The organism is Pedobacter sp. PF22-3 (assembly GCF_026239555.1).
Taxonomy (GTDB): Bacteria; Bacteroidota; Bacteroidia; order Sphingobacteriales; family Sphingobacteriaceae; genus Pedobacter.
Window position 1 is genome coordinate 1 of record NZ_JAPIVP010000011.1, and the last position, 181,822, is coordinate 181,822.

Consider the following 181,822-nt stretch of genomic DNA (forward strand, 5'->3'; position numbering starts at 1 on the left):
GACGTAAGTAAACGCCAATGAACTAAAAATGAACTCTTCCAGCAGTAGTAGGCAGGGCAGACAGCAGGCATAGGCAAGCTGCCTGCTTTATGGCAACATAACCATAAATACCCTAAATGTTTACCTTAAAACAACCCATTGTTTACCTTTTAGGTAACCAATAGGTAACTAATGGGTAAAGAATAGGTAACCAATAGGTAAAGAATAGGTAACCAAAGGGTAACCCAGGGGTAAGCTTGGTACCAGCAAAGGGTAAACAACAGGTAAAGCGGGGGTAAACAAAACCGGCCTTTTTATTCACAAAATCTGGTTACCCATCAGGGTTGCTGATCCGGCAAGTTGAAAACTTAACGGGTACATCGAAGATACCTGTAGCAGCAATGCCATCGATGTAACGAATGTTGCCCCGACCCAATGCGCACTTTAAGTGATCAAAGACTGTATCAAAAGTACAATCTACCAGTTAGGGCGGCATTTTATTCCGTTTTTCCGTCATCCGATGGCTATCGAATCCCGCGCAGGCGCTATCGTGTGGACACATCGCTGTTAGCCTTAATTATGAACCAGCATAGAAATGCCTTCCATATTCATTGGCGTTTTGAACGCATAGCAAATCATATTTTAATTTCCTACGGTAATAATGGTTCCGGAACTAGTGATGACCAAACCGTATTTGATAGTCTAGATACTACCAAAAAGAGGCTTGAGTCAATCAATGGAAAGATGGATTATAGCCCGGTTTTCAATGAGATCAGAATCCAGTTACCAGCCAAAACGGATTATCAGCGACAAAATACCAGTAAAGTCCCAGATTATGGCTCTGAGTTCAGCGTATTCGATATTACCATAGTAGAACTTCTATCACAGGGGGTTCCACAAAAACATATTCCCGAAATTTTGCACTCCAAAAATTTACGCCCGTCAGGTTTAAGCAGCGTTGAAAAAAGACTGAATTTCATCAGAGAAAAATATTCGTTGAATAGCACTTCAGAAATTGTGGCCTTTTTTAAAGACCATCGGTTAATCTAACAAGCCTAATTAGCATGCCGTATCATGGTCATTTAGAGATCGCCGCACCAGCATCTTAAAGTAGAGAAACTCCAAACCTTCAGGACTGGTCACCGTGATCATCATCCATCCGATCTTGTTCAACCAAAGATCTGATCACCATTTTATCCCATGCCAAGTCATACAGCCAGAAAACTAACTCTTTTTTACTTTCAGTAAAACACACCTGAACAAAATATCCTCCGTAAATGCCAATTTGAACAGCAGACAGTTCATAATGTTCCCTCCAGTACAACGCCTTTGGATCATAATCCAGTTTTCCACGCCGGTGTTCCAGTAGTGTAGGCCGCTTTGCTCCCTGCCTGATCTCTTCAATTGCAATCATGACCAAAGGGGTACAGGCCAATATCGAATGCTCGGCAGCCACACCGATCGACATTACAGTTCCTTGTTTGATCTCCATCGGCGCATGGTTAGGCACGGCCCTCCAGATCGGAATTGTAAGGTAAACGCCATCTATAAGGTATAATGCCATGGATAGATGCTCATCGGGAATGCCCCAGTTCAAGGGCTTTCCCAGACGGGATTTAACCTGGGCAAAGGTATCTCCGATTTTAACCCCGTAAATTTCATCCTCATACTGCACTCCCGCATTGCTATGATTGGCCAATACTCCATCAACCCTGTTCCAGTGCCTGTTATAATAAACCTCCAGCCCATGGCTCCAATATTGTTCCTGAATACCAACTGAGCTTTGGGACGGCCCCAGAACCTTCTTTACCTTTTGTCTCGACCAACCCAGCGAAAAGATATCGGCAACAACATCTGCTGTCTTTGAAGGTTTAGGCACCATGAAATCAGGCTTTTTTCCCAGTATAGGCTTTATAATTTCTGGTTCATCAAAAACCGTCCTCAAAAGTGCTATATACCGCTCCTCAAAAGTGGTATCATCAGAAAAATCAATGTATAGATAGGAACTCAGCAGCATCGGGATACAATCCTGATACCTGTCTCCGCGTAAAATCGGTATAAATTTAGTATCTGTTAACGACCGTGAGAGAATAGAGGCCAAAATCTGGTACTCATAGCCTATTCCCCCGCGGCGATCCTCAGCCTTACTTTTATATCCCTCTGACATCACCAGGATAACTTTATCGGCGTGTTCAATCTGTTCCATAAAATGCAGATTATTTGCGCCCGGTTTGAGGTCATACCTGTCAAAATACAAATCTACACCGTCCGCAACCAAACGGTTTGCCAGTCGCAAAACCCAATCCTTATGCGGTTCATTGTCCCAGCTATAATGCAAAAATATCTTCAAATGGTCTTTATTTAAAGTGTTTTAAATAGTATCTAATTTAAATTTAATAAAGCAAGGTAATCAAAACTTATAAGTTCGAAGCTCGTTTATTAGTTTGTGAAAATTGAAACCTTCGGCAATGGTAAAATGCGAAAAGTGATCTTGTATTACAGTGTTATGATACATTTTATTGCCTGTTTCTTCCCCACTAAATACCTCTTACTGCCGATATCTACAACAATATCCTACACCAAATCCGCTGACTGCCGCATTATTTGCTTCAACCGAAATTAAATCGTGGCTCATAATATAAAACACCCACTGTAGAAGATAATAAATTTTTGATCTCGTCTTTAGTTATGAGTCCTACCCAGAAATCTAGGTATATGTTAAGTAAGTCCAGAGTGAGCATCAGGCAATGGTCTCTTTTGGTACTGAAGCTTAACAGGTCCGCTGGAAATGCTTTTTCCTTTCTATCTTTTGGTGCGAGATCTTTATAGGCATTTACAATCAAAATTCCTTTGGCAACTATATTGTTATCTATTCCATAATTGCTCACCCATTTTTCAAGCTGCATGCCATTAGCCGTTGAAGCAGACTTGGTTAATCCCTTAATCTCTACTACCGCTGTAAAGTCATCTTCAAGGATATTAAGGTCATCGTTATTACCATCGGGTACAACAACCTTAAATCCGAAATTCCGAAATACGTCTTCTACAACCTGCTCCAAGGCATTATCACCTGCGAATAACAAGCGCTTGATTTCTGAAAATTTCTCTAGCTGCTTTTCGTTTTCAATAATTTTTGATTCAAGTTCCGCTTTCTCTTTTTCAAGCTCTTTCTTAATAACCACATACTGTTGCTCATTACCGATAAGATACTTTTCTGCCCAGGCAGGTACTTTTAAAGCTGAGCTGTCCTTACTGGCTTTATCATACAACTGCTGAATATCACTTAAGAAATCACGTGTCGTAATATGGTCAAAAGACGGCTGATACATTGCTTCCGGTAATCCGTATATCCATCCCTTCCCAACTTTGAACTTAAAACCTGCATACCCATTCCCTCTTTTAGGTTTAAAGATCGGTGTACCAGCAACTTTGTTCCACAAAAACTGGTATTTAAACCAGAAATGACTATGAAGCGCTTCAAACTCATGGAGCGGGGCAAATTCTTTCCCGACCTTGTGCTGGAGATCAAAATCATTCGCATCCAACATCATGAGCGAAAACTCATTTTCATTGCTCATCTGGAAACCTTCCATTGGTTCTACCAGATTAATTGATGGTATCTCGTCCACAAATAGTAGCACCAAACCGCCGTGGTTGAAGAACATGCTCAACTCTGCTTTGGTCCATTCCAGCAAAGCGTCGAGTTCCAGCTGTCTCGGGCGATGTACCAATTTTAGCAGATCACCCAGTTCTCGGCTCAACTTGGATACCTTCACCAGCAGAACCTCGAAATCCGAAAAATTCTGGTTACTGAAATAATCGATTTTTTCTACCTGAAAAGTATCGACAACATCTCCTATCTGACCTATTTTAATTTTTATATCCGACATGCCTAATGAGCTATTAATTAGATCTGTCAATCTAGCAAATTTTACCCAACCTAGCAATATTACCCATTTGAAATAAAAATCTGGTTAACATGGGTAATTCTAAATTATAATCGATTCTCGGATCGCCAATATACAATATTTCATACTGGGCATACTGACATTATTCTTTATCACCATCCTCCTTTTTGAGCTCCGATTGGAACTCCATTTCTACATACTCCTTATAATCAACCGCACTCAGTTTACCCAAAAGTTCGAGATATTCCTGTTTGATCTTCGCATCAAGAAAAGGATTTCCTGCAACTATCGCGGCCAATTCTAATGGATTTTCAAACATATCCAATACCTGGGTATAGATAGAAACCATGCCCTTTTCACGGATATCTCGATGGATACTAAACTTTAAAAATTCCTTAGAATCTTTACTGGTAATATATTCTTTCATTTTTTCCACCAGAGCAGGCTCGAATCTCCATCCTTTAGTGCGCCCTACCAGCGAATCATAATTGAAATATTCCCTTGCCCCATAAAAAATCCATAATACATCGTCATTAAGTCCATGACTGCTTTCTGCATAATTTCTAAAATAGGATAGCTGATGGGTAGCCAGTTCATCAGCCGAAAGTACAAAGCCCCCCTTTTCTTTTAAATGAAAGATCAATTCATTCTCAAATAGGTAAGGCGCTATAGCGGCAGAAAATAAACTATTAATAAATTCTTTATAACGGGTTGGATGCTCCTTATAAAATTTATCAATGATTGAATTATTGTAATTAAATATCTTACTAATCAATGATTCATAGTTGAACCTAAACATACCTTCCTTTTCGACAAAAGTCCGTCCAAAGACAAATATCCAGCGGATCACCTGTTCAAACTCCATTCTATTTTTAAAACTCTCCTCCTGCAGCAACCTTGTCATCAACTGCTTATGCAGATTATGGCTCGCGCAGTACTGCATAAAAGCAACCATATCCCCGGGGCTTTTGGCCGCCTGATATTCATTATCCGAAAGATCAGTTTGCGAGAGGCGGTAGCGGAAGTAAATCTCAAAATAAAGTGGATAAGCAATCGAATTTTTCGCCTCTGGCCGGTTGTATCTATTTCCATTGAACAGGGCTTGAAAAAGCGCATCCACCAGCTCAATATCGTCAGCGGAAAACTTACCCATTCCCTGCAGATATTCCCGGAATACTGTTATTCCTTCTGTACGATCTTTAAAACTTTTCTCCTTCGCCATACGTGGCGAGAAATGTTGCTGATGGCTGGCCATAAGGGGCTGCTCATATAAAAACCGGTCATGATGGGTATAGATCAAATCATATATGTCTGTGAAACGGAACTTGATCAGTTCCAAAAGCAAAAGGCATTGAAAATCGACCTCTTTTCCTATTAATTGGTAGGCAATTTTAAAGGTATTCAGGAATCTGACCACATCCCTGCCCTGGCGAAGTACTTGGCCATAAGCACGGCCATAGATATCTTTAAAACCGAAGGGGATCATCTCTTTTTCAAACACAGCATAATGTTCTTCACTAAGTATCACTTTAAGTTCGTTGCTGAGTGATGAAAGAAGATTATCAGCTTCACGTTTTGGAAGCAGGATTTCCAGCTGGAAAATCTTATCCAGGTAATCCCCTGCCGAATTATTAAGCGAATCAATAGCACCCTGAACATATCCCTTATCATAGCCAACCAAATACACCACATTAGAAAAACTGGCAGTATTGCGGATCAACCTGAGCACCTCAATAATTTCTGCGGGATAAAGCCTGTCCAGATCATCAATAGTTACCACCACTTTTCTACCTGTTGCGCCCAGCATTTTATTGATCTGCTGGTATTCACCGGAACTCTGAACCCCTCCTTGTTTCCTAAAAAATCCCAGCCAGTTCAGCAGTGAAAGTGATCTGGTATCAAAACCGGCAAGCCTGCGTCCGTAACTGTAGATCAGCGAGGATATTTTCAGGTCCACCTCAGCTATCCTTGAAGCAAGCAGATCAAATAACTCCTTACGGATCATCTGGGGGTCTGAAGCACGCCATGGATCAAAAACCACTTGAATCACATCCTTCCTTTTAAGTTCGAGGTTAATAAGGTTCAAAAAAGAAGTTTTCCCACTACCATAGGCACCTAAAATCCCAATAGCAAAAGATTTTGTGTTTTTGGTCTCTAAAACCAGTTTTGCAATCGCAGCAGCTGCCTCCTTACGATGAAAATGATCCTGCTCTGCAGTAACGACGGCATTATCCTCAATAAAACCTGTTGATAAAGACTCACCTTCCAACTTACTCGACTCCTTAAAAAACAGAGAATTCATTAAAACCGTAAGGATGACAAAGCCGAATAGCAAATCAAAATAACCCAATTCCTGCAAAATCACTAACGACTTGAATTTCCAGAAAGAATTATACTTTTCCAGTAGATAAAATACGACGATAAATAGGAAAGCCTGGAGTAGAAATTCACTGCTTACCCGCTTCGCAGTCCAAAACCCTGCTATAGCTAATACCCCGATCAATAAAAGATCCTGATAAAAATTACTTTCAAAATGAGAAAATATAGGAGTTACCAATATCGCATCTAGCAGATTGGATACCGGAAGCCTAAAAAAAAGTAGAATCAGGAGAAAAATGGCCACTGCAAGTGACGGAAAAGCATTGAATTTTAATTTAAGCATTGAGCGTTTTATCAGGTAAATAATTTTATAAATAAGCTGGGTATAGAAAAGAAAATAGAAGATAAAAATATTCTATAAAAACCACTATACAAAATAACCAGCAATGACATATCAATCAATATCCCTTCGGATAAAGGTCCTTTCAAAAGAAAGCCATAACGCACTAATTACGTTTAACAATTTCAATAAAAACAATCACAACTAAATAATTAAAGAATACTCAAAATGAGTACGGAATAAACAATAGGTTCACTGTTACTCAAAAGATATACTTATCCCGAATTTCGCTACCTGATATACAATTAGCCAAAGACATGTCCCCCCGTAAAACAGGCAAAGCTGTAACGCCTGTCAAAGTTCGGCTATTTGATTCGTCTTGAATTACGGTTTTCCATACTTATAGTTGGCCAACAAAAAAGCACAGTTACAACACACCGTTTCCGACCCTACACAATGAATAATCTTTCTAGAAAAATTGTAAAAGTAGATTAAATGTGGGCTAACTTTATCTTGTACCAAATAATTCTAAAATTAATCACATTTAACAGATTGGGAAAAATCAAATTAAGAACCTAGAAAGTTACCTGATAAGTTTTTGGAAACTATACAGACCTGCAATAAATTAAACTTTGCTAATCTAACATTCGAGCGGTGTTTTTCAATACATTCAATTACAGAAAAATTATATTAGTTATCATAAGTATCCGTGAATCAGCAGACACAAACCTGAGAAAAGATCTCTATCAACTTTTTGGAGGTATTTGCTTGTCATCCGCTTATGCGTTAGATTATCCAAAAGAATCTTAACATTCCGCAACGCTATTAGTCATTGCAATTTTATATCTTTATTTCCATATATAACGCTCATGTTGACTAATGAAAATTACGATCTTGCTGCCGACCTGGCAACTGAAAACAAGGAAATACGGCTTAGCGGAAAGACGATAGGCGCTATACACTTGAATAGTAATCATTATAAGGCTACATCGCTCTACCTTCAAGATTCTCATTTTATAAAACCCTTTTACTTAAAAAACGTAGACTTAAAAAAGGGGATGTTCTTTGAGGGCTGCACCTTTCAATACGAAATCGCACTCGAAAATTTAACGTCTTCAGCTACTGAAAGCTCACCAGGTATTGAGACCAAAAACATTCACTTCAAAAACTGTACTTTCGAAGACAGTTTTATAGTAAAAAAATTTGAGGTATCACATAATATCGAATTTGACCATTGCCAGTTCAATGCTATTGCGGCATTGGAGGGAATTGTATCTGAAAACGGCGGTCTCCAGATTTCATCATCGAATTACAGCGCCGGTCTTTACATTGAGAACTGTATATTAAAAAATGACATCAAAGTTCATAAATCTACAGTATTTGAGATAATCGCGATCAGGTCCTGCAAAATGAGGAGTCTTGACCTGAATAAAAAAAATACATTTTCTGGCGGATGTCAGATCTACCATTGCGATTTTGAAGAACATATCATGTTACAAGATTCCATTTTCCAGGGAATGGTCAATTTAGTACGATGCAAAACGGTCTCTCAAGGGCTCTACCTGTTCTCCTCTAACTTTGAAAAAGGCATTTGGGTAGATTATAGGAAAAGGGAAAGTGATAGATCGAAATTGATTACAGAATACCACATCCAGGGATGTAAGTTTGCTTCAGGCTTTTTCGCCATGGGCAGCCCAGGTGATTATACCGAAAGGTCGATCATTGATAGAATATCATTACACCTAAGCGCGAATCTTTCTGGCAACATAAACTTCAACGACCTTGACGTTAATACAATTGACATTCAAGGTTTTAACAACGGCACAAATATTAGCTTTAACAATTTGGCCATAGGAGAATTGATTATTCGGGATACGATAAACCAGGGCGGACTGATTTTTTCAGGACTTCGCGCAACGAAACGCCAACGGTCAGATCAAAACGATCCCTTACTTCTTCGAAGCAACTATATTCAAATTGCCAACTCTAATCTTGGCAAAGCACTTTTTTTTCAAGCTGATTTAAGTTCATTTGACATGATTAGGATGCATAATGTTCTGCTAACTGAAATCTCATCTTCCAGCGTAGTTTGGTTCCATCCGCATACATTAGAAACCGAGCACATTGCGGAGTTAAAAAATCAGTTGAGGACAACGAAACGAAAAGGCGACATCGCGGAAGTTAGTAAAGCCAGACAAATCCTATTTCAAAAACTAGCTGAGATAAGGGAAATATATAGGCAATTAAAATTCTCAGCCCAAAAACAGGGTGATGTCCCACTGTCGCTTGAATTTCAACGTCATGAAATGCACTATTATAAAAAGTCGGTCGCAGTAAACCGCCCCATAAAATGGAGTGAGTATCTGATCCTGATTAGTAGTATGAGCAACGATTTCGGGCAAAGCTGGTTAAGGGCATTATTGGGGCTGTTCATATTTTCGATTATAAGTTTTTTACCAGTAGCATTTTTCAGCACCAAATATCTGGACTATAACCATTTTTTAAATTCTATTGATGATATCCCAGCCAATATACATGCTATCCGCGATAATCTAAAAATGTGGGCAATACTGGTAAATCCTGCTCACAGAACCAAGGACTTAAGTGAAAACATAGATAAATTTCCTTCAGTATTATATCTTTTTGATCTTTTCAGCAGGATTGGTATCTCTTATTTCTTATTCCAAATGATCAGCGCATTTCGAAAATTCAGTAAATAATAATCGACATTTTACCAGTGCCAAAACAAAAACTCTTTTTGCGAAACTGAATTCCAACCGTAACCAAAGATTAATGCTGACTAATTTGTGAATTCGCACCTATACTTTATTTTTACAGTATCAACGACTTTTAACGCTCAAATATGTTTTGGAATAAATTTTTAGAGGTTTCTGATCCTATCAAAAAATGGACAAGTTTTGTTCAGTTATTTATCGCACTTGGCGCAGCGCTGTTTACAATTTCAAATTTTTTCGGTTCTTTTGTATTAACTTTTATTCCTTCGGAATACATTCCATTTACAAGAGGTTTTATACTTTACCTTTGTATCCTGTTTTTAGTTTTCCGTGTAACAGGCTTAGTGCTACACGAAAAAACAAATGGTGATAACCGTAGGGAAAGGTCTTCCTATAAATACTCAAAATCCCTTCGTCGCCTGGCTAAGATGATAAGAGCGATATCATTGCTAGGCATATTAGTTGCCATGTACTTTTTCTTTCAACTTCATTCAAGAATTAGCAAAAGTTGTCAGGAAGATGAAAAAAAACTGGCAATAATGGTTGCTAAATTCTCCGATAAACAAGACTTAGGTTTTGTTGGCCAGATGATGAACGACTTGCATTCAAAAATCTCCGATACGAGCGTAGTCATTGATAAATTAGACAAACACTTAGCGGCTATTTCAGAATCAGAATTAAAGGATTCGATTATTACCTTTTCAAAATGTTATAAAAAATCAATGCTTATCTTTGGCTCAAGAGATATTTCTGACGGCGTTTTCTTCTGTAATATTTATTTACACAACATCATGAATAATTGCAGTTCCTTCAAGTCAGGAGATACATTGATTAGAGTTGAAGATCCAAAAATTATTGAATTCAAGACCGCACTGAAACAAGTGGATGTTGTCAGTGATTTGGTCAAGTCTTTACTTTATTCAAGCCGCTGTGAGCATCAAGCAGCAATTAAAATTATAAATATCATTCGCACAAAAAATTTGACGATAAATAATTCAAAAATTCTCGCTTACTGCAATTTACTTAAGGGCAATAGCTTTGTTAGATTAGGTCAGATCGATAGTGCCAGGAAAAGCTATCTGGAAGGATTAAAATCCCAACCTCAAAATAGTTTAATTATTACAAATTTATCCAGAATAAGCAAAATAAAGGTTCAAACCCAAGATAACGAACGGGTCAAAAATTCACCTGAGTTAAGCAAAAAAGAAATTGGTACTCTTCTACAACCAATAAAAAGTCCTTCGCAGGAAACAGTGCAATTTAAGAAAGCAGTTATGTCATTCACATTTCCGATGGATAAGGTATTTAAAGATAATGTTGATTTTGAGCGCACTTTTTCGGTTGGAGAGGACGCCTATATTTTCAAAGGCGGTGAAAAAATCGATTCCATAAAAATGAAAGATGGCAATTTTGTATATTTCTACACCTTATTGCCAAACCCTAGCATGAATTATATAAAAATGGATTTGAAAAGCTGTAGGAATGGTATTTTTTCATTTTTAGTAACTGACAAATTCGCCAAGGTTGACGTCACGAAGATGCGTGCAACACTCACGTTTATTTTTCCAGATAAAAGCAAATACCGTTTAAAACCCTATCAAGTTAAATTTCTTAAATAAAAAATCTAATCTTCGCAACCCTTGATATTGCTGTTTCTAATGTCGGGAAAGAATCGTGGTAAGCACCTCAGGTTTGGTATTTTAAACCTTCAAGTGGCTCATCTTAAAGGAGCGGATTTCTTTGCTATTTCTGCCATGTTACGGTGACAATTTCACATGAAATGTTGTTTTATCTTATACCTGGAAAAAATATTTCTTGAATCTTTACGTAAACAATATCTTGCACCTGAATGATACCATTACACGAACGCTTACCTGTAAACCTTTTAGCAGCAAGTTTCAACAATACTTCAGCTACCTACAAATATTACTTGCTCTTATCCATTCTATCAGAATTAGAAGGAGAAAATACTGTAATACCCAAACACTGGATTTTTGCAGGTATGGTTTCACTAGCCTGGTATACCGTAAATTATTTCCATGTTTCATTCGGCAAGCAGGACCAGCTACAACGGGCCATTAGCCAGATACAAGAACTGGAAGGTATCACCATTGATGAAAAACAGGAATTGGTTAAACAGAAAATTATTAACAGCCTGAACCCATCAACTGCCAGAGCTATACAATATTTTGATCAAGAGGTACCGCACCGCTACCTGAGCCCATGGTTTGCGGAATTGAAAGGAAACCGTGCTGAGATATACCGCTGTTCAGCAAATTTTGAAAACGATTGCCCCTATGCCCTTAATGAGCAAAACCTTACCATCAACCCGCGGTGGCATGGTTACCTGGTTGAGCATGCCGGTATTTTAAAGGCATTTTGTTACTGGCACCTGAGCCTTTACCTGCAGAAACACAACCCCAACGTTCCTGATATCCCATATAAACTGATTAAACCTGCGCGCAGGAACAAACCTCTTAAAACAGCGTAAATTCTGGAACAGGTTTTTAGACCATACCGGCCCGCTGGATTGTATATACACACATAAAAAACTAACACATGGCAGCTTCGCCGTTGAACATTTTATCCCCTACTGCTTTGTATCGCATGATCTGATCTGGAACCTCATCCCGGCCGATCCATCATTTAACAGCCGGAAGAATAACAAACTGCCCAGGATGGAAGATTACTTTGAAGGGTATTACCGGCTGCAAAAAACAGCTATCGAAGTAATGACTGGAAATTACCCTAACGAACCCATGCTGGAAGATTACCTGAGCCTGTTTCCGAACGCTGATCCGCAGAAATTGCCTGAAAAAGACTTTAAGAAAAGGTTTTCAGAGAATATACAGCCTTTGCTTACCATTGCAAACAATAATGGTTTTGAATATACGCGCAAGTATACCTTCTAAATGAAGGATAATAATTTCGATAGGATATTAGTAAAAAGGAAATTAATTATTGTTTGTCATTTCTCCTAGCTATAATGTTGATGGGGTACTTTAGGTTTTTGAAGATTATACAACAGACCTAAAGCATTTCAAGGGCCTTGAAGAAAGGAAAGTGCAGTGGGTACATATCAAAGGTATAGGGACTACGGCCAACATCGCTCGCGAAGAATTTATCAAAGTCGATAATACGGGATTCTTGAAACAAAATATTACAAGAGGTGATGAATATTTAACAAGCTTTATTTCCGGTAAGAAAGAGCGCGGGGAATCTCGGGCAGTTTCCAATACAAACTTGCGGATAAGGAAAAGTGATCAGTCTTTTATCTATGCAAAGCGATGATCATATCTATGGTCGGTTACTTTGTATTTATGGTGATTGCAGGAAATAATATTTCCAGAAAATTAAATTTATATATTTGTTTCAAAAATATATATGAGAACAAAATTTACGCTTGACCAACTTTCCAACGATTTAGAAACGATTTCAACAAATGAACTTTTTAGGACTTTGGGGGGGCTTCAAGATGGCCAACCAACCTACCAGTACGCTATTGATCCCAATGGAAATCTTTATTGGCGTATTGAAGGAAATGATACGTGGACGGCTTGGAGCAACTTAGGAATTACAGTAACTCCAAATGGAGAATCTCAACCAGCACCTCCAGCATTTGATTTCACAAATTATGGCTTAATCGGAGGTTTTTGGCCATCTCAAGGGGGCGACTCAGGCGGTGGATCAGGTGGCGGATCAACAGGAATTGGAGGAACATCTCCAGGTGGGGAAACTACACCTGTAGGTCAGCTGAAACCAACAGCGATGATTCAGGGACATAGTGGGATGACTGCGGTTGATGTTGTTGGCATGATTAATACTGCTTATGGATTGGCTGCAACATTTGCCGCGACAGCTTCGGTAGCAGCTAGTCTTGAATCAAAAACTGCTTTTGCAACGGTTTCGCGGGTTTTTGGTGTGGTAGATGTGGCTCTTAATGTAATTGAGCTTTTTGATGCAGAAGCAGACGCCAAACATCGTTTGGAAGATTTAGGTCAGATAGGAATAGGAATTGCATTATTGTTCGCGGGTCCGGCTGTAGCTGTGGCTGGAGGTATAGGTTTAGCAGCATGGGAACTCTATGAATACCAAAGGGATCACAGTCAACCTAATTACTGATCTTTCAACGATGATTATTCAACTCTATAAGGTAATTTATAATTATTTTTTAAATAAGGATGGCTATAGTAGATTGCTGCCATTTCTAGCCTCGACAATTATTGCTGCCCTAATTATGGTTACCCTGATCGGTCTTTTATCACTGGCGGGTTTAATTTTAAACTCTTCATTCTTATACATCAGGAATTTTAGTAAAGGAATTTCTTTAATTTTATTATTGACCTATATACTTTGCTTTAATTTTTTCTTCTTTTATATATTGAACATACCATTAAGGGGGGAAAACATGGATTTTACATTTAATATATCTACCGAAGTGGTAAAAATTGTGAAAAGCACGATTATTTGCATATCAATTTTAGCCTTTTTGTCAATAGCATTTTATATAATAAAGGTCAAGGCTCTCAATTAAGAACTATAATATAGTTAATTAATAAATTACAATTGTCAAATTTTCGTTATGGTAAATTCTCACATATATTTATGGGAATTTACCATACTATGTCGCTTACGCCATAGTATTTCGAATTAACTTGATATTCTATCAAATATTTCAGTCTATATTTATCATTAAGATATTCCTTTATCAAATTACCTTTGTATGTTTTTTAAAAAATTCCCCATTGATCGCCAACTTGATATGATGGACTGTGGACCTTCATGTTTGAAAATGATTTCACAGTACTGGGGGAAGTTTTATTCGTTGCAGTATTTAAGAGATATGTGCGGTTTGACTAAAGATGGTGTTTCGTTTGGAGATATTAGTCATGCAGCTGAAAATATTGGGCTTCGATCTATCGCATTCAAGTGTACATGGGATGACCTGATTACTAAAGTTCCACTACCTGCAATTGTTCATTGGAAGGATAGTCATTTTGTTGTAGTACATAATGTTAAGCGAAATTCCTTTCATTTCGCTATTTCGAACTTTTTCAAAAAGAGACTTTTGAGATTAACAAATACTGATGATGATATCATCATCAGCGTTGCCGATCCAGCGATGGGTAAAGTTAACTATGATAAAAAGACTTTCACATCTAAATGGATCGCTGCTAATAGTAATAAAGGCAAAATTATGGTTTTCGAACCGCAAGCTGATTTTTATGAAAGACAAGCAGGTGAAAAGATAGAAAGGCTAAAAACTTTTGAAAATTTTTTCGGATACTTCAAGCCATATAGTAAAAGTTTTTCGAATTTATTGATCGTCATGCTTCTTGTAACTATACTTCAGGGTATTTTACCTTTCATAAGTAAAGCAGTCATCGATGTGGGAATTCGTACACAAGATACAACATTCGTTAATATTCTTTTATTTGGGAACATTATGATTGTGATAAGTATCTTATTTAGCAACATTGTAAGAGACTGGATCTTGGTGCATGTAACTTCGAGGGTTAATATCGCTCTGATTTCAGATTATCTTATAAAACTCATGCGTCTGCCAATTACATTTTTTGAAAACAAACAGCCGGGAGATATTTTACAAAGAGCGCAGGACCACGAAAGGATCCGCTCTTTTTTAATGGGAAATTCAATAAGTATGATTTTTTCAAGTCTTACATTTACAGTCTTTTCAATCATTTTATTTTTTTACAACACTACAATTTTTTATATTTTCATTTTAGGAACATTGCTTTACATTTTTTGGATCATTTGGTTTTTAAATATTCGCAAAAAATTAGACTGGGAATTATTTGAGTTGACGAGTAAAAACCAGACTTATTGGGTTGAAGTTATATCCGCTATTCAGGATATAAAACTAAACAACTATGAGAAGAAGAAACGTTGGAAGTGGGAAGAACTGCAAGCGAGACTTTATAAAATAAATCTTCGGCTTGTAAGTATAACAAATACGCAAAATTTAGGGGCTCAATTTATTGATCAAGCTAAAAATCTTTTTATTACCTTTTACTGTGCTAAATCTGTTATTGCGGGTGAATTAACTTTTGGCACAATGATCTCAGTACAATTTATTATAGGTATGTTAAGCTCGCCGATAGGGCAATTTTTGCAATTTGTTGTCGCCTATCAAACTGCAAAATTAAGCTTCATGAGAATTAATGAGATACAACAACTAGCTGATGAGCATGATGATGTTGGTAAAAACAACATCGTCTTACCGGAAAATAAAAGTCTCATTGTTAACAATCTTGCCTTTCAATATACACCTGCAGGAAAGTATATTCTTCAGGGTATTCGAATTTTGATTCCAGAAAAAAAAATAACTGCTATAGTTGGGGATAGCGGTAGTGGAAAATCCACGCTACTCAAGCTTCTGTTAAGATTATATAAACCCACATTTGGAGAAATCCGTATAGGTGATATGAATATCAATAATATAAATTTACGAGAATGGAGGGATAGCTGTGGAGCCGTCATGCAGGACGGGAAAGTTTTCAACGATACCATTTTAAATAACATTATTCTTGACGATGAAAAAATTAACTACGAAAGACTAAAGATTGCCGTACATACCGCTAATATAGCGCAAGAAATCGAATCGATGCCATTGGGTTATGAAACGCTTATTGGAGAAGCAGGAAAGGGATTAAGCGGTGGGCAAAAGCAGAGGTTATTAATTGCCAGAGCTTTATATAAAGATCCTGAATATCTATTTTTTGATGAAGCTACGAACTCACTTGATGTAATCAACGAACAGAAAATAACTACCGCCTTAGACGCAGTTTTTAAGAACAAAACGGTAATAGTTGTAGCTCATCGACTTTCAACAATACGTAAAGCAGATCAAATCATAGTTATGCGAGGTGGAATGGTCGTCGAAGTAGGGAATCATGAGTCTCTTATAACAAGGAAAGGACGCTATTGGGAACTGGTAGATTCACAATTAAACTCGCTCAATAATTAACAATTTCCACAATTTCCTATATGGTGAATCATAATATATGACTTACAAAGAAACTGATGAACAATCATCGAATAAATTTAAAGAAACTCGATCTGATGAGGTTTCGTACATAATCGAACGCATGCCTATCAATTTCGGTTGGGCAATATCTTCGATTATATTATTGCTCCTAATTATTCTGGCATATTTTGGGTTTGCAGGAAGATATCCAGATGTTGTAAGTGGAAGAATTACGATAAATAGCGATGTAACTAATGTGAAATTAGTTGCTCATGCAAATGGCAACTTAAAATTTATAAAACCTTATTCTTCCAAAGAAATTAAAAAAGGAGAAGCTATTGCTTATATAGAAAATTCTACGACACCAGAAAAGGTGGATATGGTAATGACTGCGTTACTAGGAATAGATCCACTTGTAACAGACATTAAAAGAATAAAAAATCAATTTCCTCAAAATTATTCTTTAGGAGAACTAAATTCTAAATATTATTCTTTTATAAATGCATTGAACCAATTTTCAAATCACATAACAGATGGAGCTTATAACCAAAACAAGAAAAACACAGAGATCATTTTAAATGAACAAAAAAAAGCAGTAAATAATGCTGAAGATCAAATATCGATCGCTAAAAAAAATTTAGCATACGCTTTAAAATTCTACAAAAGAGATTCAATGCTTTATGCAAAAAGAGTTATCAGCGAATCTGAGTTTGACCAAACTCAGATAAATTTTTTAGCTGCAAAAGATAGGTTAAGTCAAGCATCAGCAAGCCTCTTGCAGGTTAAACAAATGTCACAAAAAAGTATTCAGCAATTAGACCAAACAGAAATTGAAGATCCAGAGAAAGAGAGAGAATTACGGATTAATTTGTTAGGAGAATATAATAACCTAATTGACAATATTAAAGTATGGACTCAAAAATATGTTTTTGTAGCACCCTTCAGCGGAAAACTTCAACCACTTCTTTTTTTAAATGAAGATCAATTCATTGAATCTGGTATTGAGGTATTTAGTGTTATTCCTAAAGCAAATCTACCATATGGACAATTATCACTTCCTGCTGCCGGCGTGGGTAAAGTCGCACTTGGGCAAGTTGTTGTCTTGAAACTAGATAACTATCCGTATTTGGAGTATGGTATTATTCATGGTAAAGTCACCAACATTTCGCAAGTTTCTAAAACTCAAAAAACTGAAGATGGAGAAATAGAAGTATATCTAGTTCGGGTTGACTTTCCCCTTGGATTAAAGACAAAATATGGAGACAAGCTGGATTTCAAATTTGGCATGAAGGGGGTCGCCGAGATCATTACTAATGACAGAAGTATCTTTGCAAGAATTTTTGAAAACATCAAATATACCCTAAAATAATCACCTTGTTAGTTATATTTTACTATTAAAGTATCCTGCAATTTAATACTTGGGACTAGTTAAGCTGAAAATCAGTATATGGCTGAAATTCATGAATAGTAGTATAAGAGATTCATCCAGGTGAATTTTTAATCTGTTTAAACAAATAGGTTTGGCTACTGAGTTATTTTGCACTAATTAACATGGATATTTACAATCTAATTATTGCTTATGCTGAGTCGAAGGGTGTAACCAGTCCAGATCCTAACTTGAGTCTTATGGAGTACTGTCGTGATCTAGACTAAGGAGGCTTGAAAGGCTTTAAAGGCTATAGGTCTCTAAAAAACAAAAACCGTGTTGAAGCGAATATGTTAAAAGAACAGAATAATACATCTGCCACAACTTAAGTCAAATCCTGCTTATAATGAAAAAAATCATACTCATAGTATCCATTTTACTGCTAGGTATTTTTTACAAAATTAAATGCCCAAAACCGTTTAGATACCCTCAGCTTGTATAAAGCGGCTTTAAAACAGATGCATTTAGATCAGTCGGTTAAATCAGTGAGACCAACAACCAGCAAGCAGCTTTTTTGAACATATCAATTTGCCTAACCCATCTTACGATACCCTGGATACTTCGGGTACTAAATTTTGGCATACTAAAGGTTGGGCTGGTTATCTTACTAAAATTGATACTTCAAAGATTAACGATTATACGCTTAAAACAAATTATGATTTAAAACTTTTAAACCGAATGATACAAGGAATGTTGCCATAACTTTCTCTCCGGTTATTTTTAACAGCGCCAATGATAAAGCATTATTTCTGATAAGATATACTCGTGCGGGGGCCGGCGGTGCAGTTGTTTCCGCATTATTTGAAAAATTAAATGATGTATGGACGGTAAAAGATGTATCACAGTTAATTTTAATAGACTGATTTGTTAATTCTTAACCCGGAAGTTTGGAAAGAGATTTTGGAATATCATTTTCGGCACGGGTACACCAATCAATAAGCTTTCATATTTTTAGTTTAAATGTTTTTCCTGATCAGGAGGTTTAGAAGCGAATGAGCCGGATACTAGCCATCGTGGCGGAAGATTCCATTAATGCTCCTATCCAGGATGTATTTTTCATGGAAAGATGCAGCTAAAGCTCAAAACTTTGTGGGTGTATCACCTTTTAACCTGGCACCGCTAATGTTTGTCTGCTATTAAACATCCTGAAGGCAACACGATATTTTTTTTATATTCCCTATTTCCAACATGACCGTAACGCTTAAATGCGGATATGAGCTGGACGGTTAAGCCCAGCTAAGAGGCTGTACTGTTTCTACCTTGCCGATAATGAAAAGCTGATAACTCTATTTTATATACAACTATTACTAAACCGGCTCACTACTGGTGTACTATTGAAAAATAGGCGATAATGATTTAAGCCGCGTAACGGCTTCAACAAGGGTAATTGCCATTAATACCCCTAACGTGAATACTATTGGTGCCAACTGGAAAGATTATATTGTAACGGTAAGGGATATTGAAAGCGCAACCGGATATAACCTGCTTGCTAACCTGCCACAAAATATACAGGATGTAGTGGAGAAAGCTAAAGACCCTGGTAACTAATTTAAGCCAAATAGGCACCCAGGCATAAGCCCATTTAATACTATAACAGCCGTATCACAAAAAATGATTCGGCTGTTATTATTTTTGGTAGCTTAAAAGTGTGGGATTTAGAAAATGTTTACCGTTAAAACTCAAAACCATTGGTATTTCTCTGGTTAATTTCCCCTTGCGTAGCTGGTAGCAACTTACCCAACATCAATACTGCAGTTTGCTGCACTTCTTCAATAAATGGGCTCAGATCTTTGTTATACATTTTGAAAGCCTGCTGGAAATCATCACGGTTTTTTCTGATAGCATCCGCCAATGCAGTGGCCCCGATAATAGCCAGCGAGCCGCCCATTCCTGCAGCCGGCGAAGCACAATATCCGGCATCACCCGCCAGGGCTACCCTGCCTTTGGTCCAGGATGGCATTTTAATCTGGCAGAACTGATCAAAGTAGAATGAACCGGAATTTAACAGTTCTTCTTTCAATTCGGCAGCCCTCCATCCTACCCCCTGAATTTGGGTACGCACAATTTCCTTTATCTGCTCCTGGTTACGAAAATCATATAAAATATCCTCTTGTTGCCGGAACATAAAAATGATGTCGGTTTTATTATGGTATGCATACATAGAAAGGCTTTTATTTGGCTCGGCATATAAATGATAGGCCCCCTCCTCAATTAATAACCTGTTGGCAGTGGCAATGCAAAAATAAGACCCTAAATGATAGGCAAATTCAGCTTCCTTTCCAAACCATATTTTGCGTACCACGGAGTGAACCCCATCGCAACCGAATACAAATTGATACTTACTTTCGTTGCCGTCGTTGAAGCAGACTTTCATGCCATCTTCTTCATCCACCAAGGCCAGAATTGTACTGTTAAATATAAAATTTACGGCATCTTTTACAAGATCAAACAGCATATGGAGTAAAACATCTCTTTCTATCTCAAACTCGTTTTCCGGAAGTTCGTCCAACGAAACGGTGTGTTCACTTTCATCAGCAGCATTTTTAAACTCCCATTTTTGAGGTCCGATCCTGTGGGCCTTCAGTTGATCAAGAAGCCCCATCCTTTCCATAATCCCTACCGTTTCATCTTTGATATCAACTGGTGTACCACCGGTTTTAAGATGGCTGCCCAGTTCTACTACCGTCACTTCGTATCCCATTTCTCTCATCCAATACGCCATAGTAAGGCCGGCAAAGCTTGCGCCGCATACCAGTACCTTGTTATTACATTCCATTTTGTCTTATTTAAATTAAGATGTAAAATTCTTTAATAAGACAAAAAACGAAAAGCATTAAAAGAGGTAAACATTGGACTAACCGTGGTTTTTGTTCCGGAATGTAAGGGCCGAAACCCCGGCTGCCCTTTTGAACAACCTTACAAAATAAAGATAGTCATCAAAGCCCAGTTGATGAGCAATTTCTTTCACTGATTGATCTGTATGGTACAAGCATCGTTTAGCTTCGAGAATGATACGGTCCTGAATATTTTGGGAAACTGATAAACCTGTAGTATGCTTTACACACTCGTTTAGGTAAGCAGTAGAAATATTTAACTGAAGGGCGTAGTCACCCGGCCTTTTGGCCACGCGGTATCGTTTCTCCAAAAGCTTTCTGAATGCCCTCGTCACAGTTTCAGCTCTTGACAACGATGTTTCAACGCCATGCCGATCTAAAAATTGTGAAATGACAAAAGTGATCAGGGTATTGCAACTGTGCTTTAATAAAAGATAATGAAGCTTATTGCCTTTTTGAAGGGAAAACCCCAGGCAGAGTTGAAAAATAGTGGAGAGCGTATGTTCTTTTTCTGCAGTAAGCGATAAAGGCACTGCAGGCACAATGCCCTCAAGCAATTTGATTGAATCAGCATCCATCACTTCGTCCTTAACCGATAAAGAGGAGATAGTAATATCTTCGAAATGAATGATGCGGTGAACCTGGGCAGGGTGCATGTATACTACGGCAGGCGCACAAACCCGATACTGTTTAAAATCGATTTCTATATCAACGGTTCCTTTCTCCAGGATATGAAAAGTATGTCCTTCATCTCTATGCGAACTTCGGAAATCGTTTTTTTGGAAACTCATTCTATCAATGGATACCCCGTGTACATTATTGTGATCCATCGTATTAAAATATATATAATTCTCTTTTATCCTGTCTGATAAATCAGTAATCAAATTTTCATCATCCATTTCTTAATTTATAAATATTAACTATGTGAGCATATCCTATAATTGCGGAGCATAAAATTGCAGTTAAAAATCTAAAGGCCATGTACAAAACTATTTATTTCGATTCTTATTTAATTTCAAATGCGCTTTTAAAAAAGTAGAAAAGCTTGTTTACACTAACTAATTGTGGCTCGGTGGTACCCTCATGTCTACAGGAGGAATTGCCTGCTGCAAAAAACAGCTATCGAAATAATGACAGAGCATTACCTAAACGAACCCATTATGGAAGATTACCTGAGCATGTCCCGAATGCAGATGAACAGCTATTGCCTGAAACGGATTTAAGGGGAAGGTTTTTGGAAAATATACAGCCCTTGCTTACCATTGCGAATAATAATGGGTTTGAATATATGAGGAAATTATAATTAATTCGAAGTGTTAGGTTTTAGTCTGCCATTTAGGGTTGCACCATTTACATTTCAAAGTTGAATTTGATTGGCTGGCCTCAAAAAGTAGCAAACTCAAATACAATGCTTATCAAGATGGTTTCCGCGGTGATGAAATCGTTAATATCCTCAATAAAACTAATTGTTGCCTTATTGAGCAATTAAATTTGCCTATCTGTAAAGGAATTTAACCGAAGTATGTAACAAGACATTGCATCTTTCTACGCTACCAACTTAAAATTGGCAAATATTTGTCAAAAAAATGGCCTGAAAGGTCAATTCACCCCTTTCGTGATTATTCCTTATCTGTTTTTCAATTTGATTAGAGTGTTATACCGACTTTTGATGATAATTATTTTAATGATTATAATTGTATTAATCAATCTATTATTAACCTCTATTTATTTGAAGAGTGAAAACCCTTAAATTTAAAATAATTTGGCGGAAAGCTATTTTAAGTCTGTTTGTGTTATTGTTTGTCATTTCTTGTAAAAAAGATGGTAGAGATGAACTCCCTGGTCTCACCATTAGTGAGTTGAAGAAAAATTATGAAAAACAGATTATGGGATATAAAGCCAGTATGTTCGCGGAGTATAACCCGGCATGGGACAAGAGCTATACTACAACAAAGGATGGCTATAATGTTACAGAAGTCCCATTTACTAATTCAAACAAGGTTGTTCCATTGTTAATTAATGAAAAACTCAGTGATGTGGAAATGTCACATGCGGCTGCATCAGCTCAGGTGAAACTGATTTTGCTCAATCGGGCGGGCACTACTGACGTGACTATAGCATATATGATGCTTCGTAGCAAAGAATCAATCAACACATCAAATTTCCACTATAAAGATTTTGGCCAGTTTAGCGGGAAGGTCGATTATTTTAATATAGATGGCTCATACCAGAACGGCTATCTATTCCAGTCTGGAAAGATCGATAAAATAATAAGCAAATCGGTACTAACTGCTCAACAGGTACTAAATCTAAAAGAAAGAAAAACCCCAATAGGTAATGGTCCCCGTGATAAGGTAATGCTTTACGACAGTAATTCGAACTGCGATGTAACAGTTTATGATTATTACTATGAAACATGTGTTTACATCGAAGGGCATCCCGAATATGGAACTTACTGCTCTTATCAGTTTGCCTATTCAGTACCGGTTATTACCTGCTATGGATCAGGCGGTGGCGGTGGCGGCAGTGGCGGAGGAGGTGACGGAGGTTACTCTGGCGGAGGCGGCGGCAGCGGAGGTACGCCTCCAGTACCCGCGGCACCAGACCCCGACCCTTACAATATTTGTGACCGCACAGCTAAAGTTAACTCGAGCGTCTCTAATGCTAATTTCGCAGCAAAGAATAAGGAGGTTAACAATGCAACCCTCGCAACTGGTAATGAATATGGTTATGAACAACGCCTGGCTTCATTATCTGGTACAACCTATAAAGATATTCCTGTTCGAACCGATGGAACTACAGGCCAATTCACTTCATACTTTACCTGGAGTTCAACAAGCGGCTATACAATCGGAGATGTACACTCCCATCCTTTAGGATATAATCCTTCTCCTGCGGATGTATTTGGGATGGCAAAGAACTTAAATAGTACAGATTTGCAGGCCGCTGGTTCATCTGATATTGATTTTTATAAGAAAAATGTTTCTATTACTGTAATAACCGCTAATTATATCTATGTAGTTACAGTAAAAGATTGGACGGCCTTGAATGCTGCCTATACTACCTACAAAAACGACCCTTCAGCTTATACGCTGAGTTATCAAACGCTATCAACCCAATCTGGTGGTCAGGAAAAAGCACTGTTAAGCCTCTTAGGAAATGCAGTTAACTATTATAAAGTGGCTAAAGGCACTAGCACTGCCGTGCCTTATGTAATAGGATCAGACGGAACTGTAGTGCCTCTTAACTGCCCGGGAGCAGCGATAGAATAATGAAAACTAAAATATACAACGATGAAAATAATCTTTTTTACAATAGTGATAAATTGCTTCACATTTTTTAAACAGGAAGAACCACTGAGTAGGGTGGCAAATATTGAACTTCCTCAAAAATCAGCACGTTTATCAAAAAATGAATTGGCAGCAATTAGCAAACGTAGGTTCAAAACCTCTCTGGCGATGTCGCAGTATACCCGGACCTTTGATATTGGCGGGGTACTCTTAGGCTTTGAAGATTATACAACAGACCTAAAGGATTTTAAGGGCCTTGAAGACAAAAAAGAAGAGTGGGTAAATATGATGAAAGGTACTGGTGGAACGCCAAACATCGACCGCGCAGAAATCATCAAAGTAAATAATACCAGATTTTTGATCCAAAGTATCAAAAGTGGCGATGAATATTTCACAAGCTTTATTTCGGATAAAAAGGGCCGGAAGGGCATTTCGGGCAGTCTCCAGTACAAACTTGCTGATAAAGAAAAAGCGGATAAAATTTTAAATGAATTTCTTAAGAAAATCAGTTTCAAAGCGCCTTCATTGTCAGGAGATAATTGACCATTCTTTAATCTTTTGCAGAGCGATGATTGAACAATAAAAACGAGTCGATTCAAGGTACTTCCTGAATGCTTATGTTTGTTCTGTGGAAGGTTGGTGGTTTACCGTAAATTCATGGTTAAAGGAAATAGTACCTATCTATGTTTTTATGATGTTATGGATATTTGTTTAATTATCACTGTTAAAAGCAGGTTAATCTATTTTGTTCAGTTAACCTAAGCTTGCCAATAACAATCAAAACTAAACCATGCTTTCACAGGCAGACTATCATAACTTTTACGCAAGCTGTACCACCGGTTATATGATCCTGAACAGAATGGCTTCTGGTAATTGTATTAAGTATTAATGATGGCTGTATAATTTTTTTGTTCGCTGTTTATGATTAGAGTTTATATTAAATTAGTGATAACAGATATTAATTAATGAAGCAAACGCATCGGCCTTAAAACTTCCAGAAACTTATTTTCTTTCTTGTCACAAAACCTAATTTCTCATATAGCCTGATAGCATTAAAATCGGTATCGGCGACGTGAAGTTAAGGAATTTTAGATTATTCGAATATCTTATTGCTTACGTGGACAATCAGCTGTTTCGCATAACCTTTTTCTGTATATTCAGGATGGGTAACTATCGCGCTTAATTCAGTATAGCCATCCATTTTCATTCTCTCCCCGGTAACAGCAATCAGCTGATCATTTTTGTAAATCCCGTAATAACTCCCCAAGTCAGCTGTTTTATTTTTGAAGTAGCAAGGTTGTACCAGATTGACGAGCTTTAGCAGATCATCTCTTTGGTCCTCAGTATCTAGTTCTGTGATCACCTTTAGATTAATACCAAGGTAACTATATCGGTAAATAACCCTACCCGGACCTTTAGGGTGTTACCGATGTACCAAACTGATTGCTGGCATAACAAATGGCTTGAGTGATTATTCATAAATGGCCCGATCTGCAAAATTATAGCCTGGTGATCATGGCAAAAGTAATCAGGAGACGATACCTCAGTTAGCTTAATAGCCATACCGATTCGGCCCTCCCGGCAGTGTTGCTTTACAGAACTTAACAGCAATTATTTTTGCGCATCAACGGCTAAAATTTTGCGGACAGCCACTAAACTTTTGCTATCGTATGCCCTGTGCTGTGAATATCCGTTCAATGATGGGAAGATCCTTTTTATAGCTTTCCACACTCCAATCCTTAAGGTAGGTTTGCATTGGAGGCATTCCCATAGCTTTGCGGCGTTTATCCAGATTATCTACGTCAGCAATTGGGTAAGGATATTGCTTTCCGGATGTTTTATCTGTAAATAACTGGCTACCATAACTTTGTGTTTTCCCCTGTCGGATATTGATCCGGTCTTCCAGAATAGCCAGGTTGCTGGATAATATTTTACCTTTTTTTTCAACATCCCGTATCAGCGGTAAGTATTCAAGTTGTGTTTGCAAGTCAGCATGTTGTATAACCAAAAACAAACCCTGGGCTGCAATCATACCAACCTGCTGAGGGCTTTGCCAACCTTTTTCTTTAATGATATTTTTTACGCGTATTAAATTCATGTTATCCGTCTGACGCATCACCCCCCTCAGACTGTCTACATATTCCTTTGGTTTTTTGGCTTTAAGGGCTTCTGAAACCGCATTTCTAACAGACTGGTCTGATTTATATATGGATTCCAATGAATCTTTTAAAGGTTTGTTCAATTCATCGTCATTAATGATGAAGGACGTCACCTGACTGTAAGCACACAGTGAGATCAGGCAAAAGAAAGTTAATAAAGAAATTTGCATAATGGAAATTTACAAAAATTATAAATAACGTCGACATTAATTAAAATTGGGGCGGTTATCCGCTCGTTTTGTGAGGCTGTCTTTAAAAGGCTCCAGAAATCCAAACTCAATTAAAAATGTAATTCCCGGATCACCATCCGCTGCGCTAACCGTGCTGCAACAATAGCTGAGCCCTTGGTTTCCGCAATTAAAAGGAAACAGTGCTGAAATATACCGCCGTTCGGCAAATGTTGAAAATGATTGCCCATATGCACTTGATGAGCAAAACCTTACCATTAACCCGCTATGGCATGGTTACCTGGTTGAACATGCCGGTATTTTAAAGGCATTTTGTTACTGGCACCTGAGCCTTTACCTGCAGAAACACAACCCCAACGTTCCCCATATCCCGAATAAACTGATTAAACCTGCACGCAGGAACAACCTCTTAAACCAGCGTAAATTCTGGAACAGGGTTTTAGACCATACCGGCCCGCTGGAATGTATATACACATAAAAAACTAACACATGGCAGCTTCGCCGTTGAACATTTTATTCCCTACGCTTTTGTATCGCACGATCTGATCTGGAACCTGATTCCTGCCGATCCATCATTTAACAGCCGTAAGAATGACAAGCTGCCCAGGATGGAGGATTACTTTGACGGGTACTACCTGCTGCAAAAAACAGCTATAGAAGTGATGACGGAGAACTATCCAAATGAACCCATGATGGAAGATTACCTGAGCCTGTTCCCGAATGCCGATGCGCAGCAATTGCCTGAAACGGATTTAAGGGAAAGGTTTTTAGAGAATATACAGCCCTTGCTTACCATTGCGAATAATAACGGCTTTGAATATATGAGGAAGTTTTTGTAACTGTAGCGTGGATAAAATACAGTTCTATTTCTTCCAGAAAAACGTTAACCTTTTCCAATAGGCACTGGCTCCTAATATTAAATTCAGATCAGCATGTAGTGCATCAGCGTTAATGTTATGAAAGGTATATGCAGGCTATACGTCAAGATTTTATGAATTTCTATTTTCAATATTCTCCTTACATATTTTAATCTGCTTTTTCATGGCATTCAGTTCTGCAATTTTCTCATCAATTTGCAACAACCTTTTGTCCAGCACTTCAAATTGTGCCTTTTGGGTGATCTCCTTTTTGTACCATAGATCAACAACCTCCTTAATTTCATTTAATGTAAAACCCACTGCTTTGGCCATCTGTACAAAATTAAGTTTATCAATGGCCCCCTGCTCGTAAAACTGGTAGTTATTGGTACTTACTCCGGTTTTCCGCCGCCCGCTGATCAGCCCGCTCTTTTCGTAGAACCTCAATGTCGGGATCGGAATACCGGTTTCTTTAGATAGCTGGTGAATAAGTTTCATGATGTGGAAAAATAAAGTTGAACTATGAAGTATACTGCATACTTGTGCCCTACAAATTTAGTGTCTAAGTTCGCATTTGAAAATAAAGAAGCTTTAAATTATAACAGAAAACTATCATGCACAATCCCTTTAGCAGCACCGCACTCCTGAAAAGCCTTCCTGGCTTTGAAAGCCACTTTGTACAAGTGAACGGCACCCGGTTACATTATATTGAAGGCGGGCATGGACAGGCTTTGATCCTTCTTCCCGGTTATCCTGAAACCTGGTGGAGTTGCCATCAGATTATGCCGCTACTCGCATCAGAATTCCGGCTTTTCGTGGTTGAAATGCGGGGAATGGGCGATTCCGATAAGCCAGCGGATGGCTATGATAAACGGAATATGGCAAAAGACCTTTACGAACTGACCAGACTGCTTAATCTTGAAAAAGTATTTATTGCCGGACAGGATATCGGGGCACACGTAGCCTACAGTTTTGCAGCGAATTTTCCTGGTGCAACCGAAAAAGTAATCTTGATTGATACACCGCATCCCGAAGAGGGAATGTACCAGCTCCCGATGCTGCCTATCCCAGGTGCAAAACACATCTATCCCTGGTGGCTGGCCTTCAACCAGATAAAAGAGTTGCCTGAAGAAACTATGGAAGGAAGGATGAATATCGTTATTGACTGGATGTTTGATCAACTATTGGTAAATCTACAGGCGGTAACGGGGTTTGACCGGTCAGTTTATGCATTTTTCTATAACAGTAAGGACGCCATACGGGCTTCAAACGGCTGGTATCAGGCATTTAACAAAGATATCGCGGACTTTAAAGCATACAGAAAAATTGAACTTCCGCTACTGGCTATCGGTGGCAGTGGCTACGAAATACTGGAGAATGGAATAAAAGAAAATGCCACAGCTGTTAAACTGGTGAAAATCGAAGACTGCGGACATTTCCTGCTTTCAGAGAAGCCACAAGAATGTGCGGTCCATATGATCAGTTTCTTAAACGCTCCTTAACACTGGCTTGGATTAAGCCTGGTGATCATCGGAATTTCAAAGCCGAAGTGCTATCCAAAGAACATCACAATACCATCTGTTTTGCAGCGTGCTATACCAAGCGGCTGCAAAACAACAAACTGCATGGATCAGCCACCAGTTAATACCAGGATTGATTTCACTCCCTTTTTTTCCTATAAAAACCGCCACCCAAAGCGCTTGAGCGGTTGCAGTGGCATCCTACCGCAGGGAGATACAGCGGAAGACGAAAGCCTTCAGGAGAGGCCAGAAGGAAGATAAAAAAAATATTTTAAAAGCACGGGCAAATAAAAAAAACAGACCTGGTATGGAATTCCCCACTCTACCGCATCTTCTATAAAAACCAAGCCCATGAAAAACCTGCAATTGATTCTCACCAAGCCATGCTTACAGCAATGGGGCGACATTGAGCAGCCAGACGGCAGACATCACTGCAGCAAATGCGAAAAAAACATCGTAGACCTCACTACCAAATCAGATACAGAACTGGTAGACTTTTTTAAACACAAAAGCGATAACATATGCGGACGCCTGCTGGCCAGCCAAATGAACCGCGACCTGTTAAGCCCCCCGGCAACACCAGGCTGGCAATGGCTCATGCCGCTTGCCCTGGCCGCACTGGCCGTTAGCCCGGCACAGGCACAAAAGACAAAACCATTGATGGTACAAACGGAAGGGCAGCACAAAGAAGCCAATGAAACCAAACCATCACCGGCCAGCCTCCCCACCTTACCAATTAGCATAAAAGGAACCGTAGTTGACCAGGCGAATGGCAAAGCACTTGCCGGCGTTAAAGTAAGGCGGATGGGAGAAGACGATGCATTGGCGATAACCGATTCCCTTGGCAGATTTGAGCTAAACCTGGCTGATCGCGACAAGCTATCCAAATTCATCATCAACCTGCCAGGCTACACGCCCATGGAGACCGATCTGAATGATAACATGGTTATTAAATTAATCGCCGAGAAAAGGATCATGCTCGGCGGTATATCGACAATCTCGCTGAACAGATCGCCGCTTTATCTGATCAGGGCAGGTAATAAAAGCTGTACAATTGAAGCCTCGAAAATTGGTGAGCTATCACCAGACTGGATTGAAAAGATAGAAATACTTAAAGATGCAAAGGCTACGGCAATTTATGGCGCAAAAGGTGCTAACGGTGTGATATTGATCGAAATTAAAAAAGCCTACAGGAAAAAGATCAGGTTTTCGAAATAACCATCACCTCAGAGACATTCACAGGCATGCTTTCAAGATATTGATATTGGACGATAAGCGCCAAAATTGCGGGTGGAAAAACATTTCAAAATCCCAGCCTTATTCCATTGCTGTATTGCCTGCGCCATCACCTAAATGATCAAAAGCTATTAATAAAATGATATGGATAGGCTTAAAACCCGTCAGTTATTTTAACTTGAGAACGGTTCCATATTCCTTCTCTCTAATTTCGGTTGTTGAAATAATCTCAAAAGTATAAGTTTTAGATTCTTCTTCTATTCTAACCTTTATTTTGGAACCATTAATTTTGTAAGTCCCCCGTTAGCGGATGTCGCCAAATGGAAGAACTTCTGCGTAGCCATCTGGCTGTAAAGTTAAAGCGAAACCACCATCGTAAGCATTAGCCGGGGTATGGTTAACCTGAAAATACGCTTTTACTTCATTTACAACGAGTTGATCTTTTTTGCACCCCCCTGCAATGATCAGTATGGAAACAATAAATAAAACAATTAAGGTAGTGGAATTAGAATAGATGTTTTTCATGCGCAGGTTTATGGTTTTAAATGATTTATCTGGCCAGGTATTTCAGGTTAAACGAGTGGATTAGCGCAAATGCTACAGTTAGCAGCAAATTGTTATTACTAATTGATTGTTAACTACGCTATTTTGTGGTGACGACACATCGCGTAAGCCGGAATTTAAGGAAAATGCATGAACCACCCGACAAGGTGGTTGAGGGGTACGGACATCTCTTTTAAATTGAAACGTTTTTACGCCATGATTGCTATATTTACAGACTGATCAGGCTTGCCGAGAGATTTAATAAGCCGCTCCCTGATGAGCATATCTCCACCCACATACATTCCGAAATAAGTTGAAAGCGAAAACGGGATTAAATTTTAAAAAGCATCCTTTTATCCCCCTATTTCTTAACTTTATGTTGAAACTAAAAACAACATCATGAATCAGGCAGAAAACCAACCAGCAGCAGAAACCCGATCAGCATCCATCAATGAGCAAGTTACAGACGCTGTTACACAGTCTAATGTAAAAGTTGTAGCGGAAGCACCGGCAATAGCATTGGGAAATGTTTACCAGAAGGCGGCACATGCTACCGCGATTATGTTTGAAAATGCCGTAAACGCCCGGCAACAGCAGGATATTCTGGGGCAGGCTGCAACAAATCAGGGCGTTACACAGGTTTACAATATTGATACCGATGGTGATGCAAAAATTTTAAAACCGTAAACCCGAGCCAAACAGCTATTTAAGCCTCGTGCAGAGAAAACTTTAAACCTGAAATCCGGGGTTAGTCCTTATTTTATATCATTTTGGCCAGTGCTTTCGCATCAGCAGATTAAACTGGTGAACGTTTCTCCCCCACAATGGCAGCAGCTAATCTCTTTTTCATTATCCGGCAACTCGCCACAATTGGTGCAAACCTTTTGCTTTTGCCTGGATTGGCGGCTCAGAAATACGCCATCCCGTACCGGCATAATTGGTTCGCCCATATATAGTTTTTCAAAAGTGGCACTCTTGTACCCAAACCAACTCATTCCCCGTTGAAAATTTAAAGTACATACGAGAAGCAGCATACCCTGTGCCAGTCCGCTTCCAGGCAACTGCATCGGCACGGAAACGATTGGTCCCAAAACAAGCATCACAACCATCTCGTTTATAGAAAGCTAACCGCTCATCCTTTTTCCAGGCCACCTGATGATCAATAATAAAAATAAATACATGAGCAGCGTCCTAACCAGCGTCTCAACTAAAAATATCTCCGGAGCTTCTCCGAGTAAAATTCTTTGATAATCATTTTAACTTAACTTCTTCAGGATTCATATCAGATTTTGATTTTACGTTGATACAGCCTTCATATTAACTTAATGATTGGGTAAAGGATTGAAGGAGAAGGTTATAGTTGGTATTATTTTTTCTCAATTTTTGATATTTATTAATCAATCAGCTTCACTGCCTTTAGTTTTACAGGTAGAATTTCATAAATACGCAGTAATTTTAAGTTTTTGCCTATTCTCTGTATACATTTAATTTAATTGATATATGAGGCTACCATCCCTGGGGCGAAACTCCGTGTATCTATCAGCGTACTTTGTAAGCGATTACCTGGCTCACCTACTATTGAAACTTTCGTTTCCCGGGACATATTATAGTTAAGGCTTACCATCTGTTCCACATTAGCGTAAAAGCGCTGATCAGATCTGTCTCAATTTTAATTGTGCAATCGAGGTAACCTAAGCGATGCGTTGCAAACCCTTTTATTTTTTGTAATTTTTTAAACCTTTCTGCTCGCATTCTTTCTTTCCAAAAAATGTATCTTCTTACCTTTAATCCAATAGTGGTGTATTTCTATTTTTTATTGACGGTACATCTTTTATTTTGCCTTAACCTAAAATTTGATGTTTCATCGTCATTCCTAAATCGTTTTTGTAAAATATTCGTTGCGCCTGCCATTATTGTATTTTGTTCATTACAAGTATGTATATTCAGATAATCTAAAATTTATCATCAAACTGCTAACCAAAAACATCACATCTATAAACATTAGTTTTAACTATGAAAAAGAGAATTACCATTGAGCCAGTGGAATTACATTCCTATGGACTAAAATTGAGCAACAAAAAAAGACTCTTAGCAAGCATTTTCGCTTTCAGCTGTTTGCTTACTGCCTGTAAAAAAGATCAATCAGACATCGCATTGTTATCACCTGAAAAAAGTGCTTCCAATGCAAAATCCAATACGGTGGCAGCCCTTTCAATACCTACTAAAAGTAAGGCCTTATTGGCCATGCAGGTTTATAACAATCATTTTTATAATCAGTACGGCACATATGGTTCTTCATATAAGGCATATTACTGGAAAGATGATAACCATACCGGCAGAATGGATTTCTGGACCCAGCAGGAAGCGATTGAAATGCTGATAGATGCCTATAATATAAATCCCGGCACTGATTTAAAAAATAAGATTTCTTATTTATACAATGGCGTAAGGGATGGTTATGGTTTACTGTGGACCGACAATAAATTTAATGATGATATTGTTTGGGGAGCACTAATGTGTGTAAGGGCTTTTAAAATAACCAATGACGGCGGCATGTTGGATATGGCAAAAAATAATTTTAACATGATGTGGAACCGCGCCTGGGATACGCAATCGTTAGGTGGTGGCTTATGGTGGACTACCGATAATCAAACTAAAAATACCTGTGTAAATGCGCCGGCAGTTATATGTGCGATGCTGTTATACCAGGCAACAGGCGATGTAAGTTATAAAAACAAGGCTAAGCTCATTATGGATTGGATGGTAAACAGACTTTACGATTCATCAAGCGGTGAAGTTAAAGGGGCAATTAACAAGGCCGGTACCATTACCGAGGGGGCGCTTTCTTATACGCAGGGAACTTTTATTGGCGCATGTGATTTATTACGTGCTGATTTTCCGGCAATAAACTACCTGTTAATGGGTACCAAAGCGATGGATTATGCACGCAATAGCCTTTGTAATTCGCCTGGAGGAATTTTAAAAGATGAGAATGGCATTGCTGATACACAGGGCATGAAAAGTATTTTTGCACGCTGGGCCTGCCTTTTTGTAAAAAATACGGGTACAGCAAGTAATTACGGGCCCTGGCTTGATGCCAATGCAGCACAGGCATGGTCTATTCGCAATAACCAGGGCCTGATGTGGAATATATGGGGAACCCGCACGCCAGAAAGCACGCGTAATGCTTTTGAAACTACCTGCGGCGTTGCTATGGTTAACGGTATTTACTATTATCGTTAATTATAAGGCGGAATAAATAAAGGTAACGATATGATTTATCTACCCGGCATCAACCATCCTTGCTCCATTGTCTGGCCAATTGCTGCTGCTGTTTTATGCCAGCTATTTTTACGAAAACAGATTACCGGTAAGTAAAGAAGATTATTATATTTGAAACCATATCTAAAACCCCAAACTACGCCTCATGAAAAAAACACTTCTGGTTATACTGGCAACCGCTTTAAGCCTTCCCGGTTTTACCCAGTTTAAAAATGAAAGCTTCGAAACCAAAAAAGATCAGTCCCCGGCCCCTTCGGATTGGAATTTTACTGCCGTTGCTGGCTATACCGGCCAGATAGATGATTCCATCTCACATTCGGGAAAGTCTTCATTCAAATTAACAGGTAGCGACCAGATTAAAGCGAATACTTTCCAGAACGTTTCACAGCTCATTGCTTATGAAACCAAGGGCTTTGAGCAGATCCAGCTTTCGGGATACGTAAAACTGAAAGAGGTTGAACAGAGCCTGGCATTCTGGTGCCAGATTTGGGATAAGGACAATAAAATGATCGGGTTTGAAAACATCCAGTCACAGCAGCCGATACTAAAGGGAAACAGTGACTGGAAGCAATATTCCCTTAAACTCAGCCTGCCTAAAGAAACCAAAAAACTTTATTTCGGGATCTACCTGATGGGAAAAGGAACAGCCTGGATAGACGATTTTACTATAGAAAAACTCGACACCCCCTACTCCCCACCCAGCGAAGAAATTACCCGCTACATCAATGAAGTGCGCAAAATAATAAAAGAAAATTCCATTTACAGGGATTCCCTTAACTGGGCAGATATCGACGAGGGCATTAAATTCTTTTCTTCGGGCCTGAAAACCGTGACCGATGCAGCCAAAATTAACAGCTACATCCTTAGCGCCTTAAAAAAGGCAGGTGATAACCACTCCTTCTTCCAGTCACGGGTAAATGCCCGGAAATATGCTTCGGAGAATACCAACCCCGAAAAAACTACTGCAGCACTGCTCGAAGAGAATATAGGCTATATCCAGGTACCTGGTTTTGGTTCACTGGATAAGAAAACAATGGATGAGTTTGCGAACGATATCCAGCAGCAGATTTGCCGGCTTGACACAGCAAACCAAATTAAGGGATGGGTAGTTGACCTGAGGAAAAATACAGGTGGCAACATGTACCCGATGATTGCAGGGCTCGGTCCGCTGATCAGCACCGGAGAACTGGGTTACTTCGTCTACCCCGACGCAAAAAAAACAAAATATTACCCATGGACCTACACCTCTTCAGCTAAACCAACCTCAACCATGGGTATCTCCATCAGCAAACCTTACCAGATTAAAAACAAAGACAGTAAAGTTGCCGTATTGATTGGTCCGCGTACTTCAAGCAGTGGCGAGATGACCACCATATCCTTTATCGGCAAAGCGCACACAAAATTGTTCGGAGAACCGACAGGTGGCTACACGACTGCAAATAAGGGGTTCAAATTAGCGGACGGCTCTTATCTTTATCTGGCCTCGAGCTATACTGCAGACCGCAATAAGAAAGAATACCGCGGAAAAATACAGCCCGATATCCTAATCAAGCCTTCAGGTGATGGGGATGAGGTATTAAAAGCTGCTGTAAAATGGCTGAACGAAAAGTAAATTATGCACAAATAGCGGTATCGATCGTATCTTATCGATCCCAGCACCAGCAACCCTAAATTAACGCAAGTTTAAACCTTAACAATCTCATGAAATTACAGCACACCTTCCGCTATTTATTTTTTCTTTTTCTCCTTATTTACGGCGGCCTTTGCCAGGCACAAACTTTTGAACGTGGCGAAACCATTAACGGACCTGGTTTCGGATACGGCGGCGTTAAGACTTTTGATGCCGACGGTGATGGTGACCTGGATGTATTGTACTTCCCCAACTTATATCTGAATGACGGCCATGGCAGAAAACAAAAAACGATCCTCATAGGAGATGCCAAAGAATATGAAGATTACAGCCTCGAAGACCTTGACGGGGATAAAGACACCGATATTGTTGTATTATATAAAAACGGGGAAATAGCGGTTTTCATCAACGGCCCGAAGGGTTTTAACAGGATAGCACAAAAAAGCAAGTTGCGCTACCTTCCGGCCGAGTATGCCAAATTGTATTTATATGATGCCAATTCTGACGGAATACGCGATATCATTATATCCGGGCTCAGAGGAGTTCCAATAGCATACACAGGCGCTGTAAACCACCAATACAGCTATTTTAAAGCCTTTAATGATAATTTTCAAAGGCTGAGTGATGTAATTGGGATTGACATCGATAAAAACGGCATCCAGGAACTACTGGTTCCTGTTTACCCGCAAAAAAGGGGTGAAAACCCTGTGCTCCAGGCTTATGCTTTCAAAGGCAATAAATACGTTGTTGCCCAAACCATCCCCCTTGCTACCGGGATAAGCAGCTTCAGGTTAATGGATATGGATAAGGACGGCGACCAGGACCTGGTATACTCTTATACAGACCAGAATGGCGGTATATACTGGATAGAACGTAACAGCAAAGGCGCATTGGGTAAAACCCATACACTTATAAACCATCTTGAACTGGAAAACTTCAGGCTTGAAGACTTTGATTCAGACGGCGATCTCGATCTGGCTTATTTTACCCAACGCAATCAATATACTTTTATCAATTGGGCCGAGAATAAGGGGAATAATGTTTTTGTTAAAACCCAGAAAAGTTTACTCCCCAATATCAAAGAATCTCAATTATTTGTTTTAGCGGATTTCGATGGCGACAAGGTTAAAGACGTGCTCTTTTATGATGATGAAAAAGAACAGATAAGGCCGCAGTATACCATGCTCTTACAGCAAAAGAACGGGCAGGTAAAACAAAAGAATACCTGGCTTGTAAAATCTGAATGTTCCGGCTTTGCTTTTACCGACCTGGATAACAACGGCACCAAAGATATTGTAGGATATTATAACCATGAGTTGTTTTATATGCTATCAGACGGCAAAGGAAAATATGCCAGGTCTGCGCAACTGCTAAAAAGCCCGTTTAAAATCGAAGAACTTAAATCAGCCGATCTTGATCATGACGGGAAAGAAGATCTGGTGGTATGCTCCGGCGAGCGGGATAACGGCATCCTGGGTTGGTATAAAAACCTGGGGGGCTTCAAATTCGGCCCGATTTCGATATTGCTCCAGGAAAAAGGAAGACTGATCAGCTTCGAGCTTATCGATTATGATCGCGACGGCAATAAAGATGTGGCCGTGAACTACTGGACAGACAACATTCGCGGTCTATACGTTTATAAAAACACGGGTAAGGGCATTTTCAGCAAAAGCCGTACAGCAGTTAGCGAAACCAGTAAATTATTCCCGTCTATTGCCGTATGGGATATTAACGGAGACAAGGCCGATGACCTGATCGATTACGGTTCCCAAACCTGGTTCAACTACAAAGGGAATGAAAAATGGGAAGAGCAACCAAGTCATTTTCAGCAGCAATTTATCAGCAGCATTTATAAAGCCAAAGTGGACAATGATAGCTCAGCAGACTATCTGGTCCTTGCAGGCAGCCAGCTTAAATGGTTTGAAGAAAATAACGGAAAATGGGAAAGCAAAGTTATTCCCGAAAACTTTGGTATCGAGATGTTCAGTGTCGGGGATATCAACAATGATGGCTACAGCGATATTGTCTGCCTGGCAGAGCAATATGGTCTGGCAGAAGGGTTTAACGAGGAAATTGCCATCAGCTCCAAATATTCCATCATCTGCCTTATAAACGATAAGTCAGGAAACTTTACGCCCAAACCACTATCACGGGTTTCAAGCTTAAGCAGCCTTCAACTCCAGGACATTGATAACGATGGTGACCTTGACATCATTGCCTCCTGCAGCCAATGGCCCGGTTCAGGTATCACCGTATGGAAAAATTCAGGCACTAAGTAACTACAAGCTTTCCCCGATGCCATTCACAGACCTGATATAACTGAAGATGAATGTATTATAGACAGGCTTTAAATGTTCGGGATAGTTAATTCAGAAAAATGAAAAATGTATATAGGATGCTCATCGCCTGAGAACCCATAATTGCTTTTGCCGAGCATTACGCACAGACCGGCGTTCAGCAGGTTTTTCAGTGATAGAATGTGTTCCATGAATGAAGTCAGTCTACCAGAAAGCAACTCAATCCTGAAAGTGCTGGTTTAGATAAAAAGTGCAGACCCTATAGGTCTTTAGCTCGAAAACAGAAAATAGCGCCATGATAGAGGAAGCTTAGGCCAAAAATTAATTATAAATATAAACTCTTATAACCATCTGCATGATATTATTAATATAATAGCCATAAGGTAATTAGGTTTTTATCCCCTACAAGTTCGTATCGCATGATCTGATCTGGAACCTGATCCCGGCCGATCCATCTTTTAACAGCCGCAAGAATGATAAACTACCCAGGATGGAAGATTACTTTGAGGGATATTACCTGCTGCAAAAAACAGCTATCGAAGTGATGACGGTAAACCACCCCAACGAACCCATGAGGGAAGATTACCTGAGCCTGTTCCCGAATGCCGATGCGAAGCATTTGCCTGAAAAAGATTTAAGAGGAAGATTTTTAGAAAAACACTCAGCCGTTGCTTACCATTGCGAACAATAATGGTTTTGAATATATGAGGAGGTTTATATCGCATTATCCTGGTTAAAATACAAGACTATTGGTATTTGAGGGTGTAGTTTTATTTCACCAGTGCAGGAAAGTATTGCAGCAGTAGCAATGTAGCAGAAAATAGATGGTTCAATTTTTTGATTTGCCAGGTTTATCCGGCGCGGATGTTCTTAATGTAATGTAATCTGTGCGTTTCTTCTGCCGCTTAATCTGCCGGTTGATACCACTTACCGGAAACAATCAACGCTCGCACAGGCAGTGCGATAGCCTGCCTTCCTTACTATGCTACCTTTTGGGCCAGGCCTGAATGGTATAAAAAGTCCTGTTAAATTAAGAAGTATCCGTTTTTTATAGCCATTTATTTTATCTTGAGCATATTGCGTAAAAAATGAATTTCTTTTTTAAGTTCTGCTATGTTCTTGTCTTTATCCTCCAGCCTTTTTTCGTATTGCTCCTTCAGTTCTTCAGAAAAATTTTTATTGTTAATTGCGGCATGCTCTCTTTTCTCGTTCTGGTGATTAAAAAAAATACCGTTTTCTGCTAACCACGATAGAATATCTACTTCCAAAACATGTTCTATTTTGGCTAAATAATCCAATGAGGGAAGACCCTTGTCACTTTCCCAGTTGGAAACTGTTTTCTGCGTAGTTTTTAAAATGAGCGCCAGCTCTTCCTGGCTCACCCGCTTATTTTCTCTTGCTTGTTTAAGCTTTGCACCTATTACCATATTTGAAAGAAGAATAATTTAGAATTTTTTTTCTGAAAATTAGAAAAATGAGTTATAAAAATATAGAATATAATTGTATATACTTGTATATATCCGCTTGATATAACGTAAATTAAAAATTACAAATAGTTTTATAATTGTAGATAAACAAATTTGTGCAAGCGATTTTAGATAATGAAAAAGCACCGTTTTATTGGAATTATTTAATTCAAATTTTATATTTTTTAATACCTAACTTAAATCAATTATGAAAAATTTAAATTCTTTTAGGAAGACGATTTCTTCTCTTGAAAACAAAAAATTAAAAGATCTTCAATCTATTCAGGGTGGTAGATCTTCAGTCAGATCTAATGTTGATTGTGGCGATGGATGTGCAGAGTGGGATGTATATTCAGGGCCTAATGGAACCGGACAATATTTAGGAAGAAGAATATTATCGGTAGGCGTTCCTGAAGGTAGCTTCGATGTAAATTAAATCGATTATTTTTTAAAAATTTAAGCCGTTTTCATCTTTTTGAAACGGTTTTTTTATTTCTCGTATTGCCTATATGATATTGATATTATCTGCAAATAACGATTTTACAACAAATGAAGTGATTAAATGGCTTCATATTTTTGATAAAAAGTATATCAGGGTTCATGAATTTGAATTATTTGAAATTAAAGTAATTGATAAAAAAATTTTACTTAAAAGCCAAAGGAACTCATTTTACATTGATGATATCAATAGCGTATGGTTTAGAAGAGGAGGGATAAAATTTAACCGGTTACAGTTTCAGAATGAATCTGTTAATAAGATTATGAATGAAACGCAGTTTTGCCTGGAAGATTATGTTATAAAAAAATTAGAATCAAAAAGACATATCAATAAACAAAGTAATAACCGCACGAATAAACTATTAATTTTAGAAAAGGCTGTAGCGGTAGGATTAGATGTACCATCTTATTTTCTGGCTGACAATACCGATCATATAAACCTGGGGAAAACAATCACCAAATCTATTTCTGAAAATATAATTGTTAAGTCTGCATTTGATGATTTTGATGGGATCTTATATACTTCCATAGTAGATAAGCAAGAAGATGAAGTATTTTTTCCAACATTTTTTCAGGAAAAAATTGAGAAAGAATTTGAAATCAGGTGTTTCTATTTGAATGGGAAAGTTTGGTCGTGTGCAATATTTTCTCAAAATGATGAACAGACCAAAATAGATAACAGAATCTATAATTATGGAAAGCCCAATAGAAATGTTAGGTATACGCTACCCCCCGAAATACACCATAAAATTTGTATTTTAATGACTGAGCTGGATTATAATTGTGGTTCAATTGACTTTATAAAGTCAGTTGATGGAAAATTTTATTTCTTAGAAGTCAATCCTGTAGGACAATTCTTAGGAATATCCGATATATGTAATTATACACTGGAAAAAGAAATAGCTGATTATCTGTAATAATATATGGAAAATAAAATACGCTCTGAAGAAAGGAATAAGCTTCCCCTTAATTTTAAATATCTCAATAAATTAGGCTCAAAAAAATCAAAAGAGTTGAATAAAAAAATATGCTATGTAAAATGCGAGAAATTCCAAACTGATTTTATGACCAGGGTAACCCCTTTCAAGGCTTTTACCAGAATGTTATGAAATATTTTAATTTATTCAGCAGCGTATTAATAACAAAGGGAGCCAGCAGAGTATTAATTTCTGATTTAGAAAGAAATGTATCAGAATTACAGTCGCTTGATCTCTACAACTTAACTGAGGACCTTAAATTAAACTCCATTGAAGATGTTATTAAAGAATACGATCGTGATTCTAAAGAAATTATTAACGAATATATTGACTTTTTATTAGAGAATGAATACGGATTTATATCCCACAACGATTGGGACAATAGCTTTAATCCGCTTTCTTTTGACTATGACAGTGCTGATGTAATCAATAATCTGTTTTTAGAACTGGATAATTTTTCCGTATTGCATAAAATCAGATGCGCAATGGATACTATAGATATTCGGTATTTAGTTATATACAGCATTCGGCAGTTATCAAAAGAAGAGTTGGAAGAGATTGATTTTATTTTCGAAAACACCTCTTTAGAAGGCATTGAAATATATTGCCCTTACCATGATCAGATGAATGACTCTTTTATTTCTGGCCTGAGTGATCAGAGCCAGCGGATTTATAAATTGGTGCTTTATAACTGTGATAATATCACATTTTCTACAAATGAAAACCTCAAATTTAGTTTAGAATATACGAAAGATCATATAACCATAAAAAACTGTGGAATTGTTGATTTAAAATACTTTAATACAAACAACACCAAAATATTTGAGAGTAAAAATTATAATTCCTGCTTATTTAAAAAAATTGGTATTGATATAGAGGGAAACATAAAGAATTGCCCGCTAATGCCAGATCATTTTGGGAACATCGGTAACACCAGCCTAGAAAAAGTATTGGAAATGGCTGGATTTAAAAAATATTGGAATCTCACCAAAGATCATATAGCGATATGCAAAGACTGCGAATTTCGTTATATATGCACAGACTGCCGGGCCTTTACCGAAAAAACGCATCAAAACAAAGATGGTTTAGATACCTCTAAACCTTTGAAATGTGGATATGATCCTTATACCGGGGAATGGAGTGAATGGAGTACAAATCCACTAAAAGAAAAAGCAATGAAATACTATGATTTCAAAATCGATAAATAGATTGTATATTATTAATTAGTTATAAACGCTACTTTATCATTCAGCGCTACCGCTATATCCAGTGCTACCATCCTTTAAAACCGTCCAAAAAAAAAATCAGTTGATGATGTTATTTTTTAAAAACAGAATTGAGTAGTGGTAATCCAGCAAATTCCGGCAAATCGTTTACCTGGCTGATATTTAGAAAAAGATGTCTATGTAGTCCGTTGTCATGCCATCACAATTCAGCATTTGTTGTAAGCGCCAGTATCTTCGCTTTCCGGAAGCTTTAAATACAGCTAAACCATTGCTTTCACAAGGTTTTCCACTATTGATATCCGCTATCCTTGATACGATTTTACCATTGAATTTAAGCAGCCGCCCCACTACAATAAAAGTGCCTTTGATGGTGACATATTCATTTTTGGTTTTATCCCTTTGCTCGCCTTCAATACTGTACTCATTCTCGCCAATCGATTTAACTATTACTTTTCCGGGCTTATTATTCTTATCAAAAGCAATCCATTGAATGGTAAATGCATGAGATCCAGTCCGTACTTTACCCGTACTTTCCTGATAGGCAGAACCGAATAGCGGTACTATCAGTAAAATAACATATGCTAAATTTCTCATCCTGTGTGATATTGATCTTTTAATTTTATTTAATCTATTACAAATACAAAAATAAACCGCTTTAGATTTATTTTTGTATACATTCTTTTAGGTATATCTTTTTTGAAGCCAAAGAAATTTCAAAAACTGAGGTAACTCAGCTCAAAATGTAAATGCTACATTTTTTCCACTGTGACATCAGGTATATGATACTAAGTAAAGAACAAAAATGATGCGAATGAATGATGTTGATGATAACATTGGCTGATGTATCAGCTGCAAGCGTATGCTATTCACAAGTGACTTTGTGATCAGCTCTTAGTTTATTTACCGTGGTCTCCGCTTATTTAGACCAAAACATAATGGTATCATATACAAACTGAACTTTCCCCCTGTCTTCGAATTTTGAAAATAAACCATCAATCCTGGACATCAGCTCTTCCAATGCAACTCCCGCTTTTGGACAATATGAGGAAGATTTTAATCTGCCCTTTAGTCCATCCAGGTCGAACACCTGGCTGTTCTCTATAGTTGCTGATTCCATTTCCTGCGGTAAAAAAAAATCGGATATTATTTTTTCGTCAACATTCCGATGGTTAACAGTTTTGTATTCCTCAATAGTATCATACAATATTTTTTCGTACGCTACCTGAAAAGCCGATCGGGTACTTCTTGAATTCCAAACTAAAACTATTGTGCCATTAGGTTTCAATATACGCCTGAACTCTTCTTTGCTGGCGATCTTATCAAACCAGTGGAAAGCTTGCCCACTAAATATAATATCCACACTATGATCAGCTAAAGTGGTACTTTCGGCAGTGCCATCAATGCTTGTGAATTGATTAAACTGTGCAAGCATGCGCTCTTGAGCGGCTCTCATTTCCTCATTAGGCTCAACCGCAAAAACTTTATTGCCATTTTCTAAGAACGGTATAGAGGATAAACCTGTCCCCGATCCGATATCTGCTACAATTTTCCCTTTATTAAAAGAAATGCGCTGTTCTAACACCTTAAGCATTTCCTGCGGATAGCTTGGCCGGTACTTAATATAATCATTTACATGATCTGCAAATCTTTTTGTATTGTCTGTCATGGCTTGAAATCTTATTATTGCTGTAAAATTATCAAATATAATAAAGTAAACCTTAGTGATAGCCACTTGTGGAAAACCTAAAAACCTTGTCCACAAGCCAACAAGCATAATCATACTGCACTTAACCGATCACTTTCACGCTACCCAATAACTATAGCTAAGATTTAAAAGAGACTTTTCTGGTAAACATCTTAAAGGCAAGACAATATTTTTTTATATTCGCTATTCCCAATTCATCACCCGATAGGAAATTTATAATATAATATACCTTAAAACGATCCAACCCTATTTTATGAACCATCCCTATACAATAACAATCATCAACAACTCCGCTGCAAATGATGAATTCTGCATTTTCCAGCAGGTTCCCGACAACCAGGATGGCATGACCATGCCACTGGCCTGGTTTGCCAGGCGAATTTACGCCGGCTCCCGTGTAACCTTTCAATGGCAAAATGATTATGACTTCGTTTGGTCTGAAACAGGTATTAGCCCGGGTAATGTATTTGATGCAAAGCAGATTTTAAGCGCAAATCCGCCGTATCAAAATACGGTTACCTTTAGCCGGATTAACTCCGGTTATGACTTTACCCAAGCGGTAGGCGGCCAGTTTAACAACCTGCTGACGATAAAAACGGAGGACGTTCTTTTTGAGGAAGGCGCGGGCTCGCCCAGTATTGGCATTGCTAATTCTGGCGCGCCGTTATTTGTCCGTCCGGCCAGGCCGCATACAGTTAACAACTTTCTTACCCCGCCACAACAACAATACCGTATTGCCCATGGTAGTTATGAGCAAGGGCAGGTTTTAGACATTGATTCAATCACGGATTTTGTGGAGCTGATATTTTTAAGGGATCAGTTTAACATGACCGTAACGCTAAATGCGGATATGAGCTGGACGGTTAAGCCCGGCTAAGAGGCTGTCTGCGCTTACCTTACCGATAATGAAAAGCTGACAAACGCTATTTAATATAGATGCTAAATTAATTTATTCTTACAAAAATGCTTGCCGGAGCGTCATAAGCATCTACGGAGATGATGAGGGTATCGCGGTCAATAGTAAAATAATTTCTAACTACACTTGCTATCCCTTCATAAGTGATTTCCTTTTCTTCTTTCTTTGTGATAAGTGATTGAAAGCTTTTAATCGTGTAGGCCCCTTTGCTTACGATCTGTCCATCATGCATCCTTTCGTAGGTAGTTTGGGTATATTTGGTGATATTTCCTTTACCCCTTTCATAGTTGGTCCTGATCCCCGTTAATCCATTTATTCCCGCTGTTAATTCCCATTCACCTACAAGCGTGTTAGCTGTTACCGGTCTATCCTTTTTACAGGCTAAAATGACAGTGCAAAAGGTAATAACCGATAGTAATTTTAAATTTTTCATTCTTTTTAGGTTTAGATCTGGCTTAAAACAGCTGCTCAGTATTGGGATAACCGGATAATTCAATTCATAGCTATCCCCAATAAAAAATAATTACTAGCTAAACAACTTCACTTCCTAAACGGAAGATCATTTTAAAACGCTACATACGTACGATGAACTATTAATTTTGAGTATCCAATTTATATACATATTATCTATCATAATCGAATTGAGAATGATGTTGTGTTGCAGACCCTATGGCTGAAATACCACGTAGCTTTTATACAGGAGAAACCGATATTACCTTCATTTGAAGTACAGGACTCAGTGAATGGACCATTGAGCTACCAGAAAAAAAGGAAGTAAACATTACTATTTTATTAATATAGCAGACGAATAATTATGGGATGAAATAACATTACCGTATCTGAACCGCCACCTTTAAAGTAAAAGTTTGTAATATATTTTGTCAGGTATTTAAATCAGTAAAAACAATTGAAATAAAAAAAGGAGCTGCAAAAATTGCAGCTCCTTTAATAAAATAAAGCTACATTAATGCTTTATTACAACCTGTTGCTTAAGCTTATCTTTCCCCTGTATAATATGAAGGAAATAATTACCATCCATTATTTTATCAGTAGGGATCACAATATCATTTCCATCTCTACTTTCTGCTGACCGTAAAACCTGGCCCCGCACATTAAGCAATTGTATGGAGAAGGGCACTTTACTCTTTGCCTCCACGCCAGTCCTGCTGGCTTCCTGGTTGCTTTGCGTTACAGTCATAGTATTACTGGCCGGATTTGGATAGGTAACAAATCTATTGCTTCCCTGGCAATCTACAGCTTCTGTTGAGATCTCGTAAACCTCTTCAATTGCAGCTGGATAATCTTCACAATTTTGATTACTAATCCATACACTTATAGAACAATCTCCCACTGGCAGATCAGTTGTAAAATAAAAATATCCACTGCTTGAAATTGCATTAACATGATAAGTCTGACTAACATAGCCAAGACCATATATCTTATAATTTAATCTTACAGGGTAAGATGTTACGTTTGATAGCTGATAAACCAGAGTATTTTTCATTTCACTGTAACGCCCGGGATTGGTACAAAGTTTACCCATAACGCATCCTTCCTCACAATATGCTTCGGCGTAAACGGTTCCTTGTGGAACAGTGTTATCCATTTCGGCAGTTTGTAAATTTAAAGAACCACATGGCGTCTGAATAGTTGCAACTATTCTGAATTTTCCGCCATTTCCATCAATATTGACGGTAGCAGAATTTGCTGTGCTGCTCAAAATTGCAGCGCCATTGCCAACTATGCTCCAATTAACCGTCATGCCCGCAGTTAAGTTGCTTACTTCATAAACACCATTATTGCATAAATAAGCTGGGCCGGTGATCTGTAAACCACTACACATTATTGTACAATCAGTTGCCACAGGGTAATTGCCTGTAGCATTCCTTGCCGCAGTAAGCTCGGCTGCTAACCAATTTCCATTGCGTACACTAACAGAAGTATGAAGTTCATTGCCTGTAGGAGGTTGCAGATTACCATTGTATGCCGTAATAAAGTTGGCAAAAGGCGTGCTTTTAGAACCCGTTGGTGGAGTAGCACCGCGATATTTGGCAATAAAATCTGTATTTGATAAGCTAACTGCCCCACTACCGATATCAAGGGAACTTGTTACAGGAATGAAATTAAAAGATCCCACATTCGAAGCAGTGATATTATATTTAAAAAACCAGTTTTGATGATAACTATCTTTTAGGTTTATAGGAAGCTTGAAAGCTCCGCCAGGGTAGGAATCATAAGGAAACATACCACCGGGAGCATAAAAACTTTTGTTGGTGATATTAACCGTTATGGGGATCAACCACAAAAACTTCTTTGTAAATGAAATTTTATTATAGTAAACCCTGTTCCCTCCGGAGCTTGCTGTCTGATTAACTTTTAAATCAATATTTAAATCCGACCGACCAGGAAGTACACCAAGTAAAAGCGGAAGTTGTTGAGTTAGAACTGCAGCTAAAGGAAACGCTGCTGGAAAAACCAAGGAAGTCACCAGGTCTCCGGCGAAGCGTGAGTTAAATTTGCCGTCGTAACTCAAAATCAGGGCGCCTTCACCTGCCTCTTGCGGAGCTGCGCACTCCGAACCATTGCTTACCGCCACAATGCGTAATGGGTTGCCAGCAAAACCCTGCGGATAACCCAGGTTGCGTAAATCTGTTTGCCACTGGTTATGTACAGAATTATCTATTGCATTATTATTATCCACAAAATTAATTAGCATCTGTCTTGCCGCAGGGGTATTGGCCAAATTCAATGCTTTATACGGGCTTACGCCATTGCTCCAAACTTGTATTAATTCATAAGCTGCAGCAGTTATGCCTGTTTTAACATATAAATTGAGCATATGCTTGGCCAGGTGCTGATAGCCCAGTGGTACGTTGGCACCCTGATGAGGACTATCATAGCTAACGAAAAGTTTTGTATCGTGGTTTTCATTACTGTTTTCCATTTCTTTTAGCGCCCAGCGTGTAACCAATCCGCCCATGCTTAACCCTACAATCATATTTTTAGCTGTACTGCCATTGTCAGCTTTCATTGAATTTACCTGGCGGATGACTTGTTTAAGTAACTGAGCGTTCTTCTTGATATTATCAGTGCCAATTTTATAATCCACATACACAATATCATATTGAGGAAAATCAATTAATAAATTTTTAAAATCCGAATTGGCAGCATTGACATTTCTTAAGAATGAATTAATAGTATTTTCTCCAAATTCTTCTTCTGGGCTGGTAATATGACCATTGTCAAATCCTTCAGCAATGATTAATGGATTACGAAGGCCTAAAGCCGGATTCGAATAACGGATTGTCATATAACCTTCTGCATATTCACCGGTAAAAGCATTAGTGGCGGTTACTGGTATTACTTCTTGGTTTGGTCTGGGGCCTCCCCGTGTAGCCATCGATCCGTCAACTATTGATGGCAATATGTATATTTTAGAATGGCTGTACAATTGCCCGCCACCAGCAAGATTCAGGCGATACTGAATCTCCTTAAAGCCCGTATCCGGGTAATTTGCATACAAAGGGGTACCTATAGTAATCGTTCTAAAACCCAAACCATCTCCGGCATCAATCTGCAGGCTGCTAATTTCACCTGGTTGATTTCCGAAAAAAAGATTAGCCGGAAGTACAATCTGCTGATTCAGACCTTCATAATTTTGAACAAAAGGGCTTATTGCAAATGCCGATGAAATTTGATAGGGATTTTGCCAGGTACCGTTCACGTAGCGATCATACAATACATTATTGCTCACCGTGATCAGGTTATTATTTAATGCATCTTCTCTCAATTTGGCATAACGATAAAACATGCCCGTCAGAAGGATTTTACCAGGCGCTCTTGCTGGGAAGGCGAGGCTATCTATATCCCTTTCTTTTAAAAATGTTGGCGGTGAGTTGCCAAAGCGCATTGAACGTAATGTTTGGTTAATGGCGTAAAACTCTTTAATATCAACAAAGGTACTGTCTGCAATAAAACTACCATTGTAATTGCTGAGATTTACCTGTTCAAAGGCCATATCGTACAGTAAGCCATGCGGCGTACGGTTAATTTCCAACTGGCCGAATACCTGTGCCATTGCGTCTGAAAAGGATGTGTTGGTTTCTGGTGCCTGCGCATTTGCAAATAATGATGCAAGCGAAAATAGGGAAATGAGTATTCCCTTAAGAGCGTTTTTTATCATAGGTTAAAAATTTTTACAGTTTAATATCGAATCTACCCTCCCTTATTTCTACTTTTTCTCCGGCATCACTCACAGCATTAAACCAAAAAGTTCCAGCAACAATATATTTATCAAAATAGGTGATTTTTATATTTCCCGTTAATTGGTCATTTGTATTATAGTCGGTGCCATAAGACTCTTTAGGACCTCTATAATTGTATACTCCATACGATTTTTCGTTATCTTGATTACGCTTTGTCAATGAGTAGTTTTCACCTTGCTTGATACTTGATGCGTTAATAAAAAGTAAAATATCACTTGAGCCAGGATTCTGATTATTTCGAGCGCTGATACTTAAAAATGGCCTTGAATTATATACATCATAATTGGCCTTAAGTGCTCCCAACGGCCCTGATTTAACCTTAGGAATAAATAGTTCCCCGTTAACAAGACATCCAAAAGTGTTAGCCCCAGTGGTGGTAGCGGACGGTAAATCATCAATAGGATTATTACTTTTTTTCTTGCAAGCCAGTCCGGTAGCTACAAGGCTTATGATTAAAATAGTTGCGTAGAATTGGATTTTCATTATATGATTAGTTTATTAGGATTAATTAAAGTTGGTCTTTTCTCTCTGTTTGGTTTTTAAAATTTAAACTTTTAATTTTTAGAATCTTACATCAAATCTCCCTTCTCTGATTTCGACTTTTTCTCCGGCATCACTTACGGCATCGAACCAAAAGGTTCCAGAAGCAATTTTCTTATCAAAGCATTTTATATATACTTTTCCAATTACTTTATCATTAGTGTGATATTCCTTTGGAGTGGTTTCTATAAAATAATAGCTAGCTGATGAATTTCCTTGCTTAGATGACGTTAGATTATACTCTTGTCCTTCTTTAAGATCATCAGCCGTAACAATCAATGCCATACTGCTTGAAGATTTTTTTTGGCGGTTATCTCTAGCGCTAATACTGAAAAATAGTTTGCCATTGCCAAAATCAAAATTACTCTCAAGCGCTCCACGTGGTCCAAAATTAACTTTTGGAATAAACGATGCGCCATTCACAAGACAGCCAAAAGTATTGGCTCCGGTAGTTGTTAGTGGCGGTAAATTATCGATAGGATTTTCGTTTTTTTTCTTGCACGATAGGCCCATTATGATAAGGCAGACCAGTAGAATTACATTGGAGCGTTTTAATTTCATGATGTGATCCGGTTTGAGCACTAAAATAATACATATCGGGGATTAGTGTATATTAATCTTTTGTTAACTGGTGGTCCGGATGAGGTATTGTATAATCGATATATTATAAAAAACACCTCATTTTGCCTATCAAAAAACTTGTTCATATTAATTTAACATTACAGCTATTTTTTATGGATACCTTCGCCCCGCATTTTAAAATGATCTGATTAGCGACACTCGTTAGACATTTAAAAAACAATGAAATTTAAAAACATCCTTATCTATTCAGGATTTATCGGAGTCCTGTCCCTGTCTGCCTGTTCAAAAAAAATTGCTGTTGAGGAAGAAACTCCTGTGGCCCCACCAAAAGCGGCAACGGCTTACAACATTTGCTGAACACCTCCCCAAACCATCGTATCACATTTACAAATTCATTTAACGCTTAAACAAAAATTAAACAATGCTGCAACCATGATTGGGTAAGAACCTTTCATATCTGTTTATAGCTGATCTCATGCCAGTTTGCGAAAAAGATTTCCGAAAAAACCAAAATAGTCACTCAGGCAGGTTTTGGCTACAAACAGATCGGTTATGGCTACATTCCCGTTTGATTGACCACATACCTTTGCTTCATATTAATTAAAAAAACAGAAGTATGTTAGCTCAAAACAAAATTGCGGTTGTTACTGGTGGCAGCCGCGGTATCGGGAAAGATATAGTCCTCAATCTGGCTAAAAATGGATTGGATATCGTTTTCACCTACAACAATCAGGAAGAAGCTGCAGCAGCAGTGGTAAAACAAATTGAAAAGCTGGGACAAAAGGGAATTGCATTGAAGCTTGATGTTTCCGATTCTTCAGGTTTCGATGATTTTACAAAAACTTTGATATCAGCATTACAGTCTCAACTGAACACCGACGGGTTTGATTTTCTAATCAACAATGCTGGTTTTATACACTATGCAGCATTTGAAAATTTAAGCGAAGAGCAGTTTACCGAAATGGAAAATGTACATTTTAGAGGGCCATTTTTCCTGACGCAAAAGCTATTGCCAAAAATGAAACCCTTTGGTGGCATCGTAAATGTTTCTTCGGGCCTTACACGTTTTGCTACACCTGGTTTTGCAGCTTATGCCGCATTAAAAGGTGCTATGGAAACATTAACAAAGTATCAGGCCCAGGAATTGGGTAAGAGAAATATCAGGGTAAATGTAATCGCCCCGGGCGCGATTGAAACCGACATTATGGGCGGTGCTGTTCGGGACAATGAACAAATGAACAGATACCTGGCATCACAAACTGCTCTGGGAAGGGTCGGTCTTCCTGAAGATATTGGCGGCGTAGTTGCTTTTTTATGCAGTGATGCCGCAGGCTGGATCAACGCCCAGAGAATAGAAATTTCAGGAGGATCCAATCTTTAAGACCGATATGAAAATGGAAAATAAGGAAAGAGATTTGGTAAAAGCATTAACGAAAACGGAGCTGGATACCATCAGGAAATTTTACGGTGCTTTTAACAGGAAAAATACGGCCATACTCGATGAAATCTGTATGCCTGACTGGAAAGATATTCCCTTGGCTCCCGGACAGGCCGATGGACCGAAAGGTCTTCAGGATATCATGAGCTATCTTTTTGAAGCCTGCCCTGATATCGAGGTGGAGATCCACGAAATTTTGGGAACTCATGAACGGGCAGCCGTAAGGGCTTCAATGAAATTTACCCATGTGAATGAAATCATGGGGATTCCGCCCACTCATCAACAAGTATCTGTTTCGTTGCACGAGTTTCATCATTTAAAGGATGGCAAGCTTACCCATACCTGGCATCTGGAAGATTGGTTCGGACTTTTAACCAGCGGCAAACCTAAGGACATTACTTAATAACCTGAGTTCGATGATTCATATGGCCTATAGTAGCTTATACTGTTTTTTGATCAAATAGGCCGTCAGCCTGATCCGATAGCTAGCGGATTCAATTCAGCGTATTTCCTGGTAAAAAGATGCTGAAACAAGTTCAGCCTGAAGAATCGGTTAGGATAGCCCCTCTATCAGGCAGTATTTTAATTGAATTATTATCGGGTTCAGGTTAAAAGTTGTTAAGAATCATGTTAGATTTTCATCCTGTATGTTATACAACAGGTAAATAAAGCTTTAAATTTGCATCTATGGAAATTGTTACCATCAAGTCGATTACAGCATACCACCGTTTCAGAGGACTTCCTAAACCTGAGCACCCATTAATAAGTCTCGTTGATTATGCCCTGTTGCAATTTCCGGATGATGCAAAAGCGGTAAATATGGTAATGGATTTTTATTCGATTGCTTTAAAGCGTGATATTGGGGCAAAGCTGCATTACGGACAACAAATTTATGATTTTGATGAAGGGCTGATGTCTTTCGTTGCGCCAGGCCAGGTTTTGCGGATAGAGCGAGATCAGGGTTCGCCAACAGGCGGATCCGGTTTTCTGTTGCAGATTCACCCTGATTTTTTATGGGGATCTGCTTTAGCCCAGCAGATCAAAAATTATTCTTTTTTTGATTATTCCATTCATGAAGCACTTTTTCTTTCCAGTAAGGAGGAAACCAGCATACTTCATATTTTCGAAAGTATAAAGCAGGAATATCATGATAATATCGATGGCTTCTCGCAAGGTCTCATTGTATCTCAAATTGAACTGTTGCTCAAATACTGTGAACGATTTTACAACCGGCAGTTCATCACCAGAAAAATCAGCAGCCACCAAATGCTGGTTAAAGTGGAGAATTTTCTTAACAACCATTTCTCTGCTGAAAAACATCAGGAAGCTGGTTTACTATCGGTAAAAACTGTTGCAGATGCCATGAATGTTTCATCCGACTATTTAAGCAGTCTGTTAAAACAGCTCACCGGTAAAAATGTTCAGGAACACATCCATCATAAACTTATTGAGAAGGCAAAGGCCAAATTATCTGTCACCAGTCTTTCGGTGAGTGAGATCGCCTATGCGCTCGGTTTTGAACATCCCCAATCTTTCAGTAAATTTTTTAAAATGAAGACAAACTTCTCGCCACTGGAGTTTCGGAAATCATTTAATTAAAAAACGGTTAGCCAACTTCATTCTACTGGTTGTGATGTATCGATGAAAGCACTCCATTCTTGATTTCAATTATGCTAAAAAATCGGCCATCAAGTGAGCAATCGTTTAAAATTAATTGAAGGACGCACGGAACTCAACGGGAGTAAGATCGGTTTTGCTTTTAAATAGTTTGCTAAACGACTGGGGGTAATCGAATCCCAGCGCGAAAGCAATTTCCCCGACGGTAAGTGTGGTGGTGGAAAGTTTTTCTTTTGCTTTTTCAATGATCTTTTCGTGAATGTGCTGCTGGGTATTCTGACCGGTAAGGGCCTTCAAAATCCCACTCAGATAGTTGGGAGAACAATGCAGAAGTGCCGCAATATAGGGTACGGTAGGCAATCCTTTATTGATCATGTTTTCATCATTAAAATAGTCATCGAGAATTTTTTCCAGTTTATCCAGGATTTGACTTCCGGATATTTTACGGGTAAGAAACTGACGCATATAAAAGCGGTTTGAATAATTGAGGAATGATTCAATCTGGGAGATGATGATCGACTCACTAAATTTATCGATGTGTGAATGGTATTCCTGTTCGATATTTTTGATAAAACTTCGCAATACCATTTCTTCTTTCTCAGAAACAAACAGCGCTTCATTTATTGCATAGTTGAAAAACTCATATTTTTTGATGGCTTTGGCCAATGGATTTCCCCAAAGGAAGTCAGGATGGATGAGCAGCATACTTCCTGCACTCCTGAAATCATCATCTGCTTTGAATGAAAATACCTGATTAGGGGATATAAAGAACAATATCCCCTCATCAAAATCATATTTTTGCTGCCCGTAGCCATACTGTACATCTCCAGCCTCCACTTTTTTGAGTGAGATCAAATAAAAGTCGAATACCACCCTGATGGTTTCTTCACTCCTGTAAGGTGTTATTTCGGCTAGATCTATAACACTAATCATAGGATGTTCAGGATGGCCTATACCTAGTATTTTATGATATTCCTTGATTGTTTTTATTCTGTAGGGCTGCTGCAAAATCATTCCGGTTAGCGTAAAAGTTCTAAATATAAGATTATTCCACATCAACTCTTTCCAAAGTCAGCCCGCGATTTAACCCGAAGAAAGAAAGTCCCCAAAAACCTTTGATATTGAGGCTGCCGTTTTTGGTCATGGTCAGATATGAATCATAGGTATTTCCTTTTTCCCCATCGTAATCATAGAGCTTTCCCTTCCACTTGTTCTTCTTATTATCGAAAGTAATTTCTTTTAACAATAAAATTCCTACCAAAGGCCGTTTCCGTTTTTCCTTATCAGGATTATTGACATCTAAAACGGGGTTTCCATCATGATCAACAGCATGTTTTAAATAGGTTAGCTTACCATAATAATTGTTACCGTTTTTAAATATCTGTACATTGCCCTCTTTTACCGGACTGTACCATACACCAACAATATCATCGGCTTTTGACTGTGAAAATAACATGGTAGAAAAATTTAGAAAGAGGATGGTTAGAAATAGCTGTCTCATTGCTCGTTATATTTTAAGGCGAATGCTTTCGCAAAATCATTCATTTTTGTTTTACCCAAAATGGCTGGCCTGTTTTTGAAATAATCCTCAAACAGACTACCATGATGCATCGCCGCATTCATTTCCGTAAATGCTGTGGCGATTTCGGACGATGCCCCTATTTGCGTAAACGCGTCAGTCATTTGCTTGTCACTGATCAGTACCCATTTTAAGTAGGGCTTTCCGATGGCCTTTCCCAAAACAGTGGCTATTTCCTGGCAGGTAAGTTCTTCACTGGCAACATATCTCACTTTCTTTCCTCCTTGCTGAGCGTTAACTTCCTCGGCGATAGCGGATGCGATATCTATGGGCGATACCCAGGCGATTTTGTCAGTTCCACCATAGTTCGACAATATAATGCCTGAATATCCTTTGAAAAGACCTTTCAGACCATAATGCCTGAAGTAGAGTAATTTACCGATAAAACCTTCCAAAAAGCCTTTGCCCTTAACCATGTCCATAAAGGCGTACAAATTATAATCGAAAGAGCCCGGGCGAAGATGGGTAACAACTACATCCTGAGGAAGTTGTTTAAAAACGTTTTCTGCAATATGGTGAAAAACCAGTACCCCTGCCCCGGTGGGCTTTTCGGCACCAACACTGCTCAGCTGTATTACTTTTTTTATTCCCGAGTTTTGAATCGCCTGAACATAATTTTTGCTGATGTTTAATGCCTGTTTCTGATAATCAAGTGTCTGATCTCCGAAAAAGTTAAAGGGCGGAAGCATACAATAAGCAGCATCATGACCCTCAAAAGTTTTAGTTAAAAAAACGATGTCCTCTACTTGTCCGATCGCAGCCTTTGCACCCAACTGCTCGATTGCTGCTTTCCTTGCGCCCGAGCTGCTGATTACGGTAACCTGATGTCCTTGTTCAATCAATAGCAACACCAGCGGCTTACTGACATTTCCTAATGAACCTGTCACAACTATTTTCATATTAATTTAATATTTATTTCTGATGCAAAGCTCAGTCAATTGAATTCCGCCCACGTGTTCAAATCCGCTTTTCTTGTGTTCAAAAACACGCTATTAAACTTTGTAGAGAAATATTTCTTGCATTAGCCCGGGTAACAGTACTGCATCTTATTCTTTAGCGGGTATTCATCGGCCATGAATTGGCGTAAGCGAAGTGGTAAAATTTTAAGAAAGCTTATCGCTTTGGCCCATATTTTGTAAAAATAAATGCATGAAAGTACAGATAGATGCCAGTAAACATGATTTAATTGCGCTGATAACGTTTCTCAAAAGTGACGCTAGATTTACCAAAATTTCAGCGCAGTTGGAAGCAGCAATAGCATTGGAAGCGCATAATCATGAAGATGATATCCCAAAGGCGGGAGACAACCCAATTATACTACGTTCGGAGTAGTGCCCCTGAATGGTTTGTGGTATGTGGTGTTGATAGTAGAATTAGTTTTATATGACTTCATCCAGTCCTGCGACTTTCAGCAAATTTGCGTAAGCGAATAAAAACCTCGTATAGCGCCAATTGCATGGGCGTCATTCCTACGAAATTTTAACTTGCCATACTGATCGTATTATTATCAAACCTTCGGTCGCATTCCAAATGCATACTCAAATTTGGCCTTGGGTAAGTGATTTCAGATTTCACCAAACCTAGTCCGCTAATATCTGTTGCTAGTTGTATACAATTGTTAAGTGATGGAGAAAAAGAACAAGGCCAATGTGATCAGCGTGAAGGGTGCGAGGGAACATAATCTGAAAGATATTTCCCTTGAGATTCCCAGGGATAAAATAGTCGTATTTACCGGTGTTTCAGGATCAGGAAAATCATCTCTTGCATTCGGTACACTCTATGCTGAAGCACAACGGCGCTATCTGGAATCCGTTTCGCCTTATGCCCGCAGGCTTTTTAACCAGATGGATGTTCCTGAAGTAGACTCCATCGAGGGATTGCCCCCGGCAGTTGCCCTGCAACAGCAGCGTTCAGGTGCTTCCACCAGATCGTCAGTTGGCAGCGTAACCACGCTATCTAACTTGCTTAGAATGCTTTTCTCCCGGGCCGGAGACTATCCACCCGGTCAATCCATCATCTATGCCGAAGGTTTCTCTCCCAATACACCCGAAGGTGCCTGCGAGGCGTGTCACGGTATGGGCAGTGTCTTCGAAGTTACCGAGGAAACAATGGTACCTGACGATACGCTCAGCATCAGAGCGGGTGCAATTGCATCCTGGCCCCGGGCATGGCAGGGTCAAAACCAGCGGGACATCTTGGTATCGCTGGGCTTCGATGTTGATACTGCATGGAAAAAATTACCAAAAAAGCAAAGGGATTGGATACTGTTCACTGAAGAGACGCCTACAGCGCCAGTTTATCCAGGACTTTCACCGGAGGAAACCGCTTTAGCCGTTGCAAAAAAGCTACCGCCGGATTATATGGGTACCTTTATTGGTGCCCGGGCTTACGTATTGAAAACCTTTGCCGCAAGCCAGTCTGAACTGATGAAAAAAAGGGTCTCGAAATATATGATCAGCCAGAAATGTCCGGTTTGTGCGGGGAAGCGGCTGAAAAAAGAAGCACTGTCTGTGAAATTCAAAGGCAAGGATATTGCAGAAACTTCCGGAATGACATTAGCTGAACTTTCGAAACTTTTCGGTGAACCTGCCAGGACTGAAAAGGAAGTAAAACCCGAAGAAAAGCAGCTGGTAATACAACGAATTTCTACCGACATACGCGCCAGAATCAGTGTGATGCTGGAGCTCGGTTTAGGCTACCTTACCCTAAATAGAAGTACCCCAACCCTTTCACCAGGGGAGTTACAGCGACTACGTTTGTCCACCCAGGTACACTCCAATCTTTTCGGTGTGGTTTATGTTCTTGATGAGCCCTCGGCGGGATTACATCCTGCAGATACTGAAGCCTTACTGCGTATACTGGAGAAGTTAAAAAATGCCGGCAACAGCATTTTTGTGGTGGAACATGAAATAGAGGTGATTAAACGCGCAGACTGGGTTATTGACGTAGGACCGGGTGCAGGAGAGCAGGGCGGGCAGATTATCTACAGTGGCACGGTTGCCGGGCTGAAAAAGAATACGGACTCCGTAACCGGGAGATTTCTCTCAGGCACCGCCAATCTGACTGAACACCAACCCCGAATATCCAAGGGGTATCTCTGCGTGCGAGGGGCTAAAAGACACAATTTGAAGGATGTGGACATCGATTTCCCGCTTGGTGTAATGACCAGCGTAACGGGAATTTCGGGTTCGGGAAAAAGCAGTTTGGTTAGCCAGGTACTTGTGGAGTTACTTTCAAAGCAATTGGGAATCAAAAATGAAATTGTCAGCGAATCCACAGCGGATGATCCTTTAGCTGACAGTTCAGCGCCGGCCGGTGGGAAAATCACTGGTGGAGCAGCGGAAATAGCCAGATTGGTTGTAGTAGATCAGCGTCCCATCGGCAGAACACCACGATCAAACCTTGCTACCTATACCGGACTTTTTGACCACATACGCAAACGATTTGCCGACACACCTGCAGCCAAAAAAAAACGGTATGATGCCGGACGATTTTCCTTTAACCTGGCCAAGGGCCGATGTGCCAATTGCCAGGGTGAAGGATTTGTGATGGTGGAACTACTGTTTCTACCGAGTGTGTATACCCCTTGTCCGGCCTGCAGCGGTACCCGGTACAATCCGGAAACTTTACAGGTAACTTATAGAAATAAAAATATCGCGCAGGTTTTGGAAATGACGGTTGAGGAAGCATGCAATTTTTTCGATGAAGACCTCCAGATTTACCAGGGGCTAAATGTTGTACGGGAGGTGGGCCTTGGTTACCTCAGGCTCGGACAGTCTGCAACAGAACTATCTGGAGGAGAGGCGCAGCGCATTAAATTGGCAACGGAGCTGCAAAAAAGCAATAAAGGCGCTTCACTGTATATTCTTGATGAACCTACGACCGGACTCCATCCTGCTGACGTTGAGCGGCTGCTCTTGCAGCTAAACAGACTGGTAGACAGCGGAAACACCGTAATTGTTGTGGAGCATGATATGCAGGTGATTGCACAAAGCGACTGGGTAATTGATATTGGACCAGGCGCCGGGGACCTTGGCGGAAAGGTTGTGTTTTCGGGCCTCCCTGAAGCGCTATGCCAAAACGCGGACAGTAAAACCGCCAGGTACCTGAAAGCGTATAAAAACCAATAATCAGCTTTAGGGATACGCTACTGAGAAAAAATCAGCAAATCTGCGGCTAGGTATGAATGCTACGTATCAAAATAGATTAACCTGAATCTAATTATAACTTTATGCAGAAACGTTACCTTGAACCACATACGCGCGATTAGTTATGCTTTCCAATTAAGCGGGAACGAAAAATTAAGTACTAAAAATAATTCAATGCACTTAAAATTCCCTCTACCGAAAACTTTGCCCCGCACACAAACTCATCGGCCGCTCCGTAGTAAATGGTTAATTCATCACCTTTAACGATGTGACCGTTGGTAAATACCACCTCGCCAAAAAAACCGTGTAATTCATAATCTTCCTGAGGTACCATTATCGGCGCTTCTGTTCTGGCCAGTACTTTAGCGGGATCATTTAAATCCATTAAAAAAGCACCTAAAGCATACTGGTGTTTCTCATTAGCACCGTGGTAAATTTCGAGCCAGCCGGCTGCCGTTTTAATGGGTGCTGCACCGGCGCCTACACGGGCACTATCCCAAAGGTTGGCCCTGGTTTTGATGAGGCACTGGTGTTTGCCCCAGTGGATGCCATCAGGAGATTCGGCCAGCCAGATGTAATTACCACCCAAAGCTACACTGCTGGGGCGGTGCAGGGCATAAAACTTGCCGTTAATACGTTCTTCGAACAGGGCGCAATCTTTATTGTGCGGAGGGATGATCATGCCATGGTGCTCAAAGTTTTTCCAATCTGTGGTGGTCCGCAGCCCTACCCCCACACCATGGGCCGAAACGGCCGTATAGCTTAGATAATAGGTATGGCCAATTAAGGCTACGCGGCAATCTTCAATGCCAAAGGTTTCATCTTTGCCTTCGCCCTGTAATAAAGGGTAACCTTCCGGTTCATAAAAATGAATACCATCATCACTGCAAACCAATCGTAAATGCGATAGTGTGGTTAAATAATCGGCCCCTTTATAGTGAATTATCCTCGGGTCGGTAGCATTTACATGCGGGTCGTTTTCTTCAACGGCCAGGATCTCGATGCCATCCTGGGTTAAAATGGGGAAAGAGATAATACCCGCTGTTTGTTTAGGCCTTTCGGCTACCCGGATCAATAACCATATTTTCCCCTCAAAGTTAAAAACACCGGGATTAAGCAGGCAGGCAATTTCCAGCCCATCTCTACTGGGTGACAGATTTTTGGGTGCGAGTATGTGGTTTTGCGGAAACCGTTGGGCAATATCGGCCATAAAAATGTTTTTAAAACAAACAGGCGACCATTTTTTTTGGTCGCCTGTTTTATTATTGAATGGATATTATAAAGAGTTGATCCACTTTACCAGTTCATCTCTTCCTTTACCTGTTTTTTGTTGCAGTCTGCCCAACAACTCATCATCCTGTCCTTCTTCGTGTTTTAAATCGTCGTCGGTTAAATCAGCATAAGCCTGTTTAACTTTTCCTTTTATTTCGTTCCACTTTCCTTTTAATTCTAACTTATCCATAGGGGTTATTTTTTGGTGGTGAATAATATGTTTTACACAGAATAAACAACCTTAAGCCCCGTTTTGTTTCGCCTTTTTGGTCTATTACCTCAATAAGCAGCTAATTTTATGTTATTCCTTCAGGTTTTATATAGGTTTTGGGTATATTAAGGCTATTATTCTTATCCATTTACTAAACATTACTAACTAAACTTACAATTTGATGAAAAAACTACTCTTCAGTATGATTTTATCTCTCAGTGTAATTTCGTTTGCTTTCGCGCAGGGCAAAGTGATTACCGGGAAGGTGACGTCGGCCTCGGGACCAATTCCGGGTGTTAGCGTATTTGTAAAAGGCTCGCCGGCCAACGGCACACAGAGCGATGCCACTGGGGCTTTTAAATTAACGGTTGCAGATGATGCTAAAACGCTTGTTTTTAGTTTTATCGGTTATAAAGCCAAAGAAGTACCCATTACGGGGCCAACCCTAAATGTAAAGCTCGAGGAGGAAAACAATGCCTTAGCCGATGTGGTTGTGGTGGGTTACGGTACGCAGAACAAACGGGATGTAACGGGATCGGTAGCTTCGGTTAAAGCTAAAGATCTGGAGAACCTACCAGTTACGAGTTTTGAGCAAGCCTTACAAGGAAAGGCAGCAGGCGTGCAAATTGCAGCACAAAATGGAAAATTAGGTCAGGGGATTACCGTTAGGGTGAGGGGCGCTGCATCAGTAACTGCAGGTAGTGAACCGCTTTACATTGTTGATGGAATCCCGATTACTTCTGGTGATTTTTCCAGTACTACTGCACCAACGAGTGCTTTGGCAGATATAAATACCAACGACATCGAATCAATTGAAGTTTTAAAAGATGCATCGGCATCAGCAATTTATGGTGCAAGGGCTTCAAATGGCGTAGTATTGATTACTACAAAACAAGGTAAGGCAGGCAAAACACTTGTCCAGTTTAACGCATTAGGCGGAGTAAGCTCCCCTTCTAACCATAGGGATTTTTTAAACGCAGAGCAATATGTTCAGCTAGAGCGTAGAGCCGGGCAAGGCGCTGCCAACCAGGATTTCCTTAACGGAGATTATGCAACTTTGCAAGAAGCATTAGATGATTACAGGGAAAGTGTAGAAGCCCGTTTGAACCGATATTCGGCTGGCAACAATGATTATCAAACTTATAAGGTAAACACAAACTGGGAAGCTGCTTCTTTTCAAGACAAACCGGTTACCCAACAGTATGATCTGAATTTGACCGGAGGGAATGAAAAAACGAAATTTTATATTGGTGGTCAGGCGTTAGATCAACAAGGAATTGTGATTGGAAACAGTTATAAACGCTACAGCGGCCGATTAAACCTGACCAATAAAGTAACCGACTTTTTAGAAGTAGGTATTAACCTTAATTTCTCGAATAGTATTAATAACAGGATATCAAATGATAATGCCTTTTCAAGTCCACTACAATCAGTAGCACTTTCGCCCATTACACCGTTTATCGATCCAAGGTCGGGTTTAATCAGCGGTACTTTGCCTGGGGCAGCCTCAAACTACCCTGTATACTATAACCCCTTTATCAGTGTAGACAATGCTTTTTACAAAGCAACAGTCTACCGAACAATTGGCAAAGCTTTTGCGAATATAAACCTTGCTAAGGGATTAAAATTCAGTACTGATTTTTCTATTGACAACTTAAATCAAAACGAAGAAAGTTATTATGGTTCATTAACTTTTAGAAATACAGGCACATCAAATGGATACGGTCAAAATATTTCAACTTTTATAATTAATGCCAATACTAATAATTTCTTCAGTTATAATACAACTATTGGAAAAAGTGCTTTTGATGTTATTTTGGGTACAAGTTATCAAAAATCGACCACCAAATACAGCACCATTGAAGGACAGGATTTCCCAAGTGATTCTTACATTAAACTAGGTTCTGCTGCAACAAAAGTAATTGCAACCAGTAATGAAGGTGCTTTTAGCTTTCTGTCTTATTTCTTTAGGGCAAATTATAAATACAACGATCGTTATTTGGTGGGCTTTAGTGTAAGGGCCGATGGTTCATCACGTTTTGGAGCCAACAATAGATATGGGTATTTCCCGGCAGGTTCATTGGCCTGGATTGCATCAGAAGAAGATTTCTTAAAACAAAGTGAAACCATCAGTTTATTAAAATTTAGGGTAAGTTATGGTTTAACCGGTAATGCCGAAATTGGCAATTATTCTGCCCGTGGTTTATTCGCTGGAACAGGGGCATATGGCGGTTTGCCTGGGCAAACTCCTTCGCGAATAGCCAATCCTGATTTAACATGGGAAAAAACCAAACAACTCGATATCGGCTTTGATTTTGGTATTTTAAAGAATAGAATTACCGGAATTTTCGATTTCTATCAAAAAAACACAACAGACCTGCTATTGGATGTGCCGATTCCTCAAACTACAGGGTTTTCTACCAAAACGCAAAACTTAGGATCGTTAAAAAACACCGGGTTTGAATTGGGTATTAATACAGAAAATTTTGTGGGTGCCTTCAAATGGTCAACTGCAATAACGGGGGCAATTAACAACAATAAGATTACCAACCTGGGTGGGCAGGTTTTAAACAGTAACGAAATAAATGCAGCTATTTCCGGTCAACCAATCGGTGTATTTTACCTGCCTGAATATGCCGGGGTAAATCCGGCCAATGGTGATGCTTTGTATTACAAAAACACAGTAGTTGATGGCAATATAGACAGAAGTACGACAAATAACATTAACGATGCACAACGGATTTTTGCAGGCAACCCAAATCCAAAATATACGTTCGGTTTAAACAACACTTTTTCATACAAAAATTTCGATTTAGGTATATTTTTTCAAGGTGTAAAAGGCAATAAAATCTTTAATGCAGGTGGCCAGTACATGAGCGCTAATGGCTCAAACGGCTATGATAATCAAACCACAGATCAAATGAGCTATTGGGACAAACCAGGTGATATTACATCTGTTCCAGAGCCACGTTTGTTTGCTGGTAATGGCATTGGAAACTCGACCAGGTATTTATCTGATGGCTCTTATGTCAGGCTAAAAACGTTAACAATTGGTTATAATTTCCCTACTTCAATATTAACTAAAATTAAATTAAGCAAATTAAGGTTATATGCTACGGCTCAAAATCTGCTTACCATAACAGGATATAAAGGCTGGGACCCGGAGGTTAATGCAGATTATCAATCGACAAACATTAATCAAGGTGTAGATTTTTACTCAGCACCACAGCCACGTGTAATTTCATTTGGTATTAACATTGGCCTATAATTAAAAAAGAATCAAAATGAAAAAGACATATATAAATAATATCATATTTGCTTGCATGTTTTTGATGGCTTTATCTTCGTGCAAAAAACCGCTTGATATAAATCCTATTGATACCGTTGATCAAAAAAATGCTTTGATCACTTCAAAAGATGTTGAGGGTGCACTGGTTGGTGCATATGCTGATCTTGGCAGCCGTAATTTTTTTGGTGGACGTCCACTCTTGATGACTGATTTCTTAGCAAATACTGACGCTATTGAATGGTTTGGGACCTACGAGGAACTGACCCAGGCCATCAATAAAAAGCTTTTAAAAACAAATAGTTATGTTGATAACGTATGGGCTGCAGGATATACCGCAATTAATGATGCCAATAATGTAATTGCTGCCCTTGATAAAGTAGAGCCTGCAAAAAAGAGCAGAGTAGAAGGAGAAGCTAAATTTATCCGGGGGTCGGCATATTTCGAACTCGTTAGGGTATTTGCAAAAGCCTACAATGATGGTTCTCCAGGCACGAATTTGGGAGTACCCATCGTGTTAACTCCAACTAACCTCATAAGCGAAGCGAATTATGTAAGTAGGGCTACTGTAGCTGCCGTTTACAATCAGGCTATAACTGATTTAACAGATGCAGAAGCTAAACTTCCGGCTACTAATGGTTTTTTCGCAACTAAGTCTGCAGCAGCTGCAATGCTAGCGAGACTTTATTTACAAATGGGTAATTATAGCGCGGCCGGGGCAGCTGCAAACCGGGTGATTGCTTCCGGAAATTATCAACTAACAGGTACATACCTTGCTGCTTTCCCTAAAATGCCAGAAAGTGGAAGGCCCGCAAGACCTGGAGACAATTCTACTGAAGATGTTTTTGCTGTGCAAGTAACAACGCTTACCGGATTTAATGGTTTTAATGAGTTTTATGGTTCATCAACTTTTGGTGGCCGCGGAGATGCGGTAATTTCACAAGATTGGATTGATGAGACTTATGCTCCTGATGATGACAGGATTAATGCTTTTTATGACGATGACGACATGTTTACGGCAAAATTCGGCAATCAATTCGGGAATGTTCCGGTTATTAGGCTGGCAGAAATGTATTTAATCAGGGCAGAATCTAATGCACGCTTAGCTCCTGCAGCGCCAATTGGCAGTATAACACCACTACAAGATCTCACTACAGTTAGAGATAGAGTTGGCTTAACCACAACTACTGCTACTTTAGCAGATATCCTTAATGAAAGGAAACTTGAATTTGCTTTTGAGGGATTTTCACTACACGATGCTAAAAGAACGCAAACAAATATTGGAAACATACCATGGAATTCTACCAGCTTAGTTTTCCCAATTCCACAAAGGGAGATTGATGCAAATAAAAACCTGGTTCAAAACCCTGGATACTAATACTAGATTACAATAAACAACAAAGCCTCCGATTTACATCCGGAGGCTTTGTTGTTAAATATATTTATCTTACAGTTTCTTAGCAGCTTCAATAATCTCTTCTACCACACCCGGATCAAGCAAGGTAGAGGTATCGCCTAAATTGGAGGTATCGCCTTCGGCAATTTTGCGTAAAATACGGCGCATAATTTTGCCTGAACGTGTTTTGGGCAAACCAGACACAAACAATATTTTATCAGGCTTGGCTATGGCGCCGATTACGCGGGTAACTGTTTGCAAAATATCTTTTTTAGATAATTCTGCCTCACCATGCATATCAGGATAAATCACAAAAGCATAAATACCCTGCCCTTTTACATCATGCGGATAACCCACCACCGCGCTTTCTACAACACCGGCGTGCATGTTAATGGCATTTTCTACCTCTGCTGTTCCTATTCTATGTCCAGAAACGTTTAATACATCATCAACCCGGCCCGTAATCCGGTAATAACCATCCTCATCGCGTAAACAGCCATCGCCGGTAAAATATAAATTCTCGTAAGTAGAGAAATAAGTTTGTTTGCAACGCTCGTGGTCGCCATAAGTGGTACGCAGCATCCCTGGCCAGGGGAATTTAATGCAAAGATTTCCCATCACCCCGTTTCCTTCAATTTCATTACCATTTTCATCTACCAAGATCGGCTGGATCCCTGGTAAGGGCAAGGTAGCAAAGCTGGGTTTGGTTGGGGTTACCGTTGCAATAGGCGAAATCATGATTCCTCCTGTTTCGGTTTGCCACCAGGTATCAACAATAGGCGCTTTGCCATGACCTATCTTCTCATCAAACCAATGCCAGGCTTCTTCGTTGATTGGCTCTCCTACTGAGCCTAAAACACGGATGGAGCTTAAATCTTTGCCATTAAGCGGATCATCCCCATAACTCATTAAAGAACGGATGGCTGTAGGTGCGGTATATAAGGTATTTACTTTGTGTTTTTCTACAATATCCCAAAAACGAGATGGGCTCGGATAAGTTGGAATGCCTTCAAACAATACGGATGTTGCACCTTGCGAAAGCGGTCCGTATACAATATAGGAGTGCCCGGTAATCCAGCCAATATCAGCCGTGCAGAAATAAACCTCGCCAGGTTGGTAATTAAACACATTTGAAAAGGTATAACCGGCATAAACCATATAACCGCCACAGGTATGTACCACACCTTTAGGTTTGCCCGTAGAGCCAGAAGTATATAAAATGAAGAGCATATCCTCTGCATCCATTTCTTCTGCTTCGCATACATCGTTTACGTGTTTAACTTCATCTTCCCACCATACATCACGCCCCTTTAACATCGATACAGGCGTACGCACATGGGTTAACACGATACATTTCTCTACAGTTGGGCAACCGATCAGTGCATCGTCAATTACATCTTTTAAAGGAATCTGTTTGTTGCCACGATAAGCACCATCAGCCGTAATCACCACTTTACACTGCGAATCGTTAATCCGATCGGCGATTGATTTGGCAGAAAAGCCACCAAAAATAACCGAATGTACGGCACCGATGCGCGCGCAGGCTAAAACCGCTATCGCAAGTTCTGGCACCATGGGCATATAGATGCAGATCCGGTCGCCTTTTTTGGCGCCATTGCGTTTTAAAACATTGGCAAAGCGGCAAACACGCTCGTGCAACATTTTGTAGGTATAAGTCACACTTTCTTCCTCGGGGTTATTCGGTTCCCAAACAATAGCGGGTTTATCGCCATTGGTAGCGAGGTGGCGATCTAAACAATTTTCGGTGATGTTAAGTTTTGCTCCCTCAAACCACTTGATATTAGGCTCGTTAAAGTTCCAGGATAGTACCTTAAACCAAGGTTTGCGCCATTGAAAGTTTTGCGCCACTTCGCCCCAAAACTGCTCAGGGTTTTCTACACTTTTCTTATAATCTTCTTCGTATTGCTTAAAAGATGTAATTTGCATCGCTTGTTTTTATATTTTGGATTCGTGGCTGCTAATTTAAATAAATAATACCAAGGAAAAATAGTGTTATCGTATCAAAATGAAGACAAACTGTTAAGGAGAAACATTTATTTTTAAGTTCTGGAGATTTAAACATTGCGAATAACAAAATTGCAAAGGCGCTTACCGCATATTAAATATTAATTGTAAAAAATAATTAACTAGGCTATTGCCGTTTACAATTATTATTCAGATATTTGCACACTCTTAAAAAAATTAAGCGGACGATATTAACAACTATATTTACAAGTCATGTCAAGAGTTTGTGATTTAACAGGAAAAAAAGCAATGGTAGGTAACAACGTTTCTCACTCGAACGTTAAAACCAAACGCAAATTTTACCCAAACCTACAACTTCAGAAATTTTATATTCCTGAAGAAAACCGTTGGATTACGTTGAAAGTTTCTACTTCAGCGATTAAAACCATCAATAAAGTGGGCATTAGCGAAGCAATTAACCGTTTCGTAAAAAAAGGATTTTTGTAAAAAACATTAACTGTTGAGATTAACAGTTTTCAATTTATAATAAAATGGCAAAAAAAGGTAACAGAGTTCAAGTTATTTTAGAATGTACTGAACATAAAGAAAGTGGCATGCCAGGTATGTCTAGATATATTTCTACCAAAAACCGTAAAAATACTACTGAAAGATTAGAATTGAAAAAATTCAATCCAGTATTGAGAAAAGTAACCGTACACAAAGAGATTAAATAAGATTGATGGTGTAAGGGTAGCAGGTTAGGGTATATATTCCCTCCATTCTATCCATCTATCATTCAATCATTAAATTTTATAAGAACATGGCAAAGAAAGTAGTTGCAACCCTTAAAACAGGTACAGGTAAAGAATATTCGAAAGTAATTACAATGGTAAAATCACCAAAAACCGGTGCTTACTCATTCAAAGAACTTATCGTACACAACGACCACGTAAAAGATGCTATTGCATCTAAATAAGGTTAATATTTTTTAACATAAAATATTACAGGCCGTTCCGTTTTAACCGGAAGGGCTTTTTTTGTTATTGAAAATTACGTCAGGAAATAATTGATTATCTTTGAAAAAACATCACTATGGAAGCATATAAGTTTAAAACAAAGGTTTCTGAAAATGGAGAACTATTTCTGCCCCCGAGGGATTTGATGTAAAAAACAAAGCGGTTGAAGTTATTATTTTAAACGAGGTTCGCAATCCATTCTAAACTTTCAGATTTCGAAGATGCAGTACAAAATGCTGCAGCAGAACTGAACCAGATTGATCTTATCGTGACAAGAAATATAAAAGGCTTTATTGGAAGCAAAATAGCTATACAAACACCTACCGATTTTTTAAAAAACACAATTAATAACTAATGGGTTTATTCGATTTTTTCAAAAAGAAAGAAACTGCGCCTGAAGCTCAGGAAGCACTGGATAAAGGTTTAGAGAAAACCAAAGACGGTTTCTTTAATAAAATTACCAAAGCCGTAGCAGGAAAATCTTCCGTTGATGATGAGGTACTCGATAACCTTGAAGAGGTTTTGGTTACTTCTGATGTGGGCGTAAGTACCACCTTAAAAATCATCAAACGCATTGAAGAGCGCGTGGCCAAAGATAAATATCTGAACACCAATGAGCTTAATTTTATCCTGCGTGATGAGATCCAATTGTTGCTGTCAGAGAACAACAGCAATGATTTCCGTCAGTTCGAATATGGCGATCATAAACCCTATGTAATTATGGTGGTTGGTGTAAATGGCGTGGGTAAAACCACCACCATTGGTAAGCTGGCACATAAACTTAAAGAATCGGGTTTAAAGGTTGTTTTAGGTGCCGCCGATACCTTTAGGGCTGCAGCGGTTGACCAGATTAAACTTTGGGGCGAACGTGTAGGCGTTAGGGTGGTGGCACAGGCCATGGGTTCTGATCCTGCTTCAGTTGCTTTTGATACCTTACAATCGGCCGTGGCCAATAATGAGGACGTGGTGATTATTGATACCGCAGGACGTTTGCACAACAAAATTGGTTTGATGAACGAGCTGGGTAAAATTAAACAGGTCATGCAAAAGGTAGTACCAGGTGCACCGCACGAAATTTTATTGGTATTAGATGCCTCTACCGGGCAAAATGCCTTTGAGCAGTGCAAACAGTTTACAGAAGCTACGGATGTAAATGCATTGGCCATTACCAAATTAGATGGAACAGCGAAAGGCGGTGTGGTCATTGGCATCTCCGATCAGTTTAAAATTCCGGTTAAATATATTGGCGTGGGTGAGAAAATAAACGACTTGCAACTCTTTGATAAAAAAGATTTTGTGAATAGTTTGTTTAAGTAACACTTCGTGGTTGATTCCACTAAAGATTTAGCTGCAGGTTCACTTCGTGGGTGATTACACTGATTAGTGGATCACACAGATTTTTATTAATTTCAATAATGGAAGAATATGAAAATCATGAGCTTACAGGGATTATAATTGGTTGCTGCTATGATGTACATAATCAGTTAGGGCCAGGCTTTTTGGAGAAGATATATGTCAATGCACTCAAAATTAAACTTCTGCAGGCAAAGCTAAATTTTGAGACTGAAAAAGAGTTTATTGTAATATTTGAAGGCCAGACTATTGGCAAATTTAGATGTGACCTTGTAGTAGAACAAAAAGTAATTGTTGAGTTAAAGTCTATAACTGGTTATCAGCCCAAATTATTCCAAAATCAGCTTATCTCTTATTTGAAAGCCAGCAAAATTAAAACAGGATTATTGATTAACTTTGGCAACACAAGTTGCGAGGTCAGGAGAATATCCGTTTGATCTATTAAAATTTCCACATTTAATCTGTGGAATCGCCAAATCTGTGGAATCAAACCGCAAGGAAGGCGTAAATCAATATAATATGAATACCAAAATAGTAAGAAGTAAAAGCGCAATTAAACAGCCTAAAATCAATGTGATTACTTTAGGTTGCTCTAAAAACATATACGATTCGGAAGTATTGATGGGCCAGTTGCGCGGCAACAACCTCAATGTTACCCACGAATCGGACAAAATGGGTAAAGATGATATCGTGGTGATTAATACCTGCGGTTTTATCGACAATGCTAAACAGGAATCAATTGATACCATTCTTCAGTTCAGCGAGTTAAAAGAAGCTGGTAAAATTGGTAAAGTAGTGGTTACGGGCTGCCTTTCTGAGCGTTATAAACCAGAACTGGAATCGGAAATTACCAACGTAGATGCCTTTTTTGGCACCAACGATTTACAGAATATTCTGCACGAGCTGGGTGCTAACTACAAGCACGAGCTGATTGGCGAACGTTTGCTCACTACCCCGTCTCACTTTGCTTACTTCAAAATCGCTGAGGGCTGCAACCGTCCTTGCTCGTTCTGTGCCATTCCTTTAATGCGTGGTAAGCACATGAGCAAGCCCATGGAAGAATTGGTTAACGAAGCTAAAATACTGGCCAAAAATGGCACAAAAGAGTTGATTTTAATCGCTCAAGACCTTACCTACTATGGTTTAGATCTTTATGGTGTGCGCAAATTAGACGAGCTGATGCGTCGCTTATCGGATGTACCAGGTATTGAATGGATCCGACTGCAATACGCCTACCCTTCTGGTTTCCCGATGGAAATTTTAGATGCCATGAACGAGCGTGAGAACATCTGTAAATACCTGGATATGCCATTACAGCACATTACTGATAATATGCTGAAATCGATGCGCCGTGGTACCACCAAGCAGAAAACCATTGATCTGGTTAACCAAATTAGAGATAAAGTTCCGAATATTGCCATGCGTACCACTTTGATCTGTGGTTATCCGGGCGAAACAGAACGGGACTTTGAAGAAATGAAGGAATGGGTTGCCGACACCAAATTTGATCGTTTAGGCTGCTTTACCTACTCGCACGAAGAAAAAACACATGCCCATACATTGGTAGATGATGTGCCCGAAGATGTAAAACAAGAGCGGGTGGATGAAATCATGGAAATACAGCAAGGTATTTCATTTGATATTAACCAGGAGAAAGTGGGCAAAACCTTTAAAGTACTGATTGATAAAAAAGAAGGTGATTTTTTTGTAGGCAGAACTGAATTTGATTCGCCTGAAGTTGACAATGAAGTTTTAATCGATGCTGCAACAGGTTATGCCGCTAATGGAAGTTTTGTTCATGTGAAGGTTGACAGAGCAGAAGATTTCGATTTATACGGAACAATTGTTTAATAAAAAATAATTAACAAAAAATCCCAAAAGCATACTTTTGGGATTTTTTGTTTTTAAGGCTATCGTAAGATAGCAATTCATATATTTTATGAAACCGCTTGTTTAATACGATTAGTTTTTAGAAGCTGGCTTGGTTTTAATCTGACTAGGTTTTAACCAGATTTTAGCTCCTTTTGAGTTTACATAGTATTTCTCATTTTTTGAATTGATATAAACATCAGAACCATCTGGTGCCATTTTACCTTTCCAGGTTTTATCAGCAACTTTCGAACTACCTTTTACCGCTACTTCAGCCGTTTTATTACCTACCGATTTAGCACCTTTTCCAATTGCTTTTCCGGTTTTGTCTAATGCTTTACCTACTTCAGTTTTTTTCTCTTGCGCGCTTACGCTAAGGGTTACACCGCCAATTAAGGCCATTGTTAATAAACCCATTACTAGTTTCTTTTTCATGACAGCTATATTTTTATTTACAGGATAACAGTTGATGATAACATTTGTTTTATTTCTGTTACACGAATAAAGATAAAGTTTTAAAATATTATTTTTTAAGCAAGTAAACCGAAGTACAATATGATAAAGAAGGACTGCACTAACCCAAAAGCAAAGAAACCTGCTTTACAAATCATTTTTATTCTTGTTTGGAGCGCATGTGCGGTGACAACGATTAAAGTCAGTTCCCGTGCTCTGCTTTATCCCTCCGCTGCGCTTCAGGGATACCACTCCGCCCGCGGCTAAAAACACAGTTACTGCAAAAAACAAAGTATTAACGTACCATACTGGGCAAAACACTGGCCTGTTTCTTACACTCCCCCCTGTTTAATAAACCTTATTGAAGCGGCTATCCTTTTTGACCCTCAGACTTAAAATGTTTCTACTAAACCCTCACAAAAAGATAATAGCGGAAAGAAGGACTGTACTAGCCGAAAAGTAACAAACCTTGATTTACAAATTACTTTTAGTCCTTTTTTTGGAGCGCAAGGGCTGTAGCAAACGATTAAAGTCAGTTCCCGTGCTCTGCTATATCCCTCCGCTGCGCTTCAGGGATGCCGCTCCGCCCGCGGCTAAAAACACAGTTAACTGCAAAAAACAAAGTATTAACCTACCATACTGGGCAAAACGCTGGCCTGTTTCTTACACTCCCCCCTGTTCAATAAACCTTATTGAAGCGGCTATCCTTTTTGACCCTCAAACTTAAAATGCTTCTACTAGACCCTCACAAAAAGATAATAGCGGAAAGAAGGACTGCACTAACCCAAAAACAAAGAAACCTGCTTTACAAATCATTTTTATTCTTGTTTGGAGCGCATGTGCGGTGACAACGATTAAAGTCAGTTCCCGTGCTCTGCTATATCCCTCCGCTGCGCTTCGGGGATGCCGTTACGCCCGGGGCTAAAAACACAGTACAGCAAAAAAAAAGTCTTAACGTACCATACTGGGCAAAACGCTGGCCCGTTTCTTACACTCCCCCCTGTTCAATAAACCTTATTGAAGCGGCTATCCTTTTTGACCCTCAAACTTAAAATGCTTCTACTAAACCCTCACAAAAAGATAATAGCGGAAAGAAGGCCTGCACTAACCGAAAAGCAAAGAAACCTGCTTTATAAATCATTTTTATTCTTTTTTGGAGCACTAGGCCAAAATAATGATTTAAACCTACTTGCAACTTGAATCTAAATCGTACAGCAGATACCTACTTAACTCAACTTTTCGGCTAATAGCTTCATTTCGATCTGTGGCGACCTCTTCTCGTAAATGATGCTGTGAACGGCCTTACAAATTGGCATGTCTACATTGTACTCCTGATTTTTGATGTGCATACATTTTGCAGCGTAATAACCTTCGGCTACCATATTCATTTCTAATTGCGCCGATTTTACCGTATAACCTTTGCCCACCATGTTGCCAAAGGTACGGTTGCGGCTAAACTGCGAGTAAGCAGTAACCAGCAAATCGCCCAGATAAGCTGATTCTTTAATGTCGCGATCTATTGGATGAACTACATCTACAAAGCGTTTCATTTCACTTATCGCATTGCTAATGAGCACCGCCTGAAAATTATCGCCATAACCTAAGCCATGGCAAATGCCACTGGCTACCGCGTAAATATTTTTTAAAACCGCAGCGTATTCGGTGCCAAAAATATCGTCAGAAACATTGGTTTTAATATAGCGTGTACTTAAAAAAGAGGCAAATACCGCTGCTTTATCTACATCGGTACAAGCTATGGTGAGGTAAGATAGTTTTTCAAATGCAACTTCTTCGGCATGGCAAGGACCACTTACCACCAGAATATCATGATATGGGATGTTGTATTTTTCGTGCATAAACTCTCCGATAATCAGGTTATCTTCAGGCACGATTCCCTTAATGGCCGATACTATTTTCTTGCCTTTTAAATCATCGGGGGTAATGGTGGAGAGGGTTTCTTTTAAAAATGCAGCCGGTACATTTAAAATAACAAAATCAGCTGATTCTATAATCGAATGGATATCGGACGAGATGTTGTCGCCGGCAAGCTTTAGCTCTACAGAACTAAGGTAATGCGGATTATGTTTAAATTTTTTAATGTGCTCAATGGCTGTTTCATTACGCATCCACCAAAAAATTTCTTTCTCAGACAAATTATCTGCAAGCATTTTAACGATGGCAGTAGCCCAGCTCCCGCCCCCTATCATTGCTATTTTAGGTACCATATTTTAAAAGGGTATAAGGCTTAAGGTGAAAGGCAAAAGGTTATTATGTACCATGTACTAAAGTTTAAGGTAAAAGGTGTAAGGCAAAAGGTGTAAAATTTAAGGTTTAAACTCAATGCTTTAAATCCTAAACCTTACACCCTAATCATAGGAATACACCTTAAAGATGGCAATTTACTATTTCTTATAGATATTTACGATAAAAGTGTGAGGCGAACAGGCAAAACCCTACACCTCACACTTTTAACCTTACAGCCCAAAAGGCTACTTCTTACCGTCTTTATTAAACAATTGGTCTTTAGCTGTTTTTTCTACCACCATACCATCTTTTAACTTGTTCTGAATAGCAGAATACGGACCGGTTACCACTTCATCGCCGGCTTTAACACCCGATTTTACAATAATAAACTGATCATTCTGAATACCGGTAGTTACCTCAGTTTTTTTAACTTTTTTGCTTTTAGCATCGTAAGTGTAAATATATTGCTTCACCTTTTTATCGGTCAGTTTCGATTTCTGTTTATCGGTATCTTCCTGGTTACCCTGGTTATTTTTATTGTCGCCTGATTTTACGTTATCGGTAAAAACCGCCTGGATTGGAATGGCCAGTCCCGTTAACGACTCTGCTTCAATATCAACTGTTGCCGACATCCCAGGACGGAAAATAGATTGTTGCTTACCTTCCATTTCTTCAGTGATGCGGATTTTTACCGAAAAGTTCGTCACCTGATCAACAGAAGTAGAGACTGCGGTTCCAACTGCAGTTGATGAACTTGCTATTTCAGTAACCACGCCTCTGAATTTTTTATCTGAAAATGCATCTACTTCGATAGAAGCTTTATCACCAACTTTAACACGGGTAATGTCGTTCTCGTTTACATCAACATTCACCTCCATTGATGAGAGGTTAGAAATACGCATTATTTCAGTACCTGCCATTTGCGAAGTTCCCAAAATACGGTCGCCAAGCTCTATTGATAGTTTAGAAACTACACCATCTACTGGTGCGTAAATAGTGGTTTTAGCCAAGTTTGCACCCGCTTCTTTAACATTCGCACCCGTTTGCTCCAAGGTAAATTTGGCACCGGTTACATTTTCTTTAGCACTGGCTAAATTTGCTTTAGCCGTTAAAAATGCCGCTTTAGCTGCATCAAATTCTGAAGCTGAAATTACTTTTTTATTAAAAAGTTCAACATTACGTTTATAAGTAGCTTCTGCGTTTATAAAATTAGCCTGGTTTTGAGCAAGTTGTTGTTGCGCTGCAGCTACACTGGCTTTTTGTGCATTAAAACTTGCTACGGTTCTTTCATAACCCGATTGTAATACATCCGGACGTACTTTACAAAGCAATTGGCCTGCTTTAACAATATCGCCTTCTTTTACTTTTAACTCTACTACCTCTCCAGATACTTCCGAACTCAATTTAACCTCAGTTTCTGGCTGGATTTTTCCACTTGCCGTTACTGTTTCCACAACAGTTTTATCTGACGCTTTTTCTGTAGTTACTTTTTCGGTTTTGTTTCCACCGATCACTCCTGTCAGTTTTAGCACAACCAGAAGGGCTACGATAGCAACTACGGTAATAATAATATGCTTCAGTTTCATAATTTGTATTGTATTTCGTTTATTAAATTAATGTTGAAAGGTTATGAGTTGTAAGGTTGAAAAGTTTAATATTAAATTTGCCTCACTTTCAGTTTAGTTTCTGGTCTTAAAAAACAATCTGTTTGCCCAAATAATAATCAATTACTTTAGCACGGAACAGTAAATCGTATTTCGCCAGGATAAAATCTATTTCTGCTTTATTTCTATTGGTTTGTGCCGTACTATAATCTAATGAGTTGACTAAACCTACGGCATAACGTTGCTCGATAACATAAAAAGCATCTTTCTGTGCCTGAAAAGCATTTTGGGTAGAAGAGTACCTACTTTGTGCAGCGTTTAAATCGGCAACAGCCTGATTAATTACCTTGATCAGGTTGTTTTTGGCAATCTGCTCATCTGTTTTGCGTTGCTGGAATACAATTTTAGCTTTTCTAACGGTTGATCGGGTGGCAAAACCATTAAAAATTGGAATCGAAATACCCATATTGATAGATTTACCAAAGTTATCTGATAATTGATTAAAAAACGGACTGTTTCCAGGGAAAGCAAACTGGTATTGATAGAACGACCCTAAGCCTCCTCCAAAGCTAACCTTCGGGTAATAACTACCTTTGGCCACATCAATGGCTTTTTCTGCTGCTTTCGTATTTAAATTTGCCAATTTAATATCCGGGAAGCTATTTAAAGCCTGGTTATAAATATCATTTGGTACGTAAGTGTTCTGGATGTTATTCATTTCGCTAACCAATGGCGGCTGTACTTTAAATGTCATTGGTGGCTGAATCTCCATTAACTGACCCAAAGTTAAATAGGATATGGTTAACTGGTTCTGCGCATTGGTTAGATTAAGCTCTGCAGTTGCCGCCTGCGATTTGGCCTGCGAAATATCAGCTAAAGTTTTATTACCAACATCTAAAAGGGCCTGTTCTCTTTTTAAAGTAGCATTTGCTACTTCTAACTGTTGCTGCGTAGCTTTAACCTGATCCTGGTTATTTAAAACCTGCAGGTAAGCTGTTACCACCTGCAGAATAAGATCGTTTTTTACCTTTTCTACATTGGTTTGATCTACAGCCAACAATAACTTATTCTGTCTGATCTGATTAATTAGCGCACCACCTCCAAACAATTGCATATTAGCAGAAACACTTGGACTTAAGCTATAATTTTGGGTATTTAGAAACAAACCCGATGTTACCTGGCTTCTTCCCCACTGCATAGATTGGTTAGCGGAACCATTTACAGTAGGCAATAAAGCATTTTTTGACTGGCGCACATTTTCATCGCTGATTGCAGCGTTAAATGCGGCTTGTTTGATGTTTAAATTATTTTTTAACGTGTTTTCGACCGCTTTTTCAATGCTGATCACTTCCTGAGCCCTAATTTGCTGACTAAAACTTAATGCCACTAGTAATGCAGATCCGGTAATTAACTTTTTATTGGTAAACATCTTCATAATTTGTTTCAAATCTATATAAACAACTTTAATAATTTCAATCTGTTCAGGCATTTACTAACTTTGAAGTTAAATGTACCTGATCAAATCACCGCTTCTGCTAAAATGGTATTATCCATCACTGTTATGGAATAAATCCCGCACCGAAAAAGTTATTTATCTGACCTTTGACGATGGACCTATACCCAATGTTACAGATTTTGTATTAAAAACTTTGAAAGTCTTTAATGCTAAAGCTACATTTTTTTGCATTGGCGATAATATTGTTAAACATCCCGATGTTTTTAAACGTGTAAAAGCCGACGGGCATGCCATTGGCAACCACACCTTCAACCATTTAAAAGGATGGAAAACTGATGATGAAACCTATCTCGAAAACACGCTAAAATGCCAGGAACTTACGCAGTCTAACCTCTTCCGCCCACCTTACGGCAGAATCAAGAAAAGTCAGATTCTAAGTCTGAAGTCCGAAGTCCGGAGTCCGAAGTCAGACTCCCAACTGCAAACTGAAAACTCCCAACTGCAAATCGTCATGTGGGATGTACTTAGCGGCGATTTTGACATTGATCTTTCGCCCGAAAAATGCTATCAAAATGTGATCAAACATACCGAAAACGGTTCGATCATCGTTTTTCACGATAGTTTAAAAGCATTTGATCGTTTAGCATATGCATTACCCAGGGTTTTAGCCTATTTTACCGAAAAGGGTTTCACTTTCGCTACCCTTTAGCTATTGTTATGCCAGAGCTGCCCATGCTTACGCCATGAAGCTAAAACAGGTTTTTAGCCAGATCATTAATTCCCAGCTGTTCAAAAACGGACAAAACTGTACGAAACTGAACGGTAAATTAGAATAATCATTTGATCATTTTTATGATGAATATTACCTGCCTGACTAAACTAAATTCAACTGTTTAGAACAATTCTAAATTACGCAATCAATTGCTTAAATTCCATTAAAAGCTTGCTTTTTGTTATTTTTGTTTTATCAAAAAAATCCATTTTTTTTGTCGATAACCACAAATTAATCACAATTAACAGCATTCTTTGGAGAAAGTGTATTTACTGCACAAAACCTCACGAAAAAAGAATAAAATAGCTAAGATGAGTATTTATAACGATTATATCCAGGAGATTGAAGAGCGAAAAACCCAAGGTCTTCACCCTAAACCTATTGATGGCGCCGAATTATTGAGCGAAATCATCGAACAGATTAAAAATGTAAACAATTTTAACAGAGCAGATGCTGTTAATTTTTTCATATACAATACCCTACCGGGTACCACAGCTGCCGCTGGTATTAAAGCCCAGTTCTTAAAAGAAATTATTGCAGGTGAAGTTGTTGTTCCAGAAATTACACCTGATTTTGCTTTCGAACTCCTATCGCACATGAAGGGCGGTCCTTCTATTAAAGTTTTATTGGATATTGCTTTGGCTGATAATGGCGATAAGGCAAAAAAAGCAGCAGATGTACTTAAAACACAGGTTTTCTTGTATGATGCTGATACCGATCGTTTAAAAGAGGCTTACAACAATGGCAATGCCATTGCCAGAGAAATATTAGAAAGTTACGCCAAAGCTGAATTTTTTACCGAATTGCCTCCTGTTGCTGAAGAAATTAAAGTGGTAACCTTTATTGCCGGTATTGGCGATATTTCTACAGATTTACTATCTCCGGGTAACCAGGCGCACTCGCGTTCTGACCGTGAATTGCATGGTAAATGCATGATTACACCAGAGGCACAACAGGCCATTAAAGATCTTCAGGCGCAACATCCTGATAAAAGTGTGATGCTTGTGGCCGAAAAAGGCACCATGGGCGTAGGTTCTTCGCGTATGTCGGGCGTAAACAATGTGGCCCTTTGGACCGGTAAAAGATCAAGTCCATATGTTCCGTTTGTAAACATTGCGCCAATTGTTGGTGGCACCAATGGCATTTCGCCAATTTTCTTAACCACGGTTGATGTAACAGGCGGTATTGGTATCGACCTTAAAAACTGGGTAAAGAAAACCGACGAGAACGGTAATGTTGTCCGTAACGAAAACGATGAACCGGTTTTAGAAGAAGTATATTCAATAGCAACCGGAACGGTGCTTACCATTAATACCAGAACTAAAAAATTATATAACGGAGACCAGGAGCTGATTGATATTTCAAAAGCTTTAACGCCTCAAAAAATGGAATTTATCAAAGCGGGTGGCTCTTACGCTATCGTTTTCGGTAAAAAGATCCAAACCTTTGCAGCTAAAACTTTAGGTACCGAAGCTCCTGTTGTATTTGCTCCGGCCAAAGAAGTTTCTATTGAAGGCCAGGGCTTAACAGCGGTAGAAAAAATATTCAACAGAAATGCCGTAGGTTTAGCGCCAGGAAAAGTTTTACATGCAGGCTCTGATGTGCGTGTAGAAGTAAACATTGTAGGTTCGCAAGATACTACCGGTTTAATGACCGCTCAGGAATTAGAAGCTATGGCTGCTACAGTAATTTCGCCGATTGTTGATGGGGCTTACCAATCAGGCTGCCATACGGCATCTGTTTGGGACAAAAAAGCGCAAGCCAATATCCCTAAACTGATGAAATTCATGAATGATTTTGGGGTAATTACTGCCCGTGACCCTAAAGGTACTTATCATTCAATGACCGATGTAATCCACAAAGTATTGAATGATATCACGATTGATGAGTGGGCAATCATCATCGGGGGCGACTCACATACCCGCATGTCTAAAGGTGTGGCTTTTGGTGCCGATTCTGGTACAGTAGCCTTAGCTTTGGCAACCGGCGAGGCTTCTATGCCTATTCCTGAATCAGTAAAGGTAACTTTCAAAGGCGCAATGAAAGAACACATGGATTTCCGTGATGTGGTTCATGCTACGCAATTGCAGATGTTGCAACAGTTTGATGGCGAAAACGTATTCCAGGGCCGTATTATCGAGGTACACATCGGTACTTTGCTGGCTGACCAGGCCTTTACCTTTACCGACTGGACTGCTGAGATGAAAGCAAAAGCTTCTATCTGTATTTCGCAGGACGATACTTTAATCCAATCGCTTGAAATCGCCAAAAACCGCATTCAGATCATGATCGACAAAGGTATGGACAACCATAACCAGGTGCTTCAGGGATTGATTAACAAAGCAAACAAACGCATTGAGGAAATTAAAACCGGTATTAAGCCTGCTTTAATGCCAGATACAAATGCCAAATATTATGCGGAAGTAGTTATTGACTTAGACATTATTAACGAGCCAATGATTGCCGATCCGGATGTGAACAATGCCGATGTTTCTAAACGTTACACGCACGATACCATCAGAGATTTAACTTTTTACGGTGGTGATAAAAAAGTAGACCTTGGTTTCGTAGGTTCTTGCATGGTACATAAAGACGATTTAAAAATCGTATCACAATTATTGAAAAATATAGAGAACCAAACCGGCAAAGTAGAGTTTAAAGCTCCGTTGGTAGTGGCTGCACCTACTTATAATATTATTGATGAATTGAAAGCTGAAGGCGACTGGGAATATTTACAGAAATACTCGGGATTTGAATTTAGCGATGCGCTGCCTAAAAGTGTAGCCCGTACCGAGTACGAAAACATCATGTATTTAGAGCGCCCAGGTTGTAACTTATGCATGGGTAACCAGGAGAAAGCGGCCAAAGGCGATACTGTAATGGCTACTTCTACCCGTTTATTCCAGGGCCGCGTGGTAGAAGACAAAGATGGCAAAAAAGGTGAATCTTTACTGGCTTCAACCCCTGTTGTTGTTCTTTCAGCTATCTTGGGTCGCATTCCAAGCTTTGAAGAATATAAATCAGCGGTAGACGGCATTAACTTAACCAAGTTTACCCCTATTTCTACAAAACAATAATAAACAAAAAATCATATTATTTGTTACTATTAGAAAAGGCTATCCGAGAAATCTGGTAGCCTTTTTCTTTGCATAAATAATTGCATAGAATGGTTTTAAATAAGATATTATGACAAATCTCAAAAATAAATCTGTTTAAAATTGTTTACTTTAGATAGTACCTTATTGATAATAATTATAAAAATTTAAGTATGGCTTTTGATATAGAAATGATTAAAAAGGTGTATGCAAACTTCGGTAGCCGGGTAGAGGCTGCGCGTAAAGTTGTGGGCAGACCTTTAACGTTATCTGAAAAAATATTATACGCACACCTTTGGGATGGAGATCCAAAAAAGGCGTTTAAGCGTGGTTCTGATTATGTAGACTTTGCGCCAGACCGCGTAGCGATGCAGGATGCTACGGCGCAAATGGCTTTATTGCAGTTTATGCAGGCGGGCCGTCCACAAGTCGCAGTTCCTTCAACAGTTCACTGCGATCACCTGATTACGGCTAAAGAAGGCGCTGCTATAGATTTACCCCATGCCAAAACAGAAAGTGCCGAAGTTTTTGATTTCTTATCTTCTGTATCCAATAAATACGGTATCGGTTTCTGGAAACCAGGCGCTGGTATTATCCACCAGGTTGTTCTGGAAAACTATGCTTTCCCAGGTGGAATGATGATTGGTACCGACTCCCATACTGTAAATGCTGGTGGTTTAGGTATGGTAGCTATTGGTGTTGGTGGCGCTGATGCCTGCGATGTAATGGCGGGTTTACCATGGGAACTAAAATTTCCTAAATTGATTGGCGTAAAACTAACTGGTAAATTGAACGGCTGGACGGCTGCCAAAGATGTGATTTTAAAAGTAGCTGGTATTTTAACTGTAAAAGGTGGTACCGGTGCCATTGTAGAATATTTTGGTGATGGTGCTACTTCAATGAGCTGTACAGGTAAAGGTACCATCTGTAACATGGGTGCAGAAATAGGTGCAACCACTTCTACTTTCGGTTACGATGAAAGCATGGAGCGTTATTTACGTGCTACCGGCAGAAATGAAGTTGCTGATGAAGCAAACAAAATTGCAGCTTATCTAACCGGTGATGCTGAAGTATATGCTGATCCTGAAAACTACTTCGATCAGGTAATTGAGATCGATTTAGATACTTTAGAACCTTACTTAAATGGTCCTTTTACACCAGATTTAGCCACTCCGGTTTCGCAGATGAAAGTTGAGGCAGAGAAAAATGGCTGGCCGTTAAAAGTAGAATGGGGCTTAATTGGTTCTTGTACCAACTCTTCATACGAAGATTTATCAAGAGCAGCTTCAATCGCCAACCAGGCTATTGCAAAAGGTTTGGTAACCAAATCCGCTTTCGGTATCAACCCGGGATCTGAGCAGGTACGTTACACGGCAGATCGTGATGGTTTCTTAAAAACTTTCGAAGATTTAGATGCAACAATCTTTACCAATGCCTGCGGACCATGTATTGGTATGTGGGATCGTACAGGTGCAGAGAAAGCAGAAAAAAACACCATTGTACACTCGTTTAACAGAAACTTTGCTAAACGTGCTGATGGCAACCCTAATACTTTCGCTTTTGTAGCTTCACCAGAAATGGTTGCTGCAATTGCCATTTCAGGTAATTTAGGATTTAACCCATTAACGGATACTTTAACAAACGATAAAGGCGAACAGGTTAAATTAGACCCTCCTACCGGTTACGAATTGCCAACAAAAGGTTTCGCTGTAGAAGATGCAGGTTTCCAGGCTCCGGCAGCTGATGGTTCATCAGTTCAGGTTCTGGTTTCTCCAACTTCACACCGTTTACAATTGTTAGATCCGTTTACCCCATGGGAAGGCACCGATTTAAAAGGTCTAAAACTTTTAATCAAAGCCAAAGGTAAATGTACAACAGATCATATCTCGATGGCTGGTCCGTGGTTAAAATTCCGTGGTCACCTGGATAACATCTCTAACAACATGTTAATTGGTGCGGTTAACTACTTCAACGATAAAACTGATAACGTTAAAAACGAATTAACTGGCGAATATGGCCCTGTTCCGGCTACCCAACGTGATTATAAAGCGGCTGGTTTAGGTTCAATTGTAGTGGGCGACGAAAACTATGGCGAAGGCTCATCCCGTGAGCATGCGGCCATGGAGCCACGTCACCTGGGTGTTCGTGCGGTATTGGTAAAATCTTTTGCCCGTATCCATGAAACCAACCTTAAAAAACAAGGTATGCTGGCTTTAACTTTTACGGATAAAGATGATTACGATAAAATTTTGGAAGATGATACGATCGACATTTTAGGCTTAACCGAGTTTGCCCCTGATCAACCATTGATACTGGCATTACACCATGCTGATGGCACTACAGAGGAGTTTGCGGTTAATCACAGCTACAATGCGCAACAAATCGATTGGTTTAAAGCTGGTGGTGCCTTAAACATCATCAGGGCTGAAGCAGCGGCTAAGGCAGCGCTTTAATAGTCCGAAGTCTAGAGTCGGAAGTCCGAGGTCTGGATGAAAATAAAAAAATCCCGTTTTGTTAAATCAGAACGGGATTTTTCGTTACAATTACCCATTGCACAAATTACATGAGAGGCGTCACCCTGAATTTATTTCAGGGTCTATATGGCAGAACATTAACCTTCTAGCCCCGGGCGTAGCGGCATCCCTAAAGCGTAGCGTAAGGATACAGCGAAGAACGGGAGAACAAGCCTTAATAGTTGCCTTTGGCCTTGCGCTTCAAAAAAACGAAAATCAATCTACTCAAATTCATAACCACAATCGTAACAATGATGGCACTTATTGGCTTTAATCGGAGTGGTAAGCGTTAAGAAAGCAAGTATAGTAGCCCAGATGCTATATTTTTTATTCGTAGCCATCCCATAGCCCACATTAGTAGATCCACATTTCTCACAAACTGTTTTACCTTCTTCTGATTCTTGTTCATCAGTAATTTCATCGGATGATTCAAAAGTCAAACTATTGTCTTCAGCCAGTAAAGCATTGATGGCCTCTATATCTCTTTCAAAAACAATAAGTTTAACACCGCCAATAGCTTGATTGTAAAGTGGATTTAATGTTGCAAAATTTTCATCCGCCAGGTAACAGGCAAACCCGCTATCTTCCAATTTAGCTTTAATGATATTGGCCTCCATCGGGTTATAATAGGTGCTGTAAACTATGGTTCTATCATTCATATTTCAAACATAATAATTTATTTATTATGAAATGGAAAACGGCTGATCATCAACTATATTTCAGAAATTCCTTCCACCAATAACCGGAATCTTTAATGGTACGTTCCTGGGTTTTAAAATCGTTATAAATCAGCCCAAACCTTGCTGTAAAACCCTCTGCCCATTCAAAATTATCCATTAATGTCCAGGCCATATAACCGGTAACATTTATACCTTCATTTTTAAGTTTGAGCAGTGCGCTCAGGTAAAGTTTAAAATATTCGATCCGTTCGGGGTCTTCCACCCTTTTATCACTCAATTTATCGTGATAAGCTGCACCGTTTTCGGTGATGATGATATTTTTAATGGCAGGATAGGCGGCAAACTTTTTTACAATATTGTAAAAGCTATCGGCATTAATTTCCCAACCCATAGTTGTATGTGGTTTTTTCCTGCTTTTGGCCTTCACTTCCCAAGCCTGGATTACCGGGATAAAGGCATTGTATTTCACCGTTAACGGAAAATAGTTTTGAAGACCGATAAAATCAAAGTCGAATTTCATCCTTTCCTGCAATCGCCAGGTACCATATTCTATCTGAAATTTTTCCAACACGTCCCAATCTGCCGTAGGAAAGCCCATACCTAGTGTTGGCTCTACAAACAGACGGTTCATTAAACAATCTATCCGCTTTGCTGCCAACACATCATTATCGCTGTCGGTATAAGGAATTATTTCAGAGCAGGAATAAGTAGTCCCGATATTCGCATTGGCTACCTGGGCACGTAAAATTTTACCACCCTCTGCCTGTGCCAAAGCCGTATGTAAAATTGCCGGAAAAAAATTGCTCAAACCTGTTTTCCCCGGGGCATGTATTCCAAGCATATAACCTAAAGAAGTATAACCAAAAGGCTCATTCAGTACGATCCAGTTTTTTACTTTATCGCCATATTCTAATGCACAGATGCTAACAAAAGCATTAAAGGCAGCATTAATACTAAAGCTTGTCCAGCCGCCCTCATCCTCCAATGCCTGTGGTAAATCCCAGTGATATAACGTAACATAAGGTGTAATTCCATGCGTTAAACATTCATCAATAAGATTATGGTAAAAACGGATACCTTCCTGATTTACTTCTCCCCTTCCGCTGGGCAAAATCCTCGACCAGGCGATAGAAAACCTGAATACCTTAAACCCCAAGTATTTGACAAGTGCAACATCTTCAGCATACCGATGATAAAAATCGCAGGCAGGATCTAATTTATGATTCTTCTTTATTTTGCCGCTTTTTGCCGTAAAAGTGTCCCAAATGGAAGGGCCCTTCCCGTACTGAGTTGCCGTTCCTTCTATCTGCGCTGCAGCAGTAGCTATACCCCACAAAAAATCCGGACCGAAATCGCTTGCCTTAATCATTGTTATCGATTATTTGCCATAAGTTGCGAGTTTAATATTAACAAATCATTAACAATCAAAATGATTCGAAATAAAAACAATTTTTGATATTTTTACCTATGCGCTACTCATTAATTGGTTTCCTATTGGTATTACTAAATCTTACTGCCTTAGGAAAATTTGCACCGCCTGTTAATGATGAACTGATAAATGCCATAAATATTACCAATACCAGCGCATATTGTAGTGCAGATGCCGAATTTAACAATTTAGAAGCTACACCGAGTAATTATAACAAATCTTTAAACTGGCCGGCTGTCGGAAAAGATGTGTGGTACAAGTTTACTGCATCTAAGTTTGATGTTAACATTTCTGTTAGTGGAAAAATTGATGCCAATAGTACAAATACCCTGATTGGCCCATTGGTGGCCTTATATTCTTTTGATGCGACAACTGGTTTTATTACAGAGCAACCGGGCATGCAGGCCACATCAAATAATGTTGTTTCTTTATACAAGGGCGCTTTAACAGTAGGGCAAGTTTACTATATTAGGGTAAGTGCAACAAATAATGTTACTGGCACCTTTAAACTTTGTATCGATAATTATTTCCCACCAATACAGCCAGGACAGGATTGTGGAACCTTTTCGGTACTCTGCACAAAAGAGACTTTTACCCAATTGAATGTAACCGGAGCAGGGGCAAACAATCATGAATCAGCCGGAACCTGCCTGGGTACAGAATCTAACTCCGCCTGGTATATGTTTAAGGCTTCCAAGCCTGGCGATTTTACTTTTGTTATCACACCCACGGTAACCTCAAACGATATTGACTGGATTTTTTATGATTTGGGCGTGAATGGAGATTGTAGTAAGGTAAGTAGTGCAACTGCCATACGTTGTGCAGCTGGCAGTGGTGTAGAATGTACTCCTTCTTATTATAAAACCGGCTTGAGTATGACCGAAACAGATTTAACCGAAGCCTCGGGCTGCCCTGCGGGTCAAAATGGCTTTGTTAAATATGTAGATCTCGAACAGGATCATGTTTATGCGCTACTCATCGATAATTTCTCAGGAGGGAATAATGGCTTTACTTTAGAATTCGGTGGCACTGCAGATTTTGCTGGTCCAACTGCAGAAATAGATTTTCAGAAACTAAATCCATGTACGAATAACCAGGCGTATATTTTTGAAAGCAAAGCATCGAACTTTGCCACCTTAAAATGGTCTTTTGGTGAAGGGGCAAGCCTGGCTTCGGCCACCACTGCTGGACCATTTACAGTAACATACAGTACTCCCGGAGAGAAAATTGTGGTTTTAGAAGCCAAAGGCACAAACGGCTGTAATGTAGTTACTACGCAAACTTTTATTGTAGCTAACACACCAGAGAAACCTGCAATAAGCGCTTCGAAGGTTAATTTATGCCAAGGAGATGTATTAAAATTAAGTACGCCATTTTTAAATTTAGCCAGCTACCATTGGTCGGGTCCAAATGATTTTAATTCGACGAGCCAAAACCCCGAAATCCTGGCAAGCGGACCTGAAATAGTTGGTACATACAAGCTTTATGTTCAGGTTGGAGATTGTGTAAGTGAAATAAATTCCGTAGAAATTTTATCGGTTGATTTAAAACCTGAAGCAATGTTTTCGATTGAGGTGAATAATAAGTGCGAAACCGATCAATCATTTTCATTTATCAATGCTTCTAAAAATTACACAAAACTCACCTGGGATTTTGGTCCTGGAATAAAAAGTCAGATTGCCACTAGTAACGACAGTAAAATATTGACCTTTACTGAGCCAGGACTTAAAACAATTACACTAACAGTTGAAACCAATAATGGCTGCCTATCAACTTTTAGAAAAGACATTTTAGTTGAATTGAAGCCAGAAAAACCAGAAATAAGTATCAATCAACCCTCTTTTTGTTTAAAAGATATTATAAAACTATCTGTACCCGCGCAGGAAGGAATTATTTATACCTGGAGTGGGCCAAACAATTACGCTGCCACTACAAATGCCATTGAAATTCCGGTAACGGATTTTAATCTGGCAGGAGAATATCAGGTTGTATTAACAGCAGGATCTTGTAGCTCCGCCCCAGCAACTATCGTCATCCCTGACATTGCCAGAATTCCAGTGGCCAACTTTTATACAGAACCTTCTTTTAACGTAAAGTTTTCCGCTCCCGTACCCATAACATTTACCAATACATCACTTAATGGGGACTTTTATGAATGGAGTTTCGGAGACGGTTTTACCTCTTCAGCGCAAAACCCTACCCATATTTATCAAACAGATGGAGTGTTCCGAATTACTTTAGTGGCATTTTCTAAAAACGGCTGCTCAAATGCAATCACCCAAGGCGACCTTATGATCAAAAAGAATACATCTACATTTGTTCCAAATGCATTTTCGCCAAATGGCGATGGGATTAATGATGAACTGGTTATTGGCGTAACTAACCTCAAAAAATACAGCATACAGATTTACAACCGTTTAGGCACTCAGGTTTTCTTTACCAATAATATATTTGAAAACTGGAAAGGCACTTTTAAGGGTAATGAACTGCCTGTTGGGGTGTACTATTACATCATTTCTGGCATTGACTTATCAAATAAAAATATTAAATATTCAGGTCCAATAACGTTAATGAGGTAACTTATTAATATAGCTTAATATGCTATTCTATAATTTAAATGAGTTGGGCTTTTAGGATGGGCTTTTAGTGCATTCTGATGTTACTACCCGACTGGTTTAAGTATTTCTTTAGTGCCAGATGGAAACATCTGGCACCACAATTATTTTAACTAAGATACAAATTCTTTTGATTTTTAGTCGGCGTTTCAGTGCAGTCTGGTATTACCACCCGACTGGTTTAAGTATTTCTTTAGTTCCAGATGGCAATATCTGGCACCACATTATTATGACCTATTAATCTAAAGTCAGTCCGATCTCTTTCAATAATATAGCTGCATTAAAAGTTTTACATGGACCATGTTTTAGCAAATAATCAAATCTCATTTCTCCATCGGTAATCTGGATATCAAAATGAAAATTACGGAGCGCTTCAGGATAATCAGCAATCAGATCTGCCAATAGCAGATCATGGGTAGCAAAAAGAGCAGGTGTTTTTTCGGCAATCAGCTTTTGGATAAAAACCTTTGATCCTAAATATTTATCACGGCTGTTGGTACCCCGAAGCATTTCATCAATCAATACAAAAGTATCTTTATCCTTCACTACATTATCCAGAATCATCTTCAACCGGTTGAGCTCTGCCTTAAAGGTCGAAGTACTTTCGTTAAGTGAATCTTTAATCCGCATATAGGTATTGATCGAAAAAACCGATAATTGCATATCACGTGCACAAACCGGCGCACCTGCATAACCCAATACCATATTAATACCCAAAGTACGCAGAAAAGTACTTTTACCGGCCATATTAGAGCCTGTTACAATATCTACAGTTGGTTTTGCCTCCACCTGAAAATCGTTATTAATCCTTACCTGCTCAAGAATAAGTGGATGACCGATGTGAGTTGTAGCCAGTTCAAATTGATTGGTAATTGTCGGAAATACCCAATCTGGTTGGTTATAAGCTGTTGTAGCCAGCGAAATCAGTTCTTCAAAATCACCCAGGTGATCGAGCGCAACTATTACATGTTTTGAAGATGATTTATACCAATTGTCCAGATTGATGCAGCATTTTAAATCCCAAAGTAAAAGGGCATTTAGTATGCCACCTACGATAATATTCAGTCTGGCATCAAAATTTTCGATAATCTTCGTTAAACCTTTAATTTCCTTACTCACGGGAATTTTGGAATCGAATAAACTTAATGTATAACTGCTTTTCCAATTTTGGTTTTCGGTCCACAAAATAGCACTTGCATACCCATTTAACAGGTTCGAGCTTCCGCCAAAGCTGTAAAACACCTTATTGATTTTTGAGCCCAGCAGTACATTCCACCCGATATGGATTATTACTAAAAGGGTTAACACTTTCCAGAAAACACTACTAACCAAAAGTGCGGCCAACACTACGGAGATAGAAATATAAGGTACCATTTTAACATAAAAACGCATAAAAGATCCTTTAACAAAACCCAACTGTTCGCCCAATTGACTTTTTAACTGTACTTTGATCTGTTCTATTTTATCAGGATCGTAACCATGAAGGTTAGCCCTAAAACTATAGGTTTCTGCTATTTTATCCGTAAGTTCTTTTATAGCTTCCTGGCGGTGTAATATCCTCTGCCTGGTTGATTTTTCTGCGAAAGTTTTAGCCAGCAGCCTGTTTCCGTTTTGGGTACTACAACGGTTAGTGAGGGCAAACAGTGATGCGGAACCGAAAATATCAAGATCTGAAGTGTAGGGATGCTGTTCAGATTCGAAAGCCTTACCATGGTCGTATCCGTTAATCGTACCATTTAAAATATTCCATTCGTTTTGATAAACCCATAAAAGCTGTTTTTTATAGTCGATTTCACGATCAAGCCGGCTTTGTCTGCGCACAACAACAGCGAAAGCAATTACGGGCAGCGATAAGCAAATCTGGATTAATATCCTCAGGCTGTCATCTGCCGAGCGCAGCAGCAAAACGAAAAATAAAATTTCGCCCAGAAACAAACCTATGCGTAAGAAAGAAAGCTGATCGATCAGTTTTTTTGTTTGATCTATATCTGCAGTAACCTCATTTATTTTATCCTGGTAACCGGCTATTATTTCTTGTTGTTGTTGCTGCATGATTTTATTCTGTATATATTTCCGAAGGTATCAGACCTATAGATTGTCTTTTTTGTTACAATTTCTCTAAGTTTGAATCTCGAAATCCTAAAGATAGGCAAATATTAAATGAAGATTACCCTGATCGCCATTGGCAAAACCGAAGATAAATATTTAATTGATGGAATTGATAAATACATCAACCGCCTGAAACATTATATTAATTTTATTTTTTTGGCCATACCTGATGTAAAAAACGTTAAAAACCTGAGTGAGGCGCAACAAAAAGCAAAGGAGGCAGAACTCTTACACAAACAGATCAGCAATGGTGATATGGTGATTTTACTGGATGAAAAAGGCAAAAAATATTCATCGGTTGAGTTTTCCAATTATTTAAACAAACAGATGATTGGCAGTGTTCAACATTTAATCTTTATTATTGGCGGCCCCTACGGATTTGACGAAAGTATTTACAAAAGGGCAAATGGCTTAATTTCCCTTTCGGATATGACTTTTTCGCACCAGATGATCAGGTTATTTTTTGTGGAGCAGCTTTACCGCGGGTTTAGTATTTTAAAGGGGGAGCCTTATCACCACGCTTAGAGATGAAAAATGTTTGAGGTAAGATGGATTATATGGATAAGATATGGAAAAACGGAATTAAAATCATCATTAAATAAAACAAACCATGATACTAGATAAATATAAAAGGGAATACAGATACAAGAGCAACCAGCGGGGCAGCAACAAATACTTATGGGTTAGTATTATCATTTCACTGATTATTGGTGGCCTGATCTGGTATTTTGGCTAAACAAAAAAACACCAGACAAATTGCCTGGTGTTTTTTATACTTTCACGACTAAAGCTTAAACGCCTTTTTTACTGGTCATATTTGCTTTTTTAGCCGGAGCCGAGGTTTTAGTAGTTGCTTTTGCACTGGCAGATGCCTTAGCGCCTGAAGCTTTTACTTTTTTATCAGCTGCTTTTTCTTCAGCTAATTTAACTTCTGCAGCTGTTCCTGGTGTTTCAGGAGTTTCTTCTGTAAACAAAGGCAAATCTTTTAGTAAGTTATACCAGGTAATGATTTTTTTCATATCCGAAGCATAAACTTTTTCCTGATCGTGGCCCGGAGCAACCTCCAGAAAGAAAGGGCGTAAATCGCCTTTAAGATCCGGAGTGTTTCCTTTAGCTGCAATTTGAGCAAAAATATCAGCTAATTTAATTTCCTCATCTTCACCATACACGGTAATATCTTCTAACGAAGCTAATTTCGTGTTGGTGATGTTGGCTACAATTTTAGTTTTTTGCTCATCTAAGCTCTCTAAAATGTAACCTACTTTATTTTGTCCAACCAATTTAAATAAACCTGGTCTGCCAGATACGGCAACAATTCCTCTTAAATTCATATCATGTGTGTTTAGCGGTTAGCGGTTGGGGTATGGCGCATTAAATCGCCTACCGCCAAACGCATAACGTATTTCTATTGTTTTAAAATCTAAATGTGAGCTACTAGCGCCTTAAACGTTTATCGCCAAATGCATTGCGCACTAATCTTCTAAAACTTCAATATTTACAATCTTATCGCCCTGACGGATATCATCAACAAGATCTACATTTTCGACAACTTTACCAAAGCAAGTATGGTTACGATCTAAATGAGCAGTATTTGCTCTGCTATGGCAGATAAAAAACTGTGAACCACCAGTGTTACGGCCAGCATGAGCCATAGATAAAACACCACGATCGTGATATTGATTTTCTCCGTCCAGTTCGCAATCAATTTTATAACCCGGACCTCCAGTACCTGCTAGATGTGCCTTAGCCGGATCTTTTGAATTTGGACATCCGCCCTGAACCATAAAGTTAGGAATTACACGGTGAAAAGTTACACCATCATAAAAGCCTTCTTTAGCTAATTTTTTAAAGTTTGCAACGGCTTTCGGCGCATCATTCTCGTAGAATTCTACGGTCATATCACCTTTTTCTGTTTTTATTATTGCTTTACTCATATCAATATCGGTACTAATTTTAAATTTTGTTCGACTAAAAATTTTTCATATTTTTTTAGTAGAGGGCAAAAATAACAAAATTGTATAACTTATAACATCATTAAATTTTTCTATCCAGTTTAAATGCGGTATTTTAGTGTTTTAAGCATAACGATTTGATAAAAAAATATTATATCCTACTCATCTGCCTGCTTTGCTCTCTTGGGCTTAGGGCTTCTTCCTTATTAATTTATATGGATGAAGAACAAAAAAACCATCTTAAAGCATATGGTATTGCCTATTGGACCATAAGTAAACAATTGGAGGTTGACTGGCTCTTAAATTATCGTGGTGGAAGTTTCTTAATTAAATATAATAAAACGGTTGAAGATGAACTTAAAATCCGCGGTGTATCTTATGAAGTGATGGCCGATGGAAAGGTAAGCAGCCTTTTAAACGAAATCAGCGATCCTGCTGTGAATATGGAAATGGTTAAACTGGAGAAAACGCCTAAAATTGCCGTTTACTCCCCAAAAAGCAAACTGCCATGGGATGATGCCGTTACACTTGTTTTAACCTATGCAGAGATTCCATATGATGTAATTTATGATGACGATATCCTTCAGGATAAATTGAATAAATACGATTGGCTGCACCTGCACCATGAGGATTTTACTGGTCAGTACGGCCGTTTTTGGGCTAATTTCAGGTACGCAACCTGGTACCAGGAAGACGTTAAAAACCAGGAAGCACTCGCTAAAAGAATGGGTTATAAAAAGGTTTCGGAAATGAAATTAGCCGTAGCCAAACACATTAAGGAATATTGTGCTGGTGGAGGTTTCCTGTTTGCCATGTGTTCTGGCACCGATAGTTTTGACATTGCCCTTGCTGCCGATGGTGTAGATATTTGCGCGCAGATGTTTGACGGCGATCCTGCAGACCCGAATGCGCAATCGAAACTTGATTTTAACAAAACCCTCGCTTTTCAGGGTTTCAAGCTTGATAACAATCCTATGAATTATGAATTTTCGGATATTGACGTTACGCAAACCCGCACATTGAACCAGGCTAATGATTACTTTACTTTATTCGATTTTTCGGCCAAGTGGGACTTGGTTCCAACGATGCTTACCCAAGATCACGATAAGGTTATTAAAGGTTTTATGGGACAAACCACTGCCTTTAAAAAAAGCCTGGTAAAAACGAGTGTAACTGTTCTGGGCGAAAATAAAGGCGCAGCAGAGGTAAGATATTTACACGGCGAAATTGGCAAAGGTCAGTTTACTTTTTATGGCGGGCACGATCCGGAAGATTATCAACACGCTGTGGGCGACCCTCCAACAGATTTAAGTTTGCATCCAAATTCACCCGGGTACCGCCTTATTTTAAACAATGTACTTTTTCCTGCGGCCAAAAAGAAACCTCAAAAAACGTAAACTTTCCAAAATTTAACGCTTGGCATATTGCCCTTGAGCGTAAAAATTAATTCATTCTCTACTGTATTCCTATTATGTATACAGTAAATGGCTGCTTATGCCCTTTACGAATTGGATCACCACCAGACCCGATCTTTATAAAAATTATACTGATAACCAACAATTTAGCTTCCGAATTGTAACACCATTGATACTTTGGCACAGCTTTTGGATAAGCACTGGCAATTAACAAACAGGGTAACACCTAAAATTTAAACAAGAATTTTTATAAAGAAAAATATCATGAAAAAGTTATTATTAAGTGCTTCAGTCGTTTTATTAGCAACAGGTGCTTTCGCACAGAACAACATGACCGGTAGTGACGCGAGATTTGGAATAAAAGCCGGGGTAAATTTGGCAAGATTTCACGCAAGCGGTACTGATGGTAGTACATCATTCAATGACAACGCAAAAGACAATGTTGGTTTTAATGTTACTGCATTCGCTGATTTCGGTGTAGGAAACAATTTCTTCATTCAACCAGGTGTGTCGTTACAGAATAAAGGTAATAAGTTCGAATCTACAAGCTCAGTTACAGCTTTGGGTAGCACTGTTACCACTACATCATCTGTAAAAACAAATTTAATGGCTATTGAAGTTCCGGTTAATGCAGTATTCAGAATTCCTACAGGTACTGCTGGTGCAGTTCAGATTAGTGCGGGTCCTTATATCGGCTTTAACGTCTCAGGTAAAGATAAAGGACAAACCACTACTACAACAGTAAACAACAGCAATAATGCCAGTTCAACGGTAACTACTTCTAATGATAGAGACCTTTCATTCGGTAGTGCTAATGACAAGAATTATGGAAGTACAGACTTTGGTGCAAACTTTGGTTTAGCATACCGTACAAACTCTGGATTTTTAGTAGGTGCGAACTACGGTTTAGGACTTTCGAATTTAATTCCTAAAGATAGCCGCGGTAATTCTGATGCAAAATTAACTAACCGTGTGTTAGGATTCTCAGTAGGTTATTCATTCTAGTCTAGAAAGACACATAAAAAACAAAAACCTTCCCAGTTAGATACCGGGAAGGTTTTTTTATGCCCCCTAATCATAGAAGTTCCAGCTTACGCCAAATTTTAATAAGGCATCTTGCATAGGGTAGCGGTTTACCGTATAATAACCTTGTTGGAATAGACCCTGATTTATAAAATCATATTTAACAAAAATATTGGCCCTTTTTAAATTTGCTTTAAAAAAGACATCAGCTATTGGTCTTGATTGTAGTTTTATTGGATTACGCTCATCAATATAAAATTGGGCCGTAGCTGGTGAATATAAGTAATTCGCATATTCAGAATTGTACCTCACATCTAATCCAACATTGGCTTTTAATACCTTGAAAAAGGTATTATCAAAATAAATACTGTTATAAGTGTAAAGATCAGGTGTTCTTAATACCGCATTTTTATCTGTTTTTTGATAAGCGATATAGTTTTCCATTACAAATTTCCCAAACCTGGTTTTCTTAGATACATCCAACCTGATTAAGCTAATATCTGCAGTAGCCTGTTTCGGTAAAATAGCAGTTGTATTATTGGTTAAATCTGCAGTAAAATAAACATAATTACTGGTTAAATAATATTTGGCTCCAGCAGTAAAACCATACTTATCATTAATGTAATCAAAGGATAAATTTGCAATTTTAGTATTCTTAAAATCGTTGTTTTCCCATCGATAATGATTGCCATGGTAATAATTAAAAATGGTTGCGGGTGTTTGGTTCTGTGCATAGGCGCCCAGCTCAATCCTACCTATGGTTTTACCTAAAAGAATTTTACTTTTTGCCTCGTACAAATAATCACCTGCATTTTCGCCCTGCAAAATTTGCTGAACATCTAAATTGAAATCGATGTTGTTCGAAAACCGATAGCCAGCCGCGCCTAAAATGGTAATGTTCTGATAAGTAAATTTACTGTTTTCGTAACTGGTTCCATCCTGTTTTAAACCCAGATATTCATGTTTGTAGTAATCGTGCCTTACCCCCGCATCAACCTTTAATTCATTTTTAATAACCGAGCTGTTTTTTGGCCTTAAGAAAAAACTGTAAATAAATTCATTTTTGATGTGTTTTACGTGGGTAGAGTCGTTGGTATATGTTGTACTCGCAATTCCCGGAGGCAGCACATTGTTCACATCAGTTCCATTTTTGTAAAAATCATAACTGTCATTATTGTACTCAAACGTATACGAAACCTTATTGGTGGGTAAAACCGCATTGTTAACATTAGCAGAGGTGTCTATTCTACCTACATAATAGGTCTGCTTTAAGAAAATAGTATTCTTTCGGTATAAATTTCTGGAGTCTGATAAATTAATAGGCTCTGCATCTCTTGAAATTTTAGTATAATTTGGATTAAATAATCCTGTGGCCACTGTAGAACCATTCTCGTAGGCACGCATGGTATTAAAAATGGCCGATGCCCACATATTATAACGTTTGCTGGGCGATTGGTACCATGAAAATACAGCAACGTTCAAATTATCACCACGTTGCCTCGCATAAAAACCTTTAGAATCGCCACGATTAAAATTAACCCCAACGTTCCAGTTTTTTTTAATATTCTGTGTGTGTGTAGCCCTAAAAAGCTGTTCCTTTTGGCCCGCACTCACGAAATAGAGACTGGTAAAAGGTGTTCTGGCCTGATAGAAAATAATATCATCAGGAGTTAAAGCATAATAATCGAGTGAATGGAAGCCCACATCGAAACCAATGCGCTTACTGGGTTCGTACAGTAAGGGTCTGGCCGAAAGCCCCATGTTACCATTACTAATGGTTGGATGGGTAGGCTGTAAAAGCGGGCTATAATTCTGAATATTAACGGTTGATGTATCCAGTGGCAACAGTACGATACTATCTTTCGTTAAAGACAGCTTGGTAAAACGAATATATTTGGCTGTAAAAACTACGGAATCTTTAGCGCCATCTAGCTTTTTCCTAACCGAATCGAGTTCTTTATTGGTACCAACACTTGTTTTTAAATCTTGTGCAAAGGCTTTGTTAATGCTAAACAGCAGCAGGAGAAAAAAACAGATTTTAATGGCTTTATGCATCTTAAAGTTCAGAAATTAAGCGGGTTAAAATCTCAGTCATCTTTGGTTCGGCTTTAGCTGCCGCAGCTAAAATTTCGTCTAAATCAAAAGGCTGCAGATCTTCAGGAAAACCTTCGTCTGTTAATACCGAAATAGCAAAAACAGGCAAACCTGCATGGTTAGCCACAATAACTTCCGGCACAGTACTCATACCCACTGCATCAGCGCCAATTAAGCGTAGGTATTTATATTCGGCTTTGGTTTCCAGATTTGGTCCGGAAACTGCAACATATACCCCTTTATGGCACTTAATATCAACGCTTTTAGCTATTTCTAACGCTTTCGTTATAATATCGCGTTTATAGGGCTGGCTCATATCCGGGAAACGTGGGCCTAATTCACTTTCGATTAAACCACGCAATGGATTATCCGGCTGCAAGTTGATATGATCGTCGATAATCATCAAATCACCTTTTTTAAATTCGGGATTTAAGGAGCCCGCAGCATTAGATACAATTAAGTTTTCGATACCTAAACCTTTCATTACCCTAACCGGAAAGGTAATTTGCTGCATACTATAACCTTCGTAATAATGTAAGCGGCCTTGCATGGCTATAATTTTCTTCCCGTTTAATGTCCCAAAAATCAGTTTCCCGCTGTGGAACTCTAATGTGGAAATCGGAAAATTGGGAATATTAGAATACATCAGTTGATGTTCAATTTCGATTTCTTTTACCAGGCCACCTAAGCCGGTACCTAAAATAATACCGATTTCTGGCTTAAAGTTTTCTGTTTTACGTTTTATATACTCAACGGTTTCTTCTATTGCTCTTAACATAATTTAAAATGAGTTCGTCAAAGGTAATCTTATCTTCTTCAAATAATTCAACCTCAATGGGTAAATAATATATAGGTAAATCTACCAGTAAATCTTTAAATCCGGTAGCTCTTAAACGTTTGCTATCCTTTTCTGTTGTGATAATGATTTTATCTTTTTTACCACTGGCCATAAAAGCCGATTTAAACTTCCTGAGATCATCATTTTTAAATGCATAATGATCAGGAAACTGTTCATGTTTAATGCTTGCGGTGTATTTTTGAAGCTCTTCGATTAATGGATCTGGATTTGCAATTCCGGTAAGCAGAAAAATTTCGAAATCTTTAACCGACTCGAGTATTTGACGCTCGTTATGGTATAAATGGATGAGATCGCCATATTTTAAGTAAGAATGTAATACAGGCTGACCTGCATTTGGCTGCAATTCATTTACCGAGGCTTGTTGGGCCACATGCAATAAAGGTACGGGAGATTTGGTAACCAAAAACACATCGGCTCTTTTGCGCGAGGAAAAGACATCCCTTAAATTGCCTGCAGGCAGTAAAAACTGTAAGGTGCCCAGTTTCCTGAACTCGAAAAGCAAAATATTAAATCCGGCTTTAATGGCGCGGTGCTGAAAAGCATCATCCAGGATAATGATATCATGGTTGTTTTGCAACTGCTTTACCCCTGCCACACGGTCTTCGCATACGGCTACGGTAACCTGCTTAAACTTCTGGTAATATTGTAAAGGTTCATCACCAATGGTTTCGGCTGTAGCATTGTCATCTGCCGTAATAAATCCTTTGGTTTTACGCCCATAACCCCTGCTTAGTATGGCTATTTTATAATCGGCCAGCAACCTCACTAAATATTCTGTTGTTGGTGTTTTGCCAGATCCGCCAACGGCTAAGTTGCCTACACAGATTACCGGCAAATCGAAAGATACGCTGCGCATAATTCCCCAATCGTAAAGCTTTTTCCGAAGTGTAACGGCCATAGCATAAACCAATGAAAAAGGGAGCAGCAAAAGACGTAAATAATTAACTAGCATAGTGTCGTGGTTTCAAAATTACTGATTATTTAAAAAAGAAAGGCATTGCTTTTGGCCATGCCCCTTAAATGAACCTTTGCCATTTAAAAATGTTTGCCTAATCTTATGGATCTTAAATACAGTTGTGATTTAAATTGATAAGGCTAAATTTTATTTTTATACTTGCTATTTCTATCAAAAACATAAATAAATGTCTCCAAATAAGCGATTAGTAATTGGCCAGGGTCAGATTAGTGGATATATATCTATCTTTTTAGCCACACTGGCTTTGTTAGGCATTCTTTGTTTTCACTATCCGGAGAAACTGACTACGCCAGAATTTCGTGAGATTTATACCAAAGAAAGTGTAGAAGTTTTAATGTTGGGCGGTGTTATTGCGGCCCTTTTCTTTTCGGCACTGAGTATTGTTTTAAGCAAAAAATTAAAATGGGCCTGGCCAGGATTTTTACTTACTGCTTTAGCCGTTTTATTGGGTGCTGTAACTGTCGAAGGCAGGGATGTTGCTAAATCGAGCTGGCATTTTGGCTTAGACTGGATGATTTTGGATTTACTCCTGATGGTGGCCATTTTTGTTCCGCTAGAATTATTTTTCCCTAAAAACAACAACCAAACCAAGTTTCACGAAGAGTGGCGTACTGATTTAACCTATTTTGTGGTAAGCCATTTGTTTATTCAGTTTTTTGGCATTATAACCCAAAAACCCGCAGTACTCTTTTTTGGCTGGATGGGTTTGGATAAACTGCATACCTGGGTACAAAGTCTGCCTTTTGCGGTAGCACTATTTTTAGCTTTTTTCAGTACCGATCTATTTCAATATTGGGCACACCGTTTTTTCCATACCAGAGTAGCCTTATGGCGTTTTCATTCCATCCACCACTCCACACAAAATATGGATTGGCTGGCCGGAAGCCGTACCCATTTCATTGATATCTTTTTTACCAGGGCCATGACATTTATCCCACTGTATATTTTGGGTTTTTCATCTACCGTTTTCAATGTATACATTATTTTTATAGCCATCCATGCGGTGCTCATCCATGCCAATACCAGGATTAACTTTGGCCCGTTAAAATATATATTCACCACGCCACAATACCACCATTGGCACCATTGCGAAGACCCTAAATATTATGGCCATAATTTCGCTTCCATATTTCCTTTTATTGATATGATGTTCGGCACCTATTATTTGCCAGGCAACAAATGGCCTGCCGGAACCGGTGTGCATGAAGCTTCTTATCCGAAAGGTTTTGTTAAACAATCCATTTATCCCTTTACCAAAAGCCCGTTTGATACCGATTTAAATATGGAAGAAAGAAGCGATAGATAAGCTGGGGATAATATTTTAGAAGATTATTAGGAAAGCAGTGCCTGCAGGCAAGATTAACGTTAGCCGGGCTTTCCGCTAAATCTTTTGTTTTTGAAGGAAAACAAAAGTAAACCGCTGCATCCGATTGTTATCGGATCCCGTTTAATCCAAACTGGATGTGCTATTATTGAAGGTTTTTGAACCCAAACTGGTAACATTCCTATCGGAAGGTGACATCTGACAGCACGCTATCTATACGCCCAACTCCGTGAGCTCGGTGTATCTCTCAGTAACCTCTGTGGTTAAAACTATGGCGCAATCATTAAACTTTCTGTACTCGTTTGGAAACGAACACAGGCAGATTTTTTGTGGTTAAAAAATGTAAGGTGGAACAAAGCCCTTATTAAAACGTTATATTAGCATTCCATCTTATTTTATGCAGGCCGAAACAGAAATTTTAATTATTGGGGGTGGATTGGCAGGTTTAACAGCTGCACTTCATCTAAATAAGTTGGGTTTAGTGGTTACATTGATCGAGAAAGATACTTATCCCCACCATAAAGTGTGTGGTGAATATATTTCGAACGAGGTAAATCCCTATTTAGAATGGCTGGATCTGGATATTGAAAGCCTGGCGCCAACGTCTATCAATGAACTGCTTTTTACTTCAAATCTTGGCGAAAGGATGCAGACTAAATTGCCACTGGGTGGTTTTGGTTTAAGCAGATATACGCTAGATCATTATTTGTACAATGAACTAATCAGGAGAAAGGTAAACATTGTTCATGATCGCGTTGTAGACATAAATTTTGCCGACAACCAATTTACAGTAGCCACTACAAACCATAATTTTAATGCTGCTTACGTGATTGGCGCATATGGGAAAAGATCGTCAATTGATATGAAATTAAACCGGGGTTTTATGGGCACGCAATCGCCTTATCTAGCCGTTAAAGCACATTACCAGACTACCTTTCCGAATAATCTCGTTAGCCTGCACAACTTTGAAGGCGGTTATTGTGGCATTTCAAAAGTTGAAGACGATCGGGTGAACATCTGTTATCTAGCGAATTATGAGCGGTTCAAAAAACATAAAAACTTAGTCGCCTTCCAGGAAAACGTGCTGTATAAAAACAGGTATCTAAAGGATATTTTCGAAAATGCCACCAGTTTATTTGATGCTCCGTTAACCATCAGTCAGGTTTCTTTTGAACGTAAAGAACCTGTTTATAATCATGTTTTAATGGTTGGCGATACTGCCGGCCTAATTCATCCGCTTTGCGGTAATGGTATGGCCATGGCCATTCATGCTGCCAAAATTGCTTCAGAACTTTTGCATCAAAGAATTAATGGCAAAATCAGTGCTCGTGAGGCACTGGAAGAAAGTTATACGGCAAACTGGAACAGAGAATTTAGAAGCCGATTAAAAATGGGAAGAATGTTAGCCGCTTTGCTGAGGAACACCAAATTTGAAAGTTTAGCGATAAATACATTGATAAAAATGCCGTTTCTCTTAAACACAATAATTAAACAAACACATGGCAATCCCATCAAAATTTCATCATAAATGCCAGTAGATACCACATTTAGAAGCACAGCCCCAGAAATTATGGATGATTTCGCCATGGAAGGTGAAATATTGCGCGATGCACTTGATAAAATAGCCAGTATTAACCAACTCCTTGGCGGCAACAAGGTTACACTCGCAGGAGTTAAAAATTTAATAGGCAGCAAACCATCTGATCAGATTATACGTATTACCGATATTGGTTGTGGAAACGGAGATATGTTACGCACCCTGGCCAATTATGCAGAAAAACAAGGTTTGCATTTTATTTTAAAAGGAATAGATGCAAATAAATTTACCATAAACCATGCGCAAAGTTTATCAACCAATTACCCTAATATCACTTATGCCTGTACTGACATTTTTGATGATTTAAGTAAAAAAGAACCTTGCGACATTATGCTGTGCACGTTAACGCTCCATCATTTTAAAGATGAAGAAATTATTGATCTGTTAAACAATTTTAAAAGATCGGCAACAATGGGCATTGTAATAAACGACCTGCAACGAAGTGCAATAGCGTATTACCTGTTTAAAGCGCTGTGTTATGCTTTTAGGTTAAATGATATGTCGAGAGAAGATGGATTAATCTCCATTTTACGTGGATTTAAAAGGGCAGACTTACTTAAATACACCAAACAATTAGGCGTAAAATCAAGTTCAATAAAATGGAAATGGGCTTTCCGCTACCAATGGATAATTAAAACAACATGAGCGTAACCATAAAAGCAGTAAGTAAAGCCTTACCAGAGTTTTGGCGGTCAACTGAAGACATTTTGCCATTTTTAGATATTTGGCTAAAAGACCAGGATGATCGTTTTATCAGAAAGGTAAAAAAGATTTTTGAGGGTGCCGCGGTAGATAAAAGATACTCGATCATGTCGCCAGAAGATGTCTTTAGTGATTTAAACTTTGAGGAACGAAACAATATTTATGTGCGCGAAGGCATAAGACTGGGTGCCAAATGTTTGGAAACAGCACTCGAAAAAGCCAACTGGCAGGCGCAGGATTTAGATTACATTATTACCGTAAGCTGCACGGGAATTATGATCCCTTCTTTGGATGCCTATCTGATCAATCTGCTCAAACTCCGTCAGGATATTATTCGTTTACCCGTAACCGAAATGGGTTGCGCGGCTGGTGTATCGGGTATGATTTACGCCAAGAATTTTCTGAAAGCTAACCCAGGCAAACGCGCAGCAGTTATTGCGGTAGAATCGCCCACAGCAACCTTTCAATTAAACGACTTTTCTATGGCCAATATCGTGAGCGCGGCCATATTTGGCGATGGTGCTGCTTGTGTATTATTAAGCTCGGATAGCGCAGATACCGGACCTGAGATTTTGGCCGAAGAAATGTACCATTTTTATGATGCAGAAGAGATGATGGGGTTTAAACTTACCAACACGGGACTGCAAATGGTATTGGATGTGGCCGTTCCGGAAACCATTGCCAATCATTTTCCTGATATCATCCATCCATTTCTGAAGAAAAACGGACTCGAAATTAACGATATAGATCATTTGATCTTCCATCCGGGAGGAAAAAAAATCATCCAAACTGTTGAGGAATTGTTTGGGCAGCTCGGCAAAAACATAAACGATACCAAAGAAGTATTAAGACTTTATGGGAATATGAGCAGTGCAACGGTTCTTTATGTTTTGGAGCGGATGATGGATAAGAAACCCATGCCTGGAGAAAAAGGACTAATGTTAAGCTTCGGACCAGGGTTTTCAGCACAACGCATACTTTTACAATGGTAACACTTATTCATTAGATAATCCACTCATGACCACACAAGAAATATTAGATCAATTGCCTTATGGCAAATCTTTTCTTTTTGTTGATGAGTTACTCCACGTTGATGAAAATGGAGCAAAGGGTACTTATACCTATCTTAAAGATTTACCTTTTTACGAAGGACATTTTAAAAACTATCCACTTACCCCAGCAGTAATCCTTACTGAAACCATGGCGCAGATCGGATTGGTTTGTTTGGGCATCTACCTGCTAAGAAATATTAAAACTGATCAAAATATATCCCTGGCCATGACTTCAAACACAGTTGATTTTTTAAAACCAGTTGGTCCAGGGGAGCAAGTAACAGTTACCAGCGAGAAAGTGTATTTTAGGTTTAATAAACTCAGTTGCAAAGTGAAAATGGAAAATGCAGCTGGAGAAGTGGTTTGCAAAGGAAATATTTCTGGCATGTTAATTTCAAAAGAAAATGGAGAATAGAGTGGTCATTACAGGCTTGGGTATTTGTGCACCCAATGGCACTACCATTAATGAGTTTTCGGATGCCATAAAAAAAGGAATTTCGGGCATCCGCCATCAGCCCGATCTGGAAGCCTTAAATTTCTCCTGCCAGATAGCAGGCAAGCCACTGCTCAGCGAAGAGCGGATCAGCCAATATTTTACACCACTTGAATTACGGAATCTAAACAGTACAGGAATTTTATATGGTGTTATTGCGGGTTTAGATGCCTGGCAGGATGCAGGTTTAAACGTAGATAATAATGACGAACCCGACTGGGATAGTGGCACCATTTTCGGAACGGGCACTTCTGGTATTGATAAATTTAGATGGGCAATTAACAAAATAGATGCGCTCGAAATTAAAAAACTGGGCAGTTCAGTTGTGATACAAACCATGGCCAGTGGCGTAAGCGCCTTCATTAGTGGTAAACTTGGCTTAGGCAACCAGGTAAGCACCAATTCTTCTGCCTGCGCAACAGGAGCTGAAAGTATATTACTGGCATACGAAAGAATTAAAACTGGGCAGGCTACCAGAATGTTGGCCGGGAGTACCAGCGATAGTGGTCCTTATATCTGGGGAGGCTTTGATGCCATGAAGGTTTGCACTTTTAAGCACAACCATGCCCCTGAAAAAGGTAGCCGGCCAATGAGTGCCACCGCTAGTGGTTTCGTACCCGGAAGTGGCGCAGGTGCTTTGGTATTAGAATCGCTTGAAAGCGCATTGGCTAGAAAAGCTAAAATTTATGCTGAAGTATGTGGCGGTCATGTCAATTCTGGTGGTCAACGGGGTTTAGGTACGATGACTGCACCAAACCCTACTGCCGTACAACGCTGTATCCAGGCTGCACTAAAAAACGCGGGTATTCAACCACATGAAATCGATGTGATTAACGGCCACCTTACCGCAACGACCAAAGATGCACTCGAAATAGAAAATTGGAAAACAGCCTTAGAATTATCTAATGATAATTTCCCCTATATCAACTCTGTAAAAGGCATGATTGGTCATTGTATCGCAGCTTCAGGGAGTATAGAATGCGTGGCTTCGGTATTGGAGCTTTCGGAGGGTTTTATATTTCCCAATATTAATTGCGAAGACTTAAATCCTGAGATTACCGCTTTAATTGATTCGAAATGCATTCCGCAAACAGTAATTCATCAACCAGTCAATATTTTAGCAAAAGCCAGTTTTGGTTTTGGCGATATTAATGCCTGTATTATTTTTAAAAAGTATCCCCATGAATAAAGAAGAGATTATCGAAGTCCTGAAAACAATTATTGAACCTTATAGTGAAGAGGTAACTGCCTTGGCGCATATAGATGAAAACACCGATTTTATAAATGATTTAAAAATAAATTCGGCCAACCTGGTTGATATTGTCCTGGATGTTGAAGAAAAATTCAATATCGAAATAGACAACGATTCAATGGCTAAAATGCTCACGGTAAAAGCTACAACCGAAATTATAGCTCAAAAACTGGAAGCGCATGCTGGGTAACGACATCGTTGACCTAAATCTGGCCAAAATCCAAAGTAACTGGAGACGCAAAAATTACCTTGATAAGATTTTTACCGTTGAAGAACAATTGCTTATTACCTCAGCAAAAAAACCTGATGAAATGGTATGGCTGTTATGGAGCATGAAAGAATCGGCCTATAAAATCCATAATCGTAAAACGGGCCTCCGGGATTTTGCACCAAAAAGTTTAAAATGTTCGATCCATTCAAATAACAAGCAAACCTATGGTGAGGTGAATATTCAGGATGTTATATATTTTACGAAAAGCAATTTGCAAACAGCTTTTATACATACCATAGCTGCGCCTGTATACGGCAAATTGGAAGAAATTAAAGTAGCTATTTACGAATTACCAGATCACCCCGATGATTACAAAAGCACTAAACCAGGTTGTGTGAGTCATCATGGGCAGTATCTGGCTTTGGTGTATTAAACAGTTTAACCCAAGTTAGATCATTAATCTTCTTATGGGCGTTATGACAGCTCTGGATTAAGCTAGTTGTCATCCTGAATTTTTAGGGTCTTTCATGCTAAAAATACTGATCCTGAAGTTTCGGGACAGCATGACGAATCGATTAACTAAAACTACTTAATAGCTGTAACCAATTCGAAACGATGATTAATTTGTCAAACTAAAAGAAACTACGTGCCGATATCTGATGTTTGCTTTTAAAATCTTTCAACTCATCACAGTTCCCCTTCTGCACTACATATTTTTCCAATCCGCATTTATTCGCATCAAAATTCCACTTATCTGTATGGTTACCTAATTGCTTAAAAATAAAAATTTCATCATTAGTTGAGTAGGAATTCCTGCCAATAACCTGTTTGGCACTTGTTAATGCAGAATAAAGTTCATGATCCTGGTAACGATAATCATAATAGAAAAAAAACTTTTTCTTTACATATTGCTCATAATACTGACTTTGTTTTAAATCGTTCGTTTCTTTATCCAAAATCCATACGTATGACACTTCAACTATTTCGTTAAGAGCCAGATTTCCCTTAACCTGAATAATTGTATTCACACTATCCGACCTAATACTTTCTTCAGTAATATTAAGTTTTACAAGCTCATAGAAATGTTCCGGCAATAGCCCTAAACGTAATTTAATCTGAGGGTTACTACCGTACGTTATCCTCGGACCAATGTTGTCATGAATCAGATTACAACTATATTCAACATTTAATTTTACTTTTTTACTGCTGCCTGTCGCAACAAGCTCTTTTAAATCAGGACAAGCAAAACTTAACAGACCCTCATTTAACAACCGAATTTTTTCATTGTTTTGTAACACAGATTGCCTTAAAAATACTTTTGCTTCAATTGCATTTGAACTTAATCGAGAGAAGGCCCCATTTAAAAGAGAATCAATGGTTTTTCTTTTGTTAAAATTGACCTGAACATCATCCAACTGAAACGTCTTTGCAGCTAAATTTATCTTTTGCTCTAGCGTATCAGTTAAAATAACCGTTGCAACTTGATAAAAAGGAAAGCTAATTTTCAGTGTATCGCCCAATTTAGCACTGGCCTCAAAATAACCTGATGCATCACTATTACCTACGTGTTTATTAGAAATTAAAATGGAAGCACCGATTAAAGGATCTTTACCATCAAAAACATGGCCTTTAAGGAAAAAGGACTGAGCATTTATCCGTGTCCCGGACAGAAAAAGCAAAATCGCTAAAAAGATATTCTTAGCGTTACAAATATTTTTAAACATAAGGTTTTTGTCAAAGCAAAATAGGAAGAGCAGGATAAATAACCTGCTCTTCCGGTTTAATTATTTCCCGTGTGCTCCATCCGAACCCAAGGTAATGCCGAGATTATCTTGTACCCAATGATAAGCATCATCTAAAGCATCGCCAATAGCCTCAAATGCCCTGCTGAACCAGCTTCCACCTTCAATAGATTTCATTTCTGTTAAAGATAATTCCTCAACTTCGTATTTTTTTAAATTTTTCATAATATAACTTTAATTGGTTTAGGCCTGTTTTTAGACCGTAAGGTTTAATATTTTTTAAATGGTTTATAAGTTTGAAGTGGGGTCGGCTCCTACCAGATCAGTAACAACATCGTGTACAACATCTAAAACAAACTCTTTTATCGAATTCCAGGCCCTACCGATCCAGCTTCCACCATCAACCAGCGACATTTCGGTGCTATCCATCTCCTGCACATTGAAATTTTCCAATTTTAATTTCTGCATAACTTAGATTTTTTATTTAAAATTTACCTACTCGTTAAAGGCTTTTCGGTATCACGCCTTTTTGTTGCAACACCTCTAAATTACTTTTGTTCACTCTACAAAAAAAAGAGTGAACACTATTTATTAAATAATTTATTTTAGTAATCAGGATGTTTTGCGAATTAGCCTTCTGCGGAATAGTTCTATTTCTTAAAATCAGCAGCTTGTCCAAACTGAGGGTCAAGTTCTCCGATTTTTGAAAAGGCCTGAAGAACATCAGCTGGAAAATGAGCCCCGAACAAAGTATAATATTCCTTCCAAAAATGAATATTATAAGCTTTTACATGATTGGACAAATCCTGACTCTCCTTATCATCGCTAAAGACATCAATAGGTTTAACATCTGGAACTGATTTAAATTGAATACTTAATCCTCCCATTGGCTTCCTTTTCGCATTCGAACCGGTAATGATCTCACTAGTAAGTTCGATATAGTTTAAATGCGATTTTACTTTTCCAACCTCATAAAGTTCTTTTGTAAACCAGCGTTTTTTTAAATCTGGCGAAATTAAATTTCTGTCCAACGATTTTAACAGGTGTGAATCGCATGTAATATACATGGTCCCCCCTCCTATAAAAAACCTGGTATTTTTAGGCACGTCGACCTTTTTATCAAAACTGAAAATAATTTTATAACAGTTTACTCCATCAATTTTACTCTTGCCAATCAGGTTAAAATGATATACCTTATCCATTATGTTTCGCCTAAATAATAAAAAAGGTTGTTGTATGGCGACCCTGATATTTATACCGTATTTCATTTTCCCTAAACCTTGATTTTTAACCTCAAGGTTATCCAGTGTTCGGGCATTTAAAAGATCAAGAATTACTTTTTTAGTCGGTTTACCATCAATATGGTAATTGAATACTCCTTCTGAAAAACGCTTATAAAGACCATCTAACTTTAAATATTGCCTGCATAAAAGTGTGCCTGATACTGCCGTAGTATCGATACCATTATTCAAACAATCCTGCAGTAACTGATCGGTAAAATTTAATGCTTTTACCGAAACTTCTTCCAATATCTGATCGCTTTCTTTTAAGGTAATTTGTTGTAAATTTTTGGTTAATGGAACAGAAGTTGAGACATAACCTATAGAGCTGATATAAAGTGTATCGATAAGTTCATTTTTAGCTATGCTGATGATAAATTTACCATCGGGTTCTGAAATGGCAAGGAGGTTATGATTACCATAAATTGATGCATAAGGAATCCCTTTTCCTTTCGAATCGCTTACAATTGCTGCAATGCGCTGTTCCTGAGCTTTAACGTTAATAAACAAGAAAAGAAAAAATATGATAATGTTATACTTTCGATCGTACATTTTACACAATTAAATAAAGGATAAGTTAGATGACTTATCCTTTATCATTTTATTAATTAATTTTGCGGAAAAATCGGTCCCGAACCACCTGGACCAGACACCGTTCCACCTGCAATTCCTTCCAGAATTTCTTCTCCAAGATCAGATAAAAAGGCTTTAATTTCATCCCATCTTCTTGATAACCAACTACCACCTTCGATGGTTACCATTTCATTTTTATTAAGTTCGGTTACTGAATAATCAATTAGTTTCATAATATAGTTTATTAAGATAATATTTAAGTTTTTAATCTTTTTTTGTTTAGTTGATGGGTTAATCAACCCAAACATCTTTTGAAGCCACAAGCGCAGCTAAAGCAATTATACCTGCAATAATCAGGGGCCAAAAACCTCCTTTTACATCAGTCATTTCTTTTGCATCCATTTCCTGAACACCAATACTTTCTAAATTTAAATTTTTCATAATTTTAATTCGTTTTAAAAATTACCTACTCTTTAAGGCTTTTCGGTTTACGCCTTTTGTTGCAACAGCTCTAAATTACGCTCGCCCGCTCTACAAAAAAAGTAGCGGACAATGATGCTGAAAATAAAATCCGGCATTTATGGCCATCAGTTCCTGCGGTTTTAAAACCGTAAAATCGGCCCTGATATTTACATCAAATGCCTGAGTATAATAATAGGTCTGCAATTGCCGCGAATATTCTATAGGTGCCCCCATCAGCTTTAACTCATCCAGTACCACATATAATCTCGAAGTGGATATTGATAATCTCCGTGCTAAATTTTCGGGCGTTCCGGTACGGCTCTCCCTTATCAGTTTGTGTATGATCCTGATCCGGTCAATGTATTCTAATAATTTCATAGTGAGATTGCGATGATTTAAAATATTATTTTATGTATAAGATAAATTATTGAGGCACTATATTGCTATTAATTGATGATATTGAAGGGTTTATGAAATCCAGCAGATCGTCTTCTCCAAACTGCTGTTTCCATAAATTCGCGTAGTGCCCATTTACAATCATCATTTCAGTATGGCTTCCTTCTTCAACAACTTTACCTTTATCTAATACGATAATCTGATCTGCTTTTCTAATTGTAGGCAAGCGATGGGCAATGATGATAATTGTTTTCTTTTGTGCACGCAACAAATCTATCGTGCGTTGTACATACTGTTCAGAAGCTGAATCCAAAGAAGAAGTAGCTTCATCAAGGATCAAGATTTCAGGATTACGATATAAAGCGCGGGCAATGGCAATCCGCTGTTTTTGTCCGCCCGATAAAGAGGCTCCGTTTTCGCCTAAATAAGTCTGAAATCCTTCTGGCAAAGCTTCAATAAAATCTATAATGCCCAATTGTGTGCAAATGCTTATAATCTGTTGCATATTTGGTTCATAATCACCAATAGCAATATTTTCGATTACATTTCCTGCAAACAGATCTATTTTTTGCGGCACAACGCTCAACAAATTTCTTAAAGAGGCATTGTTCAAATACTTCAGCGCATGATTACCGATAAAAATATTCCCTGATTGTATAGGATAAATATTTTGAAGCAAAGACATTAAAGTAGACTTGCCAGATCCGCTTTCCCCTACAATGGCAGTAAAACTCCCTGACTTAATATTTAGGTTTAAATCTTCAAACACATTTACGCGACTGCCGTACCTAAAAGCTACGTGTTCAAATCTGATATCGCCCATTAGTTCTTTTGTAAGGTAAACGCTCGACGAATTTTGTTCAATTTCCAGATCCATAATTTCGAACAAACGATCGGAGGCGATCATGGCATCCTGGATAGATTTATTAGCCCCGATTAATGAAGTAGCGGGACCGGTAAAATAGCCGATTAGTGTATAGAAAGAGAACAATTCGCCTGGGGTAATTTCTCCGTCTAAAACATACCCTGCACCTACCCAAAGCAAAATAATGGTAAGCATACGGGCTATAACCTCGGTTGATGTTCCGGAGAAAACAGCGTTTAACCCTGATTTATAGATTGTTCTGAGTAGACCAATAAAATGAGTTTCAGTTTTTTCATTGGTAAATCTTTCCAGTCCAAATCTTTTAATTGTGGCTACATTATTTAAACTCTCTACCAATTGCGATTCGAGTTCTGCAGACTCTTCCATCAGTTTACGCTGCATCTTTTTATTCAATTTATTGCTGATGTAATAAACTAAAAGATAAAGCGGAATAACGGCGAGCATCATTAAAGCGAGTTTCCAGTAATAACTGAACATCAAAACAAACGAAAATACCACGATAAAACCGTTTACCACCAGGTTAATGGAAACATCATTTATAAAAGCCCTTATTTTTACCGCATCATTTACCCTCGAAATAATTTCGCCTACCCGCATGGTATCAAAAAACTGTTGAGGTAATTTTAAGAGGTGTTTGTAGTAACCTAATATTAACCGGGCATCTATCTGCTGGCCTGTACGGATGGTAAAAATAGTTTTAACAGTACCGATAAACAGCTGCAATGCTAAAATGACAACCATCATCAAACTCATTAAATTAAGCAGGTTCCGATTGCCTTCTACCAAAACATGGTCAGTTATTTTTTGAACAAAGACCGAGGTAGATAGTCCCAGTATGGTATAAATTAAGGCACCAAAAAGTGCCTGTATTACAATACTTTTATGCGGCTTAATCAGGTGCCAGAAACGGCTTTTTACATCAACCTTTTCATTACCCTGGCTAAAATCTTCATCGGGCAATAATAAAACCAGTACACCTGTCCATTCTGCTATAAATTCGGCAATGGTTTTACGGTGCATTTTTCCATCACCCGGATCCATTACCTCAATATATTTATCGGTTACTTTATAAATAACTACATAATGTTGCAATTGCTTCTTTACCACCACATGCGCAATGGCTGGCAATGGAATTTTAGAAAGACTATCTAAATTGCCCTTTACTCCTTTTGCTTCAAAACCCAATTTATTTGCGGCTTCTATCAAACCTAAAACATTGGTTCCTTTTTGGTCGGTGCTGGCCAATTGACGGATGCGCGCAACAGGCATCTTTAACTTATAAAATGCAGCTATAGAAGCCAAACAGGCAGCGCCACAATCGGTAATATCGCGTTGTTTAATTAGTTTAGACATTAGGAGGGAGATGTGAGATATGAAACTGGAGATATGAGTTTAAAAATTTTCTGCTTTGGCCTTTAGGCTACAGCCCTAAACTTTTTACCCTACACCATTTGACGGGTTTAACCAATCATCAACTTTATCATAAAGCAATTGATACAGGTTCCGTTTTGCAATGGTAAAATGCGCATTAAAGGTCATCCCCTTTTTCACCTGCCCTTTATAACCATTTTTTAACTTCAGATAATCCTTGTCCAATTTGCACTTCACTTTAAAATAAGGATTTTGATTAATCAATATGATATCGTCTGAAATATCCGCTACTATACCAGCAAGCAATCCCCATTGGTTATAGTTAAAAGCATCAATCTGAAACCTTACGGTTTGACCAGCTTTAATTAAACCGATATCAGCAGGTTTAACATAACAAATGGCCAGCAAAGCACTATCAGGCGATATTTCTCCAATTTTTTGATTAGCCGAAATGAAAGAACCCAATTGCAAGCCAGATAAATTTTGCACCGTTCCTGATACTCCTGCATTTAAATGATATAATTTCTCCTGCTCGGTAAGCTGGATTTTCTGACTATCGAGATCTTTTAATTCTTTTCTGTATTGATTAGATTCTGTTTGCCACTGCGTTTTATACTTTTTAGCTACCAAATTAAAATCAGAAAGCGCCTGGTCGTAATTAAATTTATATTGTTCATACTCTGCTTGGGTAACTACTTTCTTACTGTACAGTATTTCGTACCTCTTATAAATTTTATAGGCTTGTTCTCGGGCATTTAATGCATTTTGAGTTTGCTCTGTGTATTGCTGCCAGCTTGCTGAATACAGGCCTGTTTGCAATGCAGGTTGCCCTGCACTGCTTAAATCAGCCTGTTTTAAGAGGAGGAGCGCATCATTTAACAAATCTTTTAATTCACCAGCGCGATTATTCAAAATCACGTTTTGTGTTTCGGGTATAGTTGGGTCGATATTTAAAAGGAGTTGTCCTTTTTTTATTTTTTTATTATCGGTTAAGTTAATCAGCGTAATTTTCCCCCCAACTGGCGCCAGCAACTCTGTTTTTTCGATATTACTCTGCAGCGAACCATTGCCCTTAACACTTACCGTGGTATAAATAAAGGGTAAGGATGCAAAAGCCACAAGAATAAATAGGATGGTTGCCGAGTAAATAATTTGTGTACGTACCTTGGTATGGTGTAAAAAAATAATGGTGTTATCTTCGAAATTGGCATCTTCTGTTAAAGGCATAATCATCAATTGGCTTGGTTAAGGGCCAAGTTTGTAATTATTAAATTATACTGGAAAAAAGATACACGAAAGGGGATATTGTAGGGATGAAACTATTTGTTTACTTAGTTCAATAACATCAAGAGATTCTAATTCGATTCTTTTCATTTAAAATAAATTTTTCAATCATTCTTACCCATTAAAGGCTTTTCAGGTTCCGCATATGTTGGCCTGACATGAAACAAGTATCTGATTTTAGAATTCATTAAGAAAAAAATACATCAAAAGGTATTTCGTAAGGACGAAAAAAGCGAGACATTGACACAATTAATGGTACAAGAGAAGAAAGTTCTTAATCGAAGAGCAAAAAGTTATGCTAAGAAGGTTAAGGATCAAATAGTTTAGTTAAATAATTGGAAGTGGAGGAATTTCCAATAAAAAAACCTACAAAATATCTACGTACGTTAGTACCAAATATTTCATAGGTTAAATACCTTCGTTTAATTCAGATCCTTTTGAACAGAGATAATACTACTCTATCTGTTATTAAGTAACTGATTACTTGACAAAATCGTTTATTCCCGCAAGCATACCATTTAAAAACTCGACTCTATTATCATAAAGGAATATAAATAAAAGCAAAAGTATAAAAATGGTATTGATTAAATTTTCATTTCTCTTGATTAATTCATTTTCCATAAATTTTATCCTTTCTATTAAAAAAACAAGCTGTGAATTCATTTTAGATTTACAAACTTTCATCTTTATGAATTCGTCGTGTCTAAAAGATAGTTTGATACAATCAATTTAAGTGATTATTGATCAGTTAAAAATCAAGAAGGAAACCTTTCCAAGGAAGTAACCAGCAAAATAAACTCCTCCTATTAATGCAAATGCAAGGAATATATATATTGGGAGATTTTTTTTCATATTTTTTGTTTTAAAAAGTGACAATAGTGAAAAACAAAGACATTCTCTACTATAAAAGTGCGAAATTAAATTGTTTTTTACTTAGTCACTTCTAATTATTTAATCAAATTAAGCGGCGTTATAGCCATCACGAACTCCAGCAACAAATACTAAATTTGATAGGACAACTAAGCCCATTGGTGTTGTTGCAGCAACTCCCATTGCTAATTCTTTCCAAAAACCACCTTCGATTAATATTTGTTCTTCTAAAGAAAGTTCAGTTAAATTATTATTTTCAGTTTTCATAATTTTTATTTTAAAGTTGGTTAATCATTTTTGCTACTCTTCCTATTGCATATCCTGTACCATATACAGCGCCAAGACCACCAAATACGGCAAAAATGATTTCAACAACTCCTCCGTTTTTTTCTTGTATTTCTTTAGCATCCAATTCCTGAACACCAAAATTTGATAATTCTAATTTTTTCATTTCGTTTAATTTAAATTTTTGTTTCTTACTCTTTAAAGGCTTTTCAGGTTCCGCCTATGTTGGCCTAACATGAAACAAGTATCTAATTTTAAAATTCGACTCAGAAAAAAGATACGCTAAAAGCCCTTTTATAAGGACAAAAAAGAGAAATAACATTAGAAATATTTCAATATTGAATTAAATCGACACCAATTAGATATTACATTAAGCTATACATGAGATAAGACTAACATGTATTTTAAAATAGTTTGCCCTTTAAGTATAAATATCGACTATAATTGTAAGCATGAAAAAAACTATCTTCTATTTACTGCTCTTATTTCCATTTTACAATTTACAAGCCCAAAACTGCAACTGTGGTGATAACTTTAGTTATCTTACCAACAGAATAACAAAAAATTATGTTGGCTATACCGATAAAGTAACACCTACAAATAGCCAGCAGTTTAAAAAATTCACAGATAGTTTACAACAGGTAGCCAATCAGGCCAATCCATATAAATGTTTAAGCTTATGCCGCGAGTGGTTAGATTTTTTCAAAGACAAACACATCGATTTCGGTATGGATTTTGGTAAACTTAATGCAGATTCAGTAAGGATATTTTTTGCGAATGAAGAGAAAACAAGCTGGACTGAAAACACCTTTAGATCTTATTTAAAGCAAGATAAGACAACATTAGATAGTATAGAAGGAATCTGGAATTATGGGATGTATGAAATTGGAATTGTTAAAGATAACACCAAAAAAAATATTGAATTTATTGGTTTTGTGATAAAAGCAGATAGTGTACGGTGGATGCCACAACAAGTAAAATTTAAAATCGGGAAGAATAATAATCAGTATAAAACTATTTACTACAGCGCGGGCGATCATTCGGTTAATTACCCAGCTTTAATTAAACAGAATGACGTACTAGATTTTGGTTTTTTAGGAAAATGGGTAAAAGGCGAAAGAAAAGCGAAAACTATCCCTCCTGCAGTATATACTGAGCCTGATTTAATGTCCAGTTTAAAAAAATTAGATGATCAAACAACTCTCATTTCACTTCCTTCTTTCAATTCAAAGTATAAAACAAGAATAGATAGTTTAATCGAGAGAAATAAAGATAACTTAGCTAATACTAAACATCTTATTATTGATGTCCGTGATAATTCTGGAGGAACAACAGGTTGTTTTGAAAAAATAATCCCTTATCTATATACCAATCCTATCCATGTTGATGGTGGTATAGTATTAGCCACAGATGACAATATTCGTGATTGTTATGAAAAGGATTACCCCTATGCAACGGCAGCTTCGAAAAGAACCATGAAACGGAACAATAAAAAGTTAAGGGCACATGTAGGTGAATTATATGAACTTTATAAAGAAAGTACAATAAAGCGCTCAAAAGTTTTAAAAAATCCCTCTCGCATTTCTATTTTAATGAATGGAAACACGGCAAGTAGTGGAGAACTGTTTCTTTTAAGAGCTGAGCAGAGCAAAAAAGTAACTCTATTTGGGCAAAATTCTTCAGGTTGTGTAGATTATGGCGAGATGGTAATTATACACCCACCTTGTAAAGTTTTCACGCTAGTTTATCCTGTAGCAAAATCTTTTCACGCTATAAAACGTCCTCTTGATAACATAGGGATAACACCTCAGGTAAAAATCGAAGATAGTGTTACAGATTGGATTGATTTTGTAAAGAAGTATAAAACTAAATAACGATCACTATTTAAACTAGACAATCTATTGGTTTGATACAGACAAAAGACCATTTGGTGTATATTTTTTGATAAGTGCATTCAAAAATAACACTTTTAAACACATTTATTTAACCATCTAATATTACAATCATGAAAAACAAAAAATTAGAAAAAAAGACTGTTTTTATCTTTAAACGAAACAACATGACTCATTTAACGAAAGAGCAAATGAGGAGAATTTATGGAGGTGGTACAACAGTGGACGGAGGAGATATATCTACAAATCAAGGTTGCGCAGAACAAAAAACCTTAGTAACAATAGGTGATTAAAAGTTTAAATTAACCTCTCAAACTATTAATCTTTATCGATATTAACAAGAATAAAATAAAATGCCCCATTATCTAAAAAACTTTCCTTTAATAATTCTTCTGATTATAAGTTTTTCGTCGAATGCACAAAATTGCAATTGTGGAGAGAATTTTAAGTTTATGGTGGAAAAAATCCAGAAAAATTATATTGGTTATAACGACAAAATTAATTCTTCAAATCAAGAAAAATTCACACGGCTCACAGATAGTCTTCAAAAGGTAGCAAACAATGCGGGGAATTATCAATGCTTACCCATTTTTAGAGAATGGATTTCCTATTTTAAAGATAAACATCTTAGTATTACCTATAGTGATTCTAATTTCAGCAAAGATGAAATCAGAAAATATTATTCAAATGAAGAAAAAACAGATTGGTTAAAAAGCTCTTTTAATTCTTATCTAACTTCAAATTCTATTGATCAAATCGAGGGTATATGGAATAGTTATACCGGTATTTATCAGATTGGAATAGTTAGAGATAAAAACAATACCAAAAGCTTTATTGGTTTTATCATTAAAGCCGATGGAGCCAGATGGGTTGAACAACAAATCAAATTAAGGATTACGAAAACCGATAATCAATACTTTTTAGATTACTTCAGGGCAAGTGACCACTCAATTACCCCCCTACCTTTTAATAAAACTGGAGATACTTTAACCATGGGCGAAGGAATAAATGCCAAGTGGTATAAAAGCTCAGTTAATATATCACAATTATCAAATAAGGGTACAGATAAAGACCTTCCACCAAGCTTTAAAGTTTTAGATAATAAAACTTGTTTATTCGAAATGCCTACCTATGCTTCATTAGATTATGTTATGAAGCTTGACAGTTTAATCAAAGAAAACGCCAGTATTCTACAAAAAAGTGATCATCTGATAATTGATCTTCGTAATAATTTTGGAGGTTCTATATTGGTTTACCGGAAATTGATACCTTATATATATACTAATCCAATTTTTACAGAAGGTGGCAGTGTACTTGCAACACCAGACAACATACGTGATTATTATTCTGATATCCCGACGAATGTTTCGGACAGCATGAAAACAATATTCAATAAAAATCTAAATCTATTAAAAGCTCACGTTGGTGAAATTTATAACCTATACCCTGTTGACACGATTGTTTTATCTAAGAAATTACATTATCCAAAGACTGTTTCCATTTTAATTAACCGCAACACAGCCAGCGCTGCTGAACTTTTTCTTTTAGAAGCAAAACAAAGTTCTAAAGTAAAGATTTTTGGAACCAATTCTTCAGGCGCTATAGATTATCTTGAAGTTGTACATACAAAAATGCCTTGTAGTTTTTATACAATAGGCTATTCTGCGGTCAGATCTAATCGTTTACCCCATTATCCTTTAGATAATATTGGGATTAAACCTGACGTAGCAATATCCGCTAATGAAACTGATTGGTTAAAATTTGTCAGAAATTATAAAGAAAAATAATGTCAAAGAAAAAAAATATATTTATATACCATGTTATTTTTTGGCTGGTTTATATGTCGTTAAGCAGTTTAATGGAATTCGCTGGAGATCCCAAAAATTACTTTTTCAGCCTCCCAGATTTTATTTTTACGCAATTCCCTAACATATGCACTTTTTATTTGAGTCTTTTGGTATACTCGAAGTATGCTACCCCAGTTAAAATCCTACCACTTATAGCCGGGCTTATTTTAGTATATGCTTTTTCTTCCTTAAACTGGTATGTAACGGGTTTTCATATCAGACCGCTGATTAGGGCCAATGGAGGTCCAACACCCCAATTTGTTTTTTGGCGGCATTTAATGGGCACATTTTGGGTTTTTATTAGATATTCGACATTAGCTTTTGGTTATTATTATGCTAGAGAAGGTATAAAATATCAAAAAAAACTCCGCCTCATCGAAAAAGAAAAACATGAAGCAGAATATGCTTTTCTCCGCGCACAGATTAATCCTCACTTTTTAAATAATACACTCAATTTCTTTTTTGCAAAGTCTTTACCTTTATCAGAAGAACTGGCCAATGGCATCATGACACTTAGTCAAATCATGCGCTATTCCCTAGAAATAGATAAAGATGATCGGATGACCTTAATAGATGAAGAAATTGAGCACATTAAAAATGTAATTAAAATTAATCAACTTCGTTTCAACAACAAGTTACAGATTGATTTTAATGTGAATGGAAACACCGATAGTGTACGGCTGATCCCCTTAATCTTGATTACCATTGTAGAGAATATCTTAAAACATGGCAACTGTACAGAACACACACACCCTGTTAAAATAACCTTAAGTATTGATCAGATAAACCATAACATCCAGCTCAGCACCTGGAATAAAAAGAAAAACGGACCTAAGGAACTTTCGAGTGGTATAGGTATGGAAAACATCAAAAAAAGACTTTCCAACCATTATAAAAAAGGAATAATACTAACCATTAACGAAACCGAAACCGATTATAGTCTTGAATTAACGATCCCTTACAATAAGGTTATGGATCATCAGGAAAAACCAAAATCGACGGATAATTTAGACTTTTTACAACATTTCCAACTACCAAAAATTAATCCCCAACCTTATACCTCATGATTAACTGCATTATTGTTGATGACGAAGAGCATGCCATTGAAGTAATACAACATTATCTAAAATCAGTTACGGCTATACAGATTGCAGCAACATTTATCAATCCGATTGATGCATTAAGCTTTTTAAACAGCAACCCGGCCGATCTCATTTTTTTAGATATCCACATGCCCGAAATATCAGGTATCGAATTTATTCAAACCATGAAAAACAGGGATGTGCAGGTGATCCTTACTACTGCATATAAGGAATTTGCGACCGAGGGCTTCGATCTAGATGTAGTTGATTATTTAGTTAAACCTATCCCACTGCCCCGTTTTTTACAAGCCATAAACAAGGCTCAAAAGATAATCAACGCTAAAAAAGCCAATATTCCGGCTAACCAGCAGCATGATGATTATTTTATGGTTAAAACAGAGGCCAAAGGTAAGATGCTTAAGATTAATATTGCTGAAATAGATTTTGTTGAAGGCATGAAAAATTACATTGCCTTTCATCATAATGGGATTAGAACACTTGCGCTGCTTACCATGAAAGATGTGGAAGAAAGGCTGCCCAAAGCCAAATTCATCAGGGTACAAAAGTCTTTTATAGTGGCACTTGATAAAATCACTTCTATAGATGGAAACCGCATTATCCTAAAGGGTGTTTCAGCAGAAATACTGATAGGAGAAACTTACCGAAAAGATTTCCTTGATATGATGAAACAGAAACTGCTGCTTTAAATCAGCAACAGAACACACATTAATGCATCATCTAAATAGCCAAATTTTAACCATAACAAGCCTACAATTAACTTGTATTATCATTCCCTTACGCAGTAGCAAGTTTACGCTGTTTTCTTTACAGAATAATGGAATGGCCTACCCCAAAAAGCATTATCTTTGTGCAAATCATAAAAAATAAAACATGCTTAAAGGATTTTTTAACGTACCCACTCCGGTAAACGAACCTATATTAAATTATGGCCCTGGCAGTAAAGAACGTGCGCTTTTGAAAGAAGCACTTGCAGAAGCCCGCTCACACCAACAAGACATTCCGATGTACATTGGTGGCAAGCAAGTTCATACCAACAAAAAAGGGAAAGTTGTTCCACCACACGATCACCAACATATTTTGGCACAATTTAGCATTGGCGATAAAACCCATATTACACAGGCTATTGATGCTGCTTTAGCAGCAAAAGAAGATTGGGAAAACCTGGCCTGGGAACACCGTGCGGCTATTTTCTTAAAAGCTGCCGACCTGATTGCAGGTAAATACCGTTATAAATTAAATGCTGCAACCATGCTGGGGCAAAGCAAAAATGCCTATCAGGCTGAAATTGATGCCGCATGTGAGCTGATTGATTTCTTACGTTTTAACGTAAGCTACATGGTAGATATTTACAAACAACAACCTCCTGTTTCTCCACGTGGAAGCTGGAACCGTGTTGAACAACGCCCATTAGAAGGTTTTGTTTTTGCGCTTACGCCATTCAACTTTACGGCAATTGCTGCAAATTTACCAGCATCTGCTGCAATGATGGGTAATGTTGTGGTTTGGAAACCTGCTGATACACAAGTTTACGCCGCAAACCTTTTAATGGAAATTTTCCGTGAAGCAGGTGTACCTGATGGCGTAATTAATTTGGTTTATGCTGATGGTCCTGAAACAGGAGAAGTGGTTTTTAATCACCCTGATTTTGCAGGTATCCACTTTACAGGCTCCACAAAAGTTTTTCAGGAAATCTGGAAAACCATTGGAACAAACATTCATAAATACAAATCGTACCCGCGTATTGTTGGCGAAACCGGTGGTAAAGATTTTATCCTGGTTCACCCATCTGCACAAACAAAAGCAGCCAGTACAGCAATTGTTCGTGGTGCTTTCGAATACCAGGGACAAAAATGTTCGGCGGCTAGTCGCGTTTACATAGCAGAGAGCCTTTGGCCAGAAATTAAAGAACAGATGTTAACTGATCTTGCCAGTTTTAAAATGGGCGGAACAGAAGATTTTAGCAATTTTATTAATGCCGTTATCGATGAGCGTTCTTTTGATAAATTAGCAAAATATATCGATCAGGCGAAACAAGATCAGGGTGTAGAAATTATCGCTGGTGGTAACTACGATAAGAGTAAGGGTTATTTCATCGAACCAACGATATTGGTGGTTGATGATCCGAAATATACAACCATGTGCGAAGAATTGTTCGGCCCTGTTTTATCTGTTTATGTTTACGCAGATCAGGATTTCGACCAGATTTTAGAAGTAATTGATACCACATCTCCTTATGCGTTAACAGGTGCTTTAATTGCACAAGACAGATACGCCATTGAGAAAGCAAGCCATGCGCTACGTAATTCAGCGGGTAACTTCTATATCAACGATAAATGTACTGGTGCTGTTGTAGGTCAACAACCATTTGGTGGCGCCAGAGGCTCGGGTACAAATGATAAAGCAGGTTCAATGATCAATTTATTACGTTGGGTTTCTCCACGTACCATTAAAGAAGTTTTCGAATCGCCAACGGATTACCGTTATCCGTTCCTGGCAGAAGATTAATACAGTAATAAACTATATATCGAAACCTCCGGAAAATGCTCCGGGGGTTTTGTTTTTTAAAAAGGGTTTTTGAGAAGCAAAAATATCTACCAAAAGCAATAGGGCTGAGCCAGAAAATATACCACAAAAATAAAAGCCCGGAATAAATCCCAGGCTTTTCCTAACAACTAAAAAAATGGCTTAATAATGGTGTATTTATCCCACCTGGAAAGCAGGAGCAACATCATCACCACAGGTACAGGTTACATTCAGGTCTTTAATAATTCCTGTTTTTAAACTATAAACCCACGCATGTACGGCCAGTTCCTGACCATTTGCCCAGGCACTCTGTACAATTGATGTATTGGTTACATTGGCAGCCCCCTCAATGGCATTTAATTCCACTAAACGGTCAAATCGCTGATCAGGATCTTCGATTGTGGCCATTTCACGTTCGTGCGTACGATATACATCGCGGATATTTCTCAACCAGTTATCAATAATTCCAACCTGTTTATTGCCAAGTGCAGCTTTTACACCACCGCAGCCGTAATGGCCACAAACGATAACGTGTTTAACTTTTAATACATTAATAGAATAATCCAGTACTGAAAGTAAATTCATATCCGTATGCACAACCACATTGGCAATATTTCTATGTACAAAAATATCACCCGGTTTGGTATTTGTAATCTGGTTTGCAGGCACGCGGCTATCAGAGCAGCCGATCCATAATACTGGCGGACTTTGACCTGCCGACAATTTATCGAAAAATTCGGGATCGCTATTAATCGTATCTTTAACCCAGTCTTTATTGCCTTGTAACAAGGTATCGTATGTAATATCTTTCGTTTCTATTGTTTTTGCGCACATAATTATAATTTATTAATTTCTTCTTCTACTTTAATATTTAATTTTGGTACTGTATAATGTTTTTGGATGTTCTCCAGGGTTACGATAATGCCTTTAGTATAAGCATTATGTTTATAATTGTAAATGGTTTCCAATACATCAGGGTCGATGTAGCGGGCATTCGAGCCATCAATAATTACATTTGTTTCTTTTGGGATATTCGTTAAAACTACCTGTATCGCTGCTTTATTTAAAAAAGAAACTTCTTCTGCTAGTTTAATCCTGATATTCTTTTTGTCGCCTTCGTTCGTAATCCGGTAAAAGAAAGGGTTACGCATATTGGTTCGCAATAGATAAAAAACCGAAACCAACATACCAACGGCCACACCTTTTAACAGATCGGTAAACAATACCGCCAATACGGTTACCACAAATGGTACAAACTGATCCCAGCCTTTGTGGTACATATGTTTAAAAAGACTGATCCGGGTTAGTTTATATCCGGTTACCAAAAGAATTGCAGCCAAACAAGATAACGGAATCATGTTGATAAGTCCTGGAATAAACAATAGCGACAATAACAACCAAATGCCATGAAAAATAGCCGACATTTTAGTTCTGCCACCGGCGTTTACATTTGCCGAACTCCGCACAATTACCGATGTCATAGGTAAACCACCAACCATACCGCTGGTAATATTGCCTATTCCTTGCGCAATCAGCTCCCTGTTTGTTGGTGTTATGCGCTTAATCGGATCGATTTTATCCACAGCTTCGATACTGAGCAAAGTTTCTAAACTTGCTACCACACCAATGGTTATGGCTACGATGTACACATTTTTATTGGCCAGCTGGGAAAAATCGGGCATCGTAAATAGTCCCAAAAATTCGCCAAAGCCATTTACTACCGGTATTTTCACCATTTGATCGGCACGTAGGGGATAATTTGTTCCGGCAAAAACCAGGGTTCCAAGAACGCCTAATGTAACCACCAACAATGGAGCAGGTACAACCGCCAACTTTGGAAACTTAGGCCATAAAACCAGAATAGCTATTGATAACAAACTGATAACCACCGCAGCCAGGCTAAAATGGCTTATCGCTGCAGTAATTGCAGAAAAAGTATTTTCATGATCCTGTTGGAAGAAACCCTCATCGCCGGTAAAATCAGTATCAACGCCCAACGCATGCGGCAATTGTTTTAAGATTAAAATCAGTCCGATAGCGGCAAGCATCCCTTCAATTACACTCGAAGGAAAGTAATTACCAATCGTTCCGGCTTTAACCAGTCCTAAGATCATCTGGAATACCCCTGCCAATACAACAGCAAGTAAAAATGTAGGATAACTCCCCAATGAGGTTATTGCACCTAAAACAATAACGGTTAAACCTGCTGCCGGGCCACTAACACTTAATTGCGAGCCACTAAAAGAGGCTACCACAATTCCCCCTATAATCCCGGTGATTAAACCTGAAAATAATGGCGCTCCAGAAGCCAGGGCAATACCCAAACACAGTGGTAAGGCCACTAAGAACACTACAATACTTGAAGGTAAATCTTTCCTTAGATTCTTTTTAAGAAAATATTTTTTCACATCCGAACCTGAAAAGGCCGGGTTAAACTTTTGCATAACGATATAATTATCTAGTAAATTTTAACGAATAAAATCGTAGGGGTTTTAACAAAACACACACAAGGTATCAGCGTTTTGCATTAATTTAAACATAGCAATAACGCTCAATAACATTAAGCAGGTAATTTTTACCCCAAATAATAAATACTAGATAAAGTTAGGCGGAGGTGTTGGAACCGTAGGATGATATGGATCTACATATCTTTTAAAATGTTCTATAAAACTGCTCTTCAAAAAGAAATGGCTGGAAGAGAACTCATAAGAAAGGATAGGATGATTAAGCTCGATGAGTTTGAAATCAGTAAATTTTGCAGTGTCTTTGGCGGAATCTTTTCCGCCTTCATGCTCTAACTCGATTTGCATGATTACTGCATTCATAATTTCCTTGTCAATACTTGTAAAAAACACAGGTGCCCCGGAAATACCCATCTTCGCCATGAAGATGACCATAAAAGTGGCAACGATTAAATACTTGTATTTCCTTAAAAACATTTAAAATTCTAATGCTGTTTTAATTCTAATCACCACAAAAATAAACGGATTATTGGTTTTTCAATACTTTAAGCTGTAAAAAAAATGTAATTTAAGTAAAATGCAGGTATCCTTAAGGCAAAAACAAGGTTCTTTATCAATTGTGGAAAACAGTGGGTTCTATTATTATCGGTCGGTTCAGCCCCGCCATCCGCTAAATCTTTTTGGCAAAATTAGCTGTAAATTAAAAATCAATCGAAGCCAAAAAGGATACCGCTCCTGTCAGGTTTAACTAACAGAGGTTTGTTATCCAAGCACCGACCCGAGTTAAATAAACCTGGTTGAACGGACGCCAATTTCCTTCAAATTGGCTGGAGGGAAAGCGGGACTGAAAATACCAAAAGCGCTGAACCAACGATTTCCCAATTACTAATGTTTTTCTTTTTTTGGAAATGAAAGGGCAGCATTTCATAGGTACTGTAGCCCTGCCATCTGCTAAATCTTTTTGACAAAATTAGCTGTAAATTCAAAATCAATAGAAGCCAAAAAGAATACCCCTCCTGTCAGGTTTAACTAACAGAGGTTTTTTTCCTGGCACCAACCCGAGTTAAATAAACCTGATTGAACGGACGCCAATTTCCTTCAAATTGGCTGGAGGGAAAGCGGGACTGAAAATGCCAAAAGCGCTGAACCAACGATTTCCCAATTATTAATGTTTTTCTTTTTTGGAAATGAAAGGCAGCATTTCAAAGGTACTGTAGCCCCGCCATCCGCTAAATCTTTTTGGCAAAATTAGCTGTAAATTCAAAATCAATCGAAGCCAAAAAGGATACCGCTCCTGCCAGGTTTAACTAACAGAGGTTTGTTTTCCAAGCACCAGCCTGGGTAAAATAAACCCGATTGTCGGGAAGAGCTTCCGATCCTTCATCGGAACTCGGACCAAAAGCGGGATTGAAAATGCCAAAAGCGCTGAACCAACCATTTCCCAATTATTAATGTTTTTATTTTTAGGAAATTAAAGGGAGTATTTAATAGGTAGGTTAGCCCGGCTATCTGCCCTACAAAAAATCGCATGTTGTGCTGGAATAAAATAACACCCCGCCCCCCTTGCATTACCGCTTCTAATTTTTAATTTTAAAATCTCATAGCCTCAGCAATGGAAAAAAAAATAGCATTACTTAAAGATAAAATAACCCAGGCAAACCTTAGCGGCGGACAGGATCGAATCGATAATCAGCATAAAAAAGGTAAACTCACTGCCCGCGAGCGCATTCATTTTCTGATGGATGAAGGAAGCTTTGAAGAAATTGGCATGATGGTTACCCATCGAAGCACCGACTTTGGCATGGAACGCGAAAAATATCTGGGTGATGGCGTGGTAACAGGATATGGAACAATTAACGGTAGGTTAACCTATGTATTCTCGCAGGATTTTACCGTGTTTGGCGGTTCACTTTCTGAAACCCATGCAGAAAAAATTTGCAAGCTTATGGATATGGCCATGAAAAATGGGGCTCCATTGATCGGTTTAAACGATAGCGGTGGTGCACGTATCCAGGAAGGTGTTGTTTCTTTGGGCGGTTATGCCGATATCTTTTATAAAAATGTACAGGCGTCGGGCGTAATCCCGCAGTTATCGGCCATAATGGGTCCCTGTGCAGGCGGAGCCGTTTATTCGCCAGCCATCACCGATTTTATTCTGATGGTGGAAAACACTTCTTACATGTTTGTAACCGGCCCAAATGTGGTGAAAACAGTAACACACGAAGAAGTAACTTCTGAAGAACTGGGAGGTGCCAGCACACATGCCACAAAATCGGGCGTTACACATTTTGCCTGTGCTAATGAAATTGAGGCCATTAACCATGTTAAAAAACTGTTGAGCTATATGCCGCAAAATTGTGAGGACATAGCCGGTCAATTACCTTACGAAGCAGCTGATGAAACCCGACCAGAACTCAACACACTTATGCCAGAAAATGCTTCACAACCTTATGATATACGTGAAGTGATTGCAAGCGTGGCTGATACTGAAAGTTTTTTAGAAGTCCATGCCGCCTACGCAGAAAATATTGTGGTGGGTTTTGCCCGTCTTGCAGGCAGAAGCATTGGCATCGTAGCCAATCAGCCCGCTTACCTGGCAGGCGTTTTAGATAGCAATTCTTCGGCTAAGGCTGCACGTTTTGTCCGCTTTTGCGATTGCTTTAACATTCCACTGCTGGTATTTGAAGATGTTCCAGGTTTTCTACCAGGTACAGACCAGGAATGGAATGGTATTATCACCAATGGGGCCAAGTTGTTGTATGCTTTTAGTGAGGCTACTGTACCACGTATTACCGTAATTACCAGAAAAGCTTATGGCGGTGCTTACGATGTAATGAACAGCAAACATATTGGTGCAGATATGAACTACGCCTGGCCAAGTGCAGAAATTGCCGTAATGGGCGCCAAAGGTGCCGCAGAAATTATTTTTAAACGAGAAATTACCGCAGCAGAACACCCAGAAGAAAAATGGTTGGAGAAAGAAAAATTATATTCAGATATCTTTGCCAATCCTTATCGCGCTGCTGAACGTGGCTTTGTTGATGAAGTAATTGAGCCGGCCCAAACCCGTATGAAGTTGATCAAAGCTTTTAAAATGTTGGAAAATAAAGTGGTGAATAATCCGAGAAAGAAACACGGAAATATACCTTTGTAGAAAATAGTCCTTAGTCATTAGTCCATAGTCAGGTAGTCATCAACTCGCCTCTTAAGACTCATGACTGTGGACTTCCGACTCAAGACTCAAATGCAGATTACTCAAAAACTATCCCGAACAGACATCTTACTCATGGCTTTTTGCACAGGCCTGATTGTTGCGAATATATATTATTGCCAGCCTTTGGTCATCTTGATTGCAAAAGATTTTAAGCTTACCGAACCTGTTGCAGGGAAGATTACCTACCTTACGCAGATCGGTTACGCTTTAGGCCTTTTCCTCTTAGTGCCACTGGGCGATATGTTTGAACGTAAAAAACAGATCCTTGTTATTACCGGACTTGCCATTTTGGCCTTACTGGTTGCTGCGGTTTCGCAAAGCTTTTTTATATTGGAAGTGGCCTCAATCTTAATTGGTGCCTGCTCTATTGTACCTCAATTAATATTGCCCTTAGCAGCCAATTTAAGTACCGATGAGAATCGTGGGGCCAACATTGGGATAATTATGAGCGGTTTGCTGGTTGGGATTTTAGCCTCACGTGCAGTAAGTGGCAGCATAGGCTTTTGGCTGGGCTGGCGAGCGGTGTATTATATGGCTGCAGGAATTTGTGGCTTGCTTATTTTTTTAATGGCGAGTCGCTTTCCACAAAGTTACCCTAATTTTAAAGGCTCGTACAAAGAACTCATGCGTTCTATGTTCGGTTACATCAAAACCCAACCTGCCTTAAGGGAAACTTCGATTATTAATTTCCTTGCTTTTGCTATCATCAGCGCATTCTGGACAACCATGGTGCTATTCCTTGCTAACCCACCGTTTAATTTCCAGACTTTACAGATTGGACTATTTGGAATTGCCGGAGCTGCAGGCGCATTAGCTGCGCCACTAGTTGGAAAATTAAGCGACGGCAACAATCCGCGAAAAAACTTAATGATCGGTTTTATTTTACAACTCATCAGTATCGCTTTGTTTTATTTTACAAACAACCATTTATACCTTTTTGTAATCGGCATTGTACTGATTGACATCGGTCAGCAGGCTATACATGTAACCAACCAAACCCGCATTTACACCCTCATACCAGAAGCCAGAAACCGACTGAACACCATTTTTATGTCGGTTAGTTTTATTGGTGCCAGCTGTGGCTCGGCACTAGGTTTATGGCTTTGGGACCAAGGTGGGTGGGCTTTATTCTGTTATGGAATGACAGGTATAATTGTCCTTAATATTTTAATTTATCAGTTTTACGGAACAAAAAAATAATGGTTCAGATTGAACAAATATTCCCTTCGTTAACCTGGCGGATCAGACAAGAGGCGATGTACCCAGAATTACCTTTTGACAGGGTTAAGCTTCCAGATGACTTTGACGGCATCCATTTTGGGTTATACCTTGATCATAAGTTAACAGGAGTGGTTTCTCTATTTTATGATGGAGATATGTATCAGTTCCGTAAACTGGCCATTCTACCTATTGCTCAGAAAGCAGGTTTGGGTTCACAATTAATGGACTATATCCTCGATTTTTGTAAAATTCAAAAAGCGACAAAACTATGGTGCAATGCACGTGTAAATGCTAAGGAATTTTATTTTAAATTTGGCTTCCACGAAACAGATAAAACCTTTTTTAAAGATGGTTACGATTTTGTGGTAATGGAAAAAGAACTTTAAATTACCAACCGTCATGCTGATCCGATTGCTATCGGATTTATTTCAGCATCTTATTAATAGATCCTGAATCAAGTTCAGGATGACGAATATATAGAACGAACATTATGGCTAAGAAAAAAGACGACGAAAAGAAAAAACATGTTGCTGTGGTTACCAAAAAATCGCTGCAGTTTCTTGAAGAATACATCAATAATCCTGCTCCTACCGGCTATGAATGGGAAGGACAAAAGTTGTGGTTAAATTATTTAAAACCCTACATCGACGAACATTTTATCGATAATTACGGTACCGCTGTAGGTGTGATTAACCCTAAAGCTGATTTTAAAGTAGTGATAGAAGCCCATGCAGATGAAATTTCATGGTATGTAAACTACATCACCAATGATGGTTTAATTTATGTGATCCGCAATGGTGGTTCTGATCATCAGATTGCACCTTCTAAACGCGTAAACATCCATACCGAGAAGGGTCTGGTTAAAGCAGTATTCGGTTGGCCGGCTATCCATACCCGCCATGGCGAGAAAGAACAAGCTCCGGAGTTAAAAAACATCTTTTTGGATTGTGGCTGCACCTCAAAAGAAGAAGTAGAAAAATTAGGTATCCACGTAGGCTGTGTAATTACCTACGAAGATGAGTTTATGGTTTTAAACGACCGCTACTATGTTGGCCGTGCTTTAGATAACCGTGTGGGTGGTTTTATGATTGCCGAAGTAGCCCGTTTATTAAAAGAGAACAAGAAAAAACTTCCTTTCGGTTTATACATTGTAAACTCTGTACAGGAAGAAATCGGTTTGCGTGGAGCTGAGATGATTGCCCAGCGCATTAAACCAAATGTGGCCATTATTACCGATGTAACACACGATACCACTACGCCAATGATCAATAAAAACATCCAAGGCGATTTATCAGCAGGTAAAGGCCCGGTTGTTTCATATGCCCCGGCTGTACAAACCAACTTAAATAAACTATTAATCCAAACGGCTGAGAAAAACCAGATTCCATTCCAACGTCAGGCATCCTCACGTTCTACCGGAACCGATACTGATGCTTTTGCCTATTCTAACGGTGGCGTACCATCGGCATTAATTTCGTTGCCGCTGCGCTACATGCATACTACGGTAGAAATGGTGCACAAAGAAGATGTTGACAATGTAATCAGCCTGATTTACGAAAGTTTATTGAACATTAGTAATGGTCAGGATTTCAGGACGTTTAAATAATGGAAAAAGTTAATCACCAAAAAATCATCATCAGCACCTTGTTAAAAGTTTTGCTCATGGTTGTTGTGATCTTTATTCTTAACGCCTGGCCAAGCATCAAACAGAGTTTTAGCGGCAATGTGCCGCCATTGGATTATTGGCTCAATCATAGTTTTAAAGTAAGCAACATCATCCTCATTTTAGGATTTGGTGGTTATTTTTATTATAAAGATTTAACCAATCAAAAAGAACTGATCGAAAGGTCAAAAAACACTGATCAGCTCGAAGCTTAGCAAATAACACCAAAGAAATTTTATCATAAAAAATCGCTGAGGTTGGCTATTTTAAGCCTAACGTTTACTGAACCTGCCAGATGAATTGCCATTGTTATTGCAGTCATCTGGCAGGCTACTTTAGACAATACCTGTTAGTACAGTCATTATTCTCACGCTACCTATCCATAGAATCCATCTAGTCTCCAGTTACCCTTTTTGCTCCTAATGCTATCATTATACCCATATGATAGCTATCGAATTTACTATACCGATATCATGTTTTCAATTGTTTGTAGCTTCTTCGCAGTTATAATCTTTGATCAACTTCCTAATCTGTAGATTAATTTTTATTAATACTCAGCATATCTTCACATTGTTTGTGTAATTTACCTACATAGTTATCCTTATATTCATGAACACAGACAAAAAAAATGTTGATCTATCTGTTATTTGCGATGATCATTGGGATGTAGTATTCGACCAACTTGGCCTCGGTTTTTGGGAGTTGAGTATAGCAACAGGCATACTTCGTTCAACCCGATCGTTTAAAGAGAATTTTGGTTATCCGCCAGACGGCGTTTTAAGCTATGAGACGGTTTTAGGCTTAATTCTTCCTGAGGACCTTGATCATGTTCAGGATGAAATAGAGCTTACCGTAACCAAAGAAAAAAGCAGTTATGATGTGTTGTACCGAATCCGCCGTCCGGATGGGAAAATCAGATGGATCAAAGCCGATGGGATACTGTCCCAACCGGAAGGCGAATCGTTAAAATTGATAGGAACAACTTTAGATGTTACCGATTTCAAACAACCTTCATCATGATTACAGATCATTCAGTTCAATCCAAACGGGTCCGTGATCGCTTGTTTTTTCCCATCCCCTAACATTGCTATCCACTCCTGCTGATTTTAAGCGATCGCTCACCTGCGGACTCAATAAAAAATGATCAATTCTTAATCCGGCGTTTCTGCCATAAGCATTACGAAAGTAATCCCAAAAGGTATAAATTGTTTCTGTTGGATATAATTTCCTGATCGCATCTGTCCAGCCCTGTGCCAGTAAGTTTTGAAATGCCAATCGGGTTTCAGGGCGGAACAACGCATCTTCAACCCATCTTTCAGGTTTATAAGCATCCATTTCTGTCGGAATTACATTATAATCGCCTGCTAAAACCACGGGTATATTCCTCGCCAGCAAAGTTGCAGTATGTTTAGCAAAACGCTCGAACCATTGCAATTTATAATCAAACTTGGGGCCTGGTGCCGGATTACCATTTGGCAGGTATAAACATCCAATAACTACACCATTTACAATGGCCTCTATGTACCTGCTTTGTAAATCTTCAGGATCTCCATCTAAACCACGTTTCAACTCTGTTATCTCTAAATTTCTGGTAAGTATGGCCACTCCGTTCCAGCTTTTCTGCCCGTGCCAGATGGCATTGTAACCAGCATCTTTAATCGCCTGTTCTGGAAATTTTTCCTGAGGGGCCTTTAGTTCCTGCAGGCACACCACATCTGGCTGGGTTTCTTCCAGCCAACGTAACAGTACAGGCAAGCGGCCATTTACACCGTTTACATTATAAGTAGCTATTTTCATCCTATAAATTTCAGCATAAAAACTCAAAAACAGAAGATTCTTCTATTTTGATCTTAAAGCCATTATTGGCAACATTTTATGAAATACTTAAAGATAATTTGAAAATTTGGCATTATCTTGCATGTCATTTAGCGTAACCGTTTCAAATAATCATGTTCAAAGCAGTCTCAAACAATCTTTCTGCCGAACCGAAAGACATCCGTTGGTTCTATGACCAGTATGCACCCATGCTGCTTGGCTATATCAATGGTATTGTGCAAGATCAACAAAAATCAGAAGATCATCTGGTCGTTATTCTTACTTCCTATATTAAGGATGTAGCTATTTTGCCAGAAAAAAGCAGGTTAAATATCTGGCTCGAATTGCGCCAATATGCACAAAGTAAATTAACTTTGTATACGGCAAAAGATCATCAGTTAAATCTTAATCAATCCGTAGATAATGGTAGGCTAGATTTGTTAGATGATCTGCAAAAAAGAATTTTCTGTGCAGTATATTATCATGGAAAGACAATTCAGTACCTGGCGGCAACAATTGGATGTAATGAAAGCGAAATCCGCAATCAGTTAAGATTATCAATCGATAAAATGAGGAGGGCAAGTGGAAATTAATAAAATTATGGAGAGCGGTCTAATGGAAACCTATGTGATGGGAATTGCCACCGAAGAGGAGGTACAGAAAGTCTTATCGCTAAAAAAGGAATATCCGGCATTTAAAGATGCTTTGGAACAGCTCGAATATGACATGGAGGTACTGGCCCAAAGTATGGGTATTGAACCACCCGTTGATGCATTGGCCAAAATTGAGCTTGAGATTAATGAAATACAACGCCAGAACCAAGCTATTCAAACCACTGTTGAAGCCGAATACAGTTATAATAAAACCCATCAAGAAAACAAACGTGGAAAATATATAGAGGTAGAATCAGAATCTAATCAAATGCGTGTGAATAAAGCCTGGAAATGGGCATTTATTGCTGTTTTTGTATTAGGTAAGATATTTTTAGCCTTTGCCATTTATTTTTACCTGGAGAACAGACAGGTGAAGGAACAACTTCAAGAATTAAAAATAGAATTAAAACAAAAGATCAGGTAAAATATGCGAAATAGGAAAGATAAACCTATCTTTTTAAAACCAACACTAAACAGAAATGTTTAGCTGTTAAGATTCATTCATGTTTGAGCGCATGTTTGAGTTTAGATATGGGGATAGGCTGCTAGTCTATCCCTTTTTTTAGATTTAAACGTTTATTTATCCAACAATGCCTTAACCTTCTGTTGGAGGTCCGTAATATCAAAAGGCTTTTCAATGGTATCATCAGGAGAACAGCTCAAATTATCCATATTCAAAGCTGAAAGCAATATTACAGGCAAAGATGCTGTTTTAGGATTATGCTTTAATTTATTGCAAATATCCCGGCCGTCGTGTTTACCAATAAATATATCCAACAAAATTAGATCTGGTTGAAAATAATCGATTGTCTCCTCTAATCTCAAATCATCCCCATCTAAAACACCTTTTATATGATAATGTTCTTCCTCAAAAATTAACTTTATAATATCATGAATGTTTTCGTCATCATCAACTACAAGAATTTTCTTAACTAGCGCGTTGCTCATATGCAACAAATCTAGTTGAAGTGAATTATTTGATACAATGTATTTATACCTGAATTTACCGAATAAATGATATTACTGGGCAGCTAAACCCGATTTATAGTTTTTAAGCATCTTTTTCAGCAAGCCTCTCGCCACGTGTATTTTGGTTTTTACTGTACCCAAAGGAATATCAAGCTCTGCAGCAATTTCGTGATATTTATAACCTTCAAAGTAACGGCAAAAACAGAACCTACAATCCTCCGGTAAGGCATTCAGCGATTTTTGTATATCCTCCATTATAAACTTGGCGGCACCACCATTTAAAGATGCGCTTGGAACCAGTTGAACGGAAGTTAAATCTTCTTCCTGCTGGATCACTTCGTTTTTACGTTTTACCTTATAATAATGATTAAGAAAGGTATTTTTCAGGATGGTGAAAAGCCATGCCCGCACATTGCTGCCCATTTCAAATTTGCCCGAAAACCTAAAAGCTTTCATAAAGGTATCCTGAACTAAATCAGCAGCATCGTCTTCATCATGTGTGTATGCTAATGCCCTGTCGAAAAGCGGTTGCCTGTATTGGTAGATGTCGCAATTAAAATTTAATGTTTCCATAATTCGTTTTTGGCTGATGTAAATATTTAACAAACAGCAACTCCTTATGTTATTTGTAGAAATACCCGATTTTTTACGGTTTATTTAAAACACTTAAAAAAGGGTCTGAAAACGATCAAAAACACTAGTCTACATAACCATTCCGCATGGCAAAACGCACTAAAGAAGCCGAGTTTTTAGTGCCGGTTTTACTGATCAAAGCCTCTCTTTGGCTCTCTACCGTTCGCCTGCTTAAATACAATTTATCAGCTATTTCCTGATTTGTCAAGCCATCGGCAATGAGTCTTAAAACATTAATTTCGCGCTCTGTAAAGTTAATTTCGGTATTCATTTTTCGCGAAAGTATATTCAGCTGCGTATTAAAACGCTCCAAAATAGAGATGCATAAATTAGAAGAAAGATACCGTTTTCCCTTCATTACATGCTTGATGCAAAACAGCAGTTCATCTTCTTCAATATCTTTTGAGAGGTAAGCAAAAGCTCCTGATATAAAAGCATTTGACGCGTACTTTTCATCTTCTAAAATAGACAAAACAACAACCTTTGTATGGTGTCCACGTTCTTTAATCGTATTGGCCAAAGCTATCCCATCAAGCCTCGGCATTACAAGATCTGATAAAATAATATCAGCTTTTATTCCTTTTTCCAGAAGCTCCAAGACCGCTAAACCGTCTGGTACTTCTGCAACAACATTGATGCCTTCGTGTTTTTCTATGAGTGCTTTAAGTGAGGCCCGGATAATATGGTGATCATCCGCAAGAATAATGTTAATCATAATTCAAATATAACTTAAGCCCTTTTAAAATTAAAAACGGCTACTTAGGCAGTTCGATATAGAAGGTGGTTCCAACACCGATTTTGCTCTCAAACCATATTTTACCCTGATGTAAATCAACAATAGCCTTGATGATGCCCATGCCAAATCCTCCTGATTCTTCGCCCTTAAGACCTGGCCTTAAAGTTTCGGGCAAATGGCTAAAAAGCCCTGCTTGCAACTCTTCCGGAATACCGATCCCATCATCAGCTACGGTAATTAAAACAGTGTTTTCATATTCTTCTGCATGTAAAGTAATATGCCCATAATCGGCAGTAAATTTTATGGAGTTGGACATTAGGTTATTGATCACTTGCAGAAACTTCATGCTATCAAGGCGCAGATAAATCTGTTCGGCGGAGCTTGTAAATTTAATGTGCTTCATTTTGCCCAGCTTGGATCGTTTATAAAAACGAACAACATCCTTAAGTTCCCAAACCAGATCAGTCCGCTCCTTACGGATTTCTACCACCGATGATTTTAAAAATTCCTTATTAACCATGCTACGTACCAAAAGCAGGTTACGCTCACACATGTCCTGAATAAAGGCCAGCGAATTGATCATCCGCTCATCGCCTGTTTGCGCTATCCCCTCTTTCATAGATGAAGCAATTAATTTCATCATGCCAAGTGGTTCTTTTAAATCGTGCGCCAATACTTCTAAGGTTATATTTTTTCTGGCATTTATCTGTTCGATGTGGATTTTATTATGCCGCGCAACTGTCGTATCTTCTACTGTACCAAGTAAATACTTAACAGCTCCATCAATAACAGAAAATACAATTACCCGAACATACTTTTCTTTACCTGGAAACAGTAAGCGGAATTCATATTTGTTTTCGGTATTTCCCTCCAGGCATTCTTTATAGCATGACATCACATGTGTTACATCTTCAGGATGTACCCGCGCTAAAAGTAACTTTGGATGATTCAAAACCTCATCAGCGTCTAGCTCCCAGATGTTACTTAACGATTTGTTTAAATATGAAAAATTTTGCGCTGTATAGTTGAAAATAAAATAACCATCAACAGAACGGTCGCCTATATTACAAAAAAGCTCTTTATTCAATTCGACCATGATTAAATGTTTGATAATTTGCTAATAAATGACAATAATGAATCAGCAGTCACATCTCAAACAGTAGAGGAGTAAAAATGTTTCATACAAAATATGACCTACTACTATTTTAACACATGACCATCATAGATAACGGTTAATTATCTTTAGAGATATTAACATTCTTCACACATTGTGTAAAATTATTTTTCGGAATAAAACCAACTATTGCCTAAATTGTTAAGCATAAAAGAAAGATAAAAAAGTCCTGTGAGCGGGAGATCCGCGGAGGGCAGGCACACCATAAAGAGTACACAATTCTTCTTACCGATAGCCACCGTAAAGGGTGGCTATTTTGTTAATACCTCCAGCAGATTAAAAACTTCTTATATTTATTGAACTTGTTTCTTCAACGTAATTAAATTGCCTTAATAGATAATTTATTAATAGCTCTATACTTCATTATTCATCATAAAAACATGGCACAGAACAAAACTACAGAAAACGGTTTAAGCGTTCACGACTTTTTAAATACCGTTCCTGACGAAAATAAAAGATCTGATTGTTTTAATCTGTTGGGTATTATAGGTGAAATCACAGGCTTTACAGCGAAAATGTGGGGAACAGCCATTGTTGGTTTTGGTAGTTACCATTACAAATATGAAAGCGGCAGGACAGGCAACGCACCTTTGGTTGGCTTTTCACCACGGAAAGATGCCATCGTCTTATATTTATCATCAGATTTTAACAATCGTGAAGAACTGCTAGCTAAATTCGGCAAACACAAAACCGGTAAAGCTTGTGTGTACATAAAAAAATTAAGCGATATTGATGTGGAGGTATTAAAAGAAATGATTACCAATTCTGTTGCGAAAATTAACAGTTTGTATCCTTAAAATGATGGAAGATGTAAAATGGATGACTGATAAAGCTAAAATCAAATACTTATTAGCCTAAGCGTCGCGCCAAAACCCGCATTTATTTTTTACGATTATTAATTGCCACGGATGCACAGATGAACACAGAATTAAAAGAATGTAAGGGATAATAATCCCAAGTTATTGCAGCAAAAAAATAAATATTCAACGCTGTGCCCTCCCTGCCTTTCTCTTCTTACCCTTTGTGGTAAAAAAAGAAAAGCCATCTACTGATGTAAATAAGAAGTTACGCTACGATAAGTTAAATTTTTCAATATTTGATCATTCCTTATTTCGAATAAAAAACTGGAAATGATTAAAAAACTAAGCCTTTATTTATGGATAGCAAGCTCTTGCATTTCGCTTCATTCGGCAGCGCAAGATGCAGTAAGCTATCAAACTCCCCCAAAAGAAATTGCCGATTTATTACTGGCTAAGCCAACTCCTGGTGTAAGCATAGATGGCAAAGCCGAATGGATCTTATTTAGCGAGCGTAACTCTTACCCTTCGGTAGAGGAATTGGCTATGCCCGAGTACAGAATTGCGGGTTTAAGATTAAACCCGAATAATTACTCGCCAAGCAGGCAAACCTATATAAACAATTTCAGTTTAAAAAACATCAAGTCCAACCAAAATTTTCAGATAACCGGCTTGCCAAGCCCATTATATGCCGGGAACATTAGCTGGAATCCATCGGAAAACAAGATTGCCTTTACCCATACCACGCAAAAAGGAGTAGATCTTTACATCATTGATCTGGCTACCAAAAAAGCTACTAAAACCAATAAGGCTTTTTTAAACGTTGTTTTAGGCAGTGGTCTTACCTGGTTAAATGATCATACCATTATCTACCGTACGGTAACTAAACCTGCCAGTGCTGCCCCCAAAAAACCATTAATGCCTAAAGGGCCAACCATTCAACAAAATTTGGGGAAAGCTGCTCCTAGCGCCACTTTTCAGGATTTGATTAAATCACCGTTTGACGAACAGTTATTCGAATTTTTTGCCACTTCGCAATTGGTTAAAAACACGGGTGGAGTAGAAACGCCCATTGGTAAACCGGCTATTTATGGCTTAACCAATTTATCGCCCGATAAAAATTACATGATGGTTGAAACCATCCGTAAACCTTTTTCATACCTCGTTTCGGTCTATGGCTTTCCGTACACATTAAGTGTTAACGATTTGTCTGGAAAAACCATCAAAGTTATCGCCGAGTTACCATCAGCAGAGGGCACGCCATCTGGTTATGATAATGTACAAGATGTTCCGCGCGGTTTCGACTGGAGGGATGATGAACCGGCTACACTGGTTTGGAGTAAGCCATTGGATAGTGGTTTAATTAAAAAAAATATTCCCTATCACGATGCCATTTATGCGTTAAGCGCACCTTTTACCGGAAAAGAGAAAGAACTATTTAAAACACAGACCCGTTACCGTAGTGTACAATGGGGCGACGCTAACCTCGCCCTTATTACGGAAGGCCTTCGCAGCAAGCAAACCAGTAAAGTAAGTCGTTATAACCCTACAACAGGCGCAGTAGAAGAACTCTACAGCCGAAACCAAACCGATGCCTATGGTAACCCCGGTACGCCCGTTACGGTCAAAAATAAATATGGCAGACAGGTTATTAAAACGGTTGATAATGGCACCAAACTGTTAATGAACAATATGGTAGGCTCGTCAGAAAAAGGAGATTTGCCGTTCCTGGCTAAATTTGATTTAAGTACTAAAAAGAATGAGATTATCTGGCGCAGCGCCGAAGGAACATTTGAATATGTAAGTGATGTAATTAATCCTGATAAACTGATTTTACTTACCCGTAAAGAAAGTCAAAAATTAGTACCTAATTATTTTATTAAAAACCTGGTGCTTCGTATTGCCGACCAGCGTATTACAAATTTCACTAACCCTTACCCATCTTTAGAAGGCATTACCAAACAAAAAATTTCTTATAAACGTGCTGATGGAGTTGATTTAACCGGCGATTTGTACTTGCCAAAGGGATATAACAAAGATAAAGACGGTCCGCTGCCAACTTTAATTTGGGCTTACCCACGCGAGTTTAATTCTTCAGCAGATGCTGCACAAATTCGTGGATCTAAAGATAAATTCACGACCATTAGCTGGGCCTCTCCTATTTTTTGGGTAACCCGCGGATATGCAGTTTTAGATAATGCCGAAATGCCAATTGTGGCCAAAGATGGTAAAAAGCCAAATGATACCTTTGTAGATCAATTACAGTTAAATGCTGAAGCAGCTATTAATAAGCTTGCTGATTTAGGCGTTGGTGATAAAAAACGTATGGCTGTTGGCGGCCACAGTTATGGTGCATTTATGACTGCAAACTTACTGGCACATACCAATCTTTTTGCCGCAGGTATTGCCCGTAGTGGAGCATACAACCGTACACTTACGCCCTTTGGTTTCCAGAATGAAGAACGTACCTATTGGCAGGCCCCTCAGTTATATTATGAAATGAGCCCATTTAGCTATGCTGATAAAATTAAAACACCATTGTTATTAATCCATGGCGATTCTGACGATAATCCAGGTACTTTCCCCATTAACAGCGAACGTTTGTTCAATGCCATTAAAGGTGCAGGAGGTACAACCCGTTTTGTATTTTTACCCTACGAAGCCCATAGTTACCGTGGCAAAGAAAACTTACTGCACATGCTTTGGGAGCAAGACCAGTGGTTAGAAAAATATGTCAAAAACAAAAAATAATATCTCTCTACCTATTTCAATCAAAATGCCCCTATATGTGCATTTTTTGTTTATCATGCTTCTAACTTGTTTGATGTGGTGTCGGATATTTCTCTGACACTGATCATATTCTGAAATCCAATATTTCAGTAGCCATCTGTCAGCTGGTAACAGCTGACAGCACATTCCATGATTTAAGCGCTAATTTTCTTACGCTACGCTCCATGCCCTTTCTTCTTGCTTTTGCACATTCCCACACTAAAACCTTACATTTATACAATAAAATTGAACATTCCCTTTATTAATTTGTTAAGCCATTATGGACTACATAGACTATTATAAAATCCTCGATTTAAAGAAAGATGCAACAACAGAGGATATTAAAAAAGCTTATAGAAAATTAGCCCGAAAACACCATCCGGACCTCAATCCAAATAATGAAGAGGCCAACAAAAAGTTTCAGCAAATTAATGAGGCTAACGAAGTTTTAAGCGATCCCGAAAAAAGAAAAAAATACGACAAATATGGCAAAGATTGGCAGCATGCCGATCAGCTGGATGCCCAGCAACAGCAACAAAGGCAATACCAATCGCAAAGCCAGGGTTATGGAGGCAATAGCTATTCTGGTGGTTTTGGCGGCGAAGATTTTTCTGATTTCTTTTCTTCTATGTTTGGTGGCGGCGGTGGTAGAAGCAGCAGAAATTCGCCATTTAAAGGCCAGGATTACAGTGCCGATTTACAATTGAACCTGCTTGATGCTTACACAACGCACAAACAAACCTTAACCGTTAATGGCAAACAAGTACGCATTACCATTCCGGCAGGAGTAGAAAACGGACAGAAGATCAAACTTCCGGGTTATGGTGCACCAGGTGTTAATAATGGTCCTCCAGGTGATCTGTATATCAAATTTAATATTAGCGACGATCCCAAATTCAAACGTAAAGGAAACGATATTTACATTCAGGAGGAAGTAGATTTGTATACTGCCATTTTAGGTGGTGAAAAAATCGTTGAAACCTTAAATGGCAAAGTCAAGCTTAAAGTACCAGAAGGTACGCAGCCTGATACCACCTTAAGATTGAAAGGCAAAGGATTTCCGGTTTACAAAAAAGATAACCAGTTCGGCGATCTGTATATTAAATGGCAGGTTAAAATACCTACCAATTTAAATGCTGAACAAAAAGAATTATTCGAAAAACTTTCCAAATTCTAACCATTATGGAAACTTATCTAATACCTGTAGAAGATATCTGTGCTTATCATCATGTAGAGATCAACTTTATCCATTCTCTCGAAGATTTTGGGCTGATCCAGACGACTGTAAAAAAGCAATCTGTATTTTTGCCTATTGATGAATTATCTAAATTAGAACAGTATCTGCGTTTGGCAAACGACCTGCAGATTAACTTAGAAGGCATTCATGCTGTTTCACACTTGCTTAATCAATTGCAAAATATGCAACAGGAAATAACAATATTGCAGAACGAGCTAAATTATTATAAGCAACTTAACCAGTAATACCAAACAACCCTTACCAAATATTTTGGATTAAATGCTAACAAAAAAACATAACCATTATAAGATATGTTTCTTAAATTGGCAATCTAATTTTAAAAAATGAGCGATCTTTCTTCAAAATTCATCGAAAAAATAAAATCATCTTATGCTCCTTCGGGCTCGTACATTTATTTAGGCGCCGGAATTTTAGATGGACAGACTTATAGCGAGGCAGAAGTTAATTTATCGTTAAAAATGATGAATAGACATGGCCTGATTGCCGGAGCAACCGGAACAGGTAAAACGCGTACCCTACAGCTATTGGCAGAGCAACTGTCTGATGCTGGCGTTCCTGTTTTTATGTTGGATGTTAAGGGAGATTTATCAGGCTTAAACCAACCAGGTTCCGTTAATCCAAAAATAGAAGAAAGAGCACAACAGCTCAACAAATCTTTTTCGCCTACAGGTTTCCCTGTTGAAATTTACTCTCTTTCAGGCAAAATGGGCGCACAGATGCGTGCAACCGTACTGGAGTTTGGGCCCACACTTTTATCAAAAATCTTAGATTTAAACGATACACAGGCAGGGGTTTTAGCAGTTATCTTCAAATACGCAGATGATAACAAATTACCGATAATTGATTTAAATGATTTAAAAAAACTGGTATCATATCTTTCAGAAGGTGCTGGTGCAGCAGAAATTAAGAGCAGTTATGGCAGTATTTCTACTGCAACATCAGGCACCATGCTGAGGAAAATAGTGGCAATAGAACAACAGGGCTTAGGTGGTATGTTTGGTGAAAAATCATTTGATACTGAAGATCTTTTCGAAAGAGTTGATGGCAAAGGAATAATCAGTTTATTGAATATTTCTGATGTGCAGAATCAGCCTGTATTATACTCTACTTTTTTATTAAGCTTATTGGCCGAGTTATTTAATACCATGCCCGAGGTTGGCGATTTAGACAAACCAAAGCTGGTATTCTTTTTTGATGAAGCCCATTTATTATTCAAAAACTCATCTAAAGCATTTTTAGAACAGATAGAAACCATTATCAGGTTAATCCGCTCTAAAGGCATTGGTGTTTTCTTTTGTACCCAGGCACCTACAGATGTACCGGAAAGTGTGTTAGGCCAATTAGGTAACCGCGTGCAACATGCGCTTCGGGCTTTTACTCCTAATGATGTAGATGCCCTAAAAAAAACAGTTAACACTTATCCGAAATCGGAATTTTATGAGATCGATAAAATATTAACCTCATTGGGTACCGGACAGGCATTGGTTACCGTATTAAATGAAAAAGGTATTCCTACTGAAGTATCCGCAACCATGCTTACCCCGCCAAGGGCAGTAATGGGACCACTTACAGCTGCCGATTTCGATCAGCTTGTTCAAGATAGCCCGATGTACGCTAAATATAAAGATCCTATCGATCCTGAAAGTGCCTACGACATTTTAACCAAACGCATTAACGAACAGACTGCAGCAGCAGAACAAGAGAAACATGAAGCTGATGCTCAGAAACAAGCCGAAAAAGACAGCAAACCCAAACCAGGAGAAAAGAGTCTGGTAGAACAGGTGATGGGTGCAACCATAACCCGACAAATTGGTAAAGAAATTGTACGCGGTATATTTGGCATGCTTACCGGTAAAAAAACACGTTCAAAAACCGGTGGCGGACTTTTTGGATTTTAAAAACTTATTAATTAACATAATAAAGCGCGCAAATAACTAATTTCGCAAGTTGAAACTGAGATGGTGTATCAATTATCTATCAATGTTTCAACCATAATAAAATAATAACACTAAATGAAACCCACCCTATTAATACTGGCAGCTGGTATGGCCAGCCGCTATGGAAGCATGAAACAGATTGATGGATTTGGTCCTAATGGCGAAACCATTATAGATTATTCAATATATGATGCAATAAATGCCGGTTTTGGCAAAGTTGTATTCATCATTAAAGAAGAGTTTGTAGATAACTTTAAAGCTATTTTTGAACCTAAACTTGCCGGAAGAATAGAAACAGATTATGTTTTCCAAAATTTCGATTTAAAACAATTTGGCATAGAAGAAGAAATTTACAGAGAAAAGCCTTGGGGTACTGCGCACGCAATTCTATCAGGAAGAAGTGTAATTAAAGAGCCTTTCTGTGTAATTAACGCTGACGACTATTATGGCTTCGATGCCTTTAAAAAAATGGTCGATTTCTTAACCACAGAAGTAACGGATAGCAACTACTCGATTATTGGCTATCAGATTGGTAAAACTTTATCAGAATTTGGTGCAGTTTCTCGCGGTGTTTGTAAGGTAGATGCAGCTGGTAATCTCGAAGAAATTATAGAGCGTACCAAGGTTTACCCGAAAGATGATAAGATTTTTTATGAAGAAAATGGTGAAGAATTCCCTTTAAGCTTTGAAACTCCGGTTTCTATGAATTTCTGGGGCTTCACACCTGCTGTTTTCAAAATTACCGAGGAATTATTCAGAGAATTTGCAGAAGCAAATAAAGACAAGCCTAAAGCCGAGTTTTTTATCCCATTAATTGGTGAAAACCTGGTAAAAAACAATACCGCAACTTTTAAAGTAATACCTACTTCAAATAAATGGTTTGGCGTAACTTATAAAGAAGATAAACCTTATGTTCAGGATAGTATTGACCAATTGGTTAAAAATGGAACATATCCAGAAAAACTTTGGAATTAATTTAGATTCAGAAGTTCTAGAAGCATAAGTATATAATTAAAGTAAATGCCTCAGGTTTTAAAAGCCTGAGGCATTTTAATAAACTAGCATAGCAACAAGCTCCTCCTCAGGGAAGCAAATAGCAGCATTTTTTTAACCTTAATTCGATTAGTTGTTATTATTGTGCGATAATTCAAAGTGGATTAAAAATCCACAACTCATTCAGTCAGGATTGCAAATCTTGACCAACGTTAAACCTATCGCTATTTCAAATTGCCCCAAAGGTACCAACCGTTCTTCATAAACCCGACAGCAACGGCAGCCCCGTCCCCATTTTTCATCGGGATCATAAGGGCTACAGCGAATGGCGTAACTGCAGTTCCCGAAAGCACCTGAACATTCATTTTCAAACGCTCTTGAACCCTACAAGGCACATGAGAACATAGAAGCTAAACAACCGCCATTAAAACCAAAAAAGCGCTCCTGAACTTAATCAGGAACGCTTTCTGTTTTATGCTCCCGAGACTTACGACTCAGGACTAAAGACTCCAGACTATTTCTTGTCGTCTTCTTTTACTTCTTCAAAATCAACATCAGTAACGTTATCGCCACCACCTTGAGGTTGACCATCAGCTTGTGGTTGCTCACCACCCTGAGGCTGCTCACCAGCTTTGTACATTTCTTCTGATGCTACGTTCCATGCCGCTTGTAATTCAGCCGAAGCTGCATCGATATCTGCGAAGTTACGTGATAAATGCGCTGCTTTTAATTTCTCTAAACCAGCTTCGATTGGTGCTTTTTTATCAGCTGATAATTTATCACCAAACTCTTTTAATTGTTTCTCAGTTGAGAAAATTAAAGCATCAGCTCCGTTGATTTTATCAGCTTCTTCTTTTTGCTTAGCATCATCTGCTGCATTAGCTTCAGCTTCTTCTTTCATTTTTTTGATCTCAGCATCAGTTAAACCTGAAGATGCTTCGATACGGATTTTTTGCTCTTTACCAGTAGCTTTATCTTTTGCACTTACGTGTAAAATACCGTTGGCATCAATATCAAATGATACTTCTACCTGAGGCACACCACGAGGTGCTGGTGGAATACCATCTAAAATAAAACGGCCAATTGTACGGTTCTGAGCAGCCATTGGACGCTCACCTTGTAAAATATGGATTTCTACTGAAGGTTGGTTATCAGCTGCAGTTGAGAAAGTTTCAGATTTTTTAGTTGGGATTGTTGTGTTAGACTCGATTAATTTAGTCATTACACCACCCATAGTTTCAATACCTAATGATAAAGGAGTAACGTCTAATAACAATACATCTTTAACATCACCGGTTAATACACCACCCTGAATAGCAGCACCAATTGCAACAACCTCATCAGGGTTAACACCTTTACTTGGCTCTTTACCGAAGAAAGCTTTAACAGCGTCTTGAATAGCAGGAATACGGGTTGAACCACCTACCAAAATAATTTCGTCGATATCGCTTGTGCTTAAACCAGCATTTTTCAAAGCAGATTTACAAGGATCGATAGTACGTTTGATTAAGCTATCAGCCAATTGCTCAAATTTAGCACGAGATAATGTACGTACTAAGTGTTTAGGGCCGCTAGCGTCAGCAGTGATGTATGGTAAGTTAATTTCAGTAGAAGTTGTGCTAGATAACTCAATTTTAGCTTTCTCAGCAGCTTCTTTTAAACGTTGTAATGCCATTGGGTCTTTAGCTAAATCCATGCTGTTTTCAGCTTTGAATTCGCTAGTTAACCAATCAATAATAATGTGGTCAAAGTCATCACCACCTAAGTGTGTATCACCATCAGTAGATTTTACTTCGAAAACGCCATCACCTAATTCTAATACAGAAACGTCATGAGTACCACCACCACAGTCAAACACAACAATTTTCATGTCTTTGTGTGCTTTATCTAAACCATAAGCTAAAGCAGCTGCAGTTGGCTCGTTAATGATACGTTTTACAGATAAACCTGCAATCTCGCCAGCTTCTTTAGTCGCCTGACGTTGTGCATCGTTAAAATAAGCTGGTACAGTAATTACTGCTTCAGTTACTTCCTGCCCTAAGAAATCTTCTGCAGTTTTTTTCATTTTCTGCAAAATCATTGCAGAAATCTCTTGTGGAGTATATTTTCTGTCGTCGATTTCAACACGTGGTGTATTGTTATCACCTTTTACTACTTTATAAGGTACGCGTCCAGCCTCTTTCGCACTTTCGTCGTAGCTGCTACCCATAAAGCGTTTAATTGAATATATCGTTTTTGTTGGGTTAGTTATAGCCTGACGTTTAGCAGGCTCGCCAACTTTACGCTCACCGTTTTCTGCAAAAGCAACAATAGACGGTGTAGTACGTTTACCCTCACTGTTTGCTATAACTACAGGCTCGTTGCCCTCCATTACGCTCACGCAAGAGTTTGTTGTTCCTAAGTCTATTCCAATAATTTTTCCCATTGTATTTTTATTTTCTCTTTTTAAAGTATTATAATTTCTACTGCTATTAAACAATGCTTGTGCCAATTGGTTTTTGGCAGAAAATATGGATGAAAGACTGTTAAAATGTAAAAAAAGAGGCTATAGATTACTGACAGCATGACAGAAAATGATGGATAATGTGGAATGGAAGTATGGGAGGGTAAATACTAAAGACCAAAGGTGAAAGCATAAGACTAAAGCAAATTGCAGATTCCTTAAAATGATTTGAAAATGAAAGTCAGCAATTCTTCGGCAGCAGCAGCCCCGCTAACCGCTTTACTTCGTTTCACTCGTGTTCGCTATTATCGGGTTTAGTTACAACGGACAGTAAAAAACCATCCTTAATTTTTATATCTTTAGAGATACAATCAGTCTATGCAATCATTTAAATCTGTGTAATCTCTTTAAAAATCTGTATAATCCCTTATAAAATGCAAATAGCAGCACAAATCGTAATAGGCTTAGTCGCCTTCATCCACATCTACATCCTTTGGTTAGAAATGTTCGCCTGGACCACCAAAGCACCAAAAGTTTTTAAAACCATCCCAAAAGATTTATTCGTACCAACAAAAACATTGGCTGCCAACCAGGGATTATATAATGGCTTTTTGGCTGCAGGTCTAATATGGTCATTATGCATCAGCGATCATCAATGGAAAATTTATGTAGCCATATTCTTTTTGATATGCGTAATTATTGCCGGTATTTATGGTGCCGCAACTGCGAGCAAGAAAATTTTATATGTGCAATCAATCCCGGCATTGGTAGCACTGATTTTATTGCACTTGTAAGTTCGTCTATAATAGTTAGCATAAAGATTCTGAAACAAGTTCAGAACGACGATAACCTAGTAAATTCCTGGCGCCATTAATATTATATGCATAAGCTATCCGCTCTTAGTGATCAACTTAACAAGTCGATCGTCACCCTGAACTTGTTTCAGGGTCTTATCGTGAAGGATGCTGAAATAAATTCAGCATGACGGCCACATTAAAAATCTACAACTCCAACAATTTTTCCAAATGATGGTATCCAATCCCAAAGTATTCCTTACTGGCTTTAATTTTCTGTAAAATTTCCGCTTTTCGCTCCGCGCTATGCGCTTTGCCCTTTACCCCCACTACAAGTACATTTTTAGGCGTATGCGCATCAGAAATAAATTCAAAAACTTTAGTTTTATAGCCAAAATATTCTAAAATCAAAGCACGTATACCATCGGTAACCATTTCAGCCTGACGTTCTAAAAAGATCCCATATTTGGTTAAAAAAGAAACATCGTTCTTCACTTTATTTTGTTCAATCTCCCTGCGGATCTGTTTATGGCAACATGGCGCAACCACAATCAGCTCAGCATTGGCTTTAATTCCCTTATAAATGGCATCATCAGTTGCAGTATCACAGGCATGCAATGCAATTAACAGGTTTACACCCTCTGCCTTAAAATCCTCGATGGTTCCCTGTACAAAATTCAATTTATCGAAAGCAGATTTAGCCGCTACCTGATTACACAAATCAACCATATCCTGACGGTACTCTACTCCTATTACCTCGCTTTCCAATTTCAAAACCGAATGCAGGTAATCGTAGAGCGCAAAAGTTAGATAACCTTTACCCGAGCCCATATCAGCCACCTTTTTAATTGTTCCTTTTGGCAGTTCTTTTATTAAAGAACTTAAAATTTCAATGTAATGGTTAATCTGCCTGAATTTATCCTGCGCATTTTTAAAAACCTTACCGTCTGTGTCAGTAATCTTTAATTCAGTTAAATATGACTTCGAATCAGGCTTGATCAACCTGGTTTTTGCTTTGTCATGATCAACAGATAGCGCTGCCACGTTTGATGCTTTACCTTTCCGCAACACAACTTTTCCATTGTTCAATTCTTCTAAAATCAGGTCGTTTTCTATGGTAAACAGCGTAGCTATTTTAAATCCTTGCTCCAAATAATCCTCAATTAAATCGATTACCTCATCAATAGCATAGTTTTTAACCAGGTCGCGTGTTTTGTAACGATAGGTAACAGCCAGTTTATCTTCACGTTTAATCATCACCTTACGGATCAGCAGTTGTTTTAAGCCTTCCTCCGCTCCTTTATAGTTCCCTAAAGAAATTTTCACAAATGTTGCTGCATTCAGGCTTTCTTTTAAAGCCGTGATAAATTGTTCTATATATTCCGACACTGGCATTTATAAATTTAAAATACAAAGATAATCAAGTTTATCTGGAGCTGAACATTCAACTCATAATGTAACAATAGAGCGACCATATAAAAAGATGAAAGAGGGAAAATGTCATATGGACTGGCCATTTTCAACCAGAAAAATCGTTGGTATTGATTTAAATAAATGAATGACGTAATACGATTTAGAAATGCAAAATGACATCAATTATCTATATTGATTCCAAAGTAGCGCAACGCTTTTTTTTCAGAAAATTAAATTCTAGATTAGGATATTTAAAAAGCTAATCACAATACATGAGTGACTTTCAGATAAAAAAATCGCCTACCGTATATGATGCCATCGTTGTTGGTTCAGGTGCAGGTGGCGGAATGGCAGCCTATGTACTGGCGCATGCCGGTCAAAAGGTTTTAATGCTTGAGGCCGGTCAAAATTTCGATCCGCGATTAGATTCACATCAATTAAAATGGCCATGGGAATCACCACGCCGTGGGGCAGGCACTGTCCGTCCGTTTGGTGATTTTGATGCTTCTTATGGCGGCTGGGAACTTGAAGGCGAGCCTTATACCCAGAAAAACAAAAGTGAATTCGAATGGTTCCGTTCGCGCATGCTCGGTGGCCGTACCAACCATTGGGGTAGGATTTCTTTGCGGATGGGCCCTGATGATTTTAAACCTAAAGATGGTTTAACCGACGCCTGGCCGATAACCTACGCCGATGTAAAACCATTTTACGATAAAGTTGACCGCATGATCGGTATTTATGGAACAGCTGAAGGTTTAGAAAATGAACCTGATGGAATTTTCATGAAACCGCCCAAACCAAGGTTAAATGAACTTTTCATTAAAAAAGGAGCTGAAAAAGCGGGAGTAAAAGTAATTACTGGTCGTGGGTCTGTATTAACAGAAGCTTTACCGAACAACAACGATCGCGCACCTTGTTTTTACTGTGGCCAATGTGGCAGAAGCTGTAAAGTTTATGGCGATTTTTCATCTTCATCGTGCCTGGTAAACCCTGCAGTAAAAACAGGAAACCTGACTGTTATTACAGATGCAATGGTACGCGAAGTGATTACGGATAAGGACGGTAATGCAAAAGGTGTTTCTTATGTAAACCGTAAAGATCTGCAGGAATATCAGGTAAACGGCAAGTTGGTTATTTTAGGTGCGAGTGCCTGCGAATCTGCACGTATATTATTAAATTCAAAATCAACCTCACATCCAAATGGCCTTGCCAATAGTAGTGGTGTGATTGGCAAATACCTACACGATTCTACAGGTGCAAGTGTTTCGGGATTCCTGCCACAATTGATGGATAGGAAACGTTATAATGAAGATGGTGTAGGAAGTGTACACATTTATTCACCATGGTGGTTAGATAACAGGAAATTAAATTTCCCACGTGGTTACCATATCGAATATTGGGGTGGAATGGGCATGCCTGCTTACGGTTTTGGTGGTGGAGTGGCTCAAATGAACGGTATGGTACCTGGCAGAGATGGTAAAATGAAAGAAGCTGGAGGTTATGGAAAATCATTAAAAGATGATTACCGCCGTTTTTATGGAACAGGTGTTGGTATGGCCGGTCGCGGTACCGCCATTGCCAGAGAAAGTAACTATTGCGAAATCGACCCGAACACGGTAGATAAATATGGGATCCCTGTTTTAAGATTTAACTACAAATGGGACAAAGATGAAATTCTACAGGCGAAACACATGCAGGAAACCTTTCTTTCCATTATGAAGGAAATGGGGGCAGTAGTCACTTCCGAAATTCAGGGAGCAGATACCAATTATGGCTTACTCAACCCTGGAAAAATCATCCACGAAGTGGGTACCATCCGCATGGGTGATGATCCTAAAAAATCGGCGCTAAATAAATACTGCCAGGCACACGACTGTAAAAATCTATTTGTGGTAGATGCTGGTCCGTTCGTACAACAGGGCGATAAAAATGCCACGTGGACTATCCTGGCCCTATCCATGCGTACTGCAGAATATATTTTAGCTCAAAAGAAAAAACAGAACATTTAAGAATTACCATATGAACAGACGTGATTCACTAAAAGCATTAGGTTTAACAGCCATCAGCACAAGCGTATTGCTTGATGCATGTAAGCAGCCTGAAGCAAAAACCGAAGTTGCGACACCAGAAGAAAGCGCAAAAGAAGCAGGAAGGGAGCAATGGGAATTAGACCGTGATAAAAATCTGAAATCAGAAACTTTTTTCACCAAACATGAGATGGCTACAATTACAGTTTTGGCCGATATCATTATCCCTAAAGATGAAGTTTCGGGCAGTGCATCTGATGCAAAAGTGCCCGAGTTTATCGAATTTATTGTAAAAGATATTCCTGAGCATAAAATACCTATGCGTGGCGGCCTGAAGTGGCTGGATGTATACAGTTTTAATAAATTCCAAAAACCTTTTGTTGAGGCTTCGGCAGAACAACAAATTTCGATTGTAGATGAAATTGCCTATCCTAAAAAAGCCAGGCCAGAAATGCAGGCTGGTGTAACCTTTTTCAACAGGATGAGAAATTTAACAGCATCGGGTTTTTACACTACAGAAATGGGCGTAAAAGACATTGGTTATGTGGGTAACGCACCAAATCAATGGGCTGGCGTTCCTGCTGATGTATTGAAGCAGTATGGAATGGAAAATGTAAAGATTTAACTTAAGGGAGCGAGCATTCGCTCCTTTTTATTTTGTATGCAGATCTAAATGCAATAAATGTTTAAATTTCTTTTTTGAATTAACGGGCATCTTTAAACTACCGTGCCCAGAAATTATAATGCTATAATGGAAGATTAATTCTTGTTCTGAAGCTAACGCAATACTTCCAGTAGTAAAATTCGAAAGCATAGAACTCCCTTTAACATTAACTTGAAAACCTTCGTTTTTCTCATTCAACCAACCGTTTATGAAATGATGATCATTAACTACAGGTTGATCATCCAATCTTAAATAAAGCCCCTGCCACTCATTGCCTACCCAAAAAGCCGGTTTTATTTTTAAACGACTACTTGAATTCCATTTTACCGTATCTGGACGTACATTGCCCTTTTGACCTAAGCCACCAAAATAGTTTGAACTGCTAATATTAAATGGAATATGAAAATTGATATTTTGAAATTCGACTTCAGTACCTGAAACATACACTTTAAACCGAATAACTCCATTTGCATATGCCTTGCCAAAAACATCTTGTTTCAGGCCATCAGCTGTACTTCGCGCCCGCCACGTAACAGAGTCTTTTCCAACAGTTAAAAACCTGAATTCGGTTGGCATAAATTTGAACTGTTTTTTAGCGTTTATATAATAGTGAAAATGAATAGGCTCATAAAGCATTTCATTGAGTTTAACGGAACGATCAGAGAAATTGCCTACGCTTATTTGTTTTACAAAACCATCTGCATTGATCTCAATTTTATGTCCGCTGATTGATAAGGTTTGACCAGCTACTGTAAGTGAATTATAACTGTCCAGATCCTGGGCATAACTGGAAGATAAACAAGTAAAGAAAATAAGTAATAGGCTGGCAAATAGCTTCATAAGTGTTAGTAAAATTTTTCTTCAAGGTAACAAAAAAAGTCCTGCTCTTTCGAACAGGACTTTAGTATCCTTAAGTTGAATAAAATTATTCTCCTTTTGGTTCTTCAGTAGCAGGAGCTTCTTCAGCAGGAGCAACTTCTTCAGCAACTTCAGCTTTAGCTTCAGTAGCTTTAGGTGCAGCAGCAGCTTTACTTCTACCACGACGAGTTGTTTTCTTTTCTTCTTTAACTTCTACATCTTTACCGTAAACTGTATTGTAGTCTACCAATTCAATTAAAGCCATCTCAGCGTTATCACCTTGACGATTGTTTAATTTAATGATACGAGTATAACCACCTGGACGGTTAGCAACTTTCTCTGCCACTTCGCGGAACAAAATGGTGATTACTTCTTTATCCTGTAGGTAAGAGAAAACTGTACGACGTGAGTGAGTGGTGTCATTTTTCGCTTTAGTGATTAATGGCTCAACATAAGTACGTAAAGCTTTAGCTTTAGCTAAAGTTGTAGTAATTCTTTTTGCTTTAATAAGTGATGTAGCCATGTTAGCTAACATCGCTTTTCTGTGGCTGTCGGTTCTACCTAAGTGGTTTACTTTTTTACCGTGTCTCATTGTTTTTTGATTAAGTGTATACCGTCTCTATCTCAGAGGGAATTATACACTGTGAACTAATAGTTAATTCAACGCTTTGCGCTAAGCGCATGGCGCTATGCGTATTACTCTTCGTCTAATTTAAATTTAGACAGGTTCATACCAAATGATAAACCTTTTGATTTTACTAACTCCTGGATCTCTGTTAAAGATTTTTTACCGAAGTTTCTGAATTTTAACATATCAGCAACATCATAAGAAACTAAATCAGCCAAAGTACGGATATCAGCAGCTTTTAAGCAGTTTAATGCTCTAACTGAAAGATCCATATCTACCAATTCAGTTTTAAGGATTTTACGCATATGTAAAATTTCCTCGTCAACCTCTTTAGTTTCTTCTTTTGCTTGAGATTCTAGTACTAAATTCTCATCAGAGAATAACATAAAGTGTTGGATAAGGATCTTAGCCGCTTCTTTTAATGCTTCTTCCGGATGAATTGAACCATCAGTAGAGATATCTAAAACCAATTTTTCATAATCCGTTTTCTGCTCAACACGAAAGTTTTCGATCGTGTATTTTACATTTTTCATTGGAGTATAAATCGAATCGATTGCGATTACACCTACAACAGCGTCAGCAACTTTATTTTCTTCAGCAGGTACATAACCACGTCCTTTATTGATGGTTAATTCCACTTCCAAAGTAACAGATTTATCCATGTTGCAAATTACATGCTCAGGGTTTAAAACTGTAAAGTTGTTAGAGAATTTAGTGATATCACCAGCTTTAAACTGGTCTTGACCATTAACGATGATGAAAACTTTTTCAGAATCACCTGAATCGCCTGTTTTCTTAAAACGAACTTGTTTTAAGTTTAAGATGATATCAGTTAAATCTTCTACAACACCTTTCATGGTAGAAAATTCGTGAGAAACGCCTGAAAAACGAATAGTAGTAATAGCATAACCTTCTAACGAAGAAAGTAAAATTCTTCTTAAGGCATTACCAATTGTTACACCGAAACCGGGCTCTAAAGGACGAAATTCAAATGTGCCATCGAAATCAGTTGATTTCTGCATGATCACTTTGTCTGGTTTCTGAAATGCTAAAATTGCCATTTATAATTTTTTAAATTCGTTATTGAATATATAGTAACATGAAAAAAGTTAATTACCCTTTTGAGGTAATTAACTAGCTCATTTATTACTTTGAGTACAACTCGATGATTAAGTTTTCCTTGATGTTTTCAGGAATCTCATCACGTTGAGGGTAGGTTAAGAATTTACCGGTTAATTCACTGGCATTCCACTCTAACCATGCGAACTTGTTAATTGTTCTGCCTGCAACTGAGTTACTAATTGATTCTAAAGATTTAGATTTTTCACGAACAGCAACCACATCACCAGCTTTTAACTGATATGAAGGGATATTTACAACTTCACCATTCACGGTTACGTGTTTATGGCTAACTAACTGGCGTGCACCAGAACGGGTTGTTGAAATACCTAAACGGTAAACTGTATTATCTAAACGTGCTTCTAATAATTGAAGTAAGTTATCACCTGTGATACCAGCACGTGAAGATGCTTTTTTAAACAAGTTACTGAACTGTTTTTCCAATACACCATAAGTGTATTTTACTTTTTGTTTCTCCATTAACTGGATAGCATATTCAGATTGTTTTCCTCTTCTTTTTGATGAGCCATGTTGCCCAGGAGGATAATTTTTTCTGTCTAACACTTTATCAGGACCGAAGATTGGTTCTCTGAATTTACGTGCAATTTTTGATTTTGGGCCTGTATATCTTGCCATTTTTTTCTGTTTTTAAAGTATCATCCAACCTGTAGCTGGAGATTCTTAGCTTTAAAATTAATTAAACTCTTCTCTTTTTAGGAGGACGACAACCGTTGTGAGGAAGTGGAGTAATATCCTTAATAGATGTTACTTCGATACCTGCTACCTGTAAAGTTCTGATTGCAGATTCACGACCTGAACCTGGACCTTTTACAAATACTTCAACTTTACGTAAACCTAAATCAAACGCAACTTTACCGCAATCTGAAGCTGCTTGACCAGCTGCATAAGGCGTGTTCTTTTTAGAACCTTTGAAGCCCATTTTACCGGCAGAAGACCACGAAATAGTCTGTCCGTTGTTGTTTGTTAAGGTAACGATGATGTTGTTGAAAGTAGCATTGATATGTGCCTGACCAACAGGCTCAATTACAACGATACGTTTTTTTGTTACTTTTTTACTCTTAGCCATTTTTTTTTATTAGATGCTAGATATGTGAATTGAGATATGAGATTGCTCTACCTCGGTACTTTATATCTAATTATTATCTTTAATCCAGATTTGAGCAGCGTTAAAGATATGATCTCATATCTAAAATCTCACTTCTCATACCTATCTATTACTTAGTAGCTTTTTTCTTGTTAGCAACTGTTTTTCTCTTACCCTTACGAGTACGTGAGTTGTTTTTAGTACGCTGACCACGAGAAGGTAAACCTTTTCTGTGACGTAAACCACGGTAACAACCAATATCCATTAAACGTTTGATGTTTAACTGAACCTCCGAACGTAAAGCACCTTCTACTTTAATCTCATCGTTGATCATTGTACGGATTGCTGATAACTCATCATCAGACCAGTCTTGTACTTTTTTGTTTAAATCGATACCTGCCGTAGTTAAAATACGTTGAGCAGTTGTTCTACCAATACCATAGATATAGGTTAAACCGATCTCTCCTCTTTTGTTTCTTGGTAAATCAATACCTGAAATCCTTGCCATATTTGTTATTGTTTTGCAGTAATTCCGAACGGCGGGCCACCGTTGTACGGTAAATTACAATATTTTCTAATTACCCTTGACGTTGCTTGTATTTAGGATTTTTCTTGTTAATAACGTAAAGTTTTCCTTTACGGCGAATAATCTTGCAATCAGCGCTACGTTTTTTAATTGATGATCTAACTTTCATTTTATTTGTATCTATAAGTAATGCGTCCTTTTGTTAAATCATAAGGAGACATTTCCAATTTAACCTTATCTCCAGGAAGGATTTTGATGTAGTGCATCCGCATCTTTCCTGAAATATGGGCAATTATCTCATGACCGTTCTCGAGTTCTACCCGGAACATCGCATTCGATAATGCTTCCCTTATTACTCCGTCTTGTTCAATTGAGGCTTGTTTAGCCATATTTTATTGATTGTTACTTAATTAGCTGCTTCTAAACAGGGTTGCAAAATTAAACAAAAAATTTTAATTATTTATTTTTTTTGTTTTAAAATTTCTTCTATTATAGAAAACGTTGATAAAACGTCTGCTTTGCCCTTTTTAATGGCTACTGTGTGTTCAAAATGTGCCGATGGTTTATTGTCTTTACTGGTTACCGTCCATCCATCGTTATGGAATTTAACACCGGCTACGCCTGCATTGATCATGGGCTCTATTGCAATGACCATTCCTTCTTCCAGTTTTGGTCCTGCACCACGTTTCCCATAATTCGGAACTTCTGGTTTCTCGTGAAGTTTTACACCAACGCCATGTCCTACAAGCTCTTTTACTACACCGAATCCATTAGCTTCTGCATACTGCTGAACTGCATAGCCGACATCACCGGTACGCATCCCAACAACAGCTTTTTCAATACCCAATTCCAGGCAACGTTGAGTAACATCAAGCAACTTTTGTTTTTCTGCATCTATCTCTCCTATATGGAAAGTATATGCCGAATCGCCAAAATAATTGTTTTTAATTACCCCACAATCGACAGAAATGAGGTCGCCCTCCTGTATTACATATTCGCTTGGAAAACCATGAACAACTTGTTCATTCGGCGAAATACACAATGAGTAAGGGAAACCATTATAGTTTAAAAATGCAGGAATCGCTCCGTGATCACTAATAAATTCATAGGCTAATTTATCTAACTGAATGGTAGTCATGCCTGCTTTTATCACCTTAGCCACTTCGGCCAAAGTTTTAGAAACAAGCATGGAACTTTCTCTTATTAACTCGATCTCCTCAAGAGATTTGTAATAAATTTTAGACATCCTTACACTACAGCGCTGCGTTACTACTTGCAGCAGGAACTCCTGTTCTGCCAGTAACTCTACCTGTTTTCATCAAACCATCATAATGGCGCATCAGTAAATAACTTTCGATCTGCTGTAATGTATCCAATACAACACCAACTAAAATCAATAAAGAAGTACCACCAAAGAAGTGTGCAAACTCTTGTTTAATGCCAAACTTAACCGCAATAGAAGGCAGAATAGCAATGATCGCTAAAAATACAGCACCTGGAAAAGTGATTTTAGAAATTACATCATCAATAAAAGTTGATGTTGCAAAACCAGGTTTAATACCCGGAATAAAACCACCGTTTTTCTTCATATCATCACTCATTTGAGTTGGATTAACTGTAATAGCAGTATAGAAGAAAGTAAATGCGATAATTAAAAATGCGAACGTTAAGCTATAAGCCAACGAAGTGGTGTTGCTGAACTGGATTAACCAAGAACCTTGTAATGAAGGAACAAACTGCATTAAAGCACCCGGAATAAACATTAACGCCTGAGCAAAAATAATCGGCATAACACCAGCAGCATTAACCTTTAAAGGAATGTACTGACGAACACCACCAAACTGGCGGTTACCGACAATTTTCTTGGCGTATTGTACAGGCACTTTACGTACACCTTGAACAATTAAAATGGTAAACATTACGACCGCAAATAAAGCAACGATCTCTAAAACTAATGCAACCGGGCCTCCACCTTCACTAGCTGAACCCACACGTGCACTAAACTCTTGAGAAATTGCAACTGGTAAACGGGCAATAATACCAACCATGATGATTAGTGATGTACCGTTACCAATACCTTTATCTGTAATTTTTTCACCTAACCACATTACAAATAATGTACCTGCCGTTAATACAAACGTAGACAACACTAAGAATAAAGTATTTGGCAATAAAATAGCTTCTGCAGGAACTTGCGTTTTAACATAACCAACAGACTGAACGATTGTGATCGCTACCGTTAGATAGCGGGTAATCTGGTTCATTTTCTTTCTACCACTTTCGCCCTCTTTCTGCATTTTTTGGAAAGAAGGAACAGCAATACCCAATAGTTGCACCACGATAGATGCAGAGATATAAGGCATTACCCCCAATGCTAAAATAGACACACGAGAGAAAGAACCTCCGGCAAACATATCTAGTAAGCCTAAAATTCCTGATTTTTCGTTATTGCCTAAAGCAGTTGGATCCACACCTGGTAAAACCACGTGAGATACGAAACGGTATACCAAAAGAATTAAGAGCGTAAACAATATACGCTCTTTTAATTCCTGAATTTTCCAGATATTACTTAAAGTAGTAAATAGCTTCTTCATTTAATAATTACAATTTTACAATAGAACCACCTGCAGCTTCAATAGCTTTTTGTGCGGTTGCAGAGAACGCATGTGCTGTAATTTCTAGCTTTGCTTTAACTTCACCACGACCTAAAATTTTAACCAAGTCATTTTTAGAAGCTAAACCATGTGCTTGTAAAGCAGCAAAATCGATAGTTGTTAAGCTATGTTTTTCAGCTAATGCTTGTAAAACGTCTAAGTTTACACCAACGTATTCTGTACGGTTGATTGGTTTGAAACCAACTTTAGGCACACGACGTTGTAAAGGCATTTGACCACCTTCGAAACCGATTTTGGTTTTGTGACCTGAACGAGAACCCGCGCCTTTGTGACCACGAGTTGAAGTACCGCCACGACCAGAACCTGTACCACGACCAATTCTTTTACTGTTTTTTGTAGAACCTACTGCAGGTTTTAAATTACTTAAATTCATCTTTTTGAATTTGTGTTGCCCTTCGCTTTCACTAAACAGGTACAACGATTAAACATATATAAAGGTAGTACCGGCTTTTATACCCATACTACCTTTAAAACTTTTACTAGATTGCTTCGATTGCTACCAAATGGTTCACTTTACGAACCATACCGATAATCTGTGGAGTAGCTTCTACTTCTACGCTCTGGTTCATTTTAGATAAACCCAAAGCCTGAACGGTTCTTTTTTGGCGCTCGCTTCTGTCGATAACGCTTTTTACTTGTGTTATTTTGATCTTAGCCATAATATTATCCGTTAAATACTTTGTTTAAATCTATACCACGGGTTTGAGCTACCGTATAAGCATCACGCATTTTAGTTAATGCATCAACAGTTGCTTTTACCACGTTGTGTGGGTTAGATGATCCTTTAGATTTTGCCAATACGTTATGCACGCCAGCACTCTCTAATACAGCACGCATCGCACCACCAGCAATTACTCCTGTACCTACTGCAGCTGGTTTGATTAAAACAAAACCACCTGAGAATTTACCGATTTGCTCGTGAGGAACAGTACCGTTTAAAATTGGAACTTTTACCAAGTTCTTTTTAGCATCATCCACACCTTTAGCAATTGCTTCAGTTACCTCTTTCGCTTTACCTAAACCGAAACCAACAACACCGTTTTCATCACCTACAACAACAATTGCTGAGAAGCTGAAAGTACGGCCACCTTTGGTTACTTTGGCAACACGTTGTATACTAACCAAACGATCCTTTAATTCGATATCGGTGGTTTTTACTCTTTTTATATTAATAGTTGACATCTTACTTTTTCTTCAGATTAAAATACTAAACCAGCTTCGCGGGCACCCTCTGCCAACGATTTTACACGACCGTGGTATAAATAGCCATTTCTATCGAAAACAACTTCTTTAACACCTGCAGCAATTGCTTTTTCGGCTACTAATTTACCTACTGCAACAGACTGATCGCTCTTGTTTCCAGTACCAGTAAAATCTTTCGATAATGATGATGCTGATGCTATTGTTTTACCGGTTACATCGTTAATTACCTGAGCATAAATCCCTTTATTGCTTCTATATACAGATAACCTTGGACGTTCTTCCGAACCGGTAAGTCTTTTTCTGATCCCTTTTTTAATACGATCTCTTCTTGATAATTTTTTACCTGCCATGATTACTATTTTTTAGATGCTGATTTACCTGCTTTTCTTCTTAACACTTCACCTACAAACTTGATACCTTTACCTTTATATGGTTCTGGTGCACGTAACGAACGAATTTTCGCTGCTACCTGGCCAATCAATTGCTTGTCTGTGCTCTCTAAAATGATTTTAGGAGTCTGACCTTTTTCTGATTGCGTAGTTACAGTAATTTCCGCTGGCAATTGGAATACATAGTGGTGAGAATAACCTAAAACTAGATCTAATGTATTACCTGTGTTTGTAGCACGGTAACCAACACCTACTAATTCCTGAGTTAATTTATAACCTTCTGTAACACCAACAACCATGTTGTTAAGCAATGAGCGATATAAACCGTGTAATGCTTTGTGTTTCTTTTGATCTGATGGACGTTGAACTGTTAAAATTCCATCTTCTTGACTTACAGTGATATCTGAATCTACTGCTTGTGTTAATTCACCTTTTGGTCCTTTTACAGTTACTACGTTATCTTTTGATACGGTAATTGTAACACCTGCAGGGATTGTAATTGGGGCTTTTCCTATTCTTGACATTGTGCTGTTCTCCTAATATTAATAAACGTGACACAATACCTCACCACCAATGTTTAATTTGGCTGCTTCTTTATCGGTCATTACACCTTTTGAAGTAGATAAGATTGCGATACCTAAACCGTTTAATACTCTTGGCATATTTTCAACACCAGCATAGTTTCTCAAACCTGGTTTACTTACTCGCACTAATGTACGAATAGCAGGAACTTTAGTAATCGGATTGTATTTCAAAGCAATTTTAATGGTGCCTTGAACTGTAGTATCTTCAAACTTGTAGTTCGAGATGTAACCTTTATCGAAAAGAACTTTAGTAATTTCTTTTTTAAGGTTTGATGCAGGAATTTCTACAACACGGTGGTTGGCCTTAATGGCATTCCTTACTCTTGTTAAATAATCTGCTATTGGATCTGTATTCATTATTTATTGTTTTTGATAGTGGTTTCCTTCTGCTACCCAGCTGTGGGACCTGCTATCGGTTAAAATTCTTTTAAAAGCAAAAAGACTAAAGCACAAAGACTAAAGCGATATGTATCGCTTTAGACCTTGAGCTTTCAGCTTTAAGCTTATATTACCAAGATGCTTTTTTAACACCTGGTATTTTACCGTCTAGTGCCATCTGGCGAAACGTTACCCTTGAAATACCAAAGGTACGCATATATCCACGAGGACGACCAGTTAATTTACAACGGTTGTGTAAACGTACTGGAGATGAGTTTTTAGGTAATTTATCTAAACCCTCGAAATCTCCTGCAGCTTTTAATACTGCACGTTTTTCAGCGTATCTAGCTACCAATTTTTGGCGCTTAACTTCGCGTGCTTTTACACCTTCTTTTGCCATTATTCTGCTGTTTTTTGATTTTTAAATGGTAATCCGAATTGTTTCAATAACTCAAGAGCCTCAACGTCAGATTTTGCCGAAGTTACGAAAGTTATATCCATACCTAAAATTTTATTGATTTTATCTATATTAATCTCAGGAAAGATGATTTGTTCAGTAACACCTAACGTGTAGTTACCTTTTCCATCGAAACCTTTATCGTTAATACCTTTGAAATCACGGATACGAGGCAAAGCTACAGAGATCAAACGATCTAAGAACTCGTACATGTTGTTATCGCGTAAAGTAACACGTACACCTACTGGCATACCTTTACGTAATTTAAAGTTAGAGATATCTTTCTTTGAATTAGCCGGAACCGCTTGCTGACCAGTAATGGTAGTCAACTCAACGATAGTGGTATCCATAATTTTCTTATCTGTAACAGAAAAACGACCAACACCCTGATTGATACAGATTTTTTCCAATTTAGGAACCTGCATTACAGTTTTGTACTGAAATTTTTCTTTTAGTGCATTTACAACTTCTTCTTTGTATTTGCTTTTTAATCTTGGTGTAGCCATTATTTAATCTCCTCTCCTGAAATTTTAGCAACTCTAACTAATTTACCATCTGCGTTAAGTTTACGACCTACGCGGGTAGTTTTACCAGATTTTGGATCAACCAACATCAAGTTAGAAATGTGAAGAGCAGCTTCTTTTTTAATAATACCACCGTTTGGATTAGCAGCATTTGGTTTAGTATGCTTAGATACTAAGTTGATGCCTTCCACAATGGCTCTGTTTTTATCTGTAAGTACTGAAAGTACTTTTCCTTGTTGACCTTTTGAATCGCCAGCAATGACTTTAACTAAATCTCCTGTGCGGATTTTAAGTTTTGATGGTGTATTTACTTTATTTCCCATTTTATAATACCTCCGGTGCTAATGATACAATTTTCATGAATTGTTTTTCACGTAGTTCTCTCGCAACCGGGCCAAAGATACGTGTACCTCTTGGCTCATCCTGTGCGTTCAATAATACAGCAGCATTATCGTCAAAACGGATATAAGAACCATCTTTACGACGGATTTCTTTTTTAGTTCTTACAACAACTGCTTTAGAAACTGTACCTTTTTTAATGTTACCAGAAGGTAACGCGCTTTTTACGGTAACAACTACTTTATCACCAATTGAAGCATAACGTTTGCCGGTTCCACCTAGCACGCGAATTACCAATACTTCTTTTGCGCCGCTGTTATCAGCAACGTTTAATCTTGATTCCTGTTGTACCATCTTATTTAGCTCTTTCTAAAATTTGTACCAATCTCCAGTTCTTGTTTTTACTCAAAGGACGAGTTTCCATAATTAATACTGTATCACCGATACCGCATTCATTTTTCTCGTCGTGAGCCATAAATTTGGTAGTTTTCTTTACGAACTTACCATAAATCGGGTGTTTTACTTTACGCTCCACGCTCACTACAACAGATTTATCCATCTTGTTGCTTACCACTAACCCGGTTCTTGTTTTTCTTAATTGTCTTTCCATGTCGACTCTCAAATTATTTAGTTTCAGTAGCTGACTCAGTGTTTTTCACTTTAGTCAACTCAGTGTTTAAACGGGCTATGTCTTTCCTTACTTTTGCAATACGTGAAGGATTTTCGATAGCTGAAATAGTGTGAGCGAACTTCAATTTTGATAAGTTCTCTTTTTCTTCCGCAATCTTAGCTACTAATTCTTCTTTTGAAAGCCCTGTGATTTCTGAATTTTTCATTTTTCTTTTTCTTTTACGTTGAGTGTAGCGGTTATAATAAACAAGTATTTACAACATTCACCTCAACACTTTACTATGCTTCTACGTAATCTCTACGTACTACGAATTTGGTTTGGATCGGTAATTTCTGAGCAGCTAAACGCAATGCTTCTTTAGCAACTTCTAAAGGCACACCTTCAGCTTCGAAAATTACGCGTCCAGGTCTTACAACTGCTACCCAATACTCAGGAGCACCTTTACCTTTACCCATACGTACCTCAGCAGGTTTTTTAGTTACCGGTTTGTCCGGGAAGATCCTGATCCATACTTGGCCTTCACGTTTCATGAAACGAGTTACGGCAATACGGGCAGCCTCTATCTGACGACTTGTGATCCAAGTAGCTTCTAGAGATTTGATACCGAAAGATCCGAATGCTAACTCAGCTCCACGAGAAGCTAAACCCTTCATTCTGCCTTTTTGCATCTTCCTGAACTTCGTTCTTTTTGGCTGTAACATTTTATTTTGTTCTAATCGTTAAACGATGTTAATAAATCAATTATTTACGAGGACCTCTGTTAGCGCCTGCGCCACCACCTCTGTTTGCACCACCTTGGCCTGGACCACGACCACCGCCTTGGTTTCCACCACGTCTGTCGTTACCACCGCCACGGTTATCTCTTCCACCACCACGGTTATCTCTTCCACCGAAAGCTGGTTTATCTGATGCGCCTTTTGGACCGTTGTTTGTTGCACCAATGTTTGGAGACAAATCACGTTTTCCATAAACCTCACCTTTACAGATCCAAACTTTAACACCTATTTTACCATAAGTAGTTAAGGCTTCAGCTAAAGCGTAGTCGATATCAGCACGGAATGTATGCAAAGGCACTCTTCCTTCTTTGTACTGCTCAGTACGCGCCATCTCAGCACCACCTAAACGACCAGAAGTCATGATTTTAATACCTTCAGCACCCATACGCATGGTTGATGCGATAGAAGATTTCATTGCTCTACGGAATGAGATCCTTGCTTCTAATTGTTTTGCAACACCTTCTGCAACTAATTGTGCATCAAGTTCAGGGCGTTTAATTTCAAAGATGTTAATCTGAATTTCCTTTTTAGTCAATTTCTTTAACTCTTCTTTGATTTTATCAACCTCAGCACCTGCTTTACCGATTACAATACCCGGACGAGCTGTGTGGATGGTAACCGTGATACGTTTTAACGTACGCTCAATAACCACTTTTGCAACACCGCCTTTTGCGATACGGGCAGAAAGGTATTTTCTTATTTTCTCATCTTCAACTAATTTATCGGAGTAGTTGTTGCCACCGAACCAGTTAGAATCCCATCCTTTGATAATTCCTAATCTGGCACCTATTGGATTTGCTTTTTGTCCCATTTCCTAATTAGTTTTGAGTTGTTTCTGTATTTTTACTATCTACAATCAGCGTTACGTGGTTAGAACGTTTACGAATTCTATATCCACGGCCTTGAGGAGCTGGACGTAAGCGTTTTAACTGACGGCCACCATCAACCATTACTGTTTTTACAAAAAGTTGGTTTTCTTCAGGGCGGGCACCTTCATTTTTAGATTCCCAGTTTTTGATAGCAGATAATAATAATTTCTCAACTCTTATTGCTGCTTCTTTATTGGTAAACTTTAAAATGCTCAATGCTTTTTCTACACGTTCACCTCTGATAAGATCTACAACCAAACGCATCTTACGCGGTGAGGTTGGACAATTGTTTAATTTTGCTATTGCTTCCATTGTCTAATTATTTTTTCTTTTCAGCGTGTCCTCTGAATGTTCTGGTTGGAGCAAATTCTCCCAACTTGTGACCAACCATGTTTTCTGTAACATACACAGGGATAAACTTGTTACCGTTGTGTACTGCAAATGTATGATTAACGAAATCTGGTGATATCATTGATCTGCGTGACCAAGTTTTGATTACAGACTTTTTGCCTGAATCATTCATAGAGTTTACTTTTTTCTCTACGTTATGGTCAATATAAGGTCCTTTTTTTATCGAACGAGCCATTATTTCTTCCTTCTCTCTATGATGTAACGATTAGAATATTTTTTAAGTTCTCTGGTTTTGTAGCCTTTAGCTAAAACGCCATTTCTTGAACGTGGGTGACCACCTGATGATCTACCTTCACCACCACCCATTGGGTGATCTACTGGGTTCATCGCTACCGGTCTAGTTCTCGGACGACGGCCCAACCAACGCTTACGACCTGCTTTACCTAATACTTCGTTTGCGTGATCTGAGTTAGATACAGCACCGATAGTAGCCAGACAAGTAGTCAGGATTAAACGGGTTTCGCCTGAAGGCATTTTTAAAGTAGCATATTTACCATCGCGGGCAGCTAATTGTGCATAAGCACCTGCACTACGAGCCAATTGTGCTCCTTTTCCAGGGTGGATCTCCACGTTGTGGATGATAGAACCTAATGGAATGTTCGATAATTTTAAAGTGTTACCTACTTCTGGTGCTGCTTTGTCGCCCGATAATAATACCGAACCAACTTGCAATCCTTCAGGAGCGATGATATAACGCTTCTCGCCATCTGCATAATGTAATAATGCGATGCGGGCAGTACGGTTTGGATCGTATTCAACAGTAGCTACTGTTGCAGGAATATCGAATTTATCGCGTTTGAAGTCGATTAAACGATATGATTTTTTGTGACCACCGCCCATGTAGCGCATAGTCATTTTTCCTGTATTGTTACGTCCACCAGACTTTTTTGATGATACAACCAATGATTTTTCGGGCTTGGTTGCTGTAATCTCCGTAAAACTAGCACCAACTCTGAAGCGGGTACCTGGAGTAACTGGTTTAAATTTTCTTAAGCCCATAGTTATAATGAATTATTAAATTAAAGGGTTGCGTAATAATCTATTGTTTCGCCGTCTTTTAACGTTACGATTGCTTTTTTGTATTTCGGGCTACGGCCAGATACAAAACCTGCTTTAGTGTAACGAGATTTAGCTTTTCCATCAACAACCATTGTGTTAACTGCAACGATGGTTACACCGTACAATTTCTCAATAGCAGCTTTGATTTGGATTTTGTTAGCCTTGTGGTTAACACTGAACGTGAAACGGTTAGATTTCTCAGATAAAGCTGAAGCTTTTTCGGTTAATATTGGTTTTTTTAAAATTTCCATATTATTTGGCAAACGCCTCCTCCAAAGTTTTAACAGAATCAGCAGTTAACACAAGTACACCAGCGTTTAATACATCATAAGTATTTAAATCTGCTGCAGAGATTACTTTAGTTTTCTGAACGTTTCTGCTTGATAAATAGATATTATTATTTTGTGCAGGTAAAACCAACAAAGTTTTTTGATTATCTACTTTTAAAGCAGCCAATAAACTTGTATAGTTTTTAGTTTTAATTGTATCGAAGTTGAAATCTTCTAAAACCACCACGTTATTGTCTTTTGCTTTATAAGCTAAAGCCGATTTACGTGCTAATGATTTTAATTTCTTGTTCAATTTAAAACTGTAATCACGTGGCTGAGGACCGAAAACACGACCACCACCGTTAAATAACGGAGATTTAATGCTACCAGCACGGGCACCACCTGTACCTTTTTGTTTGTATAGTTTGCGGGTTGAACCAGCAATCTCATTACGTTGTTTAGATTTGTGAGTACCTTGACGTTGGTTAGCCAAATACTGTTTTACATCTAAATAAATCGCGTGGTCGTTAGGCTCGATACCAAATACCGATTCAGGAAGTTGCACCTTGGCACCTGTTTCTTTACCTGAAATGTTTAATACTTTAACTTCCATCTGATTATTTGTCTAAGATTACGTAAGAACCTTTAGCTCCTGGAATGGAACCACTAACTACTAATAAGTTTTGCTCAGCATAAACTTTCAAAACCTGTAAGTTCTGAACTTTTACCCTGTCTCCACCTGTTCTTCCAGCCATGCGCATTCCTTTGAATACACGTGATGGGAATGATGATGCTCCCAATGAACCTGGGGCACGTAAACGGTTATGCTGACCGTGAGTCTGCATACCAACACCGGCAAATCCGTGGCGTTTTACAACACCTTGAAAACCTTTACCTTTTGAGGTACCTACAACATCAACAAAATCGCCTTCTGCGAATGCGTCAACGGTTACCACGTCACCTAAATTAAGTGAAGTTGTAAACGAATCGAATTCTACCAGCTTGCGTTTCGGAGTTGTGTTTGCTTTCGCGAAATGGCCTTTTAACGGTTGAGTTGTGTTTTTCTCTTTTTTCTCATCATAACCCAGTTGGATTGATGAATACCCGTCTTTTTCTTCGGTCTTTACTTGTGTAACTACACAAGGCCCAGCCTCGATTACCGTACAAGGAATGTTTCTTCCTTCGGCATCAAAGATACTGGTCATTCCTACTTTTTTTCCAATAATTCCTGACATTTTATCTTTTCTTTTTAACACCCATCGAAGCAGTAGGGCTTCGTTCAAGGTGGTTGTACATCCCCCGAAAGGGACGGCAAAGATAGGCAAGAATTATTAATTTTCAAATAGTTAGCTAAATATTTTTTCAAATAAATTGCTGATATGATGGGATTTAACTTAAAAATGGATGCCAATGGGCTATTATAGCGTTTAAGGCAATAGTTATATATTTGACTGAAAGCGCTTTATCCTTAGTTTTCAATAAAAAAAAAGCATAAAATCTAACGTAAACTGCGGTCATGAATTGTTTTACAAAAATAGCCTATAGAGAGTTTTATGAAACCATAAACAATCATGTTATCCGAAAACAAACCACCATATATAATCGCTTTATCAATGTCGTTTTTAATCTTGTCCATTTCTCAGGCTGAACAATTACAACATTGCTATTTGAAAAATTAATGCGCTATCCCACCGTTAAGGCTAATGGTTATAATAGCTAAAATAATAAATCCTATCAGCACATATAGGTAATCACGTTCAATCAAAAAGCTAAAGATGGCAAAAACGATGCGCGCAATCGGTGTAAAAATAAGCATGAGTATGCCGAACTGTACAATAGCATCACCCTGAAAACTAGCTACTCCCTTAAATATGCCCAAAATGGAAGAAAACTTACTAAGTTCCGGTTTGAAAACTTTATAGTCGGTAATGGCTCCTTTATTATGGATGAGGAAAATGGCACCGCCGATTAAAACGATGGACATCGAAATGATTACGCCTGCACGTAAAAGCGTGCCGAGAATTACCTGGATATCCTTATCGTTCAGATTTTCTTTTTTTGCTGTATCCATTATAATCCACTTATTCCTTTATAAATCATCTGTAATGCCAAAAAAGCAACTACAACGGCAAATACAATTTTAAGTTTATCGGTTTTGGCCTTTACCAATACTTTCGAGCCTACTGTTGCTCCTGTTAAAACACCAATACACACGGGCATGGCAATGCCGGGATCAATCTGGCCACGGTGCAGATAAACCACTGCACTGGCTGCTGCCGTTACGCCCATCATAAAATTACTGGTTGTGGTTGATACCTTAAAGGGTAATCGCATAATATTATCCATTGCAATTACCTTTAGTGCCCCACTTCCAATGCCCAGTAAGCCTGATAAGGTTCCGGCAAAAAGCATCATTAAAAAACCTCCCGGAACATGTTTTACAGCATAGGAACGATCAACACCTTTATCGGGATAAGATCCGTTGAGTCTAAAAAACCTGGCCCATTTATCGGTATCTTCCAATGTAGTGTGATCTACCTTTTTCTTTAAAGTCATGATAGCCGAAAAGATTAAAATACAGCCAAACAGAATAGCAATATAGTTTGCATTCAGGTAAACGGCTACAATTGCGCCGCAAATGGCACCTATGGTTGTAGCGATTTCCAAAAACATCCCGATCCGGATATTGGTAATGCCCTCTTTTACATAAGCAGCAGCTGAACCTGAAGAGGTAGCAATAACCGAAACAATGGATGCGCCAATGGCATAATGAATATCGACACCCAGGGCCAAAGTAAGCAAGGGAATGATGATTACCCCCCCGCCTAAACCAGTTAGCGAACCTAATAATCCGGCTAAAAAAGCACCTAATAAAACGATAATGGTAAACAGCAATACCGACATGTGGGCAAATATAAGTCACTTGTTTTGGCGAAACGAAGGATTTAGGGAATAAAATAAAGTCTATATGGTATATGGATAAATAGAATTTTGAATGAGTGAATGATTGAGTAGGTGAGTTTTATAAGAGAGAATAATAGGCGTTTACTCATTCAGTAATTGATTCATTCAAAATTCAATAATTCTCTCATTCCATAATTACTTATAAAGCTTGCTTTCCTTATTCAAATCAACATCCCGAAAACTTTCAAGTAGTTCGAAAGCAATTTGCCTAACTGTTTCGGCTATTGGGGAAATCGTTGATTTGTTGCCATTGCCATCTTTAACTGTCCAGCCTGAAGTGTTTAGCAATAACGGACTGGAACTAGCCAGCGATTTAATTATTTTAGCTCTTGTAAAAGCAATACTATCAGAATCAATAATTACTTTTTTATTGTTCCACCAGTTTTCCTGCGATACGGTTGTTAAAGCAGAACGATCTAATTTGGCCAAATAACTCCAGTTTTTCCCGGCACGATGTGCTAATTTTAATAAGCCGATAAAATTGGTAAGGCTTTTGGAGTTGTAAATCTCAGAACTGCAATACATATCTAGGTTACTTAATTTAAGCTGACTTACCAATGCTTTTGCCTGATTGGAGTTATGGAAAATCACCATGATTCGCTCTGCAATCGGATAGATAACAGATTCGTTTCCGTTATCGTATTCACCACAAAGTATTTCTATCTCTTTTAGTTCTCGCTCCAGCTGCGAAAGCAGTTCAGGTTTATTTAAAGTGGCTTTCATCCCCAATGGTTACTTCCCCAACCTTTTAATCATCTCCGCACTTAAATCCCTGCCATCATTTAAACGATTGGCAAAAAATGATTTGGCTGCTTCGAAATGTTCTTTGTAGCCTTTTAAATCACCATAGCCAATAATCGATGCCCATTCGTGCACGGCGGTATGGAATTCTAAATCATCACCACGGATAGATTTATCATATAAAGCGGTATGAATCGATTCTTCGAGCATTTCTTCATTCTTGAAAAGATATTCGGCAATACCTAATCTCAATTTAAAAGGAGGCGTTTGGCAGATCAGGTTATCGTAAGGATTTACGCCCATTTTATACCAGGCATATACCATACTTAATAAACTAAGATGTGAATTGGGTTTTTGCTTATGGCTGGCATCCGATAGACTGAATTCTTTCATGATCTTATCATCCAACAGTAAAAGCGAACGGCTTTCATGAAAAACGAAATCGCGGGCTGCATAGATTTTCTCTCTAAATCCAGCTTCATTTTCACAGATCATCAACTTAAAGAGTTCAGATTCTGCCTGAGCATAATATTTTACCTGTTTTTGTGCATAAGGATTTAAAATAGCCAAACCGGCATAAATGTGCGATTTATAGCTAAAAATTCTCAGGGTAGTCAGAATCTTTACGTTATCAATGCCACCTGCATAAGCAGGATTATCCCAGGGGAAGAAACCCGCATTCTTCCAGGCAGAGCCCATGCTCTCAAAACCCATGTGCGTAACCGCTTGCGTATCGGCTACAATACGATCATGCTCCCTGTAATCGTCCATTTCGATGATGTTCGATTTTAAAGATTTATAGATCTCAAGCGCCTGCGCATAAACCTCATCGGTAGCACGGTGACGCACCACCACAAGCGTTTGTCCCTCCGGACTAAAAGCCGGACCATGCAAAGAGTGGCAGGTTACAATCTGGGTATCTTCTGGAAGGTGTTTTTCAAAAGCAGCAATTTCCGGGTGTTTAACAGAAGTTTGTCCGGCAACAATGGCACCATATTTTGTTGAGCGGGCAAAAGTAGCCACCACTTCATCAATTTTTTCGGCTTCAACACAGTAAATGATAAAATCAGATTTACGTGCCACCTCATGGCCATCAATTAAAATTTCGATTCCTTTTGGTTCAAGCTCATTTTTTAAATCTGTAAAACGAAAAGGCATATCTGCCCCACACACCTTGTAACCAGCATTTACAAACGATAAAGCGTACAATTTGCCCATATCGCCCATACCAATAATTCCTATTTGCATGAAACAAATGTAACCTATCGCAAATAATTTTATAATAAAACTTAGATAAAATTGTTATTTAGAATGTTAAACCCATATAATTTTATCGATTTGCCAAAATCTTAAACAATTTTATTAACCGCAAAATAGATAAACATGTAGTTTTACAAGCTAATACCTATATTTAAACTATGCAGAAAATTAAACACACCCTATTGTTTTTAGGCGCTATGCTATTTTTAAACGTTGCGTTTGCGCAAACCGCTCCTGACACTACCAAAAATACCGACCCATCGCTAAATGGTCAGTATCAGTTCATGTTAAAAAAGTCTAAAAGTTTGTATGGCGCAAAGTTGATTAATCCAAACCGCTTATCCTCCTTATGGAAAAGTGTTAACGATACGCTAAAAAAGGAACGCAAGCAATTGCAGGAAGCCAGGCAGGAAATTAAAGCACAGGCTGGTAATATTTCGAGTTTAAAAGGTGAAGTTACGGGAAAAGAAAGTTCACTAGCCAACGCTACGGCCTCAGTCAACGAAATTAAGTTTTTAGGAATTTCATTTAATAAAGGCACTTATAATACCATTGTTTGGAGTATTATTATTGTGCTGGGCATCGGTTTGGCTTTTGTTATTTTTCAATCTGGAAAGTTAAGGCATGAGGCCAAATATAGAACTGAACTTTACCAGGAAGTGGCCGATGAATTTCAGGCACATAAGGTAAAGGCAAAAGATAAAGAAATGAAACTTGCGCGCGAATTGCAGGATGAGCGTAATAAATGGGATGAAGGCAGGGGAAGATAAAGTCTATCCACAAATCAATTCGGATTTTTTTGCTTCCGGAACCATACCAAGAAGATCTAATTTAGTGTCAGATGGTAACATCTGACACCGCTAATAGGATGTATTTTAAATGTTTTGATGGCGTTTAGACAGGTTCAAGGTGACAAATAAATGTAAAATACAATTTATAACAAAGCCTTTATTTTTTTAGAAAAGCAGGGCTCGTGTTCATTCGGTCTACCAGACCTTCAATTTGCTATAGTTCCGATGAAACCTGTGAAACAAGCAAGCACACCATACAAACAAAAACAATACTTAAATCGGGAGCTGACGCTACTGTCGTATTTATTACACGCACAGAAGTACCATTTGGGGCACTAAAACCCGATCCCAATCCCTTTAATTTGAAAAAGAACTTCCCTCTCGCAAAAAACTACTGCAACTGCCTTCTAAAAAATAACGATTTGAAAAAAGATGATTTATCAAGTTAAAACGACTACGTTTCTGAAGGGAATGATATCCCCTTAATATTCCGGTATAAATCTACAGCATATAGGTCTGTCATTCCAGAAACAAAGTCTAACACACTTTGTATAATAGAATAAATATCGGTCAAATCGGTATGATATTGCTTAGGAATAAGTTTGACCAGTTTTTTATAATAGTGCGTATTGTTATGAATAAGTGCAGGCACAAACTCTTCTAATAAACCGGCCATAATTTTATAACCTGCCACTTCTTTCTGTATTACCGAAGAGAAATTGTAGATACGCTCTACTGAGATTTTTTCTACAGCTTTCCATGCTGAGATATAAGGTTCGGGTAGTAAATCGGTTAAGCTATAGTTAAGATCACCCTTTAATAGCTTTTCCTGTTCCCTAAAAAATATGGCTGCACATTGGTTTGTTAAGGTATTAATAGCTTTAGCACGAAGCAAACCAATTTTGGCATCATCGTCTTCGTAATCGTTTTTTAAACGCTCTTCTATTGTTGTTGAATTGGCAAAAGGTAATAGGAAACCTTTTACTTCTTCATAAGAAAGTATCTTAAGGCGGTGTGCATCCTCCAAATCGATGATGCTATAACATATATCATCTGCAGCTTCTACCAGGTAAACCAATGGGTGGCGTTTATAGATCAGGTACTCACTATCTTCCTGTGCCAGGTGAAGTTCGGTAGCAATCTTTTTAAAACTCTCTTCTTCTGACTGGAAGAAACCGTACTTTTTACGATGTAGCATACCTTTCTGTTTGCCGGCAATTGAGGCACATGGATATTTGGCTATAGAGGCCAAAGTAGAATAGGTGAGCGCATAAGCATCATTCCCCTTTCCCTTTAGTGGATGGGTAAGGATGCGGATGGCATTCGCATTTCCTTCGAAATTGATTAAATCGTGCCATTGCGATTCACTCATTTCTTTCTGATAAACCTTACCATCACCATCGGTGAAATAGCGCGAGATGGCCGCTTCTCCGGAATGTCCAAATGCCGGGTTACCCAAATCATGCGCTAGTGCAGCGGCAGCCACAATATTGCCTACTTCATTAATTAATGGAACATCTTTAATGAGTTGCGGTTGGTGCTCTTCTATACCTTTTAAAAATATATTTGCCATGGAACGGGCTACACTGGCCACTTCTAAACTATGTGTTAAACGGTTGTGTACAAAAACGCTTCCAGGCAAGGGAAAAACCTGTGTTTTATTCTGCAGTCTTCTAAATGGAGATGAAAAAATCAACCGGTCGTAATCACGTTGAAAATCTGAGCGTGCCCGATCTGTGCTGGCACCATATTGCTCTTGTCCGTATCTCTTATTAGAAAGTAAATATTTCCATTCCATTTATTCCGTTGGCATTTAAAATTTGGCGCAAGTTAAACAAAACGCGAAAATGGTTAAGCATAAAACTTCATGTAAAGTTATATTACAGTTATTGAAAGATTATTTATATTCGGCAAAAAATTAAACAAACAAATAATGAAAAAAATCTTATTAACGCTATCTATTTTATGCTGCTTTACGGTTTTGACCAAAGCGCAATTTGAAGGCTCGAAGCAAATTTTTGAAAGTCCGAAATTGAAGGAAACGATCAAAACACACAAAATTGTAGCCATTTTACCTTTCGAAGTAAAAATCTCTTACAGGAAACAACCAAAAAATTTTAATGCAGAGGCGAACAAAAGTCAGGAAGAATCAATGGCCAGGTCTATCCAGTCCAGTATGTACACTTTTCTGTTAAGAAAAGCTTCAGACTACACCGTAACTTTTCAGGATGTTGACAAAACAAATATCCTGTTAAAAAAAGCTGGTGTTTTAAGTAAATTAGACGAAACAACTAAAGATGAATTGGCCAAAATACTTGGTGTTGATGCGGTGATCGGTGGCCGTTTCGAAACAGAGCAAACGAAATCAGAAGCCGGTGCCATTGCCTCAGCAGTTTTATTTGGAGGTTTCGGAGGAAAATCCGGAACAGGTACCATGTTCTTAACTATAAATAATGGATCAGATGGCGAATTATTGTGGCGTTTCTTTAAAACAATGGACGATAACATATTAAGCTCTACTGATGATATGGTAGAACGGATGATGCGAAAAATATCAAGGAATTTTCCTTATAGAAATTAAAGCGAAGGCAGATAGCAATATCTGCCTTTTTTATGATCAGCTATTATAGATTTATCCTTGTTCAAACCATTTAGCCCCTGCCCTGTTTATTTATAAAGCGATAATAACATGAAAACAAGCATATATAATAAAAACGATCATACAGAAGGTTATGTAGGATCAGGAGATGAACAATCAGAAAAATCTGATGTACAAAAAGCTTTTGAAGATGGTAATGATACTAATGTGGTAAGCAGTTATGGCAAAGAGCCTGGCGAATTGATTAAAGGCAATCCTTTAGCTAAAGACGGGTTAGATAACTCCGGCACACAAGGCAAAGATTCACTTAGTGATGATGCCTATAACAGCGCTGACAGAAAGCCAACAGTAAAGAGCGCAGAAAGCCATACCGGAAGTTCATCTGAAGACTTTAAAACGAAAACCGGTATTAAAGAAACTGATGAAAACCGCGCTTTAGATACAGGAATTTAAAGAGATCATTCGTCTTAAGCAATATACATAACTTCAATAAAAAAGTTTCTGAACATCTAGAAAGGAATATGAAGCTTGAAAACAAATACTGGAATATGATTAATGAGTGCTTTATAATATTAGTAATAAAGCATTAGAAAAATTGATATAAATCAATCTATTAAAACTATATTCCTTGTGAATTGATTTTAAGTTTTGGAAATTTGTATTGCTGTAGGATTCGCGACAAAATTAAACTTATCATTAACTAACTACTTAAGGGCATTCGCTACTTAATTAAAGCATTGCAGTTGTCGAATTCTAAATTACTTCCATCTACCGGAAAATGCATAAATATTATAAAGGGATTATTCTACGAGGATAATCTCTTTATAATTAAATCATAAATCTTTCCCACGCAAACCTTTCTCATCATTCTTGTTTCTGTTTCCAATATCTTCTCCCTGGCTTAAATTTGAATTGGTTAAATTTTCATTTACGCTCCGAATAGGATCATTTTCTGTATTCACTGAATGTGGTGTTTCTGGCTCATCTTTACGCTTAAAATCAGCTCTTTTATGCCCATAGGTAGCCTCTCCATTATCCCATTCTATATGATCCTCATTACTGTTAATGTCCTCATTAGGATCAATATTTTTGTTTTCATTACTTTCCATAGCGATTTATTTTTGTAGACATCCTCTTATAATAACAATAGATATCCTAGAAAGGTTTAATTTGAAAGTATTTGTTGTACTATAAAGCCTTTTACTTTATTTTATCGGTGTCAATCATTTGTGTTAGCTCACGCCTTTACTTTGATCTATCTCTGTACCACTATCCAAATCATCTTTAGATGAACCATTTTCATCCCGGTGCTTTGGTGGATTTTCCATCCTGCTTTCTTCTAGTTCAGAAAAATCACCACCTTTTTGATTGGCTACCTCTCCGTGTGAAGAAGGTTTATCTTTCTGTTCGTCCTTAGGATCAGCGAAATCCTGTCCTTCAACAGGCAATCCTTCTTGTTCTTTATCTTTACTTGTCATACCAGTACAACCAGTCAGCTGAAGTTTTGTTTTAGAATTAGGGCTATACGAAAAAAGGTCCCGATTTGCATCGGGACCTTTCCTTTTCTTTTAAAATCAATTAAACTTTGATTTCAACTTCAACACCGCTAGGTAATTCAAGTTTCATTAAAGCATCAACTGTTTTAGAGTTAGAGCTATAAATATCCAATAAACGTTTGTAAGCGCATAATTGGAATTGCTCTCTAGCTTTTTTGTTTACGTGTGGAGAACGTAAAACAGTAAAGATTTTTTTCTCTGTAGGAAGTGGAATCGGACCACTTACCACTGCACCCGTAGGTTTAACAGTTTTTACGATTTTTTCAGCAGATTTATCTACTAAGTTGTAATCGTAAGATTTTAATTTAATTCTGATTCTTTGGCTCATCTTATTTTTAATTATGGTTTCCTGTTAGAGCTATTAACAACAGAAACCGGATTTATCTTGAGTTTTGCGTTAAGCGTTTTGCGTGCGGCGAAAATCATCGCTAAACGCAAAACGCTATCCGCTTAACAAATACTAGTCTTCAGATTTAATTCTTCCTTTAGATTTAGCTACTACTTCATCCTGAACGTTTTTAGGCGCTGGCTCGTAGTGGTCAAATTCCATGGTAGAAGTTGCACGGCCTGAAGTGATGGTACGTAACTGCGTTACATAACCGAACATTTCTGAAAGTGGAACTAATGCTTTAATTACCTGAGATCCATTACGGGTATCCATACCTTGTAACTGACCACGACGACGGTTCATATCACCGATAACATCACCCATGTTTTCTTCAGGGGTTAAGATTTCGATTTTCATGATAGGCTCCATCAAAGATGGTCTACATTTAGGTAAAGCCTCACGGTATGCCATACGGGCTGCAAGCTCGAATGATAAAGCATCTGAATCGACTGCGTGGAATGAACCATCGATCAAACGTACTTTCATATCAGGAAGTGGATAACCAGCCAATACACCGTTAGACATTGCAGAAGCAAATCCTTTTTCAACTGAAGGGATAAATTCACGAGGAATTGAACCACCTACAATTTCATTTACGAATTGTAAACCACCTTTTTCAAAGTCAGCATCAATTGGAGAGATTACCACTTTAATATCGGCGAATTTACCACGACCACCTGATTGTTTTTTGTAAACTTCACGGTGTTCAGTCGTACCGAAAATTGCCTCTTTGTATGCTACCTGTGGCGCACCTTGATTAACTTCTACCTTAAATTCGCGTTTTAAACGGTCAATTAAGATATCTAAGTGAAGCTCACCCATACCAGAAATTACAGTTTGACCAGTTTCCTGATCTGTCTGAACTCTGAATGTAGGATCTTCTTCAGCTAATTTAGATAAGCCCATACCTAATTTATCTACGTCAGCCTGAGTTTTAGGCTCAATAGCTAAACCGATAACCGGCTCAGGGAAGTTCATCGATTCAAGAACGATTGGATTTTTCTCTTCGCAAAGTGTATCACCAGTTTTGATATCTTTAAATCCTACTACAGCAGCAATATCACCAGCAGCCACATTAGGCACAGGGTTTTGCTTATTAGCATGCATTTGGAAGATACGTGAGATACGCTCTTTACTTTCTGAACGGGTGTTGTAAACGTAAGAACCAGCTTCTAAATTACCTGAGTAAACACGGATAAAACATAAACGGCCTACAAATGGGTCAGTTGCAATTTTAAATGCTAAAGCTGCAAATGGCTCATTGATGCTTGGTTTTAATAAAACTTCTGCACCTGTATCTGGGTTAGTACCTGTTACACCTTCTGAATCAAGAGGTGAAGGCAATAATTCCATTACGTAATCCAACATGGTCTGCACACCTTTGTTTTTGAAAGATGAACCACATACCATAGGAACGATTTTAGCATCTAAAACAGCTGCACGTAAAGCGTCTAAAACTTCGCGTTCAGTGATGGTTTCAGGAGCGTCGAAGAATTTCTCCATTAGAGACTCATCATAATCAGCAACTGATTCTAATAATTTTTCTCTCCACTCAGCAACCTCATCAACCATATCATCAGGGATAGGCACTTCAGTAAAGGTCATGCCTTTATCATGCTCATTCCAAACGATACCACGGTTGTTGATCAAATCAACCACACCTTTGAAGTTATCTTCAGAACCGATAGGTAATTGCAAAGGAACTGCATTGCTACCTAACATATCTTTAACTTGCTTAACAACTTTTAAGAAGTCAGCACCAGAACGGTCCATTTTGTTAACGAAACCGATACGGGCAACATTGTAGTTGTTAGCTAAACGCCAGTTCGTTTCTGATTGAGGCTCAACACCATCAACAGCCGAAAACAAGAACACTAAACCATCTAATACACGTAACGAGCGGTTTACCTCTACGGTAAAATCCACGTGTCCTGGTGTATCGATAATGTTCATGTGATAGTTCTGGTTTCTGTATTTCCAGTTAACTGTAGTTGCAGCAGAAGTAATGGTAATACCACGTTCCTGCTCTTGTGCCATCCAGTCCATTGTTGCAGCACCTTCGTGCACCTCACCAATTTTGTGACTTACACCAGCATAATAAAGGATACGCTCAGTTGTTGTGGTTTTACCCGCATCAATGTGAGCCGCGATTCCAATATTTCTTGTAAATTTTAAATCTCTTGCCATGTTATGTTTTTGATTTATCTGATTTTAAATGATTACACCGATTATGTAAAAACAAATCGGTGCAATTTATCTAATCAGTATAATCTTCTAATTAAATCTGTGTAATCTTACTAATCTGTTAATTCTAAATTAGAATCTGAAGTGAGAGAACGCTTTGTTAGCCTCAGCCATTTTGTGCGTATCTTCTTTCTTCTTAACAGCAGCTCCTTCACCTTTAGCAGCAGCTACGATTTCACCAGCTAATTTCTCTTTCATGGTTTTTTCACCACGACGACGAGCGTATAAAATTAACCATTTCATACCTAAAGCTGTTTTACGCTCTGGTCTAACTTCTGTTGGAACCTGGAAGTTAGCACCACCAACACGACGAGATTTAACCTCTACAGCTGGCATAATGTTAGTTAACGCGCGTTTAAATACTTCTAAACCGTTTTCACCTGCTTTTTTCTCAGCAATTTCAACAGCATCGTAAAAAATTGAATAAGCGATAGATTTTTTTCCATCGTACATCATGTTGTTTACAAAACGGGTTACCTGAACATCATTAAATTTTGGATCAGGAAGAATAATTCTCTTTTTTGGTTTTGACTTTCTCATTTCTTATTTCCTCCCGATTATTTTTTCTTTCCTTTTGCAGGTGCAGCAGCTGCTTGACCTGGTTTAGGACGTTTAGTACCATATTTAGAACGACGTTGGTTACGACCAGCAACGCCTGATGTATCTAATGCACCACGGATGATGTGGTAACGTACACCTGGTAAATCTTTAACACGACCACCACGGATCAATACAATAGAGTGCTCCTGTAAGTTGTGACCTTCTCCAGGGATGTAAGCATTCACCTCTTTACCGTTCGTTAAACGAACACGGGCTACTTTACGCATTGCTGAGTTTGGTTTTTTAGGGGTAGTGGTGTACACACGTGTACATACACCTCTTCGCTGTGGACAGCTGTCCAACGCTGGAGACTTACTCTTGAACTCCAGTGCTACTCTACCTTTTCTAACTAATTGTTGAATGGTTGGCATTGTGCTTTTTTATGTTTTTTATTTAAAAAATTTACCGCTCCCCCGGCATCCTTGCAGATAGCCCATAAAACGGACTGCAAAAGTAGAACAATTCTTTTTAAAAATCAAGGGGTTAGCGTAAAAAGTTTTCAGTTTGCACTTATCAGTTTTCAGTTGAGGATTAAGGAGTTGCAGTTCTTCCTTTCTCTTGTCGTCATTGCACACTGAAGTGGAGGCAATGATGGTGGCGTGAAGCAATCTTTCTCATATTAAATACTCAAGGCATCCTTGCATGTTTCATGATTATTAAACTCTTATTTGGAAAGCAACTTCCGCCACTCTTAGATTGAGTTCGGCCCAATATTATTAAGTTAAGGGATAAATTGAAAAAGATGTCACCTTGAGGGATCGTCTCATTGCTGAGAAGGCTTTTTCAGCCGACAAAGCAATCTTTATAGCAAGGATCAATTAGCATGATAGATTGCTTCGTCGTTCCTTCTCAGCAATAACGACATTTTTTGGAGTTCGTTTGGATAGCGTAGTCAAAGTTTATCAATCTCAAGTCTTCAACTACGCTCAGACTGACGAACGCTTTACTTAACTTAATAACATTGCACTACGGGTGAATAACAACCTATTAAGATTCAAAAAAAAAGTCCTCCAGTTTTACCTGAAAGACTTTCCTTTTTTAAGCTTTAGCTACTTTTTTTGTGTGTTTTTTATGATGATGTTTTTTATGACCTTTTTTTGTCATTGATTTTTCTGTAGTTGGTTTTGCAGGTGCTGCAGTTTGCGCGTTAACGGTGGCGAAAGTAAACATGGCTAATAAAGCGATGCTCAAAACTTTAATTGCTTTCATTTTCGAATTGATTAATAATGAATAAACCTTGTTATTTTGTTGATTAAATCTCGAAAATCAAAATGAAGATTTAATGAATAATTAATTAGTGAATTACTGAATGTTTGAATGCAATAATAATTGAGTGATATTTAGCTCCTTACGGCAAATCGAATGAGAAAGTATAATTGAGTCTTTTCCCTCTCAAAATATACTCAGAAACCACTTTACCATCTACCAATATTTTATATTCGCCTTTAGCTTCTTTTTTGGCCACAGCCAAAGTTTTAAGCTGAACAGGCGTGCCTTTTTTTAAGGTAACCCTTTTTTCCCAGATTCCGTTCACGCCTTTAAGTGCTGTCTGTTGTTCATTTTCATCGGTATAAGTTACATCTGCCGTTAAGCCCTCGCCAAAACTGGCCTGGTACACAACATGATGAGTTTCTTTTTGAGGAATATCTAATTTACCCTTAGACATGGAATAAACTGTGGTCATCACGCCAAGAGCGCAGCTGCTTAAAGCAATGATCAGTAAAAAACTGTAGAAAATATTTTTCATTTGGTAAGGTTTAGATCAAGATGACGACGTTTTAAAGAAAAGGTTGCAAGGAAAAGAAATGATTAAGTAAGAAAATATTGGATTAGACTAGCCTATTCACTCATTTTATTATTCAAAATTCATTCTAAACCCACTCATTCCATCATTTACTAAACGTATCGAGATATAAATCTTCTACCTTTTTTCTGGCCCAGGGCATTCTTCTTAAAAACTTCAAGCTCGATTTGATCGTTTGATTGTTATTAAAACAATCGATCCTGATCAATGATCCCAATTTTTCCCAACCATAATGTGAATGGAGGTCGGTTACTATTTTTTCTAACGTGATACCGTGTAAGGGATTGTTCTTTTGCTGTTCGGCCATTTTACAAAGTTAAGGCAAAATTATTAGGGTTTATACTGTGCCTTCCAAACATTTGCACCACCGCAATCAGGATCATTTACTTTGTGGCTGATCACCTCAAATTGGTTTACCTGAAGCAAGTCCAGATATTCAGCTGTAGCCAATGAGGCATGAAAAAGGTTTTCGCCCCCGTTCATGCCCCACACTTCTCCCTGCTCCGTTCCGGATGTAAACAGTAAAATACCGTTAGCCTTTAAGTGACGCTTAAAAATGGCAAACATATTGGGCTGGTCATCAGCCGGAAGATGAAAAAAGCTATGCCAGGCAATAATAACATCAAATTTTTCATCCAGATCCAGTTCTCGCATATCCTTAATCAGAAACCTTGTGGCTGGGAAGTTGGCCTTAGCTAATTCGATCATGAGCGCACTGGCATCAACGCCTAAAACATTGATGCTATGGTTAATAAAATATTCCAATATAGGTTTCCCATCACCGCAGCCCAGGTCTAAAACCTTTGCATCAGGCGGAAGGCGTTCGAAGATATCATTTAAGTAAGCTTTTTCTACCGAATCGGTGTAACGGTTTTCGGCAAACCAGCGACCTATCTTATTGTAAACTTTATAAACGTTTTTACGCTCTCCTTTTTCCATCCTTAAAATTTCGATACTGATTAGTGTTAATGTAGAGCTTTAAAACATCCAGCAGTTAGTGATGCCTTCGCAACACTAAGTTAATCATATTTCTATTTTTTTGGAAACAAACGTGCTGTGGTACTTGGCAAATGCAGCCCTGCCATCCGCTTTATTCCGTTGTACTTCATGCCCGCTACTGTCAGGTTTAGGATGAAAGGCCTGCTCCCGA

The 181,822-nt window shown here is 38.3% G+C and carries 180 protein-coding genes and 1 pseudogene; 80 read left to right on the forward strand and 101 right to left on the reverse strand.

Features of this window, described 5'->3' with window-relative positions; genetic code table 11:
• Nucleotides 1–558: 558 nt before the first annotated feature.
• A complete protein-coding gene (locus OQX63_RS14640; RefSeq protein ID WP_265851598.1) occupies nt 559–1,029 on the forward strand; it encodes a hypothetical protein in 471 nt (156 codons plus the stop codon).
• Between the two features lie 79 nt (nt 1,030–1,108).
• On the opposite strand, the gene OQX63_RS14645 is transcribed toward OQX63_RS14640, so the two are convergent.
• From OQX63_RS14645 to OQX63_RS14655, 3 genes are all read right to left on the reverse strand, one after another.
• Complete coding sequence (locus tag OQX63_RS14645) at nt 1,109–2,329, reverse strand: toll/interleukin-1 receptor domain-containing protein (RefSeq protein ID WP_265851599.1); 1,221 nt, start codon at nt 2,327–2,329, stop codon at nt 1,109–1,111.
• A gap of 259 nt (nt 2,330–2,588) precedes the next feature.
• Complete coding sequence (locus OQX63_RS14650) at nt 2,589–3,869, reverse strand: hypothetical protein (protein ID WP_265851600.1); 1,281 nt, start codon at nt 3,867–3,869, stop codon at nt 2,589–2,591.
• A gap of 160 nt (nt 3,870–4,029) precedes the next feature.
• Complete coding sequence (locus tag OQX63_RS14655) at nt 4,030–6,549, reverse strand: KAP family P-loop NTPase fold protein (RefSeq protein ID WP_265851601.1); 2,520 nt, start codon at nt 6,547–6,549, stop codon at nt 4,030–4,032.
• Nucleotides 6,550–7,415: 866 nt separating this feature from the next.
• Here OQX63_RS14655 and OQX63_RS14660 point away from each other — a divergent pair.
• The 8 genes from OQX63_RS14660 to OQX63_RS14695 all read left to right on the forward strand — a co-directional run bounded on the left by OQX63_RS14660 (nt 7,416) and on the right by OQX63_RS14695 (nt 19,243).
• Nucleotides 7,416–9,266 (forward strand): hypothetical protein, encoded by a 1,851-nt coding sequence (locus OQX63_RS14660; protein ID WP_265851602.1) that lies wholly within the window; start codon nt 7,416–7,418, stop codon nt 9,264–9,266.
• A 143-nt stretch (nt 9,267–9,409) separates the two neighbouring features.
• Complete coding sequence (locus OQX63_RS14665) at nt 9,410–10,900, forward strand: tetratricopeptide repeat protein (protein WP_265851603.1); 1,491 nt, start codon at nt 9,410–9,412, stop codon at nt 10,898–10,900.
• A gap of 230 nt (nt 10,901–11,130) precedes the next feature.
• Nucleotides 11,131–11,772: a hypothetical protein gene (locus OQX63_RS14670; protein WP_265851604.1), complete on the forward strand. Its 642-nt coding sequence runs from the start codon at nt 11,131–11,133 to the stop codon at nt 11,770–11,772.
• Nucleotides 11,773–11,959: 187 nt separating this feature from the next.
• Nucleotides 11,960–12,193, forward strand: coding sequence for a hypothetical protein (locus OQX63_RS14675; RefSeq protein WP_265851605.1), 234 nt, complete (start codon nt 11,960–11,962; stop codon nt 12,191–12,193).
• Nucleotides 12,194–12,665: 472 nt separating this feature from the next.
• A complete protein-coding gene (locus OQX63_RS14680; RefSeq protein WP_265851606.1) occupies nt 12,666–13,403 on the forward strand; it encodes a hypothetical protein in 738 nt (245 codons plus the stop codon).
• Between the two features lie 601 nt (nt 13,404–14,004).
• Nucleotides 14,005–16,269, forward strand: a complete 2,265-nt coding sequence (locus tag OQX63_RS14685; RefSeq protein ID WP_265851607.1) for a peptidase domain-containing ABC transporter — start codon at nt 14,005–14,007, stop codon at nt 16,267–16,269.
• Between the two features lie 37 nt (nt 16,270–16,306).
• Entirely contained in the window at nt 16,307–17,638 is a 1,332-nt protein-coding gene (locus OQX63_RS14690; RefSeq protein ID WP_265851608.1) for an HlyD family secretion protein, read from the forward strand.
• A gap of 1,464 nt (nt 17,639–19,102) precedes the next feature.
• Complete coding sequence (locus OQX63_RS14695) at nt 19,103–19,243, forward strand: hypothetical protein (protein ID WP_265851609.1); 141 nt, start codon at nt 19,103–19,105, stop codon at nt 19,241–19,243.
• A 124-nt stretch (nt 19,244–19,367) separates the two neighbouring features.
• Here the strand turns inward: OQX63_RS14695 and OQX63_RS14700 are convergent, their stop codons facing one another.
• Nucleotides 19,368–20,471: an FAD-dependent monooxygenase gene (locus OQX63_RS14700; RefSeq protein WP_265851610.1), complete on the reverse strand. Its 1,104-nt coding sequence runs from the start codon at nt 20,469–20,471 to the stop codon at nt 19,368–19,370.
• Nucleotides 20,472–20,549: 78 nt separating this feature from the next.
• Nucleotides 20,550–21,428 (reverse strand): helix-turn-helix domain-containing protein, encoded by an 879-nt coding sequence (locus tag OQX63_RS14705; RefSeq protein ID WP_265851611.1) that lies wholly within the window; start codon nt 21,426–21,428, stop codon nt 20,550–20,552.
• A 146-nt stretch (nt 21,429–21,574) separates the two neighbouring features.
• Between OQX63_RS14705 and OQX63_RS14710 the strand changes: the two genes are divergently transcribed.
• From OQX63_RS14710 to OQX63_RS14720, 3 genes are all read left to right on the forward strand, one after another.
• The gene (locus tag OQX63_RS14710; RefSeq protein WP_265851612.1) at nt 21,575–21,832 is read left to right on the forward strand and encodes a hypothetical protein; all 258 of its coding nucleotides are present in this window, start codon (nt 21,575–21,577) and stop codon (nt 21,830–21,832) included.
• Nucleotides 21,833–22,265: 433 nt separating this feature from the next.
• Nucleotides 22,266–23,801 carry a hypothetical protein gene (locus OQX63_RS14715; protein WP_265851613.1) on the forward strand — a complete coding sequence of 512 codons (1,536 nt, stop codon included), beginning with the start codon at nt 22,266–22,268 and terminating at the stop codon, nt 23,799–23,801.
• Between the two features lie 21 nt (nt 23,802–23,822).
• Complete coding sequence (locus tag OQX63_RS14720; protein ID WP_265851614.1) at nt 23,823–24,362, forward strand: hypothetical protein; 540 nt, start codon at nt 23,823–23,825, stop codon at nt 24,360–24,362.
• 550 nt (nt 24,363–24,912) lie between these two features.
• Here the strand turns inward: OQX63_RS14720 and OQX63_RS14725 are convergent.
• Both OQX63_RS14725 and OQX63_RS14730 read right to left on the reverse strand, forming a co-directional pair.
• A complete protein-coding gene (locus OQX63_RS14725; protein WP_265851615.1) occupies nt 24,913–25,182 on the reverse strand; it encodes a GNAT family N-acetyltransferase in 270 nt (89 codons plus the stop codon).
• Nucleotides 25,183–25,482: 300 nt separating this feature from the next.
• A complete protein-coding gene (locus tag OQX63_RS14730; RefSeq protein ID WP_265851616.1) occupies nt 25,483–26,148 on the reverse strand; it encodes a DUF6624 domain-containing protein in 666 nt (221 codons plus the stop codon).
• Nucleotides 26,149–26,612: 464 nt separating this feature from the next.
• On the opposite strand from OQX63_RS14730, the pseudogene OQX63_RS23485 reads away from it, so the two are divergent.
• Together OQX63_RS23485 and OQX63_RS14735 are read left to right on the forward strand one after the other, a co-directional pair.
• Nucleotides 26,613–26,759: pseudogene (locus OQX63_RS23485) on the forward strand (HNH endonuclease domain-containing protein); the annotation flags it as partial.
• A 15-nt stretch (nt 26,760–26,774) separates the two neighbouring features.
• A complete protein-coding gene (locus OQX63_RS14735; protein ID WP_265851617.1) occupies nt 26,775–27,005 on the forward strand; it encodes a hypothetical protein in 231 nt (76 codons plus the stop codon).
• 150 nt (nt 27,006–27,155) lie between these two features.
• Here the strand turns inward: OQX63_RS14735 and OQX63_RS14740 are convergent, their stop codons facing one another.
• Nucleotides 27,156–27,521 carry a MerR family DNA-binding protein gene (locus tag OQX63_RS14740; protein WP_265851618.1) on the reverse strand — a complete coding sequence of 122 codons (366 nt, stop codon included), beginning with the start codon at nt 27,519–27,521 and terminating at the stop codon, nt 27,156–27,158.
• Nucleotides 27,522–27,637: 116 nt separating this feature from the next.
• Between OQX63_RS14740 and OQX63_RS14745 the strand changes: the two genes are divergently transcribed.
• Both OQX63_RS14745 and OQX63_RS14750 read left to right on the forward strand, forming a co-directional pair.
• Nucleotides 27,638–28,525 (forward strand): alpha/beta fold hydrolase, encoded by an 888-nt coding sequence (locus OQX63_RS14745; protein WP_265851620.1) that lies wholly within the window; start codon nt 27,638–27,640, stop codon nt 28,523–28,525.
• 369 nt (nt 28,526–28,894) lie between these two features.
• Nucleotides 28,895–29,761, forward strand: a complete 867-nt coding sequence (locus tag OQX63_RS14750; protein ID WP_265851621.1) for a hypothetical protein — start codon at nt 28,895–28,897, stop codon at nt 29,759–29,761.
• A 321-nt stretch (nt 29,762–30,082) separates the two neighbouring features.
• On the opposite strand, the gene OQX63_RS14755 is transcribed toward OQX63_RS14750, so the two are convergent.
• A complete protein-coding gene (locus OQX63_RS14755; RefSeq protein WP_265851622.1) occupies nt 30,083–30,304 on the reverse strand; it encodes a hypothetical protein in 222 nt (73 codons plus the stop codon).
• Between the two features lie 417 nt (nt 30,305–30,721).
• Between OQX63_RS14755 and OQX63_RS14760 the strand changes: the two genes are divergently transcribed.
• Nucleotides 30,722–31,009, forward strand: a complete 288-nt coding sequence (locus tag OQX63_RS14760) for a RebB family R body protein (protein WP_265851623.1) — start codon at nt 30,722–30,724, stop codon at nt 31,007–31,009.
• A gap of 101 nt (nt 31,010–31,110) precedes the next feature.
• On the opposite strand, the gene OQX63_RS14765 is transcribed toward OQX63_RS14760, so the two are convergent.
• The gene (locus tag OQX63_RS14765) at nt 31,111–31,422 is read right to left on the reverse strand and encodes a hypothetical protein (protein WP_265851624.1); all 312 of its coding nucleotides are present in this window, start codon (nt 31,420–31,422) and stop codon (nt 31,111–31,113) included.
• 913 nt (nt 31,423–32,335) lie between these two features.
• On the opposite strand from OQX63_RS14765, the gene OQX63_RS14770 reads away from it, so the two are divergent.
• From OQX63_RS14770 to OQX63_RS14785, 4 genes are all read left to right on the forward strand, one after another.
• Nucleotides 32,336–33,565: a glycoside hydrolase family 76 protein gene (locus tag OQX63_RS14770; protein ID WP_265851625.1), complete on the forward strand. Its 1,230-nt coding sequence runs from the start codon at nt 32,336–32,338 to the stop codon at nt 33,563–33,565.
• 184 nt (nt 33,566–33,749) lie between these two features.
• On the forward strand, nt 33,750–35,216 hold the full coding sequence (locus OQX63_RS14775) for a S41 family peptidase (RefSeq protein WP_265851626.1): 1,467 nt from the start codon (nt 33,750–33,752) through the stop codon (nt 35,214–35,216).
• A gap of 89 nt (nt 35,217–35,305) precedes the next feature.
• A complete protein-coding gene (locus OQX63_RS14780) occupies nt 35,306–37,513 on the forward strand; it encodes an FG-GAP repeat domain-containing protein (RefSeq protein WP_265851627.1) in 2,208 nt (735 codons plus the stop codon).
• A 508-nt stretch (nt 37,514–38,021) separates the two neighbouring features.
• The gene (locus OQX63_RS14785; RefSeq protein WP_265851628.1) at nt 38,022–38,222 is read left to right on the forward strand and encodes a hypothetical protein; all 201 of its coding nucleotides are present in this window, start codon (nt 38,022–38,024) and stop codon (nt 38,220–38,222) included.
• Nucleotides 38,223–38,589: 367 nt separating this feature from the next.
• On the opposite strand, the gene OQX63_RS14790 is transcribed toward OQX63_RS14785, so the two are convergent.
• Nucleotides 38,590–38,958: a helix-turn-helix domain-containing protein gene (locus tag OQX63_RS14790; protein WP_265851629.1), complete on the reverse strand. Its 369-nt coding sequence runs from the start codon at nt 38,956–38,958 to the stop codon at nt 38,590–38,592.
• Between the two features lie 247 nt (nt 38,959–39,205).
• On the opposite strand from OQX63_RS14790, the gene OQX63_RS14795 reads away from it, so the two are divergent.
• From OQX63_RS14795 to gwsS, 3 genes are all read left to right on the forward strand, one after another.
• Entirely contained in the window at nt 39,206–39,433 is a 228-nt protein-coding gene (locus OQX63_RS14795) for a hypothetical protein (RefSeq protein WP_265851630.1), read from the forward strand.
• Between the two features lie 73 nt (nt 39,434–39,506).
• Nucleotides 39,507–40,412, forward strand: coding sequence for a grasp-with-spasm system ATP-grasp peptide maturase (gene gwsG / locus OQX63_RS14800; protein WP_265851631.1), 906 nt, complete (start codon nt 39,507–39,509; stop codon nt 40,410–40,412).
• A 188-nt stretch (nt 40,413–40,600) separates the two neighbouring features.
• Nucleotides 40,601–41,680 (forward strand): grasp-with-spasm system SPASM domain peptide maturase, encoded by a 1,080-nt coding sequence (gwsS, locus tag OQX63_RS14805; protein WP_265851632.1) that lies wholly within the window; start codon nt 40,601–40,603, stop codon nt 41,678–41,680.
• A 180-nt stretch (nt 41,681–41,860) separates the two neighbouring features.
• On the opposite strand, the gene OQX63_RS14810 is transcribed toward gwsS, so the two are convergent.
• Both OQX63_RS14810 and OQX63_RS14815 read right to left on the reverse strand, forming a co-directional pair.
• The gene (locus OQX63_RS14810) at nt 41,861–42,292 is read right to left on the reverse strand and encodes a hypothetical protein (RefSeq protein WP_265851633.1); all 432 of its coding nucleotides are present in this window, start codon (nt 42,290–42,292) and stop codon (nt 41,861–41,863) included.
• Nucleotides 42,293–42,614: 322 nt separating this feature from the next.
• Complete coding sequence (locus tag OQX63_RS14815) at nt 42,615–43,364, reverse strand: class I SAM-dependent methyltransferase (RefSeq protein WP_265851634.1); 750 nt, start codon at nt 43,362–43,364, stop codon at nt 42,615–42,617.
• A gap of 292 nt (nt 43,365–43,656) precedes the next feature.
• Between OQX63_RS14815 and OQX63_RS14820 the strand changes: the two genes are divergently transcribed.
• Complete coding sequence (locus OQX63_RS14820) at nt 43,657–44,280, forward strand: hypothetical protein (RefSeq protein WP_265851635.1); 624 nt, start codon at nt 43,657–43,659, stop codon at nt 44,278–44,280.
• A gap of 67 nt (nt 44,281–44,347) precedes the next feature.
• Here the strand turns inward: OQX63_RS14820 and OQX63_RS14825 are convergent, their stop codons facing one another.
• The 4 genes from OQX63_RS14825 to OQX63_RS14840 form a co-directional block, all read right to left on the reverse strand.
• Entirely contained in the window at nt 44,348–44,752 is a 405-nt protein-coding gene (locus tag OQX63_RS14825) for a hypothetical protein (protein ID WP_265851636.1), read from the reverse strand.
• Between the two features lie 531 nt (nt 44,753–45,283).
• Nucleotides 45,284–48,502, reverse strand: coding sequence for a T9SS type A sorting domain-containing protein (locus tag OQX63_RS14830; RefSeq protein WP_265851637.1), 3,219 nt, complete (start codon nt 48,500–48,502; stop codon nt 45,284–45,286).
• A gap of 13 nt (nt 48,503–48,515) precedes the next feature.
• A complete protein-coding gene (locus OQX63_RS14835) occupies nt 48,516–49,067 on the reverse strand; it encodes a DUF6252 family protein (protein ID WP_265851638.1) in 552 nt (183 codons plus the stop codon).
• 78 nt (nt 49,068–49,145) lie between these two features.
• Nucleotides 49,146–49,685 (reverse strand): DUF6252 family protein, encoded by a 540-nt coding sequence (locus tag OQX63_RS14840; protein WP_265851639.1) that lies wholly within the window; start codon nt 49,683–49,685, stop codon nt 49,146–49,148.
• 637 nt (nt 49,686–50,322) lie between these two features.
• Here OQX63_RS14840 and OQX63_RS14845 point away from each other — a divergent pair.
• From OQX63_RS14845 to OQX63_RS14855, 3 genes are all read left to right on the forward strand, one after another.
• The gene (locus OQX63_RS14845; RefSeq protein WP_265851640.1) at nt 50,323–51,087 is read left to right on the forward strand and encodes an SDR family NAD(P)-dependent oxidoreductase; all 765 of its coding nucleotides are present in this window, start codon (nt 50,323–50,325) and stop codon (nt 51,085–51,087) included.
• 13 nt (nt 51,088–51,100) lie between these two features.
• Complete coding sequence (locus tag OQX63_RS14850; RefSeq protein WP_265851641.1) at nt 51,101–51,547, forward strand: ester cyclase; 447 nt, start codon at nt 51,101–51,103, stop codon at nt 51,545–51,547.
• 284 nt (nt 51,548–51,831) lie between these two features.
• On the forward strand, nt 51,832–52,743 hold the full coding sequence (locus OQX63_RS14855) for a helix-turn-helix domain-containing protein (protein ID WP_265851642.1): 912 nt from the start codon (nt 51,832–51,834) through the stop codon (nt 52,741–52,743).
• Between the two features lie 111 nt (nt 52,744–52,854).
• Here OQX63_RS14855 and OQX63_RS14860 read toward each other — a convergent pair whose 3' ends face one another.
• The 3 genes from OQX63_RS14860 to OQX63_RS14870 are packed head-to-tail and all read right to left on the reverse strand — an operon-like array spanning nt 52,855 to nt 55,239.
• On the reverse strand, nt 52,855–53,775 hold the full coding sequence (locus OQX63_RS14860; RefSeq protein ID WP_265851740.1) for a helix-turn-helix domain-containing protein: 921 nt from the start codon (nt 53,773–53,775) through the stop codon (nt 52,855–52,857).
• A 31-nt stretch (nt 53,776–53,806) separates the two neighbouring features.
• On the reverse strand, nt 53,807–54,262 hold the full coding sequence (locus OQX63_RS14865) for a DUF2147 domain-containing protein (protein ID WP_265851643.1): 456 nt from the start codon (nt 54,260–54,262) through the stop codon (nt 53,807–53,809).
• Entirely contained in the window at nt 54,259–55,239 is a 981-nt protein-coding gene (locus OQX63_RS14870) for an NAD(P)H-binding protein (RefSeq protein WP_265851644.1), read from the reverse strand. Before OQX63_RS14870 ends, OQX63_RS14865 begins: the two co-directional genes overlap by 4 nt.
• A 250-nt stretch (nt 55,240–55,489) precedes the next feature.
• On the opposite strand from OQX63_RS14870, the gene OQX63_RS14875 reads away from it, so the two are divergent.
• Nucleotides 55,490–55,672 (forward strand): hypothetical protein, encoded by a 183-nt coding sequence (locus OQX63_RS14875; RefSeq protein WP_265851645.1) that lies wholly within the window; start codon nt 55,490–55,492, stop codon nt 55,670–55,672.
• Between the two features lie 293 nt (nt 55,673–55,965).
• Complete coding sequence (gene uvrA, locus OQX63_RS14880) at nt 55,966–58,470, forward strand: excinuclease ABC subunit UvrA (protein ID WP_265851646.1); 2,505 nt, start codon at nt 55,966–55,968, stop codon at nt 58,468–58,470.
• A 178-nt stretch (nt 58,471–58,648) separates the two neighbouring features.
• On the opposite strand, the gene OQX63_RS14885 is transcribed toward uvrA, so the two are convergent.
• Entirely contained in the window at nt 58,649–59,698 is a 1,050-nt protein-coding gene (locus OQX63_RS14885) for a glycoside hydrolase family 130 protein (protein ID WP_265851647.1), read from the reverse strand.
• Nucleotides 59,699–59,764: 66 nt separating this feature from the next.
• Nucleotides 59,765–59,950, reverse strand: coding sequence for a CsbD family protein (locus tag OQX63_RS14890; protein ID WP_090501239.1), 186 nt, complete (start codon nt 59,948–59,950; stop codon nt 59,765–59,767).
• 202 nt (nt 59,951–60,152) lie between these two features.
• On the opposite strand from OQX63_RS14890, the gene OQX63_RS14895 reads away from it, so the two are divergent.
• Both OQX63_RS14895 and OQX63_RS14900 read left to right on the forward strand, forming a co-directional pair.
• Nucleotides 60,153–63,239: a SusC/RagA family TonB-linked outer membrane protein gene (locus tag OQX63_RS14895; protein ID WP_265851648.1), complete on the forward strand. Its 3,087-nt coding sequence runs from the start codon at nt 60,153–60,155 to the stop codon at nt 63,237–63,239.
• 16 nt (nt 63,240–63,255) lie between these two features.
• Nucleotides 63,256–64,635, forward strand: a complete 1,380-nt coding sequence (locus tag OQX63_RS14900) for a RagB/SusD family nutrient uptake outer membrane protein (protein WP_265851649.1) — start codon at nt 63,256–63,258, stop codon at nt 64,633–64,635.
• A gap of 69 nt (nt 64,636–64,704) precedes the next feature.
• Here OQX63_RS14900 and acs read toward each other — a convergent pair whose 3' ends face one another.
• Nucleotides 64,705–66,600: an acetate--CoA ligase gene (gene acs / locus OQX63_RS14905; RefSeq protein WP_265851650.1), complete on the reverse strand. Its 1,896-nt coding sequence runs from the start codon at nt 66,598–66,600 to the stop codon at nt 64,705–64,707.
• A 291-nt stretch (nt 66,601–66,891) separates the two neighbouring features.
• Between acs and rpmB the strand changes: the two genes are divergently transcribed.
• From rpmB to rimO, 6 genes are all read left to right on the forward strand, one after another.
• Complete coding sequence (rpmB, locus tag OQX63_RS14910; RefSeq protein WP_025145121.1) at nt 66,892–67,125, forward strand: 50S ribosomal protein L28; 234 nt, start codon at nt 66,892–66,894, stop codon at nt 67,123–67,125.
• A gap of 44 nt (nt 67,126–67,169) precedes the next feature.
• Nucleotides 67,170–67,352 (forward strand): 50S ribosomal protein L33, encoded by a 183-nt coding sequence (gene rpmG, locus OQX63_RS14915; RefSeq protein ID WP_010599807.1) that lies wholly within the window; start codon nt 67,170–67,172, stop codon nt 67,350–67,352.
• A gap of 86 nt (nt 67,353–67,438) precedes the next feature.
• Nucleotides 67,439–67,594 carry a DUF4295 domain-containing protein gene (locus tag OQX63_RS14920; protein WP_010599808.1) on the forward strand — a complete coding sequence of 52 codons (156 nt, stop codon included), beginning with the start codon at nt 67,439–67,441 and terminating at the stop codon, nt 67,592–67,594.
• Between the two features lie 394 nt (nt 67,595–67,988).
• Nucleotides 67,989–68,951, forward strand: coding sequence for a signal recognition particle-docking protein FtsY (gene ftsY, locus OQX63_RS14925; RefSeq protein WP_090501231.1), 963 nt, complete (start codon nt 67,989–67,991; stop codon nt 68,949–68,951).
• 98 nt (nt 68,952–69,049) lie between these two features.
• Nucleotides 69,050–69,424 (forward strand): GxxExxY protein, encoded by a 375-nt coding sequence (locus OQX63_RS14930; RefSeq protein ID WP_265851651.1) that lies wholly within the window; start codon nt 69,050–69,052, stop codon nt 69,422–69,424.
• An 82-nt stretch (nt 69,425–69,506) separates the two neighbouring features.
• The gene (gene rimO, locus OQX63_RS14935; RefSeq protein WP_265851652.1) at nt 69,507–70,838 is read left to right on the forward strand and encodes a 30S ribosomal protein S12 methylthiotransferase RimO; all 1,332 of its coding nucleotides are present in this window, start codon (nt 69,507–69,509) and stop codon (nt 70,836–70,838) included.
• A 111-nt stretch (nt 70,839–70,949) separates the two neighbouring features.
• On the opposite strand, the gene OQX63_RS14940 is transcribed toward rimO, so the two are convergent.
• The 4 genes from OQX63_RS14940 to OQX63_RS14955 form a co-directional block, all read right to left on the reverse strand.
• Nucleotides 70,950–71,291 (reverse strand): hypothetical protein, encoded by a 342-nt coding sequence (locus tag OQX63_RS14940; protein ID WP_265851653.1) that lies wholly within the window; start codon nt 71,289–71,291, stop codon nt 70,950–70,952.
• Between the two features lie 1,244 nt (nt 71,292–72,535).
• Nucleotides 72,536–73,534, reverse strand: a complete 999-nt coding sequence (locus tag OQX63_RS14945; RefSeq protein ID WP_265851654.1) for an NAD(P)H-dependent glycerol-3-phosphate dehydrogenase — start codon at nt 73,532–73,534, stop codon at nt 72,536–72,538.
• A 264-nt stretch (nt 73,535–73,798) separates the two neighbouring features.
• Complete coding sequence (locus OQX63_RS14950; protein WP_265851655.1) at nt 73,799–75,139, reverse strand: efflux RND transporter periplasmic adaptor subunit; 1,341 nt, start codon at nt 75,137–75,139, stop codon at nt 73,799–73,801.
• A gap of 106 nt (nt 75,140–75,245) precedes the next feature.
• The gene (locus OQX63_RS14955; RefSeq protein WP_265851656.1) at nt 75,246–76,646 is read right to left on the reverse strand and encodes a TolC family protein; all 1,401 of its coding nucleotides are present in this window, start codon (nt 76,644–76,646) and stop codon (nt 75,246–75,248) included.
• 19 nt (nt 76,647–76,665) lie between these two features.
• On the opposite strand from OQX63_RS14955, the gene OQX63_RS14960 reads away from it, so the two are divergent.
• The 3 genes from OQX63_RS14960 (at nt 76,666) to OQX63_RS14970 (ending at nt 82,933) form a co-directional block, all read left to right on the forward strand.
• The gene (locus tag OQX63_RS14960; RefSeq protein ID WP_265851657.1) at nt 76,666–77,322 is read left to right on the forward strand and encodes a polysaccharide deacetylase family protein; all 657 of its coding nucleotides are present in this window, start codon (nt 76,666–76,668) and stop codon (nt 77,320–77,322) included.
• A gap of 374 nt (nt 77,323–77,696) precedes the next feature.
• Entirely contained in the window at nt 77,697–80,462 is a 2,766-nt protein-coding gene (locus tag OQX63_RS14965) for a bifunctional aconitate hydratase 2/2-methylisocitrate dehydratase (RefSeq protein WP_265851658.1), read from the forward strand.
• 191 nt (nt 80,463–80,653) lie between these two features.
• On the forward strand, nt 80,654–82,933 hold the full coding sequence (locus tag OQX63_RS14970) for an aconitate hydratase (RefSeq protein WP_265851659.1): 2,280 nt from the start codon (nt 80,654–80,656) through the stop codon (nt 82,931–82,933).
• Between the two features lie 281 nt (nt 82,934–83,214).
• On the opposite strand, the gene OQX63_RS14975 is transcribed toward OQX63_RS14970, so the two are convergent.
• Both OQX63_RS14975 and OQX63_RS14980 read right to left on the reverse strand, forming a co-directional pair.
• Complete coding sequence (locus tag OQX63_RS14975; RefSeq protein ID WP_265851660.1) at nt 83,215–83,652, reverse strand: putative signal transducing protein; 438 nt, start codon at nt 83,650–83,652, stop codon at nt 83,215–83,217.
• Between the two features lie 49 nt (nt 83,653–83,701).
• On the reverse strand, nt 83,702–85,042 hold the full coding sequence (locus tag OQX63_RS14980; protein ID WP_265851661.1) for a GH1 family beta-glucosidase: 1,341 nt from the start codon (nt 85,040–85,042) through the stop codon (nt 83,702–83,704).
• 98 nt (nt 85,043–85,140) lie between these two features.
• On the opposite strand from OQX63_RS14980, the gene OQX63_RS14985 reads away from it, so the two are divergent.
• Nucleotides 85,141–87,681, forward strand: coding sequence for a PKD domain-containing protein (locus OQX63_RS14985; RefSeq protein ID WP_265851662.1), 2,541 nt, complete (start codon nt 85,141–85,143; stop codon nt 87,679–87,681).
• A gap of 273 nt (nt 87,682–87,954) precedes the next feature.
• Here OQX63_RS14985 and OQX63_RS14990 read toward each other — a convergent pair whose 3' ends face one another.
• Entirely contained in the window at nt 87,955–89,769 is a 1,815-nt protein-coding gene (locus OQX63_RS14990; RefSeq protein WP_265851663.1) for a MutS-related protein, read from the reverse strand.
• 108 nt (nt 89,770–89,877) lie between these two features.
• Between OQX63_RS14990 and rlmH the strand changes: the two genes are divergently transcribed.
• Together rlmH and OQX63_RS15000 are read left to right on the forward strand one after the other, a co-directional pair.
• Nucleotides 89,878–90,351, forward strand: coding sequence for a 23S rRNA (pseudouridine(1915)-N(3))-methyltransferase RlmH (rlmH, locus tag OQX63_RS14995; protein ID WP_265851664.1), 474 nt, complete (start codon nt 89,878–89,880; stop codon nt 90,349–90,351).
• 85 nt (nt 90,352–90,436) lie between these two features.
• Nucleotides 90,437–90,562 carry a hypothetical protein gene (locus tag OQX63_RS15000; protein ID WP_262502298.1) on the forward strand — a complete coding sequence of 42 codons (126 nt, stop codon included), beginning with the start codon at nt 90,437–90,439 and terminating at the stop codon, nt 90,560–90,562.
• Nucleotides 90,563–90,617: 55 nt separating this feature from the next.
• On the opposite strand, the gene OQX63_RS15005 is transcribed toward OQX63_RS15000, so the two are convergent.
• Together OQX63_RS15005 and OQX63_RS15010 are read right to left on the reverse strand one after the other, a co-directional pair.
• A complete protein-coding gene (locus OQX63_RS15005; protein ID WP_265851665.1) occupies nt 90,618–91,157 on the reverse strand; it encodes a DUF5606 domain-containing protein in 540 nt (179 codons plus the stop codon).
• 141 nt (nt 91,158–91,298) lie between these two features.
• A complete protein-coding gene (locus tag OQX63_RS15010; protein ID WP_090501202.1) occupies nt 91,299–91,760 on the reverse strand; it encodes a peptidylprolyl isomerase in 462 nt (153 codons plus the stop codon).
• 233 nt (nt 91,761–91,993) lie between these two features.
• Between OQX63_RS15010 and OQX63_RS15015 the strand changes: the two genes are divergently transcribed.
• Both OQX63_RS15015 and OQX63_RS15020 read left to right on the forward strand, forming a co-directional pair.
• Nucleotides 91,994–93,175: an asparagine synthetase B gene (locus OQX63_RS15015; RefSeq protein ID WP_265851666.1), complete on the forward strand. Its 1,182-nt coding sequence runs from the start codon at nt 91,994–91,996 to the stop codon at nt 93,173–93,175.
• Between the two features lie 282 nt (nt 93,176–93,457).
• Entirely contained in the window at nt 93,458–94,198 is a 741-nt protein-coding gene (locus OQX63_RS15020) for an outer membrane beta-barrel protein (RefSeq protein WP_265851667.1), read from the forward strand.
• Nucleotides 94,199–94,264: 66 nt separating this feature from the next.
• Here the strand turns inward: OQX63_RS15020 and OQX63_RS15025 are convergent, their stop codons facing one another.
• From OQX63_RS15025 to lpxK, 3 genes are read right to left on the reverse strand one after another with little or no spacing between them, the layout of a single operon-like run.
• Nucleotides 94,265–96,271, reverse strand: a complete 2,007-nt coding sequence (locus OQX63_RS15025; RefSeq protein ID WP_265851668.1) for a putative porin — start codon at nt 96,269–96,271, stop codon at nt 94,265–94,267.
• Between the two features lies 1 nt (nt 96,272).
• Nucleotides 96,273–97,088, reverse strand: coding sequence for a purine-nucleoside phosphorylase (locus OQX63_RS15030; protein WP_090501194.1), 816 nt, complete (start codon nt 97,086–97,088; stop codon nt 96,273–96,275).
• Complete coding sequence (gene lpxK, locus OQX63_RS15035; protein WP_265851669.1) at nt 97,060–98,121, reverse strand: tetraacyldisaccharide 4'-kinase; 1,062 nt, start codon at nt 98,119–98,121, stop codon at nt 97,060–97,062. Before lpxK ends, OQX63_RS15030 begins: the two co-directional genes overlap by 29 nt.
• A 190-nt stretch (nt 98,122–98,311) precedes the next feature.
• Between lpxK and OQX63_RS15040 the strand changes: the two genes are divergently transcribed.
• The 8 genes from OQX63_RS15040 to OQX63_RS15075 all read left to right on the forward strand — a co-directional run bounded on the left by OQX63_RS15040 (nt 98,312) and on the right by OQX63_RS15075 (nt 105,209).
• Complete coding sequence (locus OQX63_RS15040; RefSeq protein WP_265851670.1) at nt 98,312–99,451, forward strand: sterol desaturase family protein; 1,140 nt, start codon at nt 98,312–98,314, stop codon at nt 99,449–99,451.
• A gap of 415 nt (nt 99,452–99,866) precedes the next feature.
• Entirely contained in the window at nt 99,867–100,997 is a 1,131-nt protein-coding gene (locus OQX63_RS15045) for an NAD(P)/FAD-dependent oxidoreductase (protein WP_265851671.1), read from the forward strand.
• Nucleotides 100,998–101,711: a methyltransferase domain-containing protein gene (locus OQX63_RS15050; protein ID WP_265851672.1), complete on the forward strand. Its 714-nt coding sequence runs from the start codon at nt 100,998–101,000 to the stop codon at nt 101,709–101,711.
• Nucleotides 101,708–102,760 (forward strand): type III polyketide synthase, encoded by a 1,053-nt coding sequence (locus OQX63_RS15055; protein WP_265851673.1) that lies wholly within the window; start codon nt 101,708–101,710, stop codon nt 102,758–102,760. Before OQX63_RS15050 ends, OQX63_RS15055 begins: the two co-directional genes overlap by 4 nt.
• 25 nt (nt 102,761–102,785) lie before the next feature.
• On the forward strand, nt 102,786–103,235 hold the full coding sequence (locus OQX63_RS15060) for a 3-hydroxyacyl-ACP dehydratase FabZ family protein (RefSeq protein ID WP_265851674.1): 450 nt from the start codon (nt 102,786–102,788) through the stop codon (nt 103,233–103,235).
• A complete protein-coding gene (locus tag OQX63_RS15065) occupies nt 103,225–104,502 on the forward strand; it encodes a beta-ketoacyl-[acyl-carrier-protein] synthase family protein (RefSeq protein WP_265851675.1) in 1,278 nt (425 codons plus the stop codon). Before OQX63_RS15060 ends, OQX63_RS15065 begins: the two co-directional genes overlap by 11 nt.
• Entirely contained in the window at nt 104,495–104,755 is a 261-nt protein-coding gene (locus OQX63_RS15070; RefSeq protein WP_265851676.1) for an acyl carrier protein, read from the forward strand. Before OQX63_RS15065 ends, OQX63_RS15070 begins: the two co-directional genes overlap by 8 nt.
• Nucleotides 104,745–105,209 (forward strand): 4'-phosphopantetheinyl transferase superfamily protein, encoded by a 465-nt coding sequence (locus OQX63_RS15075; RefSeq protein WP_265851677.1) that lies wholly within the window; start codon nt 104,745–104,747, stop codon nt 105,207–105,209. The genes OQX63_RS15070 and OQX63_RS15075 overlap by 11 nt, the downstream gene beginning before the upstream one ends.
• A gap of 199 nt (nt 105,210–105,408) precedes the next feature.
• Here the strand turns inward: OQX63_RS15075 and OQX63_RS15080 are convergent, their stop codons facing one another.
• The 11 genes from OQX63_RS15080 to OQX63_RS15130 form a co-directional block, all read right to left on the reverse strand.
• A complete protein-coding gene (locus OQX63_RS15080; RefSeq protein WP_265851678.1) occupies nt 105,409–106,500 on the reverse strand; it encodes a hypothetical protein in 1,092 nt (363 codons plus the stop codon).
• Between the two features lie 60 nt (nt 106,501–106,560).
• Nucleotides 106,561–106,743, reverse strand: a complete 183-nt coding sequence (locus tag OQX63_RS15085) for a hypothetical protein (protein ID WP_265851679.1) — start codon at nt 106,741–106,743, stop codon at nt 106,561–106,563.
• A 63-nt stretch (nt 106,744–106,806) separates the two neighbouring features.
• Nucleotides 106,807–106,986: a hypothetical protein gene (locus OQX63_RS15090; protein WP_265851680.1), complete on the reverse strand. Its 180-nt coding sequence runs from the start codon at nt 106,984–106,986 to the stop codon at nt 106,807–106,809.
• Nucleotides 106,987–107,168: 182 nt separating this feature from the next.
• Nucleotides 107,169–108,350 (reverse strand): hypothetical protein, encoded by a 1,182-nt coding sequence (locus tag OQX63_RS15095; RefSeq protein WP_265851681.1) that lies wholly within the window; start codon nt 108,348–108,350, stop codon nt 107,169–107,171.
• 56 nt (nt 108,351–108,406) lie between these two features.
• Nucleotides 108,407–108,604, reverse strand: a complete 198-nt coding sequence (locus OQX63_RS15100) for a hypothetical protein (RefSeq protein ID WP_265851682.1) — start codon at nt 108,602–108,604, stop codon at nt 108,407–108,409.
• A gap of 58 nt (nt 108,605–108,662) precedes the next feature.
• Nucleotides 108,663–108,812: a class IIb bacteriocin, lactobin A/cerein 7B family gene (locus OQX63_RS15105; RefSeq protein ID WP_265851683.1), complete on the reverse strand. Its 150-nt coding sequence runs from the start codon at nt 108,810–108,812 to the stop codon at nt 108,663–108,665.
• 90 nt (nt 108,813–108,902) lie between these two features.
• Nucleotides 108,903–109,211 (reverse strand): hypothetical protein, encoded by a 309-nt coding sequence (locus OQX63_RS15110; RefSeq protein ID WP_265851684.1) that lies wholly within the window; start codon nt 109,209–109,211, stop codon nt 108,903–108,905.
• Between the two features lie 46 nt (nt 109,212–109,257).
• Nucleotides 109,258–111,468, reverse strand: a complete 2,211-nt coding sequence (locus OQX63_RS15115; protein WP_265851685.1) for a peptidase domain-containing ABC transporter — start codon at nt 111,466–111,468, stop codon at nt 109,258–109,260.
• An 84-nt stretch (nt 111,469–111,552) separates the two neighbouring features.
• Complete coding sequence (locus OQX63_RS15120) at nt 111,553–112,713, reverse strand: HlyD family secretion protein (RefSeq protein ID WP_265851686.1); 1,161 nt, start codon at nt 112,711–112,713, stop codon at nt 111,553–111,555.
• A 1,017-nt stretch (nt 112,714–113,730) separates the two neighbouring features.
• Nucleotides 113,731–113,907 carry a hypothetical protein gene (locus OQX63_RS15125; protein ID WP_265851687.1) on the reverse strand — a complete coding sequence of 59 codons (177 nt, stop codon included), beginning with the start codon at nt 113,905–113,907 and terminating at the stop codon, nt 113,731–113,733.
• A 10-nt stretch (nt 113,908–113,917) separates the two neighbouring features.
• Nucleotides 113,918–114,091, reverse strand: coding sequence for a class IIb bacteriocin, lactobin A/cerein 7B family (locus OQX63_RS15130; RefSeq protein WP_265851688.1), 174 nt, complete (start codon nt 114,089–114,091; stop codon nt 113,918–113,920).
• Nucleotides 114,092–114,377: 286 nt separating this feature from the next.
• On the opposite strand from OQX63_RS15130, the gene OQX63_RS15135 reads away from it, so the two are divergent.
• The 6 genes from OQX63_RS15135 to pruA all read left to right on the forward strand — a co-directional run bounded on the left by OQX63_RS15135 (nt 114,378) and on the right by pruA (nt 121,272).
• Complete coding sequence (locus tag OQX63_RS15135; protein WP_265851689.1) at nt 114,378–115,799, forward strand: S41 family peptidase; 1,422 nt, start codon at nt 114,378–114,380, stop codon at nt 115,797–115,799.
• Between the two features lie 131 nt (nt 115,800–115,930).
• On the forward strand, nt 115,931–116,110 hold the full coding sequence (locus tag OQX63_RS15140) for a hypothetical protein (protein ID WP_265851690.1): 180 nt from the start codon (nt 115,931–115,933) through the stop codon (nt 116,108–116,110).
• A 159-nt stretch (nt 116,111–116,269) separates the two neighbouring features.
• A complete protein-coding gene (locus OQX63_RS15145; protein ID WP_265851691.1) occupies nt 116,270–117,604 on the forward strand; it encodes a S41 family peptidase in 1,335 nt (444 codons plus the stop codon).
• The gene (locus tag OQX63_RS15150) at nt 117,604–118,731 is read left to right on the forward strand and encodes a sensor histidine kinase (protein ID WP_265851692.1); all 1,128 of its coding nucleotides are present in this window, start codon (nt 117,604–117,606) and stop codon (nt 118,729–118,731) included. The genes OQX63_RS15145 and OQX63_RS15150 overlap by 1 nt, the downstream gene beginning before the upstream one ends.
• The gene (locus OQX63_RS15155) at nt 118,728–119,453 is read left to right on the forward strand and encodes a LytR/AlgR family response regulator transcription factor (protein ID WP_265851693.1); all 726 of its coding nucleotides are present in this window, start codon (nt 118,728–118,730) and stop codon (nt 119,451–119,453) included. The genes OQX63_RS15150 and OQX63_RS15155 overlap by 4 nt, the downstream gene beginning before the upstream one ends.
• A gap of 184 nt (nt 119,454–119,637) precedes the next feature.
• A complete protein-coding gene (pruA, locus tag OQX63_RS15160; protein ID WP_265851694.1) occupies nt 119,638–121,272 on the forward strand; it encodes an L-glutamate gamma-semialdehyde dehydrogenase in 1,635 nt (544 codons plus the stop codon).
• A 195-nt stretch (nt 121,273–121,467) separates the two neighbouring features.
• Here pruA and can read toward each other — a convergent pair whose 3' ends face one another.
• The 3 genes from can to OQX63_RS15175 all read right to left on the reverse strand — a co-directional run bounded on the left by can (nt 121,468) and on the right by OQX63_RS15175 (nt 124,229).
• Entirely contained in the window at nt 121,468–122,124 is a 657-nt protein-coding gene (gene can / locus OQX63_RS15165) for a carbonate dehydratase (protein WP_265851695.1), read from the reverse strand.
• Between the two features lie 2 nt (nt 122,125–122,126).
• Nucleotides 122,127–123,734: a SulP family inorganic anion transporter gene (locus OQX63_RS15170; RefSeq protein ID WP_265851696.1), complete on the reverse strand. Its 1,608-nt coding sequence runs from the start codon at nt 123,732–123,734 to the stop codon at nt 122,127–122,129.
• 150 nt (nt 123,735–123,884) lie between these two features.
• Nucleotides 123,885–124,229 (reverse strand): hypothetical protein, encoded by a 345-nt coding sequence (locus OQX63_RS15175; RefSeq protein WP_265851697.1) that lies wholly within the window; start codon nt 124,227–124,229, stop codon nt 123,885–123,887.
• A gap of 1,135 nt (nt 124,230–125,364) precedes the next feature.
• Here OQX63_RS15175 and OQX63_RS15180 point away from each other — a divergent pair.
• From OQX63_RS15180 to OQX63_RS15205, 6 genes are all read left to right on the forward strand, one after another.
• Nucleotides 125,365–126,906 (forward strand): acyl-CoA carboxylase subunit beta, encoded by a 1,542-nt coding sequence (locus OQX63_RS15180; protein WP_265851698.1) that lies wholly within the window; start codon nt 125,365–125,367, stop codon nt 126,904–126,906.
• Between the two features lie 132 nt (nt 126,907–127,038).
• On the forward strand, nt 127,039–128,166 hold the full coding sequence (locus OQX63_RS15185) for an MFS transporter (RefSeq protein ID WP_265851699.1): 1,128 nt from the start codon (nt 127,039–127,041) through the stop codon (nt 128,164–128,166).
• Nucleotides 128,166–128,573 carry a GNAT family N-acetyltransferase gene (locus tag OQX63_RS15190; RefSeq protein ID WP_265851700.1) on the forward strand — a complete coding sequence of 136 codons (408 nt, stop codon included), beginning with the start codon at nt 128,166–128,168 and terminating at the stop codon, nt 128,571–128,573. Before OQX63_RS15185 ends, OQX63_RS15190 begins: the two co-directional genes overlap by 1 nt.
• A gap of 104 nt (nt 128,574–128,677) precedes the next feature.
• Complete coding sequence (locus tag OQX63_RS15195; RefSeq protein ID WP_265851701.1) at nt 128,678–129,793, forward strand: M42 family metallopeptidase; 1,116 nt, start codon at nt 128,678–128,680, stop codon at nt 129,791–129,793.
• Nucleotides 129,793–130,065 (forward strand): hypothetical protein, encoded by a 273-nt coding sequence (locus OQX63_RS15200; RefSeq protein ID WP_265851702.1) that lies wholly within the window; start codon nt 129,793–129,795, stop codon nt 130,063–130,065. The genes OQX63_RS15195 and OQX63_RS15200 overlap by 1 nt, the downstream gene beginning before the upstream one ends.
• A 394-nt stretch (nt 130,066–130,459) precedes the next feature.
• Nucleotides 130,460–130,870, forward strand: a complete 411-nt coding sequence (locus OQX63_RS15205; protein WP_265851703.1) for a PAS domain-containing protein — start codon at nt 130,460–130,462, stop codon at nt 130,868–130,870.
• Here the strand turns inward: OQX63_RS15205 and xth are convergent, their stop codons facing one another.
• A complete protein-coding gene (gene xth, locus OQX63_RS15210) occupies nt 130,871–131,647 on the reverse strand; it encodes an exodeoxyribonuclease III (protein WP_265851704.1) in 777 nt (258 codons plus the stop codon). It lies immediately after the preceding gene.
• A gap of 152 nt (nt 131,648–131,799) precedes the next feature.
• Here xth and OQX63_RS15215 point away from each other — a divergent pair, with 152 nt between their 5' ends.
• Together OQX63_RS15215 and OQX63_RS15220 are read left to right on the forward strand one after the other, a co-directional pair.
• Nucleotides 131,800–132,258: a hypothetical protein gene (locus tag OQX63_RS15215; RefSeq protein WP_265851705.1), complete on the forward strand. Its 459-nt coding sequence runs from the start codon at nt 131,800–131,802 to the stop codon at nt 132,256–132,258.
• 7 nt (nt 132,259–132,265) lie between these two features.
• A complete protein-coding gene (locus OQX63_RS15220) occupies nt 132,266–132,742 on the forward strand; it encodes a hypothetical protein (protein ID WP_265851706.1) in 477 nt (158 codons plus the stop codon).
• A 152-nt stretch (nt 132,743–132,894) separates the two neighbouring features.
• Here the strand turns inward: OQX63_RS15220 and OQX63_RS15225 are convergent, their stop codons facing one another.
• The 4 genes from OQX63_RS15225 to OQX63_RS15240 all read right to left on the reverse strand — a co-directional run bounded on the left by OQX63_RS15225 (nt 132,895) and on the right by OQX63_RS15240 (nt 135,752).
• Entirely contained in the window at nt 132,895–133,266 is a 372-nt protein-coding gene (locus OQX63_RS15225; protein WP_265851707.1) for a response regulator, read from the reverse strand.
• A gap of 72 nt (nt 133,267–133,338) precedes the next feature.
• Nucleotides 133,339–133,860: an RNA polymerase sigma factor gene (locus tag OQX63_RS15230; protein ID WP_265851708.1), complete on the reverse strand. Its 522-nt coding sequence runs from the start codon at nt 133,858–133,860 to the stop codon at nt 133,339–133,341.
• Between the two features lie 124 nt (nt 133,861–133,984).
• Complete coding sequence (locus OQX63_RS15235; RefSeq protein WP_265851709.1) at nt 133,985–134,635, reverse strand: response regulator transcription factor; 651 nt, start codon at nt 134,633–134,635, stop codon at nt 133,985–133,987.
• A 40-nt stretch (nt 134,636–134,675) separates the two neighbouring features.
• Nucleotides 134,676–135,752, reverse strand: coding sequence for a PAS domain-containing sensor histidine kinase (locus tag OQX63_RS15240; RefSeq protein WP_265851710.1), 1,077 nt, complete (start codon nt 135,750–135,752; stop codon nt 134,676–134,678).
• A 458-nt stretch (nt 135,753–136,210) separates the two neighbouring features.
• Here OQX63_RS15240 and OQX63_RS15245 point away from each other — a divergent pair, with 458 nt between their 5' ends.
• From OQX63_RS15245 to OQX63_RS15270, 6 genes are all read left to right on the forward strand, one after another.
• Nucleotides 136,211–136,627, forward strand: coding sequence for a DUF1801 domain-containing protein (locus tag OQX63_RS15245; RefSeq protein ID WP_265851711.1), 417 nt, complete (start codon nt 136,211–136,213; stop codon nt 136,625–136,627).
• A gap of 333 nt (nt 136,628–136,960) precedes the next feature.
• Nucleotides 136,961–139,378, forward strand: a complete 2,418-nt coding sequence (locus tag OQX63_RS15250) for an alpha/beta hydrolase family protein (protein WP_265851712.1) — start codon at nt 136,961–136,963, stop codon at nt 139,376–139,378.
• 298 nt (nt 139,379–139,676) lie between these two features.
• A complete protein-coding gene (locus tag OQX63_RS15255; RefSeq protein WP_265851713.1) occupies nt 139,677–140,573 on the forward strand; it encodes a J domain-containing protein in 897 nt (298 codons plus the stop codon).
• Between the two features lie 5 nt (nt 140,574–140,578).
• A complete protein-coding gene (locus OQX63_RS15260; protein WP_265851714.1) occupies nt 140,579–140,878 on the forward strand; it encodes a chaperone modulator CbpM in 300 nt (99 codons plus the stop codon).
• A gap of 99 nt (nt 140,879–140,977) precedes the next feature.
• Nucleotides 140,978–142,552, forward strand: a complete 1,575-nt coding sequence (locus OQX63_RS15265; protein ID WP_265851715.1) for a helicase HerA-like domain-containing protein — start codon at nt 140,978–140,980, stop codon at nt 142,550–142,552.
• Between the two features lie 114 nt (nt 142,553–142,666).
• Nucleotides 142,667–143,566 (forward strand): nucleotidyltransferase family protein, encoded by a 900-nt coding sequence (locus tag OQX63_RS15270; RefSeq protein WP_265851716.1) that lies wholly within the window; start codon nt 142,667–142,669, stop codon nt 143,564–143,566.
• 532 nt (nt 143,567–144,098) lie between these two features.
• Here OQX63_RS15270 and dnaK read toward each other — a convergent pair.
• Nucleotides 144,099–146,009, reverse strand: coding sequence for a molecular chaperone DnaK (gene dnaK, locus OQX63_RS15275; RefSeq protein ID WP_265851717.1), 1,911 nt, complete (start codon nt 146,007–146,009; stop codon nt 144,099–144,101).
• A gap of 452 nt (nt 146,010–146,461) precedes the next feature.
• On the opposite strand from dnaK, the gene OQX63_RS15280 reads away from it, so the two are divergent.
• Nucleotides 146,462–146,821, forward strand: coding sequence for a DUF1304 domain-containing protein (locus tag OQX63_RS15280; protein WP_265851718.1), 360 nt, complete (start codon nt 146,462–146,464; stop codon nt 146,819–146,821).
• Nucleotides 146,822–147,028: 207 nt separating this feature from the next.
• Here OQX63_RS15280 and OQX63_RS15285 read toward each other — a convergent pair whose 3' ends face one another.
• A complete protein-coding gene (locus OQX63_RS15285; protein ID WP_265851719.1) occupies nt 147,029–148,216 on the reverse strand; it encodes a class I SAM-dependent methyltransferase in 1,188 nt (395 codons plus the stop codon).
• Between the two features lie 290 nt (nt 148,217–148,506).
• On the opposite strand from OQX63_RS15285, the gene OQX63_RS15290 reads away from it, so the two are divergent.
• Together OQX63_RS15290 and OQX63_RS15295 are read left to right on the forward strand one after the other, a co-directional pair.
• Complete coding sequence (locus OQX63_RS15290) at nt 148,507–150,243, forward strand: GMC family oxidoreductase (RefSeq protein WP_265851720.1); 1,737 nt, start codon at nt 148,507–148,509, stop codon at nt 150,241–150,243.
• A gap of 10 nt (nt 150,244–150,253) precedes the next feature.
• Nucleotides 150,254–150,886, forward strand: coding sequence for a gluconate 2-dehydrogenase subunit 3 family protein (locus tag OQX63_RS15295; protein WP_265851721.1), 633 nt, complete (start codon nt 150,254–150,256; stop codon nt 150,884–150,886).
• Between the two features lie 27 nt (nt 150,887–150,913).
• On the opposite strand, the gene OQX63_RS15300 is transcribed toward OQX63_RS15295, so the two are convergent.
• From OQX63_RS15300 to OQX63_RS15465, 34 genes are all read right to left on the reverse strand, one after another.
• A complete protein-coding gene (locus OQX63_RS15300) occupies nt 150,914–151,765 on the reverse strand; it encodes a glycoside hydrolase domain-containing protein (protein ID WP_265851722.1) in 852 nt (283 codons plus the stop codon).
• 85 nt (nt 151,766–151,850) lie between these two features.
• On the reverse strand, nt 151,851–152,375 hold the full coding sequence (gene rplQ, locus OQX63_RS15305) for a 50S ribosomal protein L17 (protein WP_205058757.1): 525 nt from the start codon (nt 152,373–152,375) through the stop codon (nt 151,851–151,853).
• A gap of 104 nt (nt 152,376–152,479) precedes the next feature.
• A complete protein-coding gene (locus OQX63_RS15310; protein WP_025145205.1) occupies nt 152,480–153,472 on the reverse strand; it encodes a DNA-directed RNA polymerase subunit alpha in 993 nt (330 codons plus the stop codon).
• An 85-nt stretch (nt 153,473–153,557) separates the two neighbouring features.
• The gene (gene rpsD / locus OQX63_RS15315; protein WP_029282720.1) at nt 153,558–154,166 is read right to left on the reverse strand and encodes a 30S ribosomal protein S4; all 609 of its coding nucleotides are present in this window, start codon (nt 154,164–154,166) and stop codon (nt 153,558–153,560) included.
• A gap of 61 nt (nt 154,167–154,227) precedes the next feature.
• Entirely contained in the window at nt 154,228–154,617 is a 390-nt protein-coding gene (rpsK, locus tag OQX63_RS15320) for a 30S ribosomal protein S11 (RefSeq protein WP_010599885.1), read from the reverse strand.
• A 148-nt stretch (nt 154,618–154,765) separates the two neighbouring features.
• On the reverse strand, nt 154,766–155,143 hold the full coding sequence (rpsM, locus tag OQX63_RS15325) for a 30S ribosomal protein S13 (protein WP_010599886.1): 378 nt from the start codon (nt 155,141–155,143) through the stop codon (nt 154,766–154,768).
• A gap of 70 nt (nt 155,144–155,213) precedes the next feature.
• On the reverse strand, nt 155,214–155,330 hold the full coding sequence (gene rpmJ / locus OQX63_RS23385) for a 50S ribosomal protein L36 (RefSeq protein ID WP_010599887.1): 117 nt from the start codon (nt 155,328–155,330) through the stop codon (nt 155,214–155,216).
• 1 nt (nt 155,331) lies between these two features.
• A complete protein-coding gene (gene infA / locus OQX63_RS15335) occupies nt 155,332–155,550 on the reverse strand; it encodes a translation initiation factor IF-1 (RefSeq protein WP_010599888.1) in 219 nt (72 codons plus the stop codon).
• Between the two features lie 71 nt (nt 155,551–155,621).
• On the reverse strand, nt 155,622–156,407 hold the full coding sequence (gene map, locus OQX63_RS15340; RefSeq protein ID WP_265851723.1) for a type I methionyl aminopeptidase: 786 nt from the start codon (nt 156,405–156,407) through the stop codon (nt 155,622–155,624).
• 7 nt (nt 156,408–156,414) lie between these two features.
• Entirely contained in the window at nt 156,415–157,755 is a 1,341-nt protein-coding gene (gene secY, locus OQX63_RS15345; protein ID WP_090501111.1) for a preprotein translocase subunit SecY, read from the reverse strand.
• Between the two features lie 7 nt (nt 157,756–157,762).
• Nucleotides 157,763–158,209 carry a 50S ribosomal protein L15 gene (gene rplO, locus OQX63_RS15350; protein WP_025145210.1) on the reverse strand — a complete coding sequence of 149 codons (447 nt, stop codon included), beginning with the start codon at nt 158,207–158,209 and terminating at the stop codon, nt 157,763–157,765.
• Nucleotides 158,210–158,315: 106 nt separating this feature from the next.
• Nucleotides 158,316–158,495 (reverse strand): 50S ribosomal protein L30, encoded by a 180-nt coding sequence (gene rpmD / locus OQX63_RS15355; RefSeq protein WP_010599892.1) that lies wholly within the window; start codon nt 158,493–158,495, stop codon nt 158,316–158,318.
• A gap of 4 nt (nt 158,496–158,499) precedes the next feature.
• Nucleotides 158,500–159,018 (reverse strand): 30S ribosomal protein S5, encoded by a 519-nt coding sequence (gene rpsE / locus OQX63_RS15360; protein WP_010599893.1) that lies wholly within the window; start codon nt 159,016–159,018, stop codon nt 158,500–158,502.
• Between the two features lie 17 nt (nt 159,019–159,035).
• On the reverse strand, nt 159,036–159,389 hold the full coding sequence (rplR, locus tag OQX63_RS15365) for a 50S ribosomal protein L18 (protein WP_029278655.1): 354 nt from the start codon (nt 159,387–159,389) through the stop codon (nt 159,036–159,038).
• A 5-nt stretch (nt 159,390–159,394) separates the two neighbouring features.
• A complete protein-coding gene (gene rplF / locus OQX63_RS15370) occupies nt 159,395–159,952 on the reverse strand; it encodes a 50S ribosomal protein L6 (RefSeq protein WP_090501107.1) in 558 nt (185 codons plus the stop codon).
• Between the two features lie 18 nt (nt 159,953–159,970).
• Nucleotides 159,971–160,372: a 30S ribosomal protein S8 gene (rpsH, locus tag OQX63_RS15375; RefSeq protein ID WP_265851741.1), complete on the reverse strand. Its 402-nt coding sequence runs from the start codon at nt 160,370–160,372 to the stop codon at nt 159,971–159,973.
• A 148-nt stretch (nt 160,373–160,520) separates the two neighbouring features.
• Nucleotides 160,521–160,790 (reverse strand): 30S ribosomal protein S14, encoded by a 270-nt coding sequence (rpsN, locus tag OQX63_RS15380; protein ID WP_025145214.1) that lies wholly within the window; start codon nt 160,788–160,790, stop codon nt 160,521–160,523.
• Nucleotides 160,790–161,356 carry a 50S ribosomal protein L5 gene (gene rplE / locus OQX63_RS15385; RefSeq protein ID WP_086547740.1) on the reverse strand — a complete coding sequence of 189 codons (567 nt, stop codon included), beginning with the start codon at nt 161,354–161,356 and terminating at the stop codon, nt 160,790–160,792. Before rplE ends, rpsN begins: the two co-directional genes overlap by 1 nt.
• Nucleotides 161,353–161,694, reverse strand: a complete 342-nt coding sequence (rplX, locus tag OQX63_RS15390) for a 50S ribosomal protein L24 (RefSeq protein WP_090501105.1) — start codon at nt 161,692–161,694, stop codon at nt 161,353–161,355. The genes rplE and rplX overlap by 4 nt, the downstream gene beginning before the upstream one ends.
• A 1-nt stretch (nt 161,695) precedes the next feature.
• Nucleotides 161,696–162,064 carry a 50S ribosomal protein L14 gene (gene rplN, locus OQX63_RS15395; RefSeq protein ID WP_010599900.1) on the reverse strand — a complete coding sequence of 123 codons (369 nt, stop codon included), beginning with the start codon at nt 162,062–162,064 and terminating at the stop codon, nt 161,696–161,698.
• Between the two features lies 1 nt (nt 162,065).
• Nucleotides 162,066–162,320: a 30S ribosomal protein S17 gene (rpsQ, locus tag OQX63_RS15400; RefSeq protein WP_010599901.1), complete on the reverse strand. Its 255-nt coding sequence runs from the start codon at nt 162,318–162,320 to the stop codon at nt 162,066–162,068.
• 13 nt (nt 162,321–162,333) lie between these two features.
• Entirely contained in the window at nt 162,334–162,546 is a 213-nt protein-coding gene (gene rpmC / locus OQX63_RS15405) for a 50S ribosomal protein L29 (protein WP_025145217.1), read from the reverse strand.
• Nucleotides 162,547–162,619: 73 nt separating this feature from the next.
• Nucleotides 162,620–163,042, reverse strand: coding sequence for a 50S ribosomal protein L16 (rplP, locus tag OQX63_RS15410; RefSeq protein WP_010599903.1), 423 nt, complete (start codon nt 163,040–163,042; stop codon nt 162,620–162,622).
• Between the two features lie 40 nt (nt 163,043–163,082).
• Nucleotides 163,083–163,928 carry a 30S ribosomal protein S3 gene (gene rpsC / locus OQX63_RS15415; protein WP_090501104.1) on the reverse strand — a complete coding sequence of 282 codons (846 nt, stop codon included), beginning with the start codon at nt 163,926–163,928 and terminating at the stop codon, nt 163,083–163,085.
• Between the two features lie 7 nt (nt 163,929–163,935).
• A complete protein-coding gene (gene rplV, locus OQX63_RS15420) occupies nt 163,936–164,298 on the reverse strand; it encodes a 50S ribosomal protein L22 (protein ID WP_090501102.1) in 363 nt (120 codons plus the stop codon).
• A 7-nt stretch (nt 164,299–164,305) separates the two neighbouring features.
• Nucleotides 164,306–164,572, reverse strand: a complete 267-nt coding sequence (gene rpsS, locus OQX63_RS23390) for a 30S ribosomal protein S19 (protein WP_010599906.1) — start codon at nt 164,570–164,572, stop codon at nt 164,306–164,308.
• Nucleotides 164,572–165,396 carry a 50S ribosomal protein L2 gene (rplB, locus tag OQX63_RS15430; protein ID WP_090501100.1) on the reverse strand — a complete coding sequence of 275 codons (825 nt, stop codon included), beginning with the start codon at nt 165,394–165,396 and terminating at the stop codon, nt 164,572–164,574. Before rplB ends, rpsS begins: the two co-directional genes overlap by 1 nt.
• A gap of 20 nt (nt 165,397–165,416) precedes the next feature.
• On the reverse strand, nt 165,417–165,707 hold the full coding sequence (gene rplW / locus OQX63_RS15435; protein WP_090501098.1) for a 50S ribosomal protein L23: 291 nt from the start codon (nt 165,705–165,707) through the stop codon (nt 165,417–165,419).
• Nucleotide 165,708: 1 nt separating this feature from the next.
• Nucleotides 165,709–166,338, reverse strand: coding sequence for a 50S ribosomal protein L4 (gene rplD, locus OQX63_RS15440; protein WP_265851724.1), 630 nt, complete (start codon nt 166,336–166,338; stop codon nt 165,709–165,711).
• 4 nt (nt 166,339–166,342) lie between these two features.
• On the reverse strand, nt 166,343–166,960 hold the full coding sequence (rplC, locus tag OQX63_RS15445; protein ID WP_056849254.1) for a 50S ribosomal protein L3: 618 nt from the start codon (nt 166,958–166,960) through the stop codon (nt 166,343–166,345).
• Between the two features lie 440 nt (nt 166,961–167,400).
• Entirely contained in the window at nt 167,401–167,796 is a 396-nt protein-coding gene (locus OQX63_RS15450; RefSeq protein ID WP_265851725.1) for a DUF1634 domain-containing protein, read from the reverse strand.
• Entirely contained in the window at nt 167,796–168,629 is an 834-nt protein-coding gene (locus OQX63_RS15455) for a sulfite exporter TauE/SafE family protein (RefSeq protein ID WP_265851726.1), read from the reverse strand. Before OQX63_RS15455 ends, OQX63_RS15450 begins: the two co-directional genes overlap by 1 nt.
• A 195-nt stretch (nt 168,630–168,824) precedes the next feature.
• Nucleotides 168,825–169,412, reverse strand: a complete 588-nt coding sequence (locus tag OQX63_RS15460) for a hypothetical protein (protein WP_265851727.1) — start codon at nt 169,410–169,412, stop codon at nt 168,825–168,827.
• Between the two features lie 9 nt (nt 169,413–169,421).
• Nucleotides 169,422–170,678: a prephenate dehydrogenase gene (locus tag OQX63_RS15465; protein ID WP_265851728.1), complete on the reverse strand. Its 1,257-nt coding sequence runs from the start codon at nt 170,676–170,678 to the stop codon at nt 169,422–169,424.
• A 170-nt stretch (nt 170,679–170,848) separates the two neighbouring features.
• Here OQX63_RS15465 and OQX63_RS15470 point away from each other — a divergent pair, with 170 nt between their 5' ends.
• Complete coding sequence (locus tag OQX63_RS15470) at nt 170,849–171,460, forward strand: hypothetical protein (protein WP_265851729.1); 612 nt, start codon at nt 170,849–170,851, stop codon at nt 171,458–171,460.
• A gap of 475 nt (nt 171,461–171,935) precedes the next feature.
• On the opposite strand, the gene OQX63_RS15475 is transcribed toward OQX63_RS15470, so the two are convergent.
• Entirely contained in the window at nt 171,936–173,279 is a 1,344-nt protein-coding gene (locus tag OQX63_RS15475) for a deoxyguanosinetriphosphate triphosphohydrolase (protein WP_265851730.1), read from the reverse strand.
• Nucleotides 173,280–173,414: 135 nt separating this feature from the next.
• On the opposite strand from OQX63_RS15475, the gene OQX63_RS15480 reads away from it, so the two are divergent.
• Both OQX63_RS15480 and OQX63_RS15485 read left to right on the forward strand, forming a co-directional pair.
• Nucleotides 173,415–174,062, forward strand: coding sequence for a hypothetical protein (locus tag OQX63_RS15480; RefSeq protein WP_265851731.1), 648 nt, complete (start codon nt 173,415–173,417; stop codon nt 174,060–174,062).
• 108 nt (nt 174,063–174,170) lie between these two features.
• Nucleotides 174,171–174,533, forward strand: coding sequence for a hypothetical protein (locus OQX63_RS15485; RefSeq protein WP_265851732.1), 363 nt, complete (start codon nt 174,171–174,173; stop codon nt 174,531–174,533).
• A 380-nt stretch (nt 174,534–174,913) separates the two neighbouring features.
• Here the strand turns inward: OQX63_RS15485 and OQX63_RS15490 are convergent, their stop codons facing one another.
• From OQX63_RS15490 to OQX63_RS15535, 10 genes are all read right to left on the reverse strand, one after another.
• On the reverse strand, nt 174,914–175,189 hold the full coding sequence (locus OQX63_RS15490; protein WP_265851733.1) for a hypothetical protein: 276 nt from the start codon (nt 175,187–175,189) through the stop codon (nt 174,914–174,916).
• Nucleotides 175,190–175,312: 123 nt separating this feature from the next.
• Complete coding sequence (locus OQX63_RS15495) at nt 175,313–175,558, reverse strand: hypothetical protein (protein WP_265851734.1); 246 nt, start codon at nt 175,556–175,558, stop codon at nt 175,313–175,315.
• A gap of 100 nt (nt 175,559–175,658) precedes the next feature.
• A complete protein-coding gene (gene rpsJ, locus OQX63_RS15500) occupies nt 175,659–175,964 on the reverse strand; it encodes a 30S ribosomal protein S10 (protein ID WP_008244591.1) in 306 nt (101 codons plus the stop codon).
• A gap of 132 nt (nt 175,965–176,096) precedes the next feature.
• Nucleotides 176,097–178,211 carry an elongation factor G gene (gene fusA / locus OQX63_RS15505; RefSeq protein ID WP_265851735.1) on the reverse strand — a complete coding sequence of 705 codons (2,115 nt, stop codon included), beginning with the start codon at nt 178,209–178,211 and terminating at the stop codon, nt 176,097–176,099.
• Nucleotides 178,212–178,340: 129 nt separating this feature from the next.
• A complete protein-coding gene (gene rpsG, locus OQX63_RS15510) occupies nt 178,341–178,808 on the reverse strand; it encodes a 30S ribosomal protein S7 (RefSeq protein ID WP_025145241.1) in 468 nt (155 codons plus the stop codon).
• Between the two features lie 17 nt (nt 178,809–178,825).
• Nucleotides 178,826–179,239 (reverse strand): 30S ribosomal protein S12, encoded by a 414-nt coding sequence (rpsL, locus tag OQX63_RS15515; protein ID WP_010599925.1) that lies wholly within the window; start codon nt 179,237–179,239, stop codon nt 178,826–178,828.
• Between the two features lie 667 nt (nt 179,240–179,906).
• Complete coding sequence (locus tag OQX63_RS15520) at nt 179,907–180,077, reverse strand: hypothetical protein (protein WP_265851736.1); 171 nt, start codon at nt 180,075–180,077, stop codon at nt 179,907–179,909.
• Between the two features lie 139 nt (nt 180,078–180,216).
• Nucleotides 180,217–180,615 carry a hypothetical protein gene (locus OQX63_RS15525; RefSeq protein ID WP_265851737.1) on the reverse strand — a complete coding sequence of 133 codons (399 nt, stop codon included), beginning with the start codon at nt 180,613–180,615 and terminating at the stop codon, nt 180,217–180,219.
• A gap of 142 nt (nt 180,616–180,757) precedes the next feature.
• Nucleotides 180,758–180,979: a VF530 family protein gene (locus OQX63_RS15530; protein ID WP_265851738.1), complete on the reverse strand. Its 222-nt coding sequence runs from the start codon at nt 180,977–180,979 to the stop codon at nt 180,758–180,760.
• A gap of 23 nt (nt 180,980–181,002) precedes the next feature.
• Nucleotides 181,003–181,611, reverse strand: coding sequence for a class I SAM-dependent methyltransferase (locus tag OQX63_RS15535; RefSeq protein ID WP_265851739.1), 609 nt, complete (start codon nt 181,609–181,611; stop codon nt 181,003–181,005).
• Nucleotides 181,612–181,822 lie beyond the last annotated feature (211 nt).

What these genes read in the sequence shown, in the direction of transcription:
- rpsE (WP_010599893.1), bottom strand. Translation starts at nt 159,018, where the DNA reads ATGTCAACTATTAATATAAAAAGAGTAAAAACCACCGATATCGAATTA.
- OQX63_RS14965 (WP_265851658.1), top strand. Translation starts at nt 77,697, where the DNA reads ATGAGTATTTATAACGATTATATCCAGGAGATTGAAGAGCGAAAAACC.
- gwsG (WP_265851631.1), top strand. Translation starts at nt 39,507, where the DNA reads ATGATATTGATATTATCTGCAAATAACGATTTTACAACAAATGAAGTG.
- OQX63_RS14650 (WP_265851600.1), bottom strand. Translation starts at nt 3,869, where the DNA reads ATGTCGGATATAAAAATTAAAATAGGTCAGATAGGAGATGTTGTCGAT.
- OQX63_RS15135 (WP_265851689.1), top strand. Translation starts at nt 114,378, where the DNA reads ATGAAAAAAACTATCTTCTATTTACTGCTCTTATTTCCATTTTACAAT.
- OQX63_RS14735 (WP_265851617.1), top strand. Translation starts at nt 26,775, where the DNA reads ATGGAGGATTACTTTGACGGGTACTACCTGCTGCAAAAAACAGCTATA.
- OQX63_RS15060 (WP_265851674.1), top strand. Translation starts at nt 102,786, where the DNA reads ATGACCACACAAGAAATATTAGATCAATTGCCTTATGGCAAATCTTTT.
- OQX63_RS15025 (WP_265851668.1), bottom strand. Translation starts at nt 96,271, where the DNA reads ATGCATAAAGCCATTAAAATCTGTTTTTTTCTCCTGCTGCTGTTTAGC.
- xth (WP_265851704.1), bottom strand. Translation starts at nt 131,647, where the DNA reads ATGAAAATAGCTACTTATAATGTAAACGGTGTAAATGGCCGCTTGCCT.
- rplN (WP_010599900.1), bottom strand. Translation starts at nt 162,064, where the DNA reads ATGGTACAACAGGAATCAAGATTAAACGTTGCTGATAACAGCGGCGCA.
- OQX63_RS14845 (WP_265851640.1), top strand. Translation starts at nt 50,323, where the DNA reads ATGTTAGCTCAAAACAAAATTGCGGTTGTTACTGGTGGCAGCCGCGGT.
- OQX63_RS14730 (WP_265851616.1), bottom strand. Translation starts at nt 26,148, where the DNA reads ATGCAAATTTCTTTATTAACTTTCTTTTGCCTGATCTCACTGTGTGCT.
- OQX63_RS15080 (WP_265851678.1), bottom strand. Translation starts at nt 106,500, where the DNA reads ATGTTTAAAAATATTTGTAACGCTAAGAATATCTTTTTAGCGATTTTG.
- rpsD (WP_029282720.1), bottom strand. Translation starts at nt 154,166, where the DNA reads ATGGCAAGATATACAGGCCCAAAATCAAAAATTGCACGTAAATTCAGA.
- OQX63_RS15295 (WP_265851721.1), top strand. Translation starts at nt 150,254, where the DNA reads ATGAACAGACGTGATTCACTAAAAGCATTAGGTTTAACAGCCATCAGC.
- rpmC (WP_025145217.1), bottom strand. Translation starts at nt 162,546, where the DNA reads ATGAAAAATTCAGAAATCACAGGGCTTTCAAAAGAAGAATTAGTAGCT.
- OQX63_RS15270 (WP_265851716.1), top strand. Translation starts at nt 142,667, where the DNA reads ATGAAACCCACCCTATTAATACTGGCAGCTGGTATGGCCAGCCGCTAT.
- OQX63_RS15205 (WP_265851703.1), top strand. Translation starts at nt 130,460, where the DNA reads ATGAACACAGACAAAAAAAATGTTGATCTATCTGTTATTTGCGATGAT.
- OQX63_RS15190 (WP_265851700.1), top strand. Translation starts at nt 128,166, where the DNA reads ATGGTTCAGATTGAACAAATATTCCCTTCGTTAACCTGGCGGATCAGA.
- acs (WP_265851650.1), bottom strand. Translation starts at nt 66,600, where the DNA reads ATGCAAATTACATCTTTTAAGCAATACGAAGAAGATTATAAGAAAAGT.
- OQX63_RS15045 (WP_265851671.1), top strand. Translation starts at nt 99,867, where the DNA reads ATGCAGGCCGAAACAGAAATTTTAATTATTGGGGGTGGATTGGCAGGT.
- rpsG (WP_025145241.1), bottom strand. Translation starts at nt 178,808, where the DNA reads ATGAGAAAGTCAAAACCAAAAAAGAGAATTATTCTTCCTGATCCAAAA.
- OQX63_RS14745 (WP_265851620.1), top strand. Translation starts at nt 27,638, where the DNA reads ATGCACAATCCCTTTAGCAGCACCGCACTCCTGAAAAGCCTTCCTGGC.
- rpsK (WP_010599885.1), bottom strand. Translation starts at nt 154,617, where the DNA reads ATGGCTAAGAGTAAAAAAGTAACAAAAAAACGTATCGTTGTAATTGAG.
- OQX63_RS14740 (WP_265851618.1), bottom strand. Translation starts at nt 27,521, where the DNA reads ATGAAACTTATTCACCAGCTATCTAAAGAAACCGGTATTCCGATCCCG.
- OQX63_RS14755 (WP_265851622.1), bottom strand. Translation starts at nt 30,304, where the DNA reads ATGAAAAACATCTATTCTAATTCCACTACCTTAATTGTTTTATTTATT.
- OQX63_RS15120 (WP_265851686.1), bottom strand. Translation starts at nt 112,713, where the DNA reads ATGCCTTTAACAGAAGATGCCAATTTCGAAGATAACACCATTATTTTT.
- rplC (WP_056849254.1), bottom strand. Translation starts at nt 166,960, where the DNA reads ATGTCAGGAATTATTGGAAAAAAAGTAGGAATGACCAGTATCTTTGAT.
- OQX63_RS15525 (WP_265851737.1), bottom strand. Translation starts at nt 180,615, where the DNA reads ATGAAAAATATTTTCTACAGTTTTTTACTGATCATTGCTTTAAGCAGC.
- OQX63_RS14675 (WP_265851605.1), top strand. Translation starts at nt 11,960, where the DNA reads ATGGAAGATTACTTTGAAGGGTATTACCGGCTGCAAAAAACAGCTATC.
- rplR (WP_029278655.1), bottom strand. Translation starts at nt 159,389, where the DNA reads ATGGCAGGTAAAAAATTATCAAGAAGAGATCGTATTAAAAAAGGGATC.
- rlmH (WP_265851664.1), top strand. Translation starts at nt 89,878, where the DNA reads ATGAAGATTACCCTGATCGCCATTGGCAAAACCGAAGATAAATATTTA.
- map (WP_265851723.1), bottom strand. Translation starts at nt 156,407, where the DNA reads ATGTCTAAAATTTATTACAAATCTCTTGAGGAGATCGAGTTAATAAGA.
- OQX63_RS14780 (WP_265851627.1), top strand. Translation starts at nt 35,306, where the DNA reads ATGAAATTACAGCACACCTTCCGCTATTTATTTTTTCTTTTTCTCCTT.
- OQX63_RS15520 (WP_265851736.1), bottom strand. Translation starts at nt 180,077, where the DNA reads ATGAAAGCAATTAAAGTTTTGAGCATCGCTTTATTAGCCATGTTTACT.
- OQX63_RS15455 (WP_265851726.1), bottom strand. Translation starts at nt 168,629, where the DNA reads ATGTCGGTATTGCTGTTTACCATTATCGTTTTATTAGGTGCTTTTTTA.
- OQX63_RS14750 (WP_265851621.1), top strand. Translation starts at nt 28,895, where the DNA reads ATGAAAAACCTGCAATTGATTCTCACCAAGCCATGCTTACAGCAATGG.
- OQX63_RS14665 (WP_265851603.1), top strand. Translation starts at nt 9,410, where the DNA reads ATGTTTTGGAATAAATTTTTAGAGGTTTCTGATCCTATCAAAAAATGG.
- pruA (WP_265851694.1), top strand. Translation starts at nt 119,638, where the DNA reads ATGCTTAAAGGATTTTTTAACGTACCCACTCCGGTAAACGAACCTATA.
- OQX63_RS15255 (WP_265851713.1), top strand. Translation starts at nt 139,677, where the DNA reads ATGGACTACATAGACTATTATAAAATCCTCGATTTAAAGAAAGATGCA.
- OQX63_RS15215 (WP_265851705.1), top strand. Translation starts at nt 131,800, where the DNA reads ATGTTCAAAGCAGTCTCAAACAATCTTTCTGCCGAACCGAAAGACATC.
- OQX63_RS14770 (WP_265851625.1), top strand. Translation starts at nt 32,336, where the DNA reads ATGAAAAAGAGAATTACCATTGAGCCAGTGGAATTACATTCCTATGGA.
- OQX63_RS14765 (WP_265851624.1), bottom strand. Translation starts at nt 31,422, where the DNA reads ATGCTTGTTTTGGGACCAATCGTTTCCGTGCCGATGCAGTTGCCTGGA.
- OQX63_RS14860 (WP_265851740.1), bottom strand. Translation starts at nt 53,775, where the DNA reads ATGATTTTGCAGCAGCCCTACAGAATAAAAACAATCAAGGAATATCAT.
- OQX63_RS15220 (WP_265851706.1), top strand. Translation starts at nt 132,266, where the DNA reads ATGGAGAGCGGTCTAATGGAAACCTATGTGATGGGAATTGCCACCGAA.
- rplQ (WP_205058757.1), bottom strand. Translation starts at nt 152,375, where the DNA reads ATGAGACACGGTAAAAAAGTAAACCACTTAGGTAGAACCGACAGCCAC.
- OQX63_RS15100 (WP_265851682.1), bottom strand. Translation starts at nt 108,604, where the DNA reads ATGAAACTAATTGATTATTCAGTAACCGAACTTAATAAAAATGAAATG.
- OQX63_RS15490 (WP_265851733.1), bottom strand. Translation starts at nt 175,189, where the DNA reads ATGGAAAGTAATGAAAACAAAAATATTGATCCTAATGAGGACATTAAC.
- OQX63_RS15055 (WP_265851673.1), top strand. Translation starts at nt 101,708, where the DNA reads ATGAGCGTAACCATAAAAGCAGTAAGTAAAGCCTTACCAGAGTTTTGG.
- rimO (WP_265851652.1), top strand. Translation starts at nt 69,507, where the DNA reads ATGAATACCAAAATAGTAAGAAGTAAAAGCGCAATTAAACAGCCTAAA.
- OQX63_RS14930 (WP_265851651.1), top strand. Translation starts at nt 69,050, where the DNA reads ATGGAAGAATATGAAAATCATGAGCTTACAGGGATTATAATTGGTTGC.
- OQX63_RS14885 (WP_265851647.1), bottom strand. Translation starts at nt 59,698, where the DNA reads ATGGCCGATATTGCCCAACGGTTTCCGCAAAACCACATACTCGCACCC.
- can (WP_265851695.1), bottom strand. Translation starts at nt 122,124, where the DNA reads ATGTGCGCAAAAACAATAGAAACGAAAGATATTACATACGATACCTTG.
- OQX63_RS15125 (WP_265851687.1), bottom strand. Translation starts at nt 113,907, where the DNA reads ATGAAAACTGAAAATAATAATTTAACTGAACTTTCTTTAGAAGAACAA.
- secY (WP_090501111.1), bottom strand. Translation starts at nt 157,755, where the DNA reads ATGAAGAAGCTATTTACTACTTTAAGTAATATCTGGAAAATTCAGGAA.
- OQX63_RS14790 (WP_265851629.1), bottom strand. Translation starts at nt 38,958, where the DNA reads ATGGTAATAGGTGCAAAGCTTAAACAAGCAAGAGAAAATAAGCGGGTG.
- OQX63_RS15150 (WP_265851692.1), top strand. Translation starts at nt 117,604, where the DNA reads ATGTCAAAGAAAAAAAATATATTTATATACCATGTTATTTTTTGGCTG.
- rplX (WP_090501105.1), bottom strand. Translation starts at nt 161,694, where the DNA reads ATGGGAAATAAAGTAAATACACCATCAAAACTTAAAATCCGCACAGGA.
- OQX63_RS15250 (WP_265851712.1), top strand. Translation starts at nt 136,961, where the DNA reads ATGATTAAAAAACTAAGCCTTTATTTATGGATAGCAAGCTCTTGCATT.
- OQX63_RS15240 (WP_265851710.1), bottom strand. Translation starts at nt 135,752, where the DNA reads ATGGTCGAATTGAATAAAGAGCTTTTTTGTAATATAGGCGACCGTTCT.
- rpsS (WP_010599906.1), bottom strand. Translation starts at nt 164,572, where the DNA reads ATGGCTCGTTCGATAAAAAAAGGACCTTATATTGACCATAACGTAGAG.
- OQX63_RS14685 (WP_265851607.1), top strand. Translation starts at nt 14,005, where the DNA reads ATGTTTTTTAAAAAATTCCCCATTGATCGCCAACTTGATATGATGGAC.
- OQX63_RS15105 (WP_265851683.1), bottom strand. Translation starts at nt 108,812, where the DNA reads ATGAAAAATTTAAATTTAGAAAGTATTGGTGTTCAGGAAATGGATGCA.
- rpsQ (WP_010599901.1), bottom strand. Translation starts at nt 162,320, where the DNA reads ATGGAAAGACAATTAAGAAAAACAAGAACCGGGTTAGTGGTAAGCAAC.
- OQX63_RS15010 (WP_090501202.1), bottom strand. Translation starts at nt 91,760, where the DNA reads ATGAGTAAAGCAATAATAAAAACAGAAAAAGGTGATATGACCGTAGAA.
- OQX63_RS15245 (WP_265851711.1), top strand. Translation starts at nt 136,211, where the DNA reads ATGGCACAGAACAAAACTACAGAAAACGGTTTAAGCGTTCACGACTTT.
- OQX63_RS15155 (WP_265851693.1), top strand. Translation starts at nt 118,728, where the DNA reads ATGATTAACTGCATTATTGTTGATGACGAAGAGCATGCCATTGAAGTA.
- rpsC (WP_090501104.1), bottom strand. Translation starts at nt 163,928, where the DNA reads ATGGGACAAAAAGCAAATCCAATAGGTGCCAGATTAGGAATTATCAAA.
- OQX63_RS14825 (WP_265851636.1), bottom strand. Translation starts at nt 44,752, where the DNA reads ATGAAAAATTTAAAATTACTATCGGTTATTACCTTTTGCACTGTCATT.
- OQX63_RS15185 (WP_265851699.1), top strand. Translation starts at nt 127,039, where the DNA reads ATGGCTTTTTGCACAGGCCTGATTGTTGCGAATATATATTATTGCCAG.
- fusA (WP_265851735.1), bottom strand. Translation starts at nt 178,211, where the DNA reads ATGGCAAGAGATTTAAAATTTACAAGAAATATTGGAATCGCGGCTCAC.
- rpsJ (WP_008244591.1), bottom strand. Translation starts at nt 175,964, where the DNA reads ATGAGCCAAAGAATCAGAATTAAATTAAAATCTTACGATTACAACTTA.
- OQX63_RS14700 (WP_265851610.1), bottom strand. Translation starts at nt 20,471, where the DNA reads ATGGAATGTAATAACAAGGTACTGGTATGCGGCGCAAGCTTTGCCGGC.
- OQX63_RS15310 (WP_025145205.1), bottom strand. Translation starts at nt 153,472, where the DNA reads ATGGCAATTTTAGCATTTCAGAAACCAGACAAAGTGATCATGCAGAAA.
- OQX63_RS14920 (WP_010599808.1), top strand. Translation starts at nt 67,439, where the DNA reads ATGGCAAAGAAAGTAGTTGCAACCCTTAAAACAGGTACAGGTAAAGAA.
- OQX63_RS14720 (WP_265851614.1), top strand. Translation starts at nt 23,823, where the DNA reads ATGAAAATAATCTTTTTTACAATAGTGATAAATTGCTTCACATTTTTT.
- OQX63_RS15130 (WP_265851688.1), bottom strand. Translation starts at nt 114,091, where the DNA reads ATGAAAAAATTAGAATTATCAAATTTTGGTGTTCAGGAATTGGATGCT.
- OQX63_RS15535 (WP_265851739.1), bottom strand. Translation starts at nt 181,611, where the DNA reads ATGGAAAAAGGAGAGCGTAAAAACGTTTATAAAGTTTACAATAAGATA.
- OQX63_RS15475 (WP_265851730.1), bottom strand. Translation starts at nt 173,279, where the DNA reads ATGGAATGGAAATATTTACTTTCTAATAAGAGATACGGACAAGAGCAA.
- OQX63_RS15485 (WP_265851732.1), top strand. Translation starts at nt 174,171, where the DNA reads ATGAAAACAAGCATATATAATAAAAACGATCATACAGAAGGTTATGTA.
- OQX63_RS14840 (WP_265851639.1), bottom strand. Translation starts at nt 49,685, where the DNA reads ATGAAATTAAAACGCTCCAATGTAATTCTACTGGTCTGCCTTATCATA.
- OQX63_RS15015 (WP_265851666.1), top strand. Translation starts at nt 91,994, where the DNA reads ATGGATGAAGAACAAAAAAACCATCTTAAAGCATATGGTATTGCCTAT.
- OQX63_RS14945 (WP_265851654.1), bottom strand. Translation starts at nt 73,534, where the DNA reads ATGGTACCTAAAATAGCAATGATAGGGGGCGGGAGCTGGGCTACTGCC.
- OQX63_RS15040 (WP_265851670.1), top strand. Translation starts at nt 98,312, where the DNA reads ATGTCTCCAAATAAGCGATTAGTAATTGGCCAGGGTCAGATTAGTGGA.
- OQX63_RS15070 (WP_265851676.1), top strand. Translation starts at nt 104,495, where the DNA reads ATGAATAAAGAAGAGATTATCGAAGTCCTGAAAACAATTATTGAACCT.
- gwsS (WP_265851632.1), top strand. Translation starts at nt 40,601, where the DNA reads ATGAAATATTTTAATTTATTCAGCAGCGTATTAATAACAAAGGGAGCC.
- OQX63_RS15265 (WP_265851715.1), top strand. Translation starts at nt 140,978, where the DNA reads ATGAGCGATCTTTCTTCAAAATTCATCGAAAAAATAAAATCATCTTAT.
- OQX63_RS15235 (WP_265851709.1), bottom strand. Translation starts at nt 134,635, where the DNA reads ATGATTAACATTATTCTTGCGGATGATCACCATATTATCCGGGCCTCA.
- ftsY (WP_090501231.1), top strand. Translation starts at nt 67,989, where the DNA reads ATGGGTTTATTCGATTTTTTCAAAAAGAAAGAAACTGCGCCTGAAGCT.
- OQX63_RS15090 (WP_265851680.1), bottom strand. Translation starts at nt 106,986, where the DNA reads ATGCAGAAATTAAAATTGGAAAATTTCAATGTGCAGGAGATGGATAGC.
- OQX63_RS14990 (WP_265851663.1), bottom strand. Translation starts at nt 89,769, where the DNA reads ATGCAGCAACAACAACAAGAAATAATAGCCGGTTACCAGGATAAAATA.
- OQX63_RS14640 (WP_265851598.1), top strand. Translation starts at nt 559, where the DNA reads ATGAACCAGCATAGAAATGCCTTCCATATTCATTGGCGTTTTGAACGC.
- OQX63_RS15530 (WP_265851738.1), bottom strand. Translation starts at nt 180,979, where the DNA reads ATGGCCGAACAGCAAAAGAACAATCCCTTACACGGTATCACGTTAGAA.
- OQX63_RS14680 (WP_265851606.1), top strand. Translation starts at nt 12,666, where the DNA reads ATGAGAACAAAATTTACGCTTGACCAACTTTCCAACGATTTAGAAACG.
- OQX63_RS14655 (WP_265851601.1), bottom strand. Translation starts at nt 6,549, where the DNA reads ATGCTTAAATTAAAATTCAATGCTTTTCCGTCACTTGCAGTGGCCATT.
- OQX63_RS14890 (WP_090501239.1), bottom strand. Translation starts at nt 59,950, where the DNA reads ATGGATAAGTTAGAATTAAAAGGAAAGTGGAACGAAATAAAAGGAAAA.
- OQX63_RS14865 (WP_265851643.1), bottom strand. Translation starts at nt 54,262, where the DNA reads ATGAGACAGCTATTTCTAACCATCCTCTTTCTAAATTTTTCTACCATG.
- OQX63_RS14975 (WP_265851660.1), bottom strand. Translation starts at nt 83,652, where the DNA reads ATGAATGATAGAACCATAGTTTACAGCACCTATTATAACCCGATGGAG.
- OQX63_RS15260 (WP_265851714.1), top strand. Translation starts at nt 140,579, where the DNA reads ATGGAAACTTATCTAATACCTGTAGAAGATATCTGTGCTTATCATCAT.
- OQX63_RS14940 (WP_265851653.1), bottom strand. Translation starts at nt 71,291, where the DNA reads ATGAAAAAGAAACTAGTAATGGGTTTATTAACAATGGCCTTAATTGGC.
- OQX63_RS15460 (WP_265851727.1), bottom strand. Translation starts at nt 169,412, where the DNA reads ATGAAAGCCACTTTAAATAAACCTGAACTGCTTTCGCAGCTGGAGCGA.
- OQX63_RS15300 (WP_265851722.1), bottom strand. Translation starts at nt 151,765, where the DNA reads ATGAAGCTATTTGCCAGCCTATTACTTATTTTCTTTACTTGTTTATCT.
- OQX63_RS15050 (WP_265851672.1), top strand. Translation starts at nt 100,998, where the DNA reads ATGCCAGTAGATACCACATTTAGAAGCACAGCCCCAGAAATTATGGAT.
- OQX63_RS14820 (WP_265851635.1), top strand. Translation starts at nt 43,657, where the DNA reads ATGAACCATCCCTATACAATAACAATCATCAACAACTCCGCTGCAAAT.
- OQX63_RS15470 (WP_265851729.1), top strand. Translation starts at nt 170,849, where the DNA reads ATGCAGAAAATTAAACACACCCTATTGTTTTTAGGCGCTATGCTATTT.
- OQX63_RS14980 (WP_265851661.1), bottom strand. Translation starts at nt 85,042, where the DNA reads ATGATTAAGGCAAGCGATTTCGGTCCGGATTTTTTGTGGGGTATAGCT.
- dnaK (WP_265851717.1), bottom strand. Translation starts at nt 146,009, where the DNA reads ATGGGAAAAATTATTGGAATAGACTTAGGAACAACAAACTCTTGCGTG.
- rplV (WP_090501102.1), bottom strand. Translation starts at nt 164,298, where the DNA reads ATGGAAGCAATAGCAAAATTAAACAATTGTCCAACCTCACCGCGTAAG.
- OQX63_RS14670 (WP_265851604.1), top strand. Translation starts at nt 11,131, where the DNA reads ATGATACCATTACACGAACGCTTACCTGTAAACCTTTTAGCAGCAAGT.
- OQX63_RS14705 (WP_265851611.1), bottom strand. Translation starts at nt 21,428, where the DNA reads ATGGATGATGAAAATTTGATTACTGATTTATCAGACAGGATAAAAGAG.
- OQX63_RS14690 (WP_265851608.1), top strand. Translation starts at nt 16,307, where the DNA reads ATGACTTACAAAGAAACTGATGAACAATCATCGAATAAATTTAAAGAA.
- OQX63_RS15145 (WP_265851691.1), top strand. Translation starts at nt 116,270, where the DNA reads ATGGTGGAAAAAATCCAGAAAAATTATATTGGTTATAACGACAAAATT.
- OQX63_RS15280 (WP_265851718.1), top strand. Translation starts at nt 146,462, where the DNA reads ATGCAAATAGCAGCACAAATCGTAATAGGCTTAGTCGCCTTCATCCAC.
- OQX63_RS15085 (WP_265851679.1), bottom strand. Translation starts at nt 106,743, where the DNA reads ATGAAAAATTTAAAAAAATACGAAGTTGAGGAATTATCTTTAACAGAA.
- OQX63_RS15095 (WP_265851681.1), bottom strand. Translation starts at nt 108,350, where the DNA reads ATGTACGATCGAAAGTATAACATTATCATATTTTTTCTTTTCTTGTTT.
- OQX63_RS15140 (WP_265851690.1), top strand. Translation starts at nt 115,931, where the DNA reads ATGAAAAACAAAAAATTAGAAAAAAAGACTGTTTTTATCTTTAAACGA.
- OQX63_RS15290 (WP_265851720.1), top strand. Translation starts at nt 148,507, where the DNA reads ATGAGTGACTTTCAGATAAAAAAATCGCCTACCGTATATGATGCCATC.
- OQX63_RS14855 (WP_265851642.1), top strand. Translation starts at nt 51,832, where the DNA reads ATGGAAATTGTTACCATCAAGTCGATTACAGCATACCACCGTTTCAGA.
- OQX63_RS15200 (WP_265851702.1), top strand. Translation starts at nt 129,793, where the DNA reads ATGGAAAAAGTTAATCACCAAAAAATCATCATCAGCACCTTGTTAAAA.
- infA (WP_010599888.1), bottom strand. Translation starts at nt 155,550, where the DNA reads ATGGCTAAACAAGCCTCAATTGAACAAGACGGAGTAATAAGGGAAGCA.
- OQX63_RS15195 (WP_265851701.1), top strand. Translation starts at nt 128,678, where the DNA reads ATGGCTAAGAAAAAAGACGACGAAAAGAAAAAACATGTTGCTGTGGTT.
- OQX63_RS14900 (WP_265851649.1), top strand. Translation starts at nt 63,256, where the DNA reads ATGAAAAAGACATATATAAATAATATCATATTTGCTTGCATGTTTTTG.
- OQX63_RS14775 (WP_265851626.1), top strand. Translation starts at nt 33,750, where the DNA reads ATGAAAAAAACACTTCTGGTTATACTGGCAACCGCTTTAAGCCTTCCC.
- OQX63_RS15170 (WP_265851696.1), bottom strand. Translation starts at nt 123,734, where the DNA reads ATGCAAAAGTTTAACCCGGCCTTTTCAGGTTCGGATGTGAAAAAATAT.
- OQX63_RS15180 (WP_265851698.1), top strand. Translation starts at nt 125,365, where the DNA reads ATGGAAAAAAAAATAGCATTACTTAAAGATAAAATAACCCAGGCAAAC.
- OQX63_RS14785 (WP_265851628.1), top strand. Translation starts at nt 38,022, where the DNA reads ATGGAAGATTACTTTGAGGGATATTACCTGCTGCAAAAAACAGCTATC.
- OQX63_RS15480 (WP_265851731.1), top strand. Translation starts at nt 173,415, where the DNA reads ATGAAAAAAATCTTATTAACGCTATCTATTTTATGCTGCTTTACGGTT.
- OQX63_RS15115 (WP_265851685.1), bottom strand. Translation starts at nt 111,468, where the DNA reads ATGTCTAAACTAATTAAACAACGCGATATTACCGATTGTGGCGCTGCC.
- rplD (WP_265851724.1), bottom strand. Translation starts at nt 166,338, where the DNA reads ATGGAAGTTAAAGTATTAAACATTTCAGGTAAAGAAACAGGTGCCAAG.
- OQX63_RS15065 (WP_265851675.1), top strand. Translation starts at nt 103,225, where the DNA reads ATGGAGAATAGAGTGGTCATTACAGGCTTGGGTATTTGTGCACCCAAT.
- OQX63_RS14850 (WP_265851641.1), top strand. Translation starts at nt 51,101, where the DNA reads ATGGAAAATAAGGAAAGAGATTTGGTAAAAGCATTAACGAAAACGGAG.
- rpsN (WP_025145214.1), bottom strand. Translation starts at nt 160,790, where the DNA reads ATGGCAAAAGAAGGTGTAAAAGCACGCGAAGTTAAGCGCCAAAAATTG.
- rpmJ (WP_010599887.1), bottom strand. Translation starts at nt 155,330, where the DNA reads ATGAAAGTTAGATCATCAATTAAAAAACGTAGCGCTGATTGCAAGATT.
- OQX63_RS14970 (WP_265851659.1), top strand. Translation starts at nt 80,654, where the DNA reads ATGGCTTTTGATATAGAAATGATTAAAAAGGTGTATGCAAACTTCGGT.
- rpsL (WP_010599925.1), bottom strand. Translation starts at nt 179,239, where the DNA reads ATGCCAACCATTCAACAATTAGTTAGAAAAGGTAGAGTAGCACTGGAG.
- OQX63_RS15005 (WP_265851665.1), bottom strand. Translation starts at nt 91,157, where the DNA reads ATGAATTTAAGAGGAATTGTTGCCGTATCTGGCAGACCAGGTTTATTT.
- OQX63_RS15495 (WP_265851734.1), bottom strand. Translation starts at nt 175,558, where the DNA reads ATGACAAGTAAAGATAAAGAACAAGAAGGATTGCCTGTTGAAGGACAG.
- rplO (WP_025145210.1), bottom strand. Translation starts at nt 158,209, where the DNA reads ATGAATTTAAGTAATTTAAAACCTGCAGTAGGTTCTACAAAAAACAGT.
- rplF (WP_090501107.1), bottom strand. Translation starts at nt 159,952, where the DNA reads ATGTCAAGAATAGGAAAAGCCCCAATTACAATCCCTGCAGGTGTTACA.
- lpxK (WP_265851669.1), bottom strand. Translation starts at nt 98,121, where the DNA reads ATGCTAGTTAATTATTTACGTCTTTTGCTGCTCCCTTTTTCATTGGTT.
- OQX63_RS14895 (WP_265851648.1), top strand. Translation starts at nt 60,153, where the DNA reads ATGAAAAAACTACTCTTCAGTATGATTTTATCTCTCAGTGTAATTTCG.
- uvrA (WP_265851646.1), top strand. Translation starts at nt 55,966, where the DNA reads ATGGAGAAAAAGAACAAGGCCAATGTGATCAGCGTGAAGGGTGCGAGG.
- OQX63_RS14950 (WP_265851655.1), bottom strand. Translation starts at nt 75,139, where the DNA reads ATGAAACTGAAGCATATTATTATTACCGTAGTTGCTATCGTAGCCCTT.
- OQX63_RS14830 (WP_265851637.1), bottom strand. Translation starts at nt 48,502, where the DNA reads ATGATAAAAAACGCTCTTAAGGGAATACTCATTTCCCTATTTTCGCTT.
- OQX63_RS15000 (WP_262502298.1), top strand. Translation starts at nt 90,437, where the DNA reads ATGATACTAGATAAATATAAAAGGGAATACAGATACAAGAGCAACCAG.
- OQX63_RS14960 (WP_265851657.1), top strand. Translation starts at nt 76,666, where the DNA reads ATGTACCTGATCAAATCACCGCTTCTGCTAAAATGGTATTATCCATCA.
- OQX63_RS15465 (WP_265851728.1), bottom strand. Translation starts at nt 170,678, where the DNA reads ATGCAAATAGGAATTATTGGTATGGGCGATATGGGCAAATTGTACGCT.
- rplB (WP_090501100.1), bottom strand. Translation starts at nt 165,396, where the DNA reads ATGGGCTTAAGAAAATTTAAACCAGTTACTCCAGGTACCCGCTTCAGA.
- rpsM (WP_010599886.1), bottom strand. Translation starts at nt 155,143, where the DNA reads ATGGCAAGGATTTCAGGTATTGATTTACCAAGAAACAAAAGAGGAGAG.
- OQX63_RS15175 (WP_265851697.1), bottom strand. Translation starts at nt 124,229, where the DNA reads ATGTTTTTAAGGAAATACAAGTATTTAATCGTTGCCACTTTTATGGTC.
- OQX63_RS15020 (WP_265851667.1), top strand. Translation starts at nt 93,458, where the DNA reads ATGAAAAAGTTATTATTAAGTGCTTCAGTCGTTTTATTAGCAACAGGT.
- OQX63_RS14810 (WP_265851633.1), bottom strand. Translation starts at nt 42,292, where the DNA reads ATGAGAAATTTAGCATATGTTATTTTACTGATAGTACCGCTATTCGGT.
- rplP (WP_010599903.1), bottom strand. Translation starts at nt 163,042, where the DNA reads ATGTTACAGCCAAAAAGAACGAAGTTCAGGAAGATGCAAAAAGGCAGA.
- OQX63_RS15450 (WP_265851725.1), bottom strand. Translation starts at nt 167,796, where the DNA reads ATGGATACAGCAAAAAAAGAAAATCTGAACGATAAGGATATCCAGGTA.
- rplW (WP_090501098.1), bottom strand. Translation starts at nt 165,707, where the DNA reads ATGGAAATTTTAAAAAAACCAATATTAACCGAAAAAGCTTCAGCTTTA.
- rpmG (WP_010599807.1), top strand. Translation starts at nt 67,170, where the DNA reads ATGGCAAAAAAAGGTAACAGAGTTCAAGTTATTTTAGAATGTACTGAA.
- OQX63_RS15230 (WP_265851708.1), bottom strand. Translation starts at nt 133,860, where the DNA reads ATGGAAACATTAAATTTTAATTGCGACATCTACCAATACAGGCAACCG.
- OQX63_RS15285 (WP_265851719.1), bottom strand. Translation starts at nt 148,216, where the DNA reads ATGCCAGTGTCGGAATATATAGAACAATTTATCACGGCTTTAAAAGAA.
- OQX63_RS15030 (WP_090501194.1), bottom strand. Translation starts at nt 97,088, where the DNA reads ATGTTAAGAGCAATAGAAGAAACCGTTGAGTATATAAAACGTAAAACA.
- OQX63_RS14815 (WP_265851634.1), bottom strand. Translation starts at nt 43,364, where the DNA reads ATGACAGACAATACAAAAAGATTTGCAGATCATGTAAATGATTATATT.
- OQX63_RS15110 (WP_265851684.1), bottom strand. Translation starts at nt 109,211, where the DNA reads ATGAAATTATTAGAATACATTGACCGGATCAGGATCATACACAAACTG.
- OQX63_RS15075 (WP_265851677.1), top strand. Translation starts at nt 104,745, where the DNA reads ATGCTGGGTAACGACATCGTTGACCTAAATCTGGCCAAAATCCAAAGT.
- OQX63_RS14875 (WP_265851645.1), top strand. Translation starts at nt 55,490, where the DNA reads ATGAAAGTACAGATAGATGCCAGTAAACATGATTTAATTGCGCTGATA.
- OQX63_RS14835 (WP_265851638.1), bottom strand. Translation starts at nt 49,067, where the DNA reads ATGAAAATCCAATTCTACGCAACTATTTTAATCATAAGCCTTGTAGCT.
- OQX63_RS14660 (WP_265851602.1), top strand. Translation starts at nt 7,416, where the DNA reads ATGTTGACTAATGAAAATTACGATCTTGCTGCCGACCTGGCAACTGAA.
- OQX63_RS14870 (WP_265851644.1), bottom strand. Translation starts at nt 55,239, where the DNA reads ATGAAAATAGTTGTGACAGGTTCATTAGGAAATGTCAGTAAGCCGCTG.
- OQX63_RS14795 (WP_265851630.1), top strand. Translation starts at nt 39,206, where the DNA reads ATGAAAAATTTAAATTCTTTTAGGAAGACGATTTCTTCTCTTGAAAAC.
- OQX63_RS14985 (WP_265851662.1), top strand. Translation starts at nt 85,141, where the DNA reads ATGCGCTACTCATTAATTGGTTTCCTATTGGTATTACTAAATCTTACT.
- OQX63_RS14760 (WP_265851623.1), top strand. Translation starts at nt 30,722, where the DNA reads ATGAATCAGGCAGAAAACCAACCAGCAGCAGAAACCCGATCAGCATCC.
- OQX63_RS14955 (WP_265851656.1), bottom strand. Translation starts at nt 76,646, where the DNA reads ATGCCTGAACAGATTGAAATTATTAAAGTTGTTTATATAGATTTGAAA.
- rpmB (WP_025145121.1), top strand. Translation starts at nt 66,892, where the DNA reads ATGTCAAGAGTTTGTGATTTAACAGGAAAAAAAGCAATGGTAGGTAAC.
- OQX63_RS15225 (WP_265851707.1), bottom strand. Translation starts at nt 133,266, where the DNA reads ATGAGCAACGCGCTAGTTAAGAAAATTCTTGTAGTTGATGATGACGAA.
- rpmD (WP_010599892.1), bottom strand. Translation starts at nt 158,495, where the DNA reads ATGGCTAAGATCAAAATAACACAAGTAAAAAGCGTTATCGACAGAAGC.